The 230686-nt window shown below is 55.8% G+C and carries 200 protein-coding genes, 3 tRNA genes, 3 pseudogenes, 2 riboswitches and 1 other annotated feature (2 of these 209 only partly in view); of the genes and pseudogenes, 66 read left to right on the top strand and 140 right to left on the bottom strand.

Annotated features, from left to right (window positions below):
• Positions 1-1279: the 3' portion of an HD domain-containing phosphohydrolase gene (locus JD108_RS06660; RefSeq protein ID WP_198829101.1), read on the top strand. Its footprint begins 134 nt before the window's first position; the window shows 1279 of its 1413 coding nt (coding positions 135-1413); its start codon lies off the left edge, out of view; its stop codon occupies positions 1277-1279.
• 66 nt (positions 1280-1345) lie between these two features.
• On the opposite strand, the gene JD108_RS06655 is transcribed toward JD108_RS06660, so the two are convergent.
• Both JD108_RS06655 and JD108_RS06650 read right to left on the bottom strand, forming a co-directional pair.
• The gene (locus tag JD108_RS06655; RefSeq protein ID WP_198829100.1) at positions 1346-1852 is read right to left on the bottom strand and encodes a hypothetical protein; all 507 of its coding nucleotides are present in this window, start codon (positions 1850-1852) and stop codon (positions 1346-1348) included.
• 18 nt (positions 1853-1870) lie between these two features.
• The gene (locus tag JD108_RS06650; RefSeq protein ID WP_198829099.1) at positions 1871-2950 is read right to left on the bottom strand and encodes a M42 family metallopeptidase; all 1080 of its coding nucleotides are present in this window, start codon (positions 2948-2950) and stop codon (positions 1871-1873) included.
• Between the two features lie 156 nt (positions 2951-3106).
• Between JD108_RS06650 and JD108_RS06645 the strand changes: the two genes are divergently transcribed.
• Together JD108_RS06645 and JD108_RS06640 are read left to right on the top strand one after the other, a co-directional pair.
• Entirely contained in the window at positions 3107-3964 is an 858-nt protein-coding gene (locus JD108_RS06645; protein WP_198829098.1) for a hypothetical protein, read from the top strand.
• 78 nt (positions 3965-4042) lie between these two features.
• Positions 4043-5323: a BaiN/RdsA family NAD(P)/FAD-dependent oxidoreductase gene (locus tag JD108_RS06640; protein ID WP_198829097.1), complete on the top strand. Its 1281-nt coding sequence runs from the start codon at positions 4043-4045 to the stop codon at positions 5321-5323.
• 188 nt (positions 5324-5511) lie between these two features.
• Here the strand turns inward: JD108_RS06640 and JD108_RS06635 are convergent, their stop codons facing one another.
• Genes JD108_RS06635 through refZ form a run of 3 tightly spaced genes read right to left on the bottom strand, consistent with a single transcriptional unit; the run spans position 5512 to position 9057 of the window.
• Positions 5512-5709: a hypothetical protein gene (locus JD108_RS06635; protein ID WP_198829096.1), complete on the bottom strand. Its 198-nt coding sequence runs from the start codon at positions 5707-5709 to the stop codon at positions 5512-5514.
• A gap of 4 nt (positions 5710-5713) precedes the next feature.
• Positions 5714-8392, bottom strand: a complete 2679-nt coding sequence (locus JD108_RS06630) for a septation ring formation regulator EzrA (protein WP_228728333.1) — start codon at positions 8390-8392, stop codon at positions 5714-5716.
• Positions 8393-8439: 47 nt separating this feature from the next.
• On the bottom strand, positions 8440-9057 hold the full coding sequence (gene refZ, locus JD108_RS06625; RefSeq protein WP_198829095.1) for a forespore capture DNA-binding protein RefZ: 618 nt from the start codon (positions 9055-9057) through the stop codon (positions 8440-8442).
• 181 nt (positions 9058-9238) lie between these two features.
• Between refZ and JD108_RS06620 the strand changes: the two genes are divergently transcribed.
• Positions 9239-10132, top strand: a complete 894-nt coding sequence (locus JD108_RS06620) for an endonuclease/exonuclease/phosphatase family protein (RefSeq protein ID WP_198829094.1) — start codon at positions 9239-9241, stop codon at positions 10130-10132.
• Between the two features lie 297 nt (positions 10133-10429).
• Here JD108_RS06620 and JD108_RS06615 read toward each other — a convergent pair whose 3' ends face one another.
• The 4 genes from JD108_RS06615 to JD108_RS06600 form a co-directional block, all read right to left on the bottom strand.
• Positions 10430-11434, bottom strand: coding sequence for a hypothetical protein (locus JD108_RS06615; RefSeq protein ID WP_198829093.1), 1005 nt, complete (start codon positions 11432-11434; stop codon positions 10430-10432).
• Positions 11435-11518: 84 nt separating this feature from the next.
• Complete coding sequence (locus JD108_RS06610) at positions 11519-12511, bottom strand: MBL fold metallo-hydrolase (protein WP_198829092.1); 993 nt, start codon at positions 12509-12511, stop codon at positions 11519-11521.
• Positions 12512-12566: 55 nt separating this feature from the next.
• On the bottom strand, positions 12567-14843 hold the full coding sequence (locus tag JD108_RS06605) for a sensor domain-containing diguanylate cyclase (RefSeq protein WP_228728332.1): 2277 nt from the start codon (positions 14841-14843) through the stop codon (positions 12567-12569).
• 27 nt (positions 14844-14870) lie between these two features.
• Positions 14871-15455: a histidine phosphatase family protein gene (locus JD108_RS06600; RefSeq protein ID WP_198829091.1), complete on the bottom strand. Its 585-nt coding sequence runs from the start codon at positions 15453-15455 to the stop codon at positions 14871-14873.
• Between the two features lie 212 nt (positions 15456-15667).
• On the opposite strand from JD108_RS06600, the gene JD108_RS06595 reads away from it, so the two are divergent.
• From JD108_RS06595 to JD108_RS06575, 5 genes are all read left to right on the top strand, one after another.
• On the top strand, positions 15668-18001 hold the full coding sequence (locus tag JD108_RS06595; RefSeq protein WP_198829090.1) for an S-layer homology domain-containing protein: 2334 nt from the start codon (positions 15668-15670) through the stop codon (positions 17999-18001).
• Positions 18002-18307: 306 nt separating this feature from the next.
• Positions 18308-18904, top strand: coding sequence for a 30S ribosomal protein S4 (gene rpsD / locus JD108_RS06590; protein WP_198829089.1), 597 nt, complete (start codon positions 18308-18310; stop codon positions 18902-18904).
• A 710-nt stretch (positions 18905-19614) separates the two neighbouring features.
• Positions 19615-21111, top strand: a complete 1497-nt coding sequence (locus tag JD108_RS06585; RefSeq protein WP_198826818.1) for an IS5 family transposase — start codon at positions 19615-19617, stop codon at positions 21109-21111.
• A 513-nt stretch (positions 21112-21624) separates the two neighbouring features.
• Positions 21625-22587: an N-acetylmuramoyl-L-alanine amidase gene (locus tag JD108_RS06580; RefSeq protein ID WP_198829088.1), complete on the top strand. Its 963-nt coding sequence runs from the start codon at positions 21625-21627 to the stop codon at positions 22585-22587.
• Positions 22547-23038, top strand: a complete 492-nt coding sequence (locus JD108_RS06575) for a hypothetical protein (protein WP_198829087.1) — start codon at positions 22547-22549, stop codon at positions 23036-23038. Before JD108_RS06580 ends, JD108_RS06575 begins: the two co-directional genes overlap by 41 nt.
• Positions 23039-23710: 672 nt before the next feature.
• Here the strand turns inward: JD108_RS06575 and JD108_RS06570 are convergent.
• The 3 genes from JD108_RS06570 to JD108_RS06560 all read right to left on the bottom strand — a co-directional run bounded on the left by JD108_RS06570 (position 23711) and on the right by JD108_RS06560 (position 27506).
• The gene (locus tag JD108_RS06570) at positions 23711-24256 is read right to left on the bottom strand and encodes a hypothetical protein (protein WP_198829086.1); all 546 of its coding nucleotides are present in this window, start codon (positions 24254-24256) and stop codon (positions 23711-23713) included.
• Positions 24257-24418: 162 nt separating this feature from the next.
• Entirely contained in the window at positions 24419-25690 is a 1272-nt protein-coding gene (tyrS, locus tag JD108_RS06565; RefSeq protein WP_198829085.1) for a tyrosine--tRNA ligase, read from the bottom strand.
• 59 nt (positions 25691-25749) lie between these two features.
• Positions 25750-25964 (bottom strand) — a binding site (T-box leader).
• 189 nt (positions 25965-26153) lie between these two features.
• Positions 26154-27506: an ISLre2 family transposase gene (locus tag JD108_RS06560; protein WP_198826639.1), complete on the bottom strand. Its 1353-nt coding sequence runs from the start codon at positions 27504-27506 to the stop codon at positions 26154-26156.
• A 190-nt stretch (positions 27507-27696) separates the two neighbouring features.
• Between JD108_RS06560 and JD108_RS06555 the strand changes: the two genes are divergently transcribed.
• From JD108_RS06555 to JD108_RS06540, 4 genes are all read left to right on the top strand, one after another.
• Positions 27697-30858 (top strand): penicillin-binding protein 1A, encoded by a 3162-nt coding sequence (locus JD108_RS06555; protein WP_198829084.1) that lies wholly within the window; start codon positions 27697-27699, stop codon positions 30856-30858.
• A gap of 68 nt (positions 30859-30926) precedes the next feature.
• Complete coding sequence (locus JD108_RS06550) at positions 30927-31559, top strand: N-acetyltransferase (RefSeq protein ID WP_198829083.1); 633 nt, start codon at positions 30927-30929, stop codon at positions 31557-31559.
• Between the two features lie 86 nt (positions 31560-31645).
• Positions 31646-32290, top strand: coding sequence for a CBS and ACT domain-containing protein (locus JD108_RS06545; RefSeq protein WP_198829082.1), 645 nt, complete (start codon positions 31646-31648; stop codon positions 32288-32290).
• A complete protein-coding gene (locus JD108_RS06540) occupies positions 32287-33438 on the top strand; it encodes an acetoin utilization protein AcuC (RefSeq protein ID WP_198829081.1) in 1152 nt (383 codons plus the stop codon). The genes JD108_RS06545 and JD108_RS06540 overlap by 4 nt, the downstream gene beginning before the upstream one ends.
• 116 nt (positions 33439-33554) lie before the next feature.
• On the opposite strand, the gene JD108_RS06535 is transcribed toward JD108_RS06540, so the two are convergent.
• The 4 genes from JD108_RS06535 to JD108_RS06520 form a co-directional block, all read right to left on the bottom strand.
• Positions 33555-34484 (bottom strand): 5'-methylthioadenosine/adenosylhomocysteine nucleosidase, encoded by a 930-nt coding sequence (locus tag JD108_RS06535; RefSeq protein ID WP_198829080.1) that lies wholly within the window; start codon positions 34482-34484, stop codon positions 33555-33557.
• A 39-nt stretch (positions 34485-34523) separates the two neighbouring features.
• On the bottom strand, positions 34524-35543 hold the full coding sequence (gene ccpA / locus JD108_RS06530) for a catabolite control protein A (RefSeq protein ID WP_198829079.1): 1020 nt from the start codon (positions 35541-35543) through the stop codon (positions 34524-34526).
• A 114-nt stretch (positions 35544-35657) separates the two neighbouring features.
• A complete protein-coding gene (locus JD108_RS06525) occupies positions 35658-35966 on the bottom strand; it encodes a metal-sensitive transcriptional regulator (protein WP_198829078.1) in 309 nt (102 codons plus the stop codon).
• A 289-nt stretch (positions 35967-36255) separates the two neighbouring features.
• A complete protein-coding gene (locus JD108_RS06520) occupies positions 36256-37347 on the bottom strand; it encodes a bifunctional 3-deoxy-7-phosphoheptulonate synthase/chorismate mutase (protein WP_198829077.1) in 1092 nt (363 codons plus the stop codon).
• Between the two features lie 263 nt (positions 37348-37610).
• Between JD108_RS06520 and JD108_RS06515 the strand changes: the two genes are divergently transcribed.
• Positions 37611-39791, top strand: a complete 2181-nt coding sequence (locus JD108_RS06515) for a cell division protein FtsA (RefSeq protein ID WP_198829076.1) — start codon at positions 37611-37613, stop codon at positions 39789-39791.
• A 92-nt stretch (positions 39792-39883) separates the two neighbouring features.
• On the opposite strand, the gene ytxJ is transcribed toward JD108_RS06515, so the two are convergent.
• The 3 genes from ytxJ to JD108_RS06500 all read right to left on the bottom strand — a co-directional run bounded on the left by ytxJ (position 39884) and on the right by JD108_RS06500 (position 41243).
• Positions 39884-40210: a bacillithiol system redox-active protein YtxJ gene (gene ytxJ, locus JD108_RS06510; protein WP_198829075.1), complete on the bottom strand. Its 327-nt coding sequence runs from the start codon at positions 40208-40210 to the stop codon at positions 39884-39886.
• A 105-nt stretch (positions 40211-40315) separates the two neighbouring features.
• Entirely contained in the window at positions 40316-40714 is a 399-nt protein-coding gene (locus tag JD108_RS06505; RefSeq protein WP_198829074.1) for a hypothetical protein, read from the bottom strand.
• Positions 40715-41006: 292 nt separating this feature from the next.
• Positions 41007-41243 (bottom strand): hypothetical protein, encoded by a 237-nt coding sequence (locus tag JD108_RS06500; RefSeq protein WP_198829073.1) that lies wholly within the window; start codon positions 41241-41243, stop codon positions 41007-41009.
• A 172-nt stretch (positions 41244-41415) separates the two neighbouring features.
• Between JD108_RS06500 and JD108_RS06495 the strand changes: the two genes are divergently transcribed.
• Together JD108_RS06495 and JD108_RS06490 are read left to right on the top strand one after the other, a co-directional pair.
• A complete protein-coding gene (locus tag JD108_RS06495; RefSeq protein ID WP_024982869.1) occupies positions 41416-41511 on the top strand; it encodes a YjcZ family sporulation protein in 96 nt (31 codons plus the stop codon).
• A 167-nt stretch (positions 41512-41678) separates the two neighbouring features.
• Positions 41679-42791 (top strand): aminopeptidase, encoded by a 1113-nt coding sequence (locus tag JD108_RS06490; RefSeq protein ID WP_198829072.1) that lies wholly within the window; start codon positions 41679-41681, stop codon positions 42789-42791.
• A gap of 129 nt (positions 42792-42920) precedes the next feature.
• Here the strand turns inward: JD108_RS06490 and JD108_RS06485 are convergent, their stop codons facing one another.
• The gene (locus JD108_RS06485) at positions 42921-43463 is read right to left on the bottom strand and encodes a PadR family transcriptional regulator (protein ID WP_198829071.1); all 543 of its coding nucleotides are present in this window, start codon (positions 43461-43463) and stop codon (positions 42921-42923) included.
• Positions 43464-43726: 263 nt separating this feature from the next.
• On the opposite strand from JD108_RS06485, the gene JD108_RS06480 reads away from it, so the two are divergent.
• Positions 43727-44272, top strand: coding sequence for a S1C family serine protease (locus JD108_RS06480; protein WP_228728331.1), 546 nt, complete (start codon positions 43727-43729; stop codon positions 44270-44272).
• Positions 44273-44289: 17 nt separating this feature from the next.
• Here the strand turns inward: JD108_RS06480 and JD108_RS06475 are convergent, their stop codons facing one another.
• Complete coding sequence (locus tag JD108_RS06475; protein WP_198829070.1) at positions 44290-45396, bottom strand: YheC/YheD family endospore coat-associated protein; 1107 nt, start codon at positions 45394-45396, stop codon at positions 44290-44292.
• Between the two features lie 239 nt (positions 45397-45635).
• Between JD108_RS06475 and JD108_RS06470 the strand changes: the two genes are divergently transcribed.
• From JD108_RS06470 to JD108_RS22555, 3 genes are all read left to right on the top strand, one after another.
• Complete coding sequence (locus JD108_RS06470; protein WP_198829069.1) at positions 45636-45956, top strand: winged helix-turn-helix transcriptional regulator; 321 nt, start codon at positions 45636-45638, stop codon at positions 45954-45956.
• A 227-nt stretch (positions 45957-46183) separates the two neighbouring features.
• Positions 46184-47653: a recombinase family protein gene (locus JD108_RS06465; RefSeq protein ID WP_198829068.1), complete on the top strand. Its 1470-nt coding sequence runs from the start codon at positions 46184-46186 to the stop codon at positions 47651-47653.
• A gap of 25 nt (positions 47654-47678) precedes the next feature.
• Positions 47679-48137 carry a S1C family serine protease gene (locus JD108_RS22555; RefSeq protein ID WP_323958404.1) on the top strand — a complete coding sequence of 153 codons (459 nt, stop codon included), beginning with the start codon at positions 47679-47681 and terminating at the stop codon, positions 48135-48137.
• 28 nt (positions 48138-48165) lie between these two features.
• Here the strand turns inward: JD108_RS22555 and JD108_RS06455 are convergent, their stop codons facing one another.
• From JD108_RS06455 to moaC, 6 genes are all read right to left on the bottom strand, one after another.
• Positions 48166-48312, bottom strand: coding sequence for a hypothetical protein (locus tag JD108_RS06455; RefSeq protein ID WP_198829067.1), 147 nt, complete (start codon positions 48310-48312; stop codon positions 48166-48168).
• A 66-nt stretch (positions 48313-48378) separates the two neighbouring features.
• On the bottom strand, positions 48379-48660 hold the full coding sequence (locus JD108_RS06450) for a DUF2325 domain-containing protein (protein WP_198829066.1): 282 nt from the start codon (positions 48658-48660) through the stop codon (positions 48379-48381).
• Positions 48661-48862: 202 nt separating this feature from the next.
• A complete protein-coding gene (locus JD108_RS06445) occupies positions 48863-50065 on the bottom strand; it encodes an aminotransferase-like domain-containing protein (protein WP_198829065.1) in 1203 nt (400 codons plus the stop codon).
• A gap of 782 nt (positions 50066-50847) precedes the next feature.
• Positions 50848-52029 carry a pyridoxal phosphate-dependent aminotransferase gene (locus JD108_RS06440; RefSeq protein ID WP_198829064.1) on the bottom strand — a complete coding sequence of 394 codons (1182 nt, stop codon included), beginning with the start codon at positions 52027-52029 and terminating at the stop codon, positions 50848-50850.
• An 82-nt stretch (positions 52030-52111) separates the two neighbouring features.
• Positions 52112-52225: riboswitch (SAM riboswitch) on the bottom strand.
• A 79-nt stretch (positions 52226-52304) separates the two neighbouring features.
• On the bottom strand, positions 52305-53705 hold the full coding sequence (locus JD108_RS06435) for an MFS transporter (RefSeq protein ID WP_198829063.1): 1401 nt from the start codon (positions 53703-53705) through the stop codon (positions 52305-52307).
• 7 nt (positions 53706-53712) lie between these two features.
• Complete coding sequence (moaC, locus tag JD108_RS06430; RefSeq protein WP_198829062.1) at positions 53713-54195, bottom strand: cyclic pyranopterin monophosphate synthase MoaC; 483 nt, start codon at positions 54193-54195, stop codon at positions 53713-53715.
• 237 nt (positions 54196-54432) lie between these two features.
• Between moaC and moaD the strand changes: the two genes are divergently transcribed.
• From moaD to JD108_RS06405, 5 genes are all read left to right on the top strand, one after another.
• Positions 54433-55140 carry a molybdopterin converting factor subunit 1 gene (gene moaD, locus JD108_RS06425; RefSeq protein ID WP_198829061.1) on the top strand — a complete coding sequence of 236 codons (708 nt, stop codon included), beginning with the start codon at positions 54433-54435 and terminating at the stop codon, positions 55138-55140.
• A 5-nt stretch (positions 55141-55145) separates the two neighbouring features.
• Positions 55146-56171 (top strand): ThiF family adenylyltransferase, encoded by a 1026-nt coding sequence (locus tag JD108_RS06420; protein ID WP_198829060.1) that lies wholly within the window; start codon positions 55146-55148, stop codon positions 56169-56171.
• Positions 56172-56627: 456 nt separating this feature from the next.
• Complete coding sequence (gene acnA / locus JD108_RS06415) at positions 56628-59357, top strand: aconitate hydratase AcnA (protein WP_198829059.1); 2730 nt, start codon at positions 56628-56630, stop codon at positions 59355-59357.
• Positions 59358-59892: 535 nt separating this feature from the next.
• Entirely contained in the window at positions 59893-60147 is a 255-nt protein-coding gene (locus JD108_RS06410; protein WP_228728416.1) for a DUF3892 domain-containing protein, read from the top strand.
• Between the two features lie 65 nt (positions 60148-60212).
• Positions 60213-63512 (top strand): DEAD/DEAH box helicase, encoded by a 3300-nt coding sequence (locus tag JD108_RS06405; protein WP_198829058.1) that lies wholly within the window; start codon positions 60213-60215, stop codon positions 63510-63512.
• A gap of 91 nt (positions 63513-63603) precedes the next feature.
• Here the strand turns inward: JD108_RS06405 and JD108_RS06400 are convergent, their stop codons facing one another.
• Together JD108_RS06400 and JD108_RS06395 are read right to left on the bottom strand one after the other, a co-directional pair.
• Positions 63604-64110, bottom strand: a complete 507-nt coding sequence (locus JD108_RS06400) for a DUF4188 domain-containing protein (protein ID WP_198829057.1) — start codon at positions 64108-64110, stop codon at positions 63604-63606.
• 13 nt (positions 64111-64123) lie between these two features.
• Positions 64124-64756, bottom strand: coding sequence for a TetR/AcrR family transcriptional regulator (locus tag JD108_RS06395; protein ID WP_228728329.1), 633 nt, complete (start codon positions 64754-64756; stop codon positions 64124-64126).
• A gap of 154 nt (positions 64757-64910) precedes the next feature.
• Here JD108_RS06395 and JD108_RS06390 point away from each other — a divergent pair, with 154 nt between their 5' ends.
• Entirely contained in the window at positions 64911-66065 is a 1155-nt protein-coding gene (locus JD108_RS06390) for a glycosyltransferase family 4 protein (protein ID WP_198829055.1), read from the top strand.
• A gap of 73 nt (positions 66066-66138) precedes the next feature.
• Here JD108_RS06390 and JD108_RS06385 read toward each other — a convergent pair whose 3' ends face one another.
• On the bottom strand, positions 66139-66762 hold the full coding sequence (locus JD108_RS06385) for a reverse transcriptase domain-containing protein (RefSeq protein ID WP_198829054.1): 624 nt from the start codon (positions 66760-66762) through the stop codon (positions 66139-66141).
• Between the two features lie 159 nt (positions 66763-66921).
• Here JD108_RS06385 and JD108_RS06380 point away from each other — a divergent pair, with 159 nt between their 5' ends.
• Positions 66922-68076, top strand: coding sequence for an IS4 family transposase (locus JD108_RS06380; RefSeq protein WP_198826839.1), 1155 nt, complete (start codon positions 66922-66924; stop codon positions 68074-68076).
• A 123-nt stretch (positions 68077-68199) separates the two neighbouring features.
• Here JD108_RS06380 and ltrA (JD108_RS06375) read toward each other — a convergent pair whose 3' ends face one another.
• The gene (gene ltrA, locus JD108_RS06375; RefSeq protein WP_198829053.1) at positions 68200-68967 is read right to left on the bottom strand and encodes a group II intron reverse transcriptase/maturase; all 768 of its coding nucleotides are present in this window, start codon (positions 68965-68967) and stop codon (positions 68200-68202) included.
• A gap of 614 nt (positions 68968-69581) precedes the next feature.
• Positions 69582-70325: an IclR family transcriptional regulator gene (locus JD108_RS06370; RefSeq protein ID WP_198829052.1), complete on the bottom strand. Its 744-nt coding sequence runs from the start codon at positions 70323-70325 to the stop codon at positions 69582-69584.
• A gap of 200 nt (positions 70326-70525) precedes the next feature.
• Between JD108_RS06370 and JD108_RS06365 the strand changes: the two genes are divergently transcribed.
• A complete protein-coding gene (locus JD108_RS06365; protein WP_198829051.1) occupies positions 70526-71257 on the top strand; it encodes a YheC/YheD family protein in 732 nt (243 codons plus the stop codon).
• A 93-nt stretch (positions 71258-71350) separates the two neighbouring features.
• Here JD108_RS06365 and JD108_RS06360 read toward each other — a convergent pair whose 3' ends face one another.
• The 5 genes from JD108_RS06360 to JD108_RS06340 form a co-directional block, all read right to left on the bottom strand.
• Positions 71351-72178 carry an aldo/keto reductase gene (locus JD108_RS06360; RefSeq protein ID WP_198829050.1) on the bottom strand — a complete coding sequence of 276 codons (828 nt, stop codon included), beginning with the start codon at positions 72176-72178 and terminating at the stop codon, positions 71351-71353.
• Between the two features lie 179 nt (positions 72179-72357).
• Complete coding sequence (locus JD108_RS06355; protein WP_198830011.1) at positions 72358-73002, bottom strand: pyridoxamine 5'-phosphate oxidase family protein; 645 nt, start codon at positions 73000-73002, stop codon at positions 72358-72360.
• 406 nt (positions 73003-73408) lie between these two features.
• Complete coding sequence (locus tag JD108_RS06350; RefSeq protein WP_228728328.1) at positions 73409-75442, bottom strand: peptidoglycan D,D-transpeptidase FtsI family protein; 2034 nt, start codon at positions 75440-75442, stop codon at positions 73409-73411.
• Positions 75435-77504 carry a penicillin-binding transpeptidase domain-containing protein gene (locus JD108_RS06345; protein WP_198829049.1) on the bottom strand — a complete coding sequence of 690 codons (2070 nt, stop codon included), beginning with the start codon at positions 77502-77504 and terminating at the stop codon, positions 75435-75437. The genes JD108_RS06350 and JD108_RS06345 overlap by 8 nt, the downstream gene beginning before the upstream one ends.
• 164 nt (positions 77505-77668) lie before the next feature.
• Positions 77669-78358, bottom strand: coding sequence for an FHA domain-containing protein (locus tag JD108_RS06340; protein ID WP_198829048.1), 690 nt, complete (start codon positions 78356-78358; stop codon positions 77669-77671).
• A gap of 160 nt (positions 78359-78518) precedes the next feature.
• Between JD108_RS06340 and JD108_RS06335 the strand changes: the two genes are divergently transcribed.
• Positions 78519-79754, top strand: a complete 1236-nt coding sequence (locus JD108_RS06335; RefSeq protein ID WP_198829047.1) for a stalk domain-containing protein — start codon at positions 78519-78521, stop codon at positions 79752-79754.
• Here JD108_RS06335 and JD108_RS06330 read toward each other — a convergent pair.
• The 17 genes from JD108_RS06330 to JD108_RS06255 form a co-directional block, all read right to left on the bottom strand.
• The gene (locus JD108_RS06330; RefSeq protein ID WP_198829046.1) at positions 79735-80739 is read right to left on the bottom strand and encodes a glycerophosphodiester phosphodiesterase family protein; all 1005 of its coding nucleotides are present in this window, start codon (positions 80737-80739) and stop codon (positions 79735-79737) included. The genes JD108_RS06335 and JD108_RS06330 overlap by 20 nt on opposite strands.
• Positions 80740-80917: 178 nt before the next feature.
• The gene (locus JD108_RS06325; protein ID WP_198829045.1) at positions 80918-82264 is read right to left on the bottom strand and encodes a YjiH family protein; all 1347 of its coding nucleotides are present in this window, start codon (positions 82262-82264) and stop codon (positions 80918-80920) included.
• 123 nt (positions 82265-82387) lie between these two features.
• Complete coding sequence (hutI, locus tag JD108_RS06320) at positions 82388-83665, bottom strand: imidazolonepropionase (RefSeq protein ID WP_198829044.1); 1278 nt, start codon at positions 83663-83665, stop codon at positions 82388-82390.
• A gap of 15 nt (positions 83666-83680) precedes the next feature.
• Positions 83681-85345, bottom strand: coding sequence for a urocanate hydratase (gene hutU / locus JD108_RS06315; RefSeq protein ID WP_198829043.1), 1665 nt, complete (start codon positions 85343-85345; stop codon positions 83681-83683).
• Between the two features lie 152 nt (positions 85346-85497).
• Positions 85498-86997: a helix-turn-helix domain-containing protein gene (locus tag JD108_RS06310; RefSeq protein ID WP_198829042.1), complete on the bottom strand. Its 1500-nt coding sequence runs from the start codon at positions 86995-86997 to the stop codon at positions 85498-85500.
• 219 nt (positions 86998-87216) lie between these two features.
• Positions 87217-87777 carry a signal peptidase I gene (gene lepB / locus JD108_RS06305; protein WP_198829041.1) on the bottom strand — a complete coding sequence of 187 codons (561 nt, stop codon included), beginning with the start codon at positions 87775-87777 and terminating at the stop codon, positions 87217-87219.
• A gap of 115 nt (positions 87778-87892) precedes the next feature.
• Entirely contained in the window at positions 87893-89149 is a 1257-nt protein-coding gene (dpaL, locus tag JD108_RS06300; protein WP_228728327.1) for a diaminopropionate ammonia-lyase, read from the bottom strand.
• Positions 89150-89268: 119 nt separating this feature from the next.
• Entirely contained in the window at positions 89269-89403 is a 135-nt protein-coding gene (locus tag JD108_RS22550) for a hypothetical protein (protein WP_267459309.1), read from the bottom strand.
• Positions 89404-89413: 10 nt separating this feature from the next.
• Positions 89414-89884 (bottom strand): WbqC family protein, encoded by a 471-nt coding sequence (locus JD108_RS06295; RefSeq protein ID WP_198829040.1) that lies wholly within the window; start codon positions 89882-89884, stop codon positions 89414-89416.
• Complete coding sequence (locus tag JD108_RS06290; RefSeq protein ID WP_198829039.1) at positions 89881-90516, bottom strand: PIG-L deacetylase family protein; 636 nt, start codon at positions 90514-90516, stop codon at positions 89881-89883. Before JD108_RS06290 ends, JD108_RS06295 begins: the two co-directional genes overlap by 4 nt.
• A complete protein-coding gene (locus JD108_RS06285) occupies positions 90503-91657 on the bottom strand; it encodes a glycosyltransferase family 4 protein (protein WP_198829038.1) in 1155 nt (384 codons plus the stop codon). Before JD108_RS06285 ends, JD108_RS06290 begins: the two co-directional genes overlap by 14 nt.
• A 10-nt stretch (positions 91658-91667) precedes the next feature.
• Positions 91668-92135 carry a polysaccharide deacetylase family protein gene (locus JD108_RS06280; RefSeq protein WP_198829037.1) on the bottom strand — a complete coding sequence of 156 codons (468 nt, stop codon included), beginning with the start codon at positions 92133-92135 and terminating at the stop codon, positions 91668-91670.
• Entirely contained in the window at positions 92132-92812 is a 681-nt protein-coding gene (locus JD108_RS06275; protein WP_198829036.1) for an O-antigen ligase family protein, read from the bottom strand. The genes JD108_RS06280 and JD108_RS06275 overlap by 4 nt, the downstream gene beginning before the upstream one ends.
• Before the next feature lie 770 nt (positions 92813-93582).
• Entirely contained in the window at positions 93583-94980 is a 1398-nt protein-coding gene (locus JD108_RS06270) for an aspartate kinase (RefSeq protein ID WP_198829035.1), read from the bottom strand.
• Positions 94981-95159: 179 nt separating this feature from the next.
• Positions 95160-95555, bottom strand: coding sequence for a hypothetical protein (locus JD108_RS06265; protein WP_198829034.1), 396 nt, complete (start codon positions 95553-95555; stop codon positions 95160-95162).
• A gap of 290 nt (positions 95556-95845) precedes the next feature.
• Positions 95846-96901 carry a right-handed parallel beta-helix repeat-containing protein gene (locus JD108_RS06260; RefSeq protein WP_198829033.1) on the bottom strand — a complete coding sequence of 352 codons (1056 nt, stop codon included), beginning with the start codon at positions 96899-96901 and terminating at the stop codon, positions 95846-95848.
• Positions 96902-97109: 208 nt separating this feature from the next.
• Positions 97110-100286, bottom strand: coding sequence for a DNA translocase FtsK (locus JD108_RS06255; RefSeq protein WP_198829032.1), 3177 nt, complete (start codon positions 100284-100286; stop codon positions 97110-97112).
• 168 nt (positions 100287-100454) lie between these two features.
• Between JD108_RS06255 and JD108_RS06250 the strand changes: the two genes are divergently transcribed.
• Positions 100455-101705 (top strand): hypothetical protein, encoded by a 1251-nt coding sequence (locus tag JD108_RS06250; protein ID WP_198829031.1) that lies wholly within the window; start codon positions 100455-100457, stop codon positions 101703-101705.
• A gap of 286 nt (positions 101706-101991) precedes the next feature.
• Here the strand turns inward: JD108_RS06250 and JD108_RS06245 are convergent, their stop codons facing one another.
• The gene (locus JD108_RS06245) at positions 101992-102774 is read right to left on the bottom strand and encodes an inositol monophosphatase family protein (RefSeq protein WP_198829030.1); all 783 of its coding nucleotides are present in this window, start codon (positions 102772-102774) and stop codon (positions 101992-101994) included.
• A gap of 198 nt (positions 102775-102972) precedes the next feature.
• Here JD108_RS06245 and JD108_RS06240 point away from each other — a divergent pair, with 198 nt between their 5' ends.
• The gene (locus tag JD108_RS06240; RefSeq protein WP_198829029.1) at positions 102973-103350 is read left to right on the top strand and encodes a hypothetical protein; all 378 of its coding nucleotides are present in this window, start codon (positions 102973-102975) and stop codon (positions 103348-103350) included.
• 59 nt (positions 103351-103409) lie between these two features.
• On the opposite strand, the gene JD108_RS06235 is transcribed toward JD108_RS06240, so the two are convergent.
• Positions 103410-103910 carry a PaaI family thioesterase gene (locus tag JD108_RS06235; protein ID WP_407649404.1) on the bottom strand — a complete coding sequence of 167 codons (501 nt, stop codon included), beginning with the start codon at positions 103908-103910 and terminating at the stop codon, positions 103410-103412.
• 200 nt (positions 103911-104110) lie between these two features.
• Here JD108_RS06235 and ilvD point away from each other — a divergent pair, with 200 nt between their 5' ends.
• Positions 104111-105787 (top strand): dihydroxy-acid dehydratase, encoded by a 1677-nt coding sequence (ilvD, locus tag JD108_RS06230; protein WP_198829028.1) that lies wholly within the window; start codon positions 104111-104113, stop codon positions 105785-105787.
• A gap of 240 nt (positions 105788-106027) precedes the next feature.
• Here ilvD and JD108_RS06225 read toward each other — a convergent pair whose 3' ends face one another.
• The 9 genes from JD108_RS06225 to JD108_RS06185 form a co-directional block, all read right to left on the bottom strand.
• Positions 106028-106999, bottom strand: coding sequence for an ABC transporter ATP-binding protein (locus JD108_RS06225; protein WP_198829027.1), 972 nt, complete (start codon positions 106997-106999; stop codon positions 106028-106030).
• Positions 106980-107975 (bottom strand): ABC transporter ATP-binding protein, encoded by a 996-nt coding sequence (locus JD108_RS06220; protein WP_198829026.1) that lies wholly within the window; start codon positions 107973-107975, stop codon positions 106980-106982. The genes JD108_RS06225 and JD108_RS06220 overlap by 20 nt, the downstream gene beginning before the upstream one ends.
• Positions 107976-107978: 3 nt before the next feature.
• On the bottom strand, positions 107979-109127 hold the full coding sequence (locus JD108_RS06215) for a M20 peptidase aminoacylase family protein (RefSeq protein WP_198829025.1): 1149 nt from the start codon (positions 109125-109127) through the stop codon (positions 107979-107981).
• A gap of 5 nt (positions 109128-109132) precedes the next feature.
• Positions 109133-110248, bottom strand: coding sequence for an o-succinylbenzoate synthase (menC, locus tag JD108_RS06210; RefSeq protein WP_198829024.1), 1116 nt, complete (start codon positions 110246-110248; stop codon positions 109133-109135).
• Between the two features lie 34 nt (positions 110249-110282).
• On the bottom strand, positions 110283-111197 hold the full coding sequence (locus JD108_RS06205) for an ABC transporter permease (RefSeq protein WP_198829023.1): 915 nt from the start codon (positions 111195-111197) through the stop codon (positions 110283-110285).
• Positions 111198-111211: 14 nt separating this feature from the next.
• The gene (locus JD108_RS06200; RefSeq protein WP_198829022.1) at positions 111212-112126 is read right to left on the bottom strand and encodes an ABC transporter permease; all 915 of its coding nucleotides are present in this window, start codon (positions 112124-112126) and stop codon (positions 111212-111214) included.
• 133 nt (positions 112127-112259) lie between these two features.
• Positions 112260-113783, bottom strand: a complete 1524-nt coding sequence (locus tag JD108_RS06195; RefSeq protein WP_198829021.1) for an ABC transporter substrate-binding protein — start codon at positions 113781-113783, stop codon at positions 112260-112262.
• Between the two features lie 96 nt (positions 113784-113879).
• Positions 113880-114719, bottom strand: a complete 840-nt coding sequence (locus tag JD108_RS06190; protein WP_198829020.1) for a MurR/RpiR family transcriptional regulator — start codon at positions 114717-114719, stop codon at positions 113880-113882.
• Between the two features lie 289 nt (positions 114720-115008).
• Complete coding sequence (locus JD108_RS06185) at positions 115009-115509, bottom strand: C40 family peptidase (protein WP_198829019.1); 501 nt, start codon at positions 115507-115509, stop codon at positions 115009-115011.
• Positions 115510-115923: 414 nt separating this feature from the next.
• On the opposite strand from JD108_RS06185, the gene trmB reads away from it, so the two are divergent.
• The 4 genes from trmB (at position 115924) to JD108_RS06165 (ending at position 118661) form a co-directional block, all read left to right on the top strand.
• Positions 115924-116565, top strand: coding sequence for a tRNA (guanosine(46)-N7)-methyltransferase TrmB (gene trmB, locus JD108_RS06180; RefSeq protein ID WP_198829018.1), 642 nt, complete (start codon positions 115924-115926; stop codon positions 116563-116565).
• A 102-nt stretch (positions 116566-116667) separates the two neighbouring features.
• Positions 116668-116865: a hypothetical protein gene (locus JD108_RS06175; protein ID WP_198829017.1), complete on the top strand. Its 198-nt coding sequence runs from the start codon at positions 116668-116670 to the stop codon at positions 116863-116865.
• 82 nt (positions 116866-116947) lie between these two features.
• On the top strand, positions 116948-117163 hold the full coding sequence (locus JD108_RS06170; RefSeq protein WP_198830240.1) for a hypothetical protein: 216 nt from the start codon (positions 116948-116950) through the stop codon (positions 117161-117163).
• A gap of 85 nt (positions 117164-117248) precedes the next feature.
• A complete protein-coding gene (locus JD108_RS06165; protein ID WP_198829016.1) occupies positions 117249-118661 on the top strand; it encodes a L,D-transpeptidase in 1413 nt (470 codons plus the stop codon).
• Between the two features lie 104 nt (positions 118662-118765).
• Here JD108_RS06165 and JD108_RS06160 read toward each other — a convergent pair whose 3' ends face one another.
• From JD108_RS06160 to tkt, 3 genes are all read right to left on the bottom strand, one after another.
• A complete protein-coding gene (locus tag JD108_RS06160) occupies positions 118766-119110 on the bottom strand; it encodes a hypothetical protein (protein ID WP_198829015.1) in 345 nt (114 codons plus the stop codon).
• A 103-nt stretch (positions 119111-119213) separates the two neighbouring features.
• The gene (locus JD108_RS06155) at positions 119214-121790 is read right to left on the bottom strand and encodes a transglycosylase domain-containing protein (protein WP_198829014.1); all 2577 of its coding nucleotides are present in this window, start codon (positions 121788-121790) and stop codon (positions 119214-119216) included.
• Positions 121791-121968: 178 nt separating this feature from the next.
• Positions 121969-123978, bottom strand: coding sequence for a transketolase (tkt, locus tag JD108_RS06150; protein ID WP_198829013.1), 2010 nt, complete (start codon positions 123976-123978; stop codon positions 121969-121971).
• Between the two features lie 127 nt (positions 123979-124105).
• Between tkt and JD108_RS06145 the strand changes: the two genes are divergently transcribed.
• Both JD108_RS06145 and JD108_RS06140 read left to right on the top strand, forming a co-directional pair.
• Entirely contained in the window at positions 124106-124267 is a 162-nt protein-coding gene (locus tag JD108_RS06145; protein WP_198829012.1) for a hypothetical protein, read from the top strand.
• Between the two features lie 22 nt (positions 124268-124289).
• Complete coding sequence (locus tag JD108_RS06140) at positions 124290-124727, top strand: NUDIX hydrolase (RefSeq protein ID WP_198829011.1); 438 nt, start codon at positions 124290-124292, stop codon at positions 124725-124727.
• Positions 124728-124833: 106 nt separating this feature from the next.
• On the opposite strand, the gene JD108_RS06135 is transcribed toward JD108_RS06140, so the two are convergent.
• The 4 genes from JD108_RS06135 to JD108_RS06120 form a co-directional block, all read right to left on the bottom strand.
• Positions 124834-125454 (bottom strand): DedA family protein, encoded by a 621-nt coding sequence (locus JD108_RS06135; protein ID WP_198829010.1) that lies wholly within the window; start codon positions 125452-125454, stop codon positions 124834-124836.
• A gap of 5 nt (positions 125455-125459) precedes the next feature.
• Positions 125460-126065, bottom strand: a complete 606-nt coding sequence (locus JD108_RS06130; RefSeq protein ID WP_198829009.1) for a class I SAM-dependent methyltransferase — start codon at positions 126063-126065, stop codon at positions 125460-125462.
• A 119-nt stretch (positions 126066-126184) separates the two neighbouring features.
• On the bottom strand, positions 126185-126385 hold the full coding sequence (locus tag JD108_RS06125) for a YqgQ family protein (protein ID WP_198829008.1): 201 nt from the start codon (positions 126383-126385) through the stop codon (positions 126185-126187).
• Positions 126382-126780 carry a hypothetical protein gene (locus JD108_RS06120; RefSeq protein ID WP_198829007.1) on the bottom strand — a complete coding sequence of 133 codons (399 nt, stop codon included), beginning with the start codon at positions 126778-126780 and terminating at the stop codon, positions 126382-126384. Before JD108_RS06120 ends, JD108_RS06125 begins: the two co-directional genes overlap by 4 nt.
• 166 nt (positions 126781-126946) lie before the next feature.
• Here JD108_RS06120 and JD108_RS06115 point away from each other — a divergent pair, with 166 nt between their 5' ends.
• Positions 126947-128113: an MFS transporter gene (locus tag JD108_RS06115; protein ID WP_198829006.1), complete on the top strand. Its 1167-nt coding sequence runs from the start codon at positions 126947-126949 to the stop codon at positions 128111-128113.
• Positions 128114-128204: 91 nt separating this feature from the next.
• On the opposite strand, the gene abc-f is transcribed toward JD108_RS06115, so the two are convergent.
• Entirely contained in the window at positions 128205-130319 is a 2115-nt protein-coding gene (gene abc-f / locus JD108_RS06110) for a ribosomal protection-like ABC-F family protein (protein WP_198829005.1), read from the bottom strand.
• 563 nt (positions 130320-130882) lie between these two features.
• Here abc-f and JD108_RS06105 point away from each other — a divergent pair.
• Both JD108_RS06105 and JD108_RS06100 read left to right on the top strand, forming a co-directional pair.
• Positions 130883-131149, top strand: a complete 267-nt coding sequence (locus JD108_RS06105) for a hypothetical protein (RefSeq protein ID WP_198829004.1) — start codon at positions 130883-130885, stop codon at positions 131147-131149.
• An 18-nt stretch (positions 131150-131167) separates the two neighbouring features.
• On the top strand, positions 131168-131644 hold the full coding sequence (locus JD108_RS06100; protein ID WP_198829003.1) for a hypothetical protein: 477 nt from the start codon (positions 131168-131170) through the stop codon (positions 131642-131644).
• A gap of 75 nt (positions 131645-131719) precedes the next feature.
• On the opposite strand, the gene JD108_RS06095 is transcribed toward JD108_RS06100, so the two are convergent.
• The 4 genes from JD108_RS06095 to queF form a co-directional block, all read right to left on the bottom strand.
• Positions 131720-132529, bottom strand: a complete 810-nt coding sequence (locus JD108_RS06095; protein ID WP_198829002.1) for a protease complex subunit PrcB family protein — start codon at positions 132527-132529, stop codon at positions 131720-131722.
• Between the two features lie 105 nt (positions 132530-132634).
• The gene (locus tag JD108_RS06090; protein ID WP_198829001.1) at positions 132635-133573 is read right to left on the bottom strand and encodes an AEC family transporter; all 939 of its coding nucleotides are present in this window, start codon (positions 133571-133573) and stop codon (positions 132635-132637) included.
• An 18-nt stretch (positions 133574-133591) separates the two neighbouring features.
• Positions 133592-133993: an Imm1 family immunity protein gene (locus JD108_RS06085; RefSeq protein ID WP_198829000.1), complete on the bottom strand. Its 402-nt coding sequence runs from the start codon at positions 133991-133993 to the stop codon at positions 133592-133594.
• 87 nt (positions 133994-134080) lie between these two features.
• Entirely contained in the window at positions 134081-134503 is a 423-nt protein-coding gene (gene queF / locus JD108_RS06080) for a preQ(1) synthase (protein WP_198828999.1), read from the bottom strand.
• A 429-nt stretch (positions 134504-134932) separates the two neighbouring features.
• Between queF and JD108_RS06075 the strand changes: the two genes are divergently transcribed.
• The 5 genes from JD108_RS06075 (at position 134933) to JD108_RS06055 (ending at position 139531) form a co-directional block, all read left to right on the top strand.
• On the top strand, positions 134933-135763 hold the full coding sequence (locus JD108_RS06075) for an amino acid ABC transporter substrate-binding protein (protein ID WP_198828998.1): 831 nt from the start codon (positions 134933-134935) through the stop codon (positions 135761-135763).
• 192 nt (positions 135764-135955) lie between these two features.
• Positions 135956-136804 (top strand): amino acid ABC transporter substrate-binding protein, encoded by an 849-nt coding sequence (locus JD108_RS06070; RefSeq protein WP_198828997.1) that lies wholly within the window; start codon positions 135956-135958, stop codon positions 136802-136804.
• The gene (locus tag JD108_RS06065) at positions 136791-137489 is read left to right on the top strand and encodes an amino acid ABC transporter permease (protein ID WP_198828996.1); all 699 of its coding nucleotides are present in this window, start codon (positions 136791-136793) and stop codon (positions 137487-137489) included. Before JD108_RS06070 ends, JD108_RS06065 begins: the two co-directional genes overlap by 14 nt.
• A 15-nt stretch (positions 137490-137504) precedes the next feature.
• On the top strand, positions 137505-138242 hold the full coding sequence (locus JD108_RS06060; protein ID WP_198828995.1) for an amino acid ABC transporter ATP-binding protein: 738 nt from the start codon (positions 137505-137507) through the stop codon (positions 138240-138242).
• A 581-nt stretch (positions 138243-138823) separates the two neighbouring features.
• Entirely contained in the window at positions 138824-139531 is a 708-nt protein-coding gene (locus JD108_RS06055; protein ID WP_198828994.1) for a GDSL-type esterase/lipase family protein, read from the top strand.
• Positions 139532-139547: 16 nt separating this feature from the next.
• Here JD108_RS06055 and JD108_RS06050 read toward each other — a convergent pair whose 3' ends face one another.
• The 8 genes from JD108_RS06050 to hppD form a co-directional block, all read right to left on the bottom strand.
• On the bottom strand, positions 139548-140918 hold the full coding sequence (locus JD108_RS06050) for a peptide MFS transporter (protein ID WP_198828993.1): 1371 nt from the start codon (positions 140916-140918) through the stop codon (positions 139548-139550).
• 125 nt (positions 140919-141043) lie between these two features.
• Positions 141044-141865: an inositol monophosphatase family protein gene (locus tag JD108_RS06045; RefSeq protein WP_198828992.1), complete on the bottom strand. Its 822-nt coding sequence runs from the start codon at positions 141863-141865 to the stop codon at positions 141044-141046.
• A 195-nt stretch (positions 141866-142060) separates the two neighbouring features.
• Positions 142061-143473 carry a group II intron reverse transcriptase/maturase gene (gene ltrA / locus JD108_RS06040; protein WP_198826346.1) on the bottom strand — a complete coding sequence of 471 codons (1413 nt, stop codon included), beginning with the start codon at positions 143471-143473 and terminating at the stop codon, positions 142061-142063.
• A 459-nt stretch (positions 143474-143932) separates the two neighbouring features.
• Positions 143933-144145, bottom strand: a complete 213-nt coding sequence (locus JD108_RS06035) for a CstA-like transporter-associated (seleno)protein (RefSeq protein ID WP_198828991.1) — start codon at positions 144143-144145, stop codon at positions 143933-143935.
• On the bottom strand, positions 144142-146235 hold the full coding sequence (locus JD108_RS06030) for a carbon starvation CstA family protein (protein WP_198828990.1): 2094 nt from the start codon (positions 146233-146235) through the stop codon (positions 144142-144144). Before JD108_RS06030 ends, JD108_RS06035 begins: the two co-directional genes overlap by 4 nt.
• Before the next feature lie 163 nt (positions 146236-146398).
• Positions 146399-147181, bottom strand: a complete 783-nt coding sequence (locus tag JD108_RS06025) for a LytR/AlgR family response regulator transcription factor (RefSeq protein ID WP_198828989.1) — start codon at positions 147179-147181, stop codon at positions 146399-146401.
• Positions 147159-148880, bottom strand: a complete 1722-nt coding sequence (locus JD108_RS06020) for a sensor histidine kinase (protein WP_198828988.1) — start codon at positions 148878-148880, stop codon at positions 147159-147161. The genes JD108_RS06025 and JD108_RS06020 overlap by 23 nt, the downstream gene beginning before the upstream one ends.
• A 154-nt stretch (positions 148881-149034) precedes the next feature.
• Complete coding sequence (gene hppD, locus JD108_RS06015; protein WP_198828987.1) at positions 149035-150126, bottom strand: 4-hydroxyphenylpyruvate dioxygenase; 1092 nt, start codon at positions 150124-150126, stop codon at positions 149035-149037.
• 239 nt (positions 150127-150365) lie between these two features.
• Between hppD and JD108_RS06010 the strand changes: the two genes are divergently transcribed.
• Positions 150366-151121, top strand: coding sequence for a class I SAM-dependent methyltransferase (locus tag JD108_RS06010; protein WP_198828986.1), 756 nt, complete (start codon positions 150366-150368; stop codon positions 151119-151121).
• A gap of 310 nt (positions 151122-151431) precedes the next feature.
• On the opposite strand, the gene JD108_RS06005 is transcribed toward JD108_RS06010, so the two are convergent.
• A complete protein-coding gene (locus JD108_RS06005) occupies positions 151432-152856 on the bottom strand; it encodes a hypothetical protein (RefSeq protein ID WP_198828985.1) in 1425 nt (474 codons plus the stop codon).
• A gap of 205 nt (positions 152857-153061) precedes the next feature.
• On the opposite strand from JD108_RS06005, the gene JD108_RS06000 reads away from it, so the two are divergent.
• The gene (locus tag JD108_RS06000) at positions 153062-154825 is read left to right on the top strand and encodes a M14 family metallopeptidase (protein WP_228728326.1); all 1764 of its coding nucleotides are present in this window, start codon (positions 153062-153064) and stop codon (positions 154823-154825) included.
• Between the two features lie 89 nt (positions 154826-154914).
• Here JD108_RS06000 and JD108_RS05995 read toward each other — a convergent pair whose 3' ends face one another.
• On the bottom strand, positions 154915-155865 hold the full coding sequence (locus tag JD108_RS05995; protein WP_198828984.1) for a methyl-accepting chemotaxis protein: 951 nt from the start codon (positions 155863-155865) through the stop codon (positions 154915-154917).
• Between the two features lie 39 nt (positions 155866-155904).
• A complete protein-coding gene (locus tag JD108_RS05990; RefSeq protein WP_198828983.1) occupies positions 155905-156711 on the bottom strand; it encodes a hypothetical protein in 807 nt (268 codons plus the stop codon).
• An 87-nt stretch (positions 156712-156798) separates the two neighbouring features.
• Between JD108_RS05990 and JD108_RS05985 the strand changes: the two genes are divergently transcribed.
• Positions 156799-158214, top strand: coding sequence for an RsmB/NOP family class I SAM-dependent RNA methyltransferase (locus tag JD108_RS05985; protein ID WP_198828982.1), 1416 nt, complete (start codon positions 156799-156801; stop codon positions 158212-158214).
• 592 nt (positions 158215-158806) lie between these two features.
• Here the strand turns inward: JD108_RS05985 and JD108_RS05980 are convergent.
• From JD108_RS05980 to JD108_RS05955, 6 genes and pseudogenes are all read right to left on the bottom strand, one after another.
• Positions 158807-160335, bottom strand: a pseudogene (locus tag JD108_RS05980) (BadF/BadG/BcrA/BcrD ATPase family protein); the annotation flags it as partial.
• 210 nt (positions 160336-160545) lie between these two features.
• Positions 160546-162042 carry a DEAD/DEAH box helicase gene (locus tag JD108_RS05975; RefSeq protein ID WP_198828981.1) on the bottom strand — a complete coding sequence of 499 codons (1497 nt, stop codon included), beginning with the start codon at positions 162040-162042 and terminating at the stop codon, positions 160546-160548.
• Positions 162043-162278: 236 nt separating this feature from the next.
• Entirely contained in the window at positions 162279-163715 is a 1437-nt protein-coding gene (gene pepV / locus JD108_RS05970) for a dipeptidase PepV (RefSeq protein WP_198828980.1), read from the bottom strand.
• The gene (locus JD108_RS05965; protein ID WP_198828979.1) at positions 163684-164439 is read right to left on the bottom strand and encodes a GTP pyrophosphokinase; all 756 of its coding nucleotides are present in this window, start codon (positions 164437-164439) and stop codon (positions 163684-163686) included. Before JD108_RS05965 ends, pepV begins: the two co-directional genes overlap by 32 nt.
• A 236-nt stretch (positions 164440-164675) precedes the next feature.
• Positions 164676-166760: a methyl-accepting chemotaxis protein gene (locus tag JD108_RS05960; RefSeq protein ID WP_198828978.1), complete on the bottom strand. Its 2085-nt coding sequence runs from the start codon at positions 166758-166760 to the stop codon at positions 164676-164678.
• 106 nt (positions 166761-166866) lie between these two features.
• Positions 166867-167343, bottom strand: coding sequence for an N-acetyltransferase (locus JD108_RS05955; RefSeq protein ID WP_198828977.1), 477 nt, complete (start codon positions 167341-167343; stop codon positions 166867-166869).
• A 199-nt stretch (positions 167344-167542) separates the two neighbouring features.
• Here JD108_RS05955 and JD108_RS05950 point away from each other — a divergent pair, with 199 nt between their 5' ends.
• A complete protein-coding gene (locus JD108_RS05950; RefSeq protein WP_198828976.1) occupies positions 167543-168136 on the top strand; it encodes a TetR/AcrR family transcriptional regulator in 594 nt (197 codons plus the stop codon).
• Positions 168137-168178: 42 nt separating this feature from the next.
• On the opposite strand, the gene JD108_RS05945 is transcribed toward JD108_RS05950, so the two are convergent.
• Positions 168179-169078, bottom strand: coding sequence for a sensor histidine kinase (locus JD108_RS05945; protein ID WP_198828975.1), 900 nt, complete (start codon positions 169076-169078; stop codon positions 168179-168181).
• Positions 169079-169338: 260 nt separating this feature from the next.
• On the opposite strand from JD108_RS05945, the gene JD108_RS05940 reads away from it, so the two are divergent.
• Together JD108_RS05940 and JD108_RS05935 are read left to right on the top strand one after the other, a co-directional pair.
• Complete coding sequence (locus tag JD108_RS05940) at positions 169339-171831, top strand: U32 family peptidase (protein WP_198828974.1); 2493 nt, start codon at positions 169339-169341, stop codon at positions 171829-171831.
• Positions 171832-171847: 16 nt separating this feature from the next.
• Positions 171848-172078: a DUF1128 domain-containing protein gene (locus JD108_RS05935; protein ID WP_198828973.1), complete on the top strand. Its 231-nt coding sequence runs from the start codon at positions 171848-171850 to the stop codon at positions 172076-172078.
• A gap of 163 nt (positions 172079-172241) precedes the next feature.
• Here the strand turns inward: JD108_RS05935 and ltrA (JD108_RS05930) are convergent, their stop codons facing one another.
• Together ltrA (JD108_RS05930) and JD108_RS05925 are read right to left on the bottom strand one after the other, a co-directional pair.
• Entirely contained in the window at positions 172242-173654 is a 1413-nt protein-coding gene (gene ltrA / locus JD108_RS05930; protein ID WP_198826346.1) for a group II intron reverse transcriptase/maturase, read from the bottom strand.
• A gap of 525 nt (positions 173655-174179) precedes the next feature.
• Positions 174180-175394 carry a dicarboxylate/amino acid:cation symporter gene (locus JD108_RS05925; RefSeq protein ID WP_198828972.1) on the bottom strand — a complete coding sequence of 405 codons (1215 nt, stop codon included), beginning with the start codon at positions 175392-175394 and terminating at the stop codon, positions 174180-174182.
• Positions 175395-175602: 208 nt separating this feature from the next.
• On the opposite strand from JD108_RS05925, the pseudogene JD108_RS05920 reads away from it, so the two are divergent.
• Positions 175603-175723 (top strand): annotated as a pseudogene (locus tag JD108_RS05920) (DUF1697 domain-containing protein); the annotation flags it as partial.
• 66 nt (positions 175724-175789) lie between these two features.
• Here the strand turns inward: JD108_RS05920 and cimA are convergent.
• The 6 genes from cimA to JD108_RS05890 all read right to left on the bottom strand — a co-directional run bounded on the left by cimA (position 175790) and on the right by JD108_RS05890 (position 181481).
• A complete protein-coding gene (cimA, locus tag JD108_RS05915; protein ID WP_198828971.1) occupies positions 175790-177412 on the bottom strand; it encodes a citramalate synthase in 1623 nt (540 codons plus the stop codon).
• 123 nt (positions 177413-177535) lie between these two features.
• The gene (locus tag JD108_RS05910; protein ID WP_198828970.1) at positions 177536-178369 is read right to left on the bottom strand and encodes an alpha/beta hydrolase; all 834 of its coding nucleotides are present in this window, start codon (positions 178367-178369) and stop codon (positions 177536-177538) included.
• A 206-nt stretch (positions 178370-178575) separates the two neighbouring features.
• Complete coding sequence (locus JD108_RS05905) at positions 178576-179688, bottom strand: YheC/YheD family endospore coat-associated protein (RefSeq protein ID WP_198828969.1); 1113 nt, start codon at positions 179686-179688, stop codon at positions 178576-178578.
• 124 nt (positions 179689-179812) lie between these two features.
• Positions 179813-180289, bottom strand: coding sequence for a dihydrofolate reductase (locus JD108_RS05900; protein ID WP_198828968.1), 477 nt, complete (start codon positions 180287-180289; stop codon positions 179813-179815).
• On the bottom strand, positions 180286-181080 hold the full coding sequence (locus tag JD108_RS05895; protein WP_198828967.1) for a thymidylate synthase: 795 nt from the start codon (positions 181078-181080) through the stop codon (positions 180286-180288). The genes JD108_RS05900 and JD108_RS05895 overlap by 4 nt, the downstream gene beginning before the upstream one ends.
• A 194-nt stretch (positions 181081-181274) precedes the next feature.
• Positions 181275-181481 (bottom strand): cold shock domain-containing protein, encoded by a 207-nt coding sequence (locus JD108_RS05890; protein WP_198828966.1) that lies wholly within the window; start codon positions 181479-181481, stop codon positions 181275-181277.
• Positions 181482-181770: 289 nt separating this feature from the next.
• Between JD108_RS05890 and putP the strand changes: the two genes are divergently transcribed.
• Positions 181771-183237 (top strand): sodium/proline symporter PutP, encoded by a 1467-nt coding sequence (putP, locus tag JD108_RS05885; RefSeq protein ID WP_198828965.1) that lies wholly within the window; start codon positions 181771-181773, stop codon positions 183235-183237.
• 98 nt (positions 183238-183335) lie between these two features.
• On the opposite strand, the gene speE is transcribed toward putP, so the two are convergent.
• Together speE and JD108_RS05875 are read right to left on the bottom strand one after the other, a co-directional pair.
• Positions 183336-184196 (bottom strand): polyamine aminopropyltransferase, encoded by an 861-nt coding sequence (gene speE, locus JD108_RS05880; protein ID WP_198828964.1) that lies wholly within the window; start codon positions 184194-184196, stop codon positions 183336-183338.
• A 77-nt stretch (positions 184197-184273) separates the two neighbouring features.
• On the bottom strand, positions 184274-184591 hold the full coding sequence (locus tag JD108_RS05875; RefSeq protein WP_198828963.1) for an aminotransferase-like domain-containing protein: 318 nt from the start codon (positions 184589-184591) through the stop codon (positions 184274-184276).
• Between the two features lie 9 nt (positions 184592-184600).
• On the opposite strand from JD108_RS05875, the gene JD108_RS05870 reads away from it, so the two are divergent.
• The gene (locus JD108_RS05870) at positions 184601-185146 is read left to right on the top strand and encodes a GNAT family N-acetyltransferase (protein ID WP_228728325.1); all 546 of its coding nucleotides are present in this window, start codon (positions 184601-184603) and stop codon (positions 185144-185146) included.
• Between the two features lie 25 nt (positions 185147-185171).
• Here the strand turns inward: JD108_RS05870 and JD108_RS05865 are convergent, their stop codons facing one another.
• The 6 genes from JD108_RS05865 to JD108_RS05840 all read right to left on the bottom strand — a co-directional run bounded on the left by JD108_RS05865 (position 185172) and on the right by JD108_RS05840 (position 194227).
• A complete protein-coding gene (locus JD108_RS05865; RefSeq protein WP_198828961.1) occupies positions 185172-187145 on the bottom strand; it encodes a dynamin family protein in 1974 nt (657 codons plus the stop codon).
• Positions 187146-187154: 9 nt separating this feature from the next.
• A complete protein-coding gene (locus tag JD108_RS05860; RefSeq protein WP_198828960.1) occupies positions 187155-188801 on the bottom strand; it encodes a dynamin family protein in 1647 nt (548 codons plus the stop codon).
• 208 nt (positions 188802-189009) lie between these two features.
• Positions 189010-189528 (bottom strand): type 1 glutamine amidotransferase domain-containing protein, encoded by a 519-nt coding sequence (locus JD108_RS05855; RefSeq protein WP_198828959.1) that lies wholly within the window; start codon positions 189526-189528, stop codon positions 189010-189012.
• A 207-nt stretch (positions 189529-189735) separates the two neighbouring features.
• On the bottom strand, positions 189736-191088 hold the full coding sequence (locus JD108_RS05850) for an ISLre2 family transposase (protein WP_198826639.1): 1353 nt from the start codon (positions 191086-191088) through the stop codon (positions 189736-189738).
• 210 nt (positions 191089-191298) lie between these two features.
• On the bottom strand, positions 191299-193668 hold the full coding sequence (locus tag JD108_RS05845) for a heavy metal translocating P-type ATPase (protein WP_198828958.1): 2370 nt from the start codon (positions 193666-193668) through the stop codon (positions 191299-191301).
• Positions 193669-193855: 187 nt separating this feature from the next.
• A complete protein-coding gene (locus tag JD108_RS05840) occupies positions 193856-194227 on the bottom strand; it encodes an ArsR/SmtB family transcription factor (protein WP_198828957.1) in 372 nt (123 codons plus the stop codon).
• 652 nt (positions 194228-194879) lie between these two features.
• Here JD108_RS05840 and JD108_RS05835 point away from each other — a divergent pair.
• The gene (locus JD108_RS05835; RefSeq protein WP_198828956.1) at positions 194880-195035 is read left to right on the top strand and encodes a hypothetical protein; all 156 of its coding nucleotides are present in this window, start codon (positions 194880-194882) and stop codon (positions 195033-195035) included.
• 44 nt (positions 195036-195079) lie between these two features.
• Here the strand turns inward: JD108_RS05835 and JD108_RS05830 are convergent.
• The 4 genes from JD108_RS05830 to JD108_RS05815 all read right to left on the bottom strand — a co-directional run bounded on the left by JD108_RS05830 (position 195080) and on the right by JD108_RS05815 (position 195982).
• Positions 195080-195162: transfer RNA gene (locus tag JD108_RS05830), tRNA-Leu, on the bottom strand.
• Positions 195163-195178: 16 nt separating this feature from the next.
• Positions 195179-195255: transfer RNA gene (locus JD108_RS05825), tRNA-Pro, on the bottom strand.
• A gap of 69 nt (positions 195256-195324) precedes the next feature.
• Positions 195325-195401, bottom strand: a tRNA-Arg gene (locus JD108_RS05820).
• Positions 195402-195514: 113 nt separating this feature from the next.
• Complete coding sequence (locus tag JD108_RS05815) at positions 195515-195982, bottom strand: hypothetical protein (RefSeq protein ID WP_198828955.1); 468 nt, start codon at positions 195980-195982, stop codon at positions 195515-195517.
• 164 nt (positions 195983-196146) lie between these two features.
• Between JD108_RS05815 and fosB the strand changes: the two genes are divergently transcribed.
• Positions 196147-196572 (top strand): metallothiol transferase FosB, encoded by a 426-nt coding sequence (fosB, locus tag JD108_RS05810; RefSeq protein WP_407649403.1) that lies wholly within the window; start codon positions 196147-196149, stop codon positions 196570-196572.
• Between the two features lie 139 nt (positions 196573-196711).
• Here the strand turns inward: fosB and JD108_RS05805 are convergent, their stop codons facing one another.
• From JD108_RS05805 to JD108_RS05790, 4 genes are all read right to left on the bottom strand, one after another.
• Positions 196712-198019: a nucleobase:cation symporter-2 family protein gene (locus JD108_RS05805; RefSeq protein ID WP_198828954.1), complete on the bottom strand. Its 1308-nt coding sequence runs from the start codon at positions 198017-198019 to the stop codon at positions 196712-196714.
• 49 nt (positions 198020-198068) lie between these two features.
• Positions 198069-198659, bottom strand: coding sequence for a xanthine phosphoribosyltransferase (locus JD108_RS05800; RefSeq protein WP_198828953.1), 591 nt, complete (start codon positions 198657-198659; stop codon positions 198069-198071).
• A 219-nt stretch (positions 198660-198878) separates the two neighbouring features.
• Positions 198879-198979: riboswitch (purine riboswitch) on the bottom strand.
• A gap of 120 nt (positions 198980-199099) precedes the next feature.
• Positions 199100-200116 (bottom strand): ribosome small subunit-dependent GTPase A, encoded by a 1017-nt coding sequence (gene rsgA, locus JD108_RS05795; RefSeq protein WP_198830005.1) that lies wholly within the window; start codon positions 200114-200116, stop codon positions 199100-199102.
• 325 nt (positions 200117-200441) lie between these two features.
• A complete protein-coding gene (locus JD108_RS05790) occupies positions 200442-200675 on the bottom strand; it encodes a hypothetical protein (RefSeq protein ID WP_198828952.1) in 234 nt (77 codons plus the stop codon).
• A gap of 212 nt (positions 200676-200887) precedes the next feature.
• Here JD108_RS05790 and JD108_RS05785 point away from each other — a divergent pair, with 212 nt between their 5' ends.
• Positions 200888-201751, top strand: coding sequence for a metal-dependent hydrolase (locus JD108_RS05785; protein WP_198828951.1), 864 nt, complete (start codon positions 200888-200890; stop codon positions 201749-201751).
• 17 nt (positions 201752-201768) lie between these two features.
• Here JD108_RS05785 and JD108_RS05780 read toward each other — a convergent pair whose 3' ends face one another.
• The 4 genes from JD108_RS05780 to dat form a co-directional block, all read right to left on the bottom strand.
• Positions 201769-203118, bottom strand: coding sequence for a serine hydrolase domain-containing protein (locus JD108_RS05780; protein ID WP_228728324.1), 1350 nt, complete (start codon positions 203116-203118; stop codon positions 201769-201771).
• The gene (locus tag JD108_RS05775) at positions 203115-204191 is read right to left on the bottom strand and encodes a DmpA family aminopeptidase (protein WP_198828950.1); all 1077 of its coding nucleotides are present in this window, start codon (positions 204189-204191) and stop codon (positions 203115-203117) included. The genes JD108_RS05780 and JD108_RS05775 overlap by 4 nt, the downstream gene beginning before the upstream one ends.
• 48 nt (positions 204192-204239) lie before the next feature.
• Positions 204240-205175: a dipeptidase gene (locus JD108_RS05770; protein ID WP_198830003.1), complete on the bottom strand. Its 936-nt coding sequence runs from the start codon at positions 205173-205175 to the stop codon at positions 204240-204242.
• Positions 205176-205340: 165 nt separating this feature from the next.
• Complete coding sequence (gene dat / locus JD108_RS05765) at positions 205341-206189, bottom strand: D-amino-acid transaminase (RefSeq protein ID WP_198828949.1); 849 nt, start codon at positions 206187-206189, stop codon at positions 205341-205343.
• Positions 206190-206358: 169 nt separating this feature from the next.
• On the opposite strand from dat, the gene JD108_RS05760 reads away from it, so the two are divergent.
• Positions 206359-207252 (top strand): LysR family transcriptional regulator, encoded by an 894-nt coding sequence (locus JD108_RS05760; RefSeq protein WP_198828948.1) that lies wholly within the window; start codon positions 206359-206361, stop codon positions 207250-207252.
• A gap of 460 nt (positions 207253-207712) precedes the next feature.
• Here the strand turns inward: JD108_RS05760 and JD108_RS05755 are convergent, their stop codons facing one another.
• Genes JD108_RS05755 through JD108_RS05740 form a run of 4 tightly spaced genes read right to left on the bottom strand, consistent with a single transcriptional unit; the run spans position 207713 to position 211444 of the window.
• Positions 207713-208765 carry an ABC transporter substrate-binding protein gene (locus tag JD108_RS05755; protein ID WP_198828947.1) on the bottom strand — a complete coding sequence of 351 codons (1053 nt, stop codon included), beginning with the start codon at positions 208763-208765 and terminating at the stop codon, positions 207713-207715.
• A gap of 53 nt (positions 208766-208818) precedes the next feature.
• Positions 208819-209610: an ABC transporter permease gene (locus JD108_RS05750; RefSeq protein ID WP_198828946.1), complete on the bottom strand. Its 792-nt coding sequence runs from the start codon at positions 209608-209610 to the stop codon at positions 208819-208821.
• Positions 209607-210437 (bottom strand): ABC transporter permease, encoded by an 831-nt coding sequence (locus JD108_RS05745; RefSeq protein WP_407649424.1) that lies wholly within the window; start codon positions 210435-210437, stop codon positions 209607-209609. Before JD108_RS05745 ends, JD108_RS05750 begins: the two co-directional genes overlap by 4 nt.
• A 20-nt stretch (positions 210438-210457) precedes the next feature.
• The gene (locus tag JD108_RS05740) at positions 210458-211444 is read right to left on the bottom strand and encodes an ABC transporter ATP-binding protein (protein WP_198828944.1); all 987 of its coding nucleotides are present in this window, start codon (positions 211442-211444) and stop codon (positions 210458-210460) included.
• A 350-nt stretch (positions 211445-211794) separates the two neighbouring features.
• On the opposite strand from JD108_RS05740, the gene JD108_RS05735 reads away from it, so the two are divergent.
• Positions 211795-212337 carry a PadR family transcriptional regulator gene (locus JD108_RS05735; protein ID WP_198828943.1) on the top strand — a complete coding sequence of 181 codons (543 nt, stop codon included), beginning with the start codon at positions 211795-211797 and terminating at the stop codon, positions 212335-212337.
• A gap of 10 nt (positions 212338-212347) precedes the next feature.
• Here the strand turns inward: JD108_RS05735 and rbsK are convergent, their stop codons facing one another.
• A complete protein-coding gene (gene rbsK, locus JD108_RS05730; RefSeq protein ID WP_198828942.1) occupies positions 212348-213247 on the bottom strand; it encodes a ribokinase in 900 nt (299 codons plus the stop codon).
• Between the two features lie 324 nt (positions 213248-213571).
• Between rbsK and JD108_RS05725 the strand changes: the two genes are divergently transcribed.
• The 6 genes and pseudogenes from JD108_RS05725 (at position 213572) to JD108_RS22790 (ending at position 217548) form a co-directional block, all read left to right on the top strand.
• Positions 213572-214582, top strand: a complete 1011-nt coding sequence (locus JD108_RS05725; protein WP_198828941.1) for a LacI family DNA-binding transcriptional regulator — start codon at positions 213572-213574, stop codon at positions 214580-214582.
• Positions 214579-215352 (top strand): ribokinase, encoded by a 774-nt coding sequence (locus JD108_RS05720; protein WP_228728323.1) that lies wholly within the window; start codon positions 214579-214581, stop codon positions 215350-215352. Before JD108_RS05725 ends, JD108_RS05720 begins: the two co-directional genes overlap by 4 nt.
• A gap of 42 nt (positions 215353-215394) precedes the next feature.
• Positions 215395-215994: an ABC transporter permease gene (locus JD108_RS05715; protein ID WP_228728322.1), complete on the top strand. Its 600-nt coding sequence runs from the start codon at positions 215395-215397 to the stop codon at positions 215992-215994.
• Between the two features lie 42 nt (positions 215995-216036).
• A complete protein-coding gene (locus JD108_RS05710; protein WP_198828940.1) occupies positions 216037-216855 on the top strand; it encodes a nucleoside hydrolase in 819 nt (272 codons plus the stop codon).
• A gap of 31 nt (positions 216856-216886) precedes the next feature.
• A pseudogene (locus JD108_RS22795) lies at positions 216887-217129 on the top strand (purine/pyrimidine permease); the annotation flags it as partial.
• 5 nt (positions 217130-217134) lie between these two features.
• A complete protein-coding gene (locus JD108_RS22790) occupies positions 217135-217548 on the top strand; it encodes a purine/pyrimidine permease (protein ID WP_407649402.1) in 414 nt (137 codons plus the stop codon).
• Positions 217549-217633: 85 nt separating this feature from the next.
• Here the strand turns inward: JD108_RS22790 and JD108_RS05700 are convergent, their stop codons facing one another.
• From JD108_RS05700 to JD108_RS05645, 12 genes are all read right to left on the bottom strand, one after another.
• Positions 217634-218320 carry an HAD family hydrolase gene (locus JD108_RS05700; RefSeq protein WP_228728321.1) on the bottom strand — a complete coding sequence of 229 codons (687 nt, stop codon included), beginning with the start codon at positions 218318-218320 and terminating at the stop codon, positions 217634-217636.
• Positions 218321-218388: 68 nt separating this feature from the next.
• Positions 218389-219552 carry an N-acetylglucosamine-6-phosphate deacetylase gene (gene nagA, locus JD108_RS05695; RefSeq protein WP_198828939.1) on the bottom strand — a complete coding sequence of 388 codons (1164 nt, stop codon included), beginning with the start codon at positions 219550-219552 and terminating at the stop codon, positions 218389-218391.
• Between the two features lie 22 nt (positions 219553-219574).
• A complete protein-coding gene (locus JD108_RS05690) occupies positions 219575-221230 on the bottom strand; it encodes a glycoside hydrolase family 3 protein (RefSeq protein WP_198828938.1) in 1656 nt (551 codons plus the stop codon).
• Positions 221231-221389: 159 nt separating this feature from the next.
• Positions 221390-222019 carry a hypothetical protein gene (locus JD108_RS05685; protein WP_198828937.1) on the bottom strand — a complete coding sequence of 210 codons (630 nt, stop codon included), beginning with the start codon at positions 222017-222019 and terminating at the stop codon, positions 221390-221392.
• Between the two features lie 60 nt (positions 222020-222079).
• Positions 222080-223153 carry an NAD(P)H-dependent flavin oxidoreductase gene (locus JD108_RS05680; protein ID WP_198830001.1) on the bottom strand — a complete coding sequence of 358 codons (1074 nt, stop codon included), beginning with the start codon at positions 223151-223153 and terminating at the stop codon, positions 222080-222082.
• Positions 223154-223225: 72 nt separating this feature from the next.
• Positions 223226-223885: an NUDIX hydrolase gene (locus JD108_RS05675; protein ID WP_198828936.1), complete on the bottom strand. Its 660-nt coding sequence runs from the start codon at positions 223883-223885 to the stop codon at positions 223226-223228.
• Between the two features lie 36 nt (positions 223886-223921).
• Entirely contained in the window at positions 223922-224305 is a 384-nt protein-coding gene (locus JD108_RS05670) for a VOC family protein (RefSeq protein WP_198828935.1), read from the bottom strand.
• A gap of 149 nt (positions 224306-224454) precedes the next feature.
• Complete coding sequence (locus JD108_RS05665) at positions 224455-224814, bottom strand: antibiotic biosynthesis monooxygenase family protein (RefSeq protein ID WP_407649401.1); 360 nt, start codon at positions 224812-224814, stop codon at positions 224455-224457.
• A gap of 192 nt (positions 224815-225006) precedes the next feature.
• Positions 225007-225744 (bottom strand): PIG-L deacetylase family protein, encoded by a 738-nt coding sequence (locus tag JD108_RS05660; protein WP_198828934.1) that lies wholly within the window; start codon positions 225742-225744, stop codon positions 225007-225009.
• 3 nt (positions 225745-225747) lie between these two features.
• On the bottom strand, positions 225748-226929 hold the full coding sequence (locus JD108_RS05655) for an N-acetylglucosamine kinase (RefSeq protein WP_198828933.1): 1182 nt from the start codon (positions 226927-226929) through the stop codon (positions 225748-225750).
• Positions 226929-228437: an argininosuccinate lyase gene (gene argH / locus JD108_RS05650; RefSeq protein WP_198828932.1), complete on the bottom strand. Its 1509-nt coding sequence runs from the start codon at positions 228435-228437 to the stop codon at positions 226929-226931. The genes JD108_RS05655 and argH overlap by 1 nt, the downstream gene beginning before the upstream one ends.
• A gap of 155 nt (positions 228438-228592) precedes the next feature.
• Positions 228593-230686, bottom strand: partial view of a PIG-L family deacetylase gene (locus JD108_RS05645; RefSeq protein WP_198828931.1) — the 3' portion only. Its footprint extends 432 nt past the window's final position; 2094 of the gene's 2526 nt are visible here — the last part of the coding sequence; the start codon falls outside the window, past its right edge — the gene reads right to left on this strand; the stop codon is at positions 228593-228595.

Raw genomic sequence — 230686 nt, 5'->3', positions numbered from 1 at the left:
CGTCTACTATCAGAACGAGATCGAGGCCATGGAAAGGCAGCTCAATTCCATATTTCAAATTTTGCGCTTGTACGATGACCGGGTGCAGGATCGTTCCCTTTCCTTGCCTGAGGCGGAAAATGAAGCGAAAACCTTGCTCGCCGGGCCCAAGCTGCCCGACGGCACGCGCGATTCCGGTGCGGTGGACATCATCATGCAGCCTGGCGAATCATTTCTCGTCTTCAACTCGCAAGGCAAGCTGATCGTGCATTCCCGCCTGGAAGGCCAAAACCTCTTCCACATGACAGATTCCGAGGGAAGAATGCTCGCCCGCGAAGTTCTTCACAAGGGAAACAGCGTCATCTCCTACCCATCACAGATCCCTGGCTCGAAGACGGATGAGAAACAAATTGCCGTCGTCCGTTATTTCCCGCAATGGGACTGGCATGTGAGTCTCGTTACATCCGAAACCAATTTCTATCACAAACTGTCGAATCTCCAAACGTTGCTGATCGTCCTCGTACTTGGCAGCTACTTCATCACAGCGATTCTCTTTTACAACACACGGCGAAAGGACAAGGCCCTGCTCAGCTCCAAGCTGAGAGGCGAACAGCTGGTAGAGACGAACCAAAGCATCCTGAAAACATTGGCCGTTGCTTTGGAAGAGCGAGATGCCTACACCTCCGGACACTCCCAGCGGGTGGCATTTTACATGCGCATCATCGGCGAGCAGATGAATTTCGACAGCGTGACGCTCGATACCATCTACACGGGGGGCCTGCTCCACGATATCGGCAAGATTGGCATCGAAGACAGCATCCTCCTCAAGCCGGGCCGTCTCACGGAAGAAGAATATGAGATAATCCAGTCCCATCCAGTGCGCGGAGAAGCCGTTTTGAAGCGGCTCTATGCGGAATCCGGCCGACATCATGCCGATGAAATCGAAAAAATCATGGTCATCACGCGCCATCACCACGAACGCTTTGACGGCAAGGGCTACCCGGACAGACTGGCCGGAGAAGACATCCCGATCTGGGCACGGATCGCGGCCGTGGCCGATTCCTTCGACGCCATGACGTCGTCCCGCGCCTACCGCAAAGGACTCTCCTTTTCGAAGGCCTGCGACGAATTGATCCAGCATGCCGGGACGCAGTTCTGTCCCACGGTCGTGCGCGCCTTTTTCGAATGCGTGACCTTAGAAACCTTTTACCGCGCCCACCAAATCTCGCGGGCAAATGAGCTGCTGGATCGCATCCAGGAAAAAAGGGACATCAGCCTGCAGCGAAGAGTCAGCCTGTAATGCAAAAGAGCCATTCCGCCCATACAAGGCGGCAGATGGCTCTTTTTGTTATCCAGCAATAGCGGTCTAGCCCAGCTCAACCACTTTATACGGCAGCTGGACTTGTTCCAATCCGGCGAGAAAGGCTTCGGACTCCCGCCTCGGCGCGATCAACTGCAGATAACGGGAAAAATAGAAGACAATCCGGTCGGCCTCTTCTTCCTGCATCCGGTAATGAGGAAAAACGGAGATGTCATTCCGCGTGTAAAAAAACTCGTAGCTCTCGTCCGTCATCGGCGCCCTGAACTTCCTGCTGACGACGATATCCCCGCTTCGATTCTCCTGCATGTTTTCCTTTGTGGCGCCTAGCAGAACCAGCCATTCGGCGGAGCGTTTGGCACCCCAATTGTCCGCCAGCATCCGGTCATTGTACTCCACTTCGAGATGGGTCAAGCGCGCGCGTACGCTGTCCATCATCGCCATCAGCACTTTGCGCACCGCCAGATTGCTCGGCGAAAACTTGTTGTCGTAAATATTGTATTCGAATGATACGTCTTCTCCCAGGCTTTTGCGGTAGAGGGTAATCGCCTGCATGCTGGTCCCTCCTCCTCTCTATCTCGGCAGGATGCTTTCGTAGGTAGATTTGTCCAGCTTGCGGACCGCCGCGATCAGCAGCCGCTTGGCAGCCTCATAGTCATCGCGGTCGATAATGGCGGCGTGGCTGTGAATGTAGCGCGACGGAATGCCGATCACCGCAGAGGGCACCCCAATGCCGTGGTACTGGACGACTTTGGCATCCGTGCCGCCTTTTCCGATGTAGATCTGATACGGAATATTCTCTTCCTCGCAAATCGAGATCAAAAAGTCGCGCAGGTTGGTCGGCATGATGTACGACGGATCGTACAGGCGCATCAGGACGCCGCCTCCCAGCTTTCCGGAGCCATCCCGCACGCCCGGAATATCGCCAGCCGGACTGGCATCCAGGGCGAAAAACAGGTCCGGATTGATCAGTTCGGCCGCTGTCTTCGCTCCGCGCATCCCGGCGACCTCCTCCTGTACCGTCGCCCCGACGTAGACGACGTTCGGATGATCCGGCCGCTCCTTCAGCTCTTTGGCCAGCTCGACGGCAAGACTGCAGCCGTAGCGGTTGTCCCATGCCTTTGCCATGACCCGGCGCGGATTGAGCATCGGGGTAAGCGGACATACGGGAACGATCTGCTGCCCCGGGCGAATGCCTGCTTTTCGCGCCTCCTCGCCGGAATCGGCTCCGATGTCGATGTACATGTTGCGCACATCCATCGGGCGATTGCGCTGATCATCGCTGAGCACATGCGGAGGAATCGAACTGATGACGCCCTCTACCGCCCCGGCTGGCGTGATGACGCGAACGCGCTGGGCCAGCAGAACTTGTCCCCACCAGCCTCCGACCGGCTGAAAGGAAAGAAAGCCCTTTTCCGATATGCCTGTGACCATGAATCCCACTTCATCCAGATGGCCGGCTGCCATAATGCGCGGTCCCTTCTCATCGCCGCGCATCACCCCGAATATGCTTCCCAGTCGATCCATGACGATTTCCTCGGTGCAGCTCTCTATGTATTCGCGCATGATCGCACGAACAGGCTCTTCAAATCCGGAAACCCCCGGCGCTTCCGTCAGACGCTTCCACAATTCCCATTGAAATTGATTGTCCATACGGCAATCCCTCCTCTTTCCATCCTTCTATTATTGATCACGGGCGGTCGGGATGCAACCTGCGCCCCCGCCTCCTTACGATGCGGCAGGAATCCGGTTTTCCAAGAGCGAATGCTTATCCTGTCAGACGTTACGAACGGAAAGGAAGGAACAGCGATGACCATCATCTTTCGCAAACTGGTAGAGAAAACGGACCTGGAAAAATTGGAGGAACTGGAGGGCGCGGTATGGAGCGAATCCTCCGTCGTACCGCTGCATATGACCCTGACGATCGCCAAATTTGGCGGCCTCTTTCTCGGTGCCTTTGACGGCGACAACATGATCGGCTTTCTCTACAGCTTTCCCGGCTATACCGATGGCGAGCTGCACCTCTGCTCCCACATGCTCGGATTTTTGCCTGCCTACCGCAAACAGGGACTGGGCGTCCAGATGAAATGGCTGCAGCGCAGCGAAGCCCTGGCGGCCGGGTACAAGCGGATTACCTGGACGTACGATCCGCTCGAGACGGTCAATGCCTACCTCAACCTCGTCAAGCTGGGCGGAGTGGTGCATCGCTATATTCCCGACTGCTACGGCGAGTTGGCCGATGAGATGAACAAGGGGCTGCCGACGGATCGCTTTTTGCTGGATTGGCACATCGCCAGCCAGCGGGTGAAACGCTACAAAGCGGGCTCGCCTTCCCTCGCCGGAGCGGCAGCGGGGGACGACAAGCTCCCCTCCGTCCTCTCCTGGAAGGAGACAGAGGGCGTCGTCCGCCCTGTAGACATCGATCTGCAATGCGCGGAGGAGCGCTTTTGGCTGGCGGTCCCCGCCCATTTCCAGCAAGTGAAACAGGCAGACATGGAAGCGGCACGCGCGTGGAGAGAAGCAACCCGCGAGCTGTTCACCCACTACTTCGCACAGGGCTATGTGATCACCGGCCTCAAGCGCCAGCAGGCGACGGCTTCCTACCTCCTGGAAAAGCGTGCGTTGGGCGATATTCTCGGAGCCGCAGATGACGCTTCGGTAAAATAGGTGCGTTTCTTTTTCTGTGGTACAATAACGGATGCACGCATCTTGCTGCTGATTTCAGTAAAAAAGGACGAAAACCAGATGAAGGCACGAGACTATGATGTCATCGTAATTGGCGGCGGTCCCGCCGGACTAATGACCTCCATTGCGGCCTCCTCCCAGGGAGCACGGGTCTGTCTCCTGGAAAAAGGGGCCAAGCTGGGGCGGAAACTGATTATATCCGGCGGAGGCCGCTGCAATGTGACCAACGCCAAAGAACAGGATGAACTGATTAAACAAATGCCGGGAAACGGACGATTTCTGTTTAGCGTCTTTTCCCAATTCAACAACCGCGATATTATTCACTTTTTTGAGGAGCTGGGTGTGGCCCTCAAGGAAGAGGATCGCGGGCGGATGTTTCCCGTCACGGACAAAGCAGTGACGGTAGCGGGCGCCTTGATCGAGCGAATGAAGCGCCAGGGTGTCGAGGTTCGCTTGAACAGCCCGGTCGAACAGGTCGTGTATGAAAACGGACAGACGGCGGGCGTGCTGCTCAAAAACGGCGAGCGCCTCGCATCCCCCTGTGTGGTCATCTGCGTCGGCGGATGCTCCGTTCCGCAGACCGGTTCTACGGGTGACGGCTATGAATGGGCCCGGGCTGCCGGCCATACGATCACGGATTTGTATCCCACGGAGGTCCCGCTGACAGCAAATGATCCCTACATCCGGGACAAATTCCTGCAAGGCTTGTCGCTGCGGGAGATCGAGCTCACCCTGTACGATCCCAAAGGAAAAAAAGTAAGCACCCAGGAAGGCGATATGATCTTCACCCATTTTGGCATCTCCGGCCCAGCCGCTCTCCGACAAGGGCATTACGTCTCGGTGACGCAGAAAAAGTTCGGCGCCGCGCCGCTCTCCCTGAAAATTGATCTCATGCCGCAGAAGCATGTGGATGAGGTGATGGAGGAGAGCTGGCAGCTGCTTGAGGAGCATCCCAAAAAAGCGGTAAAGAATGTGATCAAAGGCTTCGTACCGGAGCGGCTGATCCCCGTCCTCTTGTCGCTGGCCAACATCGCGGAAGAGACGACGCTGAGTCATATGCGCAAGCAGCAGTGGAGAGATTTCGCTCAGTTGGTCAAAGCATTTCCGCTTACGATTACCGGCACGCTGTCGCTGGAAGAGGCGTTTATCACCGGAGGCGGCGTAAGCACCAAGGAAATCGACCCGCGCACCATGCAATCCAAGCTGATGCCCGGTCTCTTTTTCGCCGGCGAAGTCATGGACGTCCATGCACATACAGGCGGCTACAATATCACCATCGCCTTTTCTACCGGGTATGTCGCCGGTACGCATAGCGCGCAGACCGCACGGGTACTGGCATAAAAAAAACTCTTCCGCATTTCGGAGAGAGGTTGCGCAGGTCGGCTATCGCCTGTTTTTCTTTTCCGAATGGCCGGTTTAGCTCCTGGCCTTTTGGGGGAAACTAGGATGCGGGTACTCTCACACACCCCAACTCCCTTTATCTTCTTACATGGTTGAGCATCGACTTTTGACGGTCGATGCTCTTTTTTTCATCCCGTGAATTTGTAGAGGTACGCAAGCCCCGCCAGCAAAAAAGCAAAGCCGAGCAGCATAAACGTGTTGGCCCGCTGTTTCACCTTTTGCTCGTCTCCGCCAAAATGGGCAAGCAATCGGTCTCTCCAGCGTTTGGTGCGCGGCTGGAGCATGAGCAGGATGCCGGCAGCGATCAGAAAAATAGGGAGTATCATCGGCTCACCCCTTTTTCTTCCGGCGCAGGAGCCACCCTTTTTCCGGTTCGGCCTGTGCACCCTCGATCAGCAAGCGCGCTTCCTCTGCCAACAGGTACGCCTCTTGAAACATCAGCTGACGGAATGCCAGTTCCGCTTGGGACAAGAGGTCATTCACCTGCCGGTTTTGCCTGCGGTAACGGTTGGTGTACTGGATCGCTCCCTCCGCGCGCTGGCAGGTGGAGATCGTCCGTTCTGCCAGCTGCTCCGTCTCGATCAGAAGCTCGTTGGCATCGTTGATCAGCATGGATACTTCTTCGATGTCGTAGCGGTACGATTCCATGACCGCCTGAATTCTCCCGAGAATTTGCACGACATCTTCAAACAGGTATTTGAGCTGCTCCGGCACTCCCGGAAGATAGCTTCGCTTGATCTGCTGACGTACTCTGACGAGCGCGTTGGAGATGCGCTCCAGCTCGTCCAGCGCCTCGTCCTCCGTGCGGATATCCAAACGCTGGGGCGGAGCAGGCTGATCGTCCTCCTCTTCCTCCAGCTCCACCTCGGATTTGGGGATCACCAGCTCGTACTCGTCTTCCTCGTCGTTTTCGTCGTATTGAGATTGGCCGGAAGCAGGATGGGCTGGTGCCGTCTGGTCCGCGCCGCCTGCCGCGGTAGATGCCGCTGCTTCGCCCGGTGCTACAGACAATCCCGCTGCTCCTGCTGCTTTTGACATTGCCGTTTCGCCTGCTGCTTCGTCAGCGGTCTGAGCAGTTGTTTCATCCGCTGTTTCGCCTGCGTCTTGGGCAACGTCTTGGGCAACGGTCTCCCGCTTCCAAAGCTCCTCTCGTTCCAGGCGGCTGATCGTGCTGTCTGCCTCTAGAGAGGCGGGGGCATCCGGGCTGTCCGGATGCTGGACAGCTCCATGCGTACTCGGGAATCGTCCATATCCGCGATCCTGCTCCGCTTCGGCTCCGGTCAGTACGCCGGGATACGCGACGGGGGCAGCAGGCGCAGCCTCGGCCATTGCCGCTGCAGCCGCCGCGAATGCTCTTTCACCTGTGTCAGCTCCGGCATCGGAGCTTTCCTCTGTCGAAAAAGCGGCGTCTGTCGCAGCATCTGGAGCCGGAGCTGCTGCAAGTGCAGACGCTGGATCCGCCGTGGGAGCAGACGCTGGCGCTGTAGGCGTTGCCGCTGCAGCCGCTGCAGCCGCATAGGCGGCACTTGCCGCTGCGCGCTGCGCGAGAACCAGTTCCTCGATGCTCTGGTACGTCGAATCGATCAGCACCTCAAATGCTTTGGCATGCGTCTCCACCAGCTCCAGATTTCCTTCTTCCAATGCTGTTCGGGCAGCGGTCAACATTTGTTTCGCCTGCAGGAGCGAATTGTCCAGCGCGGTGCGGTCCAGATCGTATCCGTCGCCGGCCGCTTCCGCAATGCCATCCTCCAGCTGGCGAAATTCCTCGGGCATTTCCTTCAGGACCCGCTCCCGCCATTTGGGCGTCTGCTCAATCGCGTCAGATATTTTGCCCAGGATCTTTTGCGCTCGCAGCGTGAGGTCGTAAGCGCCGACATCATCGCCCTCGGCCCGCAGTTCCTGAATCCGGCTGCGCATGCTCTCTACGTCGTCAAGCCCGGCTTTCAACTCGTGAAAAGAGAGGCCGTACTCCAGACGCAGATCGGACAAACGCCGCTCGACCTGCTCCATTTGCTTGCCGATTTCGGGAATGGCCAGCTTGCTTTCTTTTTTCTTGGTGACCACCTTTGTGGTATCTGACTTCAGCTCCTGCAGCTCCTGTTCGATTGCTTCAAGGGTCTCTCTGGCTTCATCCAGAATGCCCAGTGCCAGCTTGAAGCGGAACCGGTCGCAAGCCTCTTCCGCGTCCAGGATCATCATTTCTACATCAGGCATGCGATTGCGCAGCAGGTTTTCCTTTCGATCCGCCAGATACAGATACTGTTCTTCCGTCTTTCCGGACGAGCGGCGAAGCTTATTGTCCACCTCGATTACGTTGATTTTTTCGAGCAGTTCATCTTTCCAATCTTCTACTTCATCTACCTGGTGAAAGATGGAGCGGCGGCGAAACATTGCGTAGACAAGTCCCGCGGACAGCGCGGCGAAGACGATGCCGACCGCGTACAGCCACCATGGCAGCTTGAGCCAGCCGCTGTTGACCTGCTTCTCGTCATCAGGGCTTGTCTCCGCGCTGGTAGCAGCAACGGGCTTGCTTTGATTTTGCTGTCTGTTCAGTTCGGCCTCTACCTCGCCGAGGAAGGTCTGGATCCCCGCAAAATACTCTTTCTGGTTGCGGAACGGTTCGAAATAGGCCGTAATTTTATCATGCAAGAGGGATTGGGTGGCCCCTTTAGCCTGCAGGGCCGGCCCGGGGTAGACGCCGAGCTGCTCGGTGTTGATGTCGAGGACGACCATCAAGTACTCGTCAGACAAATTGTAGTTGTCAAAAAGCTTCTGTGCGTACTCATCCGGGCTTTGCGCCTCGGGCTCCGTGCTTTCGACAATGACTACCTTGTAAGAGCCGGGCAACTGCCCAAGTTCCTCTGCAAACTTGGCTCTCTCCTTGGCATTCGTCAGTCCTTCGGCATCCTGTACGATTTCTTCTGTTTTTTCCGGAAAAGGCGTAGCGAGTGCCGGTTGGCTATATAACATCATTCCCGCAAGGCATAGCAGGATCCATTTCTTCTTCACGGTTAGGACAACCCCTTAGCGTAAAATTCCAATAGGTGCAAGCTTTTTTACCTTTCCTGATTGTAAGGCAAACAAAGCCTGGATTGCAAAGAGCGGATAATTTCAGAAGCCAGCCAATCGACAAAGGCTGGCGATGCCGGTTCCTGGCCGAACACGTCGCGGACCGATTGGGGATGCATAAACGGATAGATCAACTGACTCGCGGTGATCAAGAGGAGGTGGTCGACGGAGACAGGCCGAAAAAGGCCCGCTGCGATCCCTTCCTCAATCGGCTGAGCGATCCCGTGTTTCCACCGGCTGATGTAGAGTGTCATCACTTCCCGGGCGAGGATCGATTCCACGCTGAGCTGACGCTGAATCAGCCTGGTAATCGCGGCATTCTCACGTTGAAAGCCGAGATACAGACGGATGACGGCCTCCAGCTTTTCCATGGGTGGACATGCTTTTACCCGCTCCTCCAGCTCCTTCAGCTGTCGAAACAAGGTCTCAAAGTAATAGGAGATCAGTCTTTCCAGAACGCCCTGCTTGCCGTGAAAGTGGTAGGAAATCAGAGCAACATTGACCTCAGCCTGTTCGGCGATCTGCCGGACGCTGGTTCCATGGTACCCTTTTTGGTCAAAAAGCATGGCTGCTGCGGACAAAATGCGCAGTTTGGTCTGGTCCATCCATCCTGCTCCTTTCCCCTAGGCGCCCTGCTCACGAGAGGGGCTGTCGGGTGGCATCGTCCTTCATTTTACTAGCCATTCGGCAGAAAAAGATAGTCTTCCTATTAGTTCGACAAAGTTTTCCAGTATTCCTCCCACCAACTGGCAAGGTATGATAAAAGTACGACAGGAGGAGTAGCCCATGAAACGCGCATTCGTCAGTCTGACATTTCTGATTGTTTCGCTGCTTCCCCCCCGCGGCGTGGAGGTCTCCAACCTCTTTGCAGGCGAAGGCTTCTCCTTAGGGAATAACGATCCAGTCATGAGAATCGTTACATACAATATTCGCGGATGCCGGGATGAAGCCGGTCATGCCGACCCCGCGGCGGTAGCGGCGGAGCTCGCCGGCCTGCAGGCGGACATCATTGCGCTGCAGGAGGTAGACAATGGACTGCCCCGGTCGGGATTCCAGCATCAGGTCAAACGAATCGCCGGGATGCTGGGCATGAACTACGCCTATGGCCCATCCCTGAATCTGATCGTCGGCACCTACGGCAATGCCGTGCTCAGCACGTACCCGATCCAATCAGCCAGAATGGTGATGCTCCCCTCCGAGCTTGAGCCTCGGAGCGTACTGAAGGTCACCCTCAAGCGAAACGGACAGCCCTTTGATGTCTATACTACCCATTTTGGGCTGCACCATGAAGAACGCGTCAAGCAAAGCGAATTTTTGGCAAAACAATTGCGCGAAGATTCTGGCACCCATGCCATCCTCGCTGGAGATTTCAACACGACACCGGATGATCTCATCCTGGACGGGCTGCGCACCCTTTTCCGCGATCCCCTCCACGAACGGGGACAACGGCTGATCACCCTCTCGGGAAAAACGGGGGGCGGAAAAGAGATCGACCGCATCCTGCTCTCGCCGAGACTGATCCTGATCGATGCGGCTGCCCCCCGCGTGGGCAAGTCCGATCACTACCCCGTCGTCCTCACCGTCGAGGTCCCGCCTCCGGATAGGACCCGTGGTCCGGAGAAGATCGGCCCTGACGCTAGCGGGGGTTTGCGTATGTCTCTCCCTTCGATGAGAGAATAGCCCTCCCCGCTCAATGACGAGGCCTTCGGGTGTGAAGAACCATGCTCCTCTGCTTGGCTCCGGGTTGCGCCCTGCACGGAAGCGGGACTGTCGCTCCACAGTCGCTTGCAGGGGGCATGATTCCTCTGTAAGCCTTTGTGCTTCTTCCCGCTACGGCGCCGTTTACAGCTAATAAATTCTTTTGCGTCAAATGAAAACAGGACAGCCCTGTCGGCTATCCCCAATCTCATACATTCCTATCTGTTCAGAAAGACCCGGAGCCGAGCTCCGGGCCTTACTGTGTTCGGGGCTATTTGGTTACTGCTGATTGGTACCTGTGCCAGCTCCAGCACCCGGACTAACTCCAGTTCCAGCATCCGTTCCAGCTCCAGCGCCCGTGCCAGCCCCAGCGCCCGTTCCAGCTCCCCGCTGGCCGGGTTCAGGCCACGAGAAGCGCTGCCCGTAATTCTGGAAGAAAGTCTCCACCTGCGTGTACTCCCGAATCCGCTGATCATTTGCGTCATATTCGGAGCGGATCGCCATCGTCATATTGACGGGCAGCATGGTGTGTCTGTTGTAGTAGATCGTATACTCCGCTTCCAGCTCCATCTGGTCGATAATCTCATCGACGGGCGGCTGCTCCGTGGATTGGACTGTCGCCGCCTCACTGCGCGGCCGATTCCATGCGCCGTCCGAAAGTCTCAGGGCGTACTTCAGACGCGGCTGATGAAGAGCCTCCACCTGCAGCTTGGGGCTGCCCTGCGACTGGGTGGTTGCCCTCGTCTGGCTTTTCATCTGGTCGGCGAGCCAGCTCTTCAGCCTGGTCGAATCCAGAATGACGCGCACTGCCTCGATATCATCCTCTTGATTGCGGTCATTCAAGGGAAGCACGCTTTTTTTCAGCTCATTCATCTGTTCCATGGCAAAAACCGGGTCCCAGTTGTTCAGCTCCTGACGAAAGACAGTGTCGCCGCCACTGGCCTCCACCCAGTCCTCAGCCCCGTCGCTTAGCACGTATAATTGCTGGTTTTTCTTCAGCAGCGACAGGCTTTTCAGCTGTTTTTGCTCGGGAACCGAGACATCCACCTTCATCAGCATGTCGTCGCCTTCTTTTCGGCCGGAAAAATTGACCGCATTCCCGTAGGCCGTATCGCCCGTCACCAGTTTGGTTCTCCCGTGGAAAGAAAAGGCCTTCTCCTCCATGAAGCGGTCGCGGATCTGTTCGAAGGCAGATCCCGCATTTTGCTGAACCCCCATCTGATTACAGCCGACAAGGCTTGTACACCATAAGGCAAGCATCACAATGCTCCATGCTTTGCGCATCTTCGTCCCTCCTCTTCGTCTCGATTAGCGTTTCCGAGGAAGAATAGGCTTATTCTGCTGCATGGAGATGTCGTCATCCTGCGCTTACAGGGAGTAGTAGAGGACCCCCTCGGCCTCTCTGCATTCCACTTGGTGCAGGATCTTCAAAAGATCGATATGCCCCAATGTCTCCGACAGCGTCAAGGGCAGTTCCTGCTCATAGAGGGTGGGGAAGAGCAGCGCATTCAGCTCATAGGCCGTTTTTTCACCATCCCGCAGCAGCTCCCTCAGTCGATCGGTCCGTTCCCAATTTTTCTGAAGCCGCTGCAAGATAAGCTCGCGGTGGCCGGCCACCGGCTCCCCGTGACCCGATAAAGCCAGATCAATCTCCATGTCCGCGCACATCTGCAGAGCCGTCCGGTATTGCACCAATGTCAGCGGACGGGCCTGCGACTGATCTCGCGGCGGCTCGATGAAGGCATTGGACGAGATCCGCTTGATGATATGGTCGCCGGCAACCATCACGCGGTCTGTTTCACGGTAGAGCGACAGATGGCTCTGCGAATGTCCCGGCGTATAGAGAACCGTCCACTCCGACAAGCCGGGTACCTTTTGGCCGTGCTTCAGGACGGTGTCAATCCGGCTCTTCTCCGCAAAGGTAGTAATCAGCCTGTGGTATTTCTCGATAATGACCAGCTTCTCATCCGGCACGCCGCTCTCCCTGTACAAGTCATAAAAAAAGCGGTCGTGGAAAGAAAGAAACGCTTCGTCCATCTCCACATACGGCACCGCGAGCGGATGAGCCATCGTATGCGCCTGCGACACCCGGCGCAGTCGTTCCAGCTGTCCGCAGTGATCCACGTGGTGATGGGTGAGAATCACCTGTTCGATATCCTCCAGCCGGACCTGAATCGATTCCAGTCCGGCGTTCAAAGCATGCCAGGCTTCCTCTGTCAGCGGCCCTGCGTCGACCAGCGTCAGCTTCTCTCCCTGCAAAAGATAGAGATTGACCGGTCCAACGGAAAAGGGGGTGGGAATTTCCAATTGAAAAACCCCTTTCGCCACTTCTGCCGCCGGCTTCTGTACATAATTCGCCATGTTCTGCCTCCCGCATGAAAAATGGTCTGAAAAAGAAAAGAGCCTGCCCCGGCTCCTATGCTAAAATGACCTGATTTCTGCCTTTATTTTTCGCCTCGTATAACGCTATATCCGCCAGGTAAAACAGCGACTCCACGCTGATCTCCCCCGTCCGTTCCTTGTGCCACTTGGCCAGGCCGCAAGAGATGGTTACCGGCGGCGATGTTTCTTTTTCCACATAGGTACGAATCCGCTCGGCGATTGCATGCGCCGTCGCTTTGTCCACACGCGGCAGGTATACGGCCAGCTCCTCGCCGCCCCAGCGTGCGGGGATGTCGCTTTCCCTGATATGCCGCTTGATCAGATTGGCTACCTGGATCAAGACTTCGTCCCCTACCTGGTGGCCGTAAGTATCATTGACCTTTTTAAAATAATCGATATCCATCAATATCAAGGAGCCAAAGCTGTCCTTTTCCAGTGATGCCTGTACGCGCTGGTTCAGGTAACGGCGGGTGTACAGCCCCGTCAGATTGTCGGTGATCACCATGCGTTCCACTTCTGTATGAAGCATGGCATTGGTCATGGCCAAACTGGCGTGCTGACCGAAAATCTCCAACAGCTTATAATCGTCAAAACTAAAGAAATGATGGCGAGAATCTGCTACGATCAGGACTCCTCCCAGTTCACCGTCAACCAGCAAGGGCACGCCCATCAACGAGGCGAAGGACATATGGGATAAGCAGGGAAGCAAGGAGAGGGAAATCGGTTCAGAGCCCGGCGGTACGAGAAGCAGCGCCTGTTTGCTCGACAATATGTCGGATATGGGGCTGACTTCCGCATGAATGGAACGTCCCTGGCATTCTGCTAGGGAAGAAGAGATCACCTCAAAGAGGTCTGTTCCCGGTTGTTTGCGCAAGATCGCCGAAAACTCCGTGGAAAACGTCTCCAGCAGCATTTCGATGACAAAATCAAGGATTTCCTGCAAATTCAGGCTGCGATTCAACTGTCTGGCCATTTCATTGATCAGGCGGAGTTCCCGGATGAGGTTGCGGGACTGTTGGTACAGCTGTGCGTTTTCAAACGCCTTTCCCGCCGTTTCCGCCAAAATGGAAATGTACTCCGTCTCTTGCGGGCTGAGGAAAACCGTCCAATCGGTCACAAGCTGCAGGACTCCGTAGATCCCCTGCTTGCCGAGCAACGGTGCGGCCAGCACGGCTACCTTGACGCCGTCCCTTTCCTCATAATCCATAACCAGGCTTCCTTCCAGATAGGCCCGCGTGCTGGTCGACGCCTCGTCATCGTAGAAAGAGAGCGGCTTCACCGGAGTCGTCGCATTTGTTTCCACCGTGAGAAAGAGGTCGACAGATGCATGAGGGTACAAATAGCGAATGCTGCTGACGATCTCGTGCAAAACGTCATTGACATCGATCGACGCCTGAATCTTGGTCATCAGCTGATACAGCAAATCTTTTTTGCTGGCATCCCTGCGCAGGTCGTCCGCCACCATGGTCCGCCAGAGCGCATAGCTCGCCTTTTCGCCAACCTCCTGCAAAAAAGCGACATCTCTCTCGTCATACTGCAGATTATCTTCGGGCAGCAGGTGCAGAAACAGAGCGTAAAGCGGCTTACCCTCGCAAGTAATCGGGAGGATCACCGTGCGATGATCATTCTCCACGGATGGCGTTATGGGGATTCCGGCAAACCGGGCAGCCAGCTGCGTAATCTGGTAGGGGCGGTCCTCGCCCTCCAGCACTTCAGTCGTGTGAAACTCCGGCAATATCAGCATACTGGTCTCACTGAGCTTGACAGCGGAACAATGTCCTTTCTGGATCACATCGGCTATCTGCTGGATCAATCCCTCCAGAAGATCGCGGGTGTTGTCAAAACGGTTCAGCTTCATGATGATCTCTGTGGTCGCGTGCTGGATGTACGCGTCATATCCCATCCGTATCAAAGACTCCAGCCCTCTCATGTAAGAGGCCAGGTCAAAATCGATCTCCTGCTGCGGCGCCACCATTCCGATTACTGCCCTGATGCGACCGTCATATTCCTTGAGCGGAAAAGCCCCGAATACCAGCTCTCCGTCTTCGGATGTATGAACGGCAATCTCGCCCGTGCGCAAGGCGTGGTAGACGGAAGAATGGGTCTCCGTACAAAGTTGACTGCCCGCCCGGAAGTCAAGATTGTTGGGATTCCAGGATTGGCCGACCTGCATCTCCATGTTCGTAACCACTTTTCCGGCTGAATCTGTCAAGAAAAGAATGCCCGGGCGCTTTTCCGGCCAGGATAGCAGCATAAAGTGGGCCATGTAGGAAAAGACCGTCTCTAACTTTCCCAACATTTTACTTGACACACAATACTCCCTCTCTCAGCTATAATCTCAACCTTTCAAATGGTCTATATCATTTATTTTGACTACTTCCCACTTCCCGTTTTGGAAAAGGAACTGGTTGATGCCGGTATTGTCCAGCTGGGTAATGCCTGTTCCCTGCTGGCCGTTGGTTACATGGTGCAAAAAGCTGTTGATGAGGCCGCCGTGGGAAACGACCACGATCGTTTGGCCCGCATGCCTGATCGCAAGCTCTGTCAGCGCGGCTGATGCCCGCTGCTGCATCGCCTCGAACGTTTCGATTCCGCATGCCGCCTCGTCCATATCTTCAAAGCGAGCCCGGATCTCCTCGTAGGTGAGTCCCTCCCACTGTCCATAACACCGCTCGCGCAGAGTCGGCAGCGTGTGGACGGTCGGTGTGCCGATCCTCTCGGCAATGCATTCGGCAGTGCGCCTCGCGCGCGTCAAATCACTGGAGTAAACGGCGTGAATCTCGACATCCTGAAAACGGGCAGCTACCTTTTCGGCTTGACTGAGACCGCGCTGATTCAGTGGAACATCGCTGTGGCCCTGGATTCGACGCGCCAGATTCCAATCGGTCTCTCCGTGGCGAACGAGGTAGATGACGGTAAGCAATAGGGTTCCTCCTCAGCCGTTATTCACTTATGAACTCTTATTCATTATATAAGATGAATGTTTGCAATTCCATAACGATTCGCGCAATACCGGGACAAAATTCCCATCTTTCCTCTCCGTTTTCCCCCTCGCCGTTTTGGATGAAACGGACCTTCCCCTCCCTGCGTCAGATGTGATAAGAACGAACATCATGTCACCTTGGAGGGATATTTATGAAAAAGCTGCTGATACGCTCTGGATCCATCGTATTGAGCGCCACCCTGCTGGCTCCGGGCTCCCTGGCATACGCAGAGGCGATGGCAACTGATGCCGCCTCCCCAGCCAGCGCTTCCGCTGCCGCCGGCCAGAGCAGTCCGGCATCGCCGGCCCTGCCGGTAAAACAAGGGGTCGCTCCATCGGATGCCGCCATCACCACCCAAAAGGTGAAAATCACAAAAGAAGCGGCCCTGAAGATGGCCAGTGCCTTTGTGCCCGCTGCCGGCATGGAACTGGAGAACGTCTCCTTCCGCTCCGCCGATACCTGGCGCACGTTTCCCGAGTGGACATTCTACTGGGTGAAAAAGTCGAAAACGCAGGAAGAGATAGACCTCTCCTACAGTGTCGGAATCCATGCCAATACCGGCGAGCTGACGGCATTCTCCTACTACGACAGGACGGCCGCCAAGCCCGATTACGCCAACCGGATCTCTTATGCGGACGCACAAGCAACAGCCCAGCGATTTTTCGCCGAAAATCTGCCTGCCAAGCGCAAGGAGACGCGTTTGTACATGGAGGATATGCCGCTTTTCAAAACGCCGCTCCATCCCGACGCCTCCTACACCTTTCGCTTTGTGCGCCTGGTAAATGACGTGCCCTTCCCCGACAACAGCGTGGACATCACGATCAATCCAGCGGGAAAGGTAAGCAATCTCTCTGTTTCCTGGAGCGATACGGCCACGTTTGAGAGCGCCAACGGAATGCTGACTCCCGAGGAAGCGGCCGAACGCTTTAGAAGCGAGCTTGCGCCTGACCTCTCCTACGTCATTCCCTGGGAAGCCCAAGGGGAGATGAGAGACAAGCCGATCCTTGTCTACGCCAACCCCTTCTCTCTCTACCTGGACGCAAAGGACGGCAGCCTGCTGACACCGATGTTGAGTCGCCAAGAACGCGAGGAAGATCCTGTGCAAGTCAGCAAAACTCCGCTCGCTCCCCGTCACCGCGGGCCGGCGCTCACGCAGAATGCCGCTGTATCCATCGTCGACAAAGCCTTTGGCCTGTCCGGCTACAGCCTGCGCTCCGCGAACTACAGCGAGAGAGATTACCGCAGCGGCAAAGCCGTCTGGTATCTCGATTTCGAAAACAAGGAAAAAAACCTCTACGCCTCGGCCGCTGTGGAAGCCTCGACAGGCGACATCTACACCTACCACAACAATCGGTATGAGATCATGAAAAAGTCGGAAACAACGGAAACGAAAAAGAGCGTGGACAAAGAAGCCTTGCGCAAAAAAGCCGTCGATGACCTAAAGAGATTGGCTCCCACGCTGGCAGACAAACTGTATCTGGTCGGTCCCCAGCATGATGAAACCGAAGTGACGGATCACTACACAGTAAACTTCATCCGCCTGGTAAACGGAATCCGAGCAGCAACAGGCTCGGCACACCTCACGTATAACACGGCGACCGGCGAGCTCTCCGGGTATAACATCGATATCGGCCGGGAGAGCTACCCAGCGAAATTGCCTGCCCACCTCTCTGCCGAAAAAGCCGCCGCGGCATGGCTGAAGGAAGCGCAGCCGGAGGCCGTATACATGCTGAAGCCGCAACCCGCAAAACCGCTTGCGTCCGGAGAAGAGATCGCGGCTGTGCCGCTTTCCAAGCAGGAAGCCGAGCTGGTTTATCGGATGAGAGTCACTCCGTACGAGCATGGGTATTTCCTGGATGCCCAAACGGGTGAATGGCGCAGCCAAGCGACTGGAAAAGCGATCGAGCTGCATCGTACTCCTCCAGCCGATCTGGAAGGGCATCAAGCGGAAAAGGAACTGCTTCTGATGTACGAGTATGACGCCCTCTCCTTGGTTGACGGCAAAATTTTGCCAAACAAAGAGATCACACGCGGCGAAATGATCGAGATGCTGATGCTCAGCCTGAACCAGGGGCGCCTGTTCCCAATTGCAGCCGAACGCAAGGCGAGCTTTGCGGATGTAGCCAACACCTCCCGCTACTTTGCGGCGGTGGAAGCAGCTGTGGACCGCGGTCTGCTGGACAAAAATTCAACTTCTCTCAAGCCGGATGAGAAGATTACCCGCGAAGAGCTGGCCGATATGCTCGTGCGTGCCCTCGGTTACAGCAAGCTGGCCGAACACTCGGAGATGTTCCACTCGGAGCTGACCGACATCGGCCAATCCAAGCATAAGGGCGCGATCATCATCGTCTCCGCGCTGGGAATCATGGATGGCAAGGATGAGTTCCGTCCGGAGGGCAGCGTCTCCCGCGCAGATGCAGCCGTCGCGTTTGTCCGTTTCCTGGAGAAGCGCAGCCAACTGGAAGCTCCTCCGTTTTATCGCTAGACCTGTCACAGAAAGACAGAGAAAAAATAAGCAGCGCCGCATGCTGCAAGCAGGCAACTCCCCAATTTTTCTTGACATTCTCCGAATAAAACCTGTAATATTGAGTGTATGTGTACAGGGTAGCATTGATTGTAGGTAAAAACGGGAGGTTAGCCCTCTTAGTTTCGTCCCTTTGCAGGCTGCGGCTGAACTCCTGCCTAGGAGCACGATGCGGAAACGCTACCGTCCGAAGTTCGTGTAGATAAAGATGAAACTAGCCTCGCGGAAGTAAACACCTGCGAATCCAACTTAAAGGAGAATGAATGTATGCGCTACACAGGACCTCGCCACAAACTGGCTCGTCGTCTGGGCATCTCCCTGGACGGAACGGGCAAAGACATTAAACGTAACTTCCCGCCAGGACAACACGGCCACAACAACCGCCGTAAACTGAGCGAATACGGTCTCCAGCTGCAAGAAAAACAAAAGCTGCGCCACATGTTCGGTGTAAACGAGAAGCAATTCCGTCGCACCTTCGATCAAGCTGGCAAAATGGCTGGCGTTTTGGGTGAAAACTTCATGAAGCTGCTGGAATCCCGTCTGGATAACGTGGTATACCGCATGGGCTTTGCACCAACTCGCCCTGCTGCTCGTCAGCTGGTAAACCATGGTCACTTCCTCGTAAACGGCAAGAAGGTAAACATTCCTTCCTACCGCGTACAACCAGGCGATGTGATTTCTCTGCGTGAAAAATCCCGCGGACTGCAAATCATTAAGGATTCCCTGGAAGGCCGCAACTTCCTGCCGAACTACATCACGTTCGACGATAACAAAATGGAAGGCACGTTCAACCGCCTCCCAGACCGTGAAGAAATGCCTGCTGAAATCAACGAAGTTCTGATCGTTGAGTTCTACAGCCGTTAATCTCTCGGATACAGAAAAGAGCAGTGCCGCTTGTCGGCCTGCTCTTTTTTAATGAACAACAGTTTGAATTTATAGTTAGTTGTGCTTCCACCATACATGGCTTGATTATATTAGCAACGTGCCTGGGCAATTATCGAGAAAGTCAGGATGCATGCGTTGCTAGTATCCTTCCATACCTACTTCCATTCTTACACCTCGTCTTTCTCCCGACACCCCGCTCAAGTAACCGATGGTTTCTGGGTTTTGGTAGTATTGGTACACAAAAAATCGTTTTGTAAATTCAAACGTATCCTTGAACCTTGAACTCCGCGGTAACTTGCAATGTTACACATTCACTGAAGTTATTCTTAGTCAGAGATTTTTTATCAAAACGTAACAAGCCAATAAAACTTCGCTAATCATTGGCCCCAAAATCAACGAATACGTCACTTTACCACTTGAGACTTGGAAAGACAAACGAGGAGATCTTCTATCAATTGGGTATGTTTTCCTGTTATACATAATCTACTGCTGGCCGTACAGTTTGGATTATAGCAAAGAATTGAATTCCTCCGAAAATGAGTCGTAAGCAAATGATAAAGGGTAGCTAGGGGCTGCTGAACAGATAAAAAATACTGTAACCACAAGGGTTTTGCCTCGCTTTCATCGAAATCATGTGCAAGGAAATCGACGATTTTTCTTCAAATTCCTTGCACATGGAGCGGATCTGAATGTACGAATTTCTCTCTCATCGTGAAAATCAACTGCTTCTCCCTGATGATTTTTTCTTGCCATTTGGCGGCAAGTTGAGTAAAGAAAATCGCTGGGTCAAGTTGGCTCGGTTGGTACCGTGGGCACATGCAGAGAAAAAGTATGCCAAGTCCTTCCGCATATCGTTTCGTGGACAAAAGGCCGTTTCCATCCGTGTCGCTCTCGGGGCACTCATCATTCAGGAACGTTTGCAACTGTCGGACCGGGAAACGGTCCAGCAGATTGTCGAAAACCCGTATCTGCAATACTTCATCGGGCTGGAAGGCTATCAGGATCATCCACCGTTCCACCCGTCGCTCATGACGCATTTTCGCAAACGTTTAGGCGAACCGGTTCTCCGTGAAATCAACGAGATCATCGCGGTTGAGGCCGCTAAATCAATTCCAGATTCCGACCGTGACGATGAACCAAAATCAGGTACAAAATCCAAAGGTAAACGTACGACCAAGCGTCACTCAACATCCGAGGAAGATCCGAACCAGGGTGTCTTGTTGCTGGATGCCACATGTGCCCCGGCGGATGTGGCGTACCCAACCGATTTGAACTTGCTGAACGAGGCGCGTGAGAAACTGGAGGAGATCATCGATACGTTACATGCTCCACAGATTGGTCGTTCCCGCAAACCACGGACTTATCGGGATAAAGCTCGAAAGGAGTACCTGGCCGTGGCCAAACAGCGTCGTGCAAACGGCAAGGTGATTCGTCGAGCGATCGGCAAGCAACTCCGGTATGTAGCACGTAACCTTCAAATTATCCGCAACATGGCCTCACGGCAGCCGCTGACACTTTTGAGCCGGAAACAATATCGCGACTTGCTTGTGATTCAGGAACTGTATCGACAGCAACGCATGATGTTTGAACGCAAAACGCATCAGATCGAAGATCGAATCGTGAGCATCCACCAACCGCACGTCCGCCCGGTCGTACGCGGCAAAGCGAAAGCGCGAGTAGAGTTTGGCGCCAAAGTATCGGTCAGCATGGTGAACGGTTATGCTTTTCTGGAGCGTCTATCATGGGACAGCTTCAACGAAGGGGTGACGCTGATCGAATCTGTAGAAGCATACAAGAGACGCTTTGGTTGTTACCCGAAGGCGGTACTTGCCGATCAAATCTATCGCACCCGGCAAAACAGGGCATTTTGCAAAGCGCATGGCATTCGTTTGAGCGGTCCGGCGCTTGGCCGTCCCGTACAAGGCGAAGAAGCGACAGAACAACGGCGAGTCGCAAGACAAGATGCACGAAAACGCAACGCCATAGAAGGCAAATTTGGTGAGGGCAAGCGCAGGTATGGGCTTGGCCGTATTCGAGCATGCCTTGCGAAAACAAGTGAAACCGTCATTGCGCTTCAGCTCCTGGTGATGAACCTCGAGCGTAGGCTGCGGGATTTTTTTGTCTCCTGGTTAAACCGTCTTCTTTCCTATAGAATTCCTGCTTTTGGAAACATTTTTGAAGTTTGAAAACCGTTCAGCAGCCCCTAGCTAATCTTCTGCAAATTGCGAAGCACAAGGAAGTAATGGTAGTACTCGTTTACCGTGCATCCACTTCTGATGTACAAAGCTCCTAAAGCAGTGTAATCGGACAAAGAGAATTGAGCTCACGTCGATTTCTTCTATGACCGCGTATTTTTTTCCGTGCTACACCACGGGATGATCGCAGCAAGTTGACCCCAGCGTATGTCATTATACAATTTCCCACCAATTCAATCATGATCAACTCACTCCCACCTGCTCGATTATTTCTGTGAATATCTCATTTTGCATGAACCTAATTTCAATTATGAGAGGACGTAACGCCTTCGGAAGACAAATAATTTTGTTTATTCAGTAAGCCCAAAGACAATACCATCAGGAAAGATATTAAGAAAAATTAAGTTAATATATTGCAAAAATAGGATAAAGTTGTTATTATAAACAAAAAATGGTATTTAGAGGTAATTTTGGAAATGAGAAAAATATGGTACTGATGAGTTGGTGAAAGTAAATCTTCCTAGTAAAGCAACGAGCACTCTCGATAAAATTGAATTCGCTCTAAATGAATTATTATCAGGAAAACACGAAAAAAACAATCTTTTTAGTGAAATCCCTAAAAATACTAAGATCGAAAAACTGGACATTAATGGAGAAAGGTTAATAATTGACTTTAGTGAAGAATTTGTTGATAATCTGACTAACAATCATAATGTAGGCTTTATATTGGACTCATTATTGGGGACTATTTTTCAATTTGATGAGATCCATGAAGTAGAGTTTCTAGTAAATGGGAAGTCGCTTAAATATCTAGATATGTATGACTTTTCAATCCCGTTTGAACGGGTGAATGTGACCGATGAAGGAGAAGTGGAGAGTAACAGTAAAATTGTTCCTTTAGGTAATGATCCTGGAGTTGACCCCGTAATTGTAATTGATCCTGGTCATGGCGGAAGAGATCCAGGTGCAGTTGCAAGCGATGGGACAACAGAAGCAGAATTAAACTTAAAAATCGCAAGATTACTTAGGGATTATCTTGAGGTGGAATTAGATGCTACAGTCTATATGACGCGAGACTCCAATGATTATGTTGACTATGTTGATAGGTATAGCCTTGCAAATGATGTAAATGCAGATTTGTTCGTAAGCGTGCATCTAAATTCTGTAACAGATACAAGGGTTAAAGGAACAACTGCAATTTATCCAAACAACCACCATATATCTTTAAGTAGGAGTTTAGCAGGATTTATTCATGATAGAGTTATAAGTATACTCCAGGACTACAAAGCACCCTATCAGGATAATCGAAATCTTGCAGTACTCAGAGGAACACAAATGCCTGCGGTCATTACAGAAACTGGATTTATTTCAAATAGTTCAGATTTAAGATACTTGAAAACTAGTGATGGACAAGATGGTATTGCATATGAAATTTATCGAGGAATTCAGAATTGGTGGCTTTATTAACGTACAGCACCTAAAACATTATGATTGCTGCGAGGGAAACTGGAATGATGCGAAAAGTACAACCTGTCTTCACTTTTTTTTCCTGTTTTTTGTGCTTAGTGCCTGCTCAAATGTACAAGATAACGAAACCGTTGAGGAAACGATACTGAACATCGCCACTCAGTATATTGAGGCGGAATATAGCGGAAACAGAGAAGTTCTTCTTCGCCTTACTGCTGGGGATGCAAGAAAGGCAGTGGAATCCGGAGAACTGGATGTTTTTCATAATCAGTACCTGGATAAAATAGTTGAAGCGAAAGTCAATAAAATATCAGATGATCAGTACAGTGTAGTCGTTACCGTAAGTGCTTCTCCCACCGAACAGGAACAGACCACTCATTACTTTGAAAACATCACGATATCCAAAAGAAATGATACCTGGTTCATCACAAAAGTAGACCGTGATCAATGACAAAGCCCACTTACGCCTCTGTTTAAGGGTGCTTCGTTAACCTCTATCATAGGCTAACCCATTTGACTATAGTGCGTTTTGACCAAAAAGAAGTAGATCACCCTTGAGCTTCCCAACTCCGTGATCTACTTCACCCAGAACTATGAGCCGCCCCCATTGGGGGGAAGGTCTATTGTGCAGACCGTGGGTGTGACAGCACCTGCGGTCTTTTTAGTGTATGCATGGTCTAGTAACATGATACCACAATCTAGCTAATTTGTACCCTGATTGTCCATTTTTCATTTGGAAGATTCCGAGGCCAACAAGTAGCCCCGAAGCAGCACAACAGGAACAGCCCACCCATTAGGGTTCATCGCAAAAGCTGGCCGCGATGTGTAAGGTCCACCCCCGATCAAGATAAGGTGGACCGGCACCACTTTGATCCGGAAGCCGGTTCCCGATATGGAAAAGCAGGAGACGGAGCAGATATCAGCACGAAAAGTCCGTCAGGTGTCAGCTTGTAAACGGTCAAATGTCACCCGTGATCCGTTTGTACATAGTCACGTTATCTTTTCAAAAAAGATGGTTGCTCCAATACGCCTGGAGCCGCGGTGCTCACACTCTCCTGCCCTGCTGGACAAGCCAGCTTTCGAGAGAAAACGAACGTTTTCCCCCCAAAGCCGGACTGCCCGGCTACTCTCCCATGTATCGTGCTGCGTCAAAATCGATCGCAATCGAATGATTGGCGGCTTCGATCTTGCCGGACAACAGATTGGCCCGCCGCTCCAGCTTCTTGCCCAGCTCTCTGTAGGCATCCGGGTCATAGGTAGCGACTGTGATCAGATCGCTTCCCCCTTCCTGATGACGGGAGCGTCCGCGTCCGTGAAAGGAGGCGGGGGCGTGTTCGATCTTTTTTCGCATGCCCAAAATTTTGCACTGGCTGGCCTCTTCCCGCAGCTGCTTGGCCCGTTCGATCGCTTCGATCAGGGAAATCATCTTGCCATCCCACTCGACCGCTTTTTGCAGGTTGGCCTCCGCGATCAGATGACTCAATCGCAGGTAATCGGCGCGTGCTTCATCCAGCTCGGCGGTGATCATCTCGATGGTGCGCTGGGGGAACTCCGGCTTCTCCCCTTTGGCGACGGTGACACTCGCATATTCCATGCGCTCTTCCCGCAGATAATCGATCTGCCGCTCGATCGATCTGCGCAGGGGAATCGCTTGCGCTAATGTAATCATCGGCTTCTTCCACTCCTTTTCCTTCCGAAAGCCTTCCTGTTATTGGACTTATTCGGACGAGAAAAGTTTTGCAGGTTGATGAAAAAAGCTCCGGCTGAGAGATCTCGCGCCGGAGCTTTTGCTTGCAATGGGAAGCGCTGCGAATGGGCCATCGCCATTCGTCTAGGACAGCTTCAGTTTGGCAAATTTCCGCTTGCCCACCTGAACGACCAGGTCATCAGCCAGTGCCACATTCTGGTTGATGTCGCTCACTTTCTCTTCGTTCACCTTGACCGCGCCCTGCTGCACCATGCGGCGGGCCTCCCCTTTGGAATCGGCCAGTTTCAGGTCAAACACGAGGTTGACGATATTGACTTCGCCACTTTCATAAGCGGACTTGTCGACGGTCACCTCGGGGATATCTGTCGGCAAGGCGCGCTGCTGGAAGACGGTTTTGAAGTAGTTCTCTGCCGCTTCCGCCTCCTCCTCGCCGTGGTACATCCGGACGAAGGTCTTGGCCAGCCGCATTTTGGCATCGCGCGGGTGGATGCTGCCGTCGGCAAGACCCGCCCGCAGCGCCTCCAGCTCTTCATTGGACAAATCGGTGGCCAGCTCGTAGTAGCGGACCATCAGCTCATCCGGCACCGACATCGCTTTTCCGTAAATTTCGTTGGCCGGTTCATTGACGCCGATGTAATTGCCCAGGCTCTTGGACATCTTCTGTACGCCGTCCAGCCCTTCCAACAGCGGCATGGTGATGATCACTTGCTGCTCCTGGCCGTACTCCTTCTGCAGGTTGCGGCCCATCAGGAGGTTGAATTTCTGGTCGGTCCCGCCGAGCTCCACATCGCACTGCAGCGCGACGGAATCATACCCTTGCATCAGCGGATAGAAGAACTCGTGCAGCGAAATCGGCTGCTCATTGTTGTAGCGTTTCTCGAAATCGTCGCGCTCCAGCATACGGGCGACGGTGGTCTTTGCGGCCAGCTCCACCACGTCGGCAAAGGTCAAGGGCGCCAGCCAGGTGGAATTGTAGAAGATCTCAATCCGGCTGGCGTCCAGCACCTTGCCGAATTGCTCCACATAGCTCTTGGCGTTTTCTTTTACCTGCTCCTCGGTCAGCGGCTTGCGGGTTTCCGATTTGCCCGTAGGATCGCCAATCCGGCCGGTAAAATCGCCGATCAGCAGTTGGATCGTATGGCCCAGCTCCTGGAACTGGCGCATTTTTTGCAGCACAACCGTATGGCCCACGTGGATGTCCGGAGCCGACGGGTCCAGACCCAGCTTGATTTTCAACGGCTGTCCGGTGACGACATAACGCTCCAGCTTGCGGCGGAGGTCCTCCTCCGGAATGATTTCCATGACACCCCGGCGAATCACCGCCAGCTGGCGCTCCACTTCCTGTTTCTGCGCCTCGGTCAAGGTGAATTTTTCTGTGCTTTGTTCGCTACTCATGGATTCATACAGCCCCTCTTTGTCAAGAATCGTCAAAAAACAAAAAAATCCCGTCCCCTGATAGGGACGAGATGAAACCCGCGGTACCACCCTAGTTGAAAAAATGAAGACTCATTTTTTCCGCTCGACATGCAGGATATCGGCCTGCACCGTCCGGATTGCCGGAGAGCTCCCGACGTGTACTTCACGATTGTGACCGGGGCTGGTTTGCACCTTCCACCAGCTCTCTGCATTCCGCTCGTCACATGCTACTGTCGCCGTTCAACGCTCATATTCCTATGGGGTAAGGCATATACAGCTATTCTTGCATAAACCGTCGCAAGCTGTCAACTCGGCCGCTATCATCGTGTGAGTCAAGCCATAGTGGGCAGGATTTTTTTGTCTCCAAAATAAGACTTCTGGTTTCCTCTTCTTGAAAGCGCTTTATTTTTGTATGATTCCTTTCTTCCACTCGATTTTTGCCTCATCCGCGAAGGGCTTTTAAGGCCAGCCCGGTAGGGCTGCTTTGATATGGCCCGTGCAACAGGCGGATCGTCCCGTTTATATAGCCTTTTGCCTGCTCTTTCACTTCCCGTAGCAAGTCCTTCACTCGGACCATTGGGTTGGGCTGTAACACTTGCTTCTTCGCTATCGCCTGGCCGCTCAAACGACTTCCCTCTTGTCGTGCCATAATGGCTCGCAACATCGCTTGTACTCCCCGTACACTCCAACTGTAGCCGCCTCGTTTGGTCCTTTTTGCCATCACCCGCATTTGCGCTTCCGCACTCCCCATTGGACGCATGCCCGTCGTGTCGATACCAGCTTCACCCAGAACCTTTCGATAGTCGATAAGATGCCTTCGATGCCGCCGTAAATAGGCCACGTATTTCCGCCATTCGTTCCGGTGCTCTTCCAGAATCTTTTCCTCCGGTACGGACTCTACTGTCGCCAGCAAGATATCCGCTTCAAAGGCCGCCAACGCCTGCCTTACCGTCTGCCACGTCTCTGGCAACTGACCCAGGAATCGGCGCAATTCTCGCGCCACATGAAAGCGATCCAGTGTGTAAATACAGCGGTGAAAGTAGGATTCGCATTCTCCAATCCAATTGGCCCCATCCCCATTGACTACGATCCATGTGTTTTCATCCATGTCGTAATGACGAACCAGAAAGTCGCCAAACCCTTCCCAGAACTCTCCCTTCGTCGTATGCAGGTAATGGCGTTTCGACCTAAGCCGCACTCGGTCCCCCTCTTGTTCCCATCCTTCGTGCACAATCGCCATTCGATTTTCCATTCCCCGCTGGCGTTGCCTCTGCAATGAGGTGTAAAGTCCATCCACTTCCACAAACAATACGCGAACCGACCTTCGGGTCGCTTTCGACACGATGGTTGATGCTTGTTCAACCCGCGTGATTAGTTTGTCCCGAATGGCCTCATGGCTCAGTACCCGATACCCCAGTAACGCTTCCAAGCGTTTTGCGCTGTCCCGGTACGAGGGGCCTTGGCTAGCAAATTCGATCGCTATCTCTTCCAAAAACGGGCTTAGCTTCTCCCGCCCGTCAAAGGCCAGCATACGATCCAACAAATACACATGTTGACCCTTCACGCGATCCTGATACAATCGCCGTTTGAATCGAACCGTACCAAAGAGCGTGTCGATCTGGACTTCTCGTTGGTCCTTTAGCCGAAAGCGTGAATGATCCCGTTGATGCATCAGATACTCGTCCAACGCTTCCAAAATATAAGCCATACCGGCAGCGAACTGTTCCTGCAACGTTCGAAACAACAACGTTTCAAGCTCTTTCATTGTGGGAAATTCCGTGGTAAACTTGCTCACAGGGTTTCTCCTCCTTGGTGTGTTTGGTTTTGGCGCTTTACACTTTACCAAGAAGAGAAGCCCTTTTCTATACCCTCCAACTGATTTTTCTTCAAAAATTTCTTTTCGGTTTGCCCACGAACATTTTACTCATACGCTATCATCGCGGTTTTTCCTATGGTATAATCAGGATGCTAGGGGGTCGTAGATCATGTCGAACAACCACACTTCTTCCTCGGAGACGACAAAGAAAAAACGCCGGCGTAGCCGCAGAAGAATGGTAACGCTCATCGCCTCTGGTCTGCTCATGCTCGGACTGATGGGGGGCGTTTTGGCAGGAGGAATTCTGGCAGGCTACGTTGCCGCCCTCGTGAAGGAAGAGCCTGTTCGCAGCAAGGAAGAGCTGGCAGAAAAGATTTTCACCAACTACCTGACTGGCTTTGCCTACTACAACGACGGTTCGTTGATCGGTCAGCTGCGCGCATCTGAGGGTGACCGACGACTGGTGAAAAAGACGGAGGTATCGCCTTACCTCATCAATGCCATCATCGCCACAGAAGACAAAAATTTCTTTCATCACAAAGGGGTGGTCTTGCAATCGACACTGCGGGGAGCCTACCAGGACTTTACCAATCAGCCGGTCGTAACCGGCGGGAGTACGCTCACGCAGCAGCTCGTCAAAAATACGATCCTTTCCCAGGAGGTAAGCCATTCCCGCAAGGTTCGGGAAATCTTCAGCGCCATCCGGATCGAGCGCATGTTTTCCAAGGACCAGATCCTGGAGGCATACCTCAATGAAATCTACCTGGGGAAAAACATAAATGGTTCGGTCGTCTACGGTGTGCAGGCGGCGGCCAAGGGGATTTTCGGCAAAGACGTAAAAGATCTCGACTTGGCGGAATCCTCCTACCTGGCGGGGATGATTCAAAACCCCGGCATGTACACGCCTTTTACCGCCGAAGGGTACCAGCGCGGCAAGGAACGCCAAAAAATGGTACTCGATCGGATGATCGAGAACGGCTACATCACCCAGACTCAGTATGACGAAGCTCATGCGGCCGATCTGCAGGTGCGGCTGGCGAAGCCGACGCAGCAGGCCTATCGGGATGTGCCGTTTCTCATGATGGAGATCGAGGAGCGGGCTGCACGCGCCCTGGTGGACAGCGAACTGAAAGCAAAAGGGCGCGACAAGGAAACCATCGGGCGCAATGAATACCGCCAACTGATCGAGGAAAAGCGGCGGGAAATCCTGACGCGCGGCTATAAGGTGCACACCACCATCCATAAAGGAATCGACAAATACATGCAGGAAATCGCCGCCGATCCGGATAACTTCGGGAAGAACGCGACATATACGATTCGCCGCTCGAACGGGAAGACAGAAAAGATTGAAAATGCGCTGCAGGAAGTGGGCGCGATGCTCATTCACAACAAAACCGGCGCGATTCTGGGCATGATCGGCGGCCGCGATTTTAAAGTGGAACAGACGAATCACGCCACCGCTCCGCGCCAACCGGGCTCCGCGATGAAGCCGCTGCTGGCCTATGCCCCTGCTTTTGAACTGGGTATCCTGCAGCCGGGATCGCCGATCGACGATTCGCCGCTGGTTCTGGCAGACGGCCAAAAAGGCTCTCACATGCCGATGAACTGGAACAATAAATTTCAGGGCATCGTCAGCGTCCGTGAAGCGCTGCGGCAGTCCTGGAATATTCCGGCGATTAAAGCCTACCTGCAGGTGGGCATCCCCACCGCGCTGGAATACGTGAAAAAGATGGGTGTCACCACCATAGTGGAGAATGATCACTACGCGGCGACAGGGGTAATCGGCGGCCTTACCTACGGATTGACCGTCGAGGAGATCACCAACGCCTATGCCACTTTTGCCAACCACGGCTCATTCGTCGACGCCTATCTGATCGACCGGATCGAGGACAGTCAGGGCAGAATCGTCTACCGCCACGAGGGGCAGCCTGTCCAGGTGTACAGCGAAGAGACGGCATACCTGATCACCGACACGCTCCGCGATGTCGTCAATGCCGGGACCGGCGCCCATATCCGCAAGCACGTGCCGCGGAAAATAGACATCGCCGGCAAAACGGGGACGACCAATAATGACAACGATCTCTGGTTTGTCGGGTATACGCCGGAGGTTTCCCTGGGCGTCTGGATCGGCTATGACGAGCCGTATCGGTTGCCGAGAAGGGATCAATACGTACCGATGACCGTATGGAGCAAGATCATCAAGGAAATTGGCGAAAAATATCCGGAGGTCTCGCCGCCGGATGCCACCTTCAAGAAGCCGGCAGGCGTGATCAGCCTTACGGTAGACAGCAAATCGGGCTTGCTTCCCAGCGAGCTTTCCAAAGAAGCGGGACATCTGATCACCGATTTGTTTAACCGCCGCTTTGCCCCGACGAAAGTGGACGACGCCCACAAGCGCGCCCGCATCGTCATCTATAACAATGAACGCTATCTGGCAAAAGAAGGCACTCCTGACGACTTCGTGACGGAAGGCATTTTCTATCGCTCGCCAGACCCGGCTCCGGATGGCAAGCGGATCTTGGAAATCACCGAAGAAAATCGGAAATCCGCCGCCAAGCCGGCCGATTGGGAGCATCGCTTGCCAGAAAAAGAAGACCCGCGGACAGCGGTCGAAGGCGCTCCCGCGACCCCGCGCAACGTAACGGCGACCCATTCCGGCAATCAGACGGCGATCGGCTGGCAAGCCGGAGGAGAGGCCGATCTGCTCGGCTACCGGGTCTACCGCTCAGACTCGTACGCAGGATTCGTGCAGATCGCGACCGTGAAAGACCCGGCCGTCCTGACGTATACCGATGAAGGCGGAAACGTCAATGCCGGATACTACGTCACGGCTGTGGATATCGAGGGGAATGAATCCTCCCCTTCCGCCATCGCATCGCCCGGATCTTCGGCAGGCACGTGGGAGCTGCCTGTCGGGCCGGACAGCGGAGCAGAAATGCCCGATATCCCGGATGTCATGCAGCCGCCGGCAAGCTCTGTTCCCGGGGAAAATTCGGGTGATAACGGAACGGGAAGCGGAGCGGATAACGGATCGGACCAACCTGCTGCCGTTCCCCCCTCCTCTCCGCAATCGCTCAAGCTGACCCTGGCGTCGGGCGGGTGGAAATTGGAGTGGAAGGCGAACCGGACCAGCGAACAGGTCATCGCCTATAACATCTACTTCAGCCCCGATCCCGCCAGCGGTTACCTCCTGCTCGATACCGTGACAGGAACCAGCTATGTGCACAAGATCGGTGATGTGGCCGGAACCTATTATGTCACCGCCGTGAATAATTACGGAGAATCGCCACAATCCAACAGTGTAAAAGCAAACGAAATGGAATACAGCTAGAATCAGATGAAGCAACAGAGATGGTACATACGGGCCATCTCTGTTTTCCTACTACGGGAGGTGACTGTATGGAACACGTCAAAAGATACAGCTCCAAGCGTCTGACGGTAAACGGCACCGAGCTGCTGCTGGAGGGTCCTGTTCCTGCCGAGCGTCTGGCGGCGATGCGATTTGATGAAGGCTTGAAGGCGTTCCGGATTCCCGAGGAGCAGCAGAAAGCGCTGGTCGAGATCGCCAGCCTGCCCGAGGGGCGAATCGTTCTCGCTCGCGAGGCGGATCTGGTATTGGGGTACGTCACCTTTCTCTATCCCGATCCGATGGAGCGCTGGTCGGAGGCGAAGCTGCCCGATTTGCTGGAGCTGGGCGCCATCGAAGTGAGTCAGCGGATACGGGCAGGCGGCGTTGCCAAAGCTCTTCTGGAGGTCTCCTTCAGCGATGATGCGATGGAAGATTACATCGTGATTACGACGGAGTACTACTGGCATTGGGATTTGAAAGGCACCGGGCTGGATGTCTGGCAATACCGCAAAGTGATGGAAAAAGTCATGGGCAGCGTGGGAATGGTCTGGATGGCTACCGACGATCCGGAGATCTGTTCTCACCCGGCAAACTGCCTGATGGCTCGGATCGGCAAGCGCGTGCCGCCGGAGTCTATCGCCGCTTTTGACGCCATGCGCTTTCATAATCGTTATCTCTTCTGACTTCCCTGTCTCGGCCCGACGACGATCACGAACGGATCATATTACATTCGTCAACATTGCCTCTGACGAATCGGGAGGTTTCCTATATGCGAGTCGAAAACATCATGCGCAAGCGAGTCGTCACGGTATCTCCCTTGACGACGATCGGTGAAGCCCTGCAATTGCTCAGGGGCAACCGAATCCGGCATCTGCCGGTCATCGAACAGGAGCGGCTGGTCGGCATCGTCTCTGACCGCGATCTGCGGGAGGCGCTGCCCTCGGCCTTGCTCCCCCGCGACGATGACCAGACGGTCTTGAACAAGCCCGTCTCCGCCATCATGAAGAGTCAGGTGCTCACTGCCCATCCGCTGGATTTCATCGAAGATGCGGCGATGCAGATCTATGAGCATCAAGTCGGCTCCCTCCCTGTCGTAGAAGGGAATCGGCTGGTCGGCATCATTACGGAATCCGACCTGTTCAACAGCCTGATTGAACTGTTTGGGGTCAACAAGCCAAGCTCCCATATCGATGTGGAAGTGGACGATCGCGTCGGCATGCTGGCAGAAGTCAGCCAGATCTTTCGCGAAGCCCAGATCAACATCACCAGCATCGTCGTCTTCCCGGGATCGCAGCCGGGGAAAAAGCATCTCGTCTTTCGCGTCCAGACGATTGATCCCCGCCCTGTTTTTCAATTGCTCCGTGACCGAGGCTTCACCGTTGGCACACCCGGTGAAGGGGGAATGCACCCTTGAGCCGGAACGCTCGTCTGGTCTACTCCCCGGAATACACCCGGTATTACTTTCACGATGAACATCCTTTCAATCAACGCCGCCTGCTGTTGACGCATGATCTGATGAGCGCTTACGGGCTGCTGCAGGACAGCGACATCCTGCCGCCGCGGATGGCGACAGACGAAGAGCTGGCCCTGGTTCACGACCAGCGCTATATCGATTTCGTGCGGGAACAGGGCCATAGCGACATAGAGCTCCCCGCTGCCGCCAGCTACGGACTGGGAACGGAGGACGTCCCCTGCTTTCCCCGTATGCATGAATCGGCTGCGCTCATCGTCGGCGGTACGTTGCAAGCGGTGGATGCGGTCATGAACGGCGAGGCAGACCACGCCTTCAATCCCGCAGGCGGGCTGCATCACGCTTTCCGCGGCCGCGCCTCCGGCTTTTGCATCTACAACGACTGCTCCGTCGCCATCGCCTATTTGCGCAAGCATTGGAATGCACGGGTGCTCTACATCGACACGGACGCTCACCACGGGGACGGCGTCCAGTGGGCCTTTTACGACGATCCCCACGTCTTGACTGTCTCCATGCACGAAACGGGAAAATACCTGTTTCCGGGCACGGGCAACTTGACGGAACGCGGAGATGGAAGCGGTTACGGCTACTCCGTCAATATTCCGCTGGATGCGTTTACCGAGGACGATTCGTTCCTGGCTGTCTACCAGGAGCTGATCCCCAAGCTGATTCGCGGCTTCAAGCCCGACGTCATCCTGACGCAAAACGGATGTGACGCCCACACCTACGATCCGCTGACGCATCTGGCCTGTTCGATGAAAATCTACCAGGCGATCCCGAGGCTTGCCCATGAGCTGGCCCATCAGTATTGCGAGGGGAGATGGATCGCTGTCGGGGGCGGCGGCTATGACATTTGGCGGGTCGTTCCCCGTGCGTGGACGCTGCTGTGGAGCGAAATGCGGGATCAGCCGCTGAGCGACGGTCCTCTGCCGGAGAAATGGCTGTCCCGCTGGCAGCCGCTGAGCCAGGAGAAGCTGCCGTCGACTTTGTTCGATCCGCCGTTTCCCCCCATTCCGCGGCGGTCTGAAATTACGGAAAAAAACCGCATCACGCTGGAGCGCGCGCTGATGCACGCCCCGATCGCCGAGTAGCATCTAGGCAAGAAGGGCGGGCTGCAGGCAGTGAAAAAACAAAAAACCGGTCGAAAATGACCGGTTTTTTTACATGAAGGATCGATCGGCAGAAACAGTTCGGGCAGCGGGCGCTTCTAGGCCAGCCCGGCGATCAGCTGTTCCAGTTCTGCCGGCTGGAAGCCTTTGACCGCCTTGTCCTTGACCACGGTGACCGGGACGCCCATGAAGCCAAAGCGCTCCACTTCTTCCTGGTAGGCCCGGCTGGTCATCACATCGCGGACTTCAAAAGCGATCCCTTTGGCGGTCAGCCATTGCTTCACCATATCGCAGTCGATGCAGTTCTTTGTCGAGTAGACGATGACAGCGGGTGTCATGTCTCTCAGCATCTGTTGGACGATATGGAAGGATCGTTCGGACGCCAGCTGGGTAAACTCGGCGAAATTGACGTGGGCGGAGCCGTCGGCCTTGTCCGACATGGAGCGAACCACGACAAAGGGAGTCTGGTTCATGTCGCACACCTGCCCGACTGCCGCCCCTTCCATTTCGATGCAATGCGCCTTGAACAGTTCGTACAGCTTTTGCACTTTTTCCTTATCCGCGACGAACTGGTCGCCGGACAGGATGCGTCCGGTCGTCACCTGAATCCCTGCATCCAGCTCCCGGCCCGCCTTGACGGCCAGCTCGATCAGGGCCGCATCCGCTGCCCAACTGGACTTTTCCGAAAACGGGATTTGTCCGGGCGCAAACCCAAGCGGCGTCACATCGATATCGTGCTGGATGCAGTCCGTGGACACGACGATATCTCCGATGTTCAGCTCGGGATGGACCGCACCGGCGACTCCGGTAAAAATGACGCGATCTACTTGAAACTGATCGATCAACAGCTGTGTCGTCACGGCGGCATTCACTTTCCCTACCCCCGACTTGCACAGCACGATCTCTTTTCCTTCCCATTTTCCTTGGTAGTAGGTAATTCCAGATTTTTCCACCGTGACCGCATCGGTGATCTTTTCCCGATACAGGGCAATTTCTTCATCCATTGCCCCGATGATTCCGATTTTCATCGCTGTTCTCCTCCTGCTGCTGCAGCCGCAGCGCTGATCTTAGCTGTCAGCCGTTTCGCGCGGACGCGTGCTCTCCCGATGCTCGATCCGATGCGGAAGCAGCACGACATGCTCATCCACCTGTTCGTTGTTCATATATTTGGTCAAGAGGCGCATGGCCACCGCCCCGATATCGTACATCGGCTGCACCACCGAGGTGAGCCGCGGACGTACCATCTCTACCAGGCGAATGTTGTCATGGCCGATGACCTCCAGATCGCGGGGAACCTGCAGCCCGGCATCCTGCGCCGCGTGGATCGCCCCGATGGCCATCTCATCGTTGGCCGCGAAGACCGCTGTAGGCCGTTCCGTCAGTGTGAGAAACTGGGCCGTCGCCTTGAGGCCAGACTCGTAGAAAAAGTTGCCGTGCGCAACCAAGGCCTCATCCAGCGGCAGACCGGCGTCCTGCAGGGCACGCTTGTACCCTTCGTAGCGGATCAAACCGCCAAGCGGGTCGTTCATCGGCCCGGTGATCATCGCGATCCGCTTATGCCCGTGATCGATCAATTCCCGGGTCGCATCATAAGCCGCCTGGAAATGGTCGATCGTCACCGAAGGCAGCGTATTGTCGGCATCCCTCGTGGCCGCCAGTACCGTCGGAACAGAGGCGGATTTCAGCGCTTGCAGATGGTCTTCCTTGATCTCCGCGCCCATGAACAAAAGCCCGTCCACCTGTTTTTCCAAAAGCGTGTTGATCAGCTGCAGCTCTTTCTCCAGGCGTTGGTCCGAGTTGCAGAGAATGATGTTGTATTTATACATCGTCGCGATGTCTTCAATGCCGCGGGCCAATTCAGAAAAAAACAGACTGGAAACATCCGGAATGATGACACCGACCGTCGTTGTCTTTTTGCTGGCTAGACCGCGGGCGACTGCATTGGGCCGATACCCGAGACGCTCAATCGCGCTCAGTACCTTTTTCCTGGTCAGCGGCTTTACGTTCGGATTCCCATTTACCACCCGGGAAACGGTTGCCATCGAGACTCCTGCTTCTCTCGCCACATCATAGATTGTTACCGGCATCACACACCCTCGCTTTCCCTATTTTATGGTTTTCATAGCATTTTCATAAATGTATGCACCTATGATACGACAAGGCGTGTCCGGTTGCAATCGTTTTCCGGACACTCTCCCCTGTCATTTCATCAGTTTGTTCATCGTCTTCAGCAGCTCGTCAATAACCTCGTTGTCCCCTTGTTGAATCCGCTCCATGACACAGCTTTTCATGTGTCCTTCGAGAAGCATTTTGCCGACTGCATTCAGCGCGGATTGAACAGCGGCGATCTGGTTCAGGATGTCATCACAGTAGACGTCCTTTTCCACCATTCCGCGAATACCGCGCACCTGCCCCTCGACCCGATTCAAACGGGCAATCATATTCGCCTTGATCTTATCTGCGCGTGGGGTAGACCGATCCGTCGAACAGCAATGGTCCTGCTCACTCATGGATAATGCTCCTCTCTCCGAAAAATGCTCCTATTATGGTTAGCTTACTGTTTAGGCCGTTTTTCGTCAAATGGCAGGGATTCTTCGTCACGATCATAACGATGAAGGGGCGATCGGTCAAGTCCTTGTATGTAACGAGTCTCCGTACCAGGAGAGCATGTTTCTTCTCGCTGCGGCCATGTGTCCAAGCGGTATTGATACCCCGCCGCCCGGTTCAGTCAGGTTAGAAAAAAGAGGCCCTCCCCGCCGATGTAGGGGAGAGCCGCTCTATGTGTTCGTTATCTTCGTCTTACACCAAAACCTTTGCTTCCTTATAGAGACCCGATGCGAGCAGTTCATCCACAATCTCGTTGAAATGCGGGATGGTTACCTGCTGTTTGGCATCGGAGAGCGCCACATCCGGGTCCGGATGCACTTCGAGCATGATGCCGTCTGCGCCGACGGCCAGACCGGCCTTCGCGGTCGGCAGAAGCAGATCGCGGCGTCCCGTGGAGTGGGTCACGTCCACGAATACAGGGAGATGCGTCTCCTGCTTCAAGAGCGGCACTGCCGAGATGTCCAGCGTGTTTCTCGTCGCTTTTTCATAGGTGCGGATTCCGCGCTCACACAGCATCACCTGTGTATTGCCCTCGGACAAAATGTATTCGGCTGCGTAGATGAACTCTTCAATCGTGGCGGACAGACCGCGCTTCAGCAGGATGGGGTGGTTCAGACGTCCAGCCGCTTTCAACAGCTCGAAGTTTTGCATGTTGCGGGCACCGATTTGGATCACATCGATGTATTGGGTAGCTTTTTCCAGGTCGGCAGGCGTCACGATCTCGCTGATGGTCACGAGGTTGAATTCGTCACCGATGCGCTTCAGGATCTGCAGGCCTTCTTCTCCGAGACCTTGGAAGTCGTACGGCGAGGTGCGCGGCTTGTAGGCGCCGCCGCGAATGACGCGAAGTCCGCGTTTGACGTGGTTTTCCGCTACCGCGCGAACCTGTTCGTAGCTCTCCACCGAGCAAGGGCCGGCGATCAGGAGCGGTTCGCCTCCGCCAAATTCTACGCCTTTCACTCTAAGTACAGTATCTTCCGGCTGCTTTTTCCGGCTGACCAGGAGTACCTTTTTGTTGTCACTCTTTTGCAGATCAAGCGACGCTTGGAATATCTGTTTGAAGAGATGACGAATGGTATTGTCCTCGAAAGGACCGTTGTTGTTTTCGACCAACAGGTTGAGCATTTCGCGCTCGCGCTCGGGATCAAATCGGTTGATGCCCTGTTTCAGCTTTTCTTTGCCCAGCTCCTGGACAAGGGAAGCACGCTTGTTGATTAAGGCGAGAATCTCCAAATTGATCTCGTCTATCTGTTTACGCATGGTTTCGACTGGATCATGTGCCATTCGTCTCCACTCTCCTCTTCTCTTCTGTTTTTTTGTAGGCTATTCAAATAAATTAGGGTTATTATAATTCATCGAAACTCCCTTGTCAGCAGTTTAGCGCCAAAAAGCGCGAAAGTAAATTGTGAAGTTTCTTTCACATTTTCAAAATTTTCTTGGAGGGCGAAGAAGATTCCTTGTTTCGACAGGATTCTTCAGCCTTCGAGTCGAATGAGTAGGAAGCATGATTTCCCGGAATTACCACCGGTACGAGGAGTGACATCCCATTGTCTGAGCACCCACATTCGGCCCCGGAAGAGCTGATTTTTGCTCTGGATATCGGGACGCGCAGCGTGGTAGGTTTGATCGTCGAGCCCACAGGAGAGCAGTTTCGCGTCATCGATTGCACGATCCGCGAACACAGCGAGCGCTCGATGCTGGACGGTCAAATTCACGATGTGATGGCCGTATCTAAAGTCATTGGAAAGATAAAAGAAGAACTGGAAGAAAAACACGGCCCGCTGACAAAGGTAGCCGTCGCTGCCGCGGGACGTTCGCTTCGGACAAAGCGCGTGCGCATGGACCTGCCGCTCTCCCGCCACGCGGCCGTGACCCGAGACGATGTGCTGACGCTGGAGTTTTCCGCCGTCCAGGAAGCCCAAGCGCAGCTGGCACAGGAACTGAATGAACAAGACGTGACCCGCTACTACTGCGTAGGGTACAGCGTGGTCAATTACTTCCTCGACGGCGAGCTGATCGGCAATCTGATCGACCAGCGCGGAGAGATCGCCAGTGTCGATGTGATCGCTACCTTTTTGCCGCGCATGGTCGTCGACTCCCTGCTCGCCGCACTCCATCGCTGCGGCCTGGATATGCAGGCCCTCACGCTGGAGCCGATCGCCGCGATCAACGTGCTGATTCCAGTCACCATGCGCCGGCTGAATATCGCGCTCGTCGACATCGGTGCGGGGACGTCTGACGTCGCGCTGACCGAGGAGGGGGCGATCACGGCTTACGGCATGGTCCCTGTCGCGGGCGACGAGATCACCGATGCCTTGATGAACGCCTTTTTGCTGGACTTCCCGATGGCGGAAGAGGTAAAGCGCGCGCTCACCCACGCCGAGAAGATCTCCTTCACCGATATCCTGGGATTGGAGCAAACCCTCTCCAGTGAAGAAGTCGTCAAGGCGATCCTGCCGGAGATCACCAATCTCGCCGGCAAGATCGCCGCGAAGATCCTGGAGCTGAACGGCAAGCCGCCGCAAGCGGTGATGCTGATCGGCGGCGGCAGCCTGACGCCCAAGCTGACCGAGCGCGTCGCCGAAGCGCTGGGACTGCCAGCCTCGCGGGTAGCGGTCAGAGGAGCGGACGCCATCCGCCAATTCGTCGGCGAGCATCCGCTGCTGGACGGCCCGGCCTTCGTCACGCCGGTGGGCATCGCCGTGGCTGCCCGCCGCCATCCGGTAAAATACGTCACCGTCACCGTAAATGATGCCGCGATCCGCATCTTCGACCTGCGCAAGATGACGGTGGGCGATGCGCTGATCGCGTCTGGCTTGGATATCCGCCGGCTGCACGGACGACCGGGGATGGCGATCACCCTGACGGTCAACGGCCGCATGAGGATCATCCCCGGCGGTCACGGCACCCCGCCGGTCATCGAGAAAAACGGAGAGGCGTGCGGGCTGGATACGCCGATCAGCGAAGGCGACCGGATCGTGGCTCTCGCCGGAGCAGACGGCGAGGATGCACAGGCCCAAGTGATCGACCTGATGGACAAGCTGGATACGCTGGAGCTGACCGTTAATGATGAGCCCGTCTCGCTCGGACCGATCGCGCTCGTCAACGGCATGCCCCATCCGCTGGACGCGCCGCTGCAAGACCGCAGCGAGGTCGTAATCCGGCTGCCGCGCACCGTCGAGGAAGTCCTGCAGGAAGCAGGCATGCTCGACGCCGGCGCTTCGGAGGGAGACGAGGAGTTCTTCCGCTTCGTGGTAAACGGCCGCGAAACCGTCCTGCCAGCCCGGATGAAGATCATCCAGATAGGCGGCAAAGACGCGGCGCTCAGCGATTTTATCCGTCCGGGAGACAGACTGGTGTACCGTGAGGAGCCCTACCACGCCCCTGCGATCCGGGACGTGATTCCTCCCGAGGAGTGGGTGCAGGAATCGATCTCGGTCCGCTTCAACGGTCAGCCGGTGACGATCACCCTCTCTGCGCTGAGCATTACCATGAATGGCCGCCCGGCCGACCAGGATGAGCAGGTGGAAAATGAGGCGGTCATCACCGTAAAAGCCTCGCCTCCGACGGCTCCCGTCTTCAGCGATGTGTTCCGCTATGTGGATGTCTCGCTGGAGCGGCCGGAGACAGAGGGCATCACCCGGTTGGTCATGCTGGTCAATGGCGAGCCCGCTTCCTTCCATACCGAGCTGCATGCGGGGGACAAGCTGGAACTGTACTGGGAATAACGCAGCACTCGGAATAATGCACCGGCCACAGAAATATAACATCCATAAAAAAAAACGGGCTGGCCTCGATGCCAACCCGTTTTTCTTTTGTCTTACCCCTGGACGGCTTCGGCAATGGCCGCCTTGGTAATTTTCCAGTGCGACGTATGCCATTTTACCTGGCCATCCTCCAGCAGAAAAATCTGCGGGGACTCGTGCTTGATCTCGAAGCGTTCGGCTACGGCATTGGACACCGGGCGATCCTCGCGAACCAGGATGACCGCCGCCGGAACCTCCTGCTCTCCCAAGAATGACAAGAATTCCTCATGAGCGGTGGTACTGATCGGGCAGATCGTGCTGTGCTTAAACAGCAAGCGTTTGCCCGGCTCCGCTACGAAACGGTCCAGCTCCTCCAAGGAATGAAGTTGATCCACTGACATCAGCTTTGCAGCTCCTCTCCAAATACGACGATGTGGCACTAGTATACGGAAAAGATAAGCGGAAGTCCATGTTTGGGGTGCAGGGCACTCCGCCGGTTTCGCTGCTTAGATCATGATTTTGGTCAGTCTCTGCCGCAGCTCTTTCATCCAGTCCTGATCCCCCAGCGACTGGGCCAGGAGAAACAGGTCCAACAGTTCATTTACCCTCTCTTCCAGGGCTTCCCGAACCGTGGCATCCTCCTCCTGCCTGGCGATCAAAAGGAGCATATGTGACAGCTCCGATACTTGCTCAAATTCAATACTCTGCCGCTGCGGGTTGTGGCCGAGATTCTCCATGAGGTCTTTGAGATCCTCTTTAACCACATCAATCACCTGCAAATGGGAACAGCCGTCATCCTGGCACACCTGGACCGGAACATTGGTTATTTTCACCCTTTTCCGGTAAACCACATTGCGCAGCACGATTTCTGTATCCTTTCCGCAGCGGCTGCATTTCTTGTGCATGCCTTCACCTCTATCCTGCGTATGTATGTCCCCTACCTATTCGATTTTTCAGGGTTCAATCCTGCTAAAACCGCGGTGGTACTTGGTGGATAGAGTGGCAGACACAAGAAAAAACGATGCCTTTTCCGGACATCGTTTCCGTCTCATCGGTGCGCGAGGATCTCCCCTGCATGCGGCCAATCCCTGCTGCCGCAGCCTTTTTCCGGTCAGCTAGCGGCAAAGCGGGCCCCGGCTCGGTCGATTTTTGTCCATCCCTTTTTCCCCGGGAGAGGAAAAAGGTGTCTGACAGAAATCAGGCGTAAATCGCGTTTACTTTTTCACAATGCGGACAAACCGCCACCTTCCCGGAGCGGCCTGCTTCGTCCTCCACCCGGTAGCCGGTAATTCGTTCGGAGAAGCAAAACAGACATTCCGTGCTGAAATCCATATCGTATTGCGCTTTCCAGACGATTGACTTGAAGTCTTCTCCTACGTTGATCATGACGGGTTCCAAGTAATAGTGGCCCATGCTGGACAAGGCTTTGCGCATGACAAATGCCATCCTTTCGTTTCGCGTAGTGCTTTCGTATCCTCTAGCTTTTCCATGTTTTCAGAATAATATACTTCGCAAAAATAGGCGTTTGCCCGTTACGGCCTTGTGCGAAAACCCATATGTTATGGATGTAAGCACTAACGCTTAACAAACAAAGGAGGATGTTGTAATGAGTAGCATCTTTAACGGAAACCTCGACGATTTCACACTCGTGTTGATTCTCTTCATCCTGTTGGTAATTGTCGGCTGCTCTTGTGACAATTAATCATCGAGTTTGGTCAAAAATGCGCGCATGATTGCATATACATGAAGACCGGATCCTGCATAAGCGCGTTTCATACGCAAGCTACCCTGGGCGTGGGTAGCTTTTTTCTGTTTGCTATGTGTACAATAACGAATGAGACGCATGCGAAAGGAAGGGAAAACCAACCTATGACAGATCCACGTATTGAACAACTGGCGGACGTGCTGGTCAACTACTCGACACGCATCGAAAAAGGTGAAAACGTTCTCATCTACACCATCGGGAACGTATCCGAACTGACCCGCGCCGTCATCAGGGAAGTGTACAAAGCGGGCGGCCATCCATATGTGCAGCTGATCGATCCGACGATTCAGCGCGAGCTTTTGCTCGGAACCAACGAAGCTCAGCTGGAGGTCATGCGCGATGCGGACGTTTCCTTCATGAAGAAGATGGACGCGTACATCGGCATCCGCGGCGGCGACAACATCAATGAATACGCAGACGTCCCCGGCGACAAGATGCAGCTGTATTCCAAGCTGCTGACCCGCCCCGTGCTGGATGTCCGCGTGCCGGAGACGAAATGGGTCATCCTCCGCTACCCCAATGCTTCCATGGCTCAATTGGCCAATATGAGCACAGCGGCCTTCGAGGATTTCTACTTCAAGGTATGCACGCTGGACTACAGCAAGATGGACAAGGCGATGGTCAACCTCGTCGAGCTGATGGAAAAGACGGATAAAGTGCGGATCACCGGTCCCGGTACAGATCTCACTTTCTCCATCAAGGGCATTCCCGCGATCAAATGCTCGGGCCAGAACAACATCCCGGACGGCGAAGTGTTTACCGCCCCTGTCCGCGACTCGGTCAATGGAGTGATCACGTACAATACGCCGTCCCCGTACCAAGGCTTTACATACGACAACATCAAGCTGACCTTCAAAGACGGCAAGATCGTGGAAGCGACAGCCAACGATACGAAGAAAATCAACGAGATCTTTGACACCGACGAAGGAGCCCGCTATATCGGCGAATTCGCCATCGGCGTCAACCCGTACATCCAGAATCCGATGAAGGATATCCTGTTCGACGAAAAAATTGACGGCAGCTTCCACTTCACGCCCGGCCAGGCTTATGACGAAGCGTTCAACGGCAACAAGTCCTCCGTCCACTGGGATCTGGTCAACATCCAGCGCCCGGAATGGGGCGGCGGCGAAATCTGGTTCGATGACCGCCTGATTCGCAAAGACGGCCGCTTTGTGGTTCCCGAGCTGGAGAGCCTCAATCCGGAAAATCTGAAGTAAGCCGGCAAGGGAAAAACGGGGCTTCTCCCGTCTTTTGGCCCGTCTTTTGGCGGAGTTTTCGCCGCGAACAACAAAAAGCGGGGGCTGCACAGGGCCCTCCGCTTTTTGTTCTTTTATGGATTGCTCATCCTACACCGAAAAGGCGTGCTCCTTTTTGCTCGTCAAGAGAGCAGGCATCCTCTTTTCCAGAAAGTCGATGGTCGACTCCAGATGGTGGATGGTGTATTCCCAGCAAAATTTTTGGTAATCATCAAAGGTTTCCTGCAGCTTTGCAAACGACTCGCGGCTCTGCTTGAGCATGCTGCGCTGCGTCTCCAGACAGTTTTCGAAGAGCTCTTCCTTCTCTTTTTGCGTGCGCCCTTCGCTGAAAAAGATCTTGACCAGCATGTCAGAGCGAAGCACGGGCGGCAGGATCGGAGACTGCATCTCCGATTGGAAGCATTCTTTCCCCGCTTCCGTAATGCTGTACAAAATCTTGTTCGGCTTGCCAGACTGGATGATCTCCTGCTTGGTGACAAAGCCCTCTTCCTCCAGCTTGCGGAGGGCCGGGTAGATCGCGCCGAAGCTGGCGTCATAGAAAAACCCGATACAGTTGGTGAACGCCTGCTTGATGTCGTAGCCGCTCATCTCTCCATAATTCAAAAAGCCAAGTATGATTGTTTTTACATCCATCTCTCTACATCCTCCAATACCTAAGCATTCCCCTATTTTTGGCGCAGTATCGTCAACATGCATATTTTGCGAAACTGCTTATATGTTCGAAATATTCTTTACTAGTGTAATTATAAACTTTTCATTATCATTATACCAATGCTATTTCTTTATTATATCAATTAAAAATATTGATATATCCCACGGCTTATATTTTGGGCGTTCCTTCCCTCTGCCCTTGCCATAAGATGATACATACCTATCTGCTGTAGGGGGAGAGAAACGTGAAAAGTAAAAAATGGAACAGCTACGCCAGAGTCAAATACCCTGTGAGCAGCAGTCTGCACCCCTTCAACTTCTTCGTCCCGATCATCGAGCGTGTCAGGGATGGCGTTGTTTCCATTGTTACGGAAGATACCCATCCGTCCCATAATGTAGAAGACCTGATCCGCAGCCTTGTTTCCGATCAACAGTCTTTGGCATCCGAGCGAAGTTACGGTTCCGGCTTTCTCTTTCATCCCAAAGGATATATCCTGACCAGTGAACACGTCATCGGAAAATCGCGCACCATCCTCGTCAAATTATACAACGGGCGCGTCTTCGAAGCGAAACGGGTACTGGCAGATCGCGTGCGTGATTATGCGGTGATCAAGATTGATGCAGATTGCAAGCTGTACCCATTGCCGCTGGGCACCTCCTCGGACACGAAAGTCGGCGAATGGGTCATCAGCATTGGTTCCCCGCCTGTTGCTATAGCGGCAAACCGTATCCGCCCCCGCCATCCCGCCTGCCCTCGCTCGCAGCGAGCAGCGATGGAGGCGACCTTGTGATGGAGGCGGTCCTGTTTTTAGGTACCCGTATGGCGGGCTCTCTGCCTCCCTTCCGTGGAGATCACGTGGAGCGCAAAAGAGACCGGCCGGGCGATCGCCTCCGCATACGTCTCCCGATCCCCCATCTGGCGGAAGATCTCCCGCCCCGGCTTGGGATTCACTTCGATCAGCCATACCCGGCCCTGGACATCCACTCCCACATCCAGCCCGAATTCCATCATCCGGCCAAACTTCTCCTCCAGTACGGCGGCAACTTCATGGGCCATCTGGCTGCATTCCTGCTGTATCTGTCTGGTTCGCTCCGCACCGAACCGCTTGGCGACAAAACGGGAGAAGGAGATCGCTTCGCCGCCTCCGTGCAGATTGGAGATCGAACTGCCGACGGGGCCGAGGCGCACGCCGCAGCCGGTCACGTCCCATTCGCCCGCTCCGTTTTTTTGAATCAGGAGGCGCACATCGGCCACGCGGTTCGGGACGAGAGCGAGATCGAGACCCTGCTGGACGAGAAAATTTCCGTCCCGGATCCGCTGTTCCCGCACCCATCGCTGAATCCAGCGCTCGACTGCCTCCGCGCTGCTGAAGCTCGCCTTTTTCTGAAGCAGCCGCCGATCCCGCCCCTGCACGAGATACTGCTTCCCCTGCGCGGCGATCTTGACGATGCTCCGCCCTCCTGTTCCGTTGCCCGGTTTTACGTAAACGATAGGGTAGCGGCTCAGCATCGCTTTGACGCTCCCTCTGGCATACAGCCGCGTCTCCGGTACCCACCGCTTTACCCGATCGTGCTTGGACAAGAACTCCGTCACGCGCCACTTTTTGCTGAACGGGCTGTTCGCAAAAGAAAACAGGCCGCTGTGACGGAGCCGCATATATTCCTTTACCCTTTTTCGATAGCGGTCAATCACCAATTCGGGCCAGGGAAACATTCGGCTTTCCCAGCCGCCGCCTTTGGCGGGCACAAACCCTCTTATCTTTTTCTGCGACAAAAAAACATCCTGGTGGGAAAAGAGAAAAGTCTCCGCACCCATCTGCCTGCCGGCCAGCACTAAGCGGCGCAAATAGCCCGGCTCTTCGAAACGCTTTCCTTCCCGCCAGGTAAGAATGCCCAGTATCGGTTTGGTTGCCATGCAATCCCTTCCTCCGTCTCTCATCTGGGATAGTCTATGACAGAAAAGAATCGGGGGAAACGCACAGGCGGGAATCGGGCAAGCGCCTACCTGCCGGGGCGGATGCCCCAGGTGTACGCATAATCTGCGCGGGGTTGGAAAAAACAATAGGTACCGCTGCAAACGCGCGTTACTTACCTTATTCAAGTGGATATGCTACAATAAAGACATAGTAGAAGTACCTCAGAGGTGACACCATCGTGGGTCAAGCATTTGAAAACGAGCAAACCTGTCCGAAATACGAAGGGGCCATCAACATTCTCGGCAAGAGATGGACCGGCCTGATTATCAACGTGCTGCTGCGTGGAGCTGTAAGGTTTAAGGACATCCGGGAAATGGTTCCACAGATGAGTGATAAAATGCTCTCGGAGCGACTAAAGGAACTGGAAGAACAGGGGATTCTGGAACGGAAGGTATACCCGGAGATTCCCGTCCGCATCGAGTACCAGCTCACCGAAAAAGGGGAAGAGCTGCGTCCTGTGATCGAGTCCATTCATACTTGGGGGCAAAAGTGGATGTAAATCCTGCTGCTGCCCTCGCCCGTCTCGCCTGCTGCGTCTGAACTCTATGACGCCGCAGGCTTTTTTTGTCCTGTCGAGGGGATTTCCCTCGCCGGCGCTTGCGGTGCGATCCCGACAGGGCCTGGCCGCGATCCCCGTGTTTTCGCGGAAAAAGTTTAGGTAGGTCAGGCATACGCGAGCCCCTTTGTCTGTACACTCTAGCATGCCGCGCTTCGGGAGGGGATGCGATGAGGACAGCGATCTATTTGCGGGTGAGCACCGAGGAACAGGCTGCCGAGGGTTTCTCCATCGCCGCGCAAAAGGAGCGGCTGCTCGCCTACATTCAGTCTCAGGGCTGGGCGCTGGCCGGCGTCTACACGGATGAGGGGGTCAGCGCCAAGGATATCCATCGAGCGGAGCTCAGGCGCCTGCTCGCGGATGTGAGGGCTGGAAAAATCGATATCGTGCTGGTCTACAGGCTGGATCGGCTAACCCGGTCCGTCCTCGATTTGTATCAGCTCTTGCAGGTATTCGAGGAATCGAACGTCCGCTTTAAGAGCTGCACGGAGGTATACGATACGACGACCGCCATCGGCCGGTTGTTCATCACGCTGGTAGCGGCACTGGCCCAGTGGGAGCGGGAAAATCTCGGCGAACGCGTCAAGCTGGGAATGGAGCAGATGGCCCGCGAGCGAAAGCGGCCGGGCGGCCCTCCCCCCTACGGCTACACACTCAAGCAAGGGCAGCTCGTCCCCCATCCGGAGGAGGCGACGGTCGTCCAGCGGATGTATCAGCAATATGTAGCCGGCAGCACACCCGGACAGATCGCTGAGCGGGCCAACCGGGAGGGCTATCGGGGAAAGCACGGCGGCAAGTGGAGCGGCAGTGCCGTAAGCCGCCTGCTGCGCAACCCCGTCTATTGCGGGACGCTTCGCTGGAACTATGCGGAAGCGGGTCAGCGTCAGAACAAACCGGATGAATGGATTCTAATCGAGGGCTCCCACCCGGCCATCATCGACCGGGAGACGTTTCGACGTGCCGAAGAGCGGCTGCTGCATCGACAGCAAAAGCATCCGCGGGCACTGGCCTCCCCTTTTCTCTTCTCCGGCCTGCTCTACTGTGCCCGCTGCCAAGGGGAGATGCGGGGAAAGACAGCAGTGATCCGCAAAAACAGCGGCAAACGCTACCGCCACGTCTACTATCTGTGCAAAAACCGGAAAGAAGGCGCGTGCCAGGCGCCCGCGCTGCGGGAAGACCGGCTGGAGGCGGAGCTGCTGGATCGACTCTCCTCCTTCCAGGAAGAGCTCTGGTCCGCCATGCGGCACACCCTGCAGAGAAAGCGGCCCGCTTCCCCCGTGCATCGGGCTGCCGGATCGCCAGAGCAGCTCGCGCAAAAACGACGGCGCTGGATGCAGGCTTATGAAGCCGGGGTGATTTCGCTGGAGGAATTGCAGGCCAGACAGCGGGAGCTGGCCAGGGAGGAAATGGAGCGGTCGGACGAGGAATGCAGCCCCGCAGCCTTGATGGAGAAAATCGCGATGGAGGCAAAAGGGGAAAAACGGAAGCTGGATTGGGCGTGGATCTGGGAGCAGGCGACGCGCGAGGAGCGCAAGCAGCTGATCCAGCTCTTACTGCAGAGGCTGGAGGCCGAAGCAGGTCCGCCCGCGGCACCGCACCAAGGCCGCCCTGCCCTGCTCCGCCTGGTGGAGTACCGGTAGCCGCTGAGAAGAGCCCGGTTAAGCGGTGCCTGGGTACAGTGCCTGGTGGTACAGTGCCTGGTGGTACAGTGCCTGGACGGTAAAGTGTCAGGCTGGTGCGTCCCTGGCTGGCACAGTGCCCGATGGTACAGTGCCTGGCCGGTGCAAATGCCCGCCCGGTGCAGGAGATGCCTCTCGCCCCGTCGATACCCCGCCTTTGTTTGCCGCTATCGAAACAGACGGTTCCCCGCTTGGGTTGGAAAACTCCGTCACAGCCGGGATTATCAGCGCCAAAAACCGCCGCTTGCAGGTGGCCAAACGCGTCTACGACGAGATTTTTCAAACGGATGCCGCGATCAACCCAGGCAACAGCGGCGGCCCGTTAATCAATCTGAACGGAGAAGTGGTCGGGCTCAATGCCTTTATCATTCAATCCAGCCAATGCCTCGGGTTTGCCATCGGGATCGACGCGCTGAAGCAGCATCTGGACCAGTTTATTTTTTAGCCGCTCACCGCACAGCAAAAAGGCCCTGTCACTTGGACGGGGCCGGCTTTTCAAATGCGATCAGATAAACATCTGAGCCTTCCTTGAGCAATTCTTTTTCCGCCGCCTGCAGCTGCTGCAGCTGCTGCTCGGTCAGATTGGCGATCGGCAGTTCATCGAGACGGTTGTATTTCACCTGTCATTCCTCCGTTTGATGTGCTTACAGTGGTAGTGTAACCACGACGAAGGCTATGTATTTACCTTACGCCCCCTGCACCAGCGCTTTGGCGATCGCAGAGCAGGAACGCTTGCAGAACAATATCGGCAGTTCCCTGTCCTTGGCCTGGCTCTTTACCGTCTTGGCCAAATTATGATTGACGAAATCCGTCAGCACCAAAATCATGTGGGTGCCGGTAGGAATCTTGACGCCGGTCTGGGAATTCTTCCGCCCTGTGACATGGTGGATGTCGGTAAAACCTTGCCCCTGCAAAAAGTCCACGATATTTCCGAGGCGGTCTCCGCCAATCACGAGAATGGATGACATCACATGCTCCTCCTAACTGATCTTTTTTTATGTGCAAGACTTTGTTTTTGTTTAATTGATAATGAATATCACTATTATTGATAAATATTATCATTCCCAATTGGGTTTGACAATACTCTTCACCTAATAAAAAAAGAAGGGTGCAGCGCGCGGTGATGATTGCGCGGTGCACCCTTTGTGCTTCCCGGTATATAGATGATCGCTATCCCGCCACGACCTGGCTGTAGGCGGCAAAAGCTTTTCCCAAACGGCTGACGGCCAGCTCGGTATTCTCCCGATCCAGCAGCGTGTAGTTGAGCCGCATGGTATTGGTCTGCGCCTGAGCCGCGTAAAACGGCACACCCGGCACAAACGCTACTCCTTCTTTGACAGCCTGGGCGAGCAGTTTCTCCGAATGAATATGCTCGGGGAGTTCCACCCAGAGGAACATGCCGCCTCTCGGTTTGGACCATTTCATCCCGGTCCATGCCTCGCGGGTCAAGAGCTCATGCATCCACTCCATCCGCTCCTGATAGGAACAGCGGATTTTTCCGATATGGGCTTCCAGATCAAAGCGATCCAGCAATTGATGCAGGGCAATCTGGTCGATCGTGCTGGACTGCAGGTCGATCGCCTGTTTTGCCTTGACCATCATCTGGATGACGCGGCTGTCCCCAATCGCCCATCCCGTCCGCAAACCGGGGGCGACGATCTTGGAAAAGGTACTGGTGTAAACGACAGCCGAACCCTGCGGGTGTTCATCCAGGGAGAAGATGCTGCGATACGGAGCCTCTCCGTCGAACTGGATTTCTCCATAGGGATCGTCTTCCAGAATCAAAATATTGTGCTCGCGGCATTGGCGGAGCAGGCCCAGGCGGCGCTCCGCGCTCCATACCTTGCCGGTCGGGTTGGCAAATGTCGGGATGACGTAGACCATTTTCGGGCGAAATTGTGCGATTTTTCTGGCAAGGTCATCCATGTCCATGCCCTCTGCGTCTCCATCCACCGGAATAGCGCGTATGCCGCGGAACTGGAAGAGTTGCACAGCAGCAAGATAAGTTGGATTTTCTACCAGCACGACGTCGCCTTCGTCCAGGTAGACGCGACAGAGCAAGTCGACGGCCTGCTGGGAGCCGGTAGTGATCAGCATGTTTTCTACGCCAACATTCATATGCTTTTGCTTCATCCGCGACGCGACCCATTCCCGGAGCGGGATATATCCATCCGTCAAACCGTATTGAAGTGATTTTGGTCCCAGATCAAGCGCCCGGTTGAATGCCTCGCGCATCTCTTCGATCGGAAAAGAGTCTTCTGCAGGGAGGCCTCCCGCGAGCGACAGCACCTGGTTGCCCTGGGTTAATTTCAAGATTTCACGCACCGCCGAAGAGGTGAGCGCATTGGTTGATTGTGAAAAGGAATACTCCATGTCATGTTCCCCCTTGATTTTGCTTATTCCTGTTTTATCACTGCCCCGTGGATAAGTCCAATCTCACAAAGCTATCGACGGAATAGGTTTTGACTATGTCGAGCGAGGGTTCGGTCGAAGAAGCTCCAGTGGTGTAATTGCCACTGCTCGGGAAAAGTGCGGGAACAATAGGAACGTCAAGTTGCTTATGTCTTGCATTAACAAGTCACGTGGCTATTATGAGAAGAAGCCTGTTCCCATGCTAGGCTCCGTTCTCCGCCCTGCTGGGATGATTCACTGTCCACTCCACAGCGTCCCCCGGGGGGTGCGCAAAAGGAGCAACGCTAACGAGGTCATCCCACGTTGCGACCCTTTTTCCCGAGGGCCGCTGCTGCGCTCAGATGGGCTCCGCAAAGTCGCTACGCATGGGAACATGCTTCTTCAAATACCTCCTTTTTCAGCGCATCCCTATTTACTACGTAGCTTTACACCCACATGTCTTTTGTGAACGGACACATGAAGAAGCATGTTTCCCTGTGATGCGACTGTGGAGCCCTTACCCAGTGGAGGGACGATTCGCGGGATTAAGGAGCGCAACGTGGGATGACCTCGAAGCAACTGCTCCTTTTGCGCCTCCCCCGTGAATCGTCCCGGAGCGGACAGTCTATGCTCCCCCTGGGGCGGAACCCGGAGCTGAGCAGGGAAACATGCTTCTTCTCACTACAGCACCGTTTCATAAATCATTTCAAGAAAAACCTACTCAAGATGAGCAACAACCATGTTAGCGGAAGGTTACTATGCGCTTATTTTTCCCCGGCAAACAAGCCCAGCTTCTCAATCCGCCGGACAGCCTCCGCGAGCCGCTCTTCCGTGGATAACAGCGCGGCGCGCACATACCCTTCCCCGGTCGGTCCAAACCCGACGCCCGGAGCGACGACGACATGCGCTTTTTCCAGCAGCAAATCGGAAAATTCTACCGACGAATAGCCCTGGGGTACGGGCAGCCAGGCAAAGAACGACCCCTCCGAAGGGTTGGCCTGCCAGCCGATGCGATGCATCTCTGTAAACAGCACATCCCGGCGGCTCTGGTAGACCTGTACCAGGTCGCGCACACACTGCTGGGAGCCGGTCATCGCTTTGGCCGCTGCCATCTGCACAGCGCCGAACAGACTGACAAAGTAATGGTCCTGGATCAGGTTAATCAGCCTCACCAGCTCTTTGTTCCCGACCATCGCCCCTACCCGCCAGCCAGCCATGTTGTAGGTTTTGGACAGGGTGTAAAACTCCACCCCCACCTCTTTGGCCCCGGGGACCTGCAGGAAGCTGACCGGCTTTTTGCCGTCAAAGCTGATCGCGCCGTAGGCAAAATCATGGCAGACCACGATTTCGTGCCGCTTCGCGAAGCGAATCGTCTCTTCATAAAACTCCACCGGTGCATTGACCGCTGTCGGATTGTTGGGGTAGTTCAGGAACATCAGCTTCGCCTTTTCCAGATCTTCTGCCTTGAGCTGGCCGTAATCAGGCAAAAAGGCGTTCTCCGCCCGCAGCGGCATCATCACCATGCGGCCGTCTACCACGGCTACTCCGGACCAGTAATCCGGATAGCCCGGGTCCGGTACCAATGCGACATCTCCCGGATTCATCAGCACCTGGCATATCTCCACCAGGCCGGTCTTGCTGCCGAACAGGATCGCCACCTCCTCCTCCGGGTCCAGGTCGACGTCGAACTCCTCTTTGTACCAGTGGGCGACAGCCTGCTTCAGTTCCAGTCGGCCGCTAAAGGGCGGGTATTTGTGATGAACCGGGCGAGCGGCTTGCAGCGAGAGCTCCTCCACGATATGCGGCGGGGTCGGCAGATCGGGATTGCCCTGCCCCAGATTGATGATGTCATGTCCGGCCGCTATGGCCTTGTTTACTTTGGCGACCAGCGTGGCAAAAAATTGCGTCGGCAGCCGGTCAACCATGGCGGATGGTTGGATGCGCATATGATTTTCTTTCCCTTCCTCATAATCATGCAAAAAGCCCCTTTTCCCGAACAGAAAAAGGGGCGGAGATCATGTAGCCGCGTTCTTATCTGTCAGGAGAGCTCCTGCTGGAATTGGCACAGCACCCGCGTAAATTGCTTCGCGGATCCGCTGCCGGGCTTCATCGGGCCAGTCCCTCCACCTCTCTGGATAAGTAAACAGAATCTATTCACTTTTGAATTGATTTCATACTACTTGAGCGCGTGGGGAGTGTCAAGCGTGTAGCCCGTCTCCGGCTAGTGCCTCTGTGCCGAAATCGTCGGCTTCAACTCCGGCCGCTTGATAAATGACGCGTACACCGCAAAGAAGAGCACGGCGAGGAGCGCAAGCGCAGCCATCGCGTAGAACATCCCTTTTGCCGCTAAGGCTTCAAAGGTCACAGCGCCGAGCAAGGGTCCGATCATCCGTCCGGCCGATCCCACTCCGCCGATCAATCCCTGAATCAAGCCTTCTCGCCCGGCCGGGGCCAGTTCGGCTGCAATCGTCGGGACTGCCGGCCATACCAGCATCTCTCCCAAGGTGATGATGAACATGGCTGCGAAAAACCCTGCGTAGACCGTAGTCTGGGAGAGAATGAGCATGGACAGGGAAAAGAGATAGCCGCCCAGCAGCATCTGTGCCCGCAAGCTGCGGGCAAAATGCCGGATCACCCATGAGATCAGCGGCTGTCCGAGCAGGATCAAGGCGCCGTTCAGCGTCCACAGCAGGCTGTACTGCTTCAGCGTGATGCCGAGCGTCTGCATGTAGGCGGACAAAACGGTCGTCCACTGCACGTAGATCACCCAGCAAACCAGCAGGCCGGCCGACAAGATGGCCAGCGCCACCCATGCCACAGATTTTGCGGCCGCGACATCGGGATGGGCAGCGGTGCTCGCCGTAGGTGCTGCGGCAGGCTCCTTTTTGCCCGCAGCTGCGGGCGTCTGCCCAACTGTGGCTGCGGGCGTCTGCCCGATTGCGGCTGTAGACGTCTGCCCGGCTGCTGCTGCGGGCATCTGTCGGACTGCCTCTGCAGCCCCCTCCCCACCCGCGGCTTCTGCCGCTCGGGCATTGTCCCTAGGGCGTCCTTTTTCCAGATCATATGAGCGGTTCAAGACGAGGAACACCACGAGCACCAGCACTTGCAGCCCGCCATTGCCATAGAAGGTCCACGCGAACGAGATGCTCGCCAGAATGCCGGCGGCTCCCGAACCGATGGCGCCGCCGACATTGAGCGCCACGTAGACCATATTCAGCCCTTTGCGGCCGCCCTCCGGCCACAAAAGGCCAATCAAGGCATTGAGCACCGGAAACATGATTCCGGAGAAAAAACCGTTCAGCGGCAGAAGGATCGTGTAGACCGTAAAATCGGTGGTAAATCCCAGGCCGATGGCGACTACCACCGCCCCTGCCGTGGCTGCCGACAAGGTGAGCATTTTTCCCCAGCGGTCAAAAAGCATCCCGCCGATCACGCTGCCCACCAGGTAAGCGCCCTGATTCAGCATCAGTACACCCCCGGCTACCGCCAGAGACTTTCCGAGAAAATCGTGAATGTAGATCGTGACCAGGGGCCAGATACAGGCCATCCCGGTAGAATGAATCACCGCAGCGATGGCCAGAAGCCGTATGCTGCGCGGATAGGAATTCCATAATCGGCTCATGTGTGGGTTATGCCTCGCTCCGGTGGAAGTCTCCGCTCTTGCCGCCCGTTTTTCGTTCCAGGTAGGTAGGGCCGATGACCATGCCCTTATCCATCGCTTTGCACATGTCATACACCGTGAGCGCTGCCGCGGCTGCGGCTGTCAGCGCCTCCATCTCGACGCCGGTCTTGCCTGTCGTTCGGACCGTCGCCTCGATGTCCAGTGTCACATCGTCCCCATATGAAAAGCGAATGTCGATTCCGGTCAGCGGGAGCGGATGACACATCGGGATGATGTCCCAGGTCTTTTTCGCCGCCATGACGCCCGCCACCTGGGCGACCGCCAGCACATCCCCCTTGGCGATCTGTCCTTCGCGAATGCGCTGGAGCGTTTCCGGCTTCATCGTAATTTTGCTGACAGCAACCGCTTCCCGCTTGGTAATCTCCTTGTCGGATACATCTACCATTTGGGCGCGCTGCTGTTCGTTGAAATGGGTCAATTGGTCGCTCATCGCTCTGATATCCTTTCCTGTGCGGCACTCCGCAACGTCTTCTGCGGAGGCCTCCTGTATCGCCCTGCTATCGGGTGGGGCTGTTACTCTTACCTTACCTGCGCCCCTTCCAGAAATCAATCGGGAATCTTCCGAAAAGACACACCGGGATTTGGCAGTTCCCTGCAATTGTGTTATCTTCACTGGTAGAGAAGATCTTTTTCCTATATGAATATCTGGGGAAATGAGGAGTGCCGTATGCAAATTTCCGTTCTATTGTTTGCCGGTTTGGCCGAGCGGGCAGGTACACGCAGCATCTCTCTAGCGCTGCCGGAGGGTGCCACCGTCCAAGACCTCTTGCAGGCCGTATCCAGCCAGTATCCCGCACTTTCTTCCCTGTTGGGAAGCTGCTTCATCTCGCTCAATCAGGAATACGCGACGCCGGACAAAACGATCCAGGCCGGAGACGAGATCGCCATCCTGCCTCCGGTGAGCGGAGGACAGGAGCCTCGGTTCGCGATTACCACCGAGCCTTTGCAGGTCGAAAAACTGATGAAGCTGGTCATGAATCCCCATGCGGGCGCCGTCCTCTCCTTTGTCGGGACGGTACGCGAATTTACCCATGGACAGCGCACCGTCTCGCTCTCGTATGAAGCCTATGAGCCGATGGCGGTGGAAAAAATGAAACAAATCGCGCGTGAGATTGAGGAGCGTTGGCCGGGTGCCCAGGTCGCCATGCATCACCGAATCGGCGATATGGCCATCGAAGAGATCGCCGTCGTAGCCGTCGTGGCTACTCCGCACCGGAAGGCGGCCTTTGAAGCAGGCGAATACGCGATCGAACGCTTAAAACAAATCGTTCCGATATGGAAAAAGGAAATCTGGGAGGACGGCAGCGAGTGGAAAGGCCATCAGCAAGGGCCGTGGAATCCGATCGCGCTCCCGGATGACGGAGAAAGGAGCTAACCTCTTTGCATACCCGCTATTCCCGTCAAATCCTGTTTGCCCCCATCGGCCGCACCGGACAGGAGCGGCTGGCGAAGAGCCGTGTAGCCATCGTCGGCATGGGCGCGCTGGGAACCGTCTCGGCCAATCACATGGTCCGCGCAGGCGTAGGCTTTGTCCGCATCATCGACCGCGATTTTGTCGAGCCGAGCAATCTGCAGCGGCAGATGCTCTACGATGAGGAGGATGCCCGGCAGCATTTGCCCAAGGCGATCGCCGCCCACGCCAAACTGACCCGGATCAACTCCGACGTGACGATTGAGCCTGTCGTGGCCGACCTGACCGCCTACAATGCCGAGTCCCTGCTGGCCGATGTCGATCTGGTGCTGGATGCGACGGACAACTTTCAGGTGCGCTATCTGGTCAATGACGTTTGCGTAAAGCACGGCATCCCTTGGGTGTACGGCGGCGCCGTGAGCGCCACCGGCACATTTACCGCGATTCGGCCCGGCATCACGCCATGTCTTCGCTGTCTCTTTCCGGAAGCGCCCAACCCCGGGGAAATGGCTACTTGCGATACTGCCGGCGTAATCGGTCCGATCATTCACATCATTGCTTCTTATCAGGCGACGGAGTCCTTCAAGCTGCTCGTGGGAGACGAGGCTGCGCTCAATCCCTATCTGGAGCATTTCGATCTCTGGAACAACCAGCATCAGCAAATCAAGGTGAGCGGCAGCAGACGCGCCGATTGCCCGACATGCGGACAACGGCAGTTTTCCTTTTTGCAGCCGGATTCGCAGGATGGACAGGCGGTCTCCCTCTGCGGACGGGACACGGTGCAAATCTCCCCCGCCGCGGACACCTCGCTCGATCTGGAAAAGCTGGCGGAGAGGCTCTCCCCGCTCGGGCAGGTGGAGCGCAACAAGTTTCTCCTGCGGTTCCATGCCGATCCGCATACGCTGGTGGTATTTCCCGACGGCCGCGTGCTCGTGCAGGGGACAGACGACGTGAGTCTGGCCCGCACGCTGCATGCCAAGTATATCGGCGCCTAGACGCTTTCCCCTTTGCACACAAAGAAGTCCCCTTTCCCGGCGAAAGAGGACTTCTTTTTCATTATTATGGCAAGGGCGAGGCCGCTGGCACCGTTCCCGGTTTCTCTCCCCCTCCCATACGCAATTGCTGGGTGGCGAATTCGCGGTACATGGCATGGCTCGCAAACAGCTCTCCATGCGTGCCTTTCCCATTGGTTTGCCTCGATGAATCCGCGAAAGTGACCGGCCCGCGTGCATGCAAACCGAACAGAATCGGGATAATACGGGAAGTCTGTTGATTCTTCCTGCCTCTGCCAGCAGAACACGAGACAGAGACGCAACCTGCAATAATTTGTATATCGATTGATGAAATTAGGGTAGAAGCCAGGAGACAAATCGAGTATAATAGGGTCGTAACGAAGAAACGAAACTAAGTTTCATCTGATGAAACTCCGAAGAATAGGGAGGTTGTGCACATTGGCTAAAAACGATGCTTACAACGTCAAGTCTTCCCTGCAAGTAGGCGGCAAATCGTACGCGTACTACCGCCTGCAAGGCCTGGAAGAACAAGGAATCGGCGAGATCTCCAAGCTGCCGTTCTCCATCAAAGTGCTGCTGGAAGCGGCTGTTCGTCAATTTGACGGCCGTGCCATTACCAAAGAACATGTACAGCAACTGGCAAACTGGACAAAAGGACGCGACAGCAACAAAGAAGTACCGCTCGCTCCTGCCCGTATCGTCCTGCAAGACTTTACCGGCGTGCCCGCTGTCGTAGACCTGGCTGCCATGCGTATCGCGATGAAGCGCGCTGGCGGCGATCCGAAGCGCATCAATCCGCTGGTACCGGTCGATCTGGTTATCGACCACTCCGTCATGGTTGACGATTTCGGAAACGATCAAGCCCTCGACCACAACATGAAGCTGGAATTCGAACGCAACCAGGAGCGCTACCGCTTCCTGCGCTGGGCGCAAACCGCTTTTGACAACTTCCGCGTCGTTCCTCCTGCGACCGGTATCGTTCACCAGGTAAACCTGGAGTACCTCGCATCCGTGATCGCTACGCGCGAAGTAGACGGCGAACTGGTCGCTTTCCCTGACTCTCTCGTCGGTACGGACTCCCACACCACCATGATCAACGGTCTGGGCGTACTCGGCTGGGGTGTCGGCGGTATCGAGGCAGAGGCAGGCATGCTCGGCCAACCGCTTTACTTCGTCACGCCAGAGGTGGTCGGCTTCAAACTGACCGGCACGCTGAAAGAAGGCGCGACTGCTACCGACCTGGCTCTGACGGTTACGCAAATGCTGCGTAAAAAAGGCGTTGTCGGCAAATTCGTGGAGTTCTACGGTCCTGGCCTGTCCAACATCTCGCTGGCAGACCGCGCGACTGTAGCCAACATGGCTCCTGAATACGGCGCGACCATGGGCTTCTTCCCGGTAGACGCGGAAACGCTCAACTACCTGCGTCAAACCGGCCGCGAGGATTCCCTGATCGAGCTGGTCGAAACCTATACCAAAGCAAACGGCCTGTTCCGCACCGACGAGACGCCAGACCCTGTCTTCTCCGAAACACTGGAGCTGGATCTGTCCACCGTGGTGCCGAGCCTGGCTGGTCCGAAGCGTCCGCAAGACCGCGTCGAGCTGACTTCCATGAAGGAATCCTTCAATGAAAGCCTGCGCGCTCCGATCGAAAAAGGCGGCTTCGGTCTGTCGGAAGACAAGATTGCAAAAGAAGTGCAAGTCAACTACCCGACCGGTGAAACGGCTACCCTGAAAACAGGCTCTGTCGTGATCGCGGCGATCACTTCCTGCACCAATACCTCCAACCCGAGCGTCATGCTGGGCGCAGGTATCCTGGCGAAGAAAGCGGTCGAAAAAGGCCTGAAGAAGCCTCCATTCGTGAAGAGCTCCCTGGCTCCGGGATCCCGTGTCGTGACCCAATACCTGATCGATGCAGGTCTGCTCGACTCTCTGAACACCCTCGGCTTCAACGTCGTCGGCTACGGCTGCACCACTTGTATCGGTAACTCCGGTCCGCTGCCGGAAGAAACCAGCAAGGCCATCGCCGACAACGACCTGACCGTAGCAGCGGTTCTCTCCGGAAACCGCAACTTCGAAGGCCGCATCCACGCGCTGGTGAAAGCGAACTACCTCGCTTCACCTCCGCTCGTGATCGCCTATGCGCTGGCTGGAAATGTAAACATCGACCTGACGACCGAGCCGCTCGGCATCGGCAACGACGGTCAGCCTGTTTACCTGAAAGATATCTGGCCAACACCGCAAGAACTGAACGAAGCCATGGACAAAGCGATGAATCCAGAGCTGTTCCGTGCACAATACGCAAAAGTCTTCACCCAAAACGAAGAGTGGAACAAGATCGATGCGCCAACCGGCGATCTGTACGAGTGGGATGAAAAATCCACCTACATCCAAGAGCCTCCATTCTTCCAAAACCTGACCGGCGATGTCGGCCATATCGACGAAATCCTGAAAGCCCGCACCATCGCGCTGTTCGGCGATTCCGTCACGACGGACCACATCTCCCCGGCAGGGAACATCTCGCCGACGAGCCCGGCAGGCAAATACCTGCAGGAAAACGGCGTAGAACGAAAAGACTTCAACTCCTACGGCGCTCGCCGCGGAAGCCACGATGTCATGATGCGCGGTACTTTTGCCAACATCCGCATCCGCAACCAAGTGGCTCCTGGCACAGAGGGCGGCGTAACCAAATACCTGCCGACCGGCGAAATCATGTCCATCTACGATGCTTGCATGAAGTATCAAGCAGATGGCACGCCGCTGGTGGTTCTGGCCGGTAAAGAGTACGGTACCGGTTCTTCCCGTGACTGGGCAGCCAAAGGTACCTTCCTGCTCGGCATCAAAGCCGTTATCGCAGAAAGCTTTGAGCGTATCCACCGCTCCAACCTGGTCGGCATGGGCGTATTGCCGCTGCAATTTGCTGACGACCAAGGCTGGAAGTCGCTCGGCATCGACGGTACGGAAACCTTCGACATTCTCGGTCTGTCTGACGAAGTACAGCCGGGTCAGCGCGTCAAGGTAAAAGCGACTCGCCAAGACGGCAGCAGCTTTGAATTCGATGCGATCGTCCGTCTGGACAGCTTGGTAGACGTGGACTACTACCGCAACGGCGGCATTCTGCAAACCGTGCTGCGCCAGCTGCTGGACGAAGGCAAACCGGTTACGGCGTAAGCAGCCGTCCTTGCCTGAAAAAGAGTTACCTTGCAAGTAAGCAGCAGAAATATCCCGAACGTTTTACAGCACCCACCCACCCAAAACAGGCAGCCATCGTCTCCGGACGGTGCGCTGCCTGTTTGTTTATGTGGCTGGGAGTTGTCGACGCCAGGGGCCGAATGTATGTTCCGGTAGAAAGGAGGCATGCTATACGGGAAGGAGGAATGACACCATGGATCAAAAGAACTTTGAGGAGATTTACGAGGCGTACAAAGCGAGGGGCGAGCAAGAGGCCCGGCAGGCCGCGCAGGAAGGGAGTGCCCCTCAAGGAGCCACGGGACAAGGGCAGCAGGCAGCTGTCGACCAGATGAGTACCTCCCCTGTCACCACCATGCTGGGCGGGGCTCCATCCGCCAGTCTCGGCGCTGCTCCGTCTGCAGGCCACGGTGCGCCTTCACCCGCCGGCCTCGGCACCGCCCCATCTGCCAGTCTCGGCGAAACGCCACCTGCCGGTCTCGGCGCAGCACCCCAGCCCTCATTTGGCGCCACTCACCTGTCCAGCCCCGGCACTGTGCCAACTGGCGGCGGCAAAGAGCAGATCGTCGCCGTGCGGAAAAACGAAGATGGCGATTTGATCGCCTTCAAGACGAATTCGGGGCGGGAGCTGGACTACGTAACAGCGCTCGAGGAGGCAAAGGCAGGCCGTCTCGCGCACGTCGATGTTTTTCACAAATACGGGCGCGATATACTACGCAGCGAGCCTGACGGTATCAAGGAAAATAACCTGGACAATCTGCCTTCGTTTTAGTCGGCTCTCTCTCCTTTCTGTTATCATAGAGTGGACGAATTCTCTGCTTAGAAAGGATCAAAGCCATGAGGTTACCACTCACCCTGGAGATGATCAAGTCGCTGTGCGGCCGCATTTCATATGAAAAAGGAAAAGCCTATTATCAGGCGGGGAAAGTGACGCTTACCGTCATCGATCCCGCCTCTTTTGCATTCAAAGGCACGGTAAAAGGCAGCGCAGGCAGCTTCCAGACAGCCATTCATTTTGCCCAGACGGGAGTTGTGGATGCATCCTGCACCTGCCCCTCGCTGGATTCATACGAGCAGCGCTGCCAACATATTGCAGCCATGCTGTTCTCTCTATACGAGCTTCAACAGGACGGACAGCTGGATAACAGGACACCCCTTCCCTCCCCGGCTTCCCCCTCTGCTTCCCCGGACGAAGCGGCCGGGATCAGCGAGAGAGATGTTCAGTTGACCAATCGCCTGCTGGCTCTCTTTGCCGACCAGGGACGCCGCTCTGAAAACAGCCTCCGCCCCTTGTTCGATGCCAGAGAAGTCCTGGAGGTACAGTTCATCCTCAAGCCTTTTTCCTATGGGTACCGCAAGCACATGCTGGGGATCGAGCTGAAAATCGGGCCAAAACGGCTCTACATTGTGCAAAAAATCCGGGAGTTTCTGGGCAGGCTTGAGCTGCGGGAAGCGCATCTCTTTTCCAAATCATTTGCCTATGATCCCGCTCTGCACCGCTTTCGCCCAGAGGATGATGCCGTCCTCACGCAGCTCCTCCAGATCTGCCGAAATGAAAACCTCTACCGGGAAACGGCCAGCCCCTATGCCCCTGCAGCCAAAAGCATTTGCGGCGAGCGCATGCTGCTGATCCCCCCTGATTCCTGGCAGGCCTTGTGTCCGCTGCTATCGGCCGCTCCCTCGGTCCAACTCATCCAGGGCGACCAGGCGTATGACGGCCTTCGGCTGACGGACGGACCGCTGCCGCTCCGCTTCTCCTTCGACGAAGCAGCGGGCGGCCTCTACCGGATGGAAGTCGACGGCCTGGATGAGCTGATCGTCCTGGAAGCCTACGGCGTGGTGCTGCACGAGGGAGTGCTGCATGCTGTCGAAGCCGAGCACGGCAGCCGTCTGTCCGCGCTGAAGCAGGCTCTCGCCGCTTCCCACACGCCGCAAATTCGGATGACCCCTGCACAAATGCAGCCCTTTTTCACGCAGGTCATTCCCCATCTGATGAAGCTCGGCCGCGTAGAGATGGCCGAAGCCGTATCGGCGCGCATAGTGCGCACGCCTCTTGTGGCCCGTCTCTATCTCGACCGAGTCCGTGATCGGCTGTTGGCCGGTCTGGAGTTTCAGTATGGCGATATCGTCATCAATCCGCTCGAAGGAGACGGACCTGGCCGCGGCAGCGACCGCATCCTGATGCGAGACGGGGAGCGGGAGCGGCGCATCCTGGAGCTGATGGAGCGCGCCTCCTTCACCCGGACGGAAGGCGGCTTTTTCCTCGTTGACGAGGAGGCCGAATACGCGTTTCTCTACTATCTCGTCCCTCAGCTGGAAGGCCTGGTGAACATCTTCGCCACCTCCGCTGTCAAAACGAGGCTGCATCGCCCTTCCGCCCCGCCGAAGGTGCATGTGGACAGGGAGGAGCGGACCGATTGGCTGGCGTTTCGCTTTGAGATCGACGGCATCCCCGAGCGGGAGATCCGCCAGCTACTCCAGTCCCTCCAGGAAAAACGCAGGTATCATCGACTGCCAAACGGCGCTCTCCTGCCGCTGGAGACGCCCGATTATGAAGAGCTCCGCCAGATCATGAACGGGATCGTGCTGCAGATTGGCGAAGGCGAAGGAGCTGCCTTCCGTCTGCCCCTCATGCGGGCGCTCCCGGTTCTGGATGGCGGGCGGCAGGGACATGTACTCAAGCTGGGCAGAAGCCTGCGGCGCTTGCTGGAAGACCTGCGGAATCCCGACAATCTCGATTTTCCCGTTCCCGCGCAGCTTGCACCTGTGATTCGCGATTATCAGGCGTACGGCTATCAATGGATGAAAACGCTGGCTCACTACCGCTTCGGCGGTATCTTGGCGGATGAGATGGGGCTGGGCAAAACCTTGCAGAGCATTGCATATCTCGCCTCCGTAACAGACGAGATCCGCGCGCAAGGACGGCCCGCGCTCGTCGTCTCCCCCGCCTCGCTCATGTACAACTGGCGAAATGAACTGCGCAAATTTGCGCCCGCGATCCGGACGGTCATCGCCGACGGCAGCAAGGCCGAACGGCGCGATGCCCTGGACCGCGCCTCCGAAGCCGATGTGATCATCACCTCCTACCCGCTGCTGCGCAGAGATCACGAGTGGTACGCCGAGCGCAGCTTTCATACGCTGATCCTCGATGAAGCGCAAGCCTTTAAAAACCATGCGACGCAGACGGCACAGGCGGTCAAGTCGCTGGGGGCCGAGCATCGATTTGCGCTGACCGGGACCCCTGTCGAGAACAATCTGGAGGAATTGTGGTCGATCTTTGACGCTGTCTTTCCCGCCTTGTTTGCGGGCAGGAAATCCTTTCACGAACTCCCCCGTGAGCAAGTGGCCAGACGGATCCGCCCGTTTCTGCTGCGCCGCCAAAAAGCGGACGTGCTCGGGGAACTGCCGGAGAAAATCGAGATGCTGCAGGCCTCTCAGCTGCTGCCCGAGCAGAAGAAGCTGTACCTGGCCTACCTGGCCAGACTGCAGCAGGAGACGCTCAAGCATCTGCGCGAGGACAGCTTCGAAAAAAACCGGATCAAAATTCTGGCCGGTCTCACCCGGCTTCGCCAGCTTTGCTGCCATCCGGCCCTGTTCGTCGAAGGCTACCGCGGCGGCTCGGCCAAACTGGAGCAGCTGCTGGAGCTCGTGGCGGAGTGCCGCCGCGCCGGCAAACGCCCGCTGATCTTTTCCCAGTTCACCGAGATGCTGCGTCTAATCGCCAAAGAGCTGGGCTATCAGGGAGTGCCGTTCTTCTACCTGGACGGACAGACGCCGGCTGCCGAGCGCGTCGAGCTATGCAGCCGGTTTAACGAGGGAGAGCGGGACGTGTTTCTCCTCTCTTTGAAAGCGGGAGGAACGGGGCTCAATCTGACCGGAGCGGATACCGTGATCCTCTACGATCTCTGGTGGAATCCCGCTGTGGAGGAGCAGGCGACAGACCGTGCTCACCGGATCGGCCAGAAAAACGTGGTGCACGTCATCCGCCTGGTGACAGAGGGGACAGTCGAGGAGAAAATGCATGAGCTGCAGCAGAAAAAGAAGCATCTGCTGGAGGAAGTGATCCAGCCCGGTCAGGAGGCGGTCTCCTCTCTGTCGGAGCAGGAGATTCGCGAGATATTGATGCTCGGGTCGTGAAAACGACCGTCACAGATTTCGGCCGTGCCCGAATAAACGACCGCCCCATTGCGTCAAGCGGGGCGGTCGTTTTGTGCGTTTATTCCGTTCCTCAAAAAGCATCCGGCGTGGGCACAGCCGGCTCATTCTGCCCGCCCAGTCTCCGCCTGGCCGTCTCTCTGGCGCCCACTGCCGGAACGTGCTTGCCCGCTTTGGCCAGGCCGTAGACCGGCATATTGACGTACATGCATTCATACCTGCCATCTTCGACCAGGTAGGTCTCATGGAAAAAGCCCACCTTTCCCATACGGGCTGCCTTTTTGTTAAAATCGCGCCATGCGTTCAGATGCGCGGCACTGCCTCGCGCGTACTGCTCCAGCTGGTCATACGAGCGCCAATACTGAATCATGACCGGCCCGCGGCCACCCCAGAAAAAGGCTGCGTCCAGGAAGCCGAGCTCCCTGTTTTGATACAGCTCCCGCAGCATCCTGTTCATCGCCTGGATGATGGGCAGCCACTGATGGACTGCGAGCCAGTTGTTGATGTGAAGGCCGATGACGAACACCACGAACGGCCCTTCCATCTCTGCTGTATGCCGACCTGCCACGAATTTTCCCATCGTTACCACCTACCTAAAGCAAAAGTTTGAGATGCAACTCGTAAAACCGGAAGAAATCTTGGGATTGGTAGAGATGGGCGGTCAGGTACGCTCCGTAGAAGATCGTAAACAACCCGATCACCATCTCCTCCACCCCGCGTCCTTCGGCAATCTCCCCGTCCGCAATGGCCTCCTCCACGCAGCGCTGAAACAGATGCTGCAGATCCGGGACGATCGCCCGTGCCTGCTCCTCTTTTCCGGGATAATACAGATGAATCTCTGCATCGGACAGCTCCGGCATGCACGGATGCATCTTCACCTCGGATAGAAATCCAATCAGGCTGAGCATAATCCCCGGCACTTCTCTGGCGCTCTCATCCACCTTTTGAAAGAGGTGCCGCAGCGCCTGGGTGCCTCGCTTGGGCGACTCCGCCAGCTCCATCAACCGATCCGTCAGCCAGAGGCACATGAAGTAGAGGAGCAGGTCCTCCTTTTGCGGAAAAAACTTAAAAAACGTCACCTTGGAGACTTCTGCCCGGCGACAAATGTCTTCCACGTACACATGCCGAAACGACCTTTCGCCAATCAATTCCAGGCAGGCCTGGAGCAAAGCCTGCTTGGTCTTTGCCTTTTTCCACTCACGCAAGGGAATCTTCTGCACCGTCAAAAAGCTCCTTTTTTTTCTAATATGTACTCGTATTAATAAATTAACTCGGGTAAACATTTCTGTCAATCCCCATTTACCAAGCGATAACTTTCTATCTCCGCTCTCCGGGCATTCGCATATGATGGCTGGGAAGAGATCCGAAGGAGAGAATCGCGTGAAAATCTGTTTTTCCTGTCCGCTGGAGTCGTTTAAGCCCAAAGGAAATGTATTGCAATTTTTTATCATGCTGCAGGCGATTGACCGTGAAGTGGAGCGCCTGTCTCCCCGGCAGCAAGAGGATTTTGTCCTGCACTGCGTGCTCCCTTTCCGATACGTCAATGGCATGGGCGGCTTTCACTTTCGGCATGTCCGTTTTTACCAATCCGACGAGCTGAATCGGAAAATCATCCGACTGGACCGGAGCTATAACTATGATTTCATCTTTATTCGCGGTAGGACACAGGCCCGGGAGTTTGTGAAGAAAAAGCCCTCGCTGGGGAAAAAGCTGCTGTTCCTCTCGATTCACTACAATCTGAAGGACCCGATCATCATGCACAAGGTCGATCATCTGTTCAAGAACTGCCGCATGATTTTTTTCCAAACCGTGCCCAACGCCAGACGCTATCGCGATTATCTGGAGCGAAAGACGAGCTACTCTGCGCACGAGCTGGATCGCAAAATCCATGTTCTGCCCCAGTTCGTGGAGAACTTCTCCAGCGATGAGCACTCCTCCATCCAGCCGAATTCGCCGCTCGATCTGATCGTCGCCGGAGTGATTCGGCCCCGCTACGGGCTTAATAAAGCCGTGCGCGCCATTCGCCTGATCCGCAAAGAAACGCCCCAAGCCAAGCTCCATGTGCTGTATCCCTCCATCGTCGGCCGTTACCGCAGACGGGCGCAAGAGTTGCTTCGCTCGCCAGGGGTCGTGGATCACGGACAAAAGTCGATGTGGCAAACCAAACGGATGATCCTAAAAAGCGGGATCGGGCTGGCGCTGATCTACGACAGCACGCCGGATAAAAATCCTTCGCATTCTTATCTTTCCCGCGTACTGGAGTACATGGGGCTGGGCGTGCCCGTGATCACGACGAAAACCGTCGGCAATGTCCACCTGCTGGGAGAGAATTACCCGCTGTTCGTTCGCGACGAGCACGACATCCTGGAATGCTACCGGAAACTCTCCGACCCGGCCTATTACCAGGAGATGTGCCGCTACGTCAGCAGCCGCGGGAAACACTATCTGGCCGAGAATGCGGTGAAGCCGTTTTGGAACCTGCTGCTGAGCGAGTGGCAAGCGATGAACGAACAGAAAAGTAGAGTAGAGAACTGAAACTTTTGGGCGACCATATGGTCGCCTTACTCATTTCAGCTCCCCCTCATCAAACCGTACGTGAGGTTTTCCCTCATACGGCTTTCCGATGCTCTTCTTTCTTTGGCATTCGGTAGTCCTCTCCGGCAAGTTTCACCAATGATCCCCGTGTGGCTTTCATTACCTCCCCGACCCTGGAATGCTTGTTTCGCACATTCCCTTTCTTGTTAACGAATAGCGTCAGCCTTTCTATTACATACCAATCAATTCTGTTTAACCATCTTGCTGCTATAGTTGAAATTGAATAGTAGTTCTTGAATCCCTTAAGCTTTCGATTAAGCCCTTGTACCACCTCATGCAGCGGCCAGTACAACTTGCTGCGCGGTTCGGTGTACATCTTAATTTTCCGTCTCATTTCTTTCATTGCTTTCTTGCTTGGAATATGTGACATGACATATATCCTTTTTCCACCTTTAATGAGAACGGGAAATTTTCGATGATGAAAACCGAGGAAGTCAAAGCCTGCGGTGTTGTCCCAGATATTGATCAATCGAGACTTTTCCTTGCTAAGAGTCAGGTCAAGTTTGCTCATAATGGCCTTTATAACCTGAATGCTTTCCAAGGCATCCTTTTTCGTCTTGCACATGACCACGAAATCATCGGCGTATCGAACTAATTTGCCAAGATGAGAAAATTGTTTCTCCCAGATTGTATCCATGTAGTTGAGGTCAATAGCGTTGCATTAAATTCGAACCCTTCTCTGTTATTCTAAATTGTGCTAAAAATGTTAAATTAAAGACGTCCATTGCAAGAAAAAATCTCCATAATTAGGGTAGCAGGTAGTCCTGTCCAAATCCCTAATCATAGGAGATCACGCATGGACAAGGATACACTACTTTCGTCATTTGGTAAATGGGTTGCACCCTTAAATGCAAAAATAATTTCCGACTGGACCACAGAAACCGGCGAAGACAAGTATGTGAAGAAGCTTACCACTCTAGCGTACCTTCTCATCTTCATGGACGCTCAGCTGAATCAGCGCAAGGCTTTGCGGGACATTGTCACCGAAATTGAGAATAACGAAGCCTTCCAGAAAGAACTCGGCATCACCTCCATCAGTATTTCGCAGCTTTCCAGGAAGAACAACAAGCTGTCGCCGGAACTTTTACAGCAGCTATTTGTCGATCTGGTCGCTCAGGTCACTCGCATTCGCACGCCTGCCGCTGGGCGAGTCGGTACGGTTAAACTGCTGGATTCCACGACCATGAGTCTGTGTCTTAGCAAGTACAAGTGGGCAACGTACCGGAAAACGAAAGCCGGCGTGAAACTCCACTTACGCGTGACCTTCTGTGATCCGGATACGGTCTATCCGGAGAAGGCCGTGCTCACTCCGGCCAAGCCGTCAGATCGCACCCAAATGGATGCGCTCATCGATGAAACCGGCGCTACTTATGTATTTGACCGCGGCTACGTGGACTACGAGAAATACGACCAGTACTGCTGGGATGGAGTCTTCTTCGTTACTCGGTTGAAAGACAATGCTATTGTCGAAGTGATGGATGAATTTCCAACAGCGGAAGGCTCGGTCATGACTCGGGATCGCATGGTGAAGATCGGCAAAGGGGCCAAACAGATGAAGCATGTTCTTCGCCTCATCGAAACCGTCGATTTAAAAGGAAATCCCATCCGAATCATAACGAACCGATTCGATCTGACCGCTGAAGAAATCGGCGACTTGTACCGCAATCGCTGGAAGATTGAAACCTTCTTCCGATGGTTGAAGCAGCATCTGAAGTTGACGCGATTCTACGGTGAAGATGAAAACGCCGTATGGAACCAGATCCTGATTTGCCTGATTAGTTACTGCCTTCTGCTCCTGATGAAACTGGAGCTCTCGACAACTAAGTCGCTGCTTGATCTAAGCCGACTACTAAAATCGAATCTCACCAAGTCGTGGGAAGTTTTTAAAGCGGCTGTATTTCGAAAACCAGCACGCACTTCGAAAGGTCGGCAGAAGGTCGTAAAGAGCTAAGGCAACGCAAAGCAAGAAAAGGTAATCAGCACCTTGAAATCCTATATATTACCAAATGGACAATGACTGCCTTGCATGCATAGCCCCCTTAACTTTTTAGCCTATACGGCGGCAGGTCCGTTTTCAGAAAATTCTATAAACGATAGAAAAGCAATGTTTATGCAACGCTATTGAGTTGAGGTAAATGTTCGCAAGCAGCGGCGAAATTACTCCTCCTTGCGGAGTTCCCCAATCCGTTTCATGGAACTGTACACCTTCCATGACACCTGCTTGCAGCCATTTTCGAATCAGTTTTAGTACTCTGCGGTCCGAAATCCTTTGCTCAACCAGTTTCATCAGCTTCTCCTGATTGATGTTGTCAAAGTACCCCTTGATGTCTACATCAACTACCCAATATGCCTGTTTGCTCGCTTTTCTGATTTGTGCAATCGCCTGGTGGGCATTTCGTTTCGGTCGGAATCCATATGAGCAATCTTTAAAGTCCGCCTCGAAAATTGGCTCAATGACCATTTTGGTTGCCATTTGGACAACTCGATCTCGTATCGTCGGGATGCCAAGCGGTCTTTGCTTCCCATCCGCTTTTGGAATGTACGTGCGTCGAACTGGTGCCGGATGGTACCGTTTTCTCTTTAGGTCGAGGTAGATTTCATTGAGGAATTTACTCTCTCCGTATTCATGTACAATTCTTTCGATTGTCTGTCCGTCCACTCCGCCGCTTCCTTTGTTGGCACGCACTCTGCGCCATGCTTCGGCGAGGATGTCAGGACGATACACCTTGTCATACAGAGCATGAAATCGCCGTTTTGGATTTTCCTTGGCACAAAGATATAGGGTTGTCCAAAGTTGTCGAGCTTTTGCATCGGTGTAGTTAGCAAGTTTACTTGCATTCACTCACTCTTACCTCCTTTCAACCCGTGAACAAAGCAGGGCTCCTTTCCTCCATGGAGTTTTGTTGTCTCCACTTCTCTGGTACTATGAGCCCCTCCGACTCCCTCTCTGCCGTCCACCACTTCCCTTACGGTTATAGGTTTCCGCTTTACACTCCGACGGAGTGTGCAAAGTAGGGTCTCCCCAGTTCCGTTCCTTACTTTCTCAGCATACCGTTCCCCTTACCCCGAGAGGTTCTTGAGTGCTGCGATCCAAGTTCTACACACCTTCCGTGGCCTTCGCCCACTTCCCCCAGGCTCGGCTCCTCCTTGTCCATCTTACAATGGTCTTTCTTAACGAGGCGGCAGGATTCACTTTATGTTACGGTCTGCTGATTTGCTTGCACCCTTTCGGGTTACTTTGTCACAGGGCTTCAACCTTAGGATCACTCCACCAGTTGCCTGTCAGCTACGAGGCGACTTGGCTCTTACCTCGGTTGGACTTTCACCAACTAGCAATTAACGGCTTGCTGGGCACGCGGGCAAAGAAAAAAGCAAAGCTGTCGTAGCCAGCTTTGCTTTTTTGCTTGATCGCCGCCCTGTTGCGCGGTAGCTGATCGCTTCGGCGTTGCACAAAGTTCACTTCAGCATTTTGCCCATGCGGTACGCAGCTTCCTTGATCGGCCCGGAGATCTCCACCATTCTCTCCACTGTCAGGCGATTGGACGGGCCGGAGACCGCGAGAGCCGCCACCAGCTTCCCGTTTCGGTTGAAGATCGGGGCCGACACGGCGGCTGCCCCCAGCTCCCGCTCCTCGACACTGGTGGCATAGCCCTGCTCGCGAATCTGCTCGAGCTGTTCGATGTAGGCAGCCCGGTCGATCGAAGCCGGCCATGACGGATCGTTCAGCACTTCTTCCTTTACTCCGGGGTCGGCATAGGCCACCAGCACCTTGCTCGAGGCCCCGACAGCCAGCGGCATTCGCGCTCCGATGGGGGCCACTCTGCGGATCGCCTGGTTGCTCTGAACAGCCTGAATCCGGATCCGCTCCAATCCGTCCCGCACATACAGGCTGATCGTCTCTCCGACCGCATCCTTGAGACGTTCCATCTCCGGGAGCCAAATCGTCGCCGGGTCATCGGAGTGGCTCATATTGGCGGAGAGCTCCCACAAGCGAAAACCGAGCCGATATTTCTCGGTTTGCGCATTTCGGATCAAAAAGCCCTTGTTCTCCAAAGTGGCGAGTAAGCGGTGCACGGTGCTCTTGTGCAAAGACAGCCTCCCGGCAATTTCGCTCAGACTCAAATCAGCCGAATCCGTAAAGCAAAGCAGGATATCCAATGCTCGCTCTACGGCTCGCACATTCGCTTTCTGTTCTTCCATCTCTCCACCTGCTCACTGTAATGTCACTCTTATGTTTCACCAGACGAAATTGAGTTCTATTTTAAAGTATACGAAAAAAAGCGGGTCCGCGTAAAGAGCATGCACCTAATTTTCCCCCGCGAGGACATCTCCCCATCCCGCTCGCTTCCCAGACACATAGAGTAACAGAGAATGAACAAGGGATGGAGGGATGGCCAGTCGTGACTGGATACAATGAATCCAAGCTGAAAAAGTACGCCGTGCTGCGCAGACATGCCCGCTTGGCCCGCGCGCTTCCGCACACCCGCCGTTTTTCCAAAGAGGCGCTGCGCCAGTTTATGAAAAGCTACCGCAAAGTGATCGCCAAACCCGCAGCAGGCAGCGGCGGGGCCGGCGTCATCCTGATCTCGAATCTGGGCGGGAATCGATACCGGGTGCACCGGGGCTATCGCACACGGGTCGTCCACGGCAAAGCAGGCACCTATCGCTACATCCGCAAGCGGATCAAATCGCAATATTTGGTGCAGCGGGGCATCTCGCTCGCCCGCGTCAGCGGCAGACCGTTTGACATCCGCGTCATGGTGCAGCGGCGCAGCGGCTCCGCGTGGGTCGTGACGGGCATGCTGGCCAAAGTGGCGGGACCGGGCTACATTATCACCAACATCAAGCGGAGCGGCGGGAGGGTGCTGCCTCTGCGGACGGCCATCCTGCGCTCTGGCATTCGCTCCGCCTCTGCCGACCACTTGATCGCCCGCTTGAAAGAGATTGCCATCGCCTCCGCCAAACAACTCACCACCTACTATGCCAATCAAAAGGTGTACGGTCTGGACATGGCGCTGGATTCGTCCGGCCGGGTCTGGATCATCGAAGCGAACCTGCGACCGGATATCAGCCTTTTCCTCAAGCTGAGTGACAAAAGCCAGTATCGACGCATCCGCTCCTATCCCCGCTGATCTCCCGTCCGTTCTGCCCAATGGCCCATTTGGACAAAAATGCCCCGACCGATGATCGCGTCGAGGCATTTTTCCTTACGGGTCTCTTTTCGCTTAAAAATCAATATGATCCGGGTCCGGACCAAAACGCTTATCCTGGTTCAGCGCTTCGATTCGCTCCATCTCTTCGCTCGTCAGCGTAAAATCGAAGATATCTGCATTTTGGCGGATGCGCTCCGGGGTCACCGACTTGGGAATGGTGACGACCCCGTTCTGCAAATCCCAGCGCAGGACGACCTGAGCGGGCGACTTGCCGTATTTCTGGCCGATTTCAGCCAGCACCGGCTGATCCAGATTTCCTTGCATCAGCGGGCTCCACGCTTCCATCTGGATGCCGTTTTCCTTGCAATAGGCGAGCAGTTCCTTCTGCGTCAACAGCGGGTGGTACTCGACCTGATCGACGGCAGGGACGATCTCGCTGTGCTGTTTCAGGTCCTCGAGATGATGCACCTTGAAGTTGCTGACCCCGATCGCACGCACATACCCGTCGCGATAGAGCTTCTCCAGCGCCTTCCAGGTATCCACGTACTTCCCTTTTACCGGCCAGTGCACGAGGTAGAGATCGAGATAGTCCAAACGGAGCTTTTTCACGCTCTCGTCAAACGCCTTCAGCGTCGTCTCATAGCCTTGATCCGTATTCCATACCTTGGTCGTGATGAACAGCTGATCGCGGGCGACACCGCTGTCCCGAATCGCCTGGCCGACCCCTTCCTCATTTCCGTATACCGCGGCTGTATCGATCGCCCGGTAGCCCGTCTCGATAGCCGACAGGATCGCGCGCTGCACTTCATCGCCTTCTTTTACCTTCCAGACGCCCAGCCCCAGCCACGGCATCTTGACGCCATTGTTAAGCACAGTTGTATCTGCCAGATTTGCTGTCATATGACTTCCTCCCGTCCGAGTGGTTTCTGTTCACACGATGGTAGTGTAGCATAACTGCCCCCCCAAAAAAAGGGAACAACTCTCTCCCCGCACCGAAAGGCAAAAAAACGCCGCAAGCCGGGGAATGTCCCCGGCTTGCGGCGGACGGAGATCCGCATCAGGCTGTAGTCTTGAGCAAGCTAGTAGAGGCGTTTCGTATAGGCTTCCTCCAGCGAGCGGGCCATCTCTTCCTCGGTCATGCCGGGCATTTTCACATGGTCAGCCAGCGCTTTGGCCATGGACGGCAGTTCTTCCTTTGCCAACCACTTCTCCGGCGTCCACAAGCCCGAGCGTTTGAACGCCTTGGCGCAGTGAACAAAACACTCCTGCACGCGGACGCCGATCCCGATCGCCGGCACTTTGCCCTGAACCGCCATCTTCTCCAGGATATCCGCATCCCGGATGACAAAAGCCCGTCCGTTAATCCGCAGGGTTTCCTCCAGGCCGGGAATGATGAAGATCAGCCCGATCTGCGGGTTGGTCAGGATATTGCGCATCGAATCCATGCGGCGGTTGCCCGGACGCTCCGGGATCACCAGATGATGCTCGTCGATCACGTGGACAAACCCCGGCGCATCTCCGCGGGGCGACGCGTCACAGTAGCCATCCCTGTCCGCTGTCGCCACGATCAAAAAAGGGGCTTTGGCGATGTATTGCATACAGTGCTCGTCCAGATGCGTAATCACCTTTCTCTTGACGACCTCGCTGGATTCTCCCATCCATTCGCGCAGCTCTGCTTCGGTGGACACGACCTCTCGAAATACATTCTGCTTCTCCTGTGTCATCTGCTCTCCCCGCTTTACTGAATTTTTCATCTATTTTCTCTATCCTAGCACAGATTGGCCGCGATCAGCATCATGGGAGAATCAATCTACGCCATTTTTTATTTTCCTGCGTGCCTGTTCATAAACTGCGAGACCCCGGGAAGAATCCCCGCTCGGGTTGAAAAGCGCGAATCGTCACCAGGAACTTTTTCTTCGCTCCTGTCACATGTGCATCTCTTCGGTATCCAATGCTTGTATGCAACCAGCTCGTCCGTTTTAAAGTCTAGTGAGGCTTGAAATCGCGGCCATAGTGAGAAGAAGCATGTCTCCCTGCTACCTCCGGGCTCCGCCTGCAGGGATGCTGGGACAGTCCGCTCCACTGTCGCTGCGCAGGGAGACATGGGTTTCTTCTCACCGCAGCCCCGGGTCAAAACGGGGTAAGCCCTATATGCTTGTCATAGGCTTCAAATACGGCACGCGTGATGACAGCCGCTGAACGTCCGCCGTACCCGCCCTCTGGTACGATCACGGCCACGGCTAATTTCGGCTTATCTGCAGGTGCATAGGCGATGCTGACGCCATTCGTAATTCTTCGGTGAAATTTCCATTTTGTTTTGGCCTTGCCCGTTTCATCCACTACTTGCTTATAAGGAACGTAGATATCCTGTTCGGAGGTTCCGGTTTTGGCAGCTACCTGATACGGAAGTCCTTCAAAGGCACGAACTGCCGTCCCTCCTGGCTTCGTCACCATCACCATGCCGGCGGTAAGGATGTCCCAGTATTCGTCCGGGTGCGGAAATGTGCTGATGACACTCGGCGCAAAGGAACGGAGCGTCTTTCCATCTGGGCTGATGATGGCTTCCACCATCTGTGGCTTGAGGCGCACCCCTTTATTTGCGATGGTCGCTGCAAACTGAGCCAATTGCATGGCCGTCGCCCTTGCCTGCTGCCCGAAGGAGGCTTGTACCATTGCCGCGAGGGGACCGTATTGCTCACTCATGACCATAAAATCTTCTTTTCCCTTGTTTTCGTAAGGCAAATCCACTTCCGTTTTGATACCGATGCCAAATGCGTGATAATACTTCTGCAAAAGGGATACCGATTCTCTTCCTTTTGTACGGGCCAATTGCTCACCGATTTTGGCCATATAGGTGTTTGAGGATTTTTGCAAAGACTTCTCCGGTGTCAGAATGCCATGAATTTGTCCATTGTCGTTTTTTACTCGATCGGTTCCCTTTCCATATCGATAGACGCCCGGGTCATTCCATCGATCATGCGGGGTGATAATTCCTTCTTGCAAGCCGAGCAGTATCGTGATGGGCTTGAGCACAGATCCGGATGGGACAATCGATCTCGGATGTTTATGGCCTTCCTGTACGGCTTCCTCCCCCGTTAATGGCCTTGTATCATACGGTGCTTCCCGAATCGTTCCATTGGTAACAGACAACTGAATTTGTTCATAGGTTTGCTGATCAGGCCCTTCCATCCATATATTCGGATCGTACTCCGGGTAGCTGACCATCGCCACGATTTTCCCCGTATCGATTTCCATTGCGACGACGTATGCACCCTTTGCATGAGCGGCCTCTGGTATTTTCGCACGCAGCTCTGGAAGAAACTGCCGTATATACTCCCGAACCTCCAGTTGGACACGCTCATCTAAAGTCAGGATCAGATCATTTCCCCTGACAGGGGCCATTCCTTCCAGCTCCCGGATTATCGTTTGATCGGCAGCCACTTCGTACAGCCGGTATCCATTTTCGCCGCGAAGCTCTGTTTCATAAAAAAGCTCAATTCCATCAAAGCCGACAAATTGCGTGGGTAGATAGCGATCCTGTTCTTGTTTGTATCCTTCCATTCCCAAATTTTCCGCGATATGAAAAGGACGGACATATCCGACTGCCTGCACGGCGATCTGTTTGGCATTGTATTTTCTGATGGGCTTTGTTACTACTTCGATTCCTTTCAGCTCTTCACGATGTTCGGCCAATGCAGCGATTTCCAAGGGACCCAGATCCGATTTCAGATCTTTTTCGAGGTATTTCGGCAGCTTGCGCTCCACGCGAATCAACGAGCCATTCACGTAGTCGTATCCAACATCCATTCTCTTCAATATCGTCGCTTTGTCGGTATGGGAGAGAATCGCCTCCAGCCTGTTTGCAATCCAAAGGTAATCCCCTTTTTCCATCGCTTCCTCTTCCCGAAAGACGACGTGAAAAGAAGGAATGCTTTCCGCGATGAGATTCCGGTTGCGATCGTAAATATTCCCCCGCATGGCGGGAACAGCATCTTTTTTTGTGGAGCGCGTAACCAGATCCACTGCGTATTCTTTCCCTTGTTTGATTTGCAATTGGGCTAACCGCAGGATGATGGCTGCAAACAGGAGAAAAACGACGACAAAGATGATCTGCAACCGGGCTACGCGCTTTTTTCGATCTCGATCCAGTATAGTCTCACTCATGTTTTTTCCCCGCTTGATTCAGCACATATGAAAAGATCTTTTTGATCCGCGCGTCGAGGATATGACTCCCACCGCGTCCTCTGACATCCTCCACTATCATCGCGATTAGAAAGTCCGCATGATCGGCATCAAATGCGACGAACCAGCCGTTTTCCTTTCCCAGCTCTCCCTTTTTTTGTTTCAACTCCGCCGTTCCTGTCTTGCCGGCGATCCGCATGCCATTGGTACGGGCTCCCCTGCCGGTTCCCAGCGGGTCTTCCACGACACGCAGCAGGTCTTGGCGAAGCCGCGACGCCACTTCACTCGGCATCACGTCCTCCTTCCAGTAAGCCGGGGTCGACTCGTCTCGAAACAAGCGGGGATAGATCATGCTTCCTTCATTGACAAACGCGCTGTATGCGAGTGAAAGATGCAGCGGTGTCATGGTCACTTCTCCTTGCCCGTAACCTGAGTCCGCCAGCTGAATCTCGTTTGTCATCCCGTCCGTAAACAGCCTGGAAGGTTCCAGCGGATAAGGGATGGGCAGGGCTTCGCCAAAGCCGAACTCTTCCGCTTCCTGTACAAAAAGGTCTTCCCCGATGGCCAGTGCCGCTTGCGCAAAATAGATGTTATCAGAGTAGACGAGAGCCTTTTGAAGATTGACGGGTGCCTGATGGTCACTGACGCGTGTGACGTAGTAATTTCCCCAGGATCCATCCTTTTGCCAGTGCAAGCCTCTCACGTTCATTTCGTCCAGCGGGGAAATGACACCCTGCTTTAAACCGATGGCTGCCGTAATCGGCTTCAATGTAGATCCCGGCGCATAGCCTCGGGTAAAACGGTTGAGCAAGGGCTTTTGCGGGTGCTCGTTGATCCGTTGCCATTCCGCAGCTGACATCCCGGTCACGAAGTCATTCGGATCATACGCCGGAGCGCTGACCAGGGCCAAAATCTCTCCCGTCCGGGGTTGAATGGCGGCGGCAGTGCCCGCGTCCTGCTTGTATTCTTCGTAGATGACACGCTGTAGCTCGGCATCGATGGCAAGGATCAAGTCTTCACCATCTTCTGCATTTTTTTCAGCCAGGACTTTTTTTACCTTTCCCTCTGCGTCCGTTATGGAGATTCGTCCTCCAGGTACTCCCCGTAATTTTTCCTCATAGAGCTGTTCCAAGCCAGTCCTGCCGATCATGTCGGAAGACCGATACCCCTGCAATTTGCGCTTCTCCAACTCTTCTTTCTGTATAACACCCAAATAGCCGATCAGATGGGCAGTTGCCTCTCCATACGGATAATATCTGACCTTTTTCGGCCTCAGCACAATGCCCTGTATATGTTTCAATTGCTCTAAACGGCGATCATCTTCCTGTACGGTGGTTATCCGGATATTGGTGGCGGGGCGTGCCGATTGACTCTGGATAAGTGTCGTCAGCTGGGGAAGAGGCACTTGCAAAAGAAGGCTTACCTGATTTTTCTCCTGTTGCGTGAGTTGCGCCCACTCGTCAGGATTGATGCCGACGTCAATCACCTTTCCGCTGGTTGCAAGCACCCTGCCTGCACGGTCAATAATTTCCCCTCGCTCGGGAGGGATTGTGCTCGCCAATACCTTGTCACCTTCCTGCATGCCCTGGAACAAAAAACTGGGGTCCCAGACGATAAACCAGTCTTTGCGGTTCCCCTGCTTCTCTTTCAGCAAGGTTGCTCTGCCTGTGTAGGTGATCTCCCTGACAAAGGTATTCATGCTGATCCGATAGTGAAAGGAAATCACTCCATCTGCCTCTTGCTTGATGTTTTCCGGAAAGATGGCCTCAACCTTGAGCTCCTTAGCCTCTATACCCTCGTAAATTGTTTGATAGCGCTTGATAAAATGTTCTTTCGTCAATGTGGTTTTGTTTTCCAGTGAGAGCTGTTCGTACATCTCGCCAAATTGTTTCTCCTCCCACTTCCTCACATACTCTGAAAAGACTGCTTTCGCCTGCTCTTCCTCCGACAGCGGCCCGTTCAGCCAATACATTCCCAAGACAGCACCAGAGCCGGAGAGGAGCAAGAACAACAAAACCCAGTAAAACACCCTGATCTTATTCATGATAAAAATTTCCCTCCCCCCGCAAAGGATAGTACAGCCGGCAGCGAAGAGAAATGGATAGACAATCACATATAAATGAAATAACGATGATAAAACGATCATAAGTGGGGGAATTTTCTGTCTATGGAACCATAATAAAAAGAGGCTGTTCTTCAGCCCCTTTTCTACTTTTCCCACATATAGCCATATCGTGGAATAGTTGTCACTCTCTTCCCATGGCGGCCCAATTTTTTACGCAACCGATATACCAGGGCATTGATCTCCGCCCGTCCCACATCAGGGATGTTACGATCCGTTACAGATGACCTCTCCTTCCAAACTGACACCATAATTTCCTCGTAACTAACAGCCTGATTGGCTCGCGAATAGAGAAGGATGAGCAAATCCATATCTTTTCCGGACAGATGGAAGCGGGCATTATCTAGACGAATCTCTCTGCGTTCCAGATGAATAACCAAATCCGTATCCGTTTGCTGATCTGCACAAGCTGCCAGTGGAATCGTGAACTCCTTTGTCGCTTCCAATTCATCCGCTTGCGAAAAGAAAACCAGTTCTGCCACTCCCTTAGCTAATCGAATGCGATCTCCGTTGCGCAGGATTCGCGGATCATCACTTACCGCCTCGTCGTTTACCTCCGTACCGTGCTTGCTGTGCAGGTCGGAAATGACAAAATGCTTGTCCTGTTTCCAAATCTCTGCATGCTTGCGCGAAACGTACGGGTTGGAAAACGCGATGTCAGGCTCGTACCGATTGCCCCTTCGTCCGATCGTATACGTATTTTGGGTGAGGAATATTCGTCTTTGAAACTGTTCAGGGTCTCCTTTTTGGATCAAAAGATAGACGCTGTCTTCCAACCTGCATCACCTCATACGAATGGAAAGTTCCCTCCTTTATTTAGATAAGAAAATTATGGAAAGTCAATACCTTGAAAAAATTTCATTGCATCCTCTTTGCAGAACTGTTATACCTATTCGTGTAAAATGATTACAGTTTAGAGAGGAATTGTTTACCAATATGAACCTTCGAAAGCTGACGCTGTCTCTTGCCATCTGTCTTGTTTCGTTGAGCGGAGGGCAGCAATCCGCCGCTGCCGCAACTACGCAAACCACCATTCTTCTCGACGGCTATCCGCTCCCCTTCCCGACACCGCCGACGACGATCAACGGCACGACGATGGTTCCCTTCCGCGCTATATCCGAAGCAATGGGCATCCGCGTGCAATGGGAAGCACAAACACAATCCATTACCGCAATCCAGTCCACAGACCAAGGGGAAAAAACAGTCCTGATGCAGCTGAACAATCCGCTGGTCACAGTAGATGGACAAACCGTAACGCTCCCGGTAGCGCCGTATGAGACAAATGGAAGCACGCTCATCCCGCTGCGTTTCTTCAGTGAGCAGTTCGGGGCGCAAGTAGACTGGAATCAGGATACCAGAACCGTCTCCATCGCATCGCCGGTACGCGACATGTACGGCATGGCCTTTTACGCCATCTCTTCTTTTTCCCAACGAGAGTTGATGCCAGCCTTTGATTCGGTCGCATTTGGCTGGAGCCGCATTGACCAGGGGGGCAATCTCACACTGACGGGCAAGGATTTTTACTGGCCGAAGCCTGCCGGCGAGGTCACGCCCGAATCGATCATCAGCGATGTCAAGCTGAACGGCTCCGCTCCTTACCTGATGGTGTTTGCCGGGGATGCAAACGGCGAGCTGACCCTGCTGCTTGAAAACGAAGGCTTGCAAGAAAAGGCGATTGCACAAATGCTCAGCATCGTTCAGGAAAAGGGCCTGACCGGCATCGCGCTCGATTTTGAGGGCTTGGGCCTGAACGGCGACGTCACCGGTGTCAAAGAAAAATTCAATCAATTCGTTCAGCAGCTCGCGGGTGAAACCAAACAGCGGGGGATTCCGCTCACGCTGATTCTTCACCCGCTTAACGGAGCCTACAAAGGCTATGATTATGCCACACTCGGCAATCTGGCAGACGACATCGTCATCATGGCCTACGCTTATGAGGATGAGAAAAATCCAGAGCCGATGAACAGAGTCGACGAAGCCATCCGCCTGGCTTTGGCCCATGTTCCCAAGGAAAAACTGATCCTCGGGATCTCCATGGGCAGCGAAAACGAACAGTCCGTAACCCAGAAGCTCGGCCTGGCCAAGCGCTATAACCTTAAGGGCTATGCCTTGTGGAGACTGGGTCTGATCAAACAGGCAGCGATGCAAAAGATCAATGAGAGTGTGAAATAGAGCGAGGCACCAGGGGAGCGATTCGATCTATACGGTTGGTCCAGATGCCGCCCGAATACGAAGCAGGCAGTCTATCCAGATCCTCGGGTGCATCAAAGCCGCTGGAGAAGTCGCTCCCGTCTCCCCCTACGACGATCACTCGTGTATCCGCCTGCTCCATTCGTTGTACGAAGTGATGGGGCCAGCCCCAGAGCCACGGCCCTATCTTTTCCGGTATATGCAGCTGTGTATGCGCGCATGCGGAGGGAACATAGCCTGTCCACCCGACAGCGATGTAAGGAAGCAAGCAGCTCTTCATGCTGGCTTTCGACATCACCCGGAGTGCGGGCATCCGCTCCTGCAGCGTCCGGATCGGCTCATCGCCGCCATATACAGTCAGCCGTGAGATCTGATTCGCCGGAATCGCCGACAAAAACGCGGCCAATTCTTCTCCCTCGCGCGGATCGTTGCTTTTGATGTGAATCAAGAAGTCCTTGTCGGGAAAGCGGCTGAGCACCTCATCGAGCGACGGCATCATCCCCTTGCCTTTTCCCCGGAACGGGTAGCTTTTCCCTTGATCGGCTGTATAGCCATACCCGACATCCAATCGCTTCAACTCTTCCCAGGTATGCTCTCTGGTTACGCCCTTTCCATCTGTCCGGCAATCGAGCGTCCAATCGTGAAACACTGCAAATTTGCCGTCTTTCGTCGGTTGTATGTCAAACTCCACGACATCGGCTCCGGCCTCAAATGCAGCCAGCATCGAAGGTATCGTGTTTTCGAGGTAGGGGTGCTCCGGTTCGTAAATCCGCTCGGCTGTGCACGTCTCGCCCGTAATTCCTTCCATGCCGTAGGTTTGCGCCAAGCCCCGATGCGCCAGCAGCCAGGGAGCTTTCGCCTCCCCTTTTATAAAAAGATGGCTGTTATTCACATAGATAAACGTGATCAGAAGCAAAAAAAGCAAGGAAAACAGCCTTTTCTTCCCTATTTTTCTCCGCTTGCCCATGACGCCCTCCTTTTGTGTATGGATTCGCTTTTTACAGGATACCATTCTCTCCTCCCGTCCGCGAGCCGAGTAGATGGAACGGCTTACCCTCCTACCGCGGGGCCATTGTCCGGAAACAAAAACGAGGCTGACTCCCCTTTGGTGGGCAGCCAGCCTGTCATCAGCTATTATTCGCTTCTCATGGCAGAAGAAGATAAGCAATCGGTGTGACAAAAATCAGCGTGAGGATGGTCCGTTCCAGCCAGATGACAATCAATTGCGGGATGCTGATCGGAATCTCAGTGGACAGGATGCAGGGAATCGTCGCCGAGAAGAACAGGATGGACGAAACCGACACCACGGCGATGACAAACTTGGTGACCAGCGGGGCTCCCGTGACGATCAGCGCGGGCAAAAACATCTCCGCAATCTCGATGGCCGACGCCTTTGCAGCCAAAAACGGTTCCGGAATTTGCAGCAGCCAGGTAAACGGGTAGAACAGATAGGCCAGCCAGTCAAAGACAGGCGTGTACTCAGCCAGGACCATTCCGATCAAGCCGACGGACATGATCGAAGGCAGGATACTCATGGTCATGATAAAGCCGTCCCGCAGGTTTTCCCAGATGTTCCTGCCGATGGACAGGGAGGTGGCCGAAGCCTTCATCGCGTCCGCCCAGGCGTGCTGCAGGCGGCGGCCCGTAATCACCTTTTCCGGGTCTCCTTTGCCGTCGTAGTACTCGTCGCTCATCTTGCTGAGCGGCCAGATGCGCACAGTCACCGCCGTGACCAAAAAGGTAACGACCAGGGTGACCCAGAAGTACAGATTCCAGTACGCCATCAGATCGAGCGTTTTGGCCACAACGATCATAAAGGTGGCCGAAACGGTAGAAAAGCCGGTGGCGATAATGGCCGCTTCCTTCACCGTGTATTTGCCTTCCTTGAACACGCGGTTGGTGATCAACAGTCCGATGGAATAGCTGCCGACAAAGGAGGCGACCGCATCGACCGCGGAGCGGCCTGGCGTCTTCCAGACAGGACGCATGATCGGCTGCACCATCACGCCGATGAACTCCAGCAGCCCGTAGCCGACCAGAAGCGCGAGGAAAATGGAGCCGATCGGCACGACCAAACCGACCGGGATGACCAGCTTTTCAAACAGGTACGGTCCCATATCCTTGTCCATCAGCCAGGCTGGCCCTGCCTGAAACAGGATCAAGGCAGCTACGACGGCCCCCAGCACTTTTAACAGGGAGAAGACGATGCTGACGCGGTCTTTGTTCCAGGTGCGGGCTGCGAAGGGATAGATCGCCCCGAGCAGGATCACCAGAAAGGCGTAGAACGGGACGGCAGCGGGAACGGTTCCGCGCAGCCAGGTCACGATGTGGTCGAGCGGTATTGAGGATTTCCCGTCTACCGACAAGGGAATGAAAAACATAAAAATGCCGATCAGACTAAAGACAATGAACTTCCAGGCATGGACGGATGATGTGGGGAACGTTGGCGGCCGAGATTCGAGCGCAAGTTCTTTTTGGGGTTGCTGTTCCATAAGACTCCTCCTATCGACATAATGGTGACCAACTATTCTGACTTCTCCACTGCCTATCCGACTATTCTCTCTAATCCCCGTGAGGGGCGAAAGAGAGCGCATCTGTCACGCTCTCTCCCGTATTTATTGAAGTTGGCCGTGCTTTACTACGACTTGCCCCTTTTTCAGCACGGTATGCACATGGTTGACACCGTAGCGATACTGCAGCGTCATGTAATCCGGCACGTCGAAGATCGTCACGTCTGCCTGTTTGCCCTGCTCCAGGCTGCCGATCTGGCCGCCTCGCCCGATGGCGTGTGCGGCGTTGATCGTCGCCGCAGTCAATACCTCGGCAGGGGTCATGCCCATCTTCAGGCAGCCCAGGTTCATGATCAGCGGCATGGAAACCGTCGGGGAAGAACCGGGATTGCAGTCTGTCGAGATCGCGACCGCCATCCCCGCATCAATCATCTTGCGTCCATTGGCCGACTCGGCCATCAGGAAAAAGGCGGTTCCCGGAAGCAGGACGCCGATCACGCCCGCCTCGGCCATCATCTGGATGCCCTTGTCTGAGGCGCGCAGGAGGTGATCAGCCGATACCGCACCGATCGCCGCGGCCAGCTCTGCCCCCTCATACGGTTCGATCTCGTCTGCGTGAATCTTGGCTTTGAGGCCAAGCGCCACGCCTGCTTCGAGGATGCGGCGGGACTGCTCCGGCGTAAAGACGCCACGCTCGCAAAACACGTCGTTGTATTCGGCGAGGCCGCGCCGGGCTACTTCCGGCAGCATCTCGCGGATCACCAGCTCGATAAAAGCCTCCGGATCATGCTTGTACTCGCGCGGGACCGCGTGGGCGCCCATAAACGTGCTGACGATGTCCACAGCATGCTGCTCATGGAGCTGCCTCGCCACCTCCAGCTGCTTGATCTCATCTTCCAGCGTCAATCCGTAGCCGCTTTTCGCTTCGACCGTGGTCACGCCATGGAGCAGGAAGAGATCGAGTCGTTTTTTGCTCTCTTCGTACAGCGTCTGGTGATCAGCCGCACGGGTGGCTGCGGTCGTCGCGTGGATGCCGCCCCCGTTATTCATGATCTCCATGTACGTCGCGCCATTCAATCGCATATTGAATTCGTTCTGGCGGGTTCCGGCATGGACCAGATGAGTGTGGGGATCGACCAGGCCCGGCGTGACCAGCTTGCCGGAGGCGTCGATGATCTCCGCCTCCTCCGCTCGCCCGCCGACGGCCGCCGCCAGCTCCTCATCCGTGCCGACCATTTCGATGCGGCCGTTTTCCAGCCAGAGGCTGCCGTTTTCGATAATCCCCAGTTCGTTCATGCGCTTGCCGGTTACCGGCGCCGCGGATCCGCCCGCCAGCGTCACGAGCTGACTGGCCCGGCGAATCCATACGGGTTTGTTCGTCATGCCGCATTCTCCTCCTTACAGCATTGGGATATGAACGCCTTTTTCCTTGGCCGTCTTCACAGCCAGCTCATAGCCGGCATCTACATGGCGGACGATGCCCATGCCCGGGTCTGTGGTGAGGACGCGTTCCAAGCGTTTTTCCGCTTCCGGAGTGCCGTCAGCGACGATGACCATGCCCGCGTGCAGGGAGTAGCCCATACCGACGCCGCCGCCGTGGTGGACAGATACCCAGCTGGCACCGCCAACGGCATTGATCAAAGCGTTCAGGATCGGCCAGTCCGCTACCGCGTCGCTGCCGTCTTTCATCGCTTCGGTCTCGCGGTTTGGCGAAGCCACAGAGCCGGAGTCGAGGTGATCGCGTCCGATGACGATCGGCGCGCTCAGTTCGCCGCGAGCCACCATGTCGTTGATGATCTTGCCAAAGCGAGCCCGCTCGCCGTACCCCAGCCAGCAGATGCGCGCCGGCAGCCCTTGGAAGGAGACGCGCTCTCTCGCCATGCGAATCCAGTTGCAGAGATGCGTATTGTAGGCGAATTCACGCAGGATCACTTCGTCTGTCTTGTAGATGTCCTCCGGATCGCCCGACAGCGCTGCCCAGCGGAAAGGACCTTTTCCCTCGCAGAATTGCGGACGGATATAGGCCGGAACGAATCCCGGGAAGCGGAACGCATCTTCCACGCCTTCGTTTTTCGCCACCTGGCGGATGTTGTTGCCGTAGTCAAACGTGATGGCTCCCCGCTCCTGCAGCTTCAGCATGGCGCGGACGTGATCAGCGATGCTGGCTTTCGATTGGGCCACATAGGCTTCCGGGTCTGCCTTGCGAAGCGCGGCGGCTTCTTCCAGCGTCATGCCTACCGGGATATAGCCGTTCAGCGGATCGTGGGACGAGGTCTGGTCCGTCAGTACATCCGGGGTAAAGCCTCGCTCCAGCATCTCGTTCAATACATCGACCGCATTGCCCAGAAGACCGATGGAGAGGTCTTTCTTCGCCGCTTTTGCCTCTTCTGCCAGTTTCAGCGCTTCATCCAGACTCTCCGTCATCACGTCGAGATAGCGGGTATCCAGACGGCGCTGAATCCGGGTGCGGTCGATCTCGATATTGATGCTGACGCCGCCGTTGAGGGAAACTGCGAGCGGCTGTGCGCCACCCATGCCGCCCAGACCGGCAGTGACCGTGATCGTACCGGCCAGCGTGCCGCCAAAATGCTGGCGGGCGCACTCGGCGAATGTCTCATACGTCCCCTGCACAATGCCCTGGCTGCCGATGTAGATCCAGCTGCCGGCGGTCATTTGCCCGTACATCATCAGGCCCTTTTTGTCCAGTTCGTGGAAATGCTCCCAGGTCGCCCAGTTTGGCACCAGATTGGAGTTGGCCAAAAGCACGCGAGGCGCATCGGTATGCGTTTTAAACACAGCAACCGGCTTCCCGGATTGAACCAGCAGCGTTTCGTCGCTCTCCAAGTTTTGCAATGTTTTGACAATGGCCTCGAAACAATCCCAGTTGCGCGCCGCTTTCCCGATCCCGCCGTAGACGACCAGGTCTTCGGGACGTTCGGCCACATCTTCGTTCAAGTTGTTGAGCAGCATCCGCAGGGCCGCCTCTTGGACCCAGCCTTTCGTGTGAAGCGTGGTGCCGGAAAATTGCTTGATCAGATCTTGAATTTTCTGTGTGTTTGTCATAATCCCACCTGCTTTCTCCCAAATCATCTTTCTGTATTTAGTATAGAAGAGGCGAATCGGGGAAAAACAGGCATGCGGCTTTCGATTTCCTGCCGGTTTTTACGGATCAGAAAAGAGAATTCGTAAGCGTTTCCATAGAAAAGGAGAGAAATTTACGATTTCTCTCTTTTCTTTTGATTTCGAAATGAACGTGGGGTTGTCCCGCTCTTTTCCTTAAAAATTTTGCTAAAGTAATTGGCATTCACAAAGCCTGTCCGCTCCGCAACCTCCTGGACCGACAAGCGTGTCGAAAGCAACAGTCGCTCGGCTTCCCGCAAGCGGATGGTCGTCAGGAGCTGGCGAAAGGAAACGCCGTGCCGCTGGGTCAAGAGCGAACTGAAGTAGGCGGGACTGCGATCCACATGCCGCGCGACCTCTTCCAGCCGCAGATCGGCCCGCGCGTAATTTTCCTCCAGGTAGCGGATCGCCTGCTCCACGATATCGAGGCGGGCCTCATCCCGGTGGATCGTCACGGAATCGAGCAGCTCGTAGATGAACAGCAGCAAATCCTGAACAATGCGGTAGAGCACCGGCGTGTACAAGATGGTGTCAAACACCCGGAGATACTTTTCCTCCAGCGCTCCCTCATCCAGTCCCTGGGATTTCATGAATCTTCTCACCTGTGCGAGAATGCTGGTCAGCCGAATGCGCAACAGGCCCGGCTCCGGGTAAGGCTCCGCTTTGTGCAGAAACTGCCGGTACATCCACTGCTTGAGCTGTTCGCGGTCGCCGTCGTGCAGCATGTCCACCCAGGCCCGCTGTTCTGCCGGGGTTAAAAAAGGGTCGATCACGGCCCAGTTGACTTTGTTCTGGACGGTTGAGATCTGCCGATACCCTTTAAAAAAACGGATATCCAGGGCTTCCACCGCATACCGGTACTTCTGGTTCAGACTCAGCATCTCATCGGTGGAATCGTACAATACCAGAGAGAGCGGCTCCGCATGCTGCTCCTCCCAATCCATCAGCAGCCGTTTGCCGATCTCCTGCCCGGCCGACAAGGGCGTATCCTTTTCCTCTGAAAAGATGCAGACGATCACATCGCTGAGCGGCAGCAACACCGGCTTCTCCCGAAACGGATACGTCTCCAGAAAGTTCAGCAGCTCCCCATGCTTGTCCGTGTCCTCCAACTGCAGCAGCATCAGCCGAAGGCCCTTCCCTGGCGATTCCAGCGGCAGAAACAGACTGCGGTACGATAAGGCGGACCCGAGCGAATCGGCCTGCTCCACCCGTGCTGTCCCCCTCGCCATCCGCTCCTGGCAACAGCGCGTCAGGGTGCGCCGAATATGCTCCGGCGATTGCGGCTTGAGCCAGAGATCGACGGCATGGAGCTCAATCCCCTGCAAAGCCCGCTCAAACGTCGCCTCCAGCGTGGTGACCACGACCGTCGGCTTGTAGAGCGAGGTAAGCAGCTTCAGCCTTTCCCAGTCCTCTTTGGGCACCATATCCAGTTCGATGCAGATAACATCCGGCCGCTCTGCCTCCAGCGCACGCAGCAGCTCGGTGACGGTCCCTGCGGTAAGCACCCGGTCGTAGGGAATTGCGCAGGTGGACACAAGCCAGCTGATGCCGGTCCGCTCGTTGGGATCCCGGTCGGCGATCAAGAGTGTGGTCATGGAGGTACCTCCCGAAAAGTCTAGTGAATCGCGCTCGTAGCGCGGCTGTAGCGAGAAGAAGCATATTTCCCTGCTCGGCTCCGTTCTCCGCCCTGCATGGAAGCTCGGACTGTCCGCTCCGCAGGGAAACCTGCTTCTTCTCTCTACGGTGCCGTTCCTCTTACCAATTTGAACACAGTACCCATAAACAAAGCAAGGGCTGCCCTTTCAGGCAACCCTTTACTGATTGAGGTTCCACTCGATTTTGCTTCCCAGGACGTGATCCAGCGGGATGAAGCCGATTTCGCGGCTGTCCAGGCTGTTATTGCGGTTGTCCCCCATCACAAAGACGTGATTGGGCGGCACTTCCCATCTGCGGTCTTTATCGATCATTTTTTCCTTGATATACGGCTCTTCCAGGAGAACGCCATTGCGGTAGAGCTGATGATCCTTCACTTCCACGATATCTCCCGGTTTGCCGATCACGCGTTTCACGAAGCGGAAGTTCTGCTCCTCCGTCCCGAGGAAAAGCTGGATCAAAGGATGCCCGACGAGGTCGTCCTGCAAACTGCGCTTGCGGTCCACGCGGCTGTCGATCACGACGATGTCGCCGTAGTCCGGCATCACCGAAAACGTATGGGAGAGCTTCCAGACATAGATTCGCTGCTGGTCCTGCAAAGTGGGGTCCATCGAATGACCGTCTACCTTAAACGGCTGGAACACAAAGATGCCGAGCACGAGCGCAAGCACCAGAGCAAATGCCAATGAACGGACCCATTCCCAGAGTTCTTTTAGCTTCATCGGCCATTCCGCCTTTCGTTTGCGAAATCTTCTAGAACGTTATCATAGCATAAAACGGCCGCTGATCCAAAATTCTTAAAACGAAAGGCGCCCCGCCGAAGCGGTCCTTCCCGTTTTAGCGATCTTGAGAGGGCCTCGCATGCTTCCCGTCCCAGACGATCTCCCGATACTGCCCGGCATCCGTATCCCCTTCGGTGCTGAAACAGAGAATGACCGAGTCCGCTCCCAATTGAAGCCGCTCGCGAAGCTCCGCCTGCCGCCCGTCTCTGATCAGCTCGGCCAACACACCGATGCCCACCGCTCCGCTCTCTCCGCTCACCACCCGCGGATCGCCGCCGAGCGGCGCTGCGAGCAGGCGCATCCCCTGTGCCGCGACGTAATCCGGACAGCGGACGAACGCAGCGGCATGCTCGCGCAATATCTCCCAGGCAAATGGGTTAGGCTCGCCGCATGACAGTCCGGCCATAATCGTGTGCAAGTCGCCGCTTACCGCATACGGGGAGCCGTCCGGGCTCAGCGCAGAGCGGTACATGCAGTCCGCCGCGGCCGGTTCGACGATGACCGCGAGCGGCGGATCGTCAGCGAAGCGGTTGACCAAATAGCCGAGAACAGCCGCTGCCATCGAACCGACACCCGCCTGCAGGAAGACATGCGTGGGTCTCGTCCGACCGGTCTTCTCCTGCAGCTGCGCGATCGCTTCCGCTGCCATGACCGTGTATCCTTGCATGATCCACCGGGGAATCTCGGTATACCCTTCCCAGGCTGTGTCCTGTACCACTTGCCAGCCATGCTGCTCGGCCATCCGGCTGGACAGACGCACCGCTTCGTCGTAATTGCCGTCGGTGACGATCACCTCGGCTCCTGTCTGCTGAATCGCCTCGACCCGCTCCTGCGCCGCCCCTTTCGGCATGTAGATGACCGCTTTTTGTCCCAACTGCTGGGCAGCCCACGCAACCGCCCGGCCATGATTGCCGTCTGTCGCGGTCACGAACGTAATCGTTCCCAGCTTTTGCTTGGCTTCCGCCGAGCGGAGCAGCTCGAAGCTGGCCTCATCTATTGGGATTCCCAGCCGCTGGCTCAGGCAGCAGCCGATCGCGTAGGCAGCCCCCAGCACCTTGAATGCGTTGAGTCCGAAGCGGTAGGATTCATCTTTGACAAATATCCCGCCAACGCCCCACTCCTGTGCCAGATGGTCCAGCGCGCGCAGCGGCGTAGGCTCGTAGGCGGCAAAGCTGCGGTGGAAACGGAGCGCATCAGCCGCCGCCTTTTCGTCCAGATGTCCCAAATCCCCCGCATGATGCGACTCTTCCCCTCCGCTCTTTCGCCCTGCCGCTCCCCAAACGAATTGCATTTCCTCTCTTTGTGCCACCATCAATTCCCCCTCCCACGTCTGCCAAGCCTGGTGATTTCCATTTCTGCCAATATATACGACTTCTCCCCGCGCAGCAATAGAAATCGGCCGGGTTCCTCGAGGCTGGGGGCCACACCCTTTCAGGGGGCGCGCAGAGCTTTGTGCAACTGCTCGGTTACCCTCTGCTGCTCTTGCTTCTCGATGATCACATAGCTGAGCGATTGCGGACCAAAGGTGGCCGTACGGGCAGAATAGCGAAGCTGCTCCACAGTCATCTGCGGCCAATCATTCAAGCCGGTCAAAAGCCGAGCGAGTGCCCGCTACTGGCAGGTCCGAAGCCAGGCGGATAGGGGTATCGATTTCCAGCCTGCTTTTGATCCATTCGATGGCCGGGATGGTCAGGTCGACTAATCTCGTCTGCGGGGAATGATACAAATCCGCCACAGCCGGGATCAGCTCCGCGTAGCCAGGCGCTCCCCGGTAGAGCCGTTCGAGAGTTTTGAGATGTGCCTGACGCCAATCGCCCGCCTCCCCGTTGATCTCCACGTCGCAGGTTAGCTGCTGATACAGCCCTTTGGACTTCACGGGCACGGTCAGCCATTGCAAGCCCTGCGGCCCTTTCAGCTGCACCCGGTTCTGATAGCCGCGTCGGGTGAATTGGACATGGTCCAGGAGGATGAACAGATCTGCCCGCGCCATTTTGTCGAAGAAGCCCAGCCAGGGAAACAGATTGGGCTGATGGATCGCGACAATCATAAGATCAGCCTCAGCACTTCGTACGCTTCTGCCCACTCACGTTTGATCTGCGTGCCGCGCATCCGGGCCAGCCCCTCGATGAACTCCCGGGTAAAGTAGGAGCGCCGCAGCTCGATCTGGGAGTGATAGGCGGAAAGCGCCTCCCATTTTCGCTGGACAAAGCGCGGTTCCAAGGAAATAAAGGCCTGAGCGGACAAAGCGAGCTGGTTCCACGGCAACTCGTAGCCGAAGACAGTCGTTTCCTTGAAAGCGCGCAAGCCTTCCTGGTGGATGACCTGGTGATCCAGATGCATATCCTGGCTGGAGGGCAAAAACAGCATCTCCGGCCTTACGATATTGCGTAGCGAGACGAGCTCTTCGAGAATTTCTTGGCGGAGGCTGGAAAACCAGCGCACCGGGTAATGAAAAACAAAAAGCCGATCCCGCGGCACCCCGAGAATCGACATCGATGCGTAAAACTCCTGTTCCAACGTATCCGGCGGGGCATGCTTTGGCACAGATGCCTCCGCTGTGGAGAACGCCGCCACATAAACCTCTGCCCCCTGCTCCGTCAGACGGGCGATATTTCCGCCGCATCCCAGCTCCGCATCATCCGTATGGGGAGCCAAAATCAAGATTCTATGCGGATTCATCTGCCCCCTCCCTCCTTTCCTCCCGTACAATCGGCAACAATTGCTGATACAGCGCGATCAGGACGTTTGCTTCCGCTTCCCAGTGGCATCGCTCCTCCACCACTCTCCGGCCCCGCTCTCCCATCGCCCGGGCCGCTTCCGGCTCATCCCACAGCGACTGAATCGCTTCGGCGATCGCCGCGCCATTTTCGGGCGGGATCAGGACGCCGCAGTTGGCACCGGCGACGAATTCCCGCCAGCGGGGAAAGTCGGAGGCGATCACCGGGAGTCCTGCCGCCATGTATTCAAACAGCTTGTTAGGCTGTGCATCTGTGTAATTAGGCACCGCCTGGTAGGGAACGATTCCGCAGCGCACGCGGGTCAGCATCTGCCTGACCTGATCCCGCGAGAGCCAGCCGAGGTAATCTACCCGCTCCCAGCCCGGCATCGCGGCGAATTTCTGTTCCAGCTCGGGCGGCACAAAACGGCCGGCCAGCTTCAGCCGGACAGGCGAGCCCTGGGGCAGCAAGGCCAATGCCTCAACCGTCTCCTTCACGCCCCGAATCATGCTGATATCGCCGATAAAGGCGATCGCCTCTTCTTTTTCCCCCGAGTGGTACCCACCTTGCTGGACGAACTCCTCCAGCATCGGAAAATTTTGCACGAGCCAGGTCTTTTCGCGGGGAAACCGCCCGGCTATTTTGTCCGTCACGGTGACGATCGCGTCAAACCAGCGTGCCCCGGCCGCCTCCACCGCTTCCGCCGCCTTGGCCACCAATAGCCGGACCCAAGGCTTGATCCAGTGCTTGCTCAGGATTTGCCGGGGCACATCCTCATGCACGTCGTAGATGACCTTCTTCCCCCGCAGCTTGAGCAGCAGTCCCACAAAAATCAGCTCCGGGTCGTGAAAGTGGTACAATTCGCCGTCTTCCTCGCATGCCGCCCGGTAGACATCGCGCACGGTTTTCGTCATGCGCGCCCATCGGCTAAAGCGGAGAGGAACCGCCCGGATCTGTACGTTTTCCCTTTGCTCATGCTGCGGATGGGGGACGATCAGCACCACCCGATACCCGCGATGGGCCAGCGTTCTGCACTGCTTGTGAAAAATGCGCGTGTCATACGCGCCGTGAACGGACGTGAGATGGACGACCTTCCTGCTCATGCTCTCCCTCCTAACCGATCATCAGCAGCAGCGGCAGCCCTTTCTGGAGCAGCAGCTCATCCACTCCGCCTGGCATCGTCAATCCTGCTTCCTCTCTGCCGGAGCAGCCGCGCCGCTTGCCGAAGGCGGCGATCTCCTCGTAGTGATAGCTGGCCTCCGACCCCGCCTGGTGTATGCTCTTCATAAACGGCACATCCAGCGTCGACAGGCGAAAGTAGTAGGAAGCCCTGGCTCCCCGCTTTTGTTCGATCGCGAACATCGCTCTGGCTGTTCTCACATCCGTATCCACATCATGGCGCAATATCAGATAGCGGGCATGCGTATGCGGGCCGCCCTCTTTGATCACCTCCCAAAAGGAGGCGACGGAATGCAGCTCATACCCCCGGTCGCCAGCTTCTTCCAGCAGCTTTTCATAGAGTCGCAGCCTGGAGGGCATCAGAAAATCGGAATAGAGACGCCATAGGAACCTGCGAGTCACAACTTTTGACCTCCCTTGTCACGATCGGTCTCGTTCGTGACGTCATTCTGCCCTTCCTGCGGGGCAGTTTGTTTCCGGTCCGGTGCGGCGGCCAATGCCATCCCTCCCAGCGCAAACAGCAGCTTGTTGTCATTGATGTCGCCACTCACCATCGCATTGAGATTCACGTACAAAAACAGCGCGAACAGCGCCCTCGCCTCAAAACTGTGCAGACGGCGCCAAAGCCTGACGAAACAGGCTGCGACCAGCGCGAAAAAGCCGATCGCCGCCAGCCATCCGCCCTCCAGCGCAATTTCCAGCCAGATGTTATGCGGGTACTGTCTGGCCTCGCCCGGCCACAGATTAATCTCGCGGGCGAAGCCGCCCCAGCCAATCCCCAGCGGATGGGCGCCGATCGTCTCCCATGAGCGTTGATAAGCCTTGAGTCTGGACAGCTCCGATTCCCCCAGGTCTCCTTCCAGAAAGCTGTGGATGCGCGCCGTCGCTTCCGGCGGGAGCCACGAGAGAGAAAACGCCATCACGGTGCCGAGCACCAGCAGTCCCAGATAGAAGCTCATCATCTGCTTTGCTTTTTTCATGTAAAAAAGCGGGCCGGCCAACACCGCCACGGCCAGCAGAGAGAGCAGCGGCCCGCGCGAGCCCGAACCGACCAGCAGCAAGAGGAAGACGGCCAGCAAGCCGATCGCCGTTCACCAAACTGTCGGCCCCCATCAGCAGGGCCAGACAGGTCATGGCCTGAAGCACACGGCGGATGTCCGATGCCTCTTTTACCAAAAAAAGCGGGGCAACCGCGGCCAGCATCGTCAGGCTGAACAGCTTCAGCACCTTTTCCGTCCCATACGGCGACCCGTCCATCCAAAAGAGCGGCGGGAGAAACAGAAAAGCAAGCCCCCAAAACCAGAAGAGCGAGAGCGGGATTCGATACTGTTGACGATAAATCGACATCGTCAGGTGGAACAAGGTGAGACAGGCAAATAGCAAGGTGAGATCCACCGGCAGCCAGGCGAGGCGGGGATCGGCTTTGAAATGGCCGGCCAGGAGGAAAGCGGCCAACACGAACGTTTTTCCATCCAGATCAAACGGCAGCCAGCGTGCTTTCATCGTTTGTTTCCTCGCTGTTCATGGATGACGTCACTACGTCGGTGAACGGGATGAGAGCAGCGGGAGCAGGGCACTTGCGATCTCAGCCTGCAGCCGCGCCGGAATATGCGGCCATAACGGCAGCGACAATACCTCCCTGGCGCACGCTTCGGCTGCTGGCAAGGATAGACCCAAATATTTGTACAGCGGGAGCTGATGCAAGCGGAAAACTTGCCCATTTCTTTTGGCAGGGGGCCCATTTCTTTTGGCGCAAAACAAAAACCCCCTTCGCAGCATGCTTTTCGCTACTGCATAAGGGGGATTAGGATGGCTCAAATCTCAGGTATATGTGGTTGATCGGCTTCCGTTACGCATTCACGCTGACAGCGATGTCTGCTATGGGTGCGGCTGCCTTTGGGAAAAACTCCTCGTAGAGCGCGATGACCGCTCGATCGGCGTCCACTTCTTTTACGCCAAACATCATGCTTACCTCGGACGACCCCTGGTTGATCATCTCCAGATTCACCCGGGCTTTGGCCAGAGCTGCCGTCGCCCGCGCGGACGTGCCGACAGAGCGGCGCATCCCTTCACCGACGATCATGACGAGGGCAAGGCCCCGCTCGACGAGGATCTCCTCCGCATGCAGTTCCCGTTTCAGCCGTTCGACCACTCTCTGTTCGATCTCCGGCGTCAGGTCCTTTTCGCGCAGGATGACAGAAATATTATCGATGCCCGACGGCGTGTGTTCGTAGGAAAGCCCCTCTTCTTCCAGGATCTGCAGCAGTCTGCGCCCAAAGCCGATCTCCTTGTTGAGCAGGTACTTGCCCACATAAATGCTGCAAAAGCCGTTGTCCGAAGCGATCCCCGCCACCTGGTTGTCGTGGACGGTGCGTTCCGAGACGATCATCGTGCCCGGCGCTTGCGGGTTATTGGTATTTTTGATGCAGACCGGGATGCCTGCCCGATAGGCCGGATACAGGGCCTCCTCGTGAAAGACGGAAAATCCCGAATAAGAGAGTTCCCGCATCTCCCGGTAGGTAATCTCGCGAATATCCTTGGGCTCATGGACCAGGTGCGGATTGACTACGTACACCGAGTCGACATCGGTAAAGTTTTCATACAGCTCCGCTTTGATGGCCGCAGCCAGGATCGATCCCGTGACATCGGACCCGCCGCGCGAAAAGGTGACCAGTTCGCCTTCCGGGGTGTATCCGAAAAATCCCGGGAACACCACGATCCCCGGCTGCTCAGCCAGCAAGCTCAGCTTTTCATAGGCCTCGGGCAGCACATGGGCATTCCCTGGTTCTCCCGTGACGAGAAGACCGGCTTCTTTGGGATTTACGTAGACAGCCTCCTTGCCCTGGCTTTGCAAATAGTGGGCGACCAGCTTGGCGCAGGTGTCCTCTCCGGCGGCTTTCACCCTGTCCATAAAACGGCCTGCGTTTTCGCCCGGCACGTACAGGAGCGACTGGCTCAGGTGCAGCGCGATCTCCTCGGCCGTCTCTTTGGGCAAGCGCAGTTCGCCGCAAATCTCCGTGTAGCGCTCGGCAATCCGGGCGTAGGTCTCCTCGCCGGACTGTCCGGACAGGCGTGCTTCCGCATACTGAATCAGCAGGTCTGTTACTTTGGTGTCCTCTTTATATCGCTTCCCCGGCGCGGAGACGACAATGACCTTGCGGGACTCATCTGTTTTGACGATCTCGCATACCTTTTTTATCTGTGCGGCGCTGGCCAGTGAGGTCCCGCCAAATTTTGCTACTTTCATCTCCGACTCCTCCATCTGTCTCTACCATCAAAAACTCATGTGTATAGGTTAAATGATTTGCCCCACAAAGACAAGTGTCTATTTAGGGAGGACATTTCTCCTCTTTTGCCGTACTCCTCCCCTGTCAGGCATGAAATGAGAAGCGCCCGAAGCAAAGATGCGGGCGCTCGCAAATCGTGCTATGCCGTCACATCCAGATGCGGATTGTAACGTTTGATATAGGGATACAGTTCTGCTTCCGTCAGCGGGGTGACGAGCTCGGCGGCGAGCTGACCGGCCAGATGCTCCTCCAGTTGCGTCTCTCCACGGGTCAGGCGCTTGGCCGCGGTTTCCGGCAGCGTGAGGACGTGCGGGACCAGAAGCTGCAAATACCAGTGGCCTTTCTCTTCTTCGGAAATATCGATCTCCATCTCAATGTCGGCACTCTCAAACGCGTACAGATGCGTGAACAGCTCTTCCTTTGCCGCGGCATCCCAAGTATCAATGCGAACGCGCAAGACGCGCAGGTAATATTCCTCGTTAAACAGCACCGTACGCTCATCGATCCGTTGGTATTTCTTTTGCACCAGATCCATTCAGCTCCCACCTTTCCGTCTTCATACTTTTCAGAATACTATGATCAGCCAGTTTCGGCAACCGCCCCTGGGGATCTCTTGGCCTCGGACCGTAAAAGAGGCCCGTTTCAGGACAAACACTTGAAATGCCGGGATCCTGACTGACAGAAAAATAGCGGCTTTCCTTGCCCGCAAGACGCCCAGCAAGGAAAGCCGGATATTTGTTACACGTTACACCGATGTAAAAGTTCCTCTATTTCTTTTACCGGGTGCTCCAATTGAATCGCTCCATCAGAGAGCAGATCCATCAATCATTCAAAATTTCCTGAAATCACCACATTGTCAGCACTTTCTGCTACAAATATAGGCTTGAGGTTCGCTTCACTTTTATCGTTATTTGCAATGTTGATGCGAGTATGCCCGCCTTCGACCACATAAATGCCGTAAGCGGCCGTTTTCGTTTTATACGAAGGCTCCGCGTTGTTTTCATTGACCAACCGGTTGGAGGTAATCGTATTTTGACTGGAATTGACGTAGATTGCTGTTCTGAAATAATCCGGCATGGCATCATTCTGGCCAGGACAATGAATCATATTGGCATCGACGATATTGTCTTTCGCATTCATATAGATACCGATGCCGCCCGCATATTGAATGTCATTCCCGAGGACGATTGATTTTTGCCCTGCCAGCCAGATGGCATGTTCGTTTTGCAGCCAGAATTTATTGCCGATGATGCGCGTGGGCCCTCCTTTTACGAGAATGCCCAGCTTTCCATACCCGACATCATTCCCGCTGATGATGCTGTCCCAAAAAGTCCCTTCCAGCGCATTCCCTTGACACTGGTAAATGACATTGGACAGAATCCGATGAACGACGCCCGTATTGCTGACAATCCCATGTCTCCCCATATGGGCTACGAGTGAATGGGAAATCGTCACGTAATCAGCGCTGTCGATCAAGATTCCATCTGTCGCCGAGCGTTGATCCCCCTTGATCCCAATTCCGGAAATCAGAACATCCTTCCCTGTTATCCGAATGACATGTTTCATGTCAGGACTTCCTTGGACAAGATTGCTGCCCCTATTAAATTCGTATCGATTGGACGATCCGCTCCCCACCAATTGAACGCCCTGGGGGAGGACAAGCGGTTCTTTCAGAAGGTAATTTCCAGATGGCAGATACACTCTGCCGCCATTCTCCCTGACATGATCAATCGCCTTTTGAATCGCTCTGCTGTCATCCTTTTTGCCATCTCCCTTGGCGCCGAAGTCTTTTACAAGCACATCGGCACCCGCCATCCCTCCGTCTTTCCCAGGATCCGAAGCGGTGCCATTTTTTGAGGAGGCCCCTAAACCAATAGACATGGGATAACTTTACTATATTAACTTGAAATTCCATTAAAAGTGAACTTTATTTACTTTTATTTTAACAAATTTCTTTTCTAATAAAGTGCCCCCCATTAATAGCGGAGGGCATAAAAAAACCCCCTCAGCCATGAGGGGGATAAGACGAGTTTTCTCATTTTCATTCAACGCCTAAAGCCCGTCCACTCGGTCCCTGCCGAAGCGAACCCTATAATAGCGACGTACCTTCGGCCAGCGCCTGCGCGTCCTCGTACGTGATCAGAACGGCACGGGGCTTGCCTCCGCTCTGCCCCGCTACGTATCCGTCCGCCTCCATCATCTCGATCAGGCGGGCTGCACGGTTGTAGCCGACCCGGAAGCGTCGCTGGAGTGCCGATGCAGATGCCTGGCCCTGCTCCGCCACGTAGAGAAGCGCCTCGTGGTAAAGCGGGTCATCACCGAGGTCAAAAGATTGCACCTGCTGCTCCAAGTCCTCTTTGCTAAACAGATAAGCCGGCTTTCGCTGCTTTTTAATCGCTTGCGTGACTGCCTCGATTTCCTCATCGGAGACATAGTTCCCTTGCAAGCGTACGGGTGTCGTACCGCTTTCCAAAAAGAGCATGTCCCCGCGTCCCAGCAGACGCTCCGCCCCCGACTGGTCGAGAATCGTGCGGGAGTCCACCTGGGAGAAGACAGCAAAGGCGAGGCGTGTCGGCACATTGGCTTTGATGTTTCCGGTGATCACATCCACGGATGGACGCTGCGTCGCCAGCAGCAGGTGAATGCCGCAGGCGCGCGCCTTTTGGGCGATCCGGATGATGCAGTCCTCCACATCCTGCGGAGAGACCATCATCAGATCGGCCAGCTCGTCGATGACGATTACAATATAAGGAAGCGGTTCATCGGTCGTCTGGTTGTAGCGGTCGATATCCCGCACGCCGGCGTCGACAAACAGCGCGTAGCGCTTCTCCATCTCCTCTACCGCCCATTTCAGTGCGGCGGTCGCCTGCTTCGCATCGGTCACCACAGGCGTGACCAGGTGAGGCAGATGATTATAAGGAGCCAGCTCTACCATTTTGGGGTCGATCAAAAGCAGCCGGACCTGTTCCGGCGTCGCCTTGTAGAGCAGGCTGACGATGATCGAATTGATGCAGACGCTCTTTCCTGACCCGGTCGATCCGGCAATCAAGCCGTGCGGCATTTTTTTGATGTCCGCCACGATCGGTTCGCCGCCGATGTCCATCCCCAGCGCGACTGCCAGCGGCGAAGAATGCTGCTGGAATTTGTCCGACGTGATGATCCGGCTGATCAAAACCGGCTGGCTGGTCAGATTGGGCACCTCGATCCCGACGGCATTTCTGCCCGGGATCGGCGCTTCGATCCGAATGTCCTTGGCTGCCAGGCTCAGCTTGATGTCATCGGTCAATCCTGTAATCTTGTTTACTTTGACGCCGGGAGCAGGCTGGATTTCGAAGCGCGTCACCGAGGGACCTTTGACGATCCCGACGACCTGCGCATTGACATTAAAATTGGCCAGCGTCTCTTCCAGCAAGAGCTTTTGCAGCTGGGTATGCTCATCATCGTCCGCGCTTTGGGCCGGAGACGGAGCCAGCAGCTCAAGTGACGGGAGATTGTACGAGGGCAGCAGCTCCGGCTCTGGCTGTGGCTCTGGCTGTAGCTCTGGCTGTCTCTCCGGCTCTGGGTGCGGCTCTCGCCCCAGTTGTGGCTCTGGGCCAGCAAGACTTGCCGCCGACAGTCCCGCCGCAGCCTCCGTTTCGCCAGGATACGGCGATGGCGGGGCCATCGGTTCAATCCGGGCTGCAGCCAGCGGCGAAGTCAAGATATGAGGCTGCTCGCTCACCGCCGCTTGATCAGCCGCGTACGCGGGTGCTTGTGCGGCGGCAGGGTCTGCAGCCAGTGAAAGCGGCGGCTCTGGTGCGTACGAACGCACCTGCTCTGCCGCAGGCAAATCCGTTTGCCGAGCTGCGTGTGCCGCCAAGGCCGCAGCGGCTTCCCTCGCGGCCGTCGACATCCAGGCAGGATCGGAAGCGTCGCGACTTTCTCGCTCAATAGCCCCGACACCTTCCCCTTGGGCTGCCTCGAAGCCCTCCTCAGCTGCCTCAAAACCTGCCTCTTTTGATGCGTCCAAGCCTTGCTCTTCCTCTTCCGAATCGCCGTAAACCGCCATCGCCGGACTCTCATCACCGACCAGGTTCACCGTGCGGAAGCCAGGAGCGTACTCAAAAGGCACCTCAGATCGAGGAGACGCCTCCAGATCCGTCCGCTCGCCATCTCCTGGGCGGTTCATGCCGTGCGCCTGCTCCTCCGCTTCCCCCTCCTGCGCTGCTGGGTGGTCATATGTAAGAGCATGACCCTCATCGGCGGGGCTTGTCCACTCTTCGTCAGCCTGATCGGCAAACCCGATCATCTCTGCTGGCTGTGTCGCTTCCGGCGCCGATCCCGTCACAGACGCTTCGCCGCCGTCTGCCTCTGTGTTCACCTGCTCCTCGACGACAGGATCGATCGCCTCCAAAGCTGCCGGTTCGACCGTGGCTGCCGGTTCGACCGTGGCTGCCGGTTCGACCGTGGCTGCCGGTTCGACCGTGGCTGCCGGCTCGACCGTGGCTGCCGGCTCGACCGTGGCTGCCTCAGCCTCAGCCGGCCAAGCTGCCTGCCCAGCGGGCTGTTTTCTGGCCTCCTCCTGTCTCAGCCGCTTCTGTTCATTCAACAGCTCCAGCGACGAATAGACCCCTGCTGTGGTATGAATCCGGTGATCCGCCTCGGTCTCTGGCTTTACTTTGCCAAATACCGGAGAAATCACCTCGCTTGGGACATAGCTGCGCTTGGCCGGAACAGGTCTCGCGGTTTGGGGGAGCCGGTCCTTGTGGCGGGCGCTCTCCCGGAGCTGTCCGCCTCGCACGCCTCCATCCAGCGGCCGCTCTGCTTCTTTGCGCTCCCCTGTCATGCGGCTTTTCTCCAGCCTCGGCACTCCCTCCCTCTCTTCCTTCAGGCGCAGAGACTCTTTCACTTGAAACGACTCTGTCTGCTCTTCTCCGCCCGTACGGGGCGAAGTCCGCTCTGCACTTCTCTTGTATTCCAAGGGAGTTTTGTCGCGGTCGCGCGGCGCGATCTTCTCACCCGCCGGCTGCGACTCCGTCCGCCTTTCCGGTTTCTTTTCATCAGGGATGACAGGGAATTTGAAGGAACGCGGCCTTTGCCTGTCCACCTTCTCCAGGGAGGCGCCGCCGTCCCGTTCCTTCGGATACAAGCTTTTCGTTTTTGCCTGAATCTTGCCGCCAGACAAACCCGAAGAAGGGCGGACAAACTGCTCCGGCTGTCCCCCTCCCTGCTCATAAGGTTCTTCCCCGCGAATAAACTGCATCAGCTTGTGAAGCCACGACCACATGTTGCAACGTCCTTTCCGGCATAACCTTCTCTCTTCTACAATCTTACCACGAAAACCGCCGATGTTTTTGCCCTGTTCTGTTTTTTTTGGATATAGAGAAACCTTTTGCCATCTTGCGCGTAATACAAGATGTGGCAATAGACTAGACCGAAGGGGAGGAACATGTTCATGTGGAAAAAGGGAAGCGCCCTGCTGCTCGCGCTGACGCTCGTATTGACGGGATGTTCAGGCAATGCGGCGCTGGTACGGGATTCCGTGGTCGCATCATTGGAAAAACCCAATTATGATTTCCAGGGATCTCTGAAACTGGTAGGCGATGTGGACCAACTGCCGGAAGCGCTGGGTGAACCAGCAGACGCGGAAGGCATCGCACTATTGAATGCATTGAAAGCAGGGGTATCGGTAAAAGGTTCCCAGCTTGATCTGCAAAACGCCAAAATGACAGTAGAGGTAAACGACGACAAACTGCTGCGCGACCAAGGTCTTTGGACCGGCGACAAAAAAGCAGGGGTAGAATTCATCGTCAGCGGCAATGACGTGTTTGCAAAATCGCCGCTGGATCAAAAATACCTGAAAGTCGACTCCAACAACCCGAGCGGTCTCGCATTTGGCGGCGCTGCCGACATCGATCCCGCCAAGTTGAAAGAATATCAAGACAAGATGAACAAATTATCGATGGATTTCCTGAAGAAATACATCGCGAAATACGGCTACAAGCTGTCCAACGTGAAAAATGCAGGGGAAGTAACAGTTGAGCTGCCAAACGGCGAAAAAGTAAAAACCACGCATATCACGATCAATCTGGATACAAAAGAATTGCTGCAAATGGCCTTCTACACGGCCAATGATGCAGTAGCCAACCAAGATGTGAAAAACTTTGCAGTAGAACTCGTCGTCCTGACTAAACAGTTGGAAGAAGCCATCGATCCGGAAATTGAAAAGACAACCGATGCGCAGAAACGCAGCCAGGCTGAGATCGCCGTTGCTGCTGGCATGGCAGCAGCCAAAGCATGGCTCGATACGGAAGGCAAGAACTACACGCCTGAAAAAATCATCGAGATGGGCAAAGAGAGCGGTTTCCACAGTGTAAACTGGACACTGGACTTCTACATCAACGATGCGAAAATGCCCGTTCGCCAAACGAGCACCCTGAACGTCACATTCTCGCCGAACCCTGAAAAGAAAGACGAGAAGCCGCTGACACTGGGTCTGGAAGCGGATGCCCTGTCCTACAACTTTGACAAAGCAACCAAATACGACGTACCGGCCAAAGACGCTGCACTCACCGTCGAAGCCCTGAAAGCGGACGAAAAAGCGATCGAAGCTTTTGACAAAAACGGATTCTTCCGCAAGTTCGTCGAGTCGCTGATCAGTGAACCAGAATGGGAAGACTTTGAATTTGACGAAACCGTAGAGTAAAAAGAAAGACGTCGGACTCTCCGACGCCAGCAAACGCCCGTAAAATGCGGGCGTTTGTTTTTTTCTGTACGTACGGGCAAACCTGAGGTTCTACTCAGCTCTTAGGTGCCAGGAGCCTTCTGCGGACACCAGACGGAGACCTCCCGCAACCCACCTCACCCCGCCAACTGCCGGGCGCGATCCTTCCGAAAATAGAAAAAGCGGGGCATATTCTCCCCCGCTTTTTCATTTTTGCGAGCAGCCTGCCTCTCCAAAGAAGGTTTCCCTCGCTGCCGAGTGCCTGCATCTAAGATGATGCTTCGATCATGCTGCGAATCTGCTCATGCAAAGGACCGTTGCTGGCGACCAGCGACGCCAAGCGATCGGTTTCAAATGCTTCGTGGCTGTAAGCGGCACCGCTCCAGTCTGTCACGGCGGCCCCTGCCTCCTGGGCGATCAGGATCCCCGCCGCCACATCCATGATGCCCGATTTTTGCATGACGATATAGTCCAGCCAGCCGTTGGCCAGCAAGCACCAATCCAGGGCAGGACCGACATTGCGCATCAGTCGCTTGGTTTGAAGCATGAACGGCCGGGTAAATGCCAGCTCCTCTTCCTTGGTCACGGAATGGCGGCCGCGCACGTAGGTCCCGACCGCTTTGGACAGGTCGGTCCGGCCGTTTACTTTCATCCGCTTTCCATTCAGATAAGCGCCCTTCCCTTTTTCCGCCCAAAACATTTGAGCGGCCACGGGATTGTATACCACGCCGAGCACGACTTCTCCCTTGTACTGGAGGGCGATGGAGACGGAGAAGTAGGGATAGCCGACAAAGTAGTTGTTGGTCCCGTCAAGCGGGTCGATAATCCAGAGGTATTCGTCGCCGCGCTCCACATAGCCGATTTCCTCGGAAAAGATCGTATGATCGGGGAAGTGGCCGTGCAGCACCTCGATAATGCGCCGCTCGCTCTCCTTGTCCTCCGCCAATTTTACGTCATTGTGCAGCTCCTCGTCGGGGATGAGCGTTTCCAAAAAACGCTCCTGTAAAAATGCGCCTGCTTGTCGTGCTGCTTCTTTTGCGATTTCAATCATGATGAACAGCTCCTTTTTCCTTTGACCTTTCATCCGTTTTCCTTGCAATCAGGCCAGTATTGTCACTATGATAGAGAGACACCCATTTTGAGGGGCCTGTCCACTGCCGCGATCCATGCAAACGACAGATGCGACGTTTCCCCGCCGCCCACTCGCCTGTATGTACCGGGGAGGCCTCTGCCAAAGGAGGGAAAACGAATGAACAGCGATTTTATTCGTCTGAAGCAGTTGGAAGGCGAACTGAAGCTGACCCAAATGAACAAAAATTTGGGATGCACCGTCACCTCGAAAGAACTGGTTTTTTTCAAGCCTCATCTGACCTACCATCTGTTCCTGCATGATATTGTCAGCATGGTTCCGATCAAGCTGGAAAATACACCGATTACCTTTCGCCACCAGGGTGAGTTGATTCGGTCCGAATTCGGCACCGACTATTACAGCATCTCCGTCAAATGGGGGAGAGTTGTGAGCCGTTCCGGGATTACGGAGCGGGAAAACATGCAATTTATCGTGCCGCTCTCTTCCAAGATGCTGGCCTACATCGCGCAGTACAGCGGACTGATGGCGATCGGATAAACACATGCCTCTATTCGCAGAGCCTCTATTGGCCGGGCGAATAGAGGCTTTTTTTCCATTCAGCCCCTGCGCTGCTGGATGATAAAGGTTCCGGTGCCGTGGGCAATCAGCCTGTCCCGGTCATCGTACACGCTGCCCTCCAGGACGACCAGCGTCCGGCCGCGATGGAGTACGCCCGCTTCCGCCCGCAGCCTTTCTCCCCTGCCGGGCCGCAGGTAGTTGGTCTTCAATTCCGTGGTGACTGCGTATTGATCGGGCGGCAGTGTCCGGTTCACCAGCGAGCCCATCACGGAATCGATCAATGTTGCCAGGATGCCGCCATGCACAGCGCCGAGGGAATTATGCATGAAAGGAGTCAGCGGCAGCTCGAAGCGGTAGCGGTCGTCGCCCACGAATTCTCCCTTCAAGCCGAGGAAGCCGGACAAGTACGCGCTGTTCCGCTCCCGCCGCTGCCGGATCGCTTGAACAGCCAGCTCCAGTATTTTCCGCTCCTCATCGCTCCCCTGCTGCCATATCGATTGGATCTCTTCCCACACTTCTTGTTCACTCCAGCTCTCCATTATTTCACCTAATCTATTGTAGAGCAAAGCGGCTCCTTTTTCACGGCAACCTGATATTTTTGTGCACTTTTCGCTTGCACCGATTGCCTTTTTCTGAGCAAATGTTCAGACTTTTACGGTTGTTTCCTTTCATCAAATAGTGATAAGATAGTCAAAAATAGAGGACAGGTCTTTTGTGTACCAGGAGAGGAGTTTTGAAAGTGGCCAGACAAAGAAGCGACATGATCAAAAAAGGCTTTGACCGCGCCCCGCACCGCAGTTTGCTGCGCGCTGCCGGCGTAAAAGACGAGGATTTCGATAAACCGTTTATCGCCATCTGCAATTCATATATCGACATCATTCCCGGCCATGTGCATTTGCAGGAATTTGGCAAGCTCGTGAAAGAAGCCGTGCGCGCTGCCGGCATGGTTCCTTTTGAATTTAATACGATCGGGGTGGACGACGGGATCGCCATGGGCCACATCGGGATGCGCTACTCCCTGCCCAGCCGCGAGCTGATCGCCGACAGCCTGGAGACGGTCGTCGCCGCTCACTGGTTCGACGGCATGATCTGTATTCCGAACTGCGACAAAATCACCCCTGGCATGATCATGGGGGCGCTGCGCGTCAACATTCCGACGGTATTCGTCACAGGCGGCCCGATGAAGGCGGGGAAAACCAGCGATGGACGCTCCATCTCCCTCTCCTCCGTATTCGAAGGGGTCGGCGCTTACCAGGCGGGCCTGATCGACGACAAACAACTGGACGAGCTGGAGCAGTTCGGCTGTCCGACATGCGGCTCCTGTTCCGGGATGTTTACCGCCAACTCGATGAACTGTCTGGCGGAAGCCCTCGGACTGGCGCTTCCGGGCAACGGCACCATCCTCGCCGTCTCGCCTGAGCGCAAAGAGCTGGTGAAGGCATCCGCCGAGAAATTGAAAGATTTGATCGCCCGCGACATCAAGCCGCGCGACATCGTTACGCTGGAAGCCATCGACGACGCCTTCGCGCTCGACATGGCGATGGGCGGCTCCACCAATACCGTGCTGCACACCCTGGCGATTGCCCAGGAAGCGGGCTTCGAATACCCGCTGGAGCGCATCAACGAAGTGGCCAAGCGCGTGCCTTACCTGTGCAAGCTGGCACCGGCCTCCGATTACCACATCGAGGATTGCCACAATGCCGGGGGCGTCTCCGCGATCCTGCGCGAACTGACCAAAAAACCGGGAACGCTGCATCCGGACCGGATCACCGTAACCGGCAAGACACTGGCGGAAAACATCGCCGATGCGGAAATTACGGATACGCAGGTGATTCGCACGCTGGACAATCCGTACAGCGAGACAGGCGGCCTCGCCGTGCTGTTCGGCAATCTGGCACCGCAAGGCTCCATCATCAAGACAGGCGGCGTCGATCCGTCCATCAAGCGGCATGAAGGACCGGCCATCTGCTTCGACTCACAGGAGGAAGCGCTGGCGGGCATCGCGGCCGGCAAGATCAAATCCGGCCACGTCGTCGTCATCCGATATGAAGGGCCTAAAGGCGGCCCGGGCATGCCGGAAATGCTGGCCCCGACCTCGCAGATCGTCGGCATGGGACTGGGCAAGGAAGTGGCGCTCGTCACAGACGGCCGCTTCTCCGGCGCATCTCGCGGCATCAGCATCGGCCATATCTCTCCCGAAGCAGCCGAGGGCGGCCCGATCGCATTCGTACAGGACGGCGACATCATCAGCATCGATCTGGAAGAGCGCACGATCGAGCTGAAGATCTCTCCGGAAGAAATGGAGCGCCGCAAGGCCAACTGGACGGAGTTCGAGCCAAAGGTGAAATCCGGCTATCTGGCCCGCTACTCCAAAATGGTGACCAATGCGAGCAACGGCGCCATTTTGAAAATCTAAGAAACCTCAGAATAACCACAGCAGGCTGGACCGCCAAACGGCGCCCAGCCTGTTTTTTTTTGAGGAGCGTTCGCTACTCGTCCCGGACGATCCCGCGGCTGGCAGCCCGAAGTCCGGCTTCCGAACCATAGGAAAAGAGGCGGCAGCCTTACACCCCTTCGGCAAAAGTGCGCGATTTGGACATAAAAAAAGAAGCCCGGTATATCCGAGCCTCCTTTTTCACGTTGTGTGGACAGCGCATTACGACTGGTGCAAGTGGCAGGCGACCAGATGTCCCTCTCCATCCAACGGCGCCAGCTCCGGCCGGTCCGTCTTGCACTTGTCCATGACGTACGGACAGCGTGTATGGAAGGCGCAGCCGCTCGGCGGATTGGCCGGGCTGGGAACGTCGCCGGTGAGGATGATCCGCTGCGGCTTGGCATCCGGATTGGCGACGGGCGCGGCGGAGAGCAGCGCCTGCGTATACGGGTGGGCTGGCGAAGCATACAGCTTTTCCTTGGGCGCGAACTCCACCAGCCTGCCCAGATACATCACCCCGACGCGGTCACTGATATGCTTTACCACGCTCAGGTCGTGGGAAATAAACAGATAGGTGAGGTCAAACTGCTCCTGCAAATCTTGCAGCAGGTTCAAAATCTGGGACTGAATCGACACATCCAGGGCCGACACCGGCTCGTCCGCGACGATCAGAGACGGGCGCAGGATCAGCGAGCGGGCGATGCCGATCCGCTGTCTCTGCCCGCCGCTGAATTCATGCGGATAGCGATTGGCGTAATGGCCGCCCAGTCCGACGATATCGAGGATTTCCTCCACCATTTGAAGCCGTTCCTGCTTGCTCCCGATCCGGTGGATCTCCAAAGGCTCCAGCAGGACGTCGCGAATCTTCATCCGCGGATCGAGAGAGGCGTACGGGTCCTGAAAGACGATCTGCAGCTCGCGGCGGAGCAGGCGAAGCTCGCCCGCGGAGAGGGAGGTCAAATCCTTTCCTTTATAAATAACCTCTCCTCCGGTCGGCGGGAGCAGATGCAGGAGCGCCCTGCCTGTCGTCGACTTGCCGCAGCCGCTTTCTCCGACCAATCCGACCGTCTCCCCCTTCTGAATCGTAAAGGAGACGCCGTCCACCGCCTTGACATACGTCGTCGGCTTAAACATTTTTCCCTTGATGGGAAAATACTTTTTCAAATCGCGCACTTCAAGCAATGCTTCCGCCATCTTCGGCCCCTCCCTTCTCCGCCAGCCAGCAGCGAACCTGATGTCCTTCGCCCACGTTCGTCAGCGGCGGATTCTCTCTGCACGCGTCCTGGGCAAAATCGCAGCGCGGAGCGAATCGGCAGCCCGTCGGCATCGCGGACGGATGCGGCACGGTCCCGCGAATCGAGTACAGACGGCGCTGCTGCTGATCCAGGGACGGAATCGACGCCATCAATCCCTTGGTGTAGGGATGCTGCGGGTTCTGGAACAGCTCCCGCACCGGCGCTTCTTCGATGACCTGGCCCGCGTACATCACGACGACCCGATCGCACATTTCTGCCACGACCCCCAGGTCATGCGTGATGAAAATGATCGACGTCCCCTTCTTTTCCTTCAGGTTTCGCATCAAATCCAGAATTTGCGCCTGGATCGTCACATCCAGAGCGGTCGTCGGCTCATCCGCGATCAGCACTTTGGGATCGCAAGACATCGCCATCGCGATCATCACACGCTGCCGCATTCCCCCCGACAGCTGGTGTGGGTATTCCTTGACAATCTCTTCCGCGCGAGGGATGCCCACTGTCTTGAGCATCTCGATGGCCTTCTCTCGCGCCTCCCGTTTTCCCAGTCCCAGATGCAGCCGGATTTGCTCGCCCAACTGCTCGCCTACGGTATAGACGGGATTGAGCGACGTCATCGGCTCCTGAAAAATCATCGCGATTTCGTTGCCGCGAATCTTTTGCAGCTGCAATGGGGTCATTTCCGTAATGTTCTGGTCTTGAAACAGGATCTGCCCTTTGCTGACCCGACCGATCCCTTTGGGCAAAAGCCCCATGATCGACAAGGAGGTCACGCTTTTTCCGCAGCCGGACTCGCCGACAATCCCCAATGTCTCTCCGGGATGGACGCGGAAATCGATGCCTCTGACCGGGTGTATGTCCCCGTCTTCTCCGCGAAAGGAGATATGCAAATCCTTTACCTGAAGGATCGGTTCCATGGCTTACACTTCCTTTCCTGATGCGGCGTTGTACAAGGCCGTCGCCAGAATCTGCGCCCCAGAGACCAGCGCCTTGGTGTCAAATGACATCTCGGGATGATGCAAGCCCGGGGAAAGTCCGCAGCCCAGCCCCAGCATCGTCCCGGCCAGCTCCGGTTTTTCGTAGGTGTAAAAATGGAAGTCTTCGCCTCCGGGAGAGACGCAGGGGGGCTTTGCGTTTTCCGCTCCCAGCACATGGGCGATCGCTTCGCGCATGATGCCGGCCGCCTGCTCGTTCAGGATGGCTGCCGGCACTTCGCCGGGGATGCTCCATTCGATCGGAGTGCCCATCAACTGCGCGACGTGGTCCGTAACATGCCTGATCTTCTCTTGCAGCTCGCGCATCCCCTCGTTGGACTGGGCGCGAACATCCAGCTTGAAGGTCGCTTTGTCGGGAATCACATTAGAGGTCTCCCCGCCAGCCGACAGCTGCGTCATTTTTACGGAGAACGGGCAGCCTGCCTGCAAGCGGATGTTTTGCAGGGAGTGGATCAGGACTGCTGCCGTTTCGATGACGTTTTTTCCTCGCTCGGGCCGGGACGCATGCGCCTGCAGGCCGGAAATCGTACCGTGCACAGTCGCGCTCGCGCCGTGAATGATCGCGGGTGCGGCCGTACCGTTGGCCAGCTCCATCAGGGGACGCACATGGACGCCGAACAGCATCTCGACACCCTCCAGGGCCCCGTCCTTGATCATCTGCAGCGCGCCGCCCACCTTTTCCTCCGCGGGCTGAAACAGAAAGCGGACGCTCTTTTTCGGGCGAATGCCCGCCGCCGCAAAGGCCAGCGCTGCGTAGAGCACCATCGTGCTATGTCCGTCATGGCCGCAAGAGTGATTCGGTTTGACCACGCCGTTCACTTCCTGCACCAGCGCGTCCATGTCCGCACGCAGGCCGACGAATCCACTCTCTTCTCCCTCGATATCTACTGTCAATCCGAAATGGCCGGGATACGTGCGCACCGCAAGTCCCGCCGCCCTCAGTCGATCGGCCAGGTACTGCGACGTTTTCTCCTCCTGCCAGCTCGGTTCGGCCAGCAGGTGGAGTTCTTCGTACGTGCGGATGATGTCATCCTGGCTTTTTTTCAGATAGTCACAAATCGCTTGTACACTCATGTGCCCTACCCTCTCGTCACAACCTTCACGGCTGTCGTATATTTTTCGATCAGTGCCGGTACCGGCTCGTAGCCAATGCCCGGCGCGGTTGGCACTTCAATCGTGCCGTCCGGAGCCACCACCACTTCGGGGGTGATGATATCCTCGTCCCAGTAGCGAGAAGAGCCTGCGGTATCCCCCGGCAGCGTAAAGTTGGGCAAAGTGGTGATCGCCACATTATGCGCACGGCCGATGCCGGACTCCAGCATTCCCCCGCACCATACCGGGATTCCTTTTTTCTGGCACAGATCGTGGATGCGCTTCGCTTCCGACAGGCCGCCGACGCGTCCCACCTTGATGTTGATGACGCCCGTGCTGCCCAGCTCGATCGCTTTGCGGGCATCCTCGTAGGAGTGTATGCTTTCATCCAGACAGATCGGCGTCTTCAGCTGCTTCTGCAGGGTCGCATGGTCGATGATGTCGTCATGGGCCAGCGGCTGCTCGATCATCGTCAGGTTAAACTCGTCGAGCTCCTTCAGGATTTCCACATCTTTCAGCGTGTAGGCGGAGTTGGCGTCGGCCATCATCGGGATGTTGCCGAAGCGCTCACGCAGCGCGCGGATGACCTGCACATCTTTGCCCGGCGCGATCTTGATCTTCATCCGGCGATACCCCTGCTCCAGGTATCTCTCCACGTTGCGGAACAGGTCGTTGATGTCCGCTTCGATCCCCAGGCTGATCCCGACTTCGATTCTCTCTTTCTCGCCGCCCAGAGCTTTTGCGAGGGAAATTCCCTGCTGCTTGGCGTACAAGTCCCAATAGGCTCCCTCGATCGAAGATTTGGCCATATTGTTGCGGCGAATCGGCGCGAACAGCTGGCCCACCTCGTCCGGATGGCTGATCTCCCCTTTTTCAAAGATCATCGGGATGAGGAAATCCTCCAGCATATGCCAGGCGGTTCCTACCGTCTCCTCGCTGTACAGAGGTTCTCCCGAGACGACGCCCTCGCCGTACCCGATGAAATCCTTGGTATGTACTTCTACGAGGAAAAAGTCGCGCACGGTCTGCGTTCCGAAGCTGGTTTGAAAAGGCGATTTCAGTGTCATGCTCATTTTTCGGAGAACGATTTTTTCTGCTTTCATGGGTATTTCCTTCCTTTCCCTTCACGCTAGTTTTTTAGTCAACTTTCGGATCAAGCATGTCACGGATGCGGTCGCCTGCCAGATTAATGCCCAATACCGTAATCAGGATGGCGATCCCCGGCAGGGTAGCCAGCCACCAGGCCGTCGCAATGTAGGGCCGGCCGGTGCTCATCATAAATCCCCAGCTCGGCGTGGGCGAGCTGACGCCCAGGCCGAGAAAGCTGAGGGACGATTCCATCAGAATCGCCCGGGCCATCGCCAGCGTCGCGAGGACGATCACAGACGGGAGGCAGTTGGGCAAAAGATGACGCCAGATGATCCGCCAGTGCCGGCTTCCCAGTGCGTAGCCCGCCTGGACGAACTCCTGCTCGCGCAGACCGATCACCTCTCCTCGCACCAGGCGAGCGTATTGCGTCCAGTCCGTCAGGCCGAGCACGAGAATCATGTTAAGCAGACTGGGGCCCATGACGGCGATGGTAGCCAGCGCCAGCAGGATAAAGGGAAACGCCATCATGATGTCGATCACAGTCGAGATCGCAAAGTCCGTCTTGCCGCGGAAATAGCCGGCCAGGATGCCGACTGCCGTCCCCAGGGTAAGGGAGATCACGACCGCGAAGAATCCGACCGATAGGGAGACGCGCGAACCGTAGACGAGGCGAGCCCATACATCCCGTCCCACCTCATCCGTCCCCAGCCAATGCTCCCAGGTGCCCTTTTCCTGCCAGACAGGCGGCAGCAGCTTCTTCTCCAGGTTCACTTCGATGGGATCGTGGCTGGTCAACAATGGGGCGGCGATCGAGATCAATGTGATCATCAGAACCATGACCAGGCCGATGATGCCGATCGGGTTTTTGACAAATTTCCGGTACTTCCGCTTCCATTCGGGAACGACCGGCTTCGGAGTGTCCACGGCCGGTGCGGCAGCGGTTTGCAGCCCTGTATTACTCATCGGAATCACCTCGCTTAGCCAGATTTGATTTTCGGATTGAGGTAGCGATACAACGAATCCACACTAAAGTTCATGGTAGCGACAATCAGCGCCAGGACGATGACACATGCCTGGACCAGCGGATAATCGGCCGTGTAGATCGCCTTGACGACTAGCTGGCCGACGCCCGGCCAGGCGAAGACGGTTTCCGTCACGACGGCTCCGCCGAGCAGCTTGCCGATTTGAAAGCCGATGACCGTAATAATCGGAATCGCCGCGTTCTTCAAGGCGTGCTTGTAGATAACCACTTTTTCCGCCAGCCCTTTGGAACGGGCGGTGCGGATGTAATCCTGCTGCAAGACCTCCAGCATGCTGGAGCGGACGATGCGGAGCGTCGTCGGGGCGACCCAGACCGCAAGCGTAAAGGCAGGCATGATCAGATGGGCCCAGGTGCCTCTGCCGGATACGGGGAGCCAGTGCAGCTTCACCCCAAACAGGAGCATCAGCATGATCCCGGTCCAGAAGATCGGCATCGACTGCCCCAGGAAGACCGTGACCGTGACGAGGTTTTCCGACAGGGAGTTGCGGTTCACCGCCGAGTAGATGCCCAGCGGAATGGCGATGAGTACGCTCAAGAGCGTCGCGTAAAAGGTAAGCTCCAATGTAGCCGGTATTCGTTCCAGAACGACATCCAGCGAGGGCTGGTTAAATTTGAGGGAGTGGCCAAAATCGCCTTGTACGGCCTGTGTCAAAAAGTGAAAATACTGCTCGGAAAGCGGCCGGTCAAACCCCATCTGATGGCGGAACGCTTCGATTTCTTCCTGCGTGGCTTCCGGCGGCAGCATCAGGAGAACAGGATCTCCGGATAAATGGATGAGAAAAAAGGCGATGGTTGAAATCCCGAATAGCACGAGGATGATTCGGAATACTTGGGTGAGCAGTGCTCCCACTTCATTCCCTCCTTTCTATTGAAAAAGCTGGCTGTTCCCGCATGGCTGATGGGATGCGCCGGATCGGGGGGAGTCTGATTCCCGCCCGGTCCGGCATCCCGGCAGCAGCCGTCACGCTGCTTTTCCCACGTCTCTATTGATTCAGCTCAATTTCATAGGCGTAAATGCGTTCGTCCGCTCTCGCCTCAAATTTCAACCTGTTGTTGTAGACCTGGTTATCCATCGGCGAGAAGAGGAAAATCCACGGCGCTTCTTTGTGAATCAGCTGCTGCGCCTGGCTGTACAAGCCTTTGCGCTTCTCTTGATCGACAGACGAGCGCGCTTCGTTGATCAGCCCGTCCAGCTCCGGCGTGTTGAAGTATTTTCCGTAGACGCCCTTGCTGTCAAACATCGGCTGCAAAATGGCATCCGCATCGTAGACGGAGTAGCTGCCCCAGTGGCCAAGGCGGAACGGCAGATCGCCGGCGCGCTGTTTTTCCACGAAAGAGCTGGATTCCGGATAGAACTTGGCTTTTGCCTTGATGCCCACCTTGCTCAGGTCGGAGATGACTGCATCCGTAATCTGCTGGCCAATCCCCGGCGTAAAATAATGAAGCTCGGTCTCAAATCCGTCTGCGTAACCGGCTTCCGCCAGCAGGGCTTTCGCCTTCTCCGGATCATACGTGTACGGCTGCACGCTTGCATCAAATCCAAAGTGGTTCGGGTTGACGCCCGCAGGGGTGCGAACGGCCTTTCCTCCAAGAATCTTGTCCATGATCATCTCGATGTTGACGGCGTGGTTCATCGCCTGTCTGACACGGACGTCATCAAACGGCTTTTTCGTGGTGTCAAACGCGATATAGTAAACCCGTAAAAGCGGTGTCGAAGTGATCGAAATTTGCGGATTGCCCTCCAGCTGCGTCAGCATGTCCGGCGGCACCATGCGAATGATGTCCACGCCGCCGCTTTGCAGCTCGGCGATTTGCGTAGCGACCTCCGGGATGATCCGGAAGGTTACTTTTCCGATCTTGGGAGCGCCTTTGAAATACTGCTCATTGGCTTCCAGGACGATCTTGTCCCCTTTTACCCATTCCGACAGCTTGTAAGGCCCGGTTCCGACCGGTTTTTCCGCGAAGGTCTGGTCGCCTACCTCCTTCACGTATTTCGGCGGGACGATGCTCAGGTAGAACAGGCGGTGCGGCAGCAGATTGTACGGCTCTTTCGTCTTGATTTCTACCGTGTAGGGATCGATGATGTTCACTTCCGAAATCGCGCTGATATTGCCGCGCTGCGAGCTCTTCTGCTTCTCGTCCAGCACCCGCTCCAGCGAGAACTTGACGGCTTCGGCATTGAACTCCTCGCCATTGTGGAACGTGACGCCCTGGCGCAGCTTGAAGATCCAGGTCAGATCGTCCTTGCGCTCGTAGCTCTCTGCCAGTCCCGGCTCAATTTTCAGATCGCGGGAGAGGAAGAGCAGCGAATCAAAGATATGCCAGTTGGTCGTAATGGCATTGGGCTCATTGTGCATATGCGGGTCCATCGTCGGCACATCGGCGTCAAACGCCACGACCAGTTCGCTATTTCCTCCCGCGGAAGAAGAGGACTGGGAACAACCCGTCAGGCCGGCTGAGACCGCCAGCAGAACGGCAAAAAGACTGAGCAACCATTTTTTCTTCACGTTAAACCCCTCTTTTCTTTTCTCACTCTTTTGAATAGACAGTCTATTTACATCGGAAATATAACGGCGTATCACCGTCCTTTCTTTCCCTTGGTCTTATTCTTCGAAAATGTTCCACTGGGAATAAAGCTGTTCCAGTTGTTGCATTCTCGTTTGGGTATCCGGATTATGCCTCTCTTCGATGCCTGCGAGCAGCAGGTACAGCAGGCTGATGACCGAAGCGATCGAGTAGTGCCCCGATTCGATATTGATCTCAGCCGTAAAGGTAATGTCCGAGATGCGGCTGACAGGCGAGAGAAGCCTGTCCGTCGCCGAAATGATCCGGGCTCCCACCCGCTTGCAGGTCTCGGCTACCCGTATCGTTTCTTTTGTATAGCGGGGAAACGAGATGACCAGCACCACCGACTTGTCTGTCAGGCTGACGATGCGCTCTTCGGTTTCGCCGCTGAACGGAACGACCAGGACATTTTTCCGCACCATGCTCAGCATGAAGCTGAACCAGTGGGCCGCCGCATACGAGGCACGGTAGCCGACGATCAATACCTGATCGGCCTCCATGAGCCAGTCCACCGCTTTATAGACATCCTGCTGGTTAAGCTGGTGCAGGGTTTGCCGAAGGATGCGGATATCCCGCTCGATCACCCGGGTGAAGATATTCGACTCCTCCCCGGTTTCCGGAGACGACTCGGAGAATCTAGACGAATTGCTTTCCAGAACGTACTGTTGAATGGCAGCCTGCATTTCCGAGAAGCCTCTGAAGCCCAGCGCGTACGCCAAACGAATGACAGTTGTCTCGCTGACCTCCGCCTCCCGTCCGATCTGGACGGCGGTGTAAAACGCCACCTTCTCGATGTTCTCCAGCAGGTATTCTGCCACTTTTTTTTGCCCGGAGGACAGTTGAGAGAACGATTCTTTGACAAGCTGTTCAAACGACATGGTTCAGCTCCTATTCACCGATTTGCAGAATAAATTACTTCACTTTTTCATCAAGATGCAGGAAATACTTCGCTAAGATATATCAGTTATATCATGCAAGAATGATTTGGGAAAGGGGAAAATTTCAAATTGTCGGAAAAATTGTTTTGATAATGCGTGGCCATGCCGTTATCCGCATAAAAAAAGAAAGGGCCGCCAAAAGGCAGCCCCCTTCTTTTTTACAAAATTTGTCGCGCCGGTTTTGTGAAACCTTTTGGCCAGCGAGGCGTCTTAGTACATGAGACTCACGTTACAATACACGTCTCGCTGTGACAAATCTTTTCTCCCATGATGTGCCCTTGAACGATGTAAAGGTTACCCCGGGTTTCCCGTAGGTATGTAACAACTTGTTGTTACCCGCGTAGATCGCCACGTGCGTGATGCGCGTCGACTTCGTATAACGGTTCGCCTTGAAGAAGACGAGATCCCCTTTTTTCAGATTGCTTTTGGCGATCTTCGTCCCTACCTTTGCCTGGGAACGGGATGTACGGGGCAGTTTTTTGTTGACGGCTACCCGGTAGACACGTTGCACAAACGACGAGCAATCAAATGTGCGAGTCGTGCTGCTGGAGGAGCCGAATTTATACGGGGTGCCCAGGTACTTTTTGCCAACATTGATGACGCGATCGGCACGGGACTGACTCCATTGAGCTTGCGCTACGTCTTGGTTGGCGGGCAGCGGAGCGACGATGCTGGTTAGCCCGACAGCTCCCCCCAAAAGAATTCCCACCAGTACTTTGCGAAGTTTCATGCTGTTTCATCCTCCCTATCGTCAACGAAGTGGCTGACTATTTGCTCTGCCATTTACTCTATCATTGCTCCACAAGTGGTTAAATTGGCAAAATCCTGCCAGCAAAGCCATTCGCAAATGGCTCCTCTTTCCTGTTGACACGCTCGTTCCCGCCCTTATCGGAATCCCCGCAAATTTTCAGTCTATTCCCTTTCCAGCAATTTCTATGATTTCTGTCCAATTTTTGCCTGCCGATACCCTCTCTTCTCTATGTAAATTGCGACTTAGGGCCTATCCATTTTCATAAACCTTTCCATTTGTCTGGTGCATCCGCAGGACAAAAATGGATCAATCCGCCGCAACTCTTCAGTGCCCGCTTGCAACCTTTCGCAACTGGACGTAAAGTAATAAGAGCTATCTTTGAAGGAGGTCCCTATGCGACTGCGAAACATCCCCGGTGCAGAAGAGGCACTGCGCGAATACCCTACGTTTGTGGACAACCCTGTCCGCTATAAAGGAAGATGGAAGGAACGCTTCGGCAACGATCATCCGATCCATATCGAGATTGGCTGCGGAAAAGGGCGTTTTATCAATACATTGGCTGAGCGTCACCCTGAGATCAACTTCATCGCGATCGAGCTGAAGGCGGAGGTCGTCCTGCGGGCGGCCCAGCGGACAGAGAAGCGGGCCATCCCGAACCTCGCCTTCGTGCAGTTCAATGCGGCGCTGCTGCCCGACCTGTTCGGAGCGGGGGAAGTCTCCCGCATCTACCTGAACTTCAGCGATCCCTGGCCCAAAACCCGCCATGCCAAACGGCGGCTGACCTACTCCAGCTTCCTCAAGACCTATCAGCAGGTATTGGTCAAAAACGGCGAGATCCACCTCAAAACAGACAATGAAAAACTGTTCGAATTCTCGCTGAACCAATTTTCGGACGAGCGCTTTCAATTGCGCCATATCACCTTTGATCTGCATCATTCTCCCTGGGCCGAAGACAATGTGATGACCGAATACGAAGAGCGTTTTTCTTCGAGAGGACAGCGGATTTACCGGGCGGAAGCGATTTGTCCCTCGTAGCACAGAACCAAAAAAGACAGTCTCTTTAAGGCGAGACTGTCTTTTTTTCATTTGCAAATGTTATAATGGATGGAAATTCCAGATTTGAGGAGAGATACCTGCATGGCTTCGTTTGCATTTGGCTCTTTGGGCATATTGTGGTTCTTAATCGTTTTGGCGTTTTACGGGTTTATTCTGTATTTCCTGTTCAGTGTACTGCGCTTTATGAAAGAAAAAACGGAAAATGACCGGGCTCGCAACCAGAAGCTCGATTTGTTGATAAGCCAGCTCCAAAAAAGCAAGAGAGAGAACGAAGAATAGGAAGATTCGTGGACGCGGGGCTTGATACCGGCCGTTTGATGGGAAGGGAAACCGATTTCCATGTGGGTAAAGGGGAGATAGTATGTTGGATTTTGGCGCAGTTAGTCTTGATTTCGGCCCGTCGATGATGATAGGATTCTCCCTCTTCGTGATGATTGCGTTTTACGGGTTTATTCTCTACTTCCTGTTCAGCGTGCTGCGGTTTGTGAAGAACAAGACAGAGAACGACCGCACGCTGAACCAGAAGCTGGATCTACTGATCGACCGGCTAAAAAACCGGGATACGGACTCGCGTTAAACCGGGACTGCCAGCTCTATTCCGATCGGTTGATACTCACCATTTCCTCCCTTTTGGCCGATATTTCCAAGAGGGAGGTATTTTTGTGAACAAGGTTCAATTTCTTCAGGAAAAAAGTGCATACCACATCACCTACCCGGATCGAACCGACCTCTCTTTTTACCTGTGGTTCACCGACAAGCATCCGCAGGCAGCCATCGGCTGGCATCATCTCGGCGCGGAATGGGAACGCCTGGGGAAAGACGAACACGCTTTGCAGGCGTACCGCCGGGCTCTCCATCTGCCGCCCGGCGATTTCTTCGAGCAGACGAGAGATGCCTATCACGCGCTGCTGCGAAAAAGGCGCAAACGCGTCTGGCAGCGGTCGGGCCGTCTGCTGCTCGCCTCCCTGCTTTTTCTCTACAGCCAGTTTGGCTTCGCTCCCGGCCTGCTTACCGAACCGGGCAAGCCCGCTCCCTCGAAAACGGTCCAGCGGGAGGTGGCACCGCGCCCACACGTCGAGGTGATCGCGGTGCCAGCGCACATCAGAAACGATCAGCTCCGAAGCCAGGTGGAAGCCTACGCAGCTTCCCGGCGCCCCTCGCTCAAGCACCCCTACACCGTCCTGGTCGTGCCGGAGGTGCCGGGAGCGCCGATGTACACGCCGCTATTGTTCTACCGCCCCAGCCAGCTGCGCGGCCTGCTCCGCTACGATCCGGTCAGCAGGACCGTCCTCGGCGACCTCTGGTTTGAGCAGCCCTGCATCTGTCAGGACAAACCGGCCGTTCAAACGGCGCAGGCACAGCTCGCCGAGGAGCAGCGGGCGATGGAACAGGTCCTGACTCTGCGAAACGCTGTGTACCGGGCTCATCAACGAAACGGATTCCTTCCCGAATCACTGGAGCAGCTGGCTGCCCCCTACCCGGCCAATGCGCTGGCGGCGGTCCCGGTGCCTACAGCAGCCAGCGGCATGGCGGCATGGCCGTATTATCCCGCCCTGTTTCGCCCGGAGTCTGCCTGGGAAAGCATGCAGCAAGTCATTCCTCTTCAGGGGTACCCGGAGCCTTTTGTCCCGCTGCAGCCGCTGCAGATCCACGTCCACCAGGCGACGCATACGATGACGCTCGCAAGCGGTCCGCACATCGTCAGACAATATCCGATCGGCATCGGGCGCCATGGAAGCACCCCCGAGGGCTATTTTTCCATCCAGAAAAAAATCAACCGCCCGCATGGGCATGACCATATTTACGGTTCGCGGGGCCTTGTCTTTCAGGCAGATGGCTATGCCATCCACGGCACCAATCAGCCCGACAGCATCGGAGATTCCCTGTCTCTCGGCTGCATCCGCCTGCACAACCCCGACGTCGACGAGCTGTATTCCTTTGCCGCCATCGGCACGGAGGTCATGATCTCCCACCGCTCTCCCCCTGTACCCGAATGGGCCAATCCCGCCCCGTTTTTGCTGGCGGCCGGGCCGGAAGAGGAGACGCCGGGCATTACGTATCATTGGCTCCATTAGTCCCGCGAAAAAAAAGACGCGCTCTCCAAAAGAGAGCGCGTTTTGCTGTTCGATTATCGGCAGAGATCCGTTTGCAAGCGGGCAGGCTTGCATGCCGGGTCTGATTACTCTTCGAGATTGCTTACGGTTTCCTCCTGCTCGGTCTCAGGATGCCACTGGTCCAGCACCTTGCCTTGCAGAACTTTGCCTTTGATGAAATCTACCTGTTGCTGATTAAATTCGCTGATCCAATCAATTTCCAGCTCTTCGGCCAAGCGGACGACGGTCAACAGTTCCGACCAGGCGACATAGCGTTTGTACCAGAAGAACTGTGGCTGTTCGTTCATGTATGGGTACAGGTCGTCGAAATCGGTGTGTTTACAGTCGAGAGCACGTTCAAAGTTTACCTTGGCACGCCGTAGCTTTTCCGTGAAAAATGCTTGCAGATTCTCTTGGGTAAAGTCTTTCATGGACAGTCCCTCCTGTCTCCCGATTTACATGCTATTGTACCACGAGCGCCTTGTTGTGAAAATAGTCGCGCCGACGCCAATTATCTGGGAAGATTTCCTATTGCTACCCGTTGGTTCCCGGCGGAATCGTCATCTGGCCGCCTTGGTCGGATGGCGGCGGCGGCAGTTCGATGCCTGGCGGCGGCATCTCCGGATTCCCCTCGGTCGGCGGGAGAATGTCAGGCGGAATCGTCACCGGCGGCTGTTCTCCAGAATTGCCCGGCTGGCCGCTGTCTCCGTTGCCGTTGCCGTTGCCGTTGCCATCGCCATTGCCATCGCCGTTGCCGTTCCCATTTCCGTTGCCGTTCCCATTGCCGGGCCACTGGCCGTTATCGTTTCCACCCTCGATCGGGATATCTCCTTCCTGTCCATCATCGTGATGGTCGCCTTCGCGCAGGAGATTTTCCAAGTGGCTCATGTCTATCTCCGCGATGTTGGACGACGTCTTTTCCTCACCGTTCGCATCGCGCGGAATCACCAGGTACTTATACATCTTATCCCCGCTGAGCGTATCCACATAGATTGTCTCGCGCACGCCTTCCGCGATCTTCTCCCGGTTCTCGGGATTGTCGGTAAAGCGATAGATATCATAGGTGAACTCCGGTTCCCCGCCCATCCAGCTGAGCACCACTTTCAGCTGATTATGGTCCAGTGTCAAGTCGGCGAAAAGCTGTACGGAAGACGTTTCTTCCGGTTCCTCTTCTACTTGCCGCTGCAAGCCTGCCGGAGGTTCAAACTGGCTAACCTTCACACCTTTCAGTCCTTCGCTCAGCACCGCGGCAAACATTTTGGCCGTCAAACTGCTGCCCTGCTTCATCTGGTGATCTTTGTCTTCCGGATCGAAGCCCATCCAGACGGCCCCTACATACTCAGGGGTATATCCGACGAACCACGCGTCTTTGTTGACGCTGCTGCCTCCGACGGTGGACTGGGTCGTTCCCGTCTTCCCGGCGACCGGACGGCCGGAGATGCGCGCAGCGCGCCCGGTTCCTTCCTGGACGGCACGCTCCAGCATGGTGTGCACTTCCCAGGCCGCCTCCCGTTTCAGCACCCGGTTTTCTTTCGCTGCATAGACGTGCTCGACACCCGTTTGCTTGTTTTCCAGCTTCTCGATCACATGCGATTCGGCCATCACGCCGCCGTTTGCGAAGGTGGTATAGGCCTGGGCCATCTTCAGGGGAGATGTACCGCTGCTCAGGCCCCCGAGTGCGATTGCCAGGTTGCGGTCTTCCGGCGACAACTGGATGCCGAATTTCTCGATATACTTCATCCCGGTTTTTACGCCGATCTCGTTCAAGAGCCAGACGGCCGGAACGTTATCCGAATTGATGACCGCCCGCATCATGCTGACCGACTCGCTGTACTTGCCGTTGTGGTTTCGCGGCTCGTAGCCGTTGAAGCTCTGGCGCTGGTTGGACAGCCGGGAGTTTGCGTTCCATTTGCCAATATCCGTATCGACCGCCGGCGCAAATACGGCGATTGGCTTGAAGGAGGAGCCTGGCTGACGGGCCATGTCCGTCGCAAAGTTAAAGCCTTTTGCCTTGTAATCGCGTCCGCCCATCATCGCGGCGATTCCGCCGTTTTTGGCGTCGACGACGACCATCGCCGATTGGACGGCCCGCTTCGCTCCCGGTTTCGGGAAGTTCTTTTCATTGGCATACGCTTTGACCATGGCATCCTGCATATTGGGGTCCAGCGTGGTGTAGACGGACCAGCCTCCCCGATACAGCTCTTCCTCCGTCACGCCGTACTTGTCTTTCGCTTCGCGGAGAATGTAGTCAAAGAATGCCTGATAGCCTTTTTTCAGCCCGCTTCCGCCGCTTTTTCCTCCGTCCTCCCGTTCCTCCGGCAGCGGTTCGGCCTGTGCCGCTTCTTTTTGTTCCAGGGTAATAAAGCCTTGCTCATGCATCAGGCGCAGGATGGTGTCGCGACGCTCCTTCGCCTTTTCCGGATTGTTAAACGGCGAGTAGTGCGTCGGCGCTTTGGGGATCGCTGCCAGTGTGGCCGCTTCCGCCAAGGTGAATCTCTCGTCCGTTACCGACTTGCCAAAGTAGTGAAGAGCGGCGTCCTCTACCCCAAACGCCCCTTTGCCCAGGTAGACCTGGTTGAGATACATCTCCAAAATCTGATCCTTGGAGAATTTGCGCTCCAAGCCGATCGCGATGCTCACCTCTTTGGTTTTCCGCCAAAAGGTTTTGTCCAGCGAGAGAAACACGTTGCGGGCGAGCTGCTGCGTGATCGTGCTGCCGCCCTCGGCGAGCGACCCTTTGCGGATATCGTTGATAATCGCGCCCCCGATCCGGATCATGTCCACTCCCTTGTGTTCGAAGAAGCGTTTGTCCTCGACGGCAATGAACGCTTTGATCAAAAAGTCGGGCATCTTCGAAATCGGCATGTATTCCCGATTTTTCTCAATGACCAGACTGGCTATTTCGTTTTTGTTCTTGTCGTATATAACAGTCGGTTCTGCCTTTAAAGCCTCCAGCTTTTGTATTTGCGTCTCAATCATCTTTTCACCGGCGTACAAGAGTGACATATAGCCGCCGATGACGCTCAAGAGCAGAAAGATGGTAAAGGATACGGCAAACATCAGCAGATTGCTTTTTTTCTTTCTGACTGTTTTCTTGGCCTTTGTTGCCATGACTGACCTCCTGGTTTCTTTCTTTACTCCCCCACTTGTTATAGACGGACGCTTTTTGAAAAAGTTTCTTTGATATGTGCCGTCTTCTGCCGTCTATGATTTCATAAACGGCTCCGTTTGTCACTGGAAAAAGCCTATCTCCCGAAGGAAATAGGCTTTTGGGGTTGCGCTTATCCGATTACTTTTTCAGCAGTTTTTCTGCCTCGGCTACCACATTTTCTACCGTGAAGCCGTATTCTTTCATGATGCGCTCGCCCGGTGCGGAGGCACCAAACTGGCTGATGCCGATGATTTTGCCCGCATCGCCGACGTAGCGCTCCCAGCCGAGCGGTGCGGCCATCTCCACGCCCAGACGCGCTTTGACCGCCGGCGGGAGGACCTGATCGCGATAGGCTTGCGGCTGGCGCTCGAACAGCTCCCAGCTCGGCATCGAGACGACGCGCGCCTGAATGCCGCGCTCGGCCAAGACGGCACGCGCTTCCATCGCGAGCGACACTTCCGAACCGGTCGCCAGCAAGAGCAGGTCCGGCTGGCCATTGGCTGCATCCGCCAGCACATACGCTCCTTTGCTGACGCCTTCTGCCGCCTTCTCGATCGTCTCCTGCATCACAGGCAGATTCTGGCGGGTCAGCACCAGGACCACCGGTTCATCCGTGCGGGACAGCGCATACTTCCAGGCCTCATTGGTCTCCACCGCATCGGCGGGACGAATCACCGTGAGATCTGGAATCGCCCGCAGGGAGGGCAGATGCTCGATCGGCTCATGGGTCGGTCCGTCTTCGCCAACCGCGATGGAGTCGTGGGTAAAGACGTAGATGACCGGCTGCTTCATCAGCGCGGAGAGACGGATCGCCGGACGCACGTAGTCGGAGAAGACAAAGAACGTAGCGCCGTACACCTTCAAACCGCCATGCAAGGCCATTCCGTTCAAGGCAGCGCCCATCGCGAACTCGCGGACGCCAAACCAGATATTGCGGCCGTCGTAGGAGCTGGGCAGGAAGTTGCCCGCTTCTTTGATCAGCGTATTGTTGGAAGAGGCCAGGTCTGCCGATCCTCCGAACAGGTACGGCACCGTTTTGGCCAGCGCATTGATGGCACTGCCGGATGCAGCGCGGGTCGCCAGCTTCGCGCCTGCTTCATATGCAGGCAGCTCGCTGTCCCAGTTCGCCGGCAGTTGGTTGGACATCGCCGTCTCGAATTGCCGGGCCAGATCCGGGTACGCCTTGGCGTACGCGGCAAAGCGCTCTTTCCACTCCGCCTCTGCCTTCTGGCCGGCTTCCGCCCGTTTGCTGTAGAATTCGGCAACCTCGGCCGGGATGTGGAATTCTTCTTCGTAGTTCCAACCGTAGCCCGCTTTGGTCAGCTTCACCTCGTCCTTGCCGAGCGGGGCTCCGTGCGATTTGCTGGAGCCGCCTTTATTCGGGCTGCCGTAGCCGATCACGGTTTTGACCTCGATCAGTGTCGGACGGCTCTCGTCCTGCTTCGCCTCGGCAATCGCAGCCTCGATCGCCGCCAGATCATTGCCGTCCTCGACGCGCAGATATTGCCAGCCATACGCTTGATAGCGCTGCGCCACATTTTCCGAGAACGAGAGGGAGAGTTCGCCGTCCAGCGAAATATCATTGGAATCGTAGAGAACGATCAGCTTGCCCAGCTTCAGATGTGCGGCCAGGGAGGACGCCTCGCTGGATACGCCTTCCATCAGGTCGCCGTCGCCGCAGATGGCATAGGTGTAGTGATTGACGATATCGAAGCCGTCCCGATTGTAGACCGCAGCCAAATGCCTTTCGGCCATCGCCATCCCGACAGCCATCGCAATGCCTTGTCCCAGCGGACCGGTCGTCGCATCGACGCCAGGGGTGTGGCCAAATTCCGGATGGCCGGGAGTTTTGCTTCCCCACTGACGGAAGCTGTGCAGGTCTTCCAGTGAAACATCGTATTTCATCAGGTGCAACATCGCGTATAATAGCATTGAGCCATGTCCGGCGGAAAGGACGAAGCGATCGCGATCCACCCAGCTCGGATTTTGCGGATTCACCTTCATAAAGCGGCTATACAAAACATGGGCCATCGGCGCTGCGCCCATGGGCATGCCCGGATGCCCGGAGTTGGCCTTTTCGATCGCATCGATTGCCAACGTGCGGATGGTGTTGATTGCCAAATGATCGACAGACGTGTGCTGAGTCATCGAGTGGAGCCTCCCTGCGTTTTTATCTGAGAAAAAACTTCTTCTCTTGCCAGATTACAACTCCACAAATTATAACACAGTTCGAGGAGACTTATCATACCCGGGGCTGAAAAAAGGAGGAGCAACCGTGCATATCGGATATCTCACGATCGGAATTATCTTGGGACTGGCAGGCTTTGGCATGCTCTTGTACGCCATGGCCACATCGCCCGCGATACGCAAAAGAGACAAGTACCTGAAGCAAAGAGCGGCGGAGCACCATCAGCCGCCACATGATTCCCGGGAGTAAACGAGACGAGGAGAGCAGATCCATGAAAAAAGAACGACATACCTTGCCGACTGCCGTCCATCTGTTCCTCATGCGGGGAGACGAAATTCTGTTGCTGCGCCGTTATCAGACGGGCTATGAGGACGGCAACTACAGCGTTCCTGCCGGCCATCTCGACGGCGGCGAGGAGGTTGCGGCCGCTGCCATCCGCGAAGCGCAGGAAGAGGTAGGCATCCGCATCTCCCCCGATGACCTGCGTGTCGTGGGAGTGATGCACCGCCTGTCGACGGATGAGCGGATTGATTTTTTTGTCTCGGCCGAAAAGTGGACAGGCGAGATCGTGAACAAAGAGCCTGACAAGTGTGACGAATTGCGCTGGGCGCATATGGACGAGCTGCCCGCGAATGTAATCCCGTATGTGCGCCAGGCGATCTCTAATTTTCGGAATGGGCAGTGGTTTCAGAGTTTTGGCTGGAGCTAGAGATCCACTTCTTCGTTACGCGGCCGCCGGGTGAAGCAGCATGGGAACATGCTTCTTATCCCCCACGGCATCGTCCCGAACGCATCAACAAAAAAAGGTACGGCTTCTACCGTACCCTCTGTGTCTGCGCCTCATGCTGCCCCGCTTGCCGGCGGCGGATCCAAAAGAAGGCTGCGGCAAGCAATACCAGCGCCAAAAAAGTAATGCCTCCATAGGTTTGGACACCGCTCATAATCGCGTCTAAATGACGGCCAAACAACCGGCCGGCCATGAAGTAATTCAGCGTCCAAACAAACCCGGTCGGCAGCGAATACAGCGCATACCGGCGCAGCGGCATCCGCTGAATCCCTACGAGATAAGGAACCACGTGACGGACGACAGGAAAAAAATAGCTCAAGCATATGGCTCCATTTCCGTAGCGATTCAGCAAATCCTCCGCTTTGTTCAAATACTTTTCCCCTTTCAGCTTGCGGGCGAGCCACTGCAGGATCGGCGCTCCGATTCGATAGCCCAGGACGTACCCGAGCGACAAGCCGGAGACAACTCCCAGATAGACGGCGACAAAGGCGGGAATCGGCTGCAGCCAGCCCTGAGCCGTTATCGCTCCGGCTGTCATCACAATCATCTCGTCGGGTACCGGCATCCCCACAATCCCCAGCCACAGGGCAAAAAACAGGGCCGGATACCCGTACTGGGCAACCATGCCCGTAAGCATATCCGCATCCATGAGCATCATCCTCTCTTTCGGCAGACGTAGACAAACGCGCAGGGGAAGTTAAACGGCACAAATCGGATCTGCACGCTCGCAAAACGCCTCTCCAGCTGCTTCTTCAATTGCAGCGAATATTGAAACTGTACAAAAACCCCGCCAGGCTTCAGCGCAGCCGCTACCTGGTCCAGAATATCGTCGCGCAGCTGCTGCGTAAAATTGGCAAAGGGGAGTCCGCTGATCACGGCATCCAGCTGTCCCATTCCGTTTGCCGCCATCTCTGCTGTCAGCCTGCAGGCGTCTTGTCCGTAACGAAGCTCGGGGTAGCGGCGGGCGAGCCGCATGCGCATGGTGTCGTCCTGCTCCAGGATCAGCGCCTGACAGTCCACTCTTTTGGCCTCCTGGATCGCCTCTGTACATACACCCGTCCCAGCCCCCAACTCCGCGACAGCAGTGGCGTGTTCCCACTCTACCGCAGCCATCATCGTCTTCACCAGCTGACGAGAGCTGGGGACGATGCTTCCGACCGATCGGGGAGAAGAGAAAAATTTTGCGGCAAACACCAGCCCGTCTGTTACGGGAACAAGCATCGGTTCCAGTCTACTTTCTCTATGAGACGTCGTTTCCATTCATTCCGTCACTCCTCTCCTTACTCATCCTACCCGTCATTCCTTAGCAAAAAGGAAAGAAAAAACAAAAGATTTTCTTAAGATTCTTTTTTCCCCGCAAAAAAAAGAGGAGACGGCTGTTACCGTTCCTCTTTTTGATATCGCTTTTTTACGGATGTCAGGGCTTCCAGCATCTCTTCCTTTTCGATGATCCCAAGCTGGTAGAGCTCGCGAATCTCGTCCTCCAGCAGGATCATGTCGCCTTCCGGATCTCCGGTATAAATGAAGAGATTGTAACGCTTCAGAAATGACTGCAGATCAAATCCTTCCCGTCCGTTCAACGCGACCCCTCCAGATCGGATGCCATCTGAGACAGTACGGCATCATAGTCGAATTCGACTGCAAATCCCGTAATCACGACAATCTTCGCTTGCGGGTACGCCTGCTTCCAGCTGTCCTGCTCTCCTTCCTTCAGTCCTACCAGATAAAGCGGATCGGAAGCGAACTGTTCATCCTCCTGCACCAGCCGCAAAAACTGGCGGCATTCTTCCTGTTCGTAGGCGGCATTGACGACCAGGACCATACGTTCGAGGCCGAGCGACTGACGCTCCTCCTGCAGAAGCCGAAAGGTTTTTGCACCCGGAACCATCGCTCGCACTTCTTGAAAACGGTCGAGAATTTCATCCAGCCAGTCATCTTCTTCCCCGGCCAGGTACACCAACATGGCGGTAGACATCGATACACACCTCTTACCTCGATAGCATCGTTATGACGAAATGATGTCATTTTACCAGTATAACACGACTCTGTCATCTCGTCCCTTTGGCTTGCTTGACTTCAAACAAACCTTCACGTAAGGTGGAAACATCATCATATTTTTTGGCGGAAAGAGGTAAGTGTGCGTGAAAAAGAAGTACCTCCCCCTATTGTTTCTGATTGCCTTTCTCACCATGCTGGGGTTCGGGATCATCATCCCGATTCTTCCATTCTTTGCCGAGAATGTGGGGGCTTCTTCCTTTGAAATTGGCATTTTGTTTGCGAGCTACAACATCATGCAGTTTCTGTTTGCCCCGATCTGGGGAGCCCTGTCTGATCGTATCGGGCGAAAACCCTTGATCGCGTTTGGCCTGTTTGGCTTTTCCATCACATTTATCCTGTTCGGATTGGCGGGCAGCTATACGGAAATGTTGGCCTACCGCATACTCGGCGGGATTGTGTCTGCAGCGGCCCTGCCTACGGTAACCGCCATGGTAGCCGATGTCTTCCCTCCCGAAGAACGGGCCAAGGGAATGGGCATCATCGGGGCAGGGATTGGCCTGAGCTTTGTCTTCGGACCGGCGATCGGCGGTTTTCTCAGCCCGTACGGCTTTGCCGTCCCGTTCTTTGCATCGGGCGGCGTTGCGCTATTGACCTTTTTCCTGATCCTGTTTGCCCTGCCGGAAAGCCTGCCGAAGGAAAAGCGGACAGGAATGGCCCGGGACAAACAAGGGAATCTGCTCACGGTGGTCTTCGGTCCGCTGTCGCTGATGTACGGGATCATGTTTGTCGTCTCGTTTGCCTTCTCCGGCCTGGAGACGACCTTTGCCCTGTTCATCAATGATTTATACGGCTTTACGTCCAAGGATCTGGGCATGATGTTTCTCGTGATGGGCATCATTTCGGCTTTTGTGCAGGCTGGACTGATTGGCAAAATGGTAAAGCGCCTCGGGGAGCCGCTCGTCCTCACGATCGGACTGGTTCTCTACGCGGTAGGTTTCTTCTCCATTCCGCTGGCGGCGAACTTTTGGGCGCTCGCCCTGACCCTCTCCCTCTTCGGAGCTGGACAAGGCATGATCCGCGCTACCGGCACTGCGATGATCACGCAGCGGACGAGCCAGGGACAAGGGGTGACCAGCGGCGCGATCAGCTCGATGGACAGCCTCGGCCGCATCCTCGGCCCGCTCGCCGGCGGGGCCGTCTATCAGTGGACGGCCAGCGGACCGTTTCTCGTCGGCGGCATCCTGATGGTCGTGATGCTCGTGCTGTTCCGCACCCGCTACCATCGGCTTCCGCAGCAGGCCCAAGGCTGAATGAATGGAAAAAGCAGAGCCATTTCCCCGGGGGAAATGACTCTGCTTTTTTCTATGTCGCCCACACACATCTTTCCATGTCTGCCGCTGCCTACTCGGGCTGCATCTCCAGCCACTCCAGATAGCGGGCATCTCTTTCCGCCTCTACCCGCTCCCACTCCTGCTGCCACTCCATCAGCTGGGTGTAGTCGGGATGCCCTTCTGCCAGCAGCCGAGTCAGCGTCTCCCGCCTGGCTTCCAGTTCGGCAATCTGCCGCTCCAGCTCCGCCAGCTTATAGGCATTCACCCGTTTGGACGCTCCCTTTTTGGTTGCAGACGCCGCCTGGGGTGAGCGGGATGATGTATGGTCTTCCGGCGCAATAGCCAATGGGCGGGATGACATGCTGTCACCTCGTGCAGGAGAGATTTCGCGGGAAGACATGCTCTCTTTACCTGCCGTGGCGATGCCGCGAGACGAAGGTTCTTCTGCACGGCGCGAAGCGGTCTGTTCGCCAGTCCATCCGGTTTTCGAGGAGATGCTCGGCGCATCCGCCGCTTTGCCCGCTTCCATGCTGTCGAAGCCCCGCTCCCCCCTGTCCCGCTTCCTTTTTTCGAGCGCTTCCCGAAAGGACCCTTCGTAGTGGACAAGCCGACCGTCCTCGACCCAATACACCCCGTCCACCATTTTTTGCAAAAAGTAACGGTCGTGGGAGACGATCAGCAGCGTGCCGCGATAATCGGCCAGCGCTTCCTCCAGCGTCTCCCGCGACTCGATATCCAGGTGGTTGGTCGGCTCATCCAGGATGAGCAGATTGATTTCCTGATGCATCAGCTGCGCGAGACGCAATCTCATCCGCTCGCCCCCGCTCAGCTGACTGAGCCGCTTGAACACATGCTCGCCGTAAAAGAGAAAGCGGGCCAGCCGATGACGCGCCTCTGCCTCGGATACCGCTGCCGTCTCGCGGAAGACATCGATCAGCCGCCGCTGCTGATCGCCTTCCAGCGCCTGCTGGGAGAGATAGCCCACCTTTACGCTCGCACCGACCCTCACCGTTCCGCTGTCGGGAGCTTCCTCCCCCAGCATCATTTTGAGAAAAGTCGACTTGCCGCTGCCGTTGGGGCCGAGCAGCGCCTTCCTCTCTCCGTAGCGAAGAAGCAGATCCGCCCCCTTCATCAGCAGCTTCTCTCCGTAGGCTTTATGCAGTCCTTCGGCGATCAGGACTTCCTCGCCGCTTCGGTCTGTTTTTTGAAAGGACAGGCCCATCCGCTCCGCCTCCAGCCGCGGCCGGTCGATGCGCTCGATCCTCGCCAGCGCCTTTTCCATGCTTTTGGCCCGGCGGTGAAAGGCTTCGTTGGGCGGATTCGAGCGATTGCCCCATTCCTTGAGCCGCTTGATCGTCTCCTGCATCTTCTTGATTTTCTTCTGCTGCTCTTGGTAGGCTTCAAACTGGCGCAGCAGCCTCTCTTCCCTCTCCGCCAGAAAATAGCTGTAGTGGCCGTGGTAGTGCTCCACCTCGCCCCCGTCCACATGATAGATCGAGGTAACCACCGCATCGAGAAAATGACGGTCATGGGAGATCAGGAGGACGGTCCCCTCGTAATCGCGCAGAAAGCCCTCCAGCCACTCCATGGCTTCCACATCCAAATGGTTGGTCGGCTCGTCGAGCAGGAGAACGTCGCTTCGCTCACATAGCAGCTTGGCCAGGCCGACCTTCGTCTTTTCGCCTCCGCTCAGCTGGACAAAGGGAGTGAACAAGAGCCGATCCGCGATCCCGAGCCCTTCAATGACCTGTGCCATGCGCACCTCCCAGGTGTACCCGCCCAGCCTCTCGAAATCCTCCTGCTTCTGCTGGTAGCGGTGGACCAGGCGCTCCCACCCGCTGTCCTCGGCCGTCGCTGCGCTCATCTGCCTCTCCAGTTCGCCGAGCTCCGCCTGCAGACGCAGCCCTTCGGCAAATGCGCTGGCGATCACATCCCGTCCCGTCCAATCCTGCGGGTATTGCGGCGTTTGCGGCAGATACGCCCAGACACTCCCCTTGGCCCGGAAAAGATCGCCCTGATCCTGCTGCTCGAGCCCTGCCAGCAGCTTGAACAGCGTCGTTTTGCCTGCTCCGTTCGGGCCGACGAAGCCCGCTCTCTCTCCCGCTTTTATCTCCAGCGTCACCCCTTCCAGTACGGGGGTGGCTCCATAGCTTTTATAGATGGTTTGTGCAGATACGATAATCATGATTTTTTCCTCCTCAGGTTGGATGGTGCTTTTTTGAACGCAAAAAAGCCGCAGGCAAGCACCTGCGGCATCGTTTATCGAATCGTGAATGCGGACGAAAACGTGATCCTCTCGGGGATCGCCTGGAGATCGTCAGCTGCCTTATCCTAATACCGATGCATGGTACGCCTGATTTGCTTCCGTTCGGTTGTATGACCAAAAAAGGGCAGACTTCCCCCTCGACGGAAAAAATGATGTGTCATACTGCTGGTTTCAACAATAAACCAAGCTTGAACGGCTCCAAACACGTACCTTGCACCTCCTTCCTGAGAATGGACAATTTCCTTATTTCACTATACAGGATATGCGAATGCACGGCAATGGGCTGTATGTGTACTTAGGTAACATTCCTTCTCATTTTTGAGTATGATTTCAGGTATTAATGATGATAGATTTACGCAGAAATATTAGAAATATTAATATGTTGTTGAATAACAAAATGGAGGAATATGACTAATTGCCTATGTATATTACTCTTAACGCGCTTTAAAATGTAATTATTACCAAAAAAGGGATCTCGCGTTATGGATGTAACCGGAAAAACCGCCTATTTATGGGGATACACACGAGGAGAGGGCAGCGATTTGTCATATGCTCGTGTGTACTCATATTTTTATGTGAATGGTGATTTAATAAAAACTGACTATGACAACGACCCCTCTTATGCATCAATAGATTATGATGCAAGCGCTATAGTTTTACACAAAGCAAAGATTACCTCTTCTCATTATGTTTACAACCGATTAGGAGAGAATAAAACGAAAACTTCAATGGATCAGTGGCCAAAATAAAAATAGGAGGTTTCGATAATGAATAGGAAGAGAATCACTTTTTTGGGACTAGCCCTTCTAATGGCAGGTACGACTCTATTCATTAGCAATCAGATCAATGCAACGGAAGATCCAGATATGCTTGAGAAAGCAAGACATCAGTCTACACTTCAAACCCTAGGGATCGATGTAGAAGCGAAGTCGCTGGAGAATTTGAATATTTTGATAGATAGGAATAACAAAAAATGGATATATGCTGATTTTACTGAAAGACCTTCTCTTGATGAGAAAATTGGAAAAATGTATTCGGAGGAAGTACAGTCATCTTTTATTGAAGTACAGGACAAAATCATGCAAAAATACGCTCAAGTCGGAGACCAGATACCGATTATCCTCTTAGACGAAGAGCTAAAGGAAGGCACCTTCTCTTTTACAAGAAAAAGTGGTGAAACATTATCATTTAAGATTCAACTAGACCCTGTAAAAGGAAAGTGGACCTACAAAGAGAGGGATTAACCCAAATCGAAAAGCGTCAGAACATGTTGCCGGATTCCATACCCGCAGATCTGACGCTTTTTGCTTTTTCCTATCCTATATCCCTTCGGCCCCTTCAAAGAGCGGCTGCTGGGTATCCGCATCCAGCACGACAAGCGTCGTGTAGGGCGGCAGCTTCACTTTCACAAGCACATACGGATACGAGATCACCTGCGCGTACATCCTCCCCGGCTCCGGCTTGGTCAGCCGGACGTACACCTTGAGCTGCTCCCAGCTCCACTCGGTCCCGACGACTTCGATTCCGTAGCCCGGATTCGGAGACTGGCCGCGCGCGATCACATACAAATCTCCCAGCTGGTGCACGCCTGCTCTCCCTTTTGCCTTCTGCACGAAGTCCTTTTCCTCCTGGGTCAGGGAAGCAAAATCCACCTGTTTGAATTGGTCATAGCCCTCAGGTGCCACGATTTCCACCGTCCTCGTTTGGGAATTCCACTTCAACTCATGGCCCGCCTGCTCAATCACCCAGCGGAGCGGCAAATAGACTTGCTTGTTGTGCGAAATCGCGCCCGCACCGATCTCTGTCCATTTATCCCCTACCGCGGCGCGTTTGGTGTTCAGCTGAAAGGAGAGGATGACTCCCGTCCGCAGGGTGACCTCGACCCCGCTCTGCCCTTTCGCCTGCCATTTTGCATGAAGCAAATGGGTCAAATCCTCTATCGCCATGTAGGTGCTACCGCCAATGATGATCGATGGTTTCTGTAGCTGGGTGACATGCCCGTTGACAGTCACCTGCACGGTCGGCGGATTCGCCGGCACCTTGGCTTGCCCGCTGACGGCGGCGGTGACGGGCAAAGCCGCCACCAGCTGCAGTCCGAGCAGACAAGCGATCGCCTTTTTCCCTCTCATGTTGCATTCCTCCATTATATACAGCCGATTTACCTTGTTTGACTTTACCCGGCAGCCAAATGTTTCAATCGGAGCAAAAGAAATCTGTATTTGGAAGCGTGCCCGTTAATGCAAGAAGAAATTACCGACCATGATCACCGCAGGGATGCTCAAGAGTGCGAGGAGCGTGGAAAAGACCGTGGTCATCGCGCCCATCTCCTCATCTGCGGCATAACGGGCGAAAAGAATCGAGGCCATGGTCAGCGTAGGCATGGCGACCTGAATGACCGTAACCCGGGTGATCTCCGCATCCAGAGGAAGCAGCGAAAGCAGCATGGCCGCGGTGAGCGGAAAGACAAAGAGCTTGAAGGTCAGCGGCAAGCCGATGACAGGCAGAGACACCTGCGGCTTCTTGCGCAGCAAAAGCGGCAGCAGCATGCCGATGTACATCATCGCCAGTGGCGAGGCCAGTTTGGCCAGAGTGCCGACCAAATCCTTCACCGGCTGAGGCGGCATGAACCCGAGCATCGCGGAACCGAGTCCGAGGACGATGGCGACCATCGGGATATTGATCATGGCCTTGAGCCCTTTGAGATTGAACGAGCTTTTGTCTTGCAGCATCATGACGGCGACGGTCCACATGACGACATCCACGCCAGCGTCAAAAACAGCAGCCAAGAGCGCCCCTTTTGGACCAAATAGCGCCGCGCACAGCGGCAGGCCGATAAACCCGGTGTTGCCCAGCCCGGACAGGATCGCCATCTCCCGCCGTTTCTTTTCCGGCAGCGGCAGGGTGCGCGCCCCCAGCCATCCCATCCCTATTCCGAAACAATTTAATAGTACGGAAATCGCAAAAATTGCAATAATTTGCGTCAAGGTCTGACTGTCGATCGGCGTTTGGAACACGCCGTCCAAAATAATGCACGGCATCGCCACATTGACGATGATCGTGATGATGAGCTGACGGGAATCCCCCGTCAGCGGATGTCGATATCCAATGGCACTCCCGATCCCGATAATGGCGCCCATCAGGAGAATCGACTGAAGCAGCAATGACATTTCCATCTGTATGGTTCCTCCCCGCTAAGCCTCTACGGCGATCCAGGCAAGCTCGCGCGGCTCTCCTTTTTCACATGTGCGCAACAGATCGCCGGCGATCGGGATAACCTGTTCCAGAGGCACACACCAGGCTGCCGGAAAAGGGACATCGGCCCCCTCGATCCTCAATGTATTCATCACCCCATCGGGCTTGTCCGCCGTCAGGACAAAATGGCGCTCGGCCGGCTCATGCTCCTTCCACTGCACCAGCACCATCCCTTGATTTCCTCCGGCGACGACCAGATCCACATGGTCGCCGTATGCCGCATGAACCAGGGTGTGGGTCGTCCCGTTCAACTGGGCGATTTCCTTTAAGACCTCATGCCATGCTGTATGATTTTGATCGACACCGCTCGCATCTGTATACATGCGCCAATCGTTTAACATCGGATTCTTCTCCTTCGCTCTACCCAGCGGCAATGATGATGCAGCCCCCGCTTGGAACAGACGGGGGCTTGGTTGTACGTCCCTATTTTACGCTTCTTCTTTCTTATACTCAACCACGACTTCTGTGCCCAGGCCGCCGCGTGCGTTCCAGATGGCTTCGATGCGCATGTAGAGCGGTTCGCAGCAGGCCACCAGGTCGTTTAAGATGCGATTGGTCGCATGCTCCTGATAGATGCCTACATTGCGGTACGAGGTCAGGTAGTATTTCAGCGACTTCATCTCGATCAGCTTTTCTCCCGGGATCAGGTGAATGCGAAGTTCCGCAAAATCCGGCAGGCCCGACCACGGACATACCGAGGTGAATTCGCTGGTCGGCATCATGATTTCGGTCCGTTTCCCGACGTATTCATACGGGATCGTCTCCAGAATATCTACCAAAATCGCCGTTTCATCCTGTGTATCGAAGCGGAGATTGTTGTACTTGCTGTGATTGTGTTCGACCGTTGCCATTGTCTTCTCGTTCCCCTCTACTAAAATATTTTTGACGATTTTTGTTCCAACCGACGAAAAAGGAATGTATGCCGGACAACGGTTACAAACTGTGTATAAGCATGGGGCCACTCCTCCTTGCAGCGAAGAGCAGCCTTGCCCGGCCCGATTTGTGCCTGTTTATTTGATACACAACCAAAAAAGCCGCCCCTGCAAATACAGGAGAGCGGCTTCCAAAAGACAGACTTCAGGCATGGACTGCTCCCCCCTAGTTTTGTTTTACGAGAGGTGGGGATTCCGAACTCTCGCGTCCGTGGGACATAGTAAAGCATATCAAATGGACATCCTTTTTAGAAGGGGAAGTTTTTCGCAGACAAAGACGTTGACAAAAGAGAAAAAGACTTTTAGTATGATCCCATAAAAGCATATCAACTTACTGGGGGATTCACGATGAAAAAACTTCTGTTTTCAGCCTTAATTTCGACGTTATTGCTCGGAATTACAGGTTGCGGCAGTTCTTCTGCACCAGCCAATCCCGATCAATCCGCGGCTCCGGATCAGTCCGCTGCCGCTCCGCAAAATCTGCTGGAAAAAGTAAAGGCGGAAGGCAAGCTGGTGATCGGCACGGAGGGCACCTACGCGCCCTTCACTTTCCACGACCAATCCGGCAAGTTGACCGGATACGACGTGGAGGTCATCACGGAAGTAGCCAAGCGGCTCGGGGTAGAACCCGTATTCCAGGAGACACAGTGGGATGCGATGTTCGCCGGACTGGACTCCAAGCGTTTTGATCTGATTGCCAATGAGGTCGGCATTCGCCCCGACCGCCAGGAAAAATACGACTTCTCTACGCCGTATTCCATCTCCCGTGCGGTACTGGTGACGCACAAAGACAATACCACCGTAAAAGACTTTGCGGACATCAAAGGACTGAAGGCGGGCCAATCGCTGACCAGCAACTACGCTGACCTGGCGCGCGAGCTGGAAGCCGAAATCGTGGCGGTCGATAACTTCAACAACGCGATGGAGCTGATTTCGACCAAGCGCGTCGATGTCGTCCTGAACGACAACCTGACCGTCCTCGACTTTCTAAAGCAAAGACCGGATACGCCGGTGAAGATCGTGAAGGTAAAAGAAGAAGGTCTGCCGTGCGGCTTCATGTTCCGCAAAGGCAGCACCGAGCTGGTCGAAGAAATCAACAAGATTTTGGACGGCATGCATGCGGACGGCACGCTGAAGCAGATCTCCGAAAAATGGTTTGGGCAGGATATTTCCAAGTAAAATCATGATTGCAGCAGGTGGCAGGATCTCTTTTTCCATCAGCGAAAAGAGATCTGCCACTTTTCTGCTTCTCCACGCAGGCGAACACCGTGGGCGGCGAAGGAAGAGCGGAATTCTTTTATTGACAAAACAGGCAAAGCCTTTTAGTATGTTCTCAACAAAAATCATATCGGTTTAGTGGGGGTTTCCATTATGAAAAAATTATTGTTCTCCGCACTCATCTCTTCTCTGTTGCTCGGAATTGTGGGATGCGGCTCGCAAGGCTCCGGTTCTTCATCCAACAATGCCGCTCCGGCCCCTGCTCCTGAACAGGCACCTGCTGAGCAAAAGGCAGAACAAAGCTTGCTGGATAAAGTAAAAGCGGAAGGCAAGCTGGTGATTGGAACGGAAGGCACCTACGCGCCTTTTACTTTTCACGACCAATCGGGCAAACTGACCGGATTCGACGTTGAGGTGATTACGGAAGTAGCCAGACGTCTCGGAGTCGAGCCAGTATTCCAGGAAACGCAGTGGGACGCCATGTTCGCCGGATTGGACGCCAAGCGCTTTGACGTCGTCGCCAACCAGGTGGGCATTCGCCCCGACCGTCAGGAAAAATACGATTTTTCCAATCCGTACACGGTATCCACGGCCGTCCTGGTCACGCATAAGGACAACAATACCGTCACGGGCTTTGACAGCATCAAAGGCCTGAAGGCAGCCCAGACCCTGACCAGCAATCTGACCGACATCGCCAAACAGAACGGCGCCGAGATCGTCGGCGTCGAAGGCTTCAACCAGGCGATCGACCTGCTCGTCTCCAAGCGTGTGGACATCACGATCAATGACGGCTTGTCCCTCCTGGACTTCCTGAAGCAAAAACCGGATACGCCAATCAAGATCGTCGCCAAACACCCGGACGGCGCCAAAAACGGCTTCCTGTTCCGCAAAGGCAGCACCGATCTGGTAGAGGCGGTCAACAAAGCGCTGGACGAGATGATGCAAGACGGCACGTTCCTCAAAATTTCCGAGAAATGGTTTGGTGCAGATGTTTCTAAGTAACCTGTTCGAGAATCCCGAGCGCGTAGACAGGTGGATAGAGATCGCGCAGACGTCGTTCTGGCCGCTCCTGAAAGGCGCACTGACCTTCTCTCTCTTGCTCTCGCTTGTCTCCTTTGCCATTGGCCTGGTCATCGCGATTCTCACGGCTTTGGCCCGGATCTCCGGCAACAAGCTGCTGTCCGGCATCGCCCGCGTCTACGTATCGATTATTCGCGGCACGCCGCTGCTGGTGCAACTGTTCATTATCTTTTACGGACTGCCCAGCATCGGCATGACGATCGATCCGTTTCCGTCGGCCGTGATCGGTTTCTCCCTGAACGTCGGCGCCTACGCATCCGAAGTGGTCCGCGCGGCCATCCTGTCGATTCCAAAGGGACAATGGGAAGCAGGCTATTCCATCGGCATGAGCTACCGCCAGGCCCTGGTGCGCATCATCCTGCCCCAGGCGGCCCGCGTATCCGTGCCGCCGCTGTCCAATTCGTACATCAGTCTGGTCAAGGATACGTCGCTGGCGGCTGCCATTCTGGTCCCGGAGATGTTCCGGAAAGCGCAGGAGATCGCGGCTGCCACCTATGAGCCGCTGCTGGTCTATTCCGAGGCGGCCTTGATCTACTGGATGATCTGTCTCGTTCTCGCTGCCATCCAGGACCGGATCGAGAGCAGGCTTGACCGCTACGTCGCCTAGAAGGGGAGCATGTACATGATTACGATCTCCAATCTTCATAAGCAATTTCACCAGCTGCAGGTCCTGAAGGGCATCTCGCTCAGCGTGGACAAAGGCAAGGTCGTGGTGATCATCGGACCGTCCGGCTCCGGGAAAACGACCCTGCTCCGCTGCCTGAACGCCTTGGAGATCCCCTCCGAGGGAAGCGTGCAAATCGGCTCCGTCCAGCTGGACTTTTCCAAAAAAGTATCCAAGCAGGACATCCAACGGCTCCGCAAGCAAACGGGAATGGTCTTTCAAAGCTACAATCTGTTCCCCCATATGACGGCCTTGCAAAACGTGATGGAAGGTCCCGTCACGGTAAAGGGAGAAAAGCCGGAGCGGGCAAAGGAAAAAGCGGTCAAGCTGCTCACCAAGGTGGGACTGGCGGACAAGCTGGATCATTACCCGGCACAGCTTTCCGGGGGGCAGCAGCAGCGCGTCGGCATCGCTCGGGCGCTGGCCATGGACCCGCAGGTCATGCTGTTTGACGAGCCGACCTCCGCTCTGGACCCGGAGCTGGTCGGCGAAGTGCTGAAGGTCATGAAGGAGCTGGCAGTGGAAGGAATGACGATGATCGTCGTCACCCATGAGATGGGGTTTGCCCGCGAGGTGGCCGATGAGATCATCTTTATGGATCAGGGCGTCATCGTCGAGCGCGGCGCACCCGAGCAGTTCTTTACCCGCCCGGCCGAGGAGCGGACGCGGCAGTTCCTGCAGCATCTGAAAGCGTAGTTTTTTCAGCGAAAAAAGACACTGTACCCCTGACCCGCAGGGAATACAGTGTCTTCTCTCATTTCTGCCCGAGATCGGGCCGCTCTTAGTCGTCCAGGAAAGCGAAGATCAACACGATAATCAGGATGATCCAGATGAAGTTGTTGTTGTGGCCAATGCCGCTCATGCCGCATTCCCTCCCTGTCGTGATGCAAGGTGAACGACAGGAGCTAGCAACTGTCGCTCCCTTTTCCAGGATATGAGAGAGTCCCCCGCTTCGTCTGGATGCTCGTCTACGAGAGGTGGAAAAACGAGAAAAAAGGGCATCGGCCTTGCATCCGGCCGCACCCTTGCAAAAATTTTACATAGCCTTTATCGTTTCTCTATTTGTTCTTAACATGGAGAATCTAAGATAAGGATTGTCAGACCCTACGATGGACATATCGTCCTCCATTGCCGCCCGTTGGCCCCCTTCTAACGGGCGGTCTTTTTTGTCCCAAGCCGTCTCCTCGATGGACATCCCCGATGGCGGGCGGTACTCTTAAGGAGAGGAGCCGCGCTCCGGCGAGAACCATAAATCATCAGCAGAAAGGTGAGGCACGATGGATACAAAAAGACCTGCCGTAATCAGACCCGGCATGTTTGGCATAGACGCTCCCGCCGACCGGCGCCGCCATGAATTCGATTTTCATAACGAGGCGCTTTTGCATCATCGGCGGGCGATCGATTTTCTCTTCTTCGGCGATTCGATTACCCACTGGTGGGATGTCGCCACCTACTTTGGCAAAGACGGTCATGCCGTCGTCAACCGGGGGATTGGCGGAGACACCACGCCGCATGCCCTGCGGCGTTTTGCGGCCGATGTGCTACAGCTCCGTCCTGCCTACGTGATTCTTTTGCTCGGCATCAACAATACATGGGCGCTGGATGAATGGCTGCCGGAGGACCGAAAGAGCGCGGAAGAAATCGAGCATGAAGTCGTCTCCGATTTGCAGCAGATGACTGCTCTCTCCAGACAGCATGGTATTGTGCCCATTCTCTGCTCGCTCCTCCCCACCCGCATGGACCGCTATGCCCGAAACGGCGAGCGTAATGAATTGGTCGTCCGCATCAACGCAGCGCTGTCGGCTTACGCCCGCTCCGCAGACGTCATCTATGTGGACTACCACTCCCACATGACAGATTCCGACGGCCTCACCTTGCGGGCAGAACTGGCTGACGACGGCCTGCACCCTCATGTCATCGGCTACGATCTGATGGCTCGCGTCCTGTGCGAGACCCTGGCCCGCCACGGAATCAGCATCGGCTAGACGGCCAGGCGGGATGCTATTCCATCATCTGCACCAGCTTGCGCGAGACGAGCAGCAGCACCGCCCCGAGAATGATCGCCATCAGCCCGATCAGGCCGAAAACCTCCAGATATCCCAGCGATTGCGTGTAGGCAGCCAGCTGTCCCGCCAAAACATTGGCGACGCCCGAGCTCGCCAGCCAGATCCCCATCAGGAGGGAGGCCAGTTTGACCGGCGCGATTTTGCTTACCATCGACAGCCCGACCGGCGAGAGGAACAGCTCACCGAGTGTATGCATGAAGTACGTCAGGATGATGATTAGCATCGACGTCTTGGCTGCTGCATCGCCGTTGCCGGTCTGGAGGATGCCGAGCAGCAGCACCATATAGCCGAGCCCCAGCAGGATCATGCCCAGCCCCATCTTCGTCGGGATGCTCCAATCTCCCTGTTTGCGGTTGGCCAGTTTGACCCAGAGAATGGAGATGATCGGCGCAAGCGTCACGATAAAGAGCGGATTGAGCGACTGAAACCAGGACGTCGGCACTTCCCAATCCCCGATGGTGCGGTCGACTAAAAGATCCGTGTACAGCGTCAGTGAGCTGCCCGCCTGCTCAAACCCCGCCCAGAAAAAGACGACAAAGCAGGCCAGGATGACAATGACCGCCGTCCGCTGCTTTTCTTTTGCCGTCAAGGGCCGATTGGCGGCCTCCTGCATCTCGGGCGCTTCACTTTTCCCGATCGGTTTCTTGCCGATCTCCCCGAGATAACGATCGCCCAGCAGGTTAAAGGCGATCTGCCCGATCACCATGCCAAGCGCGGCAGCCAGGAAACCGTAGCGGAAGCCGTAGGTCACGACGCCGTCTGCCACCGTGCGAAAATATTCTTCCGCCAAAAAGCCGCAAACCAGCGGGGCCAGAAATCCGCCGATGTTGATGCCCATGTAAAAAATCGTAAAAGCCGCATCGCGCCGCTTGTCTTCGGCCGGATACAGCTCGCCGACCAGCGTCGAGATAGTGGGCTTGAAAAAACCGTTTCCGATAATCAGAAGAGCCAGGCCCAGATACAAGCCCGCCGTGCTCTGCCAGGCGAAGAGCAGCAGATTGCCGAGAGCCATCGTCACCCCGCCGATCGTAATCGCGAGCCGCCTGCCGAGATAGCGGTCGGAGAGGTAGCCGCCCAGCGTCGGCGTAAAGTAGACCGCCCCGGTAAAAAAGCCGTAAATGCTCATCGCCGCTCCCTTTTCAAACCCGAGACCGCCGCTCACCAGCGCCGTCGTCAAATAAAGGGTCAAGAGAGCGCGCATGCCATAATAGCTGAATCGCTCCCACAGCTCTGTAAAAAACAACAGGTACAATCCCGGAGGATGCTTTTGTCTCCCTTGCTGCGAACGGTTGATCGTCGTATCCATACATAATCCTCCCCTTCGCCAGATTGTCGCTTTTTGCCAGCCCTCTTGATTGGTTTACTGTTTGCCAGCGGCGGGCGGATTATGCAAAAAAAAGAACCGCCTTGCCGAGGCAGTTCTTTGTCGCATCAGGTAAGACCGGCATCCGTCTCCGATCCCTGGATGTAGTTTTGCAATTCTTCGTAAAAGGTAGGATTGCAGGCCATCACGCTGCTTTTCTGATCAAAGGGAAGCGGCTTTCCCTCCATCGAGGTGACCCGGCCCCCTGCTTCCTCGACGAGGATTCTCCCTGCTCCAAAATCCCAGGCGTTCAGGGACAGACTGACGTAGCCATCCAGCCGTCCGGCGGCGACGTAGGACATCTCCAGCGCCGCGCTGCCCAGAAGCCGCATCCCCCGCACCTTGCTGGCCAGCCTTTTCACGATCAGGTCAATCCCCATCTGCTCGGCCTGCTTGTTCCAAAATACGCTCGTGCACAGCAGGGCCTCTTCCAGCGTGACGGTCTTTGTAAGCTCCAGCCTCTCCCCATTGAGGTAGGCTCCCTGCCCCTTGACCGCATGAAACATCTCGTCGCGGGACGGATCGTACACCACGCCGATCAGTCCCTCTCCCTTGTGGTAGACCGCAATCGAGACAGCAAAATTGATTTGCTGATGGACAAAATTGGTCGTGCCGTCGATCGGATCAATCACCCAAAGGGTTTCAAACTGGCGGGGATCTCCGGCAAAGGTGCGCTCTTCTCCCAGTATGCCGTGCTCGGGATACTTCTTTAATATCGCTTCGATCACGTGCTTCTCCACCTCTTGGTCAACAGCAGTAACCAGGTCTGAGGCAGATGTTTTATATTCCACCGTATAAGGCTGCTTCATCCGTTTGAGACTCAGTTCGCCCGCGCTTCTCGCGCAGTCCAGAGCCAGTTCCTTGAGTGCCTCCAGAGTTGTTGCCTGCACATGTATCGCCACCCACATCTTGACTTTGTTTTTAGTGTACCATACTTTGCCTGTCGGTACACCCCACCCGCGTATCAGGAAAATCCTCCTGCCGCCCCCTTTCCCGCAGCAATCGGGTAGGGGGCTACCCATTAGTTGAGTAGCCGACCTCCCACACCACCGTACGTACCGTTCGGTATACGGCGGTTCCTTAGTTCACGCAGTCACTTGTCGATAATAATCTGAGAAGAAAAGAAATCCGAGGCCTTTAATGGTGTTGTTATCGAGGGCTTTCGCGAGGATGGGGCTATTGGAGATTCTCCAGTAGCTCTTTCTTGTATTTGCGTATTCCCATGCCTTGAACTTTGGGATTCCAAACGAGATCAGCTTTTCGAATTTTGTCCTTATTCGTTTCCATTGTTTCCAGTAGATCATTCGAATCCTTCTTCTCATCCATTCATCCGTTGTTTGGAGCAGGTTCTTCATATCCGCAATCTTGAAGTAGTTGACCCATCCCATGATATAGCGTCTGAGCCTTTCGGCTCTCTCTTCATTTCCCATGCCATTGCTTCTTGCGGTTAGTTCCTTCACTCTTGTTTTCATTTTGGCGATGGATTTGGGATGGATGCGGACTTTCACTTGCCCTCGTTGGTTGTAGAATGAGAATCCCAGAAACTTCACTCGAATGGCTAGGTCCACCACGGTTTTCTCCCGATTTACTTTTAGGAACAGCTTCTTTTCAATGTAGGGGAGAATGTTGGTTAGTGTCCGTTCGGCACTTCGTCTGCTCTTGCAGAAGATGAGTAAATCATCTGCGTATCGCACAAACTTGTGTCCTCTCTTCTCCAGCTCCTTGTCCAACTCATTCAGCATGATATTACTGAGAATTGGACTCAGATTCCCGCCCTGCGGTACGCCGACTTCTGTTTCCTCAAACTTGTGCTTCACGACAACTCCTGCCCGAAGATATTTATGAATTAGTGAAATGACTCGTCCGTCCTTAATCGTTCTTGAGAGTACTTCAATGAGCTTGCTTTGGTTGACGGTGTCAAAGTATTTCTCTAGATCCATATCCACAACATAGCGGTAGCCTTCCTGAATATATTGCTGGCTGCGCCTTATGGCTTGGTGGGCACTTCGTTTGGGTCGGAACCCGAAGCTGTTGTCCGAGAACTGTTGCTCATAGATCGGCGTGAGCATTTGTGCAATTGCCTGCTGGATTACTCGATCAACCACCGTTGGGATGCCCAGGTTTCTTTTCTTTCCGTTCTCTTTTGGGATTTCTACCCTTCGAACGGGATTTGGGCGATATCTGCCCGCCAGGATTTGTTCCTTGATGGTTTCACCGTTTTCTTTGAGATATTGTAGAAGTTCATCTACGCCCATCCCGTCGATTCCGTGTGAACCTTTATTCGCTTTGACTCTTTTGAACGCTTCGTTCAAATTGTCTCTGCTTATGATTTTCTCAAGTAACCTTTCCTTCGACTCGTTTGCGTTGGTGTCGTCGGTTTCAGCTATCCTCTCAGGAACGTGCACTCCCGCATATCCTTCGTGTTCCGCACTATTCTTTTGCGGTGAGCCTTCCGTTGGAAGTTGGCTGCCCTTATCTCCTGTTTCGGTAACATTCATTGACGACCACCTCCTAAGGTTCAGCCCTTCCCTCAAGCCGTCGACTGCTCGAGGTACTATGGCGTCTGCTGACTTCTCATGATAAATCTTGTTTCAACCGTGATTCGAATGTCATCTTCTCACGTCCATGAGACCTCCCACGGTAAGACGACTCACTTTCCTCCCATATACCCGCATCATTTACACCGGAATGTCCGTGTAGTGTATTGGACTTTGCTTTGTCTCGCAAGCTTGTCCCATTCCATATGCCTGATGATGTTCGTGTTCCTCGGGCCGGGATTTTGCCTCCAGCTTCCTTCAGATTCCACCTCACGGTGGACACCCTTGCTCTTGGCTAGTGGTTGGCCACTACCAGCCCCCACAGCGGACTTTCACCGCCTAGTTAGTCGCCATGCGTGGCGCACGAAAAGAACGGAAGACCGATGGGTCTCCCGTTCTCAACGAATCTTGCACGCGGCGTCAACAGCAGCGAGTCACGCCGCCTTTTTCATACCGTTCGCGCAGGGCATACAGGTAATACTCTTTTTCCGTCATCGGGAAGAAGCCTGGCTTGGCATGTGTCTGATACCAATGCCGCAGATAACGATCATAGTCCGGCATGCCGAAGATGGTCTTGATGTTTGAGCTCAGGTGACGCAGGGACTTTTTGATCGCTCTCCACTTTTTCCTCATGCTACCGAATGTCCTTTGCCATCATAGTAATTGTCCCCTTTGGATTGAATGTAGGGGGATTCGTGCAGCTGGTACTGCTTTCCGCGCAGGATGTTGATCCACAGCCGCACGCCGTCGGCGATAATCGCGACCGTGATCACCATGAAGATCGCGCAGACGACCGCATCGATCTGGTCGTTCAAGATCATCTTCTTCGCCGCTTCGACCGAGGCTACGCCAGCGGGAAGCGTACCGGCATCTAGCGCCTTCTGGAACGCATCGGCGTGAGCCAGGAAGCTGATCTTCGGACTGGAGTGGAACAGCTTTTGCCACGCGGCTGTCAGCGTCGCGGACGTGAGCCAGATCATCGGCACCAATGTGACCCATGCATAGCGGGCTTTGCCCATTTTGAAGATGAGTGTCGTCCCGACGACAAAGGCGATTGCCGCCAGCATCTGGTTGGCGATACCAAACAGCGGCCACAGCGTGTAGATGCCGCCCAGCGGGTCTACGACGCCCTGGTAGAGGAAGTAGCCCCAGCCTGCCGTGATCACAGCGGAACCGATCAGGTTGCCCGGCAGCCAGTCGACTTGCTTCATTTTCGGGAAGATGTTGCCCAGCATGTCCTGCACCATGAAACGTCCGACGCGTGTGCCTGCGTCGATCGTGGTCAGGATGAAAACGGCTTCAAAGAGGATCGCAAAGTGATACCAGAAGGCCATCAATGCCTTGCCGCCAAGCACAGAGGCGAAGATCGTCGCCATCCCGATCGCGAGCGATGGCGCGCCGCCCGTCCGGGAGAGAATGGTCTTCTCCTGAATATCGTCAGCCAGCGTCGTAATCATATCAGGCGTAATCGTATAGCCCCAGCTCGAGATCGTCTGGGCAGCCGCAACAGCGTCCACCCCGATCACCGCAGCCGGCGAGTTAATCGCAAAGTAAATGCCCGGGGTCAGTACGCAAGCGGCGATCATGGCCATGACGGCAACAGCGGACTCCATCAGCATGCCGCCGTAACCGATCATCGGTGCGTGGGATTCCTTGGCGATCATCTTCGGTGTCGTACCGGATGAGACGAGTGCGTGGAATCCGGAGACCGCCCCGCAGGCGATGGTAATAAACAAGAACGGGAATAGATTTCCGGCAAAGACAGGGCCGGTACCGTCGATAAACTTGGTCAGAGCCGGCATTTGCAGCGGCGGGAGCGTCAGCACGATCCCCACGGCCAGCACCGCAATCGTCCCCACCTTCAAGAAGGAGCTCAGATAGTCACGCGGTGCGAGCAGCAGCCAGACCGGCAGGACGGACGCGACGAAGCCGTACGCGATAATCATCCAAGCCAGCTGCACCTTGCTGAAGGTAAAAGCGGGTCCCCATGTTGGAGAAGCGGCTACCGCCTGCCCCCACCACAGCGACAGGAACAGCAGGGCTAGCCCGATCAGCGAGCCTTCCATGACCCGCCCGGGGCGAATATACCGCATGTACAGTCCCATCAGGACCGCGATCGGCAGCGTCATAAAGATCGTAAAGGTCGCCCATGGAGAGTCAGCCAGCGCGTTTACCACAACCATGGCCAGGACGGCGATCAAAATAATCATAATAGCGACAATTCCCACCAGCGCAAGCGCCCCGCCAAACGGTCCAATCTCTTCCTTGGCGATTTGACCAAGCGACTTTCCGTTGCGTCGCATCGAACCAAACAGGATGATAAAGTCCTGCACGGCACCGCCGATGACTACCCCGACGATAATCCAGATGGTTCCCGGCAGGTAGCCCATCTGCGCCGCCAAAGTCGGCCCGACCAGCGGACCTGCACCCGCGATCGCCGCGAAGTGGTGTCCAAACAATACCCATTTGTTGGTCGGCACGAAGTCTTTGCCATCGTCGTTCACTTCTGCCGGCGTGGCCCGATTGTCATCGAGACCCATAATTTTTTTGGCGATAAACCGGCTGTAAAAACGGTACGCGACCGCATACGTACAGACAGCCGCCGTCAACATCCAGAATGAGTTGACCGACTCACCGCGGGACAAAGCCAGGATACCAAATCCGACAGCCCCCAGCGCGGCAATCCCACCCCAGATCAGGACTGAGAGAAGCCATTTTTTCATTCCTTTCTCCCCTTTACTCAAATGATCATTAGGAACATGAGGAATAAGACCTCACCCTACCCTACCACGGGGTTGTTCCTATTTTGAATCAAAATTGTCTGAACAGTAAAAATTCGAGCACGAAAGGAGAAAATACTGGGTTGAAAAGCAATGGCCCGGCTTTTTAAAAGCCGAGCCGCTTCTTCAGTTCCTTGACCACATTGCGGCTGACCGGAATCTCGGTCTTCTGCTTGTCCTGCATGACCAGATATACAGCCCCCTTAAACCAGGGCACGAGCTCCGCGGTGCGGCTGAGATTGGCGATAAAGGCGCGATGGGTACGGAAAAAATGCTGAGGCGACAGCCGGTTTTCCAGCTCCTGCAGGGTAAAGGATGTCGCGTACTGCTCGCATTCCGTATAGATCGTGGCGCAGCGGCCATCTACCGTAGCGTAGACGATCTCATGAGGATCGATCAGGATGATTTTTCCGTCTCGTTCAACGGGAATCCGCCGGGGCTGTCGGTCGGCGAGCACCGTCTGCAGCAAACTTTGCAGCTGCATCTCCAGTTGCGGAGGCTGCATTGCCCCTCGCTCAGCAGACGGCCGCAGCTTTCGCACTCGGCTGATCGTCTTTTCCAGGCGGTGTTCGCTGAAGGGCTTGACCACATAGTCTACCGCTTCGGTCTCAAAAGCCCGCACGGCGTGAATTTCATAGGCGCTCGCAAAAATGATCACCGGCGGGCGGGCCATCGATTCCAGCACTTCCTGCCCCACATCCACGCCGTCGCGGTCATGCAGATGGATGTCGAGAAAGACGGCATCCGGCTCCGCTTCGGGGATGCACTCAATCGCCTCCTCCCCGCTGGCCGCCTCGCCGATCACCGTCACGTCGGGGAATTGCTCCAGCAGATAGCGCAGCTCCTCTCGCGCCGGCGCCTCATCATCAACGATGAACACTTTTAGCACGGACGATCACCCCCAATGGCAATTCCATGACACAAGTCGTCCCCTTCCCTTTCTCACTCTGAATCACGATGCCATGAGGTTGACCGTAAATCGCTTGCAGACGGCTTCGGACATTGGACAAGCCGATGCCGGACAACTTCCGTTTTCCGTCTGTCTCTGCAGCAGACGGCAGAAAGGGATCGTGGTCCATGCCCACGCCGTTGTCGGCGACGATCAGCTCCAGCATCTGCTTGTCTTTCAAGCGGGCGGTGATTTTGACGACGCCGCCTTCCCGCTTAGGCAAAAGCCCGTGTTTGACCGCATTTTCCACCAGCGGCTGCAGGACGAGTCCCGGCACGACATAGCGGTCCACTCCCGGCTCGATGTCGTATTCCACCTTGAGCTTCTCTCCGAACCTGGCCCGCTCAATCGCCAGGTACGCCTCGATATGTTCCAGCTCCTCCGCCAGCGTCACGTACCCGCCGCTGTCGTGCAGGTTGCGGCGGAAGTATTCGCCGAGGTGGATCAGCAGCTCCCGCGCCTGCTCCGGCCTGAAGCGGATGAAGGAGACGATGGTATTGAGCGCATTGAACAGAAAATGCGGGTTGATCTGCGCGTGCAGCGCTTTGATCTCCGCGTCGGCCAACAGACGGGCCTGCTTCTCCAGATCGGCCAGCTCCAGCTGGGTGGAGATCAGATTGCCCAGACCCCGCACCAGCTCCAGATCGACGGGAGACAGCTTGCGGGAGCGGTCCTGGTACAGCTTCAGGACCCCGGCCACTTCCCCGCGCTTGCGCATCAGCGGGACGAGAATCGCGCTGCGCAAGGAACAATTGCTCTCCTTGCAGCCGATTTCCTCCTTGGTGCTGGCGATCTTCACTTCCTTGGTCGCCAGCACCTCTCGGGTCGCCTTCGTAGTTATCTCCTCGCCCACCACGTGATGGGAAGCGCCTGCCCCTACGTGAGCCAGCACCGTCTTGGTATCCGTGATCGCGACCGCTGCCACTCGGGTCGTGCTGAGGATTTCCTCTGCCACCCGTTTCGCCGATTCATAGGTCAGTCCCTGGCGGAGATAGGAGAGCGTCTTGTCCGCCACCTGCAAGGTGCGCTGCGCTTGCAGGGCGCCGATGCGATCCTCTTCGGACTTGGCCAGTTCGATAATGATGATTAAAATCGCAATTCCCAGGGCGTTCACCACGGACATGGGCACGCTGATCGCCTTGACCAAGGCAAGTGCGCTCGCATACGGCTTGGCCAAGAGCAAAATGATTCCCATCTGCATCCACTCGGCGACAAATCCTACAGCCATCGCCGTCGTCCAGCGGATCTCCCGGGTTCGCCGGAAGCGGTACACGAGACCTGCCAAGACCCCTTCGCTGATCGTCGAGATGGCGCACGCCAGATCGGTAAATCCTCCAAGGGTATACCGATGTATCCCGGCGATCAGTCCTGTTGCCAATCCCACCCACGGACCGGCGAGCAGCCCGGCCACGATGGTGCCGATGACACGCGAGTTTGCGATCGCCCCCTCGTACCAGATGCCGTTGTAGGTTCCGAGGATCGAGATGCCGGAAAAGATCAGGACCATCACGGCTTTGTCTTTATAGGTAGCGCGGTTGTTCAAGATGCTGCGAAATGCTTTGACACGGGTAAACAGCAGGGCAGCAACGACCAGCACGGCAGTGCGTTCAGCCAATGGGATCATGAGTGCCAGATTCATAAGCGTCGCTCCTCTACGAGACTGTTTTCCCTATTATCGCTAGGGATGGGAATAATGGTCAAGCGAATCGTCTGGCTAGACAGAATCATACAAACAAAAATGCCGACAGCAAATGCCGTCGGCAAGGTCATGTACGGTTGGCAGCCAAGCGTGATTACAGATTTCCGCGCAGCTCCTGCTCTCTCTCCAAAGCTTCAAACAGGGCCTTGAAGTTGCCATTGCCAAAGCCGCGGGCGCCTTTCCGCTGGATAATCTCGATAAACAGCGTCGGGCGATCCACGATCGGCTTGCTAAACAACTGCAGGAGGTAGCCCTCGTCGTCGCGATCCACCAGGACTCTCAGATTGCGCAGGGTGTCGATGTCCTCATCGATGTCCCCGACCCGCTCTTTCAGCTCTTCATAATAGGTGTCCGGCACGTAGAGAAAATCTACGCCGTTTGCACGCAGCTGGGAGACGGTTTTGACGATGTCGTTCGTCAACAGGGCGATATGCTGAACGCCCGGCCCCTTGTAGAACTCCAGGAACTCTTGAATTTGCGATTTCCGGCGCCCTTCGGCCGGCTCGTTGATCGGGAATTTGATCCGGCCCGTGCCGCTCTGCATCACCTTGGACATCAGGGCGGAGTATTCCGTGGAAATGTCTTCGTCACTGAAGTTTTGAATCGCGGTAAAGCCCATCACTTTTTGATAGTAGCCTACCCATTCGTCCATCACTTCCACATTGCCGACGATATGATCGATCCCGATCAAGCCGGTATCTGCCGCACTCACAGGCGATTCATACGCCTGGTAGCCAGGGAAAAAGGGACCGGTATAATTTTTTCTTTCAATAAAAGAGTGGACATTGTCGCCATATGTGCCGATGACGGCTTTTTTGACAGTCCCAAAGGAATCGGAAAACTCCGTGGGCTCCATGATCGGAATGGCTCCCCGTGAAACAGCCTCGCGGTACGCCTGCTCGCAATCATCGACGCGGAGCGCGACGTCCTTTACCCCGTCTCCATGCTGGCTGACGAATGAATTAATCGGGCTGTCCGGCGTCAATGAGCCAGTCAAGACAAAGGTCAGATGGTTCTGTTTCAGCACGTAGGACACCTTATCCCGCGATCCGGTCTCCAAACCGGCATAGGCAACGGCCTTGAAACCGAACGCCTTGGTAAAGTAATGCATGGCCTGCTTTGCATTTCCTACATAAAGCTCCACATAATCCCAGTCTTGAATGGGAAAGAAATCGGTGTTGCTCATCGTTACTACCCCTCCGATTTTTTCAATTTTTGCATGATTGGGATGATTTTGCCGTTATCTTGAGAGTACTATGGAAGCGTTTTCTCCTGCAAGAACACGGAATAACGCGAAAACGCACGACAGCTTTTATCCGATAAAGTACGCTTCCCGCGTGCGTTTCGTCCGCTCCGCTTGGTACAATGAAGACGAAGGGAATGCGGAATATCAAAGCAAAAATCAAAACGCGAGGAGGCTTCCCCATGAAGGAATGGAGTCAAATGGCCAAGGAACAATGGGACCAGTTCGCCGCTGACTGGCATCAACGGAGCGAGAATATGTGGGAGCGGGGCAGCCGCAAGACGATCCTGCCGCTGTTCACCCGCTATGTCCGGCCGGAACACGGGCCTGTGCTTGACGCGGGTTGCGGCGATGGGTATGCGAGCTGCAAGCTGGCTCGCAGCGGATATGAGGTAACCGGGGTGGATATTGCCGGGGAAATGATACGTTTAGCCTATGACCGGGCAAATGGCCGGGCAGAAAATCGGATAGATGACCGGGTAAATGACCGGGCGAATGATCAGGCAAATGAGGAGGATTTCCGGAGCCAACTCAGCGTACAGTTCCAAACCGGGGACATTAGCAATCTTCCTTTTTCTGACAATTATTTTAGCGGGATTCTCTGCATCAACGTGACTGAATTTACCCCTTCCCCGCTGGATGCCCTGCGCGAGCTGCATCGGCTCCTGAAGCCAGACGGGATTCTTCTGCTCGGGATACTCGGACCCACGGCAGGTCCCCGCGGGCACAGCTACCGCCGTCTGTATGGAGAAGCGACGTTTCAAAATACGATGATGCCTTGGGAAGCGAAGCAGCTGGCTGGAGAGAACGGGTTTGTGTTGGTGGAGGAAGAACCCGTATTCAAAGAAGGAGTTCCTGCAGAATTGGCGAGCCGCCTGTCTGTGGAGCTGCAGGAGTCGCTTAGTTTTTTGACTTTGTTTGTTTTGCGGAAAATGTAACGGAGTGGACCTATGTGCGGGGCTGAGGCGCGGCCGGAGTACGCAAAAGGAGCAGCCGCTTTGGGGTCAGCCCACGTTGCGCTCCTGGGTCCCGTAGGCCGCTATTCCGCCAGGTGGTGGCTCCACAGTCGCTCGCAGGGGAGCATGATTCTTCTGCGTGCTTTTGTGCTCCTCCCCGCTTTTTGGGGATGAAATCAAAGAGGAAGCCTTTGTGTCAAAGAAAACAGGACAGCCCTTCCAGCTATCCCAAAACGCATCATTTCCGATCGACCAAAAAAAGAAGGCGCCTCAAGGCTCCTTCTTTTGCTTTTTAGGGGAGGGCAGCCGGAATGACTACCCCATTGGCTGCCATCCACTTTTCCTTGCTTTGCATCAGCATCGCAATCGTCTGGTTCTCCACGCCGTAGAGCTCCCGGTAGAGACGCTGTGTCTCCCGCAAGTCATTGTACGTCAAATACGGGTAATCCGGTCTTCCCAACGTGTCATCGGGGAACCAGGCGTAGTGGAGGTCCCCGTTTGATGCAAGCCATCTCTCTCCCAGATTGGTGACGCCAAACAGCATGACATTGGCCAGCTCGTTATTGGTCGGATCGTGAAAATGCATGTACATTTTCCACAAGAAGTTGATCTCCGCCAGTTGATGGTTGAGCGAGACATGGGTCGGCAGATGCCCGGCGGGATGCGTGTAGTCGGCGACGAGCCAGCCCGGCTGCGGCCCGTTTACCTCATAATGGTGCCGACTGGCGTGATCCCGGAGGTATTGCGCGTACTTTTGGGCCGATTCGCAAAACTGGGTGTCATCGTACTGCTTGCACCCCTCCAGGAGCAGTTCCGCCATTCCGGTATTAAAGCGCGTATCGTAGAATCCGTCCTGAATTCCGTAATCTTGGGAGAGCCATTGCGACAAGGGATACGTTTTCCAGTGCCCCTCCGGCTCCTGATTGCGGACAGCCGTATCGAGCATCACATAGGCCAGCTCTTGCGCCGCGCTTCCGCGCAAATGGGCGAGCAAGGGACGCACAATGTAATTTTCCGGATTGCGCCAAAAGGACTGCGGAGTAGACGGTACATAGGTAGACGGACTGGCGTAGTAATAGCCGTCAAAGAGCCATTTGGCTTTCTCTGTAAAGTCCAGCTTCAGCCATAGGTCAGAGGTCTGCTGGCTCTCCCAGGGGACCTGGGGCGAACGGGACTCCAACACCCACCATTCGCTCACCAGCCCCGCCTTGACCGGGAGCTGCACCTCCAGATGAACCCGGTACCACTCTTGTATCACAGAAATGGGCTGAGCCCATTCTTTTTTCTCTTCGATCGTCGTCTTCCCCAGCGGCTGGTAGACAATGGGCGCCCCAATCAGCAGGTAGCGATTGGAGGACTCGACAAAGCCGGGAACCAGCGGCAATTGATTGGTTTCCAGCAGAGAGAGCATGGTCCATTCGCGCGTTTGGCCGTCCCTGTTTACGGCGTAGCGGAAGCTCGCTCCCTCGGAAGAGAGAGGAAAGGTTAGCCCGTGCGGATGGCTGTCCATCTGCCCTTCCAGCCGGTACGCCCGGTAGACATCGCCATTTGGAAAATGGTAAACCCTCTGCTTCAAGGCCCCCCCGTTGACCGAAACGACCTCTTCGAGGATCTGCGGTTTTTCCCACTGAAAGGCATTCGTTTGAACGGGCATCGGGGTCAGCATCATCAACAGTCCGACATACATCAGCAACAAATACTTCTTGAATTTGGTCATGTAATCCCCCTTCCCCAGAAGTTTGCGAACTCGCTCAAATCTGATCCGGGTATCGGCCACGCCATTGTAACTAGATTCCACATATCCTTTCATTTCCCTTTGTTTACAGATAAATATGATGAGAAAGTACCATTATGAAAACGGATTGGGACCGATAAGGATGAAGGGAAGAGGAGAAAATGCGTAAGGCAAGGAGGGATCCGGGTTGAGGAGACATTTGGCTTCAACCGCGCTGGTACTCTTATCGTGCTCACTCGCCGTGGCGGGCACTCCCGCCGCTTGGGGTATGTCTGCGGCTATGGCCGCGGAGCCTGCTTCCGCCGATCCGATCGCGGAGGAGCCTTATTACGACGCAGAGGATGTCTATATCCAGCCTGCGTCCATCGCCCCGCTTTTTCCTGTGCCCCCCGTAGCATATGACACGCCTGCTTTTCAGAAGAAGCGCAACGCCTTCACCAGCCAGGAAGAGATGATGGGATTTCTGCAGCAGCTGGACAGCCAGCATGAACACGTCCGACTGGAAATCATCGGGCAATCGCTGGAAGGCCGGGACATCCCGATGTTGATCCTCTCCCGCCATTTTGACCAGCTCCCCCGTGATCCGGCCAGGCCGATCGTCTGGCTGCAAGCGCAAATTCACGGCAATGAGCCTGCCGCCGGCGAATCGGCGCTGGTCATGGCCAAGTGGCTGGCGGAGGAACCTGCGGGACGGGAGCTGCTCGACCGGCTCCATGTGATCATCGTGCCGCGGATCAATCCGGACGGCTCCTACCGTTTTACCCGAAGCGTCGCCACGGGTCTGGATGCCAATCGGGATTACATGCGGGCGGAGCTTCCCGAGGTGAGGGCGATTCATCAGGCTTTCGACCGGTTCCAGCCCGATGTCGTCCTCGATGCGCATGAGTACTCGGTCAAATCTGCCGCGCTGTCGCAAACCGGTACCGAAGGCTCACTCTCGTCCTATGATGTGCTCATCTCCTCGGCCAAAAACCTGAACATTCCAAAGTCCCTGCGCACCATGGCGGACCAGCTGCTGCTGCCCGAGGTCCAAGCTGTGCTGGACCGTGCGGAGTTGACTCATCATCCGTATTATACGCTGGCCCGCGATGACGAAGGGCGCATTACGGCTACAGAGGGCAGCACGGAAACCCGGATCGGCCGCAATGCGCTCGGCTTGAAGAACGCGCTCTCGTTTTTGGTCGAGACACGGGGAATCGGGATTGGCCGGGCCGATTTTGAACGTCGCGTCTACGGCCAGGTGACGGCCCATCAGGCCTTTCTCCAAGCTACGGCTGCCCGCGCTGCCCGGATCAAACAGGGCGTCGCCAGCGCACGCGCCCGGTTAATCGAACAAGGGAAAAAGCCGGGCGATGACGATCCGATTATCGTGACCAGCGAAAACATGCCGATGGCCGGACAGTCGTTGGATGTCATTGATGTGGCACAGGCCAAGCGCCTCTCCATCCCGATCACCTGGGTGAGCGCTGCCGATGCCATGCCGACGCTGGAGCGCGAACGTCCGACTGCCTACCTGATGCCGCCCGCCTATCATTCTATTGCGGAACGTCTGGAAGCTTTGGGCGTCAGCGTGTCTACCCTGGTCGAGCCCCTGACGCTCTCCGTAGAGAGCTATCTCGTCACGAATCATCAGGTGAAGACGACATTGGAAAACGGCCGTTTCCCCAATCGCGTAGAAACGGCTGTGACGGAGAGAATCGCGGCTTTTCCTGCCGGCAGCTATGTGTTTTTCATGGATCAGCCGCTGGCCAACTTCATCGCCCTGGCTCTGGAGCCTGAATCTGTGGACAGCTTTGTGGCCAACGGCTATCTGCCTGTCCAAACCGGAGACCGGATCCCCGTTTACCGCTTTATGGCGGACCCGGGCATTCTCTCGGCCAAGAAGAAGACTTTTTCCCGTGGCGCCGCTGATCGCGTGGCCGGTGATTCCGCTCTTGCGGCCGGGAGATGACGACCCAGGCATCAAAAAAACAGCGTTCCGTCCCCGGCAGCACACCGGGGCTGAACGCTGTTTTTGGTTGATAGATAAAAATAATAGCTTTATTCAGACAACAACCGCTGGATATCCGCACAGCTGGCCTCGAGCTGCCGATCGACGACGCTGGCCTCCTGAACGTGGTGAACCAGTGCATCCGTCATCTCTTCCAAAGCCTGTTTGACCTGCATGACTTGCGCATTGCTTTCGTCTGCGTACTGTTTTTGCTGCTGAATAATTTCCATGACGCCTGCGGTCTCTTCGCTGACTTCCCGCAGCGCTTGGACGATGCTGTCCATCTTTTCGGCCGCATCCTTGCTGGTGGACAAGCCGTTCTGAATCGCACTGCCGCTCTTCTCGCTATTGGCGATCGCTTCTTTCGTCTCTTCCTGGATCTTGCCGATCAGCTCGGCGATATTCTTGGTCGAATTGGCCGTCATCTCCGCCAGTTTGCGGACCTCGTCGGCGACTACCGCAAAGCCGCGTCCCTGTTCCCCGGCGCGCGCCGCTTCGATCGCCGCATTGAGCGCAAGCAGGTTGGTCTGGTTCGCGATGTCGCTGATCACCTGCACGATGCTGGTAATTTCCGAGGAACGCTCCTCCAGCCTGCTCATCGACGCGGAGGTGCTGGCCGACTGCTGTTCCAGCAGGCTCATCACCGATACGACTTCGGTCATCGCTTTTTTGCCCTCATTGGCCCGCTCCACCGACTGCATGCAGATGCCCGTCAAGCGTTCGCCGCGCGCGAAGAGATGGCTTGCGGATTCGTCCGATTCAGCCGTGATGCTCTGAATCTTGTCCACGATTCCCTTCATTCGGTTCGCCAGCGCGTCCAATGAGCCGTGCTGATCGTTCACGACTTCATGCTGCCTGATGATGGTGCCCAGCTGCTCATAGACAGCAAGCAATTCCTGCCTCAATACCTCTCGGGCTTCCTCAGCCGCTGGCTCTGTCACCGCGGCAGCGGCCGCCGCCTCCTCATGGCCAGACTCCTGCTTCTTTTTCTTCCAAAACATCGACAACACTCTCCTTTTCCTCGTGAGAACCACCGCGGATCATCGTGGGGGAAACTCCTCTGTTTTATCAATGGGGGGGTTGATTCGCTTTTGTCCCTGTTCACGGTGGGCAAAAGAGCGAGATTCCATAATGCCCGGATGCTGCTTGGCCAGATGGAGCAGGTTTTCCAGATAGAAATAGTGGCCTTCAAGCAATTCCACGTCTTTGCGGGTAAATTGGGTCGCCTGCAAATACTCCTGCATCTCCCACGCATACCGCTCGAGCCTTCCATAAAATTCATTGGCCCGCAGCATCTGCTCTACTTCCGGATAGGCGATTTTCAGCCTGTTTATTTCACTGTACACCTTCGAGCCTTCCAGAATCAGCTGGTAAGCCGTTCGTTCGTAGGAGGCGGCGGTGGCCCATTCCTGTTCTTGTCTTGCAGCGCGCAAAGCAGACAAGTACGTGATAAAATGATAAACAGTTAAAAACAGAGGCCCTAAGAAGAGGATGATTCCCGCTTTGTACACATGCTGATTGGCCATGCTGCTAATGAGCAGAAACAGGTGAAACAGAATCGCTCCCAGCCAGGCGTAAATGATGACGTGGTGATTGACTTTGCCGGCCTCCTGCTGGCGGGAGAAGACAAAGGTCAGCCCTAACAGGTAAAAGGCTAGCAGGGTAAAGCTTGCACTGAACAAGGCCATCTCCATTTCCTGGAGCCAACCCGCATCTACTGGAATCTCGATAAAAAACTCAAAGGCTAGTACCAGCAGTGAGAAGAGCAAACCCATGATCCAAAACCGGCTTACCTCTGAGTCGTTTCGCCGGCGTGAGCGGTACCGTTCCGCGCGGGATTCCTTCACTTATTCTCACCTCACTTTGAAAATGATTCGCCATGATTCCCTTTTTTCCTCTATAGGGCAGACAAAATCTGACATCGGAGGCATGCCATGAACAACCCTTTACCCACCGCATTTACGACTCGCATGCAGGCGCTGCTCGCAGACGAGTTCCCATCCTTTCTCGCCAGCTACGATGAGCCTTACGCTCACGGGCTGCGCGTCAATCCCCTCAAGCTGGGCGAGAGCCAGTTCCTCGCGCTTTCGCCCTTTCCCCTGGAGCCGGTGGAGTGGTGCTCCCAAGGGTTTCGCTATGCGGAGGGGGACCGACCCGGCAAGCACCCCTATCACGCTGCCGGACTGTACTATTTGCAGGAGCCCAGTGCGATGTATCCCGCTGCGTGCCTGGAGGCTCAGCCCGGTGAGCGGATCCTCGACCTGTGTGCGGCTCCCGGCGGCAAATCCACACAAATCGCTGCGGCGATGCGCGGCGAAGGCCTGCTGGTCGCAAACGAGCCTCACCCGGCCCGAGTGAAGGCCCTCTCGCAGAACATCGAACGGCTCGGCATCACCAACGCCATCGTGACCAATGAAATGCCGGAAGTGCTGGCAGAGAGATTTCCCGCCTACTTCGACCGCATTCTCGTGGATGCGCCCTGCTCCGGGGAAGGCATGTTCCGCAAGCTGATGGAAGCGATAGAGGATTGGTCTTTGGACAAAGTGGCCGAATGCCACCGCATCCAACTGACGATTCTGGAGGCGGCCAGCACGATGCTGAAACCAGGGGGGACGCTCGTCTATTCGACTTGTACGTTCGCCCCGCTCGAAAATGAACAAACCCTCGTTTCGTTCTTGCAACAACACCCCGAATTTGAACTCGTTCCGATGGCGACGGTCCCGTCTATCCGTCCCGGCGTGCCAGCCTGGGCGAATCCTGCGTGGCCTGACCTGATACATGCGGCACGTCTCTGGCCCCATCAGCTAAACGGCGAGGGGCACTTCGCTGCCAAATTGAGAAAATCTACGGATGCAACCGCCGACACGACAGAACGCCGCCTGTCCCGCAAAAAGGGCAAAGGCAATGGGACCCATGTCCCTAAGGAAGCCATCTCGGCCTGGAACAGTTTCGTCCAGGAATCTCTTCCCGCTCTCGATGACAAGTACCGGGACGACTCGGCTTTTCTATTATTTGGCGATCAGCTTTATTATAATCCGCAACCTGCCCTGGATTTGACTGGACTGCGGGTCAACCGGACGGGCTTGCATCTGGGGACGGTCAAGAAAAACCGCTTGGAACCTGCCCACGCCCTGGCTTTGGCCATTCCTGCGGAAGCAGCCGCCCGTGTCGCCAACTATCAGTCGTCCGATCCGGACCTGCATCGCTATCTGAAGGGGGAAACTCTGGCGCGCACCGGTGAAAACGGCTGGACGCTGGTTACCGTGGACGGCTACCCGCTCGGTTGGGGCAAACAGGCCCAGGATCAGCTCAAAAACCATTACCCCAAAGGCTTGCGCTGGCTCTCTTAACATAAAAAACAGCCCACCTGCAAAGAGAGCGCAACGATTCTCTTACGCGGTGGGTTTTTTGCTATCTTTACCGATGCCGACGGCTCGCCGTGTCGCTGACGATGGTCAAGGAGCCATTTTTTATGTAACGGAGGATTCTTGACACAGAGATGCCCGTCGCATTTGCGATTTGCATCGCGTTGGAGTTCGGATTCTGCCGCAAATATTCCCGTACGACCCGATATTCGTCCAATTCCTCTAAGGAGCAGGAACGGCACTCCGTTTCATGAGGCGGTATAGGCAGACCGCATCGATCACAAAAAGATGGATTCATGACTGGCTTCTCCTCACACCCAGTTTTGACCCGTACATAGGCCTTATGGTCCAATACGAATGACAGATTTCTCTTTATTCTCTATTGTACCCGTTTTCGGATGAGAGGAAAACCTGCTTCTCCCGAACTATTTTTTTGCCTGAAACAGACACGCTCTCCCTGCTGAAAAAAAGGAGAGCGTGCGTGGTGAAAATCTGATTTATTGTGGTACTTCTCCCGTCATCTTTCGATGGCGGCAGAAGGACAACCCGTATATGAGCCTGTTCATGCTGTAGACGGCCCGTAGGTAGGTGCGTCATGTCCGCATTTGAAACTGGACAGGTCCAATACGGCGACATTCGGATGGCGCGCGGCGAATTTGGCCGCCCACACTTTTTGCTCGCTGTTGGAGCTGAAGTTTTCCGGCCACACGTCGCTTACTTCTAATGCGCACTCCACTCTCCCGCTCTCGATGTCGCTCTGGAAAAAGCGGCGCAGCCATTCTTCATCCTTAGGGATGGAGCGCATGGAGAGAATGGGGTAACCCAAGACCTGAAACTCTTCCAGTACCGAGTGGTTCAGCCCCGGGTCCGAATGATAGGGACGGCCGATCATCAAGATGGCGAGGCGATTTTCCTTTTCCACCTGTTCCAGGATCATCTTGCCCCGCTCCTGCATTTCGGCGTCAAAAATATTCATCGCCCGCCGCCGAGCACTGGTTGGACAGCCTGAAGTTGCGAATATCCCCATTTTTTAAAAAGAGAACCTTGATATCCTGACCACCGATATCGCAGATCACGTCGATATCGCCAAATTCGTGAACGGCGCTCATCATGTGGGCGACGGTTTCCACGATGTTTACATCCGCTTTCAGCGTTTTCTCCAGGACATCGGCTGCGTATCCGGTGGCGCCGAAACCAATAATCTCCAGCTCGGCTCCCTGCCCCCTCACCCTGTCGTCGATACGCTTTAACATTTCCTTGGTATCTTCCAGAGGATTGCCTTTGGACAAGGACCAGTGGCGGCCCGGCGTTCTCGCCCAATTTCGCCTTGCGACCGTGCGCGATGAATTCCTTGAGCCCTTCCAGCCCGGTGTAAGTCCCGACACCAGCCGGTTCATGCAAGCCATACATGACCGCACCGTATGCCGCATAGTACTGGGAATTATCCGGCACGAAGATCAATTCCTCGATGGGTACGTCTTTGGGATAATCGTACCCTCGCTCTTCCCATGTCGCAGGGATCCGTTTCCGCCAGCATTCCTGCAAGAAAGGCAAGTATGTATTGGGACCGCCCAGCAAAAGCACGCGATGTCGCAGCGTATTGCCGCGGGTAAGGACAGAGAGATTTTGCATGCCCACTTTGATCATGCACTTGTCAATGGTTGCGCCGGTACCGGATGCGCACTTGTCATTCATCGAGGTTAGCGCCTGTTTGTCTCCTGTTTCCTGATTCGCCTTAAAAATGATGATTTTCGCATCCTGGCCGCCCAGTTCGATGACGCTGCCGACATCAGGGTGAAGATGTTCTACCGCCATGGTGACCGCATTCACTTCCTGGACAAACTTGGCTCCGATGTGCTCGACAATAGGGCCGCCGCCGGAACCCGTCACAAAGACACGGATATTTTCCTGCTTTACCTGGGAGAACTCATTCCCGATGGTAATCAAGAACTCCAATACCTTTTCAGCCTGCTTCGTGTGGTGGCGCTGATAGTCTGACCAGAGAATTTCTTTGGTTTCCGGGTTAACTACGGTCGCCTTGACGGTGGTTGAACCCACGTCAATGCCAATGACAAGAGAATCCAAGCCCTCGATTTGGTTTTGCACGTTAACACTCCCTGTCTGGAATATACATTATCATGACTGTCGATTTCCAAATATATACTCGATCAATATTAATAACGTAAATATAGGGGTGTTCCTCCTTGCCGTGACATGTGGGGAAGCAAATAAAAAGGAACAGTTCCGAATTCGAACTGTTCCTATCCTTGTCTGCTCATTTGCTTTGTTCCATTTGACCGATCGATATCGATCCCGTTATCCGCGCGGCTTTCCGGAAAATCCGCCGGGACGGCCACCCTCGCGTCTGCTGGATGCCCCCGGGCGCGGGCCGCCCGCTTTGCCTCCCGCAGTTTTGCCTTTGCCGCCGGCACTGCCTGTCTTCCCGGCTTTGCGGGCCGCCTTCGCCTCTTCGCGGCGGCGATTTCGCTCGTACTGGGTTTTCAATTCCTCCAGCTCACGCGCCATCCTTTTCTTATAGCCCGGCTTTACTTTCGTTTTTTTCTTGATCGCCTCGAGGACGGGAGCCAGCTGCTTTTGCTGCTCTTTCGCTTCGGCCTTTACCTTTTCCTTCTGCAGTTCCTGGAAATACTCCTCGCGCTCCTTGGCTCGCTCGCGGCGGCCGGCGTCAAGGTGACGTCCGGCGATTAGCAGCTTTTCTTCGATGGACGCTTTGGTCGCTTTCGCAAACCGGGCCAGCAGATTCTTTTGCCGCGGAGAGACCAGCGAAATCGCTTTTCCCCGCTGTCCGGCACGGCCCGTCCGGCCCACGCGATGGATGTAGCTTTCCACATCATTGGGCAAATCGTAGTTGATGACGTGCGTCACGCCCTCGACGTCCAGCCCGCGCGCCGCGATATCGGTAGCGATCAGGTACTGAAATCGCATGTCGCGGAATTGTTTCATCAACTGCTCGCGCTTGCTTTGCGACAAGTCCCCGTACAAGGCACTCGCTGCGAAGCCATTTTCCTGCAGCCGGGCGGTCAGTTGCTGGACGCGAACCTGCGTATTGGCAAAAACGATGCAGAGGAAGGGTTTCTCCATCTCCAGCAGATCGACCAGGGCATCCGTCTTGTCGCTTTGATTCACCACATAGTAGATCTGCTCGATCGTCTCCACCGTTTTCTGCTTGGATTCGATGCGGATATGCGGCGGCTGCTTCATGAACTCATGCGCCAGCTTTTTCACGAGATCCGGCATCGTCGCGGAAAACAGCAGGATTTGACGCTGCTGCGGGGTGTTGACGATGACTTGCTCCACGTCCTCCAAAAAGCCCATCTCCAGCATTTTGTCCGCCTCATCCAGCACCAGGGTGGAGATTCTCCCAAAATGGAGAGAGCCCCGCTGCAGGTGGTCGAGCACACGGCCCGGCGTGCCCACCACGATGTGGACGGTATTCTTCAGCTTGCTCAGCTGTTTCTCAATGTCCGTACCGCCGTGCAGCGAGAGGACGTTTACTCCCATATGTTTGCCCAGCTTCTCCGCCTCTTTGGCTATCTGGATCGACAGCTCGCGTGTAGGCGTGAGGATCAACGCCTGTATGTCGCGCTTGCCTTCTTTCAGTCCATTCAGGATCGGCAGCAGAAAGGCGGCTGTTTTTCCCGTGCCTGTCTGTGCCTGCCCGATCACATCCTTGCCTTCCGTGATCAAGGGGATCGCTTCCGCCTGAATCGGCGTCGGCTCCTTGTAAAATGCTTCCTGTATGCCTTGCATCAATTCCGGGCGAAAACCAAATGATGCGAACGATTTTGCCATTAGGCCCACTTCCTTTCACCAAGAAGCCGCTTTCCCTCTGCCGTCGGCGCTGTTGCGCGCGACGCGGAGAAAACGGCATCGCTTCCCTCGTTGTTGGCATCGCGTGCAGATTCCATCTCCTTATACTATAGGAGTGTTTCCAAAAAAACAACAAAGCGGTCAAGACCATGAGGACTTGCCGCCTGTTTTTTTTCGGATTGTCCAAGAAGAGGGCCCTTCTCCGGGACTCTTCCCTCTTATTTCGCCAATTCGTAGATCGCCTGGGCGTAGATTGCCGTCGCTTTGATCAGATCCTCCACCAGGATGTATTCATCCCGCTGGTGAGCGCTGTCTGGACGTCCCGGGAACAACGGGCCAAATGCGACGCCGACGTCCAGCGAGCGTCCGTAGGTAGCGCCGCCGATGGCGATAATTCCCGCTTCCTGCCCGGTCTGTTCGGTGTAGACACGCTGCAGCGTGGTCACCAGCGGGTGCTGCGGATCTACCCGGTGCGGTGGGAGGTGCTCGACGACTTCCAATGCAAAGCCAGCCTCCGCCAACCGTTCCTGCAAGATGCGGCTCCACTTCTCATACGGCAGGGAGTGCGGATAGCGGATATTCAGCCGATACAGCGCCTCTCCCTCCGCATCGTAGGCGATCACGCCGGTATTCAGCGTCAGCGGCCCCATTTCCTCGTCATGATGCGCGATGCCGATCGCTTCCCCGTAGTGCTGCCGATACAGATACGATTCGGTAAAGCGGACGAACTGCTGCGCTCTCGCATCCAGCGGCAACGATGCCAGGAAGTGAATCAGTTCCGTCCCGGCATTGATACCTTTGCCCGGGTCCATGCCGTGGACGGAGACACCCTCCATCCTGAGCAAGACCTGGCCATCTGCCAAATCTGCGGTTCCCGCAAGTCCCGTCTCTGCCAGATGGGCCCGGTATTTCCGCACGATCTCGTCTGCTTCCATGCCGAGAGGGGCAAGTCGCGCCTCCGCCTTGTCCGGCACCATATTCATCCGCAGGCCGGAATCCAGGGACAGGAGCTTGGCTCCCGCACCATCTGCCGCGGGTATTCCCAGCCGCTCATACGATTCCCGCGTCTGTCTGACAGTCAGGTCCGTCAGTCCTTTTTCGGCGTAGATCAGGGGAAAGTCTGCGTCGGGCGTAAAGCCCATCGTCGGCATCTCTTCCGATTGAAAATACGTTTTGACGCATTGCCAATTGGACTCCTCGTCTGTGCCGAAGATCAGACGGACCCTTTTAGAGAGCGGAAGCCCTGATTCCTTTACCAGCTTTGCGGCGAAAATCGCGGCAATCGTCGGCCCTTTGTCGTCGATCGCGCCCCGGGCGATCAGCTTGCCGTCCACAATTTCGGCAGCATAGGGAGGAGAGGTCCAGCCATCTCCCTCTGGAACCACATCGACGTGACTCAGCACGCCAATCAGCTCCTCCCCCTGGCCAAACTCAGCATGGCCAGCGAATCCGCCGACGTCCTTCACCGTCATACCCGCCTGCCGGCAATGATCCAGCACGTAGTCCAGCGCCTGCCGTATCCCTTCTCCAAACGGAGCGCCTTCCCTCGCCGTTTCGGGGTCCAGCACGCTTCTGATGCGCAAAAATTCCTGCGCGCAGAAAATCAGCTCATCCTGCCTCTTCTCAACTTCCTTTAGCCAGTTCATCGTCGTCATCGTAGTGCTTCTTCCCTTCTATCGTGGTCAGTCCGTCGCCTGTTTCCTCGTCGTCCACATCCAGGTCCAGCTCCACCAGCGATAGCAAAGATTCCATCGGGACCTCCCGCGTCGTGAACTCTACCTGTGCTTCCTTGATCTCTTCGCGGATGTTGTTCATTTCGCTGTCCAGAGTGGATGAGGCCTTGGCTGCCTCGATCAGGCGCTGGCGGATATCAGACGGAATGATTCCCTCGTATTTGTAATTCAACGAGTGCTCAATGGTGGCCCAAAAATTCATATTCAGCGTCCGAATCTGGATCTCCACCGGAATCGTCACTTCGCCCCTGGCTGTCATCAAGCGGTATTCTACGGCCAGATGATAGCCCCGGTATCCGCTTTCCTTTGGCTTGGAGACATAGTCCTTCTCCAGGTAGATGCGCATGTCATTGCGCTTGCGGATCATTTCGACTACTGCAGGAATATCGTCGATAAATTGACAGATGATGCGAATGCCCGCAATATCTCTCAGCTCCCAACAGATATTCTCGTCGATGGGGAACTGCAGGCGATTTGCTTTATTATAAATACTCGGGACCGATTTGACCCGTCCCGTGACGAATTCGATAGGCGAATGCTCTTTTCGTTTCCTGAGTTCATTGCGGATGTTCTTCAGCTTCACCTTGATCTCTTCTACGGCTTGTTCGAACGGTAGCAGGTATAGTTCCCAGTCCAGTTTCTGCATGCTATGGTTCCCTCCGACCCGAAACTCCATCGTCCTTATGATTCAACATTTTGCCAGTGATATCCTCCCCATCCCTTTGAAAACTTGGCTCGGCCAATCCTTTTGTCGATAAAAAATATAAACGGATGAGCGGTTCTGTGAGGGAATAGTCAGGTTTGTTATAGAAATCGCGGCTGCGGGGAGAAGAAGCCGCGAATCCAACATCCATGAAAAAGAGACCACGAAGGGTCTCTTTATTATTTCATATCCAGACGGAAGGCCGCCAGCGATTCCCGCAGATGGCCGGCCAATGCCGTCAGTTGATCGGCCGAAGCCGCGATCATTTCCATCGCCGCGCTTTGCTCCTCGACTGCGGCTGAGATGCTTTGTACGCCTGCTGCTGCCTCTGCCGATGCGGCGGATACCTCCTGGGCAAAGGAGACGACCTGCTGCGCATCCGGCGCGATTTTGGCAAACGCCTCCCGAACGCCTTCCATCTCCAGGGAGACTCGCCGAATATTATCCTCGATCTGCTGAAACAGCGCACCGGACTTGCGGGCCGTAATGGATCCGTCTGTAACGGTCCGCCTGCCTTCCTCCATTTTCTCTACGGCAGCCGTGATGCTGATCTGCACATCGTTGATCATCGCGACGATCTGCTGGGCTGCCGCGTTGCTCCCCTCCGCCAGCTTGCGAACCTCGCCCGCGACGACCGCAAATCCCCTGCCGTGTTCGCCCGCTCTCGCCGCCTCGATGCTGGCGTTGAGCGCGAGCAGATTCGTCTGGCTGGCGATATCGGTAATCGCTCCGGTAATTTGCGAAATCTCGCGCGAACGCTGTTCCAACGCGTGAATCACCTGGGTCGTGGCTTCGACAGCGCCCTGGATGCGGTCCATGCTCTTCACGACCGCTTCGATCGCTTCCCGTCCTTCTTCGGCGTGACTTCTCATTTCCCGGGAGGAGATCGCGACCTGCTCCACGTTTCCGTTTACGCCGGTGACGGCTTTGGTCAAGTTTTCCGCCAAATAGACGGTGTGGCCGAGCTGATCCACCTGCCGGTCTGCGGAAGTGGCCACCTGATCGACCACCTCGACGATTTGCTGGCTGGACGAGGCGATCTCCCCCGTATTGCCGTGGATTTCCTTCACGGACTCTGTCACCGAATACGAGGCATTTTGCACCTGCAAGAGAATATCGTTCAGTTGATCCCGCATGGCAAACAGCGAGCGGGCCATTTCCCCCAGCTCATCCTTTCGCTTCAGGAGCGCCGGAGGCACCGCACAGGTGAAATCCCCCTGCCCGATCCTTCTCGCCACCTGCAGCATGCTGGCGAACGAGCGGCGCAGCCAGGCGGCTGTGGCTGATGCGACGATGACGATCAGAATGAGGACGATTCCATTAAATACGAGGATGCCATTGAGTATCTTATTGGGCCCGGCCATGATTTCCGACATGTCCATCTCCGCCAGAATCGCCCAGGTCAGCTTGCCCACTTTCACCTGGTCATAGGAGACCAACACTTCCTCGCCGCGCCAGTCCGTCGACTGTACCGTGGCTGCCGTCTGATTGGAGAACAGCACCTGATCGGCAATCTCCGTATCGACCTTCACCTGCAGCAGCGTCGACTCTCCGCCCGCATTTTCCAGCTCGGTCCGCATCAGCTTGTCTTGCCCGATCAGATAGACCTTGCCCGTCGTGCCCAAACCTTCTCTCCGGTTCAACTGCCGGGAGATATAGTCGAGGGGGACTTCGGCCGCCAATTGACCGATGACCGTCCCCCTGTCAAAAATCGGCACGGACATAAACAGCGCCGGAATATTGCCGGACGGCCCGTATCTGCTTACGTCCGAGAGCTCCAGACTAAGTCCCTTGGCTGCCTTCTGCACCGTCTGGCCCAAAACGGAACCGCTCTCGGGACCATTCATCAGATTGGTCCCAAAATCATCCTGCTGCTTGGTTTGGAAGATCACATCTCCTTTTTCATTCAGCAGATATGCATTGGCAAACCCGTACCGGGCTACTTCCATTTTCAGTTCTTTTCCTTTGTCTTGCTCGACTTCCTGATAGGCACTCGATTGTACGCCTTCTTGCCAGACAGTATCAAAGACAGGCACCGCTTCAATGACAGCACCGGATGCAGCCAGCGTCTCTAGGTTTTTGGAGCGTTCGCGAAAGAAGTTCTCCACCTGTTCTTTATTGCTGTTTCGAAGTGCTTCCAGCGTGGCTGCGCTTCCCTCTAACAGTTCCCGTTTGGTCTGGGAATAGGAGAAAACACCTGCTGCCGTCAGCGGCAGGATTCCTGCCAACAACAAAGCGATCAGCATCCGAGCCCCTAGTTTCATTGAATTGCCCCCTTATGCCTCTTTTTTCTGGTTATATATTTATCGGAATTATGAGAACTAAGAACATAGTACCAGAAAAACAAGAGGAATAGGGACCTGAATTTTCCTAATTTTCCGTTTCGCAAATCATGGCGATTTCATCGCACATCGGCAGTTTGGAGCAGTTGATGCAGTCTTTCCACACCTTTTGGGGCAGCGTCTCTTTGGCGACCACATGGAAACCGCACTTTTCAAAGAACTCCTTTTGGTAGGTTAAGGCCAGAGAGCGCTTAATGCCCAAGTCCCGGCACTGTTGGACCAGATGGAGAACCAGCTGTTTTCCGACACCCAGCCCTTTGGCCCTCTCCGCAATCGCCAGAGAGCGGATCTCCGCCAGGTCTTCCCATAGTATATGAAGCCCGGCGACGCCAACGACGTGCTCGCCATCATGGGCGACGATAAAAGATTGGAGATGTTCGCATACAGATAATTTTGTCCGCGGCAGCATCAGCCCTTGCTGTGCATATTGATTAATAATCTCGAGCATTTGATCCACATCCGCCATCGTCGCAGAACGTACAGTCACCGCTTTTGTAACCGTCATTTTATCTCCTCCACACCAGCTATCCGCAGTCATATTAGAATTAATATTTATTCATTATAGTATATAAATATACATTCGCTTGTGTAAGAAGTCTATCCTTTTTTCAGCCATCTTTTTTGTTTTTTTGCGGGGGAGTGTTTTTTTTGCCGGAATCAGTTGTGCTATAATCTACTGTAACAGAAAAGGAGGTGTCTTCCTTTTGACGACACGCAGAGAACGAAAAAAGCGGGAAACCCGAGAAAAGATCTTTAATGCCGCTATCAAACTATTTAAACAGCACGGGTTTGAAGCCACCACGATCGACATGATTTCGGAAGAAGCCGATGTTGCCCGCGGTACCATTTTTCTTCATTTCACGTCAAAGGAAGCAATCCTCGCGAACTGGGGATACGAACGGCTTCATGAAATTGAGGAACGCCGGGACGAATGGGATTATGGAGACAGTTGCAAACAAAAGGTGCTCCGCATCTACAAGATCATGAATGAAGTGAATATCCAAAATTACGACTTCATCAAAGTGCTGGTGGAGTCCTCGATGAAGCACAGGAAAATCCTGGAGAACGAAAAGAACGTCTACTACGAGTTGCGTCAGCTTTTTGCGGACTTGATCGAGGAAGCGCAGGAACGAGGACGGCTGAAGACCAGGTTCAATCCGCTGGTGGCCGCCAATATGCTGGAGAATATCTACTACAATGCCCTCTACGACTGGGTGCGGAACGAAGGGGCATGGGCGCTGGAAGAAATTATGGAAGAGAAGGTCTCGATCGTATTTGAAGGGCTGGACGCAGATTGACCTCATGCGTTCCAGCCCTTCACACCTTTCCCAAAAGCCTGTCTATTTTGCCGGGAGAAAAACCTTCACACAAGTCCCCTTTCCCGCTTCACTCTGAAACTCCAGTCTTCCTCCCATCGCCTCCACGATTCTGGAGGTAATCATCAAGCCCAGACCGGTCCCCTTTTCCTTCGTGGAGTAAAAAGGAAAGCCGACCTTCTCAATCTGAGCCGCGGTCATGCCTTCTCCCTGGTCTTTGATGGCTATGACCACGTAGTCCATGCTCCGCCTCGCCTCGATCTCCAGAATCCCGCCATGCGGCATCGACTCAATCGCGTTTTTTATCAGATTCAAGAGGGCCTGCTTGATTCTGACATCGTTTCCGCAGACGTACAATCCGGCTTCGGTATTCACCTGAATTTCCACTTTATGTATTACGGCATAGGAAGAAATCAGCGCCGTCACGTCCGTCACAGTGACCGCCATGCCGACTTTCCCCGAAGTCTCCGCCTGCGGCTTGGCCAGGCTTAGATAGTCAGAAATAATATACTCGGCCCGATCCAATTCGCTTAGCACCAGCTCCATATACTCCCGGCTCGTTACGTTCCCGTCCTCCCGCATCAGCTGTATGAAGCCTCTCACAACTGTCAGCGGATTGCGCACCTCATGGGCCACACTGGCGGCGAGCTCGCTGATCAGCTTCAGCTTTTCCGCCCGCACCAGCTGTTTGCGGATCAAAATGGATTCGCGAATAAATTCCAGGAGATAGATATAGAAAACGGCGGCCAGGATCGCCACGATGGAGAATTTCGACAGCGACTCCAGACGAATTACTGCGGTTTCCAGCGGAATATCCTTGAGGCTGTAAACGAGTATGATGGCGAGCAGAGGACGCTCAGCGAACTGAGCAGGGTCAACAAAAGGGTGCCCTGGGACCGGTTTTCTTTCGGCCTGTCCAACCATATGCTTTTGTACAATAAAGCAGGCACCATTATGATAAGCAGTTGCAGCAAGATATCCTTCACAATCAACATGGTGGGCCCCTCATCCATTCTTCATTTTTTCTCTATTTTTTCAAGCATAACACCTGCCGATTTAGACGTGAAGGAAAGTTTTCCAAAACACATCCCGGAAGGAGGTTTTCCTTGCGGAGACAGGGACATTTCCCTATGATGATGAAGACAGCCTGTTTTTTTGAAGAGCTTGGAGGTTAGAACATACACATGCGAAACGGTATCAAACGTGAAGATATTGAGCTTCTCGCTCCCGCCGGAAATTGGGAGTGCCTGAAGGCCGCAGTCGCCAATGGGGCAAACGCCGTCTTTTTCGGCGTGGAAAAGTTTAACGCCCGGGCTCGCGCCGAGAACTTCCAGATGGCGGAGCTCCCGGAGATCATGGCTTTTCTGCACATGTACGGAGTCAAAGGCTTTTTGACCTTTAACATTCTGGTTTTTGAAAATGAATTGGAGGATGCCCGCGAGCTGGTGGAGGCTTGTATCGACGCCGGGGTAGACGCCCTGATCGTCCAGGATCTGGGCCTGGTCAAACTGATTCGCGAAATCTCTCCGGACTTCCCGATTCACGGCTCCACCCAGATGACCATTACCTCTCCGGAGGCGGTGGAATTCACGAAGCCGTTCGCGATCGAGCGCGTCGTCCTCGGACGGGAGAACTCGTTAAAGGAAATCAAGGTGATCGGCGAGAAGGCCAAGCTGCCGATGGAGGTCTTCGTCCACGGCGCGCTCTGCGTCTCCTATTCCGGCCAATGTCTGACCTCGGAGATGTGGGGCGGCCGTTCGGCCAACCGCGGCGAATGCGCACAGGCCTGCCGCCTACCGTACGATCTGATCGTAGACGGCGTGCAGCGCGATATGGGCAATATCGCATACCTCCTCTCTCCCAAGGATCTGGCGGCAATCGAACTGGTTCCCGAGCTGATTGAGGCGGGCGTCACTTCTTTTAAAATCGAGGGGCGTCTGAAATCCCCCGAGTATGTGGCGAACGTCGTCAGCAAGTACCGTGCGGCGATCGACCGCTATTTTGCCGGCCAGGATATCCCGCCGAGCGAGCAGGACATCCGCGAGCTGCAGCAAAGCTTTTCCCGCGGATTTACCACCGGATTTTTGGAGGGAACCAACAACAAAAAGCTGCTGGACGGCTCCTTCCCGAAAAGCCGCGGCGTCTTCCTCGGCACCGTGAAAAAGGTCCTGAAGCACGCGGTGCTCGTCGAGCTGTCCGCGCCGCTCAAGCGCGGGGACGGGATCGTCTTTGACGCCGGCGACCCGACGCAAAAAGAAGAAGGCGGCCGCGTATACGACCTGCTCGTCCGCGGGCAAAAGGTAGAAGGCGAAGTGAGCAGCGGTCTCTATGAAATCGTCATGGGCCGCAATGACGTCAAGCTGCAGCGGGTGCACGTCGGCGATCGCGTCTGGAAGACGAGCGACCCGGAGCTGGACAAGCGGCTCCGCAAAACATTTGAAACGGACAAACCGTACCGCACTTTCCCGCTCGCCGTTCATGTGAGCGGTCAGCTCGGCCAAAAGCTGTCCGTCACCTGGGTGGACAAAGAAGCCAGCAATGCCGTCACCAGCCAATCGGATCTGGCGCTGGAACAAGCGCTGAAACGCCCTCTGACGAAGGAACTGCTGCTGGATCAATTGGGCAGGCTGGGCGGCACGATCTATCGGCTGGAGGAAAGCGATCTGTCGGTTCACCTGGATGGCGAACTGATCCTGCCTGTCAGCGAGCTGAACCGGATGCGCCGGGAAGCCGTCGAGCAATTGCTGTATTTGCGCTCCAAGCCGCCTGTCTACCGGAAAAACAAAGTGGACGCATTCGCGGATGTGCCGCGGCGCCAAAAGGTGGACCAGCCGCTTTTGACCGCGCTTTGCCGTTCGCTGGAGCAGGTGGAGGCGGCCGCGCAGACGGATGTCGACTTCCTCTACGCCGATTTTGAATTCGTCAAGCAGTATCCCGATGCGGTCAAGCTGGCGCATCGCTACGGCAAGAAGATCGCGATCGCGACGATGCGGATTCACATGCCGGATGAGAACGGCGTCCTCGCTCTGATCGCCAAGAGCAAGCCGGACGCAATCCTGGTGAGAAACACCGGCGCGCTGCACTATTACATGGCCCGCAGAGGGGAGCTGAATATCCCGCTGATCGGCGATTTTTCGCTCAATATCGCCAACCACAAGGCCGTAGAGCTGTTCCTCGGCTGCGGTCTGGAGCGGGTCACTCCTTCCTACGATCTGAATATCCAGCAGATGGTCGATCTTTTGGAAAAGGCGGATGCTTCCAAGATGGAGGTCGTGATTCATCAGCATATGCCGATGTTCCACACCGAACACTGTGTCTACTGTACGTTCCTCAGTCCGGGGACGGACCATACCAACTGCGGTACACCCTGTGAAACCTCACGCGTGTCGCTGCGCGACCGGGTCGGCTTCTCTCACCCCGTCCGCGTCGATACGGGCTGCCGCAACACCGTGTATAACGCGATCGATCAGTCCGGCGCGGAATACCTGGGTGAATTTCGCAAGCTGGGGGTAGGCAGCTACCGGATCGAATTTTTGGAAGAAGAGCCTGCGCGTGTCCAGGAGGTCATTCAGTTGTACCGCCAAGCACTGCGGGGCGAGGTAAGCGGAACCCACGTATGGCGCTCGTTGAAAGCTACCAACCAGTTGGGGGTCACACGGGGGCAGTTGATCAAATAGAGAGGAGCATCATACCATGGCAGATTTGAACCAGCCGACAGCGGAAAACCTGGCGACCCTCGTCGAGGGCATCAAGGCGAAGTTGAACATGGCCAATACCGCTGTCATGAGGCCGGAGGATTTTGACCTCGCACACTACGAAGACCTGCTGTATCTCTACAACATGGTTCAGAAAAAAAGCAGCTTCAGCATCAATGAGATGACCGCAATCGTGGAAGAGTTGGGCAGCATGCGCAAACAGCCGTAACAGCTGCAGGAATACGCCTCGTCTTCCGCGAGCGTGCGTGCGCCCCGCATCTCTTCCGAGAGAAGGCGCGACTGCAAAAATCGGGTAGGGGGCTACCCATTAGTTGAGTAGCCGACCTCCCACACCACCGTACGTACCGTTCGGTATACGGCGGTTCCTTAGTTCACGCAGTCACTTGTCGATAATAATCTGAGAAGAAAAGAAATCCGAGGCCTTTAATGGTGTTGTTATCGAGGGCTTTCGCGAGGATGGGGCTATTGGAGATTCTCCAGTAGCTCTTTCTTGTATTTGCGTATTCCCATGCCTTGAACTTTGGGATTCCAAACGAGATCAGCTTTTCGAATTTTGTCCTTATTCGTTTCCATTGTTTCCAGTAGATCATTCGAATCCTTCTTCTCATCCATTCATCCGTTGTTTGGAGCAGGTTCTTCATATCCGCAATCTTGAAGTAGTTGACCCATCCCATGATATAGCGTCTGAGCCTTTCGGCTCTCTCTTCATTTCCCATGCCATTGCTTCTTGCGGTTAGTTCCTTCACTCTTGTTTTCATTTTGGCGATGGATTTGGGATGGATGCGGACTTTCACTTGCCCTCGTTGGTTGTAGAATGAGAATCCCAGAAACTTCACTCGAATGGCTAGGTCCACCACGGTTTTCTCCCGATTTACTTTTAGGAACAGCTTCTTTTCAATGTAGGGGAGAATGTTGGTTAGTGTCCGTTCGGCACTTCGTCTGCTCTTGCAGAAGATGAGTAAATCATCTGCGTATCGCACAAACTTGTGTCCTCTCTTCTCCAGCTCCTTGTCCAACTCATTCAGCATGATATTACTGAGAATTGGACTCAGATTCCCGCCCTGCGGTACGCCGACTTCTGTTTCCTCAAACTTGTGCTTCACGACAACTCCTGCCCGAAGATATTTATGAATTAGTGAAATGACTCGTCCGTCCTTAATCGTTCTTGAGAGTACTTCAATGAGCTTGCTTTGGTTGACGGTGTCAAAGTATTTCTCTAGATCCATATCCACAACATAGCGGTAGCCTTCCTGAATATATTGCTGGCTGCGCCTTATGGCTTGGTGGGCACTTCGTTTGGGTCGGAACCCGAAGCTGTTGTCCGAGAACTGTTGCTCATAGATCGGCGTGAGCATTTGTGCAATTGCCTGCTGGATTACTCGATCAACCACCGTTGGGATGCCCAGGTTTCTTTTCTTTCCGTTCTCTTTTGGGATTTCTACCCTTCGAACGGGATTTGGGCGATATCTGCCCGCCAGGATTTGTTCCTTGATGGTTTCACCGTTTTCTTTGAGATATTGTAGAAGTTCATCTACGCCCATCCCGTCGATTCCGTGTGAACCTTTATTCGCTTTGACTCTTTTGAACGCTTCGTTCAAATTGTCTCTGCTTATGATTTTCTCAAGTAACCTTTCCTTCGACTCGTTTGCGTTGGTGTCGTCGGTTTCAGCTATCCTCTCAGGAACGTGCACTCCCGCATATCCTTCGTGTTCCGCACTATTCTTTTGCGGTGAGCCTTCCGTTGGAAGTTGGCTGCCCTTATCTCCTGTTTCGGTAACATTCATTGACGACCACCTCCTAAGGTTCAGCCCTTCCCTCAAGCCGTCGACTGCTCGAGGTACTATGGCGTCTGCTGACTTCTCATGATAAATCTTGTTTCAACCGTGATTCGAATGTCATCTTCTCACGTCCATGAGACCTCCCACGGTAAGACGACTCACTTTCCTCCCATATACCCGCATCATTTACACCGGAATGTCCGTGTAGTGTATTGGACTTTGCTTTGTCTCGCAAGCTTGTCCCATTCCATATGCCTGATGATGTTCGTGTTCCTCGGGCCGGGATTTTGCCTCCAGCTTCCTTCAGATTCCACCTCACGGTGGACACCCTTGCTCTTGGCTAGTGGTTGGCCACTACCAGCCCCCACAGCGGACTTTCACCGCCTAGTTAGTCGCCATGCGTGGCGCACGAAAAGGAGCCTCCTGCCCTGACGGGTGGGAGGCTCTGTTTTTACTGATTGCAAAAGATAGCAACTCCTCTGTTTCCCCGCCCGCTACTGCCGAGCATCAGGCTCTTGCGGACGCCCTGCCTTATCCCCGCCGTCCCTTCAGTTCCCCTTCCGAAGCTGCGACCACCACAGCCGCCGAAGCGTCTCCGATGACGTTGACGGACGTGCGGAACATATCCAGGATCCGGTCGACACCCGCAATCAGGGCAATTCCTTCGAGGGGCAGCCCGACGGACGTCAGCACCATCGTCAGCATGATCAAACCGGCCCCAGGGACTCCCGCCGTCCCGATCGAAGCCAGCGTAGCCGTCAGAACGATGGTCATATGCTGCGCAAAAGAGAGGTCCATCCCGTAAAACTGGGCCACAAACAAAGCGCATACGCCCTGATACAAGGCCGTGCCGTCCATATTGACCGTCGCCCCCAGGGGCAGCACAAAGCTGCTGACCCGTTTGGAGACGCCCAGGTTGTTTTCGACGTTCTGTATCGTAACAGGCAGCGTACCCGAACTGCTGGAGGTGCTGAAGGCGATCATCCCCGCCGGAGCGATTCCTTTAAAGAATGTCAGCGGATTCATTTTCGCGAAGAGCTTTACGCTCAGCGAGTAGATGATGGCCGCATGAAGGATGCAGCCAATCGCGACGCCGAAGATCACCTTGGACAGCGGCAGCAGTACGGCCAGCCCGTGCTTCCCGACGATGGGCGCCACCAGCCCGAAGACGCCGATCGGCGCAAACTTCATGACGATGTTGGTAATTTTGTACATCACTTCGGCAAACTGCTCAAACCATGTCTGAACCGCCTGTGCCTTCTGCCCCACCATGGAGATCCCGATTCCGAGGAAGATGGCGAAAAAGATAATTGGCAGCATGTCTCCCTGAACCAGCGCGGCAATCGGATTCGTCGGCACGATGGCCAGCAGCGTGTCGATGATGCCCGGGGCTTCTGCCGCTTCCGTCTTGGCCGCTTCCGGTTTCAGCTCCAGTCCGCTGCCCGGCGACAGGACGGTAGCGATCAATAGTCCCAGTATCACAGCCAGTGCCGTGGTCGCCAAATAGTAGACAATCGTTTTTCCGCCCATCCGGCCCAGCTTTTTGATGTCGCCCGTACTGGCCACCCCGGTAACCAGAGAAGCCAGCACCAAGGGGACGATAATGAACTTGATCAGGCGAAGAAACAAATCCCCCAGCGGCTTGACGACTTCCGCACCCGGCCCCGCGATGATTCCTACAATAATGGCGATAACAAAGGCGACCAGAATTTTGGTAACGAGATTCATCTTCCATAATCTGTTCATCTTGACCCTCCTTTCGATTCTAAGAAAAGCCCCCTTTCTCTAAAGCTATGCGCGGAGATGCGAGAATAGGTCAGTATAAAAAGACCTATCTAGGCGCGTGGCCGCAAAGAGAAGAATCGTGCTCGCCATCCAGACGAATCATTTTATGGTAAAATATCACTGCGGTCTTTACTGAATGGCATGACATTGCATGGTGGAGGGATAAATTGTGGTATATGTCGCACTGCTTCGCGGAATCAATGTAGGCGGAAATAACAAAATCGATATGAAGCTGCTGAAAAAGGCAGTCGAACTATATCAATACAGGCAATATCATGTTTGTGAGTAAACATATCCACTCCAAAGCAGACTAAGACGCCCTGCCATAAATCACGCCTGGTACTGGATGAGAGAATTTAGTGATTGACAATGCCTGCCCGCACTTCTGCCTTCTCCTCCGGCTCGGACCGCTTGCAGCCTTCCTTCCACAACAGGTAGCGAATACTGTCCACGAGGGCCTCCCAGCTCGCCTCGATCACGTTGGTCGAGACGCCCACGGTGCTCCATTTCTCCCCATTGCGTCCGGATTCGATCAGCACGCGGACTTTTGCGGCTGTGGCGCCGCTCTCGTCCAATACCCGAACCTTGTAGTCTGTCAGCTGCATCTCCGCCAGACAGGGGAAATGCGTTTCCAGCGCTTTGCGGAGCGCATTGTCCAGCGCATTGACGGGACCGTTTCCTTCGGCCGCCGTATGGACGAGCTGTCCATTTACCTGCAGCTTCACCGTAGCCTCCGACAAAATGGCGCGGTCTCGCGATTTTTCCATCAGTATTTTAAACGAATCCAGCGTGAACAGCGAATCGAGCTTGCCGCCTGCAGCGAGCAGCATCAGCGACAGGGATGCCTCGGCTCCTTCGTACTGATACCCCTGGAATTCGCGCTCCTTGATCTTCTGGATAATCTCCCGGGCTTCCTGTTTGTCCAGCTCCACATCGATGTCCAGTTCATCGGTCTTGGCCAGCAGATTGCTTTGCCCCGACAGCTCGGAGACGAGCACCCGCCGCTTGTTGCCGATTCTCTCCGGTTCGATATGCTCATAGGTTTTCGGATCTTTGAGCACGGCGCTGACGTGAATGCCCCCTTTGTGGGCAAAGGCGCTGTTGCCGACGAACGGCTGGTTGTTTGGCATCGCCATATTGGCTACCTCTGCGACGAATCGGGACAGCTTGGTAAGCTGCTGCAGCTGCTCATCCTCGACGCAGCGATAGCCCAGCTTCAACTGCAGATTGGGGATTACCGAGATCAGATTGACATTGCCGCAGCGCTCCCCGATGCCGTTAATCGTCCCCTGCACCTGCTCAGCCCCCGCTTGCACAGCCGCGATCGCATTGGCCACGGCCAGCTCGCAATCGTTGTGGGGGTGAATTCCCAGCTGTACCTGCAGGCTTCCTTTTACCGTCCGGACGATGTCATAGACCTCATGCGGCAGACTGCCTCCATTCGTATCGCACAGCACCACCCAGTCTGCTCCCGCCCCTTCGGCCGCCTCCAGTACGCGCAGGGCGTACAGCGGATTGGCCTTGTAACCGTCGAAAAAATGCTCGGCGAGAAAAAGAACGGTCAAGCCCTGCGACTTGAGAAAGCTGACAGAGTCCGCTACCATCCGCAGATTTTCTTCCAAGGTCGTCTTTAATGCGTCGGTCACATGCAAATCCCACGACTTGCCGAAGATCGCCGCTGCTTTGACGCCGCTCTCCAACAGCGCCCGCAGGTTGTCATCTTCCGAAGCAGCCACATTCGGGCGACAGGTGCTTCCGAATGCCGTGATCGTCGCATGCTCCAGGGGAATCTCTCTCATTCTCTCAAAGAAAGCCATATCCTTTGGATTGCTGCCCGGCCAGCCGCCCTCGATAAAATCGATGCCAAACTGATCCAGCCGAAGCGCTATCTTTACCTTGTCCTCCACGGAAAGACTGACACCCTCTCCCTGCGTGCCATCCCGCAGAGTGGTATCATACAGGCATACGTTTGGTTTCATTTTTTCTCCACCCCATAAGCTTTTGTCTATTTTTCAGAATCTTCGCTGTATTCTATGGTTTGACGCTTCTCAGTATACCACAGCCCAGGGGGAAAGAAAATGAAATGTTTCTCCCATGAGAGCTTATGTACACAGGGAATGGACAAAGGCAGCCGTTTGTCCGATCGCAGCGTCCAATTGCGGGGTCGTTCCCGTGAACGGATGCTTCGTATTATAGGTATGATCTCCCCCCTCGATCCAGTGCAGTTGACCGTTCCCGGCCGCTTCCGCCAGGCGCTTTGCCCCTGTCACCAGCCGCTCATAATCCTTGGTTCCCTGGATGATGCACAGCGGCTTCGACATCTTCCGAACTTTGGCAATCAGGTCATAGGCCTCACGGTTTTGGTCCACGTCGCTGATCACTACCCGGGTGATTGGCATCTGCTGGCCTGTCCGGGCGTTTGCCACATAGCCCACTCCTTTTTCGGCGATCTCCTGTCTCAGCCTGGCGTCAAACAGGTCCACATGGGCAATTCCGTTCCAGGTGATGATCCCCTTGACCCGCGGGTGGTCCGCTCCGAACAGGATCGCGTCCCCTCCTCCCTTGCTATGGCCCATCACAAACAGCTTGCCCGGATCAAAAAAGCTGGCATACGGATTCTCCTCCGCCGTAATCCATGCGGTCAACGCCTCCAGATCGGCCAGTTCGCGGGCATAGGTATTGCGTCCGAATTTTTCCAGCTCATCAAACTCGGTTACGCTCTCGCCTACACCGTTGCAGGAAAAGTTGAACCGCAGGACAGCCACCCCTCGGTCCGCGAGCTGCTCCGCCACATGGGGGAAGCTGCCCCAGTCCTTAAATCCCTTAAAGCCGTGGCAAAAGATCAGCAGGGGTTGGTGCGGGTCTTGCTCCCGCGCGTGAAAGTCTCCCCGGATGACCAGATCCTGGCCCACAGGAAGAGCAAATGATGATTTCATCTGGCAAACACCTCATTTGCAAATGGTTTCTCCCTCTCATTATGCGCTGATTTCCTGCGGAATTGAAGCCCGGCGAAGCTTGTCCCACCAGATGATTCCTTGTCTCCCTTGCCGTTTGCCCCATGAGCAGAAAGAAACCGGGGTATACGAGCTTACTTTTTTTCCAGACGCCCGTATATCCCGTCACTTCTGCTCGGGCTACGCCTTTATGTGGTTACGAGCAACTCCCTTTCCGACTGATCTTTCTTGAGCAGGTAAATGGCGTATTCCAAGGGTCTTCGCACAGAGAGCAGGTAGCGGTCAAACTGTTCCAGCTTGCGGAAAATGTCGCGTCCCGGCTTGGGGTTCATTTCGATCAGCCAGACGCGGCCGTCTGTGTCGATCCCGAGATCGAAACCGAATTCCATCATCGGGCCAAAATGTCTCTCCAATACTTCCACCGTATCCAGCGCGAGCTCCCTGCACTGGTGAATAATCATTTCTGCCCGCTCCTCGCCAAAACGCTTGACCAGGAACTGCCCGGCCCGGACGGCCTTTCCGCCCCCATGCAGATTGGAGGTCGAGGAGTTTACGGGGCCGATGCGGATCCCCATACCTGTCAGGCGCCATTCGCCTTCGCCGTCCTTCTGGGCGAGCAGACGAGCATCCACCGTCCGCTCCGGGAGCAGATTCAGATCGAGGCCCTGCTGCAAGAAAAAGAGTTCGCTTCCCTGTTTCTCCTTCTCGACCCAGATGGCAACCCGCCTGCTCAGCGCCGCCAAGCCGCTGACCACCTCCTGCCTGACGACCTGCTGCCGTGTCCGGCCGAAGAGGAGGTAGCGGTCCGCGCCGCGCCGCTCGATGCGCAGGATGCTCCTTCCTGCCGTGCCGTTGGTTGGCTTGACGTACAAGATGGGATGCCGTTTGCACATGTGCTCCAAGCTTTTCCGGCTGAACTGCACCGTCTCCGGCAGCCACTTCCTCAGCCCCGGTTCTTGCTCCAGCAGCTGATGAACCCGAAATTTATTCGCGAAGCGGTTATTGGCAAAGTAAAAGAGGCTGCTTTTGCGAATCGGCAGATAATGTCTGTGCTTTTCAACCGGATAATAGCGATAATAGTCGATAACGATGTCGGGCCATTCTCGCCACTGACACGTCCACCTAGCCCCAGAAGGTTCAAAGCCTCTGATCCGGAAATGCTCCAAATCTATGTCCTGAGGGGAAAAAACGTAAATCTCGACCCCCATGGCCTTTCCCTCTTGGACCAGGCCTCGCAGAAAAAACGGATTCCCAAACCCTTTGTCTCCCCGGTACGTCAAAATACCGATTCGTTTCTTCACGTATGGCAACACCCGCTTTCCTCAGCATCCAACTTAGCCAATCCTCCTCACAGCTTATGTCCACCAACGGAAAAAAGCGCCATATCCGCATAGGGACAGACGCCTTTTTTGCATCGAACATGCCTTACTTTTGGATTCGCTCGTATAGGAAAAACGTATGCGGAATGGGATTTTTCTCGTCGACGACCCCTTCTCGCTTCCACACCAATTGAAAATCGGCCGGGTTCCACTCCGGGAAAAACGTGTCTCCCTCTGTCTCCAGGTCAATTTCCGTAATATACAGGCGATCCACATCGTCGAGAAATTGCCGGTACAGTTCGGCCCCGCCAAAAATGATCACGTCTCCGAGTGCGAGCACCTCCGCCTTGGAATGGACGACTTCGACGCCCTCCGGCGAAAAATCCCGGCTGCGGGTCAGCACGACATTGCGCCGATTGGGGAGTGGCTTGCCGATGGATTCGAAGGTTTTCCGGCCCATCACGATTGTTTTTCCGGTCGTGATTTCTTTGACATGCTTCAGATCAGCCGGCAAATGCCAAGGCATGGATCCCTTCCAGCCGATCACCCGGCTGCGGGCGTAGGCCACGATCAGGCTGATCATACGGATACCTCCCCTTTGATATGGGGATGCGCGTCGTAGCCCACGATCTCAAAATCTTCGAAGGAAAAGTCGAAGATCGAGGTGACCGCAGGATTGATCTTGAGCTGCGGCAGCGGCTTGGGCTCGCGGGAGAGCTGTTCCTTCACCTGCTCCACGTGATTGAGGTAGATGTGGGCATCTCCGATCGTATGAACGAAGTCTCCCGGCTGAAGTCCGGTCGCGTGCGCCATCATATGAGTCAGCAGCGCATAGCTGGCGATATTGAAGGGCACGCCCAAAAATGTATCGGCGCTTCGCTGGTACAGCTGGCACGACAGCTTGCCCTCGGCCACGTAAAACTGGAACAGCAGATGGCAAGGCGGCAGCGCCATTTTGGGCAGCTCCGCGGGATGCCAGGCGCTGACCACGAGACGGCGAGAGTCGGGATTCCGTTTGATTTCGTCCACCACCCACTGGATCTGGTCGACAGCGGCTCCGTCCGGCCCTTCGAACGAGCGCCACTGTTTTCCGTACACCGGTCCCAGCTCCCCGTTTTCGTCGGCCCACTCATTCCAGATGCGCACGCCGTTCTCCTGCAGGTAGCGCACATTGGTATCTCCTTTTAAGAACCACAGCAATTCGTGGATGATTGATTTGATATGCAGCTTTTTGGTCGTCACCAGCGGAAATCCTTCGCTGAGATCGAATCGCATCTGGTGACCGAACACACTGATGGTCCCCGTCCCGGTGCGATCATGTTTGGTCACGCCTTCCGCCAGAATCCGGCGGCACAGGTCCAAGTATTGTTTCATGGATCATTCCCCCTACCCGTTTCCTACCCATCTATAGTAACCCAAACCGGGCTTCGTGGGGACATGTTTTCTTCTACTATTCCGCGATGCCCGCAGAGCCGCGTCCGCGCATCGGGGTGAAGCATCCCCGCACCAAAAAAAGCCGTCTGCTCCTCACGCGGAGCATCCGGCTTCCCATTCAGATCGGCCTGCAGCTATTCGTTTGTCAGGCGGGTGACATTGGCCGCCTGGAGGCCACGTTGGCCGTTGACGATGTCAAAGGTGACCATTTCGCCTTCTTCCAGATTGCGGTAGCCGCTGCCGCTGATCGCGGAGTAATGCACGAACACGTCCGGACCATCCTCCCGCTCAATAAAACCATACCCTTTTTCCTTGCTGAACCATTTCACTTTCCCTTGCATGGTGATTTCCTCCCTGTCTTGAAAACAGCTTCGCTTCCTACCCCATCATATGCCGCTCGGGAGGAGGTGGAGACAAAAAGGATCACTGTTTTTTCATTTTGTTTAAAACTCGCAAGCTTTCGACTTCCCAGCCCACCCAGCTTTTCTGTATCTCCCTTCCAGGGGGAATGTTCTGCTCCGTAATAATTTATTTCCACAGGAAAAAGTAAATCCCCGCCATTTGCGCATCATAAAAGAGAAAAGGCTTTCGATCGACCTTATCCCATTTTGGCAAGGAGTGCTTACCTTTATGGATCTGCAGCTACTTACTACCATCGTCATTTACATGCTCGGCATGCTGCTCATCGGTTACTACGCCTACAAGCGCACGTCCAATCTGACCGACTACATGCTGGGCGGGCGGACGCTGGGGCCTGCCGTTACGGCATTGAGTGCCGGGGCCTCGGACATGAGCGGCTGGCTGATGATGGGGCTTCCCGGAGCGATGTTTGGTCAGGGGCTCAGTGCCTCGTGGATCGCCATCGGTCTGACGCTGGGCGCTTATGCCAACTGGCTCTACGTGGCGCCTCGCCTCCGCACCTATACCGAGGTGGCCAATAACTCCATCACCATCCCTGCCTTTCTGGAAAACCGCTTCGGCGACAAATCCCGCATCCTCCGTCTGGTATCCGGGCTGGTCATCATGATCTTTTTTACCTTTTACGTCTCCTCCGGCCTCGTCTCTGGCGGTGTGCTGTTTGAAAACACGTTTCACATGTCTTATCACACGGGCTTGTGGATCATCGCCCTGGTCGTCATCGCCTACACGCTGTTTGGCGGCTTTCTCGCCGTGAGCTGGACAGATTTTGTGCAAGGGCTGATCATGTTCATCGCCCTCGTGCTGGTCCCGCTGGTAACCATACTGCATGTGGGCGGATTGGGCCCGGCTTTCAGTGAAATCCGCGCGATTAACCCGGCCCTGCTGGACATTTTCAGAGGAACCAGCCTCCTCGGCATCATCTCGCTGTTTGCCTGGGGACTGGGCTACTTTGGCCAACCGCACATCATCGTCCGCTTCATGGCGATCTCTTCGGTCAAAGAGATCAAAAAAGCCCGCCTGATCGGCATGGGCTGGATGATCTTCTCGATTGTCGGGGCGATGTTTACCGGGCTGATCGGGATTGCCTACTACTCGAAAAAGGGATTGACGCTGGCCGACCCGGAGACTGTGTTTATCGAGCTGGGGAAAATCCTCTTCCATCCCCTGATTACCGGCTTCCTGTTGGCCGCGATTCTGGCGGCGATCATGAGCACCATCTCCTCCCAGCTGCTGGTCACCTCCAGCTCGCTGACGGAGGATGTCTACAAAACCTTTTTCCGCCGCTCCGCTTCCGATCAGGAGCTGGTCTTTATCGGGCGGCTCTCCGTGCTGCTGGTTTCGCTGGTCGCCCTGTCGCTGGCCTATACCAAAAACGACACCATCCTCGATCTGGTCGGCTATGCCTGGGCGGGCTTCGGCGCTTCCTTCGGTCCGCTGATTCTGCTCAGTCTCTACTGGCGGCGCATGACCAGATGGGGGGCGCTGGCCGGGATGGTGGCGGGAGCCGTAACCGTCATTCTCTGGACGCGGTCGGAGGCGCTGAATGATCTCTTGTACGAGATGGTTCCCGGTTTTGCCGCAAGCCTGCTGGCTATCGTCTTGGTCAGCCTGCTCACCCAAAAGCCTTCCGGGGAGATCCAATCACAGTTCGACCGCTATCGCAACCTGACCGAATAGATAGAGAGGCAAAGGGCTACCTCCCCTCTGGATGAGATGGGTTGCAGCCCTTGTGTGTTAATGGACATCTGTTCGTGAAGAAACTAGGTGAGGACCATCTATTTCTCCAGCAGCTCCCGGATAAATGCCGGCAAGGCGAAGCACTGGCGCAATACTTCCTCATTTGCGTAGCGCGCTTTATGAGAAAAACGGATTCGCTCCGGCTCGGTCAGCGGCTGCTTGGAGCCGATCGTAAAGCTCCAGAGCCCTCCCGGGTAGGTCGGAACGACTGCCGTGTATACATTTCGATAGGGGAAAACCTCTCCGATTCGCTGGTAGGTCTGCAGCATGACATCCTGGTGAAAAATCGGCGACTGGCTTTGGCATACCATCAAGCCGCCCTCGTTCAGCGCAGTGTGCAAGCTCTTGTAAAAGCCGGGCTCAAACAGCTGCTGCGCCGGTCCCACGGGATCCGAAGAATCGACGATGATGACGTCATACTCGCCCTTCACCTTTTTCGCAAAGGCTACGCCGTCCGTGTAATGGTAAGCGACGCGAGGGTCGGACAGCTTCCCAGATACCTCCGGCATGTACAGTTTGCTGGCCCGGACGACTGCCTCATCAATCTCGACCAGGTCGATCCGTTCCACTGTATCGTACTTGGCGACTTCCTTGGCTGCACCACAGTCTCCTCCGCCGATGATCAGCACCTTGCGGGGGTGCGGATGCAGAGTCAGGGGAACATGCGCAATCATTTCATTGTAGATATGCCCGTCCATGGACGTGGTCTGCACGACACCATCCAGTACGAGCATCGGACCGAAGTCGACCGAGTCCAATACCATGACATGCTGAAGGGGAGTGGTTTCTTGAAACAGAATGCTTTTGATTCGGTAACTGATTTTCAAGTTATCCCTTTCATCTTCGGTCAACCAGAGCTTGTCCTCTGAAGCGTGCAAATACTTTGGCAACCGTACCATTTTCAACCTCCCAAAAAAGATAATCATTTCCATTCTATCAGAAGAATGGGGTTCTGTCCCGCTTCCTCCCTTCTCTATCAGGCAAAAGCAGGAAACCAAGCCTTTGCGAGCCTTTTGATCCCCTCCGCGATATCCTCTTCCCGCACACCGCCGAAGCCGACGATGATGCGGGGAAAAGCTGTCTGCCGGGTGGAGACCCAGCTGCGGGAAGTCGGAAAGACCCGCACGTCCGCCCGGGCGGCGGCCTCTACGAGCTCTGTCTCCGCAAGCGGCGTCCGGACTTCCAGCAGGATGTGCAATCCAACCGAATGGCCGAGGATGCTCACTTCCACGGGCATATGGGCACGGATCGCCTCCACGAGCAGCCTATGCTTGCGCTGATAGATGGTGCGCATCCGGCGAACATGTCGTTCCGGGAGGATCTGGACCAGATCTACTACTGGCATTACGAAGCGGAGGATCGGGAGCATCTTCGCTGGAACGGCCCTTACAAACCGCTGGAGCCGCTTACCCGGGAGCAATTCCGCATGCTGCCCAAATACCAGGAGGAGCTGTCCGTGGTCGGCACGGCAAGCCCCCGCCACGGCCTGATCATCGAAATTGACGGAGAGCTGAAGGGAAGCGTCGGCCGCTACTGGGTCTCCGAAGTGACGAACTGGTTTGAGATCGGCATCGTGATCTACGACTCCCGCTACTGGTCAAACGGATACGGCAGCGAAGCCTTCCAGATGTGGATCGACTATTTGTTCACCCATATGGATACGGTCCGGCTGGGGATCGGCACCTGGTCAGGCAATGAACGGATGATCAAGCTCGCCCAGCGTTGCGGCATGATCGAGGAGGCGCGTGTGCGTAAAGCCCGCATCGTCCGAGGGGAATACTACGACGCGATCAAGATGGGCATTCTCCGCGAGGAATGGGAAGCGCGAAAAAACGCTCAGGAGGCCTGAGCGTTTAACGTTTTGTTTGGAATCCTTATTCGGTTGCGAGGCTGGCGCCGATCCGATCCAGCTTCGAGGTGAGCTCGTCCAGATCCAGACTCATATCCAGCGCGGCAAAAATTCCGGTGAAATAGGCTTCGACCTGCTGGGCCACCCGGCTCCGTTCTGCTTCCACGACTTCGTGCAGCAGTTCGGAAAACTGGCGATCCAGCTCCGCGCTGCCGTTGCCGAGGTAAGCTGTGACCGGTTCCTGCAAGCGTTTTTCCAAATCCTCGCGCAGCTTGCTTTTGCCGTCCTGCTCAAAGAAATCTTTGGCATTGCGGAACAAGGACAGCGCCGGCTGCAAGGCAGACATCGGCACCGGCAGCTCGTCGGCGAACGTAAGAGTCTCCACCGATCGGGGCTGATACGGTGCGAGCGCAAGTCCGGCTGCGTGCTGCTGCACATTCCGCTGCCAGTGCTGCAACAGCTGCACTCCTTGCTTGTTGAGGAATTTCTCCAGTCGCAAGGTGGTCGCCCGCAGCTCCTGTGCCAGGTCGTAGCAGATGGCGCGCAAGAGATCGGCGAGGCAGCCCTGAAGCGCCTGCTTCATGTTGCGGCCGTCTTCTTGCAGCACAGCCGGGTTGAAAGCGGCGTTGACCAGTTCGTTGAAGCGGAAGAAGAGACGCTGCCGGATGTAGTAGACCAGCTCCTCCCGCTCCTTCTGCAGGTCGCGCTCCGCCGACGTAATCGACAGCGCCTCCACGGCGGCCAGCGCGGCTTCACGGGCATCGGAAGCGGCCTTCCTCTGCGCCTCCCGCTCCGACTCGTCGGCCTGCGCCATCCGGATAAATTCGGACAGGGTGCTGTGCGCCCGGCGAATCTCTCCCATGGCGGCATTGACGGCGATCTGGGTCAGCTCCTCCAGCGTAAAGCGCAGGAAGTCCTGCTCAAACCGGGCCATTCCGGAGAGACGGAACGCCTCTTCCGCCGGGACAAGCGGCTCTCCTTCGGCCCCTCCGGTACGCTGCCGGTACAGCTTTTCCGCCGAGGCGTTCAGCTTGCCTGCCTCGTGCATGCGGGCCAGCAGCGCCGTCTGGCTGGAGACGGGGTAAATCCGCGGATGGCGAATGCCGCAGGAGAGCAGATTTTTCTCCACGTGGCTGATCACGCCGGCCAGCTCTTCCTCATTGGCGGCCAGGTCGGCCGCGTTGACGAGGAAAAACATCTTATCCATGTCAAAGGTGTCTTTGACCCGCCCCATTTGCAAGAGGAACTCGTGGTCCGCCTGCGAAAAGGCGTGGTTGTAATAGGTGACGAACAGCACCGCGTCCGCATTTTTCATATATTCAAAGGCAACGCCGGTATGGCGGGCATTGATCGAGTCTGCCCCCGGCGTGTCGACCAGCACGATCCCCTGATCGGTCAGCGGGCAGGAGTAAAAGAGCTCGATATACTCGGCAAAGCAGGCCTTTTCCTCTTTGGCGACAAAGCCTTTGAAGGCTTTCATGTCGACCAGCAGCTCTCCTCCGAGATGGGGAGCCATCTCGCCGAGGCCCTTGGTCACCGCGCGAAGGAAGGTGTAATGCGGCTTCGCTGTCGGCGGGATCGCGGAGATGTCGATTTTGTCCAGCTCGCGCAGCGCCTCTTCCAGCGTGGAAGCCGCCATGCCGAATACCGCCAGCGAGCGGATGACGTCCTGCTCGACAGCCTCCCGCGATTTCAACACGACGCGAACGGTGCCGTGCGGGTGCTCCTCCGTCGGCGGCATGATCTTGTTGATCGCAGCCGTGGTCGGGTTGGGCGACACCGGCAGCACCAGATCGCCCATCATGGCATTGGCAAAGGAGGACTTGCCCGCGCTGAAAGCGCCGAACAACGCTACCGTGAAACGGTTCGCCAGCAGGCGCTGGGCACGTTCCCTCATCGCCTCGGCTTGCGCTTCCATCCCGGGTACAGATTGGATCTCTTGGCTCGTCTGCAGCAGACGCTCGGCCGCAGCCGCCAGTTTCTCTCTCAGTTGATTCATGGTATCGGTTTACGCTCCTTCACGCAATATCGCTTGCAAACGCTGCCCGGCGGCCTGCTCTGTTTCGGACAGCTGCTTCAGACGGCCGTGAATCTGGGCCAGCTCGCGCAGTACCCGGAGCCGCTCTTGCAGCGCCGTCCGCTCCTTGTCGGTCTCCTGTTGCAGCATCGCGGTCACCCGCTCAATTAGGCCGAGCCCGGCGCGGCGGTATTCAGCCTTGATGCCGTTGGACAAGTCCGCACAGTAGTTCATCACGTACTCTCTCGTGCTCGCTCCACCTTTTACCTGCGATGCGAGGAATTCGGGAGTAATTTCGATCGTCGTGGCATAGACAGCCTGGTGGTAGGCCTCATCGCGCAGCTCGAATTTCTCCGGAAACTTGGCTAACAGCTCTTTGAAGTGGAAGTCCAGATTGCCCGCCGTTTTCTCGCGGAGATCGGCCAGCAAGGCTTCCTGCCTGCGCTGCTTCTCCTCCTCCGTCTTTTTGCCGGCAAAAAACAGCCCCATCTTGAAGCCCGGCTTGCGGCTCTCCAGATACTGCTCGGCTGCTTCATTTGTGCTGAAATAGGTGAGACGGGCATTTTCGAGCAGGGAGCCCAGCTCTTTTTCCATCAGCTTGCGGGCCTTTTCCACGCGGCTGGACAGCTCGCTGTCAGCCTGCTCGGCCGCTTGGAGAGCCTGGGCCACTTGCTCGGGATCTCGGCCGTCCACACCGTCCAGCCGGCATTCTTCCAGCCGGTTTTCCCATTCCTGGCGGGCCGCCTGGTTGTCCCGTCTGAGCGCGAGGACATGCTCTTCGATCAGATGCTCCGCTGCGTCCTTCACGGTCTTGCTGACCAGCTCTTCGCGCTGGCGAATCAGCCGCTTCAGCATGTCGCGGAATTCCTCATACTGGTTCTCTTCATGGTCCGGCTCCGCCAGCGAGGTGTAAAAAATCCCGTCGGGCTGGATATTCCAGGTGGCGAATGCCTCTTCTACGCTTTCTTTATAACTGTCAAAATCGAGTTCAAAATCGATGTGCTTATCAATCATATTCACGACCAAATAAACCGGTTTTCCCCGGTCTTTGAGCGTTTTGGTAAAATTGAAGTTCTCCTCGGCCTGCACGTGGTTGTAGTCCATCATGTAGATGACGACGTCCGCCAGATGCAGGGCCGACTCCGTGGCGATCTTGTGCGCCGCGTCCGTCGAGTCGATTCCCGGGGTATCGAGCAGGCTGGTCTGCTCCTCCAGCAGCGTGCCCGGGTAGGAGACCTCCACCCACTCCACCGTATCGCCGTCCACCGCGAACTGCTTCAGTTTTTCCATCTCGGTGTCGGGATCAAATGTCAGCACGCCGTTGTTGTGCGTGTAAACCCGCGCCGCCTTTTCGCCTCCGCGAATCTTGACAACGTTTGCACTTGTCGGAATCGGATTGGAGGGCAGCAGCGGAACCCCCAACAAGGTATTGATCATCGTCGATTTACCGGCCGAAAAATGGCCGCAGAATGCGATATTCAACTCCACCCCGCGCGTCTTGGCCGCGAGCTGAAGCAATTTTCCCGGAGTCGCATCGTCCTTTGTCTTGTCGATCGACGACGCCATCTTCTCCAAACGATCAGCAAGCAGGGCAAAATCGGTTGCCCGCTCCATGATGTGGCTTTGCACCTGTACCATCCTCTCTCCATCTCCTACTCTACCATGCCGAATGTACCATACCTCCACCGGTTGATCAATTCTTTTGCGCGAGATTTGCCGTGGAATTGTTTGCATCAGGCGGGGCAGCTTGGTTTTCAAGGGTCACCTGTTGAAAAGAAAGACCCCCGTCGGGAACGGGGGCATTACGTTTTTTTCAAATCAGCATTTCTTTTTTCAAGAACCTTTCCTACTCCGCCAGCAAATCCGCAAACGCCTTGGCATAGGCCGGCAGATCCGGCGGCCTGCGGGACCCGACGATGTGGCCGTCTACGACCACTTCCTGATCGACCCAGATCGCTCCGGCGTTTTCCATATCGTCCTTGATCCCTGGCGTGGAAGTGGTGGTGACCCCTTTCAAGATCTTAGCGGAAGCCAACACCCAGCCCGCGTGGCAGATGTGGCCGATCGGCTTTTTGGCCTCGTGCATCGCCTGAACAAAGGAGAGCACCTCCGGATAGCGGCGCAGTTTGTCCGGCGCCCAGCCGCCCGGAACCAGCACGCCGTCGTAGTCGGCCGGATCGACGTCTGCCATCGCTTTGTCGGCGGCACAAGGCACGCCGTATTTGCCGATATACGTCTCTGCCTTCGGCCCGACCAGATGGACAACCGCTCCCTCTTCCCGCAAGCGCAGGACGGGATACCACAGCTCCAGATCCTCAAATTCACTCTCGACAAAGCAAACGACCTGTTTGCCTTTCAGTCTCATAGGGGCACCTCCATCGCTTCATGCTTTCCACTCTCTGAATACTTCATTTTATCAGAGATGCAGGCTTTGGCCAACCGAGTCCCGATCTGCGTGTGAGTCAAGCCATAGTGGGCAGGATTTTTTTGTCTCCAAAATAAGACTTCTGGTTTCCTCTTCTTGAAAGCGCTTTATTTTTGTATGATTCCTTTCTTCCACTCGATTTTTGCCTCATCCGCGAAGGGCTTTTAAGGCCAGCCCGGTAGGGCTGCTTTGATATGGCCCGTGCAACAGGCGGATCGTCCCGTTTATATAGCCTTTTGCCTGCTCTTTCACTTCCCGTAGCAAGTCCTTCACTCGGACCATTGGGTTGGGCTGTAACACTTGCTTCTTCGCTATCGCCTGGCCGCTCAAACGACTTCCCTCTTGTCGTGCCATAATGGCTCGCAACATCGCTTGTACTCCCCGTACACTCCAACTGTAGCCGCCTCGTTTGGTCCTTTTTGCCATCACCCGCATTTGCGCTTCCGCACTCCCCATTGGACGCATGCCCGTCGTGTCGATACCAGCTTCACCCAGAACCTTTCGATAGTCGATAAGATGCCTTCGATGCCGCCGTAAATAGGCCACGTATTTCCGCCATTCGTTCCGGTGCTCTTCCAGAATCTTTTCCTCCGGTACGGACTCTACTGTCGCCAGCAAGATATCCGCTTCAAAGGCCGCCAACGCCTGCCTTACCGTCTGCCACGTCTCTGGCAACTGACCCAGGAATCGGCGCAATTCTCGCGCCACATGAAAGCGATCCAGTGTGTAAATACAGCGGTGAAAGTAGGATTCGCATTCTCCAATCCAATTGGCCCCATCCCCATTGACTACGATCCATGTGTTTTCATCCATGTCGTAATGACGAACCAGAAAGTCGCCAAACCCTTCCCAGAACTCTCCCTTCGTCGTATGCAGGTAATGGCGTTTCGACCTAAGCCGCACTCGGTCCCCCTCTTGTTCCCATCCTTCGTGCACAATCGCCATTCGATTTTCCATTCCCCGCTGGCGTTGCCTCTGCAATGAGGTGTAAAGTCCATCCACTTCCACAAACAATACGCGAACCGACCTTCGGGTCGCTTTCGACACGATGGTTGATGCTTGTTCAACCCGCGTGATTAGTTTGTCCCGAATGGCCTCATGGCTCAGTACCCGATACCCCAGTAACGCTTCCAAGCGTTTTGCGCTGTCCCGGTACGAGGGGCCTTGGCTAGCAAATTCGATCGCTATCTCTTCCAAAAACGGGCTTAGCTTCTCCCGCCCGTCAAAGGCCAGCATACGATCCAACAAATACACATGTTGACCCTTCACGCGATCCTGATACAATCGCCGTTTGAATCGAACCGTACCAAAGAGCGTGTCGATCTGGACTTCTCGTTGGTCCTTCAGCCGAAAGCGTGAATGATCCCGTTGATGCATCAGATACTCGTCCAACGCTTCCAAAATATAAGCCATACCGGCAGCGAACTGTTCCTGCAACGTTCGAAACAACAACGTTTCAAGCTCTTTCATTGTGGGAAATTCCGTGGTAAACTTGCTCACAGGGTTTCTCCTCCTTGGTGTGTTTGGTTTTGGCGCTTTACACTTTACCAAGAAGAGAAGCCCTTTTCTATACCCTCCAACTGATTTTTCTTCAAAAATTTCTTTTCGGTTTGCCCACGAACATTTTACTCATACCCGATCTGCAAATAGCAAAAAAGCCGATTTCCCCCCAGAGAAGGAAATCGACTTTTTTCGGTTCGCTTTGTTGCGCTACACATCCCTCGACCTTAGCAGCCTCATCCCGTTGGCGATGACAATCAGCGAACTTCCCGTATCGGCCAGCACGGCCATCCAGAGCGTGGAATAGCCAAACAGGATCATGAGCAGAAAGACCACTTTGATCAGCAGGGAAAAGGCGATGTTCTGCTTGATGATGGCAAGCGTCCGTCTGCTCAGCCCGATGGCATAGGGCAGCTTGGTCAGATCGTCTGCCATTAGAGTAATATCTGCCGTTTCCATCGCCGTGTCGGAGCCCGCTCCGCCCATCGCGATGCCTACCGTGGCAGCAGCGAGAGCCGGGGCATCATTGACGCCGTCGCCTACCATCGCTACGCCCTTGGAGGTGGACTGCCACTTTTGGACCTCGGCCAATTTGTCCGCCGGAAGCAGCTCTGCCCGGTAATCGCTGAGCCCCAGCTTCCCTGCCACGGCCTCGGCCGTTCCGCGGTTGTCTCCCGTCAGCATCGCGACCTGTCCCACGCCCAGCTTTTTCAGCTTGGCGACGACCGAAGCGCTCTCCTCGCGAAGCTGATCCGCAAGTCCAATGAGGGCAATCACTTTCTGCCCGGTGCCGAGCAGCATCAATGTCTGTCCGGTTTGCTGCCGCTTCTCGATCTCTTCCTGTACGGACGCAAGCGAGAGACTCAGCTCGTTTTGGAACCAGCGGGGATTGCCCAGGTAGTATAACTCGCCGTCCACCACTGCCTTTACGCCGCGCCCGGTAACCGATGTAAAATCGCTCGCCGGCTTCGGCTCTGCGCCGATCTCTTTGGCGTATCGCAGGATCGCTTGCGCCAGGGGATGCTGCGACATCGCTTCCAGCGAAGCGGCGAGGGTCATGATCTCGCTCGGGGTCTTCCCGTCCAGGGGAAGGATGCTCACGACTTCGGGCGTACCGCGTGTCAAGGTCCCGGTCTTGTCAAAGGCAATGGTGTTGATCGCACCCAGCCGCTCCAGGTGGACGCCGCCTTTGATCAGGATGCCGTGTCTGGCTGCGTTGCCAATCGCCGAGACGATGGACACGGGCGTCGAGATGACGAGGGCGCACGGGCAGGCGACGACCAGCATCATCAATGCCCGGTAAAACCAGAGTTCAAAGGGCTCCTGCATAAACAGAGGAGGGATGACGGCGATCAGGGCGGCGATCGCAATCACGGCCGGCGTGTAGTACTGGGAAAATACATCGACGAAACGCTGCGACGGCGCCTTCTGAGCCTGCGCCTCCTCCACCAGATGGACGATCTTGGAGAGGGTATTTTCTTCAAAACGCCGGGTCACCTTGATCTTGAGGGCCCCCTGTTCATTGATGGTTCCCGCGTATACATCGTCGCCCGCGCTTTTTTCAACCGGGACGGATTCTCCCGTGATCGGCGCCTGGTTGACGGTGGAGTGTCCCTCGATGACCGTCCCGTCCATGGCGATCTTGTCTCCGGGCTTCACCAGAACGATCTCGCCGACCTCGATCGATTCGACCGGCAGTTTGACTTCCTGCCCCTCCCTGATCACCAGGGCTTCATCAGGAGCCAGCTTCATCAAACTGCGGAGGGAGTTGCGCGTGCGCTCCATCGTATAAGCCTCTAGCGTCTCGCCCAGCGAGAACAGGAAGACGACCGCCGCTCCTTCGGCCCACTCTCCGATGATGGCTGCGCCCAGTACGGCGATGGTCATCAAAAAGTCGATTCCCAGCGTTTTGGACTTCAGTCCGTAAATGCCGCTCTTCGCGATCCGAAATCCGCCGATGGCGATGGCAGCCGCGTACAGCCAGACCAGGTAATCGGCACGGATGGCGTCTGTGAGATCGAGCGTCCAGGCGGTGAGAAAGAGGACGCCGGACAGAAGCGTCCACAGCGCTTTCCGATTCCCCAGCCAAAAGCTCCGGTTCTCCAGCTGTTTGCGATCCTTTTCCAGCACGGCATCATAGCCGGCCTGTCTGACCGTGCGGACGATCGTCTCCTCCGCGCCCCCTTCGTGCCTAACCGTCATCTTGGCCGCGCCGAAATTGACGCTCACCTGCTGCACGGCTCCGATGGCTCCCACTTTTTTCTCCAGACCGCGGGCACAGTCGGCACAGTCCATGCCGGTGATGCGATACACCGTCAACTCGCCCTCGCCCCCAGCGGAACCTGCCGCGATCGGATGACCTTGGCGCTCGGCATGGGCGGACTCGTGATGATTGTGGCCGTCGCGACCGCAATGCTCGTGGCCGTCCTTTCCGCGTGCATGGCCGCGATGAATTTCATCGTGATCGGTCTGGCAGCAGGAAGCGGGCGAAGCGGAGACGGCTCCGCTGTTATCGATTTGCAGGTTTGCGCCTGTCTCTGATTGTTTCTCTGTTTCACAACAACCGGGTTTCCTGGACATCTCCAACACCCCAACATATGATTAATTGTTCATATTTGTATCTTACTCCCATCATATTTTTCCACACCGCCAAATGTCAACACTCTTTTTCTCTTATGTACATTTTTTTATAAACCATATCTTTCCCCAACAAACGAAAAAACCCGGCTATTTGCCGAGTTTCTTTCAGTTAATCCGCCCTCTATTTTCACTCATGCTTCAAATGTTGAAGAGTTTGCACAAAAATCTCCTCAATATGAACGTCATCCAGGGAGTAGAAAACCGTCTTTCCTGCCTTCCGCCTTTTGACGATCCGCAAATTGCGCAAGTACCGCAGCTGATGGGAGACAGCCGACTGGCCCATCCCCAAAACCGTGGAAATGTCGTGCACGCATAACTCCTGCTGCAGCAGCGCGTAAATGATTTTCACCCGTGTCGGGTCTCCCAGTGCGCGGAACAGGTCAGCCAGGTCCGCCGCTGTGTGATCATCTATCCGCTTGTCCTCCAGTCTGGCGGCTTCCGCTGCCTCCGAGCCGCGACAAGTCTCATCGCATGTTTCCTGTATGTCGCTTCGTTCCATCAAGACACCGCCTTTTTCAGCAACCTTCCCACTCAGTATAACAAAATCGCAAGGAAAATGGTTCACCGCACTTGCCATCGTTTCCGACCAGCATCCACATGTGAGTTTGCACAGGTATGCTGCATACGGACAAATTAATGAAACCGTTCCTCTTTCATACGCTGTAAAAACGAACCGGCAGCAAGGAGGATGAGCGTGGGACAAGATAAGTGGCAGTACCGGAAATTGCTTCGCAGCCGCTATGGGAGGAAGATCTGGATCGTCGCGAGGGGAAGCGGGGAAAAGGGATACTTCAAGTTCCCACAATCCGGCCGGCATAACGACTACCGCATTCTGGCTGCCAATGAGTATATGGCAGCCGAGCTGGCCCGGCTTGTGGGACTGCCCGCCGCCCCGGTAAAGGGGTTGCGGCTGAACGGTCCGGGCGGACGGCATCAGCGGGGCATCGTCTCCGTCAGCGCCAATGCCAAGGAGGTCATCCCCTGGAAAAAAAGCGTGGCCGGAAGTTCATCAGTTTCCCGAACAGCATATCGAGCAGGCAGAGCGGCTGGCCCGGCTCGTTGTTTTCGACGGCTGGATTCTCAATCCGGACCGCACGAATTGAAATCTGATCCTCTACCGCAATCATGCGGGCGAACGCTTCCGCTGGTATATGATCGACCACAGCCTCGCTTTATTCGGCGCCCCGGAGAAATACCTGTACGGCTCGGAGAGAAAGTACGTGCTCCGGGTATTGAAAGCCCGCCAGCAAAAGCTGCCGTACATCGTGGAGCAGATCATGGCGCAGCTTCATCATAAAAAAAGATGAGAAACAGGAGTATGCTCTCTGTTTCCCACCTTGAAACTATGTATTGGTGCCGGTAGAGGGACTTGAACCCCCACGGTTTCCCTCACGATTTTGAGTCGCGCGCGTCTGCCAATTCCGCCATACCGGCACAGTATGATATTGTCTGGTCGGGAAGACAGGATTCGAACCTGCGACCCCTTGGTCCCAAGCCAAGTACTCTACCAAGCTGAGCTACTTCCCGACACGGATTATTCCATTTACGCCAAGCACCGTCGATGCTTCCCCCGACCTATTGCTATGTATGGGAGAGTGGCGTGCCCTGAGAGATTCGAACTCCCGACCTTTTGATTCGTAGTCAAACGCTCTATCCAGCTGAGCTAAGGGCACATTGTGTAGAATTTTGTCGTACCTTGGCGACAATTCAATAATATACACCGTTTCACGAAAAAAAGCAAGAGAAAATTCTCTCTGCACGCAACGCTCTCCCTTACGTTCTTACCCTACGCACAGGAGGCACAGCATCCCGGCAATAGCTGGAGAAAACGCCGATTGAACGGATAGTCCAAGGGGTGGCGCCCGTAGATGATCCAGCCCCCGCTGGCACGGCGGCGCAGCTGGTATACGCGGAAGAAGCGGTCCTCCCTGTCAAAACCGAACCAAACCGCGACAGTGGCTCTCCCCTTCGCCTGCGACAGCCGCTTTGTATTCAGAATCGGCGGCGCTCCGATGCCGTCGCCTACGGGTATGGCGAGACGCCCCCTGATTTTGCGAAGCTGGAGATTTCGCATGACCCGCTCCGCCAGGCAAGGAGACATCCGTCTTCTCAGAAATCGTCTGATTTTCTGTTTGGTGCCGAAGCGCTTCGGAAGCAGCACCCCCCGGTTGCCGACGCGTTTTCGAGCGGAAAAGACGATCTGCCAAAAAGCATCTTCCGCCTCCCGTATCGCCCGCGTCCACGAATCGTTCATCCGCAACACCTCCTGATGCAGGATATGCATCTATCCCGGCAGGCGGTTGGGCGTTGGATCCGGATTTTTCCACGATCCCCTGCGCAACTGCTCATCTGGCCTTCCTCATATTCCCGCCGACCGCTACAATGGAAGGAATGGCTAATATAGAAAGGGGCTTTCACATGCTGCAGCTACAGGGGATTAATCATTTGCTGTTTTCCGTATCCGATTTGGATCGCTCCATTCGCTTTTACCAGGACGTGCTCGGGGCCAAGCTGCTGGTCCGGGGGCGCAAACTGGCCTATTTTGACCTCAATGGGATCTGGCTGGCCCTGAACGAAGAGACCGACATTCCCCGTCACGAGATTCAGTATTCGTACACCCATCTGGCTTTTTCCGTGGCAGAGAGCCAGTTTGACGACTGGAAACGTCATCTCTTGGCGACGGGTGCCAATCTGCTGCCCGGGCGTGAGCGGGATGAGCGCGACAAACGCTCCCTCTACTTCACAGACCCGGACGGCCACAAATTTGAGCTGCACACCGGCACCAGAGAGGATCGCTTGGCCTATTACCGGGAAGCCAAGCCGCATATGCAGTTCTATGATTGATAGGGCGGCATCGGCTCTGCCATGCCATATGGCTCCGATCAGGCTTGCACGGCCGGAGCGCTGTTGGAAAAAAAGAAGGGTGCTCCCCGTCCGTTGCGACGGTGGAACACCCTGTTTCTGTAACTTCCTCTATTTTGCTTTAGACCTCGGACACAGCAGGCGCTGCCGAGACGGCATCCCGATGCTCTTTTTTGGTGTGGAGCAATAGGATATTCAGCAGCACGGCGGTGAGAGAGCCTGTCACAATGCCGTTTTGCATCAGCATTTTCAGCATGGTGGGCAGTTGGTCGAACATGGCCGGCACCGCAGCGGATCCCAGTCCGACCGCAATGCTGCAAGCCGCGATCAGCAGATTCTCATTCTGGCGCAGGTCCACACGCGAGAGAATATTGATGCCGGAGGCTACGACCATGCCGAACATCGCGATCATCGCCCCGCCGAGTACGGGATTCGGGATGATTGTCGTAAGTGCAGCCAGCTTGGGCAAAAGCCCCAGTACGACCAGGATGCCGCCTGCGCCGATCATGACGTGCCGGCTCTTGATGCCTGTCAGCGAAACCAGCCCGACGTTTTGCGAAAAAGCGGTGTACGGAAACGCATTGAAAATCCCGCCGAGAACGATCGCGACGCCTTCCCCGCGCAATCCTTTCACGACATCCTGTCGGGTGACTTCTGTCTCCGTCACTTTCCCCAGCGCGAAGTATACCCCCGTCGATTCCGCCATGCTGATGATGTTGACGATGATCATCGTCAGAACGGCGACGAGATTGATCTCCGGTACGCCAAAGTAGAACGGCTGGACGATGCTTACCCAGGAAGCCGTCGCCACATTGTCAAAGCTGACCATCCCCATGAAGTAGGCGACCAGCGTCCCGCAAGCTAATCCCAGCAACACGGAGATCGCCCGGATAAATCCGGTAAAGAGTCGGTTAATGAGCAAAATGATAGCCAATGTCCCCAGTGCCAGAAGCAGATTGCGCGGATTGCCAAAGTCAGGGCTGCCCGCTCCCCCGGCCGCATTGTTCATCGCTACCGGAATCAGGGACAGACCGATAATCGTAACCACGGAGCCTTGGACGACCGTGGGAAAATAGCGTAGCAGTTTGCCAAAAAGCGGCGCAGCGAGGACCATGAAGATCCCGGACAGAATAATCGCTCCGTACGCTGTCGCCAGATTGTTTGTCGAGGCGATGGCGATGATCGGCCCTACCGCCGTAAAGGTACAGCCGAGCACGACCGGCAGCTTGATGCCCGTATACCGGGTGCCGATCACCTGCAGCAGTGTGGCGATCCCGCAGGTAAACAGATCGGCTGCGATCAGGTAGGCGATCTGGGCCGGTGTCAGATTCAGCGCGTCCCCGATGATCAGCGGAACGATTACAGCCCCTGCATACATGGCCAGCACGTGCTGCATGCCCAGCGTCAGCGTTTTTTGTGTGGACAACATGGACGTTTTTCTCTCCTTTGGAAGAATGATCGGTCGCAACCGTCTTGTTTTAGGAATGGACAGGAGCAGATTCCATAAAGTGAATCTCTCCCGGTTTCATCGATTTGATCCGTGCCAGCGATTCCACGCGGACCCCTGCGTCTTCCAGCAGGCCGCGGCCTTCCTGAAAGCTTTTTTCGACGACAGCTCCCACCCCGACGAGGTGTGCTCCTGCGTCTTTTACGATTTGCGTCAAGCCTACGAGCGCTGCCCCCGTCGCGAGAAAATCATCGACGATCAATACGCGCTCCTCCGCGCCGAGGTACTGCTTGGCGATGCTGATCTGATAGTGCTCCTGGCGGGTAAACGAATAGACAGGAGCCGAGTATACGTCATCCGAGAGCGTGACCGCCTTTTTCTTTTTCGCATAGACAAACGGAACCCCCAGGGCATACGCCGTTGCCAGAGCGAAATGAATGCCGCTCGCCTCTACGGTCAAAACCTTGGTCACACCCTCCGCGCGAAACAGATCGGCAAACGCCTGTCCAATTTTCATCGTCAGCTCTGCGTCCACCTGATGATTGAGAAATGCGTCCACCTTCAATACTGTCTCCGACAACGCCCGTCCGTCCCGGATAATTCGCTCTTGCAATTCCTTCACGCTATTTCCTCCTAGTCCTGGATGGTCTCCGTCTATTCTGCCTCAATGAGAAAAATCAAAAGCCCAGTGAAGACAGTTTTCACCGGTTGGCCATACGATCCCAACTCCAAGTGAAAACCGCTCCACTGGGCCTATCCCTTTTGGCGGTCACGAAAAACGTGCAGGCAACCAGACAACAGCTCTCCCCCCCTATGAAACCAAGGGCTTGGAAAACGCAGATCCGGTCGCTCGTTCACTCGTAGTCAGGCGATTTACGGTCACCCGGTAGAAACTCATGGGCCAATTCCCAAAATTATACGAGTTGTCAGCTATGTTCGATTGATACAGACAAATCTACCATAGGACCCATAACGGGAGCAAGCGTATTTTTTGGAATCCTTGCGAAAAGAAAAAAGGGCAAGTAAAAGGCCCCTCGCCATCGCAAGGGACCTGTTGAAAAGCTAGCGTTTCGGCTTGGTGTGCCGCAGGGACTTGTGGATCTTTTTCCATTTTTCCTTTTCGGCTGCCCGCAGAGCGGCATCCTCTTTTCTCGCTTGATGCGCCAGTTCCCGCTGCAGCTTGCGATAGCTGTCATAGCGGGAACGCTCCAGACGCCCGTCCTCGATGGCGAGGCGGATCGCACAGCCCGGCTCCTTTTGGTGCTGGCAGTCGTGGAAGCGGCAAGAGGCAGCCAGTGTCTCTACATCGTCAAAAGCGTCGCGGAAGCCCTCGTCGCCCTCCCAGAGCTGCAGCTCCCGCATGCCGGGCGTATCGATCATCAGCCCGCCGCCGGACAGCTGAAACAGCTCCCGGTGCGTCGTCGTATGCCGTCCGCGGTCATCGCCTGCACGCACTTCCTTGACCTGCTGCAGGTCTTTTCCCGCCAGGCGGTTGATCAGCGTCGATTTGCCGACACCCGAGGAGCCGAGCAGCGCTACTGTTTGTCCGCCGCCCAGATACGGCGCCAGAGCGTCAAGGCCCTGACCGAGCTCCGAGCTGATCGCATGGACCGGCACTCCGACGGCCACGGCCTCGACCTCTGCGATTCTCGCAGCCAGGTCCGCGCACAGGTCCGCCTTGCTCAGCACGATCACCGGATTGGCCCCGCTCTCCCAAGCGAGGATGAGATAGCGCTCCAGACGGCGCAGATTGTAATCATTGTTCAGAGCATTAACCAGAAAGACCGTATCGACATTGGCCGCCACAATCTGTTCTTCGACCCCGGAACCCGCCGCCTTGCGGGAAAACTTGCTGCGCCGGGGCAGAATCGCATGGATCGTCGCTCTTTTCTCCTCCGGGCGCGGACTGATGACCACCCAATCGCCTACGGCTGGATAATCCTCACGCCCGGCCGCTTCGTAGCGAAGTTTGCCGGAGACTTCCCCCAACAGCTCGCCGTGCGCGGTAAAAATACGGTACATCCGTTTATGTTCAAGGGCGATACGCCCTACTTCCATTCCCTGTTCCAGGTATGGCATGGCATGGCTGGCAAAGGTATCATTCCAGCCCAAAGACAACAAATATGGATTCACGTGTGGATTCCTCCTGTAATCGGTTTTCTTTTTTCAAGGAAAAACCGGCCACAGGATATCCTCACTTAAAGAACGGTTACTGCCCGACTGAAAGGAGGATCCCTGTGACCCCTGTTGCTTCTCTTCTCTCGGCAATGAATGTCATCGTCATAAAACATCTCTCCTTTCAGACCGGCAACCGGTCTGCACTTCGTGATTTCCCAATCATTGTAACACGGCAAATCGGCGCATTCCATCCGCGCGCAAAAATTTTCTCTTTCCCCTACCGCGGCTAGTCGCCACCGCCGCCGCCGTCACCGCCACCGCCGCCGTCGGACCCGCCGTCGCTCCAAAAGCCGCCCGAATCCCGGTCTTTTCCGGAATCGCTGTAGTAGCCAGGAGAGCCGTCCGCACTTGCGGAATAACGCCTCCGCTTTTTCCCTTTCTTTTTTCCCCCAAACACCATGATGAGACTGCCTATCCACAAGACAAGGATCCCGGCTACGAAAATTTCAACGAAGGTCACCTCTCCCGCCTCCCTGCTATTTTCTTCCTGTCCAACCAGTATAGCACAAAGTTATAATCCGACGAATCTTCTTTCGCTCCCACTGAAATACGCAACACATCCAGGCAGTTCCGCCCGCTGATTGTTTGATCCGATTGTGATACGATTAAACTTGTTGCTTACAGTCCATCATTCATAGGTTCTCGTTGTACACGGGGGAGGTGCTGATCGAGATGGATACTGTAACACATGCCCTAATCGGCCTGGTGCTGTACAAATCAATCCAAACTGAAAACTTGAGCCGCGAGTCCAAGCGGGCTTTGCTGTTTACCGCTGTCGCGGGGAGCGAAATCCCGGACATCGATGTCGTCTCCCAGCTGTGGGACCGCGGCGGCGAGTATCTGATGTGGCATCGCGGCATTACCCATTCCGTCTTTCTCGTACCGCTCTGGGCCTTGCTTTTGGCCGCACTCTCCTGGCTGTTTTGGCGCATATTCGACAAGCGGATTTTCTGGTTGGGCATGCTCGCCGTATTCGTCCACATCACGGCAGATATATTCAACCCGTGGGGAACAGGGTACTGGGAGCCCTTTTCCGAGATGCGAGTAGCGATTGGCACGGTGCCGATCATCGATCTGGTCGTCTGGGCGCTGATCCTGGCAGGTTTTCTGCTGGCCCGTTTTGGCAAAAAACCGGCTCATCTGGTGTTTCGCGCTGTCGCCTGCCTGATCGTCCTGCAATTTGCCAGCCAAACCGTACAGGGCCTCGCGATCAAAGAGTCGGCGATGTCTCGCTACGATCAAGTCGTGCTGGCTGCCGATTTCCAGCCCGGAACGTATAAAGTCATCGGCAAAAAGGGAGGGCAGGTCGACATCGTTCGGACCTCTCTCTGGGCGGAGCCTGTCTTGCTCCATCAGCTCACATCCGCCGAGGAGGCCGATCTTCAGCCGCTTTTTGAGCAAAATCCGGAGGCCCGTACCTTGGCCAAATGGGCTCCCATGGTCGTCGTGGAGGACACGCCGCAGCGGCTCGCGATCTATGATCCCCGCTTTTTTGACCGGGGCGGTTCGTTTTTGTTCGAGTCCATGGAAAAATAGCCATCCCCAGCGGATGGCTATTTCTCTATTCCCTCTTCTTCTTTTCGCGTCAGCATGCGGGAGCCGAGCAGGACCGCCCAGGCCTTCTCCCCCTCTTTCCAGAAAAACGGGAGCGGCATCCCCTCACTCATCATGACCAGCGTCCGGCTGTCGCTCGCCCGCAGCGGATGGACTTCTCCCGCCAGCTCCGCTCGCAGACCGTCCGAGGCGCGCGTAACCGACAGGCGTCCGCCCTCCTCACAGGCGTAAGTGCCGATAAAGCGCTCCAGCTCATCTGAAGCTGCCTCGTACTCCGGCTCCTGCTCCCGCAGATCCAGCGGCAGGCCCAGCTCCCGATGAATCGCGGCCAGCCATAAATCGCGGGCAGGCACGTGAGCTACATTGGTCAAGACGACAGCCGCGATCCCCTCTTCGGGAACGAAGCCGAAGTGCGAAGAGACACCGGGCTGTCCGCCCCCGTGCTCGACGAGGGTCACGCCCGCGCCTGCGTAGTCCGGGGTTGATTTGAGTCCGTACCCGTAGCTGGTTTTTCGGACGATCGGATGAACCGGCTGCCACATCCGCCTGATCCATTCTTCGCTCAAGATGCGCTCCCCGCGGGCGCTGCCCCCATTGGTGTAGAGCTGGCCGTATGTGAGCAAATCCCGCACGTTGGATCGGATGCCGCCGCCGACCTCATAATTGCCCAGAAGCGGCCAGGCTGCTTTCAACAATCCGCTGCCGTCCGCATTTTTCACGTAGGGAACGGATACGTTCGACATCCTCGCCACTTCCTCCAAACTGAAGGTAGACCGGTTCATCTCCAGCCGGTCCAGCAGCTCTGCCGTCATATGCCTGCGGAACAGCCGGCCCGTCACCCTCTCGATGATCAGCCCGAGCAGCAAGAATGTATCATTGCAGTAGCTGAAATACTCGCCGGGCAGACCCAAAAGCTCGTGATCCTGGGCAACGTACGCGAGGTGGTCGCTCAGCCTGGTCAAGTCCTCTCTCCTTTGGATCGGCGCAAGTCCTGTCGTATGGCTGAGCAAGTGATGGATGCGGACGAGCTCCGGCTGCTCCAGCGTCGAGAGGGCGAATTCCGGCAAATAGGCGGTGACGGGGTCATCGATGGACAGCTTGCCTTGCTCTGCCAGCTGCATGACCGCCAGCGCCGTGAATGATTTGGTGACGGACGCGATGCCGAAGATCGTATCCGGCGTGACCGGTTCTCCCGTCTCCAGATCGCGCACGCCAAATCCCTGCTCATAGACGATCTCGCCCCGGCGGGATACCGCTATGGCAGCTCCGGCTATTCCTTCCCGCCCCATTTTTTCGCGGACATAGTCTTCTACCTGGCTCCATTCGCCGCTGTTCACAGACCTGATCAATGGCTGCCCTCCCCTTCCCCACCGAACGGGAAGGCGTGAATGATGCGCCCGCGTCTACCCGTCGTGGTCTCCGCTTGGGACAGAGAATTGAGAATCGCCTCTTCTGCGGCCTCCGCTGCGGCCGCGAACAACTGGTTCATCGCGGGATGCTCTTCGCGAAGCTGCGTGCGCACCTCTGTCACCTGGCTGGTGGCATGCGGGATCTTGTGCGCGGTAGAAAAGGCGATGACGATATCGCCGCTGCCGTGACCATAGCAGCTTCCGGTCCTCCCCAGCCCGATTCCCGTCCGCTTGGCGACGCGGAGCAGCTGACGGTCACTCAATGGAGCATCCGTGGCCAGCACGATGATGATCGAACCGTCCGGGAGATCGTCCAGCGCTTGCGGCGCAGACGCTGCGAGCGAACGGTACCTCTCGATGAGAAAATCTTCTTTTCTGCCAAAATTGCTGAGCACCAGCACCCCTACCGTATAGACCGCCTCTTCTGTTTGGACCACCCGGGATGAGGTGCCGATTCCGCCCTTATGTCCAAAGCACACCATCCCTTTTCCCGCGCCGACGGCACCTTGCTCCGCTTTTTCCGTCGATGCCCGCCCGATCGCCTCGATCGCGTGCTCCGGCTGGACCGCACAAGCGCGGATGGAGTTGAGATGGCCGTCATTGCACTCCCCCACGACGATGTTGACTGTCCCGGTGGTATCGCCGATCTCGCTGTTTTGCTCCAGCATGTAGCGGAGCGTTCCCGCCGTGACGGCCGGGACCGAAAAGGTATTGGTGAGCATGATCGGCGATTCCAGCACGCCCAGCTCATTGACCTGAACCAGTCCGGTCGTTTTCCCGAAGCCGTTGAAAACATAGCTCGCAGCCGTTACCTTTTCGCGAAAAAGGCTTCCTCCATGCGGCAGGATGGCCGTCACTCCCGTGCAGACGTACTCCCCTTCCCCCGTTTCCAAGGGGTAATCGAGGGTTACATGTCCCACGCGCACGCCCTCCACATCGGTCAGGCAGTTTTTCTGACCCGTCGGCAGCTTGCCGACGACGATGCCGTACTCGCGAATATTTTTGCCTCCCATCTGCCCTGCTCCCCTCTTTTCCTGTTCAAATAGAATGTCCGTACTCTCTTATTGTAGGTGACGGGGACGGTTGCGCAAAAAGTTTTCGCCGGCAAATCCCCGGACTTCCGCCTCCGAATAGTGCTTCAGCAGTTCATCGATCAGGTTGGGCAGCATACCGGCGTGCTCAAGCCCCTTGACGTAGGAGCTGATCCCGTCAAAATCCGAACCGAACCCGATCTGGCCGACGCCGCCCAGCGAGCAAAAATGATCGATATGGCGGATCAAGTCGGAGATGGCCGCATCGCCTCCCGGTTTGACAAAGGGCGGGCAGTAGACGACGTGGATCATGCCGCCTTTGGCAAAGAGGGCGCGGGCCTGTTCATCCGACAGATTCCGCGGATGATCGCAGATGGCCTTGGCATTGGAATGACTGGCAATCGGGTAACGCGCCAGCTCGATCACATCCCAAAAGCTACGCTCGCTCAGATGGGAGACATCTGTCAGCACGCCATGCTGGTTGTTTTGCTGCACGATCTCTTTGCCGAAAGCGGTCAAGCCCGCGTTTCTCTTTTCCCAGGCTCCGTCCGCTGCCAGATTGGCATAATTCCAGGTCAGACCGACAGAGCGGACGCCCAAATAATAGAGGATGCGCAGCTTGGTCAGGTCATTTCCGATCGCTTCGGTGCCCTCCAGCGTCAGGAGCGCCCCGATCTCTCCATCCCGGAGACCGTCCAGTTCAGACCACTCTTGGATTTTCTTCATCTCCGGATGTTGTTTCAGCACGTTTTCGTGAAAAAGATCGATTTGGTCGAGGATCGCCTGAAACTGCTGTTCCGCATTCAGCGTGGGCGGGACGTACAGCGCAAAGCACTGCAGCTTCACCTGGCCCGCGATCAGCCTTTCGAGATTGGCATCCAGTTCGGGCGCATCACGAAAGGAGAGCGGCTCCTTGCTTTTCCACATTTTATAGAGAGCATCACAGTGAAAATCAACAATAAACATATGGTCTTCGATCCCCTTTTTTCTGGTGTCAGCAATGTGCGTAGATTCGTCGCGCGGATCGGTGATGGTCGCATCCCAGCAAAAGAAGCGAACCATGTGGCCTCGTCGGGATTGAGTAGCAAATACACCCCGAATGAGACGCGATCCTAATAAGGCCCCGCCGTGTTAGTGGCGAGCTGCCCCGCTGGTGCGTACGGTGTACTTTTCCTGAAGCAGGCGGGTAATCGGTCCGGGCTGCCCTGCTCCGATGATCTTTTCCTCCACTTGGACGACCGGCATGATTTCGGAGGTCGTGCTGGTGATAAACACTTCATCGGCCTCTGCCAGTTCCTCCAGCGTAACGTGTTTTTCCGTGAATGTTAACGCGGCTTCGGCCGCAATCTGCTGCACAGCCATGCGCGTAATGCCGGCCAGAATGTGACGGGAAAGCGGCGTCGTGTACAAGCGAGTGTCCTTGATCACGAACACATTGGAGCTGGTTCCCTCGGTGATGGATCCGTCCCGGAAGAGAATCGCCTCCAGACATCCTTGCTCATGCGCCTTCTGCTTGGCCAAAATATTCGGGAGCAGATTGAGCGACTTGATATAGCAATTGGCCCAGCGCTCGTCGGGATGCAGGATCGCCTTGGCTCCCTTTTCCCGCAGTTCGGCTGGGATGCTGCGAAACGGCTTCGCCGTCATCGAGACCGAGACCGGGCAGTCCGGAAAGAGATGATTGCGAGGGGCCATCCCCCTGGTTATTTGCAAATAGACATCCAGATTGTCCAGACCGCTTTTCTCGATCAGTTGATGGATAATCGCCTGGAAGCTCTCCCGCTCTTGCCGAAATGGAAGCGCGATTGCCTCTGCGCTCATGTACAGGCGATCCAGATGCTCATCCAGCATAAACGGCTTCTTATTATAAATCCTTATAACCTCGTACACCCCGTCTCCGAACTGATGGCCCCTCTCGTCAATCGGTACAACCGGGTCGTCAGAATCGACAAAACGTCCGTTAAAATAAGCGATGCTCATGGCTCTTTTCCCCTCCACCGTATGGTTAGGCACGATTCTAGGCAGCAGCAGGCCGCTATCCTTCTGCTTTCCCTTTCAAAGTAATGTATTTTTTCTGGCGAATCCAATAGAATAAAGCCATACGGGTTATTAAGAATTCAAATACGGCACGTTTCTAGGAGAATGAATCATGAATGAGGAGCAAATCGAGGCGTTTATCTTCGTCGCGCTCACCGGCAGCTTCAGTAAAACAGCCGATCTGTTATACCTCTCCCAGCCTACCGTAAGCATGCGGATCAAAGCGCTGGAGAATGAGCTGGGCTGCAAATTGTTTCAACGCACCGGCAACAGCATCACCCTCACGCGAGAGGGAGATGTCTTTTTGCCGTATGCCAAAAGAGTGCTGCAATCCCTGCAGGATGGACAGATGGCGGTTCAGCGCTCGCATGGCCATCTCGAAGGCGAATTGGTCATCTCCGCTGTTTTCGTCGCCGCTTTTTACATCCTTCCCGAGCTGGTGGAGACGTTCACCTCGCACTATCCCAAGATCAAGCTGACGATTTTCACAGGTCACTCCCATCAGGTGCTCGATATGGTCCTGCATCATGAGGTATCCTTTGGCATCGCCCGCGCTGTCAACCATCCGCAAATTCGGCGGATTCAGCTCATGCCAGACGAGATGGTGCTGGCCATATATCCGGACCATCCCTTTCAGGACCTGCGGCAGGTGACGCTGGAGGATGTCGCTCGGGAAAAACTGATTTTGTTTAACCGCGGCTCGCTAGACTGGACACTGGTTAACGGAGCCTTCAGCCACCATCAACTGGAGAAGAACGTGGTCATGGAGGCGGACAATATCGAGGTAGTCAAGCGGATGGTGATGCAGCGTCTGGGCATTGCCTTTCTGCCCCGCTTTTCGATTCGGGAAGATGTGGCTTCGGGCCGCCTCCGGGAGGTGGAGGTGCTGAGCCTGCCGCGAATCAACCGCAACTTTGAGCTGATTTACCATAAGGAGGCGACGATCAGCGGGGTGATGAAGACGTTTATTGACTTTTTGATGGCGTATCGGGGGGACGTGACATAAACGGTGAGAATCTCGCAGCTGCCGGGAGAAGAATCATGCTTCTTCCCGTTTTTGGGATGGAAATGTGATTTGTTCAGGGAGAAAGTTGATTACATCGAAGCTTTCACCCACAAAACTGCAACGGTCTCGCGAAGAAGCCTGTTTCCCTGCGGTGCGACTGTGGAGCCCTGCCCAGCGGAGGGGCGATTCGCGGGATTCAGGAGCTGGGCGTGGGATGACCTCGTAGCCAGACTCCTTTTGCGTCTCCCCCGCGAGTCGAACCGGAGCGGACAGAACTCGCATCCCTGGAGGCGGAGCCCGGAGCTGAGCAGGGAAACAGGCTTCTTCTCGCTACAGCCTCGTTCTTACAAACGGCAAAACGGCAAAATGCGATTCAAGCAATAAAAAAAGCGATCTGGACAGCAATTTTCTCTGTCCGATCGCTTTTCCTATTCAACTAGATTCCTGAGAACGTTGCCGTTTAGCGGCCGCTCTTCAGCTCGGTCCAGTAGCGGTCGTAGTCCTGCAGCGTCTCCCCTACGTCGACGAGCCATTCCGCACGGTCGAGGTCCTCTTTGTCGAGGAAGATCATCTTGTTGGAACGGTACTCTTCGCTGTGCAGCGGATAAGCCTTCTCGTTGGGGTTGCTGTAGCCGATCCACTCGTAGTTTTTCACGCTCACTTCCGGGTCCATCAGATAGTTGATGAACTTCTCGGCCAGCTCCTTGTGCTTCGCCCCTTTGGGAATCGCCAGGGTGTCGGCCCAGATGGTGGCGCCCTCTTTTGGCACGACGTACTCCACGTCTGGATTCTCGCCGTTGATCACCGCAGCATCGCCGGACCAGACGGTGCCGATCCACGCTTCCTCTGCAATCATTTTTTGCTTGATATTATCCGTATCGAACGCAATCACGTTGGGCAGAACGGCTTTCAAGTCGTTAAACGCCTTTTCCAGCTCCGCCTTGTCGGTCGAGCTGTTGGAGAAGCCGTTTTTAATCAGCCCGACGCCCATGACTTCGCGCGGGTCATTCAGCATGATGACGCGTCCGGCGTATTCGGGGTTCCACAAATCCTGCCAGCTGGTGATTTCCCCTTTGACGTACTTTTTGTTGTACGCGATGCCCGTGATGCCCCAGGTGTATACCAGCGAATGTTTGTTGTCCGGGTCAAACGGCGGGGTCTGGAAAGTGGAAACAATGTTTTTCTCGTTCGGAATGTTCTCTTTGTTCAGCTCTTCCAAAAGATCCAGCTGAATCATCGTCGCCACCATGTAATCGGACGGCTGGATCAGATCGTAGCCGGAGGCGCCGGCCTGGATTTTGGCCAGCATCTCTTCGTTGCTGCCGTAAATGTCGTAGTTGACTTTGACATTGAACTTCTCCTCGAAGTCTTTGATGACGTCCGGATTGAAGTTGTCTGCCCAGCTGTAAATGTTCAATACCTGCTCTTCGTTCTCGGCAGAGGAGCAGCCCGCGGCCGTAGCAGCCAGCACGGCGGACAAAGCGCCAATCATGAGGGATTTCCACTTTTTCATTTCTCTTTTTCAACCTCCAGTCTGTTGTTTGGTGTTCCTTGGTTTGGTCGCGATTATATCGAGAGCGACTTGGAATCTTTTCTGCGGAACAGCTCTGCGACGACCACGAGCAGGACGGTGCTTGCGATCAGCAGGGTCGACAGGGCATTGACCTCTGGCGATACGCCCCGCTTGACCAAACCGTAGATGTACAGCGGCAGGGTCGTCGAATTGGGACCCGCCACGAAAAAGGAGATAATAAAATCATCGAGCGACAAGGTAAAAGACATCAAAAAGCCTGCGACAATGCTGGGTGAGATCAAGGGAAGCGTAATGTAGCGCAGCGTTTCCCACGCCGTCGCTCCCAAATCCTGGGCCGCTTCCTCCAGTTCCTTGCCCATGTCGGCCAGTCGCGTATTGATGATCACCATTACAAACGGCAGGCTGAAGGTGACATGAGCCAGTACCAGTGTCAATTTCCCCAGTTCGATGTGCATCTGGCTGAACAGGACTAGCAGGGAGAGCCCCATCATAATCTCCGGGATGACGATGGGCAGGTAGCTCAAACCGTTGAAGAAGTTTCTCCACTGGAGGGAGTAATGCTTCATCGCCAGCGAAGCAGCCGTTCCCAGAACCGTTGCCAGAATGCTGCTGATCAAAGCGATCGTGAGGCTGTTCCAGAGCGCGTTCATCACCTGCCGGTTGTCAAACAGCGAGAGATACCACTTCCAGGTAAAGCCGGACCAGACTGCATTGATCCGGGATTCATTAAAGGAATACAGCATCAGCACGGCAATCGGCAGGTATAAAAAGACGAGCATCGCCCAGGAGTAGCCGGACAATGTGCGATGGCGAAGCGTCTTCATGCGGTCCCCTCCTTCGCCTCGCGAGCGTGAACAGCCCGGTAGTAGAGGAAAATCAATAGCATCGACAACACCATCAAGACAATGGACAGCGCGGAGCCAAACGGCCAATCGCGCGCCGACAGGAATTGGTTCTGGATCACATTGCCCATCAGCGCCGATTTGGCGCCGCCCATCACATCCGGCACGACGAACATGCCGATCGAAGAGACGAAGACGAGAATCGACCCGGTCATGATCCCCGTCTTGGTCAAGGGCAGGGTCACGTGCCAAAACGCTTTCCACGGAGTCGCTCCCAGATCATAGGCTGCCTCCAGCTTCCGCCTGTCCAGCTGCTCCAGCGAGACGTAGATGGGCAAAACCATGAACGGCAACAGCGTGTAGACCATCCCGACCATCACCGAGCCGAAGTTGTACAAAAGCGGCAGCGGTTCCTGAATCAATCCGGCGGAAAGCAAAAACGAGTTAATCACGCCCTGAGAGCGGAGAATGATCACCCACGCGTAGGAGCGGACCAGAAAATTGATCCAGAACGGGATCATCACCAGCAGCAGCCATATCTTCTGCGCGGAACGCGGCATCCGGGATATGTAGTAAGCCAGCGGATATGCGCAAATCAACGAAAGCACCGTGGTCAGGATCGCGACGAAAAACGTATCGAAAAAAATCTGCACGTAAAGCGGATCGATCATGCGCGCGTAATTTTTCAGGGTGAATTCATAGACGAGCTGTCCATACGTTCCCCGCTTCATAAAGGAGAGCGCGACGATCATCAACATCGGCAAGACGAAGAGCGCCCCCAGCCACACCAGAGCCGGCAGCGCCAACATTCTCAACTGTTTTCCGTATTTCAAGCGAGCATCACCTCGTCTGCCTCCGACCACCCGAGCGCGACCGGATCGCCCGCTTGCCAGCCCTTGCTGTCGGATACGTATTCGTGAGCCAGCACCGTCATGTCCTCATCATCGAGGCGAACATAGAGCTTGCGCAAGTTGCCGAGAAACACCACGTCGGTGATTCTTCCGTTTTTGCGGCGGCCGTCTTGAGGGGTGGCATCCTGCTTGTACAGCTTGACTTTTTCCGGCCTCACCGCGATGCGGGAATCGCCGCTCGCGAAGATGTTGTTTTCGCCAATAAAGGTAGCGACAAACAAGGTCTTCGGGCGGTTGTAGATTTCATCCGGCGTCGCCAGCTGTTCGATCCGCCCTTTGTTCATGACGGCGATCCGATCAGACATGGCCATCGCTTCTTCCTGGTCATGCGTGACGTAGACGAAGGTAATGCCTAAATTTTTTTGCAAATTTTTCAGTTCCAGCTGCAGGCTCTTGCGCAGTTGATAATCCAGCGCCCCAAGCGGCTCATCCAGAAGCAGCACTTTGGGGTTGTTGACGATCGCCCGGGCGATCGCCACACGCTGCTGCTGTCCGCCCGAGAGCTGTTTCGGTGTGCGCTTGCGCAGTTCCGTCAGCTGTGTGTTGCGAAGCACTTCTTCCAAACGCCTCATGCTCTCGCCTGTCTCTACCTTCTTCATCTTCAGGCCAAAGAGAATATTCTGTTCCACCGTCATATGCGGAAACAGGGCGTATTGTTGAAACACCATGTTCATGTCGCGTTGGTATGGCGGGACGCCGGTCAGTGCCTGGCCATCGAGAAAAATCTCTCCCGCGGTCGGCTCCTCAAATCCGGCAATCATGCGGAGAAGCGTCGTCTTGCCGCAGCCGCTCGGTCCCAAAAGCGTTAGAAATTCCCCTTCCTGGATGGAAAGGGAGAGTGGCGGTACCACGACAGAACCGGAAAAGTGCTTTTCAATTGACTCCAGATTTATCATCGTTTTCATTACGTCATCTTCTCGCTATATGTCAATTTACTCATACCAATCTAGGTAAATATATCGTGTCTAACCTATTTTGTAAACACTTTCGAATCGATGTGGAAATTTTTTTTACCAGCGAAAAAAAGCAGCAGCCATCACTGAATTTTCCTCCCTTTTTTCCATATCGCAAATGGGCCGTCTCCTCGCTTGGACCCGCCCCATCCATTTTTCCCGAAAGCTCGCTCCTGTTCCTGGATGGTTTACGCATAGGAGAGGAGAAAACTGGGAAAATAGAGGATGAGTATATATGTAATTCTTCTATATAATGGACGTATATAAAAAGTGCCGTTACCGGAAATCAGGAGGGTCCCCCTTTGAACACACTCGCGTATGGATTGCTGGGTCTGGTCGCCAAGATGCCCAGTTCCGGCTACGATCTGATGCTGCAGCTCCAACCGTTTTGGCAAGCCAAGCACAGTCAAATCTATCCACTGCTCGCCAAGCTGGAACAGGAAGACTACCTCGAATTCACACGTGTCCTGCAGACAGACCGTCCGGACAAAAAGGTGTATTCGATCACAGACAAAGGACGTGCCGCACTGCGTGAGTGGTTGGCACGCCCGACCGGAGAACCTGTTTTTCGCGACGAGCTCTCGCTCAAAGCGTACTGCTTATGGCTCACGGATCGCGCCACTGCCCGCAAACTCTTTGAGGAGCGCGAAGAGCTGAATCAGGAGCATCTGAGCATGTATGAGAACTTTTTGGCTGAACTGGAACAGGCATGCGAAGGCAGGCCGGAAAATCCCAGCTCCCCCTACTTCGGCGAGTATATTCTCTTGACCAGAGCCGTAAACAGCATCCGCGAAGAACTGAATTGGTGCCGCTGGGTCATCGGCATGCTGGACAAGCAGTCGTAAAACCGCGCCGTCAGGCGAATGCCTCCACTTCCTCCAGCGTCGGCAGGGACGGCTGCGCGCCGTGTCTGGTCACGACGATGGCAGCCGCCTTGCTGGCAAAGCGGATCGCTTCCTCATCGGCCATCCCTCTGCTCTGGGCGACCGCGAACGCAGCAGTAAACGCATCGCCGGCGGCCGTCGTATCGATGGCCGCCACCTGGCAGGCCGGGATGTGCAGGGTCCCGTCAGTACGGGCCAGCAAGGCTCCCTTTTCCCCCAGGGTGACGATGACGCGCCCCGGTCCTTTGGCGAGCAGCTTTTGCGCTGCCGCCTCGATCTCCGGCAAGGTTTTTACAGGCATGCCCGTCAGGAGCTCCAATTCCGTCTCATTGGGGGTCAGGGTGTCGATGCACCGCAGCATCTCCTCCGGCAGCGGCTGCGCCGGCGCGGGATTCAAAATGATTCTCTTGCCCAGCCGATGCGCGGTTTGGACCGCATAGGCAACGGTGTCCAGGGGGATTTCCAGTTGAACCAACAGGACGTCGCAGTCCGTGAGTATGTCGTGGTGATGCGCTGTATACGCCACGGTCACCTCGTTGTTCGCCCCCGGGACGAGCACGATCTGATTCTCTCCTTGATCACTGACATTGATCAGCGCCATCCCGGTCGTCCCTTCCCGCTCGATTCCTTCCGTATCGATGCCCGCTTCTGCCAAGCCTTCGAGCAGCTGCTCTCCGTATGAATCGCCGCCTACTTTTCCGATCATCCGCACTTTGGCCCCCAAACGCGCGGCAGCGACCGCCTGGTTGGCACCTTTCCCTCCCGGAATGGTCTGAAAGCGGGAACTGATAATCGTTTCCCCTGGCTGCGGCAAGTGATGAACATGTGCAACCAGATCCATATTGAGACTTCCCAGTACGGCTATTTTCATGAGTAATTCCTCCGTCTTTTCCTTCCTTAAAAACGATCGCAAAAAAAACGATTTCAAACGCTTTTCACTTCGCTGAGCCTCCCCCCGATTCCTTTCCCATCGCATCATGCAGGTCAAAAAGATTCAGAATCTTAGGTTTGACAAAAATATCTCTCATCCCTTACTATAAACCCAACTGATGTGTAACCGGTTACACATAACAGTAGTAAAAGGCCAAAAACGATTGATAATGAAAGGTTTTATCACGTTTCATTAACATGTAATCGGTTTTTTATACGCTCGCTTTCAGGCAGGGCATCCGATTGCGAAAAGGGTGGTGCTGGATTGGCAACGATTCGAGACGTGGCTAAGCTCGCCGGTGTTTCGGTAGCAACAGTCTCCCGCGTCATCAACAAGAGCGGCTATGTCAACAAGGAAACGGAACAGGCTGTGCAGCAAGCCATCAAAATGCTGAACTACGAACCTAACAGAGTGGCGAGAGGATTGGCCAGCAAGAAAACGGAAACGATCGCCCTGATCATGCCCAATATCTCCAACCCGTTTTTTGCCGAACTGGCACGTGCCGTCGAGGATGTAGCCCGCTCCTATGGGTACACCGTGCTCATATGCAACTCTGACAACGAGTCCGACAAAGAACAGACCTACATCAATGTGCTGAAGAGGCGCTACGTGGACGGAATCCTGTTCGCCACCCACTCGCTTCAGGCTGCCGACATCAGCGCTATGAACGACGCGGGCATTCCGCTCGTCTTCCTGGACCGCGGTCCTTCGGAATCCTCCTGTTATGTCGTCCGCTCCAAAAACTACGAGGGTGCCAAAAAGGCTGTCGCCCATCTGCTGGATGTCGGTTGCAAGAAAATTGCCCACATCTACGGTCCGCAGGAGACGGCCACAGGGAAAGAACGAATGCTCGGCTACGAAGACTCGGTCCGCCATTTTGACTGGTTTACGCCAAGCCTGATGGTGCCCGGCCATTTCCGGATCAACGGCGGGATGGAAGCTGTGGAGCAGCTGATGGCGCGTCATCCGGATGTCGATGGCATCTTCTGCGGCAATGACCTGATGGCCTTGGGGGCACTCAAAAAGTTGCAGCAAATGGGCATGTCCGTTCCCGATCAAGTTGCCTTGTGCGGTTTTGACGGAATCGAACTCACGGTCATCACCGAGCCGGAGTTGACGACCATCGCCCAACCGATCTACGACATTGGTGCCCTGTCAACTCAGCTCCTGGTCAAAAAAATCGAGGGAGAAGCCGTTGACAATCAATATATCTATGAATTCGATGCGGAGTTGGTCGCAAGAGGCTCTTCGAGAAAGGACATGAAAACACCATGAGACAGTCAAACATTGTGGTCGTCGGGAGTCTGAACATGGATATCGTCGTAGAGGCGCCCCGCTTTCCACAAGTGGGAGAGACCATTTCAGGCACCAAAGCCCACTTTATCCCCGGCGGAAAAGGCGGCAATCAGGCCGTAGCCGCTGCCAGACTGGGCGCACGCACAGTCATGGTCGGGATGGTGGGAGAGGATGCTTTTGGCAATACACTGATCCAGTCCCTGGCGGCCAACCACGTCATCACGAAGCGGGTGACCAAAACCACCGAAGTTCCCACCGGACTGGCTTCGATTATGATCGCGCACGAAGACAATCACATCGTCGTCGTCCCCGGCGCCAATGCCTATTGCCTTCCCGATCGAATCGACGCATTAGAAGAAACCATCGCGGCGGCAGATGTCGTCCTGCTCCAGTTGGAGATCCCGCTGGAGACGGTGGTCGCATCCGCGCAACTGGCGAAGCGGCTCGGAAAGACGGTGATCCTCAACCCGGCCCCGGCGCAAAAGCTGCCTGCTGACCTGCTTCGCTCCGTCGACTACATGACACCGAACCGCTCCGAGCTCTACCTGCTGATCGCTGCCCAGCCTACGCGCGGCGTCGATATCGGCTCCATCGAGTTCATCCACAAGGAGATCGTCAAAAAACGGGATGAAGGCACTGCCGTCCTGCTCGTCTCCGCAGAACTGTCGGAGGTCATGAGTCTCAGCGACCGCATCGGCGTTCTCTACAACGGAGAACTGTCGTCATCCTGGAGAATTCGGAAAACCTGACGGAAGAAACTCGGAATCCTACTGGCTATAGCTGCGGCGCTGGTGAGCGGCATCCTCGTCATCTTCATAGTGAGCGATGAGCCTGTCGCTGCCCTGCATGCCCTGTTAATCGAACCGTTTACCAGCCTGTACAGCTTCGGATCGGTTCTCAATCGGATGATTCCCCTCGTCTTCACCGGTCTGGCGATTGTCGTCGTCTTCCAAAGCGGCGTGTTCAGCATGGGGGCGGAAGGTCAATTGTATATCGGCGCCTTGACGGGAGCATTGGCCGCCGTCTATCTGACTGACCTGTTCCCGTGGATTCACATTCCGCTGGTCATCCTGGCGGCGCTCATCGGTGGAGCGCTGTACGGCTTTTTGCCGGGGATTTTAAAAGCCTACTTTAAGGCTGACGAAATTGTTTCTACGTTGATGTTCAACTTTATCGCGATTCTGTTCGTATCGTATTTGCTGAACTATGTATTCAAAGCACCGGACAGCGGCGGCTTTGCCCGTCTCCCCTTCATTCAGGACAGCGCGAAGCTGGGACAGATCGTCGACGGTTTCCCCACTCACTACGGCTTCCTCTTGGCCGTCCTGGCGGCATTCCTGGTCTATCTGCTGATGTACAAAACGAAGACCGCATGCCTTGAAGGCTCCTGATGTCAAAGTGGATGCATCACGACCGTATTTGGCAACGCCAGCGTGGCACAAGCTACTGATAATACGCTCCGGCTGATCAAACTGGCCAATCCCGGCTACGAGGTCCCTGTCGCCATGGGTGCGGCAAAGCCGCTGACCCGCGAATGGGCAGGCCCTGTCTCTCATGTGCACGGCAACAACGGCATCGGCGACGTCGAGCTCCCTGCCTCCGAGCAGCAGGCGCTCAGCGAAACTGCCGCCGAATTTATCGTGCGCAAAGCAAATGAATGCAACGGTGAACTGGTGCTGGTGACGCTGGGCCGCCTGACCAATCTGGCGGAAGCGCTCCAGCTCGATCCCGAGCTCCCCCGCAAGCTGAAGCACGTCTACACCATGGGCGGAACGGCGTTTGCGCCGGGCAATGTGACGCCGCGAGCGGAGGTCAACTTCCGCGGAGATCCGGAGGCCGTCGCTGCCGTTTTCCAATCCGGCCTGCGCCTTACCATGGTCGGCCTGGATGTGACGATGAAGGTGCGCCTGACGCAGCAGCATCTGGACGCGGCGCTGAACTACTGCCGCCCGGAAAACAAGCCGATCATCCAGTACATGAGCGACGCGCTTCAGCATTACTTCCGTTTTTACTGGGAAGTGGACAATATGATGGGGGCATGCCCGACGCATGACCCGCTGACCGTACTGGTAGCCCGGCCTTGGGTCGTGCGCACCCAAACGATGAAGGCCGCTATCGAGACGGAGGGCGAATATTGTGCCGGTTCCGTCGTTGCCGACCTGCGGACCAAGCCAAGCGTAGGCAATCTGGTGGAAATCTGCGTGGACGTAGATGCGGAAAAAATCCCTCATTACCTGCTGTCGGTCTTTTAAGAAACCCACCGGCAAATCCGATGAAACGGAGATGGGCAAGGTGAACCCTAACAAAAATGCAATCGGTTTGAACCACGGAATCGGGGCGCTGCAATGGCTGGTATTTCTCCTGGCCAATGCAGTCGCCCTGCCCATCGTCATCGGCCAGGTCTTTCATTTATCGGACCCGGAGATCACCGGCCTGATGCAGCGCACCTTTTTTATCGTCGGCGCGAGCTCTTTTCTGCAGGGCTGGATCGGCCACAAACTGCCGATCGTGGACGGCCCCGCCGGCGGCGGATGCTGCCGCTGTTCACTCCGCTGGTATCCGGCGTCTACCTGCTTTTGCTCGCCTGCCTGATCATGGCGGGAGCGGCCTTCCTTCCCGGCGTCATTCGGCTGCTGACGATGCTGCCGGGCCCTGTCGCCTACGCCGCCGTCCTGGCCTCCTTTGTCCAGATGGTGGGCATCGGGCTGCAGTCCCTGATGCAGACAGAGCTGGATCAGCGCCGCCTGACCATCATCGGCGTGGGACTTCTGTTTGGCGTCGGCTCCATGTTCTTCCCGCCATCCGTCTTTCAGGAGCTGCCCTCTGTGGTTCGCTATACGCTGGGGAATGGCCTCTTGTTCGGGACGATGATCGTGATGGCCTTGGAGCAGGCGTGGAGAGAGCGCCCCGCCCTCCCCGCCAAAAAGGCAAGCCCTCGAGAGTGATTTGCAATGGCTTACGTGAAAAGGCCGGCCCCGAGCAGACAATCATCTGCACGTCGGGGCCGGCCTCCTTTTTTGATTCGCTCGCTCATCCCGCGCTTCTGCCTCGCCCGGCGATCAGATCCAGCGACAGCAATTCACGCAAGTCTTCGATATAGGCCAGTGGCCGCACCTGATGGGCCTCCATCTCCTGCTGATTTCCTTTGTAGGCGACAAATCGGACGCTGCCGTCCTGAGCCGCTGTCCCGTCGATCCAGGAGTCCCCGACCATGGTCCAGTTCGCCTGCGGCACGTCGGGATAGCGCTCCAGGATATAGCGAATGCCCGAGGGACAAGGCTTTAGCGCGGTCATCTGCTCCCGCGCCACGATCTCTTCAAACAGATGGGCAATGCCGGTTTCCCGCAGCGCTTCCTCCGCCGCGGCGCAGGCATTGTTGGTCAGGATGAACAGATGGGCGTGCGAATGGAGGTGCGTCAGCACGTCGACGGCATGCTCCTCCAAAACAGCCCCGTGCATCCCCTCCGTTTCGATCGCGGCGACCGCATCCCACATCCGCTTCTCCAGACGCGGGGTGATCTTCTCCGACTGCCTCCCGATCTCGATCAGCTGTGAGGCCGTATGGCTTTGCCAGTCGAGCTCCTGCGTGCATAATCCGTTTTCCACCAGCAGGGCATAGAGCACCCTTTTCATTTTTCCAAAATCGATCCTCGACTGCAGCAATGTGTTGTCCATATCGAATATGATGCCACTGGCATATCGCCTCTCCATGCTCATCTCCCGCACCTTCCTGCTGTATGATAAGAACGCCCGTGCAGCGCCGGACGAGCGTTTGACCGGGCAGGTCAGCTCTGATAAACAAGCCTGCCCCTGACGTATGTCGCGCGAACCTGATAATCCTCCCCCATCACGATCAGATCCGCATCATATCCCGCCTGCAGTTTCCCTTTGTGCTCGCCGGCGCCGAGGATGGCCGCCGGCGTCTCGGAGGCCATCGCCACGGCTTCTGCCAGGGGGACGCCTGAGAGGGACACCATATTCCGTACAGCCCGATTGAGCGTCAGGATGCTCCCCGCCAGCGTGCCGTCAGCCAGCTGCGCCTCTTTTTCCGTCACATGCACTTCCTGTCCGCCCAGTTCGTATACGCCTTGGCCCAGTGCCGCTGCCCGCATCGAGTCGGACACCAGCGCGAGCCGCGCCGCCGATTTGATGCGGTACAAGATCCTCATCACAGCCGGGTGCACATGCACGCCGTCGGCTATCAGCTCGGTGCTGAGACTTTCATGGTACATGGCTGCGCCGACTACTCCCGGCTCGCGGTGATGCAGACCGGACATCGCATTAAAGCAGTGAGTAAAATGACGGACGCCGTTCTCCACCGCGGTTTGGGCCTCGGCGAAGCTTGCCCCGGTGTGGCCGGCCGAGACGATGACGCCCCGCTCGCTCAACCAGCGAACGGCATCGAGCGCTCCCGCCCGCTCCGGCGCGATGGTGACCACTCTCAGCATGCCCTCCGCCAGCTCGTACAGCCGACGGACATCCTCCAGGCGGGGCGTCGTGATCTTCTCTTCCTGTTGCGCTCCCTTGTAACGGGGATTGATCCACGGCCCCTCCAGATGGATGCCGATCACCTCGGCGCCGTCCAATCCCCGGCGGGAAGTCTCCACGACGTTGCGGATGGCTTTTTCCAGTTCATCATAGGCAGCTGTCATCGTCGTCGCCAAAAACGATGTGACCCCATATCCCGCCAGCGTGCGAGAAATCGTCTGCAGCGCTTCCGGCGTCCCGTCCATCGTGTCGGCGCCGGCAATCCCGTGCATATGCATATCGACAAAGCCGGGGCAAATGATGCCGCCCCCTGCCTGCTGCACCCTCTCCGGGAGTACCTGCTTATAATCCCCGGCACTCCCGGCGTATTCGATGGCTTCGCCGCTTACAATGACGAGTCCGTCTTTGATTTCACGTCCGTTGGTGACGATCCTGCCGCACAGAGCAAATCGATCCGCCATACGATAACCCCTCGTTTTTCTCTTATGATTTCCGGTCCCGGCTGCTTTCGATCGGATCGCGGCTTCCCCTCCAGCCGAATGGATAGCTTGCGGATAGGGTCACAGGCAGCTTGCCGCGCGGAGCCACCCTTCCCGTCAAGACGCGGGCCAGCGACTGCATGGCGAGCGGCCTGCTCTCATAGCTGCACAGGAATGTCCCCGCTTCGGGAAAGAGCGTAAAATCCGCGGGATTGCGGGTCGCGGCCACGACCAGCCGCTTCCCGTGCTCAGCCAGCAATTCGCGGATGAGCCGGGACTGTCCGGGATGAAACGCTGCCTGATAAGCGGTGACGACGACCTGTCGATAATCCCGGCTGATTTTCACTGCGCGGGCGATTTCATCTGCTCCCGGATCGGTCGGAACCACCAGCTCGCGCACCTGCATTCCGGCGCTGCGGAGAAAATCTGCCAGCCTTTCCTTCTCTCCGTATCGCTCGTCCGCATCATTGGCAGCCTGGACGGCCGGCCAGATCACCAGGATCTCCGCTTTTCGGTCCAGCGGCAGATTTCCGCCCTCATCCGCAATCAGGGTGATGCTTTCCTCGCTGATTCGCTCCGCTGTTCTCCGCTCCTCTCCGGTTGCCAGCTTCGCTTCGACAGCCTCCCAGGCGAGCATCGGCTCCCCCATCCTCCGCTGCTGCTTTACTCGCAAAATTCTGGCGACGGATTGATCGATCCGCTCTTCCTGCAGCCGGCCGCTCTCCACGGCCTGTATCAGTGCTTCCAGCACCTCGATCTGCCGTTCATAACGGTGGCTCACGGTGATCAGATCGACTCCCGCTTCGACGGCCATCACAGCAGCCTCTCCCACGCCATAGTGCCCGGCTATCGCCTCCATCTCCAGACAATCGCTGACCACGACCCCATCGTATCCCCACTCCTCTCTGAGGATTCCCGTGACGATGGCAGGCGAGAGCGTCCCGGGGAGTCGGCTGGGCTCGATACGGGGCAGGACGATGTGGGCCGTCATCACCATATCCACCCCCGCCTCGACGGCCTTTTGAAAGGGGACCAGCTCCACCTGCTCCAGCCGCTTCCCGTCCAGGTCCAGCACAGGCAAAGCGTGGTGCGAATCGACCGCAGCGTCCCCATGTCCGGGAAAATGCTTGGCAGCGGCCGCCATGCCGGCGGAATGATAGCCGCGAATCGCCGCCACGCCCATGCTGCCGACCAGCTCGGCCGTCTCCCCATAGGAACGTACGCCGATCACGGGATTGTGCGGATTGCTGGAAATATCCAGGCAAGGCGCAAAATTTGTCGTAACCCCGAGCAATCGCAGCTCCGTTCCGCTGATCCGGGCCAGCTCAAAAGCCGCAGACGCATCACGGGTGGCTCCGACTGCCATATTGCCCGGCAGCGGGGTGACTCCGCCGGTTACCCGCGCCACCATCCCGCCTTCCTGATCCACGGCGACTCCGAGCGGTATGTCGCTGTACCGGGAGGACCACTCTTTGAGCTGCCAGGACAGCTGGTGCAGCTGCCGGGCCGTGTCTGCGTTCCGGCTGAACAAAATGACATGACCCAGCCCGTATTCTCGGATCAGCTCCCGGATGCCGTCTGTGGACTGATGACCGCCAAAACCGCAGATCAGCATCTGCCCGATTTTATGTCGCAAGCTCAACCTTCCGATTACGCTCATTTTGCCCCACATCCCTTTCGATCTCTTCTCCCCACTGTCCATCGAACATCGATACCAGTTTTCCCTACATTTGTCAGTTACCTACATTATAGTGGGGAAAGCAGGAGACAGGTAGGGCGAAATTGAGACGAAATCCGGATGCATCACCCCGTCATCACACTACTCATTGTTTGTCACAGAGAGAAATACGATCAGGGCCCATTTGGTCTGCTGCAAGGATTCCGGGGTCAGCTCGACCACATGAATGGCGTTTTCATCGGTTGCCTGCATGCCCCATACGGCCACTCGCTCCCCCTCCTGCAAAGCCTTTTCCTCCTTGAGCTCGATCGTGCTGCTGGCTACCTGCTTGGCATCCACCGTCCATTCCAGCTTCGTGCTGGTAAACCCGCTTTCGCTGGTAAAGGCTGTCGTAACTTGATAACTCGTCTTGTTCGCCGGTTGTGCCTGGTCGGGGAGACTTTGCACGGAAAAGATCGCCTCTCCGTCAAATTGGTTGTCGCCCTCCTGCTGTTTCAGCATGTAATCCGACGAGCCGAGAGAATGGGACAGCTTCCCATCCTCCCAGACCTCCAAATCGATCCGGAGGACGTCCCCCTCTCCCCGGTACTTGACTTGAACGGCACCTGACATCAAGCCTAAAAACGGCTTGAACTTCTGCGCCTCACCGGCAAACAAATCCACCGGCGCAATCTGCAGCGGAGCGGCCGGTGTCTTCTCTATCGGCGTACAAGCGGCCTGTAACAGCAACAAGCCAATAACAAAAATGCGGAACAGCCAATTTTTTATCATTTTCCTAACTCCTTCTCAGATGCAAGCGACCGCATCCCACAGTTTCCAAAGGGCAGCCGCCTATCTTCTGCGAGTAAGCTCCTCTGTTTCAGCCACCAGCTTCTCCAGCAATTGCTCCGCACGCAGCGGGCGGCCCAGCGAGCCCGCCTGCCCCGCCCACATCGAGAGGTACTCGGTTCTGCCCTGTTTGGCTGCCGCTTGCCGGATATCGCGCGTGTGGGCATTTTGCCAGGGGTAAGCCGGAATTTCGTCGTTATAGGGGGCCAGCTTTTCCATGAACGAGTTGGCTACGCCCCGGGCCGCTTTGCCGGAGAAAGCGCGTGTCAGCATGGTACTCTCATCCGTAGATGCCAGCACGGCCTGTTTGTGCAGGGGATGGGCGCCGCTCTCCTCCGTTAGCAAAAATGCGGTCCCCAGCTGAACGGCCTCGGCCCCCAGCATAAAAGCAGCGGCGATGCCTCTCCCGTCCATGATCCCTCCGGCCGCAATGACCGGAATGGACAGGCGATCCGCCATCTGTGGCAGCAGCGCCATCAAGCCGATCTGGTTCTGGGGCGAATCCGGCAAAAAGGAACCGCGATGTCCCCCTGCTTCACTCCCTTGGGCCACGACCATATCGCAGCCGCTCTCCTGCAAAGCCAGCCCCTCCCGCACGGTCGTAGCCGTGCCGATCACGCAGATGCCCCTTTCCTTGCATGCCGCCAGATAGCCTGCGTCCAATCGTCCAAACGTAAAGCTGAAGACGGGAACCCGCTCTTCCAAAACGGCCGCCATCTGTTCGGGAAAGGGTTCGGCAGCCTTGCCCGGATCGGGATTCTCCGGAATGCCCAAGCGGCGTCTCGCTTCATTCATGACCCGGCGGACATTCTCGCCGGGAGACGTCTGATCGTCAGCTGCTCCCTCCTCCGGAATAAACAGGTTCACCGCAAAAGGCCGGTCTGTCAACGTGCGTATCGCCCGGATCGCCGTGCGAATCTGCTCCCCGCTCATGTAGCCCGCCCCCAGCGTACCCAAGCCGCCCGCCTGCGAGACAGCCGCCACCAGCTCCGGCGTCGTCGTCCCTCCGGCCATACCCGCCTGGATGATCGGCCACCGAATCCCCAGTCTGCGTGTAACTTCTCCTCCTGGCCACATTGCTCTCATCCCCTTTTCGCTCCTCGTATTCGGTTCGGACACAGGGCCGCTTTCTGCGGCTCTTGCCCACCATCAGATCCGTATCTGCTTGTTGCGCAGCAAGTCGATCAAATGAGCCAGGACACGTGCCGTCAATCCCCAGACGACGTGCCCCTCCAAATGATAAAACAGATGGGTTACGGTCCCGGCCCGCCAAGGATACGCTTTTCCTCCGGGGATCAGGTGGTAGGGGTAATCCGGACCCGGCTCGACCCGCATCTGCGCCTGGTAGATGTCCGGCTCCGTCCCGAGCAGGGTCGCAAGCGGCACGCAAAAGACCTCCTCCACCTCGTCCGGATTGGGCTTCGCCCCCTCCAGGGAATCGAGCAGCCCGACAAAGGGGTAAATGATGGCCGCGGGCGCCACCAGTCTATCCAGTTCCCCCAGATAGCTGATCCGCTTCTCTGCCAGTCCCAGCTCTTCGCTCGTCTCTCGCCTCGCCGCATCCCAGGGAGTCGCATCTTCCGGATCGATCCGCCCGCCGGGAAAGCAGATTTCGCCCGCTTGTCTCCGCATCGTACTGGCTCTTTTTTCGAACAGGATGGACAACTGACCGTCCTGCTGGAGCAGGGGGACCAGAATGCTGTAGCGCGTGATTCTCTGTTCCCCCATGATCCCCGGTTCGTAATCTGCCAACGCTGCTTTGATATCCGTCAGTATCGCTTCCGCCTTTTTATCTCGATCGACCGCCATGCCTTGCCGCCTCCATTTTGATAGAGAATACTTGTGTCACTGTAGCATGTACACGGAGATTTCCAACAAGTTTTGATCAGGGTCCCGCAGGTAGACGGAGCGGATCTTCCCTGTCGCCCCTGTCCTCTCTACGGGTCCCTCCACGAGGGGAACGCCGCACGCCTGCAGATGCGCGATGATCTCCTCCAGTGAAACAGCGGCGATGAAGCAAAGATCGGCGGAACCGGGCAGCGGGTTTTCCGCTTTGGGTTCAAATTCCTTGCCCGCCTGATGCAGATTGATCTTTTGCCGTCCAAACTGCAGCGCTTTTCGCCCGCCGCCGAATGTCACTACGCTCATGCCCAGCACCCGCTCGTAAAACGAACACGTCGCTTCCACATCCCGTACCGTCAGCACGAGATGATCCAGTCTGTCTATCATGGCCCGAGCCTCCCCTTGCCCAACGATTGAGAGTGGCACCTTCGGCCACAAAAAATTGTGCAACAATCATGGTCTAATAAGAAAAGACGCAGTTCCCTCTTTACAGGATACCACGTCTGTTTCCATCATGTCGGTCCAGCCCTGTCATTTTACGACCGGAAAAGGTTCATTTCGTACGCACGCTCCACCTTGCAGATGCGGGTGACGTAATGCTCGTACCATACGGTCTTCCCTTTTTCCTGGGCGATCAGATGTTCCTCGTGCTGCTTCCACTCCCTAATCGCCTCCAGCGACGACCAGTAGGAGACCGTGACGCCGAAACCTGTCGCATCCCTCACGCTTTCCACTCCGAGGAAGCCGGGCTGTTTGCCGGCGAGCTCTACCATCCTCTCCGCCATTTCTCCGTAGCCATGATCCTCCCCCTTGCGCGTGGAGGTAAAAATGACGGCGTAATACGGGGGGTTGGGCGTATTTGCAAATAAATGAATGGGATCCACATTTTGTTCCATGCCGATTTTCTCCCCTGTCTTCGCTTCCCTTTGCTTGTCTGTCTTCTCAATGCTATCGCCATTATATCCTTTTTTTCTGCAGATGCCCATGAGAAACCGCCCTACTCCAGCCAAAAGGGCGGTCTGTTTTCATGATGGCAGCCGGCCTGCGGCCCTGAGGCCTGCCAACTCATGGCTGAGGACCTGCATAATCTACAGCTCGATCAACGGGATGCGGGCTGACAGCGGTTTGGACCGAACAGGCTGTCCTTCCGAACGGACCAAAGTGTAGTACTCATAGCAGCCAATGACACCGTCATCCCCCTCCATGACGCCGGGGTAGGCGCGGTTGACCGAGTAGATCTGGCTGCGGTGAGCGCGCAGGGCGTCTCCCTTTTTTCCCCGATACGAAGAAATATCCACTTTGCCGGTGATCGGCAGGGCGGCCAAGGGGCCTTTGTCCGGACAGTGATCGTAGTAATGCGGGATGGATACGTAGTACAGCCGGGGATACTCTTCTAGCGCAAGCTCCCGCTCCGCCCGTTCGACCGCCGCCGTCACCGCCTTGCAAACCGCGATATGATCGGGATGACCCGTCACGCCATCCGGAGGGAACGTCACGACGACTTTTGGCTTCCACTCGACGATCGCACCGGCCAGGCGGTTGCTCAGCTCGCCCGGGTCCAGGGCATCCAGCGCCCCATCGGGGTAGCGGTACAATTCCAGCCGGGTGACGCCGAGAATCGCGGCCGCACTGGCCAGCTCCCGCTCCCGGTGGCGGGCCAGCTGTTCCCTGCAGTCGATCTGGTACGGTCCCGAACGCCCCTTGCAGCCCGACGTGATGCAGATCAGGCAGGTCTCCTGTCCCTCCGCCGTGCATTTGGCCAGGGTGCCGCCGCAGGCGAAGGATTCATCGTCGGGGTGGGGGAACACAAACATCCATCTCTTCATGTTTTACACACCTCGATTCCCGGTCGGGGAGCGATTCAGCCAGGCCAATCCCTTGGCGATCACCCCGTAAATCGGCTCGTTCTCCGCCTTGTCGAATGTGACCCGGGGCGAATGGCGGCTGATTCTTTCGATGACGAGCGACCGCACGCGTTCATCATGCTGCAGCACGCCTCCCTGGAGTATCATCTTGAACGGCTGATCCTTCATGGCCAGCCGATCCATCACGGCTCGGGCCGCGAGAAACAGTTCCTCTCCCGCTGCCCGCAGGATCGCCCCCGCCACGCGGTCCCCGGCCTTTGCCGCCTGGCTGACTAGCGGTGACAGCTCCCCTACTTTCTCCACCGCATAAGCGGGGCCGTACATCCAGTTGAACAGCTCTTCGACCCGGTTCACGCCGAAATGGGGCAGCAAGAGGCCCGTCAGCATCGTCGGCTCGCCGCGCCCATCCGCGGCCTTCAGCACAGCCGTGACCGCCTGCTTGCCGATCCAGTAGCCGCTCCCCTCGTCACCTACGCGATGCCCCCAGCCTCCCGCGCGTGCCGTATCGCCCGCCTGATTCACCCCAAAGGCGATCGAACCGGTCCCCGCGATGACGAGAATGCCCGCATCGCCGCCGGTGGCGCCGAGAAGAGCTGCAAAACCGTCATTTTCCACGATCAGATGCCGGGCTTGAATGTGGAGCTTCTCCAGCACGCATGCGACGATCTCCTCGATAACCTGCCGGTCGTAGTCGGTATCCAGGCCGGCCATGCCGAAGACGGCACAGTCGATCTCCCAGCCCGTTTTGGCATCCTCGAGCGGAGCATCCTCGAGCGGAGCATCCGCAGCGCCGTCAGCGGACTGACTGGTTGACTCGGCCTGTACCTGCGCCGGAGAAGCGGCTGGCTGTCCGGCAGGGGAAGCAGCTGAGTTTCCGACATGGGAACCAGCTGACTGTCCATCCTGAAAAGCGGCCGGCTGTCCGGCAGGGGAAGCGGAGCGAGTGGCCGCCTCGGAGACGCTCCGCAGCGCTTCTTCGATGGCAGATACCAGCTCCTCCGCGGCGGCTTCTCTCCCGATTCCCTGATAATTGCAGGCCCCTGCCCGTCCCGTCCCCAGGATGCGGCCGGAGCGGTCCGCCAGCACAGCCAGGCATTTGGTGCCGCCTCCGTCGATCGCCAGCAAGGGAATGCGCCTGCCTGCCATTACGCCTCCCCCCATTCGCCCGCCAGCTGATCGAGGCGCCGGATCGCCGCTTCGCAATCTTCCCCGGTCTGCCTGAGCCAGGCGCATTCAGCCTGCAAGTCTGCCTGCCGCTGGCCGATCGCGCGGGTCATCTCCTCTGGATTGGGGCCGCCGGGGAGCTGGCGCACCTGCACAAAGTGAACCGGATCCAGCGCCTGCTCCAGCTCTTGCTCCGTAATCGCCAGCGAACGGCCGACGACCGCCTGCGCGGTCTCCTGCACAAGCGCATGACTGATCTGGTCCGCCCGCAAGCCTCTGGCCGCCGCTTCCCGGACGATGCGGCTGACCATCTGATGCGAGGTGCGGAAGGAAAGCCGGTCTGTCCTCACCAGCGTGTCGGCCAGCTCCGTCACCGTAGCGAAGCTGCCTTTTGCCCTCGCCAAGAGGCCCTCCCGGTTTACTTCCATCGTCCCGACCACGCAGGCCATCAGGCGGTACATGCTCTCCAGCTTGTCGAGACTGCGCCAGGCGTAGGGCTGCATGTCGTCCTCCGTATCGACGATGTCTCCGAACGGCGTGTTGTGCATCATCATCAGCACCGCAGACGCGTTGCCGGCGGCGGCTGACAGCAGGGAGCGCATATGCTCGAACGAGACAGGATTGCGCTTTTGCGGCATGATCGAGCTGATCTGCACATAAGGATCGGCGACCTTCAAGATGGCAAATTCCTGGGTGCACCATTGCAGCATATCCTGCACGGTCCGTCCGAGATTGATCGCAGCCAGCTGCACAGCCGACGCCGCCTCGCCCAGATAGTCCGCCCCGCCGATCGCATCATAGGCGTTTTCCACCAGATCAGCGAAGCCGAGCAACTCCGCGACTCGCCTGCGATTGATCGGAAAGCCCGATGTCGTCAGGGCCGCCGCTCCCATCGGACTGCGGTTGCAGGTGTGAAAAGCGCTGATCAGACGGCGAATGTCCCGGGAGAGGACATCCGCCGCGGCTGTGATGTAATGGGCCATCGTCGTCGGCTGGGCCTGCTGCGTATGCGTATATCCGATCATCACCGTATGGACGTGCTCCTGCGCAAACGAGAGCAGCTGCCCCTTCAGCGAGAGGGCCGAATGCAGGGCGGCCAGCAGCTTTTTTCTCAGCACCAGACGGTAGATAGCGATGCCCATGTCATTGCGGCTGCGGGCCAAGTGAAGATTGCCCGCGACATCTCCCGCCAATTCGAGCAGTCGGCTCTCCACTTGAAAAAACAAGTCTTCATATTGCCCGGTGTAGGAGCAGCGGGACATCTCCTCCAGATCGATTTCCGACAGGGCCCTCGCGATGGCCTTCGCTTCGCCGTCGGTGATCAGCTCCTGTTCGCGCAGCATGATGAGATGAGCTTTGTTGACCGCCATCATCGGCTGCAAAAGATTGGCTTTGGCCTCGGCAAAGGCTGGTTCCAGCACCGTCTCGGCATACGTTTTCCCGGGAAAAGCCTCACCCTCCTGTTGGAAAATTCGCGCTTTATCGTTCATTCCTGCATCTCCTTCCGTGCGTTTCTGTATCCGTATGTGCTGTTTCTGCGCCATCCTCTGCTCTTCCTGTTTTCTCTGCCATCACGTCCGATCTCGCAGCCGGCGGGTTGGAGGAGAGCAGCAGGCTGCCCTGCTGTCTCCCTCCTGCTCGCAGCCTACTGTCCCAGACTGACCATATTGACGAAAATGCGGATCGCACCGGGGACCAGCGCAGGAATTTCCCGGTACCAGACGAGCGAACTGTAGGTGTAGGTCCCCTTGCCGTACTTGGCTGTAAGGAAGGTGCCGGTAAACTCCTTCTCTCCCGGATCGCCGTTTTTGATGAGCTCCACATATTCGTCTCCCCACTGCGCGGGATTGTAGGCGGAACGGTCCTGCACCCAGTGGTCCCAATCCGCATCGGTGATCGTATTGGGCGTCTGGAAGATCGGGTGATCCGGGGCCAGCATCGTCACTTTGGAGTTCTCATCCGTGACCCGCCACTGGATCAGGGGCGTCCCAATGGTGATGGGATACGGGGCCAGCTCCGGCTTCCAGTTGTCCTCCGGCTTGTGGTACTGCACCACCAGATTGCCGCCGTCCTCTACGTACTTCAGCAGGCGGGCATTGCTCGCGGTCAGCTCCGGGCGGAAGCCGTAGGCGCGGATGCCGAGGACGATCGTGTCGTACTGGCTGAGGTCGCCGGATTCGATATCTTTGGCGCCGAGCAGGGTGACGTCGACGCCGACCTGCTGCAGATACTGGTCGATATTGTCAAAGCCGCTGGACACATAGCCTACTTTGAGCCCCTCCGGCACCTTCAGGTCAAACGCCTGGACCGTGACAGCCGCGGACTGGACGAAGTACGTGGTGCCGATATGCGGATAGCGGATCAACTGGGCACCGTGCCGGCTTTCCTTGCCGTTTCCGCGAGCGACAGCCGTGATCGCATACGATCCCGGCTTGACGCCGGCAGACGGTTTCACGGTAAAGGCCGCCGATTTGGTCTCCCCTTTGGCGGCAAAGGTCAGCGGCGCAGACTTGGGCTCTGCCGCCCAGCCCGGCGGCAGGTCGAGCGCGATTTGTGCGTCGGCTTTCCCCGGGTGGTAGTTTTTCACCGTCACCTTGACCGGGATCGCCTCCTCAGGCTTCAGCGTGTTCCATACCGTCGCGCTTGGACTGGCCGCAAGCGCGAAGCCCGGCAGAACCGCTACAGGATCGGCGGGAACCGCGCGAGTGACGGATGTGGCACCAAATGCGGTCACTTCTACATCTGCCGTCACTGCGGGCGGTCGATACGGATGAAAGTAGGCGGCGTCTGCGGGCACCGTCACCTCGTACTCCGCCCGTGCCCACTGATTGTAACCGAGCTGACGGATGCGCGTCTCCCCGAGCGGTCTGGCGCTCCAGCCTGCCGGTACATTCAGGCCCAGCGTGACCTGATCCCATGTAACCGTTCCGCCATTGTAGGCGCTGACGGTCACCCGGGTCTTCTGTCCGGCGACCAGCTCGCCGCTCTCCGGCTTCACCTTGGCCACCAGAGACAGGCTTTCCGCGCTCGCTTTGTTCAATTGCTCTTCCTTCACCGCCAGACGGTGCAGCAGATCCCGCTTTGCGTCTGCCCCGAGGCTGGACGCCTGGACGGCAGCCTTCGTCTGCAATACGTCCGCCAGCATCCGGTGCACCTTCTCCGCTACGCGGGCAAAATGAGGATAAGCGGCGATGACTTCATCCGCATCCTTTTGCAGCCGGTCGAGGTCGGCGGCCAGCTTTCCTCCGCCGGGAGTTTTCCTCACTTCATCCGCCAGATCCTTGAAGGTGTAGGCGATGCCGGCAAAGAAATCGGGACCCTCTGCGCCTGCCGCCGCCTTTTCCAGCTTGTAGTAGCTGTAGCTCGGCCCTTCGTCATAATGGCGTCCCATCCCCTGGCTCTTGTGCATAAACCGCGATTCCTCGCCCAGCTGGAGGTAAGACGCGCCGTAAATCTCGTCGTACTCGCCGACTGGCACGCGAACGTCGTAATCCTTTTCCGTAGCCGGGACGTACAGCTTTTTCACCTGCCAGGGAGAGAGCCCCTGCTCCCGGTGCTGCGGAAACACCGCCGGATCGGCCGCATCTTCAAACGCCCGGACCGTAATGACATTGATCGCCCGGTGATGTCCGTGCGTGGAGGGCACATCCAAAAAAGCGGGGATGAGCACATCCGGGCGGTGCTCGCGGATTTTGCGGATCAACCGCTCGTAGACCACCTCTTCGCCCCATTTGGAAAG

Origin of the sequence: Brevibacillus composti (assembly GCF_016406105.1) — a bacterium.
Taxonomy (GTDB): domain Bacteria; phylum Bacillota; class Bacilli; order Brevibacillales; family Brevibacillaceae; genus Brevibacillus; species Brevibacillus composti.
The sequence above is the reverse complement of the archived record's forward strand: the minus strand, read 5'-3'. Positions and strand labels throughout refer to the sequence as shown.

Coding starts and splice junctions, on each gene's coding strand:
- JD108_RS05870 (WP_228728325.1), top strand. CDS start 184,601: ATGTCGTTCCGGGAGGATCTGGACCAGATCTACTACTGGCATTACGAA.
- JD108_RS06535 (WP_198829080.1), bottom strand. CDS start 34,484: ATGAAAATCGGAATCATCGGGGCAATGGATGAAGAAATTGCCCTGTAT.
- JD108_RS06290 (WP_198829039.1), bottom strand. CDS start 90,516: ATGAATCCGCATAGAATCTTGATTTTGGCTCCCCATACGGATGATGCG.
- JD108_RS05680 (WP_198830001.1), bottom strand. CDS start 223,153: ATGTGGCCAGGAGGAGAAGTTACACGCAGACTGGGGATTCGGTGGCCG.
- JD108_RS05975 (WP_198828981.1), bottom strand. CDS start 162,042: ATGGCAAAATCGTTCGCATCATTTGGTTTTCGCCCGGAATTGATGCAA.
- JD108_RS06350 (WP_228728328.1), bottom strand. CDS start 75,442: ATGAGTGAGACTATACTGGATCGAGATCGAAAAAAGCGCGTAGCCCGG.
- rpsD (WP_198829089.1), top strand. CDS start 18,308: ATGCGCTACACAGGACCTCGCCACAAACTGGCTCGTCGTCTGGGCATC.
- JD108_RS05685 (WP_198828937.1), bottom strand. CDS start 222,019: ATGATAAAAAATTGGCTGTTCCGCATTTTTGTTATTGGCTTGTTGCTG.
- JD108_RS06120 (WP_198829007.1), bottom strand. CDS start 126,780: ATGTCTACCGCCATGTTGGTGTACCTGGCCGGGGAAGAAGATGACTGG.
- speE (WP_198828964.1), bottom strand. CDS start 184,196: ATGGTACGGTTGCCAAAGTATTTGCACGCTTCAGAGGACAAGCTCTGG.
- JD108_RS06155 (WP_198829014.1), bottom strand. CDS start 121,790: ATGGCAACAAAGGCCAAGAAAACAGTCAGAAAGAAAAAAAGCAATCTG.
- JD108_RS06495 (WP_024982869.1), top strand. CDS start 41,416: ATGAGTAGCATCTTTAACGGAAACCTCGACGATTTCACACTCGTGTTG.
- dpaL (WP_228728327.1), bottom strand. CDS start 89,149: ATGGTGGCACAAAGAGAGGAAATGCAATTCGTTTGGGGAGCGGCAGGG.
- JD108_RS05925 (WP_198828972.1), bottom strand. CDS start 175,394: ATGAACAGATTATGGAAGATGAATCTCGTTACCAAAATTCTGGTCGCC.
- JD108_RS05675 (WP_198828936.1), bottom strand. CDS start 223,885: ATGGCGGTCGATCGAGATAAAAAGGCGGAAGCGATACTGACGGATATC.
- JD108_RS06005 (WP_198828985.1), bottom strand. CDS start 152,856: ATGACCAAATTCAAGAAGTATTTGTTGCTGATGTATGTCGGACTGTTG.
- JD108_RS06140 (WP_198829011.1), top strand. CDS start 124,290: ATGAAAAAAGAACGACATACCTTGCCGACTGCCGTCCATCTGTTCCTC.
- JD108_RS06355 (WP_198830011.1), bottom strand. CDS start 73,002: ATGACACAGGAGAAGCAGAATGTATTTCGAGAGGTCGTGTCCACCGAA.
- JD108_RS06635 (WP_198829096.1), bottom strand. CDS start 5,709: ATGATACTCCCTATTTTTCTGATCGCTGCCGGCATCCTGCTCATGCTC.
- abc-f (WP_198829005.1), bottom strand. CDS start 130,319: ATGATTATCGTATCTGCACAAACCATCTATAAAAGCTATGGAGCCACC.
- JD108_RS06465 (WP_198829068.1), top strand. CDS start 46,184: ATGAGGACAGCGATCTATTTGCGGGTGAGCACCGAGGAACAGGCTGCC.
- JD108_RS05815 (WP_198828955.1), bottom strand. CDS start 195,982: ATGAACGATTCGTGGACGCGGGCGATACGGGAGGCGGAAGATGCTTTT.
- JD108_RS06380 (WP_198826839.1), top strand. CDS start 66,922: ATGGACAAGGATACACTACTTTCGTCATTTGGTAAATGGGTTGCACCC.
- fosB (WP_407649403.1), top strand. CDS start 196,147: ATGCTGCAGCTACAGGGGATTAATCATTTGCTGTTTTCCGTATCCGAT.
- JD108_RS05660 (WP_198828934.1), bottom strand. CDS start 225,744: ATGAAGAGATGGATGTTTGTGTTCCCCCACCCCGACGATGAATCCTTC.
- JD108_RS06575 (WP_198829087.1), top strand. CDS start 22,547: ATGAAATTTATCGAGGAATTCAGAATTGGTGGCTTTATTAACGTACAG.
- JD108_RS06650 (WP_198829099.1), bottom strand. CDS start 2,950: ATGGACAATCAATTTCAATGGGAATTGTGGAAGCGTCTGACGGAAGCG.
- queF (WP_198828999.1), bottom strand. CDS start 134,503: ATGGCAACGGTCGAACACAATCACAGCAAGTACAACAATCTCCGCTTC.
- cimA (WP_198828971.1), bottom strand. CDS start 177,412: ATGAAACCAAACGTATGCCTGTATGATACCACTCTGCGGGATGGCACG.
- JD108_RS06030 (WP_198828990.1), bottom strand. CDS start 146,235: ATGAAAAAATGGCTTCTCTCAGTCCTGATCTGGGGTGGGATTGCCGCG.
- JD108_RS06385 (WP_198829054.1), bottom strand. CDS start 66,762: ATGGATACAATCTGGGAGAAACAATTTTCTCATCTTGGCAAATTAGTT.
- rsgA (WP_198830005.1), bottom strand. CDS start 200,116: ATGCCATACCTGGAACAGGGAATGGAAGTAGGGCGTATCGCCCTTGAA.
- JD108_RS06225 (WP_198829027.1), bottom strand. CDS start 106,999: ATGGCGGAAGCATTGCTTGAAGTGCGCGATTTGAAAAAGTATTTTCCC.
- JD108_RS06490 (WP_198829072.1), top strand. CDS start 41,679: ATGACAGATCCACGTATTGAACAACTGGCGGACGTGCTGGTCAACTAC.
- tkt (WP_198829013.1), bottom strand. CDS start 123,978: ATGACTCAGCACACGTCTGTCGATCATTTGGCAATCAACACCATCCGC.
- moaC (WP_198829062.1), bottom strand. CDS start 54,195: ATGAGCGACCAATTGACCCATTTCAACGAACAGCAGCGCGCCCAAATG.
- JD108_RS06020 (WP_198828988.1), bottom strand. CDS start 148,880: ATGAATCTGGCACTCATGATCCCATTGGCTGAACGCACTGCCGTGCTG.
- JD108_RS06055 (WP_198828994.1), top strand. CDS start 138,824: ATGGATACAAAAAGACCTGCCGTAATCAGACCCGGCATGTTTGGCATA.
- argH (WP_198828932.1), bottom strand. CDS start 228,437: ATGAACGATAAAGCGCGAATTTTCCAACAGGAGGGTGAGGCTTTTCCC.
- JD108_RS06555 (WP_198829084.1), top strand. CDS start 27,697: ATGTCGAACAACCACACTTCTTCCTCGGAGACGACAAAGAAAAAACGC.
- JD108_RS06615 (WP_198829093.1), bottom strand. CDS start 11,434: ATGCGCAAAGCATGGAGCATTGTGATGCTTGCCTTATGGTGTACAAGC.
- JD108_RS05985 (WP_198828982.1), top strand. CDS start 156,799: ATGAACAACCCTTTACCCACCGCATTTACGACTCGCATGCAGGCGCTG.
- JD108_RS05720 (WP_228728323.1), top strand. CDS start 214,579: ATGAGACAGTCAAACATTGTGGTCGTCGGGAGTCTGAACATGGATATC.
- JD108_RS06450 (WP_198829066.1), bottom strand. CDS start 48,660: ATGTCATCCATTCTCGTGATTGGCGGAGACCGCCTCGGAAATATCGTG.
- JD108_RS05770 (WP_198830003.1), bottom strand. CDS start 205,175: ATGTTTATTGTTGATTTTCACTGTGATGCTCTCTATAAAATGTGGAAA.
- JD108_RS06070 (WP_198828997.1), top strand. CDS start 135,956: ATGAAAAAATTATTGTTCTCCGCACTCATCTCTTCTCTGTTGCTCGGA.
- JD108_RS05875 (WP_198828963.1), bottom strand. CDS start 184,591: ATGCGCACCATCTATCAGCGCAAGCATAGGCTGCTCGTGGAGGCGATC.
- JD108_RS06545 (WP_198829082.1), top strand. CDS start 31,646: ATGCGAGTCGAAAACATCATGCGCAAGCGAGTCGTCACGGTATCTCCC.
- JD108_RS22550 (WP_267459309.1), bottom strand. CDS start 89,403: ATGACTGTGGAGCAGCTTCGCTATTCTGCCCGTACGGCCACCTTTGGT.
- JD108_RS05670 (WP_198828935.1), bottom strand. CDS start 224,305: ATGATAGACAGACTGGATCATCTCGTGCTGACGGTACGGGATGTGGAA.
- JD108_RS06405 (WP_198829058.1), top strand. CDS start 60,213: ATGAGGTTACCACTCACCCTGGAGATGATCAAGTCGCTGTGCGGCCGC.
- JD108_RS06135 (WP_198829010.1), bottom strand. CDS start 125,454: ATGGATGCGGATATGCTTACGGGCATGGTTGCCCAGTACGGGTATCCG.
- JD108_RS06400 (WP_198829057.1), bottom strand. CDS start 64,110: ATGGGAAAATTCGTGGCAGGTCGGCATACAGCAGAGATGGAAGGGCCG.
- JD108_RS05910 (WP_198828970.1), bottom strand. CDS start 178,369: ATGAAATCATCATTTGCTCTTCCTGTGGGCCAGGATCTGGTCATCCGG.
- refZ (WP_198829095.1), bottom strand. CDS start 9,057: ATGGACCAGACCAAACTGCGCATTTTGTCCGCAGCAGCCATGCTTTTT.
- JD108_RS06245 (WP_198829030.1), bottom strand. CDS start 102,774: ATGATTGAAATCGCAAAAGAAGCAGCACGACAAGCAGGCGCATTTTTA.
- moaD (WP_198829061.1), top strand. CDS start 54,433: ATGCAAATTTCCGTTCTATTGTTTGCCGGTTTGGCCGAGCGGGCAGGT.
- JD108_RS06090 (WP_198829001.1), bottom strand. CDS start 133,573: ATGGAAATGTCATTGCTGCTTCAGTCGATTCTCCTGATGGGCGCCATT.
- JD108_RS05900 (WP_198828968.1), bottom strand. CDS start 180,289: ATGATCAGCCTGATCGTGGCCTACGCCCGCAGCCGGGTGATCGGCTGG.
- ltrA (WP_198826346.1), bottom strand. CDS start 173,654: ATGAATGTTACCGAAACAGGAGATAAGGGCAGCCAACTTCCAACGGAA.
- ytxJ (WP_198829075.1), bottom strand. CDS start 40,210: ATGTCAGTGGATCAACTTCATTCCTTGGAGGAGCTGGACCGTTTCGTA.
- JD108_RS06285 (WP_198829038.1), bottom strand. CDS start 91,657: ATGAGCAGGAAGGTCGTCCATCTCACGTCCGTTCACGGCGCGTATGAC.
- ccpA (WP_198829079.1), bottom strand. CDS start 35,543: ATGCCGGTAACAATCTATGATGTGGCGAGAGAAGCAGGAGTCTCGATG.
- JD108_RS06250 (WP_198829031.1), top strand. CDS start 100,455: ATGTGGAAAAAGGGAAGCGCCCTGCTGCTCGCGCTGACGCTCGTATTG.
- JD108_RS06475 (WP_198829070.1), bottom strand. CDS start 45,396: ATGGCAACCAAACCGATACTGGGCATTCTTACCTGGCGGGAAGGAAAG.
- JD108_RS06100 (WP_198829003.1), top strand. CDS start 131,168: ATGAATAGGAAGAGAATCACTTTTTTGGGACTAGCCCTTCTAATGGCA.
- JD108_RS06310 (WP_198829042.1), bottom strand. CDS start 86,997: ATGACCACACTCTTGATCGCCGACCGGGATCCCAACGAGCGGACCGGC.
- JD108_RS06595 (WP_198829090.1), top strand. CDS start 15,668: ATGAAAAAGCTGCTGATACGCTCTGGATCCATCGTATTGAGCGCCACC.
- hppD (WP_198828987.1), bottom strand. CDS start 150,126: ATGAGCAACACCGATTTCTTTCCCATTCAAGACTGGGATTATGTGGAG.
- hutI (WP_198829044.1), bottom strand. CDS start 83,665: ATGACGAACAAACCCGTATGGATTCGCCGGGCCAGTCAGCTCGTGACG.
- JD108_RS06325 (WP_198829045.1), bottom strand. CDS start 82,264: ATGGAACAGCAACCCCAAAAAGAACTTGCGCTCGAATCTCGGCCGCCA.
- JD108_RS06330 (WP_198829046.1), bottom strand. CDS start 80,739: ATGGGCAAGCGGAGAAAAATAGGGAAGAAAAGGCTGTTTTCCTTGCTT.
- JD108_RS06160 (WP_198829015.1), bottom strand. CDS start 119,110: ATGAAAGACTTTACCCAAGAGAATCTGCAAGCATTTTTCACGGAAAAG.
- JD108_RS06065 (WP_198828996.1), top strand. CDS start 136,791: ATGTTTCTAAGTAACCTGTTCGAGAATCCCGAGCGCGTAGACAGGTGG.
- putP (WP_198828965.1), top strand. CDS start 181,771: ATGGATCTGCAGCTACTTACTACCATCGTCATTTACATGCTCGGCATG.
- JD108_RS06105 (WP_198829004.1), top strand. CDS start 130,883: ATGGATGTAACCGGAAAAACCGCCTATTTATGGGGATACACACGAGGA.
- JD108_RS05775 (WP_198828950.1), bottom strand. CDS start 204,191: ATGGGAGGCAAAAATATTCGCGAGTACGGCATCGTCGTCGGCAAGCTG.
- JD108_RS06520 (WP_198829077.1), bottom strand. CDS start 37,347: ATGGCACATGATCCAGTCGAAACCATGCGTAAACAGATAGACGAGATC.
- JD108_RS05760 (WP_198828948.1), top strand. CDS start 206,359: ATGAATGAGGAGCAAATCGAGGCGTTTATCTTCGTCGCGCTCACCGGC.
- JD108_RS06570 (WP_198829086.1), bottom strand. CDS start 24,256: ATGATTACATTAGCGCAAGCGATTCCCCTGCGCAGATCGATCGAGCGG.
- tyrS (WP_198829085.1), bottom strand. CDS start 25,690: ATGAGTAGCGAACAAAGCACAGAAAAATTCACCTTGACCGAGGCGCAG.
- JD108_RS06220 (WP_198829026.1), bottom strand. CDS start 107,975: ATGGAACCGATCCTTCAGGTAAAGGATTTGCATATCTCCTTTCGCGGA.
- JD108_RS06130 (WP_198829009.1), bottom strand. CDS start 126,065: ATGGAAACGACGTCTCATAGAGAAAGTAGACTGGAACCGATGCTTGTT.
- JD108_RS05655 (WP_198828933.1), bottom strand. CDS start 226,929: ATGGCAGGCAGGCGCATTCCCTTGCTGGCGATCGACGGAGGCGGCACC.
- JD108_RS06445 (WP_198829065.1), bottom strand. CDS start 50,065: ATGGAGTATTCCTTTTCACAATCAACCAATGCGCTCACCTCTTCGGCG.
- JD108_RS06440 (WP_198829064.1), bottom strand. CDS start 52,029: ATGCGCATCCAACCATCCGCCATGGTTGACCGGCTGCCGACGCAATTT.
- JD108_RS06235 (WP_407649404.1), bottom strand. CDS start 103,910: ATGGAGAGCTGGAGTGAACAAGAAGTGTGGGAAGAGATCCAATCGATA.
- JD108_RS05895 (WP_198828967.1), bottom strand. CDS start 181,080: ATGAAACAATACTTGGACCTGTGCCGCCGGATTCTGGCGGAAGGCGTG.
- JD108_RS06360 (WP_198829050.1), bottom strand. CDS start 72,178: ATGACAGCAAATCTGGCAGATACAACTGTGCTTAACAATGGCGTCAAG.
- JD108_RS05740 (WP_198828944.1), bottom strand. CDS start 211,444: ATGAAAACGATGATAAATCTGGAGTCAATTGAAAAGCACTTTTCCGGT.
- JD108_RS06295 (WP_198829040.1), bottom strand. CDS start 89,884: ATGATTGTCGCGATCCATCAGCCCAATCTGTTTCCCTGGCTGGGCTTC.
- JD108_RS05690 (WP_198828938.1), bottom strand. CDS start 221,230: ATGAGCGTAATCGGAAGGTTGAGCTTGCGACATAAAATCGGGCAGATG.
- JD108_RS05935 (WP_198828973.1), top strand. CDS start 171,848: ATGGCAGATTTGAACCAGCCGACAGCGGAAAACCTGGCGACCCTCGTC.
- rbsK (WP_198828942.1), bottom strand. CDS start 213,247: ATGAAAATAGCCGTACTGGGAAGTCTCAATATGGATCTGGTTGCACAT.
- JD108_RS06585 (WP_198826818.1), top strand. CDS start 19,615: ATGTACGAATTTCTCTCTCATCGTGAAAATCAACTGCTTCTCCCTGAT.
- JD108_RS05955 (WP_198828977.1), bottom strand. CDS start 167,343: ATGACGGTTACAAAAGCGGTGACTGTACGTTCTGCGACGATGGCGGAT.
- JD108_RS05750 (WP_198828946.1), bottom strand. CDS start 209,610: ATGAAGACGCTTCGCCATCGCACATTGTCCGGCTACTCCTGGGCGATG.
- JD108_RS05960 (WP_198828978.1), bottom strand. CDS start 166,760: ATGAAACTAGGGGCTCGGATGCTGATCGCTTTGTTGTTGGCAGGAATC.
- JD108_RS06075 (WP_198828998.1), top strand. CDS start 134,933: ATGAAAAAACTTCTGTTTTCAGCCTTAATTTCGACGTTATTGCTCGGA.
- JD108_RS06485 (WP_198829071.1), bottom strand. CDS start 43,463: ATGGATGTAAAAACAATCATACTTGGCTTTTTGAATTATGGAGAGATG.
- JD108_RS05835 (WP_198828956.1), top strand. CDS start 194,880: ATGATCGACCACAGCCTCGCTTTATTCGGCGCCCCGGAGAAATACCTG.
- JD108_RS06525 (WP_198829078.1), bottom strand. CDS start 35,966: ATGAGTGAGCAGGACCATTGCTGTTCGACGGATCGGTCTACCCCACGC.
- JD108_RS05805 (WP_198828954.1), bottom strand. CDS start 198,019: ATGTTGTCCACACAAAAAACGCTGACGCTGGGCATGCAGCACGTGCTG.
- JD108_RS06620 (WP_198829094.1), top strand. CDS start 9,239: ATGAAACGCGCATTCGTCAGTCTGACATTTCTGATTGTTTCGCTGCTT.
- JD108_RS06335 (WP_198829047.1), top strand. CDS start 78,519: ATGAACCTTCGAAAGCTGACGCTGTCTCTTGCCATCTGTCTTGTTTCG.
- JD108_RS05995 (WP_198828984.1), bottom strand. CDS start 155,865: ATGTTTTGGAAGAAAAAGAAGCAGGAGTCTGGCCATGAGGAGGCGGCG.
- JD108_RS06255 (WP_198829032.1), bottom strand. CDS start 100,286: ATGTGGTCGTGGCTTCACAAGCTGATGCAGTTTATTCGCGGGGAAGAA.
- JD108_RS05890 (WP_198828966.1), bottom strand. CDS start 181,481: ATGCAAGGGAAAGTGAAATGGTTCAGCAAGGAAAAAGGGTATGGTTTT.
- JD108_RS05840 (WP_198828957.1), bottom strand. CDS start 194,227: ATGGAACGAAGCGACATACAGGAAACATGCGATGAGACTTGTCGCGGC.
- JD108_RS06010 (WP_198828986.1), top strand. CDS start 150,366: ATGAAGGAATGGAGTCAAATGGCCAAGGAACAATGGGACCAGTTCGCC.
- JD108_RS06095 (WP_198829002.1), bottom strand. CDS start 132,529: ATGAGAGGGAAAAAGGCGATCGCTTGTCTGCTCGGACTGCAGCTGGTG.
- JD108_RS05845 (WP_198828958.1), bottom strand. CDS start 193,668: ATGTCCAGGAAACCCGGTTGTTGTGAAACAGAGAAACAATCAGAGACA.
- JD108_RS06645 (WP_198829098.1), top strand. CDS start 3,107: ATGACCATCATCTTTCGCAAACTGGTAGAGAAAACGGACCTGGAAAAA.
- menC (WP_198829024.1), bottom strand. CDS start 110,248: ATGAAAGCAGAAAAAATCGTTCTCCGAAAAATGAGCATGACACTGAAA.
- dat (WP_198828949.1), bottom strand. CDS start 206,189: ATGAGCATCGCTTATTTTAACGGACGTTTTGTCGATTCTGACGACCCG.
- JD108_RS05865 (WP_198828961.1), bottom strand. CDS start 187,145: ATGAATCAACTGAGAGAGAAACTGGCGGCTGCGGCCGAGCGTCTGCTG.
- JD108_RS05665 (WP_407649401.1), bottom strand. CDS start 224,814: ATGGAACAAAATGTGGATCCCATTCATTTATTTGCAAATACGCCCAAC.
- JD108_RS06270 (WP_198829035.1), bottom strand. CDS start 94,980: ATGAAAGTAGCAAAATTTGGCGGGACCTCACTGGCCAGCGCCGCACAG.
- JD108_RS05745 (WP_407649424.1), bottom strand. CDS start 210,437: ATGTTGGCGCTGCCGGCTCTGGTGTGGCTGGGGGCGCTCTTCGTCTTG.
- JD108_RS06505 (WP_198829074.1), bottom strand. CDS start 40,714: ATGCACAAGAAATGCAGCCGCTGCGGAAAGGATACAGAAATCGTGCTG.
- JD108_RS06640 (WP_198829097.1), top strand. CDS start 4,043: ATGAAGGCACGAGACTATGATGTCATCGTAATTGGCGGCGGTCCCGCC.
- JD108_RS06170 (WP_198830240.1), top strand. CDS start 116,948: ATGTTGGATTTTGGCGCAGTTAGTCTTGATTTCGGCCCGTCGATGATG.
- JD108_RS06050 (WP_198828993.1), bottom strand. CDS start 140,918: ATGGATACGACGATCAACCGTTCGCAGCAAGGGAGACAAAAGCATCCT.
- JD108_RS06500 (WP_198829073.1), bottom strand. CDS start 41,243: ATGCGCAAAGCCTTGTCCAGCATGGGCCACTATTACTTGGAACCCGTC.
- JD108_RS06215 (WP_198829025.1), bottom strand. CDS start 109,127: ATGAGTGTACAAGCGATTTGTGACTATCTGAAAAAAAGCCAGGATGAC.
- JD108_RS06435 (WP_198829063.1), bottom strand. CDS start 53,705: ATGAGCCGATTATGGAATTCCTATCCGCGCAGCATACGGCTTCTGGCC.
- JD108_RS06205 (WP_198829023.1), bottom strand. CDS start 111,197: ATGAGTAATACAGGGCTGCAAACCGCTGCCGCACCGGCCGTGGACACT.
- JD108_RS05965 (WP_198828979.1), bottom strand. CDS start 164,439: ATGCAGAAACTGGACTGGGAACTATACCTGCTACCGTTCGAACAAGCC.
- lepB (WP_198829041.1), bottom strand. CDS start 87,777: ATGAAGCTAAAAGAACTCTGGGAATGGGTCCGTTCATTGGCATTTGCT.
- JD108_RS22790 (WP_407649402.1), top strand. CDS start 217,135: ATGCTGCCGCTGTTCACTCCGCTGGTATCCGGCGTCTACCTGCTTTTG.
- JD108_RS06185 (WP_198829019.1), bottom strand. CDS start 115,509: ATGAAACTTCGCAAAGTACTGGTGGGAATTCTTTTGGGGGGAGCTGTC.
- JD108_RS06035 (WP_198828991.1), bottom strand. CDS start 144,145: ATGAGGAAAAAGTGGAGAGCGATCAAAAAGTCCCTGCGTCACCTGAGC.
- JD108_RS06370 (WP_198829052.1), bottom strand. CDS start 70,325: ATGGAAGAACAGAAAGCGAATGTGCGAGCCGTAGAGCGAGCATTGGAT.
- pepV (WP_198828980.1), bottom strand. CDS start 163,715: ATGACGACGATGAACTGGCTAAAGGAAGTTGAGAAGAGGCAGGATGAG.
- JD108_RS05755 (WP_198828947.1), bottom strand. CDS start 208,765: ATGAAAAAGTGGAAATCCCTCATGATTGGCGCTTTGTCCGCCGTGCTG.
- ltrA (WP_198826346.1), bottom strand. CDS start 143,473: ATGAATGTTACCGAAACAGGAGATAAGGGCAGCCAACTTCCAACGGAA.
- JD108_RS06610 (WP_198829092.1), bottom strand. CDS start 12,511: ATGGCGAATTATGTACAGAAGCCGGCGGCAGAAGTGGCGAAAGGGGTT.
- JD108_RS05945 (WP_198828975.1), bottom strand. CDS start 169,078: ATGGTTGGACAGGCCGAAAGAAAACCGGTCCCAGGGCACCCTTTTGTT.
- JD108_RS06550 (WP_198829083.1), top strand. CDS start 30,927: ATGGAACACGTCAAAAGATACAGCTCCAAGCGTCTGACGGTAAACGGC.
- JD108_RS05855 (WP_198828959.1), bottom strand. CDS start 189,528: ATGAGACTGAAAGGCAAACAGGTCGTTTGCTTTGTCGAGAGTGAATTT.
- JD108_RS05940 (WP_198828974.1), top strand. CDS start 169,339: ATGCGAAACGGTATCAAACGTGAAGATATTGAGCTTCTCGCTCCCGCC.
- JD108_RS05860 (WP_198828960.1), bottom strand. CDS start 188,801: ATGGTACAGGTGCAAAGCCACATCATGGAGCGGGCAACCGATTTTGCC.
- JD108_RS05700 (WP_228728321.1), bottom strand. CDS start 218,320: ATGAGCATGGAGAGGCGATATGCCAGTGGCATCATATTCGATATGGAC.
- trmB (WP_198829018.1), top strand. CDS start 115,924: ATGCGACTGCGAAACATCCCCGGTGCAGAAGAGGCACTGCGCGAATAC.
- JD108_RS06190 (WP_198829020.1), bottom strand. CDS start 114,719: ATGTCGTTTGAACAGCTTGTCAAAGAATCGTTCTCTCAACTGTCCTCC.
- JD108_RS06085 (WP_198829000.1), bottom strand. CDS start 133,993: ATGTTAAACGATTGGCGCATGTATACAGATGCGAGCGGTGTCGATCAA.
- JD108_RS06260 (WP_198829033.1), bottom strand. CDS start 96,901: ATGTCTATTGGTTTAGGGGCCTCCTCAAAAAATGGCACCGCTTCGGAT.
- JD108_RS06240 (WP_198829029.1), top strand. CDS start 102,973: ATGAACAGCGATTTTATTCGTCTGAAGCAGTTGGAAGGCGAACTGAAG.
- JD108_RS06655 (WP_198829100.1), bottom strand. CDS start 1,852: ATGCAGGCGATTACCCTCTACCGCAAAAGCCTGGGAGAAGACGTATCA.
- JD108_RS05785 (WP_198828951.1), top strand. CDS start 200,888: ATGGATACTGTAACACATGCCCTAATCGGCCTGGTGCTGTACAAATCA.
- nagA (WP_198828939.1), bottom strand. CDS start 219,552: ATGGCGGATCGATTTGCTCTGTGCGGCAGGATCGTCACCAACGGACGT.
- hutU (WP_198829043.1), bottom strand. CDS start 85,345: ATGACAAACACACAGAAAATTCAAGATCTGATCAAGCAATTTTCCGGC.
- JD108_RS06265 (WP_198829034.1), bottom strand. CDS start 95,555: ATGGATCTGGTGCAAAAGAAATACCAACGGATCGATGAGCGTACGGTG.
- JD108_RS06175 (WP_198829017.1), top strand. CDS start 116,668: ATGGCTTCGTTTGCATTTGGCTCTTTGGGCATATTGTGGTTCTTAATC.
- JD108_RS06345 (WP_198829049.1), bottom strand. CDS start 77,504: ATGAATAAGATCAGGGTGTTTTACTGGGTTTTGTTGTTCTTGCTCCTC.
- JD108_RS06060 (WP_198828995.1), top strand. CDS start 137,505: ATGATTACGATCTCCAATCTTCATAAGCAATTTCACCAGCTGCAGGTC.